The sequence below is a fragment of the Streptomyces sp. NRRL S-37 genome (assembly GCF_000721605.1).
In the GTDB taxonomy this organism is placed as follows: domain Bacteria; phylum Actinomycetota; class Actinomycetes; order Streptomycetales; family Streptomycetaceae; genus Streptomyces.
Genome location: NZ_JOIZ01000002.1, coordinates 1 through 230686, shown reverse-complemented (window position 1 = coordinate 230686; position 230686 = coordinate 1). Strand labels below are relative to the sequence as shown.

General features: G+C 71.3%; 198 protein-coding genes, 4 tRNA genes and 3 pseudogenes. 109 read left to right on the top strand and 96 right to left on the bottom strand.

Annotated features, from left to right (window positions below; genetic code table 11):
* Positions 1-78 precede the first annotated feature (78 nt).
* On the top strand, positions 79-1200 hold the full coding sequence (gene femX, locus IH50_RS0103535; RefSeq protein ID WP_030857079.1) for a peptidoglycan bridge formation glycyltransferase FemX: 1122 nt from the start codon (positions 79-81) through the stop codon (positions 1198-1200).
* Positions 1201-1283: 83 nt separating this feature from the next.
* Positions 1284-2315 carry an alanine racemase gene (locus tag IH50_RS0103530; protein ID WP_030857077.1) on the top strand — a complete coding sequence of 344 codons (1032 nt, stop codon included), beginning with the start codon at positions 1284-1286 and terminating at the stop codon, positions 2313-2315.
* Positions 2316-2421: 106 nt separating this feature from the next.
* Here IH50_RS0103530 and IH50_RS0103525 read toward each other — a convergent pair whose 3' ends face one another.
* Positions 2422-3930 carry a glycosyltransferase family 87 protein gene (locus tag IH50_RS0103525; protein ID WP_030857075.1) on the bottom strand — a complete coding sequence of 503 codons (1509 nt, stop codon included), beginning with the start codon at positions 3928-3930 and terminating at the stop codon, positions 2422-2424.
* Positions 3931-4028: 98 nt separating this feature from the next.
* Positions 4029-6665, bottom strand: coding sequence for a transglycosylase domain-containing protein (locus IH50_RS0103520; RefSeq protein WP_199822034.1), 2637 nt, complete (start codon positions 6663-6665; stop codon positions 4029-4031).
* A 396-nt stretch (positions 6666-7061) separates the two neighbouring features.
* Between IH50_RS0103520 and IH50_RS0103515 the strand changes: the two genes are divergently transcribed.
* The 4 genes from IH50_RS0103515 (at position 7062) to IH50_RS0103500 (ending at position 10782) form a co-directional block, all read left to right on the top strand.
* A complete protein-coding gene (locus tag IH50_RS0103515; protein WP_030857073.1) occupies positions 7062-7745 on the top strand; it encodes a PadR family transcriptional regulator in 684 nt (227 codons plus the stop codon).
* A gap of 43 nt (positions 7746-7788) precedes the next feature.
* Positions 7789-8871, top strand: a complete 1083-nt coding sequence (locus tag IH50_RS0103510; RefSeq protein ID WP_030857072.1) for an inositol-3-phosphate synthase — start codon at positions 7789-7791, stop codon at positions 8869-8871.
* A 78-nt stretch (positions 8872-8949) separates the two neighbouring features.
* Positions 8950-10212, top strand: coding sequence for an MFS transporter (locus IH50_RS0103505; RefSeq protein ID WP_030857071.1), 1263 nt, complete (start codon positions 8950-8952; stop codon positions 10210-10212).
* Between the two features lie 123 nt (positions 10213-10335).
* Positions 10336-10782: an LppU/SCO3897 family protein gene (locus tag IH50_RS0103500; RefSeq protein ID WP_030857070.1), complete on the top strand. Its 447-nt coding sequence runs from the start codon at positions 10336-10338 to the stop codon at positions 10780-10782.
* Between the two features lie 61 nt (positions 10783-10843).
* Here IH50_RS0103500 and IH50_RS0103495 read toward each other — a convergent pair whose 3' ends face one another.
* A complete protein-coding gene (locus tag IH50_RS0103495) occupies positions 10844-12307 on the bottom strand; it encodes a CCA tRNA nucleotidyltransferase (RefSeq protein WP_030857069.1) in 1464 nt (487 codons plus the stop codon).
* A 199-nt stretch (positions 12308-12506) separates the two neighbouring features.
* On the opposite strand from IH50_RS0103495, the gene IH50_RS0103490 reads away from it, so the two are divergent.
* The 7 genes from IH50_RS0103490 to trxA all read left to right on the top strand — a co-directional run bounded on the left by IH50_RS0103490 (position 12507) and on the right by trxA (position 22310).
* Complete coding sequence (locus IH50_RS0103490; protein ID WP_030857068.1) at positions 12507-14879, top strand: DUF6049 family protein; 2373 nt, start codon at positions 12507-12509, stop codon at positions 14877-14879.
* Between the two features lie 44 nt (positions 14880-14923).
* Positions 14924-17236, top strand: a complete 2313-nt coding sequence (gene murJ / locus IH50_RS0103485) for a murein biosynthesis integral membrane protein MurJ (protein ID WP_030857067.1) — start codon at positions 14924-14926, stop codon at positions 17234-17236.
* 141 nt (positions 17237-17377) lie between these two features.
* Positions 17378-19096 (top strand): protein kinase family protein, encoded by a 1719-nt coding sequence (locus tag IH50_RS0103480; RefSeq protein WP_030857066.1) that lies wholly within the window; start codon positions 17378-17380, stop codon positions 19094-19096.
* Positions 19097-19128: 32 nt separating this feature from the next.
* Positions 19129-19854: an RNA polymerase sigma factor SigM gene (gene sigM / locus IH50_RS0103475; protein ID WP_030857065.1), complete on the top strand. Its 726-nt coding sequence runs from the start codon at positions 19129-19131 to the stop codon at positions 19852-19854.
* A complete protein-coding gene (locus IH50_RS0103470; RefSeq protein ID WP_030857063.1) occupies positions 19851-20768 on the top strand; it encodes an anti-sigma factor family protein in 918 nt (305 codons plus the stop codon). Before sigM ends, IH50_RS0103470 begins: the two co-directional genes overlap by 4 nt.
* 191 nt (positions 20769-20959) lie before the next feature.
* Positions 20960-21928, top strand: a complete 969-nt coding sequence (gene trxB / locus IH50_RS0103465; RefSeq protein WP_030857061.1) for a thioredoxin-disulfide reductase — start codon at positions 20960-20962, stop codon at positions 21926-21928.
* A gap of 43 nt (positions 21929-21971) precedes the next feature.
* Entirely contained in the window at positions 21972-22310 is a 339-nt protein-coding gene (gene trxA / locus IH50_RS0103460; RefSeq protein ID WP_030857059.1) for a thioredoxin, read from the top strand.
* 87 nt (positions 22311-22397) lie between these two features.
* On the opposite strand, the gene IH50_RS0103455 is transcribed toward trxA, so the two are convergent.
* The 9 genes from IH50_RS0103455 to rpmH form a co-directional block, all read right to left on the bottom strand.
* A complete protein-coding gene (locus IH50_RS0103455; RefSeq protein ID WP_030857057.1) occupies positions 22398-23015 on the bottom strand; it encodes a GNAT family N-acetyltransferase in 618 nt (205 codons plus the stop codon).
* 327 nt (positions 23016-23342) lie between these two features.
* Entirely contained in the window at positions 23343-24437 is a 1095-nt protein-coding gene (locus IH50_RS0103450) for a ParB/RepB/Spo0J family partition protein (protein ID WP_030857055.1), read from the bottom strand.
* On the bottom strand, positions 24434-25510 hold the full coding sequence (locus tag IH50_RS0103445; protein ID WP_073933498.1) for a ParA family protein: 1077 nt from the start codon (positions 25508-25510) through the stop codon (positions 24434-24436). The genes IH50_RS0103450 and IH50_RS0103445 overlap by 4 nt, the downstream gene beginning before the upstream one ends.
* Positions 25511-25801: 291 nt before the next feature.
* Positions 25802-26518, bottom strand: a complete 717-nt coding sequence (gene rsmG / locus IH50_RS0103440) for a 16S rRNA (guanine(527)-N(7))-methyltransferase RsmG (protein ID WP_030857050.1) — start codon at positions 26516-26518, stop codon at positions 25802-25804.
* 122 nt (positions 26519-26640) lie between these two features.
* Complete coding sequence (locus IH50_RS0103435) at positions 26641-27153, bottom strand: protein jag (RefSeq protein ID WP_030857047.1); 513 nt, start codon at positions 27151-27153, stop codon at positions 26641-26643.
* 15 nt (positions 27154-27168) lie between these two features.
* Positions 27169-28422, bottom strand: coding sequence for a membrane protein insertase YidC (yidC, locus tag IH50_RS0103430; protein ID WP_030857045.1), 1254 nt, complete (start codon positions 28420-28422; stop codon positions 27169-27171).
* A 3-nt stretch (positions 28423-28425) separates the two neighbouring features.
* The gene (gene yidD / locus IH50_RS39325) at positions 28426-28800 is read right to left on the bottom strand and encodes a membrane protein insertion efficiency factor YidD (RefSeq protein WP_078913828.1); all 375 of its coding nucleotides are present in this window, start codon (positions 28798-28800) and stop codon (positions 28426-28428) included.
* The gene (gene rnpA / locus IH50_RS39320; protein WP_078913827.1) at positions 28797-29168 is read right to left on the bottom strand and encodes a ribonuclease P protein component; all 372 of its coding nucleotides are present in this window, start codon (positions 29166-29168) and stop codon (positions 28797-28799) included. Before rnpA ends, yidD begins: the two co-directional genes overlap by 4 nt.
* Positions 29169-29189: 21 nt before the next feature.
* Positions 29190-29327: a 50S ribosomal protein L34 gene (rpmH, locus tag IH50_RS39315; RefSeq protein ID WP_003956500.1), complete on the bottom strand. Its 138-nt coding sequence runs from the start codon at positions 29325-29327 to the stop codon at positions 29190-29192.
* A gap of 392 nt (positions 29328-29719) precedes the next feature.
* On the opposite strand from rpmH, the gene dnaA reads away from it, so the two are divergent.
* From dnaA to IH50_RS0103380, 9 genes are all read left to right on the top strand, one after another.
* The gene (gene dnaA / locus IH50_RS0103420) at positions 29720-31687 is read left to right on the top strand and encodes a chromosomal replication initiator protein DnaA (RefSeq protein ID WP_078913826.1); all 1968 of its coding nucleotides are present in this window, start codon (positions 29720-29722) and stop codon (positions 31685-31687) included.
* A gap of 954 nt (positions 31688-32641) precedes the next feature.
* A complete protein-coding gene (gene dnaN, locus IH50_RS0103415) occupies positions 32642-33772 on the top strand; it encodes a DNA polymerase III subunit beta (protein WP_030857039.1) in 1131 nt (376 codons plus the stop codon).
* Positions 33773-33996: 224 nt separating this feature from the next.
* The gene (gene gnd, locus IH50_RS0103410) at positions 33997-34872 is read left to right on the top strand and encodes a phosphogluconate dehydrogenase (NAD(+)-dependent, decarboxylating) (RefSeq protein WP_030857037.1); all 876 of its coding nucleotides are present in this window, start codon (positions 33997-33999) and stop codon (positions 34870-34872) included.
* A gap of 88 nt (positions 34873-34960) precedes the next feature.
* Positions 34961-36082 (top strand): DNA replication/repair protein RecF, encoded by a 1122-nt coding sequence (gene recF, locus IH50_RS0103405; protein ID WP_030857035.1) that lies wholly within the window; start codon positions 34961-34963, stop codon positions 36080-36082.
* Entirely contained in the window at positions 36079-36621 is a 543-nt protein-coding gene (locus IH50_RS0103400) for a DUF721 domain-containing protein (protein ID WP_030857033.1), read from the top strand. Before recF ends, IH50_RS0103400 begins: the two co-directional genes overlap by 4 nt.
* Positions 36622-37053: 432 nt before the next feature.
* On the top strand, positions 37054-39114 hold the full coding sequence (gene gyrB / locus IH50_RS0103395; protein WP_199822033.1) for a DNA topoisomerase (ATP-hydrolyzing) subunit B: 2061 nt from the start codon (positions 37054-37056) through the stop codon (positions 39112-39114).
* 42 nt (positions 39115-39156) lie between these two features.
* Positions 39157-41751 (top strand): DNA gyrase subunit A, encoded by a 2595-nt coding sequence (gene gyrA, locus IH50_RS0103390; protein WP_030857028.1) that lies wholly within the window; start codon positions 39157-39159, stop codon positions 41749-41751.
* Positions 41752-41769: 18 nt separating this feature from the next.
* Positions 41770-42516, top strand: coding sequence for a DUF3566 domain-containing protein (locus IH50_RS0103385; RefSeq protein ID WP_030857026.1), 747 nt, complete (start codon positions 41770-41772; stop codon positions 42514-42516).
* Between the two features lie 121 nt (positions 42517-42637).
* A tRNA-Ile gene (locus IH50_RS0103380) sits at positions 42638-42714 on the top strand.
* A gap of 267 nt (positions 42715-42981) precedes the next feature.
* Here IH50_RS0103380 and IH50_RS0103375 read toward each other — a convergent pair.
* The gene (locus IH50_RS0103375) at positions 42982-43350 is read right to left on the bottom strand and encodes a DUF6344 domain-containing protein (RefSeq protein WP_030857024.1); all 369 of its coding nucleotides are present in this window, start codon (positions 43348-43350) and stop codon (positions 42982-42984) included.
* 339 nt (positions 43351-43689) lie between these two features.
* Here IH50_RS0103375 and IH50_RS39300 point away from each other — a divergent pair, with 339 nt between their 5' ends.
* Together IH50_RS39300 and IH50_RS0103365 are read left to right on the top strand one after the other, a co-directional pair.
* Positions 43690-43818, top strand: coding sequence for a DLW-39 family protein (locus tag IH50_RS39300; protein ID WP_003999697.1), 129 nt, complete (start codon positions 43690-43692; stop codon positions 43816-43818).
* 210 nt (positions 43819-44028) lie between these two features.
* A complete protein-coding gene (locus IH50_RS0103365) occupies positions 44029-45300 on the top strand; it encodes a hypothetical protein (protein ID WP_234328078.1) in 1272 nt (423 codons plus the stop codon).
* Between the two features lie 26 nt (positions 45301-45326).
* Here IH50_RS0103365 and IH50_RS0103360 read toward each other — a convergent pair whose 3' ends face one another.
* A complete protein-coding gene (locus tag IH50_RS0103360; RefSeq protein WP_030857022.1) occupies positions 45327-46904 on the bottom strand; it encodes a serine/threonine-protein kinase in 1578 nt (525 codons plus the stop codon).
* An 87-nt stretch (positions 46905-46991) separates the two neighbouring features.
* Entirely contained in the window at positions 46992-47540 is a 549-nt protein-coding gene (locus IH50_RS0103355; RefSeq protein WP_030857021.1) for a helix-turn-helix domain-containing protein, read from the bottom strand.
* Positions 47541-47722: 182 nt separating this feature from the next.
* On the opposite strand from IH50_RS0103355, the gene IH50_RS0103350 reads away from it, so the two are divergent.
* Positions 47723-47795 (top strand) — tRNA-Ala (locus IH50_RS0103350).
* Between the two features lie 124 nt (positions 47796-47919).
* Here the strand turns inward: IH50_RS0103350 and IH50_RS0103345 are convergent.
* Positions 47920-48624, bottom strand: coding sequence for a DUF5324 family protein (locus IH50_RS0103345; RefSeq protein ID WP_030857020.1), 705 nt, complete (start codon positions 48622-48624; stop codon positions 47920-47922).
* Positions 48625-48962: 338 nt separating this feature from the next.
* Between IH50_RS0103345 and IH50_RS0103340 the strand changes: the two genes are divergently transcribed.
* Together IH50_RS0103340 and IH50_RS0103335 are read left to right on the top strand one after the other, a co-directional pair.
* The gene (locus tag IH50_RS0103340; RefSeq protein WP_030857019.1) at positions 48963-49499 is read left to right on the top strand and encodes a peptidylprolyl isomerase; all 537 of its coding nucleotides are present in this window, start codon (positions 48963-48965) and stop codon (positions 49497-49499) included.
* A gap of 103 nt (positions 49500-49602) precedes the next feature.
* Positions 49603-50490: a rhomboid family intramembrane serine protease gene (locus IH50_RS0103335; protein ID WP_030857017.1), complete on the top strand. Its 888-nt coding sequence runs from the start codon at positions 49603-49605 to the stop codon at positions 50488-50490.
* Positions 50491-50769: 279 nt separating this feature from the next.
* Here the strand turns inward: IH50_RS0103335 and crgA are convergent, their stop codons facing one another.
* On the bottom strand, positions 50770-51024 hold the full coding sequence (gene crgA / locus IH50_RS0103330; protein WP_030857015.1) for a cell division protein CrgA: 255 nt from the start codon (positions 51022-51024) through the stop codon (positions 50770-50772).
* Positions 51025-51165: 141 nt separating this feature from the next.
* Here crgA and IH50_RS0103325 point away from each other — a divergent pair, with 141 nt between their 5' ends.
* The 5 genes from IH50_RS0103325 to IH50_RS0103305 all read left to right on the top strand — a co-directional run bounded on the left by IH50_RS0103325 (position 51166) and on the right by IH50_RS0103305 (position 54847).
* Entirely contained in the window at positions 51166-51945 is a 780-nt protein-coding gene (locus IH50_RS0103325; RefSeq protein ID WP_037871929.1) for a DUF881 domain-containing protein, read from the top strand.
* 197 nt (positions 51946-52142) lie between these two features.
* Positions 52143-52304 (top strand): hypothetical protein, encoded by a 162-nt coding sequence (locus tag IH50_RS0103320; protein WP_176726179.1) that lies wholly within the window; start codon positions 52143-52145, stop codon positions 52302-52304.
* Positions 52301-52939, top strand: coding sequence for an aminodeoxychorismate/anthranilate synthase component II (locus tag IH50_RS0103315; RefSeq protein WP_030857009.1), 639 nt, complete (start codon positions 52301-52303; stop codon positions 52937-52939). Before IH50_RS0103320 ends, IH50_RS0103315 begins: the two co-directional genes overlap by 4 nt.
* Positions 52936-54063: a class E sortase gene (locus IH50_RS0103310; RefSeq protein WP_030857007.1), complete on the top strand. Its 1128-nt coding sequence runs from the start codon at positions 52936-52938 to the stop codon at positions 54061-54063. The genes IH50_RS0103315 and IH50_RS0103310 overlap by 4 nt, the downstream gene beginning before the upstream one ends.
* A gap of 13 nt (positions 54064-54076) precedes the next feature.
* Positions 54077-54847 carry a class E sortase gene (locus IH50_RS0103305; RefSeq protein WP_030857005.1) on the top strand — a complete coding sequence of 257 codons (771 nt, stop codon included), beginning with the start codon at positions 54077-54079 and terminating at the stop codon, positions 54845-54847.
* 90 nt (positions 54848-54937) lie between these two features.
* Here IH50_RS0103305 and IH50_RS0103300 read toward each other — a convergent pair whose 3' ends face one another.
* The 7 genes from IH50_RS0103300 to IH50_RS0103270 all read right to left on the bottom strand — a co-directional run bounded on the left by IH50_RS0103300 (position 54938) and on the right by IH50_RS0103270 (position 64328).
* Complete coding sequence (locus IH50_RS0103300) at positions 54938-55978, bottom strand: restriction endonuclease (protein WP_037871924.1); 1041 nt, start codon at positions 55976-55978, stop codon at positions 54938-54940.
* 187 nt (positions 55979-56165) lie between these two features.
* A complete protein-coding gene (gene pknB, locus IH50_RS0103295) occupies positions 56166-58175 on the bottom strand; it encodes a Stk1 family PASTA domain-containing Ser/Thr kinase (protein ID WP_030857000.1) in 2010 nt (669 codons plus the stop codon).
* Positions 58176-58343: 168 nt separating this feature from the next.
* Complete coding sequence (locus IH50_RS0103290) at positions 58344-59810, bottom strand: peptidoglycan D,D-transpeptidase FtsI family protein (protein ID WP_030856998.1); 1467 nt, start codon at positions 59808-59810, stop codon at positions 58344-58346.
* On the bottom strand, positions 59807-61255 hold the full coding sequence (locus IH50_RS0103285; protein WP_030856996.1) for an FtsW/RodA/SpoVE family cell cycle protein: 1449 nt from the start codon (positions 61253-61255) through the stop codon (positions 59807-59809). Before IH50_RS0103285 ends, IH50_RS0103290 begins: the two co-directional genes overlap by 4 nt.
* Before the next feature lie 27 nt (positions 61256-61282).
* Positions 61283-62824, bottom strand: coding sequence for a Stp1/IreP family PP2C-type Ser/Thr phosphatase (locus tag IH50_RS0103280; protein WP_037871970.1), 1542 nt, complete (start codon positions 62822-62824; stop codon positions 61283-61285).
* Between the two features lie 141 nt (positions 62825-62965).
* A complete protein-coding gene (locus IH50_RS0103275; protein WP_030856992.1) occupies positions 62966-63478 on the bottom strand; it encodes an FHA domain-containing protein FhaB/FipA in 513 nt (170 codons plus the stop codon).
* A 10-nt stretch (positions 63479-63488) separates the two neighbouring features.
* Positions 63489-64328 carry an FhaA domain-containing protein gene (locus IH50_RS0103270; protein ID WP_030856990.1) on the bottom strand — a complete coding sequence of 280 codons (840 nt, stop codon included), beginning with the start codon at positions 64326-64328 and terminating at the stop codon, positions 63489-63491.
* Between the two features lie 527 nt (positions 64329-64855).
* Here IH50_RS0103270 and IH50_RS0103265 point away from each other — a divergent pair.
* Positions 64856-64939: transfer RNA gene (locus tag IH50_RS0103265), tRNA-Leu, on the top strand.
* Positions 64940-65244: 305 nt separating this feature from the next.
* Here the strand turns inward: IH50_RS0103265 and IH50_RS0103260 are convergent.
* Both IH50_RS0103260 and IH50_RS0103255 read right to left on the bottom strand, forming a co-directional pair.
* Positions 65245-67689, bottom strand: a complete 2445-nt coding sequence (locus tag IH50_RS0103260; RefSeq protein ID WP_030856988.1) for an ABC transporter permease — start codon at positions 67687-67689, stop codon at positions 65245-65247.
* Positions 67683-68429 (bottom strand): ABC transporter ATP-binding protein, encoded by a 747-nt coding sequence (locus tag IH50_RS0103255; RefSeq protein ID WP_030856986.1) that lies wholly within the window; start codon positions 68427-68429, stop codon positions 67683-67685. The genes IH50_RS0103260 and IH50_RS0103255 overlap by 7 nt, the downstream gene beginning before the upstream one ends.
* Before the next feature lie 181 nt (positions 68430-68610).
* Between IH50_RS0103255 and IH50_RS0103250 the strand changes: the two genes are divergently transcribed.
* Together IH50_RS0103250 and IH50_RS0103245 are read left to right on the top strand one after the other, a co-directional pair.
* Positions 68611-69894 carry a sensor histidine kinase gene (locus IH50_RS0103250; protein ID WP_234328074.1) on the top strand — a complete coding sequence of 428 codons (1284 nt, stop codon included), beginning with the start codon at positions 68611-68613 and terminating at the stop codon, positions 69892-69894.
* A 23-nt stretch (positions 69895-69917) separates the two neighbouring features.
* A complete protein-coding gene (locus IH50_RS0103245) occupies positions 69918-70550 on the top strand; it encodes a response regulator (protein ID WP_037871966.1) in 633 nt (210 codons plus the stop codon).
* A 56-nt stretch (positions 70551-70606) separates the two neighbouring features.
* Here the strand turns inward: IH50_RS0103245 and IH50_RS0103240 are convergent, their stop codons facing one another.
* Both IH50_RS0103240 and IH50_RS0103235 read right to left on the bottom strand, forming a co-directional pair.
* Positions 70607-71533, bottom strand: coding sequence for an NAD-dependent epimerase/dehydratase family protein (locus IH50_RS0103240; RefSeq protein ID WP_030856979.1), 927 nt, complete (start codon positions 71531-71533; stop codon positions 70607-70609).
* A complete protein-coding gene (locus IH50_RS0103235) occupies positions 71530-72489 on the bottom strand; it encodes a ScbA/BarX family gamma-butyrolactone biosynthesis protein (protein ID WP_037871922.1) in 960 nt (319 codons plus the stop codon). The genes IH50_RS0103240 and IH50_RS0103235 overlap by 4 nt, the downstream gene beginning before the upstream one ends.
* A 247-nt stretch (positions 72490-72736) precedes the next feature.
* On the opposite strand from IH50_RS0103235, the gene IH50_RS0103230 reads away from it, so the two are divergent.
* The 4 genes from IH50_RS0103230 to IH50_RS0103215 all read left to right on the top strand — a co-directional run bounded on the left by IH50_RS0103230 (position 72737) and on the right by IH50_RS0103215 (position 76410).
* Complete coding sequence (locus tag IH50_RS0103230; protein ID WP_030856975.1) at positions 72737-73402, top strand: ScbR family autoregulator-binding transcription factor; 666 nt, start codon at positions 72737-72739, stop codon at positions 73400-73402.
* A 256-nt stretch (positions 73403-73658) separates the two neighbouring features.
* Positions 73659-75098 carry a DUF2252 domain-containing protein gene (locus tag IH50_RS0103225; protein ID WP_051767162.1) on the top strand — a complete coding sequence of 480 codons (1440 nt, stop codon included), beginning with the start codon at positions 73659-73661 and terminating at the stop codon, positions 75096-75098.
* A 90-nt stretch (positions 75099-75188) separates the two neighbouring features.
* The gene (locus IH50_RS0103220) at positions 75189-76028 is read left to right on the top strand and encodes a hypothetical protein (RefSeq protein WP_030856971.1); all 840 of its coding nucleotides are present in this window, start codon (positions 75189-75191) and stop codon (positions 76026-76028) included.
* 52 nt (positions 76029-76080) lie between these two features.
* On the top strand, positions 76081-76410 hold the full coding sequence (locus tag IH50_RS0103215; RefSeq protein WP_030856969.1) for a rhodanese-like domain-containing protein: 330 nt from the start codon (positions 76081-76083) through the stop codon (positions 76408-76410).
* A gap of 316 nt (positions 76411-76726) precedes the next feature.
* Here IH50_RS0103215 and paaE read toward each other — a convergent pair whose 3' ends face one another.
* Genes paaE through paaA form a run of 5 tightly spaced genes read right to left on the bottom strand, consistent with a single transcriptional unit; the run spans position 76727 to position 80349 of the window.
* Positions 76727-77785 (bottom strand): 1,2-phenylacetyl-CoA epoxidase subunit PaaE, encoded by a 1059-nt coding sequence (gene paaE, locus IH50_RS0103210; RefSeq protein ID WP_030856967.1) that lies wholly within the window; start codon positions 77783-77785, stop codon positions 76727-76729.
* Positions 77785-78324: a 1,2-phenylacetyl-CoA epoxidase subunit PaaD gene (paaD, locus tag IH50_RS0103205; protein WP_030856965.1), complete on the bottom strand. Its 540-nt coding sequence runs from the start codon at positions 78322-78324 to the stop codon at positions 77785-77787. The genes paaE and paaD overlap by 1 nt, the downstream gene beginning before the upstream one ends.
* Positions 78321-79055, bottom strand: coding sequence for a 1,2-phenylacetyl-CoA epoxidase subunit PaaC (gene paaC, locus IH50_RS0103200; protein ID WP_030856963.1), 735 nt, complete (start codon positions 79053-79055; stop codon positions 78321-78323). Before paaC ends, paaD begins: the two co-directional genes overlap by 4 nt.
* Positions 79052-79339, bottom strand: coding sequence for a 1,2-phenylacetyl-CoA epoxidase subunit PaaB (paaB, locus tag IH50_RS0103195; RefSeq protein WP_030215302.1), 288 nt, complete (start codon positions 79337-79339; stop codon positions 79052-79054). Before paaB ends, paaC begins: the two co-directional genes overlap by 4 nt.
* A complete protein-coding gene (gene paaA / locus IH50_RS0103190; RefSeq protein ID WP_030856961.1) occupies positions 79336-80349 on the bottom strand; it encodes a 1,2-phenylacetyl-CoA epoxidase subunit PaaA in 1014 nt (337 codons plus the stop codon). The genes paaB and paaA overlap by 4 nt, the downstream gene beginning before the upstream one ends.
* 312 nt (positions 80350-80661) lie before the next feature.
* On the opposite strand from paaA, the gene IH50_RS0103185 reads away from it, so the two are divergent.
* The 3 genes from IH50_RS0103185 to IH50_RS0103175 are packed head-to-tail and all read left to right on the top strand — an operon-like array spanning position 80662 to position 83634.
* Entirely contained in the window at positions 80662-81624 is a 963-nt protein-coding gene (locus tag IH50_RS0103185; protein WP_030856958.1) for a DUF5819 family protein, read from the top strand.
* Positions 81621-82850, top strand: coding sequence for an HTTM domain-containing protein (locus IH50_RS0103180; protein ID WP_030856956.1), 1230 nt, complete (start codon positions 81621-81623; stop codon positions 82848-82850). Before IH50_RS0103185 ends, IH50_RS0103180 begins: the two co-directional genes overlap by 4 nt.
* A gap of 10 nt (positions 82851-82860) precedes the next feature.
* Complete coding sequence (locus tag IH50_RS0103175; protein ID WP_030856954.1) at positions 82861-83634, top strand: TrmH family RNA methyltransferase; 774 nt, start codon at positions 82861-82863, stop codon at positions 83632-83634.
* Positions 83635-83643: 9 nt separating this feature from the next.
* On the opposite strand, the gene paaN is transcribed toward IH50_RS0103175, so the two are convergent.
* Positions 83644-85335, bottom strand: a complete 1692-nt coding sequence (gene paaN / locus IH50_RS0103170; protein WP_030856952.1) for a phenylacetic acid degradation protein PaaN — start codon at positions 85333-85335, stop codon at positions 83644-83646.
* A gap of 160 nt (positions 85336-85495) precedes the next feature.
* Between paaN and IH50_RS0103165 the strand changes: the two genes are divergently transcribed.
* Both IH50_RS0103165 and IH50_RS0103160 read left to right on the top strand, forming a co-directional pair.
* The gene (locus IH50_RS0103165; protein ID WP_030856950.1) at positions 85496-87010 is read left to right on the top strand and encodes a 3-hydroxyacyl-CoA dehydrogenase; all 1515 of its coding nucleotides are present in this window, start codon (positions 85496-85498) and stop codon (positions 87008-87010) included.
* On the top strand, positions 87007-87597 hold the full coding sequence (locus IH50_RS0103160) for a TetR/AcrR family transcriptional regulator (protein WP_030856948.1): 591 nt from the start codon (positions 87007-87009) through the stop codon (positions 87595-87597). The genes IH50_RS0103165 and IH50_RS0103160 overlap by 4 nt, the downstream gene beginning before the upstream one ends.
* 10 nt (positions 87598-87607) lie before the next feature.
* On the opposite strand, the gene IH50_RS0103155 is transcribed toward IH50_RS0103160, so the two are convergent.
* Positions 87608-88093: an Lrp/AsnC family transcriptional regulator gene (locus IH50_RS0103155; protein ID WP_030856947.1), complete on the bottom strand. Its 486-nt coding sequence runs from the start codon at positions 88091-88093 to the stop codon at positions 87608-87610.
* Positions 88094-88278: 185 nt separating this feature from the next.
* Between IH50_RS0103155 and pdhA (IH50_RS0103150) the strand changes: the two genes are divergently transcribed.
* The 6 genes from pdhA (IH50_RS0103150) to IH50_RS0103125 all read left to right on the top strand — a co-directional run bounded on the left by pdhA (IH50_RS0103150) (position 88279) and on the right by IH50_RS0103125 (position 95492).
* A complete protein-coding gene (gene pdhA / locus IH50_RS0103150; RefSeq protein ID WP_030856945.1) occupies positions 88279-89421 on the top strand; it encodes a pyruvate dehydrogenase (acetyl-transferring) E1 component subunit alpha in 1143 nt (380 codons plus the stop codon).
* Positions 89418-90422, top strand: coding sequence for an alpha-ketoacid dehydrogenase subunit beta (locus IH50_RS0103145; protein WP_030856943.1), 1005 nt, complete (start codon positions 89418-89420; stop codon positions 90420-90422). The genes pdhA (IH50_RS0103150) and IH50_RS0103145 overlap by 4 nt, the downstream gene beginning before the upstream one ends.
* Positions 90422-91858, top strand: a complete 1437-nt coding sequence (locus IH50_RS0103140; RefSeq protein ID WP_030856941.1) for a dihydrolipoamide acetyltransferase family protein — start codon at positions 90422-90424, stop codon at positions 91856-91858. The genes IH50_RS0103145 and IH50_RS0103140 overlap by 1 nt, the downstream gene beginning before the upstream one ends.
* A gap of 165 nt (positions 91859-92023) precedes the next feature.
* Entirely contained in the window at positions 92024-93031 is a 1008-nt protein-coding gene (locus tag IH50_RS0103135) for an NTP transferase domain-containing protein (protein ID WP_030856939.1), read from the top strand.
* Positions 93031-94401 (top strand): molybdopterin molybdotransferase MoeA, encoded by a 1371-nt coding sequence (locus IH50_RS0103130; protein WP_030856937.1) that lies wholly within the window; start codon positions 93031-93033, stop codon positions 94399-94401. The genes IH50_RS0103135 and IH50_RS0103130 overlap by 1 nt, the downstream gene beginning before the upstream one ends.
* On the top strand, positions 94398-95492 hold the full coding sequence (locus IH50_RS0103125; RefSeq protein ID WP_030856935.1) for a potassium channel family protein: 1095 nt from the start codon (positions 94398-94400) through the stop codon (positions 95490-95492). Before IH50_RS0103130 ends, IH50_RS0103125 begins: the two co-directional genes overlap by 4 nt.
* A gap of 90 nt (positions 95493-95582) precedes the next feature.
* On the opposite strand, the gene IH50_RS0103120 is transcribed toward IH50_RS0103125, so the two are convergent.
* A complete protein-coding gene (locus IH50_RS0103120; protein ID WP_030856933.1) occupies positions 95583-96431 on the bottom strand; it encodes an ABC transporter permease in 849 nt (282 codons plus the stop codon).
* Complete coding sequence (locus tag IH50_RS0103115) at positions 96428-97456, bottom strand: ATP-binding cassette domain-containing protein (protein WP_030856931.1); 1029 nt, start codon at positions 97454-97456, stop codon at positions 96428-96430. Before IH50_RS0103115 ends, IH50_RS0103120 begins: the two co-directional genes overlap by 4 nt.
* Before the next feature lie 201 nt (positions 97457-97657).
* On the opposite strand from IH50_RS0103115, the gene IH50_RS0103110 reads away from it, so the two are divergent.
* Positions 97658-98641 (top strand): NAD(P)H-quinone oxidoreductase, encoded by a 984-nt coding sequence (locus tag IH50_RS0103110; protein ID WP_030856929.1) that lies wholly within the window; start codon positions 97658-97660, stop codon positions 98639-98641.
* A 319-nt stretch (positions 98642-98960) separates the two neighbouring features.
* Here the strand turns inward: IH50_RS0103110 and IH50_RS43130 are convergent, their stop codons facing one another.
* Positions 98961-99647, bottom strand: coding sequence for a hypothetical protein (locus IH50_RS43130; RefSeq protein WP_158801150.1), 687 nt, complete (start codon positions 99645-99647; stop codon positions 98961-98963).
* Between the two features lie 192 nt (positions 99648-99839).
* Here IH50_RS43130 and IH50_RS0103095 point away from each other — a divergent pair, with 192 nt between their 5' ends.
* A complete protein-coding gene (locus IH50_RS0103095; protein ID WP_030856927.1) occupies positions 99840-100379 on the top strand; it encodes a bacterial proteasome activator family protein in 540 nt (179 codons plus the stop codon).
* Between the two features lie 85 nt (positions 100380-100464).
* Here the strand turns inward: IH50_RS0103095 and IH50_RS0103090 are convergent, their stop codons facing one another.
* Positions 100465-102111: a protein kinase domain-containing protein gene (locus tag IH50_RS0103090; protein WP_030856925.1), complete on the bottom strand. Its 1647-nt coding sequence runs from the start codon at positions 102109-102111 to the stop codon at positions 100465-100467.
* A 348-nt stretch (positions 102112-102459) separates the two neighbouring features.
* Here IH50_RS0103090 and IH50_RS0103085 point away from each other — a divergent pair, with 348 nt between their 5' ends.
* From IH50_RS0103085 to IH50_RS0103070, 4 genes are all read left to right on the top strand, one after another.
* Complete coding sequence (locus IH50_RS0103085; RefSeq protein ID WP_030856923.1) at positions 102460-104097, top strand: protein kinase domain-containing protein; 1638 nt, start codon at positions 102460-102462, stop codon at positions 104095-104097.
* 361 nt (positions 104098-104458) lie between these two features.
* Entirely contained in the window at positions 104459-105682 is a 1224-nt protein-coding gene (pdhA, locus tag IH50_RS0103080) for a pyruvate dehydrogenase (acetyl-transferring) E1 component subunit alpha (protein ID WP_030856921.1), read from the top strand.
* Between the two features lies 1 nt (position 105683).
* On the top strand, positions 105684-106661 hold the full coding sequence (locus IH50_RS0103075) for an alpha-ketoacid dehydrogenase subunit beta (protein WP_030856919.1): 978 nt from the start codon (positions 105684-105686) through the stop codon (positions 106659-106661).
* Positions 106662-106671: 10 nt separating this feature from the next.
* Entirely contained in the window at positions 106672-108072 is a 1401-nt protein-coding gene (locus tag IH50_RS0103070; protein WP_051767152.1) for a dihydrolipoamide acetyltransferase family protein, read from the top strand.
* A gap of 84 nt (positions 108073-108156) precedes the next feature.
* On the opposite strand, the gene IH50_RS0103065 is transcribed toward IH50_RS0103070, so the two are convergent.
* The gene (locus IH50_RS0103065) at positions 108157-109128 is read right to left on the bottom strand and encodes a Bro-N domain-containing protein (protein WP_030856915.1); all 972 of its coding nucleotides are present in this window, start codon (positions 109126-109128) and stop codon (positions 108157-108159) included.
* A gap of 316 nt (positions 109129-109444) precedes the next feature.
* The gene (locus tag IH50_RS0103060; protein WP_420709005.1) at positions 109445-110293 is read right to left on the bottom strand and encodes a D-alanyl-D-alanine carboxypeptidase family protein; all 849 of its coding nucleotides are present in this window, start codon (positions 110291-110293) and stop codon (positions 109445-109447) included.
* 286 nt (positions 110294-110579) lie between these two features.
* Between IH50_RS0103060 and IH50_RS0103055 the strand changes: the two genes are divergently transcribed.
* Together IH50_RS0103055 and IH50_RS0103050 are read left to right on the top strand one after the other, a co-directional pair.
* Positions 110580-111236 (top strand): GntR family transcriptional regulator, encoded by a 657-nt coding sequence (locus tag IH50_RS0103055; RefSeq protein ID WP_030856911.1) that lies wholly within the window; start codon positions 110580-110582, stop codon positions 111234-111236.
* Complete coding sequence (locus tag IH50_RS0103050; RefSeq protein ID WP_030856909.1) at positions 111233-112525, top strand: MFS transporter; 1293 nt, start codon at positions 111233-111235, stop codon at positions 112523-112525. The genes IH50_RS0103055 and IH50_RS0103050 overlap by 4 nt, the downstream gene beginning before the upstream one ends.
* Positions 112526-112676: 151 nt before the next feature.
* Here IH50_RS0103050 and IH50_RS0103045 read toward each other — a convergent pair whose 3' ends face one another.
* On the bottom strand, positions 112677-113501 hold the full coding sequence (locus IH50_RS0103045; RefSeq protein WP_030856907.1) for a maleylpyruvate isomerase family mycothiol-dependent enzyme: 825 nt from the start codon (positions 113499-113501) through the stop codon (positions 112677-112679).
* A gap of 183 nt (positions 113502-113684) precedes the next feature.
* On the opposite strand from IH50_RS0103045, the gene IH50_RS0103040 reads away from it, so the two are divergent.
* Positions 113685-114479: a carbon-nitrogen family hydrolase gene (locus IH50_RS0103040; RefSeq protein ID WP_030856905.1), complete on the top strand. Its 795-nt coding sequence runs from the start codon at positions 113685-113687 to the stop codon at positions 114477-114479.
* Between the two features lie 13 nt (positions 114480-114492).
* On the opposite strand, the gene IH50_RS0103035 is transcribed toward IH50_RS0103040, so the two are convergent.
* Positions 114493-114987 (bottom strand): LURP-one-related/scramblase family protein, encoded by a 495-nt coding sequence (locus IH50_RS0103035; protein ID WP_030856903.1) that lies wholly within the window; start codon positions 114985-114987, stop codon positions 114493-114495.
* Positions 114984-115988, bottom strand: a complete 1005-nt coding sequence (locus IH50_RS0103030; protein WP_030856901.1) for a GlxA family transcriptional regulator — start codon at positions 115986-115988, stop codon at positions 114984-114986. The genes IH50_RS0103035 and IH50_RS0103030 overlap by 4 nt, the downstream gene beginning before the upstream one ends.
* 51 nt (positions 115989-116039) lie before the next feature.
* Here IH50_RS0103030 and IH50_RS0103025 point away from each other — a divergent pair, with 51 nt between their 5' ends.
* Positions 116040-116432 (top strand): cupin domain-containing protein, encoded by a 393-nt coding sequence (locus IH50_RS0103025; RefSeq protein ID WP_030856899.1) that lies wholly within the window; start codon positions 116040-116042, stop codon positions 116430-116432.
* Between the two features lie 16 nt (positions 116433-116448).
* Here the strand turns inward: IH50_RS0103025 and IH50_RS0103020 are convergent, their stop codons facing one another.
* The 7 genes from IH50_RS0103020 to IH50_RS0102990 form a co-directional block, all read right to left on the bottom strand.
* Entirely contained in the window at positions 116449-116937 is a 489-nt protein-coding gene (locus IH50_RS0103020) for a hypothetical protein (protein ID WP_234328072.1), read from the bottom strand.
* Positions 116938-117338: 401 nt separating this feature from the next.
* Complete coding sequence (locus tag IH50_RS0103015) at positions 117339-119666, bottom strand: hypothetical protein (protein ID WP_030856895.1); 2328 nt, start codon at positions 119664-119666, stop codon at positions 117339-117341.
* Between the two features lie 194 nt (positions 119667-119860).
* Positions 119861-120481, bottom strand: a complete 621-nt coding sequence (locus tag IH50_RS40700) for a hypothetical protein (RefSeq protein ID WP_030856893.1) — start codon at positions 120479-120481, stop codon at positions 119861-119863.
* Positions 120482-120797: 316 nt separating this feature from the next.
* Positions 120798-121139, bottom strand: coding sequence for a hypothetical protein (locus IH50_RS0103005; RefSeq protein WP_030856891.1), 342 nt, complete (start codon positions 121137-121139; stop codon positions 120798-120800).
* 96 nt (positions 121140-121235) lie between these two features.
* Positions 121236-121487 carry a DUF6458 family protein gene (locus IH50_RS0103000; RefSeq protein ID WP_030856889.1) on the bottom strand — a complete coding sequence of 84 codons (252 nt, stop codon included), beginning with the start codon at positions 121485-121487 and terminating at the stop codon, positions 121236-121238.
* 88 nt (positions 121488-121575) lie between these two features.
* The gene (locus IH50_RS0102995) at positions 121576-122874 is read right to left on the bottom strand and encodes a M18 family aminopeptidase (protein WP_030856887.1); all 1299 of its coding nucleotides are present in this window, start codon (positions 122872-122874) and stop codon (positions 121576-121578) included.
* A gap of 128 nt (positions 122875-123002) precedes the next feature.
* The gene (locus tag IH50_RS0102990) at positions 123003-124829 is read right to left on the bottom strand and encodes an acyl-CoA dehydrogenase (protein WP_030856885.1); all 1827 of its coding nucleotides are present in this window, start codon (positions 124827-124829) and stop codon (positions 123003-123005) included.
* 172 nt (positions 124830-125001) lie between these two features.
* On the opposite strand from IH50_RS0102990, the gene IH50_RS0102985 reads away from it, so the two are divergent.
* From IH50_RS0102985 to IH50_RS0102975, 3 genes are all read left to right on the top strand, one after another.
* Positions 125002-125466 carry an SseB family protein gene (locus IH50_RS0102985; RefSeq protein WP_030856883.1) on the top strand — a complete coding sequence of 155 codons (465 nt, stop codon included), beginning with the start codon at positions 125002-125004 and terminating at the stop codon, positions 125464-125466.
* A 115-nt stretch (positions 125467-125581) separates the two neighbouring features.
* A complete protein-coding gene (locus tag IH50_RS0102980) occupies positions 125582-126574 on the top strand; it encodes a pirin family protein (protein WP_030856881.1) in 993 nt (330 codons plus the stop codon).
* Between the two features lie 90 nt (positions 126575-126664).
* On the top strand, positions 126665-127294 hold the full coding sequence (locus IH50_RS0102975) for a hypothetical protein (RefSeq protein ID WP_030856879.1): 630 nt from the start codon (positions 126665-126667) through the stop codon (positions 127292-127294).
* 7 nt (positions 127295-127301) lie between these two features.
* Here IH50_RS0102975 and IH50_RS0102970 read toward each other — a convergent pair whose 3' ends face one another.
* Entirely contained in the window at positions 127302-129452 is a 2151-nt protein-coding gene (locus tag IH50_RS0102970; RefSeq protein ID WP_030856877.1) for an ATP-binding SpoIIE family protein phosphatase, read from the bottom strand.
* Positions 129453-129597: 145 nt separating this feature from the next.
* On the opposite strand from IH50_RS0102970, the gene aspS reads away from it, so the two are divergent.
* On the top strand, positions 129598-131361 hold the full coding sequence (gene aspS, locus IH50_RS0102965) for an aspartate--tRNA ligase (protein WP_030856875.1): 1764 nt from the start codon (positions 129598-129600) through the stop codon (positions 131359-131361).
* 72 nt (positions 131362-131433) lie between these two features.
* Here the strand turns inward: aspS and IH50_RS0102960 are convergent, their stop codons facing one another.
* Together IH50_RS0102960 and IH50_RS0102955 are read right to left on the bottom strand one after the other, a co-directional pair.
* A complete protein-coding gene (locus IH50_RS0102960; protein WP_030856874.1) occupies positions 131434-133368 on the bottom strand; it encodes a glycosyltransferase family 2 protein in 1935 nt (644 codons plus the stop codon).
* 78 nt (positions 133369-133446) lie between these two features.
* The gene (locus tag IH50_RS0102955; RefSeq protein ID WP_030856872.1) at positions 133447-133812 is read right to left on the bottom strand and encodes a PH domain-containing protein; all 366 of its coding nucleotides are present in this window, start codon (positions 133810-133812) and stop codon (positions 133447-133449) included.
* Positions 133813-134175: 363 nt separating this feature from the next.
* On the opposite strand from IH50_RS0102955, the gene IH50_RS0102950 reads away from it, so the two are divergent.
* Positions 134176-135519 (top strand): pectate lyase family protein, encoded by a 1344-nt coding sequence (locus IH50_RS0102950; protein ID WP_030856869.1) that lies wholly within the window; start codon positions 134176-134178, stop codon positions 135517-135519.
* A 34-nt stretch (positions 135520-135553) separates the two neighbouring features.
* On the opposite strand, the gene IH50_RS0102945 is transcribed toward IH50_RS0102950, so the two are convergent.
* Positions 135554-136762 (bottom strand): RNA-guided endonuclease InsQ/TnpB family protein, encoded by a 1209-nt coding sequence (locus IH50_RS0102945; protein ID WP_078913840.1) that lies wholly within the window; start codon positions 136760-136762, stop codon positions 135554-135556.
* A 25-nt stretch (positions 136763-136787) separates the two neighbouring features.
* On the opposite strand from IH50_RS0102945, the gene tnpA reads away from it, so the two are divergent.
* Positions 136788-137204 carry an IS200/IS605 family transposase gene (tnpA, locus tag IH50_RS0102940; RefSeq protein ID WP_030856866.1) on the top strand — a complete coding sequence of 139 codons (417 nt, stop codon included), beginning with the start codon at positions 136788-136790 and terminating at the stop codon, positions 137202-137204.
* 276 nt (positions 137205-137480) lie between these two features.
* Here tnpA and IH50_RS0102935 read toward each other — a convergent pair whose 3' ends face one another.
* Both IH50_RS0102935 and IH50_RS43480 read right to left on the bottom strand, forming a co-directional pair.
* Positions 137481-137834 (bottom strand): hypothetical protein, encoded by a 354-nt coding sequence (locus IH50_RS0102935; protein WP_420708993.1) that lies wholly within the window; start codon positions 137832-137834, stop codon positions 137481-137483.
* Between the two features lie 61 nt (positions 137835-137895).
* Positions 137896-138072, bottom strand: a pseudogene (locus tag IH50_RS43480) (ATP-binding protein); the annotation flags it as partial.
* Positions 138073-138336: 264 nt separating this feature from the next.
* On the opposite strand from IH50_RS43480, the gene IH50_RS0102925 reads away from it, so the two are divergent.
* Together IH50_RS0102925 and IH50_RS0102920 are read left to right on the top strand one after the other, a co-directional pair.
* Entirely contained in the window at positions 138337-139218 is an 882-nt protein-coding gene (locus IH50_RS0102925; RefSeq protein WP_030856859.1) for a helix-turn-helix domain-containing protein, read from the top strand.
* On the top strand, positions 139215-139424 hold the full coding sequence (locus IH50_RS0102920) for a DUF397 domain-containing protein (RefSeq protein WP_030856857.1): 210 nt from the start codon (positions 139215-139217) through the stop codon (positions 139422-139424). Before IH50_RS0102925 ends, IH50_RS0102920 begins: the two co-directional genes overlap by 4 nt.
* A 153-nt stretch (positions 139425-139577) precedes the next feature.
* On the opposite strand, the gene metG is transcribed toward IH50_RS0102920, so the two are convergent.
* Together metG and IH50_RS0102910 are read right to left on the bottom strand one after the other, a co-directional pair.
* On the bottom strand, positions 139578-141293 hold the full coding sequence (metG, locus tag IH50_RS0102915; RefSeq protein ID WP_030856855.1) for a methionine--tRNA ligase: 1716 nt from the start codon (positions 141291-141293) through the stop codon (positions 139578-139580).
* A 144-nt stretch (positions 141294-141437) separates the two neighbouring features.
* Complete coding sequence (locus IH50_RS0102910) at positions 141438-143030, bottom strand: VWA domain-containing protein (RefSeq protein WP_030856852.1); 1593 nt, start codon at positions 143028-143030, stop codon at positions 141438-141440.
* A 253-nt stretch (positions 143031-143283) separates the two neighbouring features.
* Between IH50_RS0102910 and IH50_RS0102905 the strand changes: the two genes are divergently transcribed.
* On the top strand, positions 143284-145368 hold the full coding sequence (locus IH50_RS0102905; protein ID WP_030856850.1) for a PhoX family protein: 2085 nt from the start codon (positions 143284-143286) through the stop codon (positions 145366-145368).
* Between the two features lie 24 nt (positions 145369-145392).
* Here IH50_RS0102905 and IH50_RS0102900 read toward each other — a convergent pair whose 3' ends face one another.
* The gene (locus IH50_RS0102900) at positions 145393-146319 is read right to left on the bottom strand and encodes a LysR family transcriptional regulator (RefSeq protein ID WP_030856848.1); all 927 of its coding nucleotides are present in this window, start codon (positions 146317-146319) and stop codon (positions 145393-145395) included.
* 241 nt (positions 146320-146560) lie between these two features.
* Between IH50_RS0102900 and snpA the strand changes: the two genes are divergently transcribed.
* Positions 146561-147247 carry a snapalysin gene (gene snpA, locus IH50_RS0102895; protein WP_030856846.1) on the top strand — a complete coding sequence of 229 codons (687 nt, stop codon included), beginning with the start codon at positions 146561-146563 and terminating at the stop codon, positions 147245-147247.
* 158 nt (positions 147248-147405) lie between these two features.
* Here snpA and IH50_RS0102890 read toward each other — a convergent pair whose 3' ends face one another.
* Both IH50_RS0102890 and IH50_RS0102885 read right to left on the bottom strand, forming a co-directional pair.
* Positions 147406-148401, bottom strand: coding sequence for an endonuclease/exonuclease/phosphatase family protein (locus IH50_RS0102890; protein ID WP_030856844.1), 996 nt, complete (start codon positions 148399-148401; stop codon positions 147406-147408).
* 111 nt (positions 148402-148512) lie between these two features.
* Positions 148513-148956: a hypothetical protein gene (locus tag IH50_RS0102885; protein ID WP_030856842.1), complete on the bottom strand. Its 444-nt coding sequence runs from the start codon at positions 148954-148956 to the stop codon at positions 148513-148515.
* A gap of 171 nt (positions 148957-149127) precedes the next feature.
* On the opposite strand from IH50_RS0102885, the gene IH50_RS0102880 reads away from it, so the two are divergent.
* The gene (locus IH50_RS0102880) at positions 149128-150276 is read left to right on the top strand and encodes a PP2C family protein-serine/threonine phosphatase (RefSeq protein ID WP_234328076.1); all 1149 of its coding nucleotides are present in this window, start codon (positions 149128-149130) and stop codon (positions 150274-150276) included.
* Between the two features lie 64 nt (positions 150277-150340).
* The gene (locus IH50_RS0102875; protein WP_030856838.1) at positions 150341-151423 is read left to right on the top strand and encodes a hypothetical protein; all 1083 of its coding nucleotides are present in this window, start codon (positions 150341-150343) and stop codon (positions 151421-151423) included.
* Between the two features lie 46 nt (positions 151424-151469).
* Here the strand turns inward: IH50_RS0102875 and IH50_RS41920 are convergent, their stop codons facing one another.
* On the bottom strand, positions 151470-151640 hold the full coding sequence (locus IH50_RS41920; protein WP_199822032.1) for a hypothetical protein: 171 nt from the start codon (positions 151638-151640) through the stop codon (positions 151470-151472).
* A 97-nt stretch (positions 151641-151737) separates the two neighbouring features.
* Between IH50_RS41920 and IH50_RS0102865 the strand changes: the two genes are divergently transcribed.
* From IH50_RS0102865 to IH50_RS0102855, 3 genes are all read left to right on the top strand, one after another.
* A complete protein-coding gene (locus tag IH50_RS0102865) occupies positions 151738-153081 on the top strand; it encodes a helix-turn-helix domain-containing protein (protein ID WP_030856836.1) in 1344 nt (447 codons plus the stop codon).
* A 65-nt stretch (positions 153082-153146) separates the two neighbouring features.
* Positions 153147-153890: a GAF and ANTAR domain-containing protein gene (locus tag IH50_RS0102860; protein ID WP_030856834.1), complete on the top strand. Its 744-nt coding sequence runs from the start codon at positions 153147-153149 to the stop codon at positions 153888-153890.
* 26 nt (positions 153891-153916) lie between these two features.
* Complete coding sequence (locus IH50_RS0102855) at positions 153917-154192, top strand: hypothetical protein (RefSeq protein ID WP_030856829.1); 276 nt, start codon at positions 153917-153919, stop codon at positions 154190-154192.
* A 43-nt stretch (positions 154193-154235) separates the two neighbouring features.
* On the opposite strand, the gene IH50_RS0102850 is transcribed toward IH50_RS0102855, so the two are convergent.
* Positions 154236-155039, bottom strand: a complete 804-nt coding sequence (locus IH50_RS0102850) for a hypothetical protein (RefSeq protein WP_030856828.1) — start codon at positions 155037-155039, stop codon at positions 154236-154238.
* Positions 155040-155751: 712 nt separating this feature from the next.
* Between IH50_RS0102850 and IH50_RS0102845 the strand changes: the two genes are divergently transcribed.
* A complete protein-coding gene (locus tag IH50_RS0102845) occupies positions 155752-157455 on the top strand; it encodes an alpha-amylase family glycosyl hydrolase (protein ID WP_030856825.1) in 1704 nt (567 codons plus the stop codon).
* A 231-nt stretch (positions 157456-157686) separates the two neighbouring features.
* The gene (locus IH50_RS0102840; protein WP_030856823.1) at positions 157687-158451 is read left to right on the top strand and encodes an Ig-like domain-containing protein; all 765 of its coding nucleotides are present in this window, start codon (positions 157687-157689) and stop codon (positions 158449-158451) included.
* 2 nt (positions 158452-158453) lie between these two features.
* Here the strand turns inward: IH50_RS0102840 and IH50_RS0102835 are convergent, their stop codons facing one another.
* Positions 158454-158825: a DUF6479 family protein gene (locus IH50_RS0102835; RefSeq protein WP_030856821.1), complete on the bottom strand. Its 372-nt coding sequence runs from the start codon at positions 158823-158825 to the stop codon at positions 158454-158456.
* Positions 158826-159276: 451 nt separating this feature from the next.
* On the opposite strand from IH50_RS0102835, the gene IH50_RS0102825 reads away from it, so the two are divergent.
* A complete protein-coding gene (locus IH50_RS0102825) occupies positions 159277-159657 on the top strand; it encodes a MerR family transcriptional regulator (RefSeq protein ID WP_030856819.1) in 381 nt (126 codons plus the stop codon).
* A gap of 241 nt (positions 159658-159898) precedes the next feature.
* Positions 159899-160102: a cold-shock protein gene (locus IH50_RS0102820; protein ID WP_003969786.1), complete on the top strand. Its 204-nt coding sequence runs from the start codon at positions 159899-159901 to the stop codon at positions 160100-160102.
* A gap of 116 nt (positions 160103-160218) precedes the next feature.
* Here IH50_RS0102820 and IH50_RS0102815 read toward each other — a convergent pair whose 3' ends face one another.
* Together IH50_RS0102815 and IH50_RS0102810 are read right to left on the bottom strand one after the other, a co-directional pair.
* On the bottom strand, positions 160219-161106 hold the full coding sequence (locus IH50_RS0102815; RefSeq protein WP_030856815.1) for a serine hydrolase: 888 nt from the start codon (positions 161104-161106) through the stop codon (positions 160219-160221).
* Positions 161103-162071, bottom strand: coding sequence for a LysR family transcriptional regulator (locus tag IH50_RS0102810; RefSeq protein WP_078913823.1), 969 nt, complete (start codon positions 162069-162071; stop codon positions 161103-161105). Before IH50_RS0102810 ends, IH50_RS0102815 begins: the two co-directional genes overlap by 4 nt.
* 85 nt (positions 162072-162156) lie before the next feature.
* Here IH50_RS0102810 and IH50_RS0102805 point away from each other — a divergent pair, with 85 nt between their 5' ends.
* Together IH50_RS0102805 and bla are read left to right on the top strand one after the other, a co-directional pair.
* On the top strand, positions 162157-163782 hold the full coding sequence (locus tag IH50_RS0102805) for a penicillin-binding transpeptidase domain-containing protein (protein WP_030856811.1): 1626 nt from the start codon (positions 162157-162159) through the stop codon (positions 163780-163782).
* A 77-nt stretch (positions 163783-163859) separates the two neighbouring features.
* Positions 163860-164777, top strand: coding sequence for a class A beta-lactamase (bla, locus tag IH50_RS0102800; RefSeq protein WP_030856809.1), 918 nt, complete (start codon positions 163860-163862; stop codon positions 164775-164777).
* A gap of 22 nt (positions 164778-164799) precedes the next feature.
* Here bla and IH50_RS0102795 read toward each other — a convergent pair whose 3' ends face one another.
* Together IH50_RS0102795 and IH50_RS0102790 are read right to left on the bottom strand one after the other, a co-directional pair.
* On the bottom strand, positions 164800-165120 hold the full coding sequence (locus IH50_RS0102795) for an antibiotic biosynthesis monooxygenase family protein (protein ID WP_030856807.1): 321 nt from the start codon (positions 165118-165120) through the stop codon (positions 164800-164802).
* Positions 165121-165197: 77 nt separating this feature from the next.
* Positions 165198-166043 carry an SCO2400 family protein gene (locus tag IH50_RS0102790; protein WP_030856805.1) on the bottom strand — a complete coding sequence of 282 codons (846 nt, stop codon included), beginning with the start codon at positions 166041-166043 and terminating at the stop codon, positions 165198-165200.
* 233 nt (positions 166044-166276) lie between these two features.
* Here IH50_RS0102790 and IH50_RS0102785 point away from each other — a divergent pair, with 233 nt between their 5' ends.
* Complete coding sequence (locus IH50_RS0102785; RefSeq protein WP_030856803.1) at positions 166277-167404, top strand: sugar ABC transporter substrate-binding protein; 1128 nt, start codon at positions 166277-166279, stop codon at positions 167402-167404.
* A gap of 82 nt (positions 167405-167486) precedes the next feature.
* Here IH50_RS0102785 and IH50_RS0102780 read toward each other — a convergent pair whose 3' ends face one another.
* From IH50_RS0102780 to IH50_RS0102755, 6 genes are all read right to left on the bottom strand, one after another.
* Positions 167487-169808, bottom strand: coding sequence for an esterase-like activity of phytase family protein (locus IH50_RS0102780; RefSeq protein ID WP_030856801.1), 2322 nt, complete (start codon positions 169806-169808; stop codon positions 167487-167489).
* Between the two features lie 176 nt (positions 169809-169984).
* The gene (locus IH50_RS0102775) at positions 169985-171190 is read right to left on the bottom strand and encodes an acyltransferase family protein (RefSeq protein ID WP_030856799.1); all 1206 of its coding nucleotides are present in this window, start codon (positions 171188-171190) and stop codon (positions 169985-169987) included.
* A gap of 246 nt (positions 171191-171436) precedes the next feature.
* Positions 171437-172807 (bottom strand): UDP-glucose dehydrogenase family protein, encoded by a 1371-nt coding sequence (locus IH50_RS0102770; RefSeq protein ID WP_051767159.1) that lies wholly within the window; start codon positions 172805-172807, stop codon positions 171437-171439.
* Positions 172808-172928: 121 nt separating this feature from the next.
* On the bottom strand, positions 172929-174101 hold the full coding sequence (locus IH50_RS0102765) for a right-handed parallel beta-helix repeat-containing protein (protein ID WP_037871910.1): 1173 nt from the start codon (positions 174099-174101) through the stop codon (positions 172929-172931).
* Positions 174098-176002, bottom strand: coding sequence for a right-handed parallel beta-helix repeat-containing protein (locus IH50_RS0102760; RefSeq protein WP_051767149.1), 1905 nt, complete (start codon positions 176000-176002; stop codon positions 174098-174100). Before IH50_RS0102760 ends, IH50_RS0102765 begins: the two co-directional genes overlap by 4 nt.
* Positions 175999-177369, bottom strand: a complete 1371-nt coding sequence (locus tag IH50_RS0102755) for a glycosyltransferase family 2 protein (protein WP_078913821.1) — start codon at positions 177367-177369, stop codon at positions 175999-176001. The genes IH50_RS0102760 and IH50_RS0102755 overlap by 4 nt, the downstream gene beginning before the upstream one ends.
* 1168 nt (positions 177370-178537) lie before the next feature.
* Here IH50_RS0102755 and IH50_RS0102750 point away from each other — a divergent pair.
* The 3 genes from IH50_RS0102750 (at position 178538) to IH50_RS0102740 (ending at position 181454) form a co-directional block, all read left to right on the top strand.
* Positions 178538-178741, top strand: a complete 204-nt coding sequence (locus tag IH50_RS0102750) for a cold-shock protein (RefSeq protein ID WP_030856788.1) — start codon at positions 178538-178540, stop codon at positions 178739-178741.
* 231 nt (positions 178742-178972) lie between these two features.
* Entirely contained in the window at positions 178973-180514 is a 1542-nt protein-coding gene (locus tag IH50_RS0102745; RefSeq protein ID WP_030856786.1) for a DEAD/DEAH box helicase, read from the top strand.
* Positions 180515-180797: 283 nt separating this feature from the next.
* A complete protein-coding gene (locus IH50_RS0102740) occupies positions 180798-181454 on the top strand; it encodes a DUF1326 domain-containing protein (RefSeq protein ID WP_030856783.1) in 657 nt (218 codons plus the stop codon).
* Between the two features lie 19 nt (positions 181455-181473).
* On the opposite strand, the gene IH50_RS0102735 is transcribed toward IH50_RS0102740, so the two are convergent.
* The 3 genes from IH50_RS0102735 to sigJ all read right to left on the bottom strand — a co-directional run bounded on the left by IH50_RS0102735 (position 181474) and on the right by sigJ (position 184734).
* Positions 181474-182310 carry a DUF2182 domain-containing protein gene (locus IH50_RS0102735; protein ID WP_037871909.1) on the bottom strand — a complete coding sequence of 279 codons (837 nt, stop codon included), beginning with the start codon at positions 182308-182310 and terminating at the stop codon, positions 181474-181476.
* Between the two features lie 179 nt (positions 182311-182489).
* Entirely contained in the window at positions 182490-183689 is a 1200-nt protein-coding gene (locus IH50_RS0102730) for an NAD(P)/FAD-dependent oxidoreductase (RefSeq protein ID WP_030856779.1), read from the bottom strand.
* Between the two features lie 100 nt (positions 183690-183789).
* A complete protein-coding gene (sigJ, locus tag IH50_RS0102725; RefSeq protein WP_030856777.1) occupies positions 183790-184734 on the bottom strand; it encodes an RNA polymerase sigma factor SigJ in 945 nt (314 codons plus the stop codon).
* A gap of 1127 nt (positions 184735-185861) precedes the next feature.
* Here sigJ and IH50_RS0102720 point away from each other — a divergent pair.
* Genes IH50_RS0102720 through IH50_RS0102710 form a run of 3 tightly spaced genes read left to right on the top strand, consistent with a single transcriptional unit; the run spans position 185862 to position 190305 of the window.
* Positions 185862-187901, top strand: a complete 2040-nt coding sequence (locus IH50_RS0102720) for a flavin monoamine oxidase family protein (protein WP_030856775.1) — start codon at positions 185862-185864, stop codon at positions 187899-187901.
* The gene (locus tag IH50_RS0102715) at positions 187898-189736 is read left to right on the top strand and encodes a thiamine pyrophosphate-binding protein (RefSeq protein ID WP_030856773.1); all 1839 of its coding nucleotides are present in this window, start codon (positions 187898-187900) and stop codon (positions 189734-189736) included. Before IH50_RS0102720 ends, IH50_RS0102715 begins: the two co-directional genes overlap by 4 nt.
* 59 nt (positions 189737-189795) lie before the next feature.
* On the top strand, positions 189796-190305 hold the full coding sequence (locus IH50_RS0102710; protein WP_030856771.1) for an inclusion body family protein: 510 nt from the start codon (positions 189796-189798) through the stop codon (positions 190303-190305).
* 62 nt (positions 190306-190367) lie between these two features.
* Here the strand turns inward: IH50_RS0102710 and IH50_RS0102705 are convergent, their stop codons facing one another.
* Positions 190368-191138 carry a polysaccharide deacetylase family protein gene (locus tag IH50_RS0102705; protein ID WP_030856769.1) on the bottom strand — a complete coding sequence of 257 codons (771 nt, stop codon included), beginning with the start codon at positions 191136-191138 and terminating at the stop codon, positions 190368-190370.
* A gap of 321 nt (positions 191139-191459) precedes the next feature.
* On the opposite strand from IH50_RS0102705, the gene IH50_RS0102700 reads away from it, so the two are divergent.
* Genes IH50_RS0102700 through IH50_RS0102690 form a run of 3 tightly spaced genes read left to right on the top strand, consistent with a single transcriptional unit; the run spans position 191460 to position 195660 of the window.
* Positions 191460-193691: an MMPL family transporter gene (locus IH50_RS0102700; RefSeq protein WP_030856767.1), complete on the top strand. Its 2232-nt coding sequence runs from the start codon at positions 191460-191462 to the stop codon at positions 193689-193691.
* Positions 193688-194983 carry a sensor histidine kinase gene (locus IH50_RS0102695; RefSeq protein WP_030856764.1) on the top strand — a complete coding sequence of 432 codons (1296 nt, stop codon included), beginning with the start codon at positions 193688-193690 and terminating at the stop codon, positions 194981-194983. The genes IH50_RS0102700 and IH50_RS0102695 overlap by 4 nt, the downstream gene beginning before the upstream one ends.
* Positions 194980-195660, top strand: a complete 681-nt coding sequence (locus IH50_RS0102690) for a response regulator transcription factor (protein ID WP_030856762.1) — start codon at positions 194980-194982, stop codon at positions 195658-195660. The genes IH50_RS0102695 and IH50_RS0102690 overlap by 4 nt, the downstream gene beginning before the upstream one ends.
* On the opposite strand, the gene IH50_RS0102685 is transcribed toward IH50_RS0102690, so the two are convergent.
* Entirely contained in the window at positions 195648-196838 is a 1191-nt protein-coding gene (locus IH50_RS0102685; protein ID WP_030856760.1) for an FAD-dependent monooxygenase, read from the bottom strand. The two genes, IH50_RS0102690 and IH50_RS0102685, sit on opposite strands and share 13 nt — an antisense overlap.
* Positions 196835-198229: an MFS transporter gene (locus IH50_RS0102680; protein ID WP_030856758.1), complete on the bottom strand. Its 1395-nt coding sequence runs from the start codon at positions 198227-198229 to the stop codon at positions 196835-196837. The genes IH50_RS0102685 and IH50_RS0102680 overlap by 4 nt, the downstream gene beginning before the upstream one ends.
* 237 nt (positions 198230-198466) lie before the next feature.
* Between IH50_RS0102680 and IH50_RS0102675 the strand changes: the two genes are divergently transcribed.
* Positions 198467-200515: a hypothetical protein gene (locus IH50_RS0102675; protein ID WP_158801148.1), complete on the top strand. Its 2049-nt coding sequence runs from the start codon at positions 198467-198469 to the stop codon at positions 200513-200515.
* Positions 200512-200829 (top strand): hypothetical protein, encoded by a 318-nt coding sequence (locus IH50_RS0102670; protein ID WP_030856754.1) that lies wholly within the window; start codon positions 200512-200514, stop codon positions 200827-200829. The genes IH50_RS0102675 and IH50_RS0102670 overlap by 4 nt, the downstream gene beginning before the upstream one ends.
* On the opposite strand, the gene IH50_RS0102665 is transcribed toward IH50_RS0102670, so the two are convergent.
* From IH50_RS0102665 to IH50_RS0102645, 5 genes are all read right to left on the bottom strand, one after another.
* Positions 200775-201968, bottom strand: coding sequence for an ABC transporter permease (locus IH50_RS0102665; protein ID WP_030856752.1), 1194 nt, complete (start codon positions 201966-201968; stop codon positions 200775-200777). The two genes, IH50_RS0102670 and IH50_RS0102665, sit on opposite strands and share 55 nt — an antisense overlap.
* Before the next feature lie 185 nt (positions 201969-202153).
* Positions 202154-202876 (bottom strand): ABC transporter ATP-binding protein, encoded by a 723-nt coding sequence (locus IH50_RS0102660; RefSeq protein WP_030856750.1) that lies wholly within the window; start codon positions 202874-202876, stop codon positions 202154-202156.
* Positions 202873-204351: a peptidoglycan-binding protein gene (locus IH50_RS0102655; RefSeq protein ID WP_234328071.1), complete on the bottom strand. Its 1479-nt coding sequence runs from the start codon at positions 204349-204351 to the stop codon at positions 202873-202875. The genes IH50_RS0102660 and IH50_RS0102655 overlap by 4 nt, the downstream gene beginning before the upstream one ends.
* Positions 204348-205298, bottom strand: coding sequence for a hypothetical protein (locus IH50_RS0102650; RefSeq protein WP_051767148.1), 951 nt, complete (start codon positions 205296-205298; stop codon positions 204348-204350). The genes IH50_RS0102655 and IH50_RS0102650 overlap by 4 nt, the downstream gene beginning before the upstream one ends.
* Before the next feature lie 182 nt (positions 205299-205480).
* Positions 205481-206374: a DUF3152 domain-containing protein gene (locus IH50_RS0102645; RefSeq protein WP_078913820.1), complete on the bottom strand. Its 894-nt coding sequence runs from the start codon at positions 206372-206374 to the stop codon at positions 205481-205483.
* A 164-nt stretch (positions 206375-206538) separates the two neighbouring features.
* Here IH50_RS0102645 and IH50_RS0102640 point away from each other — a divergent pair, with 164 nt between their 5' ends.
* The 4 genes from IH50_RS0102640 to IH50_RS0102625 all read left to right on the top strand — a co-directional run bounded on the left by IH50_RS0102640 (position 206539) and on the right by IH50_RS0102625 (position 210985).
* Positions 206539-207225 carry a response regulator transcription factor gene (locus IH50_RS0102640; RefSeq protein ID WP_030856742.1) on the top strand — a complete coding sequence of 229 codons (687 nt, stop codon included), beginning with the start codon at positions 206539-206541 and terminating at the stop codon, positions 207223-207225.
* Positions 207222-208925 carry a sensor histidine kinase gene (locus IH50_RS0102635; RefSeq protein ID WP_030856739.1) on the top strand — a complete coding sequence of 568 codons (1704 nt, stop codon included), beginning with the start codon at positions 207222-207224 and terminating at the stop codon, positions 208923-208925. Before IH50_RS0102640 ends, IH50_RS0102635 begins: the two co-directional genes overlap by 4 nt.
* Positions 208922-209602, top strand: a complete 681-nt coding sequence (locus tag IH50_RS0102630; RefSeq protein WP_030856737.1) for a GerMN domain-containing protein — start codon at positions 208922-208924, stop codon at positions 209600-209602. The genes IH50_RS0102635 and IH50_RS0102630 overlap by 4 nt, the downstream gene beginning before the upstream one ends.
* 267 nt (positions 209603-209869) lie before the next feature.
* The gene (locus IH50_RS0102625) at positions 209870-210985 is read left to right on the top strand and encodes a hypothetical protein (protein ID WP_037871906.1); all 1116 of its coding nucleotides are present in this window, start codon (positions 209870-209872) and stop codon (positions 210983-210985) included.
* Positions 210986-211119: 134 nt separating this feature from the next.
* Here the strand turns inward: IH50_RS0102625 and IH50_RS0102620 are convergent, their stop codons facing one another.
* The 3 genes from IH50_RS0102620 to IH50_RS0102610 form a co-directional block, all read right to left on the bottom strand.
* Positions 211120-211662: a DUF1707 SHOCT-like domain-containing protein gene (locus IH50_RS0102620; protein WP_030856734.1), complete on the bottom strand. Its 543-nt coding sequence runs from the start codon at positions 211660-211662 to the stop codon at positions 211120-211122.
* 298 nt (positions 211663-211960) lie between these two features.
* Positions 211961-212968 (bottom strand): sporulation protein, encoded by a 1008-nt coding sequence (locus IH50_RS0102615; RefSeq protein ID WP_030856733.1) that lies wholly within the window; start codon positions 212966-212968, stop codon positions 211961-211963.
* 90 nt (positions 212969-213058) lie between these two features.
* The gene (locus tag IH50_RS0102610) at positions 213059-213277 is read right to left on the bottom strand and encodes a hypothetical protein (protein ID WP_030856731.1); all 219 of its coding nucleotides are present in this window, start codon (positions 213275-213277) and stop codon (positions 213059-213061) included.
* A gap of 593 nt (positions 213278-213870) precedes the next feature.
* Here IH50_RS0102610 and IH50_RS0102605 point away from each other — a divergent pair.
* Positions 213871-214788, top strand: a complete 918-nt coding sequence (locus IH50_RS0102605; RefSeq protein WP_030856729.1) for an ion transporter — start codon at positions 213871-213873, stop codon at positions 214786-214788.
* 378 nt (positions 214789-215166) lie between these two features.
* On the opposite strand, the gene IH50_RS0102600 is transcribed toward IH50_RS0102605, so the two are convergent.
* On the bottom strand, positions 215167-216000 hold the full coding sequence (locus tag IH50_RS0102600) for a PIG-L family deacetylase (RefSeq protein WP_030856726.1): 834 nt from the start codon (positions 215998-216000) through the stop codon (positions 215167-215169).
* 594 nt (positions 216001-216594) lie between these two features.
* Between IH50_RS0102600 and IH50_RS0102595 the strand changes: the two genes are divergently transcribed.
* Both IH50_RS0102595 and IH50_RS0102590 read left to right on the top strand, forming a co-directional pair.
* Positions 216595-217812: a Shedu anti-phage system protein SduA domain-containing protein gene (locus IH50_RS0102595; protein WP_030856725.1), complete on the top strand. Its 1218-nt coding sequence runs from the start codon at positions 216595-216597 to the stop codon at positions 217810-217812.
* Positions 217809-218129 carry a hypothetical protein gene (locus tag IH50_RS0102590; RefSeq protein ID WP_030856722.1) on the top strand — a complete coding sequence of 107 codons (321 nt, stop codon included), beginning with the start codon at positions 217809-217811 and terminating at the stop codon, positions 218127-218129. Before IH50_RS0102595 ends, IH50_RS0102590 begins: the two co-directional genes overlap by 4 nt.
* Positions 218130-218441: 312 nt before the next feature.
* Here IH50_RS0102590 and IH50_RS0102580 read toward each other — a convergent pair whose 3' ends face one another.
* Both IH50_RS0102580 and IH50_RS0102575 read right to left on the bottom strand, forming a co-directional pair.
* Positions 218442-218849, bottom strand: coding sequence for a type II toxin-antitoxin system VapC family toxin (locus IH50_RS0102580; protein WP_030856720.1), 408 nt, complete (start codon positions 218847-218849; stop codon positions 218442-218444).
* Entirely contained in the window at positions 218846-219112 is a 267-nt protein-coding gene (locus IH50_RS0102575; RefSeq protein WP_030856718.1) for a hypothetical protein, read from the bottom strand. The genes IH50_RS0102580 and IH50_RS0102575 overlap by 4 nt, the downstream gene beginning before the upstream one ends.
* Before the next feature lie 166 nt (positions 219113-219278).
* On the opposite strand from IH50_RS0102575, the gene IH50_RS0102570 reads away from it, so the two are divergent.
* The 6 genes and pseudogenes from IH50_RS0102570 to IH50_RS42355 all read left to right on the top strand — a co-directional run.
* A complete protein-coding gene (locus IH50_RS0102570) occupies positions 219279-219791 on the top strand; it encodes a hypothetical protein (protein ID WP_037871902.1) in 513 nt (170 codons plus the stop codon).
* Entirely contained in the window at positions 219791-220087 is a 297-nt protein-coding gene (locus IH50_RS0102565; RefSeq protein WP_051767147.1) for a transcriptional regulator, read from the top strand. The genes IH50_RS0102570 and IH50_RS0102565 overlap by 1 nt, the downstream gene beginning before the upstream one ends.
* 1319 nt (positions 220088-221406) lie before the next feature.
* Positions 221407-222063 carry a PadR family transcriptional regulator gene (locus tag IH50_RS0102550; RefSeq protein WP_030856710.1) on the top strand — a complete coding sequence of 219 codons (657 nt, stop codon included), beginning with the start codon at positions 221407-221409 and terminating at the stop codon, positions 222061-222063.
* A gap of 204 nt (positions 222064-222267) precedes the next feature.
* Complete coding sequence (locus IH50_RS0102545) at positions 222268-223008, top strand: ABC transporter ATP-binding protein (RefSeq protein WP_030856708.1); 741 nt, start codon at positions 222268-222270, stop codon at positions 223006-223008.
* Positions 223005-225872 (top strand): FtsX-like permease family protein, encoded by a 2868-nt coding sequence (locus IH50_RS0102540; protein WP_030856706.1) that lies wholly within the window; start codon positions 223005-223007, stop codon positions 225870-225872. Before IH50_RS0102545 ends, IH50_RS0102540 begins: the two co-directional genes overlap by 4 nt.
* A 102-nt stretch (positions 225873-225974) precedes the next feature.
* Positions 225975-226052 (top strand): annotated as a pseudogene (locus tag IH50_RS42355) (DUF2587 domain-containing protein); the annotation flags it as partial.
* A gap of 562 nt (positions 226053-226614) precedes the next feature.
* Here IH50_RS42355 and IH50_RS38650 read toward each other — a convergent pair.
* Both IH50_RS38650 and IH50_RS0102530 read right to left on the bottom strand, forming a co-directional pair.
* Positions 226615-226980, bottom strand: a complete 366-nt coding sequence (locus IH50_RS38650) for a hypothetical protein (protein ID WP_051767146.1) — start codon at positions 226978-226980, stop codon at positions 226615-226617.
* Positions 226981-227075: 95 nt separating this feature from the next.
* Positions 227076-227843, bottom strand: a complete 768-nt coding sequence (locus IH50_RS0102530) for an SDR family oxidoreductase (RefSeq protein WP_030856704.1) — start codon at positions 227841-227843, stop codon at positions 227076-227078.
* A gap of 74 nt (positions 227844-227917) precedes the next feature.
* On the opposite strand from IH50_RS0102530, the gene IH50_RS0102525 reads away from it, so the two are divergent.
* Complete coding sequence (locus tag IH50_RS0102525) at positions 227918-228529, top strand: TetR/AcrR family transcriptional regulator (protein WP_030856702.1); 612 nt, start codon at positions 227918-227920, stop codon at positions 228527-228529.
* Positions 228530-228685: 156 nt separating this feature from the next.
* On the opposite strand, the gene IH50_RS0102520 is transcribed toward IH50_RS0102525, so the two are convergent.
* Together IH50_RS0102520 and IH50_RS0102515 are read right to left on the bottom strand one after the other, a co-directional pair.
* Entirely contained in the window at positions 228686-228997 is a 312-nt protein-coding gene (locus tag IH50_RS0102520; protein ID WP_030856701.1) for a hypothetical protein, read from the bottom strand.
* A 110-nt stretch (positions 228998-229107) separates the two neighbouring features.
* Positions 229108-229181, bottom strand: a tRNA-Gly gene (locus IH50_RS0102515).
* A gap of 624 nt (positions 229182-229805) precedes the next feature.
* Between IH50_RS0102515 and dcd the strand changes: the two genes are divergently transcribed.
* Together dcd and IH50_RS0102495 are read left to right on the top strand one after the other, a co-directional pair.
* Positions 229806-230381 carry a dCTP deaminase gene (dcd, locus tag IH50_RS0102500; protein ID WP_030856699.1) on the top strand — a complete coding sequence of 192 codons (576 nt, stop codon included), beginning with the start codon at positions 229806-229808 and terminating at the stop codon, positions 230379-230381.
* A 5-nt stretch (positions 230382-230386) separates the two neighbouring features.
* Positions 230387-230593, top strand: a pseudogene (locus IH50_RS0102495) (phosphoribosyltransferase); the annotation flags it as partial.
* Positions 230594-230686 lie beyond the last annotated feature (93 nt).

Sequence of the window (230686 nt, the reverse complement as noted above, 5' to 3'; positions counted from 1 at the left end):
CCCGAGGCGCAGTAGGCTTCGCGCGAGAGCCGGAGCCCCTGAACCCATGGGGACACACCAGCCCGAGGAGCGCCCCGAATGAGCCTGACCCTGAGGACCATCAGTCGAGAGCAGCATCTGGCCTATATCCAGAGTCTGCCGTCGGCGAGTCACATGCAGGTCCCGGCCTGGGCTGATGTCAAGGCGGAATGGCGCTCGGAGAACCTCGGCTGGTTCGACGACCGGACCGGCGAGATGGTCGGCGCGGGTCTTGTGCTCTACCGGCAGCTGCCCAAGATCAAGCGTTACCTCGCCTACCTGCCCGAGGGCCCGGTCATCAACTGGTTCGCGCCGAATCTCCAGGAGTGGATCGAGCCGATGCTCGCCCACCTGAAGCAGCAGGGCGCGTTCTCGGTGAAGATGGGGCCGCCCGTGATCATCCGGCGCTGGGAGGCCCCCACCATCAAGCGCGGCATCCAGGACCAGGACGTCAAGCGCCTGCGCGATCTGGAGGCCGACTTCATCGAGCCCCGCGCCTTCGAGGTCGCCGACAAGCTGCGCCGCATGGGCTGGCAGCAGGGCGAGGACGGAGGCGCCGGCTTCGGGGACGTCCAGCCCCGTTACGTCTACCAGGTGCCGCTGGCCAACCGTGCCCTGGAAGAGGTCCACAAGAACTTCAACCAGCTGTGGCGCCGCAACATCAAGAAGGCGGAGAAGGCCGGCGTCGAGGTCGTCCAGGGCGGCTACGACGATCTGCCCGAGTGGCAGCGGCTGTACGAGATCACGGCCGTGCGCGACCACTTCCGGCCCCGCCCGCTGTCGTACTTCCAGCGCATGTGGTCGGCCCTCAACACCGAGGACCCCAACCGCATGCGGCTGTACTTCGCCCGGCACAACGGCGTGAACCTGTCCGCGGCGACGATGCTGATCGTCGGCGGGCACGTCTGGTACTCCTACGGCGCCTCCGACAACATCGGCCGCGAGGTCCGGCCCTCGAACGCGATGCAGTGGCGGATGCTGCGCGACGCCTACGCGCTCGGCGCGACCGTCTACGACCTGCGCGGCATCTCCGACTCGCTGGACGAGACCGACCACCTCTTCGGTCTGATCCAGTTCAAGGTGGGCACCGGCGGCCAGGCCGCCGAGTACCTCGGCGAGTGGGACTTCCCGCTGAACAAGCTGCTCCACAAGGCGCTCGACATCTACATGTCGCGCCGCTGACCTCTGCCGCGCCGCTCCGGCGGCTCCATTCGCTCCCCTACCTCTGATACACCGCAGCCACGAGAAAGGTTCCAGGTCCGGCCATGGCGCTCACGCTCTACGTCGACACCGCGCGCTGGCGGGCGCATCACAAGCACGTGCAGGAGCAGTTCCCGGGGCTGGTCCCGGTCTGCAAGGGCAACGGCTACGGCTTCGGCCACGAGCGGCTGGCCGAGGAGGCCACCCGGCTGGGCTCGGACGTCCTCGCCGTCGGCACGACGTACGAGGCCGCCCGGATCAAGGACTGGTTCGGCGGTGACCTGCTGGTGCTGACGCCGTACCGGCGCGGCGAGGAGCCGGTGCCGCTGCCCGACCGGGTCATCCGCTCGGTGTCGTCCGTCGACGGCGTGTACGGCCTGGTCGGCGCCCGGGTGGTCATCGAGGTGATGTCCTCGATGAAGCGGCACGGCATCAGCGAGCAGGACCTGCCTCAGCTGCACTCCGCGATAGAGAACGTCCGGCTGGAGGGCTTCGCCATCCATCTGCCGCTGGACCGCACCGACGGTTCGGACGCCGTCGAGGAGGTCATCGGCTGGATGGACCGCCTGCGGGCGGCCCGTCTCCCGCTGCACACCATGTTCGTGAGCCACCTCAAGGCCGACGACCTCGCCCGGCTGCAGCAGCAGTTCCCGCAGACCCGCTTCCGCGCCCGGATCGGCACCCGGCTCTGGCTGGGGGACCACGAGGCCACCGAGTACCGGGGCGCCGTCCTGGACGTCACGCGCGTCGCCAAGGGCGACCGGTTCGGCTACCGGCAGCAGAAGGCCGCCTCCGACGGCTATCTGGTGGTCGTGGCGGGCGGTACGTCGCACGGTGTGGGTCTGGAGGCCCCCAAGGCGCTGCACGGCGTCATGCCGCGGGCCAAGGGCGTCGCCCGCGCCGGCCTCGCCACGGTCAACCGCAACCTCTCGCCGTTCGTCTGGGGCGGCAAGCAGCGCTGGTTCGCCGAGCCGCCGCACATGCAGGTGTCGATCCTGTTCGTGCCCGCGGACGCGCCGGAACCGACGGTGGGCGAGGAGCTGGTGGCCCATCTCCGGCACACCACCACGCAGTTCGACCGGCTCGTCGACCGCTGACGGCGAGAAGGCCTCCACGCGCTGACAGCGGGAAAGGCCGTACACGGTTCTCCCGTGTACGGCTTTTCCCGCGTCCTGAGGGGGCGTCACCCTCCGTTTTGTTCGCTCAGAGCGAACCGCCGGTGGTTTCCGTCCTGCCCCATTCGACCGGAGGACCCTCGGCGTGGGCCGCGTGACGAGCGGGGCGAGCAGCCGGCCCGAGCACGAACATGTCCTCTGCCCCGTCCAGCACTCCGCCCGAGGGGTCGTCGTCACCGGACCGGCGCACCGGGTCCCGCTCCGGCTTCAGGATGTCGCGCAGAACCATGGCACATAGGTAGAGCGTCCCCAGCAGATGCACGCCGATCGCCCAGTGGTAGCCGTCGGTGGGCAGTCCCTTGTGGGCGTCCCCGCTGGTCGTGTAGGCGAGGTACATCCAGATGCCCAGGAAGTACGCCACCTCACAGGCCTGCCAGACGAGGAAGTCCCGCCACTTCGGCCGGGCGAGGGCGGCCAGCGGCACCAGCCACAGGACGTACTGCGGTGAGTAGACCTTGTTGGTGAGGATGAACGCCGCGACGATCAGAAAGGCGAGTTGGGCGAAACGCGGCCGGCGGGGGGCCATGAGCGCGAGGGCCGCGACGCCCACGCAGCACAGCAGCATCAGCGCCGTGGCGAGCGTGTTGACCGTGTCGGTGCTCAGCGGGTCGTCCGAGTTCTGCGCCAGGATCAGCCAGAAGGATCCGAAGTCGACGCCTCGCTCCTGGCTGAACGTGTAGAACTTCGACCAGCCGTCGACCGCGAAGAGCATCACGGGCCCGTTCACGACGAGCCAGGCGACGGCCGCGCCGCCCAGGGCCGTGCCGTAGGCCCGCCATCGTCCCGCGCGCCAGCACAGCACCAGCAGCGGCCCGAGCAGCAGCACGGGGTAGAGCTTGGCGGCCGTGGCGAGCCCGAGGAGGACACCGAAGGCGAGGGAGCGCCCCCGCGACCACATCAGCATCGCGGCGGCCGTCAGAGCGATCGCCAGCAGGTCCCAGTTGATGGTCGCGGTCAGCGCGAAGGCCGGTGCCAGGGCGACCAGCAGGCCGTCCCAGGGCCGCCGCGCGTGCGTACGGGTCACGCAGACGACGATGACGGCCGCACACGCCATGAGCATCCCGGCGTTGACCATCCAGTACCACTGCTCCTGGTCCTGGATGCTGCCGCTGCCGGGGGTGAGCCAGGCGGCGACCTCCATGAACAGGCCGGTCAGCACCGGGTACTCGAGGTACTCCATGTCCCCGGGAAGCCTGTCGAAGTACGGCACCAGTCCGTCGGCGAAGCCGCGTCCCTGGTAGAGGTGCGGGATGTCCGAGTAGCACGCATGCGTGTACTGGGAGCTGGCGCCGAAGAACCAGGCGCCGTTGTAGCAGGGTGCCTTCTGCACCAGACCGAGGGCGAACATGCCGATCGCCACGAGCGCGATCACGCGCACCGGGGTCCACCAGGAGGTCCCGGTCAGAGCACGCCGTCCGAGCGGGCCGCCGATCAGCTCACTGCCGGCCGCGGCGACCCGGTCCTCCTCGGTCGGCCGCACCGGCTCCGGCTCGTGGACGCTCGCTTGCGTCGATTCTCCACTGGGCATGCCGCACATCCTGCCGTACCTGACCGGGGATACGCCGAGGGCCGCCGCACCCGGAGGTACGGCGGCCCGTGTTTCACGTGAAACACCCAAGGCGGGTGATAGGCCGGCTAATCGCCCGAGCCTCCGAAGAGACCGCCTCCGTTGCCGTTGCCTCTGCTGTTTCCGGTGTCGCTGCTGGATGTGGGATCCGGCGAACTGCTCGCTCCTCCGTCCGTGCCGCCGTTGTCCGTACCGCCGTTGTCCGTGCCGCCCGTTTCCTCCTCACCGTCGTCTTCACAGTTGAAGTCGAACGGTCCGCAGGTGGCGGTGTTGGTCGGTGGCGGCGGCGTGGTCTCGGTCTGCGTGGGCGACGGAGGAGCCGACGGCGTCTCCTTCTCCTCTTCCTCCTCGGTCTCCGTGGCGGTCGGGGTGGGAGACGGCGCTCCGATCCCGTCCGCGACCTCGCCGATCTTCTCGGCCTTGGGGAATCCGGGGTCCTCCTCGCCCTTCAGGGCGACCTTCATGTACTCGGTCCAGATCTGGGTGGGAACGTCACCACCGTGGATGGACTTCTCACCCGCCGTGCCGTTCATGGAGAGCAGCTCGTGATCCTTGGGGTCCTCGCGGAACATGGCGACCGAGGTCGCGAGCTGCTGGGTGTAGCCGACCCACCACGCGGACTTGTTCTTGTCGGTCGTACCCGTCTTGCCGGCTGCCGTACGCCCCAGCCCCTGCGCCTTGTAACCGGTACCGTTCTCGATCACGTTCTCGAGGATGTCGGTGACGTTGTGCGCCACGTTCTCGGGCATCGCCAGCGTGACCCGCGGCTTCTCGAAGCCGGGCAGCTCCGACCCCCTGTGCTTGACCGCGGTCACCGAATACGGGTCGGCCTGCTTGCCGGATGCCGCGAAGGTCGCGTAGGCGTCGGCCATGCGGATCGCGCTGGGGGTCGACGTACCCAGGGCGAACGACGCGTTGAGGTCGGCGAAGCTGTCCTTCAGAATGCCGGACTTCTCGGCGAGGTCCGCCACGTTCTTCATCCCCACGTCCATACCGAGCTGCACGAAGGGGGTGTTGACGGACTGCTCCATCGCCTTACGCAGGGTGATGTAACCCCACTTGTAGTCGGTTTCGTTCTCCTGGTAGAAGGGCGTGTTGTCCTTCTTGAGGACGAGGGAGCCGTCGTTCTCCCTGATCTGCAGGTGGTCGTTGCCGTTGTACTTGCTGAGCGGTGAGACGCCCTCACCGTTCGTCTTGTACGTGCCGTGCTGCATCGCGGCGGCCAGCACGAACGGCTTCCACGTCGATCCGACGGGGACACCCGAGGTGTCCGCGTTGTTGTTGAAGTGGCCGTTCTCGAAGCCGGCACCGCCGTAGAGAGCGACGATCGCGCCGTCGTTGGGCTTCACCGACGCCGCGCCGAACTGGACGTGCTGGTCCTCCTCGCGCTTCTTCGGGTCGATCTTCTCCTTTTCGACCTTCTTCACGGCCTTGGCCAGCGCCTCGACCTTGTCCTTCTCGAAGGTCGTGTAGATCTGGTAGCCGCCCTGGTCGAACTGCGCCTCCGTGATGTCGGAGTTCTTCAGGACGTAGCGCTTCGCCGTGTCGACGAGATAGCTGACCTGACCGGTCATGCCCTTGATCGCCTTGCGGCCCTGCGGCTCGGGGTACTCCTTGATCGCCTTCTGGTACTCGGCGTCCGAAAGGTGCTTGTCCGTGTGCATCTGCTCGAGAATCCAGCTCCAGCGCTCCTCGGAACGCTCGCGGTTCTTCTCGGCGGTGGCGGAGGAGTCGAGGTTCACGTTGCCCGCGGGGTCGTAGTACGTCGGCCCCTTGAGCAGCGCGGCGAGGAAGGCGCACTCGCTGGGCGTGAGATCGACCGCGTCCTTGCCGTAGTAGGTCTGGGCGGCGGCCTGGATGCCGTAGGCGCCACGACCGTAGTACGAGGTGTTCAGGTAGCCCTGAAGGATCTCCTTCTTGTTGAGCTTGGTGCCCACCTTGATCGAGATGAACATCTCCTTGAACTTCCGGGAGATCGTCTGGTCCTGGCTCAGGTAGGTGTTCTTCACGAACTGCTGGGTGATCGTCGAGCCGCCCTGGGTGTCACCACCCGTCGCCATGTTGCCGAGCGCCCGGGCGATACCCATGGGGTCGATGCCCGAGTCCTGGTAGAAGCTCTTGTTCTCGGCCGAGATCACCGCCCACTGCATGGCCTCGGGGATGCGGTCGATCGTGACGTTCTGCCGGTTCTGGCCGCTGCCCGTGGCGACCATCTGGGTCTTGTCGGCCCAGTAGTAGACGTTGTTCTCGGACAGCGCCGCGGCGTTCTCCTCGCTGGGCACGCTCACCATCGCGTACCCGATCCCCGCCACGGCGACCAGGCTGCCGAAGAACGCGATGCACAGGCCGGACACGAGTTTCCAGGACGGCGTCCAGCGGCGCCAGCCGTCCTTGTCGAAGCGCGGATAGTCGATGATCCGCTTTTTTCCGGGCGGGGCCGAGCGCCCCCCGCCCCGGCCGGGGCCGGCGGCGCCGGCTCGGCGGCCCCCGCCTCTCTGTGCCGCACGGCGCGCCTCGGCGCGGCTGCCGTACGTATGCTCCTCACCCCCCGGGCCACGGGAGCCCGACCCATAGGAATCGGACGGAGACCCGGTGGCGCCTCGCGGTGCCGCGCGGCGGCCGGAGGACGAGCCGGACTGGCCGCGTCGGGCCGCGGCACGTCCGCCTCCCTGCGGCTGCGGCGGTTTGCGACGGTGCTCGCTCATCGAACGACTACTCCTCGGGCAGGCGCACCCTTGCGCGCCTGGAAACGGCGGCTGGTTTCCGGTCCCCCCGAAGTACGGATGCGGTGCTTCCCGCATTCACCCGTACCGCACCGGGGAGCAAGACGTCCCCAGGCGTCACTCGGTTCCCGGTGCTATGCATGGCGCACAGACTACGCACCGTCAAAACCCGCCGAGCACAGAAGTTCACCTCAAATCAGGCAACTTGCTCCCTATCAATCGGCGATGTGATCCCGTTCACTTTTCCGCCCCTTGTCGCATCCGGAAGGCCGTTCTATCGTCGTGATGTATCGAGTCGATACATCAGCTCGGTATAAAGGCGGCGACGAGCCGCACACGAGACCGTCACGGCACGACCGCGGCAGAGGGGAGGCGACGATGAGCCGACGTTCCGGGATCCTCGAGTTCGCCGTACTCGGCCTGCTCCGCGAATCCCCGATGCACGGCTACGAGCTGCGCAAACGACTCAATACGTCACTGGGTGTGTTCCGTGCGTTCAGCTACGGGACGCTCTATCCCTGCCTCAAGACGCTGCTCGCCAACGGCTGGTTGATCGAGGAACCGGGGAACACCACCGAGGACGCCCTCGCCGCTCCGCTCGCGGGACGGCGCGCCAAGATCGTCTACCGGTTGACGGCGGAGGGTAAGGAGCACTTCGAACAGCTGCTCTCCCAGACGGGGCCGGACGCGTACGAGGACGAGACCTTCGCCGCCCGGTTCGCCTTCTTCGGGCAGACGTCGCGCGACGTGCGCATGCGCGTGCTCGAGGGCCGCCGCAGCCGGCTGGAGGAACGCCTCGAGAAGATGCGCGCCTCCCTGGCCCGGACCCGGGAGCGCCTCGACGACTACACGCTCGAGCTCCAGCGCCACGGAATGGAGTCCGTGGAGCGCGAAGTGCGCTGGCTGAACGAGCTCATCGAGAGCGAGCGGGCCGGGCGGGACCTGAAGGGGTCCGCCACCGGGGGACCCGCTCAGCAGGACACCACATCTGGAGCGACGGGCGGCCTGCCCCGGACCGGGGACGATCCCCGGCCGGATACGCCCGACGACACCGCCACGTGAGACCCCTGAAGGGCCTCACTCGTACACACAGGGAGCAACCGGAATGGGTTCGGTTCGCGTAGCCATCGTCGGCGTGGGCAACTGCGCCGCATCGCTGGTACAGGGCGTCGAGTACTACAAGGACGCCGATCCGGCGTCCAAGGTCCCGGGCCTGATGCACGTCCAGTTCGGCGACTACCACGTCCGTGACATCGAGTTCGTCGCCGCCTTCGACGTGGACGCCAAGAAGGTCGGCCTGGACCTCGCGGACGCCATCGGCGCCTCCGAGAACAACACCATCAAGATCTGCGACGTGCCGAACAGCGGCGTCCAGGTCCAGCGCGGCCACACCCTCGACGGTCTCGGCAAGTACTACCGGGAGACCATCGAGGAGTCCGCCGAGGCCCCGGTCGACGTCGTCCAGGTCCTCAAGGACAAGCAGGTCGACGTCCTCGTCTGCTACCTGCCCGTCGGCTCCGAGGACGCGGCGAAGTTCTACGCCCAGTGCGCCATCGACGCCAAGGTCGCCTTCGTCAACGCCCTCCCGGTCTTCATCGCCGGCACCAAGGAGTGGGCGGACAAGTTCACCGAGGCGGGCGTCCCGATCGTCGGTGACGACATCAAGTCGCAGGTCGGCGCCACCATCACGCACCGCGTCATGGCGAAGCTGTTCGAGGACCGCGGTGTCGTCCTGGACCGCACGATGCAGCTGAACGTCGGCGGCAACATGGACTTCAAGAACATGCTCGAGCGCGACCGCCTCGAGTCCAAGAAGATCTCCAAGACGCAGGCCGTCACCTCGCAGATCCCCGACCGGGACCTCGGCGAGAAGAACGTCCACATCGGCCCGTCCGACTACGTGGCCTGGCTGGACGACCGCAAGTGGGCCTATGTCCGCCTGGAGGGCCGCGCGTTCGGTGACGTCCCGCTGAACCTGGAGTACAAGCTCGAGGTCTGGGACTCCCCGAACTCCGCCGGTGTCATCATCGACGCCCTGCGCGCCGCGAAGATCGCCAAGGACCGGGGCATCGGCGGCCCGATCCTCTCGGCGTCCTCGTACTTCATGAAGTCCCCGCCGGTGCAGTACTTCGACGACGAGGCCCGCGAGAACGTCGAGAAGTTCATCCAGGGCGAGGTCGAGCGCTAAGACCTCCCCACTGTGGGCAGTTGAGGGTCTCCGGGTCGCATGGCCCGGGGACCTTCTCCGTATGTGAGGCTGTGCTCCATGGCCGTCGTCCGTGACCTGCGCGTCCTGCTGCGTCTCCAGGGCTTCAGGCGCCTGCTCGCCGTCCGGCTGCTCTCCCAGGGCGCCGACGGCGTCTTCCAGGTCGCGCTCGCCGCCTACGTGGTCTTCTCCCCCGAGAAGCAGACGTCGGCCGCCGCGATCGCCTCCGCGATGGCGGTTCTGCTCCTCCCTTACTCCGTGGTCGGTCCCTTCGCGGGAGTCCTCCTGGACCGCTGGCGCCGCCGCCAGGTCTTCCTCTACGGCAACCTGCTGCGCGCCCTGATGGCCTCGGTGACCGCCCTCCTGATCCTCGGCCGGGTACCCGACTGGCTCCTCTTCGTCGCCGCCCTGTGCGTCACCGGCGTCAACCGCTTCGTCCTCGCCGGGCTGTCCGCCGCGCTGCCGCGCGTGGTGGACAGCGAGCGGCTGGTCGTCGCCAACTCCCTGTCCCCGACCGCCGGTACGCTCGCCGCGACCGCGGGCGGCGGGCTCGCCTTCGTCGTCCGTCTGGTCGTCGCCGACTCCGACGCGGCCGTGGTGCTCGTGGGCGCCGTGCTGTACCTGTGCGCGGCCGTGGCATCGCTGCGCATGGCGAAGGAACTGCTCGGTCCCGACCGGGCCCTGGTACGTCCCCGGCTGGCCACGGCGCTCACCGGAACCGCTCGTGACCTGACGGCGGGCGTACGGCACCTCGCCGCGCCCCGGCGCAGGGAGGCCGCCTGGGCGCTCACCGCGATGTCGCTCATGCGGTTCTGCTACGGCGCGATGCTCGTCATGCTGCTGATGCTCTGCCGGTACGCCCTGACATCGACCACTGACGAGGGACTCGCTCTGCTGGGACTGGCGTTGGGGGTGTCCGGCGCCGGCTTCTTCGCCGCGGCCGTCCTCACCCCCTGGGCCGCGGGGCGGCTCGGTCCCGGCCGCTGGATCGTGGTGTGCGCCGCGGCGGCGGCCGTGCTGGAGCCGGCGTTCGGTCTGCCCTTCGCCTCCGGCCCCTTGCTGGCCGGGGCGTTCGTCCTGGGGCTGACCACCCAGGGCGCGAAGATCGCCACGGACACCGTCATCCAGGCCTGCGTCGACGACGACTTCCGCGGCCGGATCTTCTCCGTGTACGACGTCCTGTTCAACGTGGCCTTCGTCGGCGCCGCGGCAGTGGCCGCCCTGATGCTCCCGCCGGACGGCCGATCGGTCCCGCTGGTGGTAACGATCGCCGTTATCTACGGGACAGTAGCTGGGGCTATGGCCCGTTTTGAACGTCAGTAAGTGTCACATCAACGCCACAGAGTCTTATGGGGCTACGGAGTTGTCAGTGCGGACCGGTAGCTTACGTGCGTCTTATAAGCGCATCTTTCGCGCCACGCATCCATGTTCCAGGGGGACTCTTCAGTGACCACTCCGCCGCCCCAGGGCAACCCGTTCACACAGGACCAGCCGCAGGGGCAGAACCCCTACGCACAGGGGCAGCCGGGCGCCACACCATACGCCCCAGTACAGCCGCAGCAGCCCAAGCGCGGCATCAAGCAATACCTGCGCATCGCGGTGACCGTCGTGGCTCTGATCTCCGTGGGCATCGGGTGGTACGTGAACCGCAACGCTGAGGATGCGAAGAAGTTGGCGGTCGGCGACTGCATGTACAACAAGGGGAGCGACAGCAACCCGGATGTCATCCAGGTCGACTGCGGCGACGCCAAGGCCACCCACACGGTACTGAAGAAGGCCGACGGCGCCCTGGTCCCTCAGCTCACATGCCAGAGCGTGGAAGGCACGACGGCCACATTGACCTGGGAAGAGACCGGCGACTCCTTCACTCTGTGCCTGGGGGACAACAAGTAGTCGTCGATCTGCGTTGATGAGGGGTGATGTTTCACGTGAAACATCACCCCTCATCGCGTACTCACCCCTGCCCGGCCCACCACTCCCTGAGTGCCGCCACCGCCGCGTCATACCCCATCGGACCGTTCTCCAGACGGAGCTCCAGCAGGTGCTTGTACGCCTGGCCGACGGCCGGGCCCGGCTTGACGCCGAGGATCTCCATGATCTGGTTGCCGTCGAGGTCCGGGCGGATGGCGTCCAGCTCCTCCTGCTCCTGAAGCTGGGCGATCCGCTCCTCCAGGCCGTCGTACGCACGCGAGAGCGCCGAGGCCTTGCGCTTGTTGCGGGTCGTGCAGTCCGAACGGGTCAGCTTGTGGAGCCGGCCGAGGAGCGGTCCTGCGTCACGGACGTAACGACGCACGGCGGAGTCCGTCCACTCTCCCGTGCCGTAGCCGTGGAAGCGCAGATGGAGCTCGACGAGACGCGAGACGTCCTTCACCAGCTCGTTGGAGTACTTGAGCGCCGTCATGCGCTTCTTGGTCATCTTCGCCCCGACCACCTCGTGGTGGTGGAACGAGACGCGGCCGTCCTTCTCGAAGCGGCGCGTGCGCGGCTTGCCGATGTCGTGCAGCAGGGCCGCCAGGCGAAGGGTCAGGTCGGGGCCGTCCTCCTCCAGGGCCATCGCCTGCTCCAGAACGATCAGTGTGTGGTCGTAGACGTCCTTGTGCCGGTGGTGCTCGTCCCGTTCCAGGTGCAGGGCCGGCAGCTCGGGCATCACGTATGCGGCGATCCCGGTGTCCACGAGCAGGGACAGGCCCTTGCGCGGATGTGTGGAGAGGATCAGTTTGTTCAGCTCGTCCCGTACGCGCTCGGCGGAGACGATCTCGATGCGTCCGGCCATCTCCTTCATCGCCGTGACGACCTCGGGTGCCACCTCGAAGTCGAGCTGGGCGGCGAAACGGGCGGCCCGCATCATCCGCAGCGGATCGTCCGAGAAGGACTCCTCGGGTGTGCCCGGGGTGCGCAGCACCCGCGCGGCCAGATCGGCACGACCGCCGTGCGGATCGATGAACCGCTTCTCCGGCAGCGCGACGGCCATCGCGTTCACCGTGAAGTCACGGCGGACCAGGTCCTCCTCGATGGAGTCGCCGTACGACACCTCCGGCTTGCGCGAGGTGCGGTCGTACGCTTCCGAGCGATAGGTGGTCACCTCGATCTGGAAGCTCCGGTCGGCGTCCCCGACGCGGGCCTCCTTCTGTGCGCCGACCGTGCCGAAGGCGATCCCGACGTCCCAGACGGCGTCCGCCCAGGGCCGCATGATCTTCAGTACGTCCTGCGGGCGGGCATCGGTCGTGAAGTCCAGATCGTTGCCGAGGCGGCCGAGCAGCGCGTCCCGCACCGAGCCGCCCACCAGGGCGAGTGAGAACCCGGCCTCCTGGAAGCGGCGGGCGAGGTCGTCGGCGACAGGGGCGACCCGCAGCAGTTCACTCACGGCGCGGTCCTGCGCCTGGCTCAGGGCACTGGTCTCTTCGTTGGCGTTCGGCACAACAGAAGAGGGTACGTGGCCCGAACCACCGGGGGCTCCTCCATAACGCGCGCGGACACCCCGGCCGATACACGGACAAGCCCACGTTCCCCGATCTTGTGGACCGGTCCGCGGCACTTCCTCCCAGCGCACATCGTTACCATGCCTGGACGCACATTCCGACGAACACTACTGACGAAGACGAGGGACGGGCGAGCGCGTGGCCGAGGCGGCAGACTTCCAGGGGACGAGTCCCTCACCTGCCCGCCGTTGGATGCGGCGCACCGGAGCCCTGCTCGCCGGAGTGCCCCTGCTGACGGGACTCGTCCAGCTGCCCGCCGCGCCCCCCGCGGACGCCGCGGGGGCGGACGCGACACAGGCCGCCTCCGGCGCGGGTTCGGTCTCCGTCTCGGTCGACACCCTCACCCCCGCCGCCCCCACCGAGGACGACACCGTCACCGTGTCCGGAACGGTGACCAACAAGGGCAAGCAGACCGTCACCGACGCCCACGTAGGGCTGCGTGTGGGACTGCTGCTGGACACCCGCTCGGGCATCGACAGCGTCGCCAAGAACAGCACCGACGTGCAGAACGTCTTCGGCTCGGAGGTCGGCGACAAGTACGCCGAGGAATTCGACAAGCTCACCCCCGGCATCTCGCAGCCCTTCAGCATCTCGGTGCCGGTGGACGAGCTGGACCTCGGACAGGACGGCGTCTACCAGCTGGCCGTGGCACTCTCCGGGGAGACCTCCGCCCAGCCGTGGCCGCAGACCCTCGGCGTCCAGCGGACCTTCCTGCCGTGGCAGCCCGACGACGCCGGCAAGAAGACGAAGACGACGTTCATGTGGCCCTTGGTCTCCACCTCCCACATGACGGCGGAGACACGTTCGGACGAGCAGCAGACGCCGGTCTTCCACGACGACGACCTGGCCAAGGAGATCTCCCCGGGCGGCCGGCTGGACCGGATGGTGGCGCTGGGCAAGGACCTCGACGTCACCTGGGTGATCGATCCGGACCTGCTGGCGTCCGTCGAGGCCATGACCGACCGGTACGAGGTCCCCGGCGAGGGTGACGACACCGTCGTCGGCGGCCACCAGGCGGTCGCCAAGCAGTGGCTCACCCAGGTGCAGGAGGCCGTGGCGGACAAGGAGGTCGTCGCGCTGCCGTTCGGCGACCCCGACCTGGCCTCCCTCGCCCACAACGGCACCTCCGTCAGCGGCTCGCTGAGCCACCTCAAGGAAGCCACCGACGTCGCCGCCGGCACCGTCGAGGCGATCCTCCACGTCAAGCCCAGCACGGACTTCGCCTGGCCCGTCGACGGCGCCGTCGACCCCTCCATCGTCAAGGTCGCCACATCCGCCGGAGCCGACAAGGTGATCGCCCGCAGCGACACCTTCGAGGAGACCGGCCTGTCGTACACGCCCTCCGCGCCCCGGCCCATCGGCGGCGGCACCACGGCCGTCGTCGCGGACGCGCGGCTGTCCACGGTGTTCCAGGGCGACATGACCAAGGCTTCCGCCTCCACGCTCGCGGTGCAGCGGTTCCTGGCCCAGAGCCTGGCCCTCGGTCTGCAGACGGGGAAGCAGCGCAGTGTCGTCGTCGCGCCGCAGCGCACGCCGTCCGCGAGCCAGGCCCGGGCGATGGCCGAGGCGCTCACGATCCTCCAGGACGGCACCTGGTCCGAGCCCCAGGGCCTCGTGGCTGCCGCCAAGGCCCAGCCGGACCCTGCCGCCACCACCAAGGTCCCCCCGGCCTCCGCGTACCCCTCCTCCTTGCGCAAGCACGAACTGCCACGGACGACGTTCGAGCAGATCGCCAGGACCCAGGCCAAGCTCGACAAGTTCAAGGTGATCCTCTCCGACCAGTCCCGGGTGGTGACCCCGTTCGGGCGCGCCCTGAACCGGGAGATGTCCGTGTCCTGGCGGGGCCGGCAGTCGGAGGCCGCGATCTACCGGAGCGGCGTCGAGGCCTACCTCGACACGCTCATCGGCCAGGTCAGACTGATCGACAAGTCGGAGACGAAACTCTCCGGCCGCAGCGCCACCATCCCCGTGACGGTGCAGAACAACCTGGTGCAGGGCGTCGAGCACCTGGTGCTGCGCCTCACCTCGACCAACCCGACCCGTCTCGAGATCGACGGGGACGCCTACACGGAGCAGCCCGTCGCGGTCTCCGGCGGCCACAGCCAGTCGGTGAAGTTCACCACGTCCGCCAACGCCAACGGACGGGCGACGGTGGTCGCCCAGCTGTACACGCAGGACGGCCAGAAGTACGGCGAGCCCGTCACGTTCGACGTGAAGGTCACCGAGATCACCGCCACGGTGATGCTGGTCATCGGCGGTGGCGTGCTGCTGCTCGTCCTCGCCGGCTTCCGGATGTACACCCAGCGCAAGCGGGCCGCGGCCCGTGAGGCCCGGGAGCGGGACCACGAGGCGGACGAGGACGCCGACGCCCCGCAGAACCCGGAAACCGCCGGGGAGCGTCCCACTCAGGACTCCGGGGCGGGCGACCCGGAGCAGCCGAGTGACCCGGCACCGGACACCGCACCGGAGAACGCCGGCCCGTCCGGCACGGGTGAGAGAGTGGACCGTTGAGGATGTCGTGGCCGGTGGGCCCGGGACGATGAGGTGGGGTAACCATGAACGCGCCGTACGACGGTGACCGCGGCCATGCCGCGGACAACTCGGGCCATCCCGAGTCGGACCCCCCGCAGGGTCCGCCGCCCGGGCACGGCCAGGTGCCGCAGCCTCCTGCCGACCCGTACCTCCAGGACGCCTACGACCAGGATCCCTACCGGGCGCAGGACCTCGCCGCCCAGGACCCGGTCGCCGAGGCGCTCTACGACCGTGCGGCGCACCCACCGCCCCCTCCCGGCGCCTACCCCCCTCAGCAGCCGCTGTACGGGCAGCCGCCGCAGTCTCCGTACGCTCCCGACCCACGGGTGTGGGCCCGGACCCCCGCGCCGGAACCGGACGGACCGACGCAGTACCTGCCGTACGGCGACGACCCGCGCACCACGCAGTTCGTGGGTGTGGACGATCTGGTCGGCCAGGCCGGCGACCAGCACCACGAGCCGGACGCCTTCGCCCATCTCTTCCGCGACCAGCAGCAGAGCGGCGCCTTCCCCGACCAGCAGCAGGGGGGCGGGTACCCCCGGCAGCACGGCGGCGGACACCCGGCCCACCCGCCGGTGAACAGCGGGCAGCCTTACGCGCCGGTGCCGGGACCGGCGGCCTCGACGCCCGGCCACTACGCGGGCGCCACGCCGCCTCCCGTCGCCGAGGCTCCCGCACCCGAACCGGCTCCCGCCCCGAAGAAGGGCGGCCGGGCCGGAGGACTGCTGAAGTCGAGCGCCGTGATGGCGGCGGGCACGATGGTGTCCCGCCTCACGGGGTTCGTCCGGTCCGCGATGATCGTCTCAGCGCTCGGCCTCGCCCTGCTGGGCGAGTCGTTCCAGATCGCCTACCAGCTGCCGACGATGATCTACATCCTGACCGTCGGCGGCGGCCTCAACTCCGTCTTCGTGCCGCAGCTCGTGCGAGCGATGAAAGAGGACGAGGACGGCGGCGAGGCCTACGCCAACCGCCTGCTGACACTGGTGATGGTGGCCCTGGCCGCGCTCACCGCCCTCGCGTGGCTGGCCGCCCCGCTCCTGGTGCGCGCGCTGTCGGTCCCGGTCGCCACCGACCCCGCGGCCAACGACGTCGCCGTCACCTTCACCCGCTATTTCCTGCCCTCGATCTTCTTCATGGGCGTTCACGTGGTGATGGGTCAGATCCTCAACGTGCGCGGCCGGTTCGGCGCGATGATGTGGACTCCGGTCCTGAACAACATCGTCATCATCGTCACCCTCGGCACCTTCATCTGGGTCTACGGCACCGCCGCGGACTCGAAGATGGAGGTCACGAACATCCCGCCGGAGGGTCTGCGGCTGCTGGGTGTCGGCGTTCTCCTCGGCCTCGTCGTCCAGGCCCTGGCGATGATCCCGTACCTGCGCGAGACCGGCTTCCGTATCCGCCTGCGCTTCGACTGGAAGGGCCACGGCCTCGGCAAGGCGGCGATGCTCGCCAAGTGGACCATCCTGTTCGTCCTCGCCAACCAGGCGGGCGCACTGGTCGTCACCCAGCTGGCGACCGCGTCGGTGAAGGACACGGACATCGCGGGAACGGGCTTCAGCGCCTACTCCAACGCCCAGCTGATCTGGGGCCTGCCCCAGGCCATCATCACCGTCTCCCTGATGGCCGCCCTGCTGCCCCGCATCTCCCGCTCGGCGGCCGAGAACGACAGCGGTGCCATCCGGGACGACATCTCCCAGGGCCTGCGCACCACGGCCGTCGCGATCGTGCCGATCGCCTTCGGCTTCGTCTCGCTCGGCATCCCGATGTGCACGCTGATGTTCGGCTCCTCCGGCACCGAAGCGGCCACCAACATGGGCTACATGCTGATGGCCTTCGGCCTCGGCCTGATCCCCTATTCGGTGCAGTACGTCGTCCTACGGGCCTTCTACGCCTACGAGGACACCCGAACCCCCTTCTACAACACGGTCATCGTGGCCGCGGGCAACGCGATCGCCTCGGGCGTCTGCTACGTCGTGCTCCCGGCCCGCTGGGCCGTGGTCGGCATGGCCGCCTCCTACGGCCTGGCCTACGTGATCGGTGTCGGTGTCGCCTGGCGCCGGCTGCGCAAGCGGCTGGGCGGGGACCTGGACGGCGCCCGGGTGCTGCGGACCTACGCCCGGCTGTGCATCGCCTCCGTTCCCGCCGCACTGCTCAGCGGCGCGGCCTGCTACGGGGTCGTGCAGACGCTCGGCCAGGGTGTCCTGGGCTCGTTCGCGGCACTGCTGGCCGGTGGGGCCGTACTGTTCGGAGTCTTCTTCGTGGCCGCCCGCCGGATGCGGATCGAGGAAGTCAACTCGCTGGTCGGTATGGTGCGCGGACGCCTTGGACGCTGAGCCAGGGGGTAGGCGCACAACCATCGTCGGCCACTGTGTGTCGTGCATAGCGGCGGACTGTGGGCACAATTGGTCTCGGCGTCGAACGGCGCGCGACGGACGTCGGCCGACGCGCATGGGATGGGGAGGCAGGGAACGACGGTGGCCGAACGGAGCACAGCTGCCGTCGACGTGGCAGACAACAGCGGCGAGCAGTCGCTGACCGCACAGGCGGACCAGTCCACGGCCGACGGGGTGGCCCAGAACCGGGAGCGGGACACGGACAACGACGAGGCACAGGAGGGCACCGGGACCGACGGTTCCGCGATGACCTCGCCACCCGAACTGCACAGCGGTCACAAACTCGCCAGGCGCTACCGCCTCGAGGAATGCGTCACCCGTCTGGACGGGTTCAGCAGTTGGCGCGCCGTGGACGAGAAGCTCCGCCGCGCCGTCGGCGTGCACATCCTGCCCGCGGATCACGCGCGCGCCCGGTCGGTCCTGGCCGCGGCCCGTTCCGCCGCCCTGCTGGGCGATCCGCGCTTCGTCCAGGTCCTGGACGCCGTCGAGGAGAACGACGTCGTCTACGTCGTGCACGAATGGCTCCCCGACGCCACCGAACTGACCACGCTCCTGGCGGCCGGACCACTGGAGGTGTACGACGCCTACCAGATGGTCAGTCAGGTCTCGGCCGCCATGGCCGCGTCCCACCGCGAGGGCCTCGCCCATCTCCGTCTGAACCCCAACGCCGTCCTGCGCACCTCGACCGGCCAGTGGCGCATCCGCGGCCTCGCGGTGAACGCCGCGCTGCGTGGCATCAGCTCCGACACCCCGCAGCGCACCGACACCGAGTCCATCGGCGCTCTGCTCTACGCGGCGCTCACCCAGCGCTGGCCTTATGAGAACGACGCCTACGGCTTGTCCGGACTGCCGAAGGACATCGGGCTGATCCCGCCCGACCAGGTGCGCGCCGGTGTGCACCGCGGTCTGTCCGAGCTGGCCATGCGGGCGCTCGCCAACGACGGCGCCACGGCCTCGCGCCACGAGTCGGCGTGCACCACGCCCGAGGAACTGGTGAAGGCGATCGGCGAGATGCCCCGCATCCGCCCGCCGGAGCCCGCGTTCACCACTCCTCCGGAGTACCAGCGCACGACGTACCAGCAGGGCACCTACGGCCGCCCTGCGCCGCACCCCGGTGTCACCCAGCCGGTACCGACTCCGCCTCCTCCCCTGCAGAGCCGCACGGGCAAGGCGCTGAAGTGGGCCGTCTCTGCCCTGCTGATCGCCGCGCTGGGCCTGGGCAGCTGGCAGCTCGCGGACGCACTCCTGGAGCAGGACAAGCAGTCCGACGACACCAACCAGACCCAGACGACCGACGGCGGCGACAAGAGCACCGACAAGCCCAAGCCGGCCAAGCCCATCAGCGTTCAGGGCTCCCAGGAGTACGTCGTCACGGGCGAAGCGCAGGCACCGGAGGATGTGGCCAAGACCTACGACGGCGACAACTCCACCTACTGGCGCACGAAGAAGTACAACGACGGACCGATACTCGCGCCGTACAAGCCCGGCGTCGGCATCGTCTACGACCTCGGTTCACCTCAGGAACTGTCGACCGCGTCGATGGGCCTCCGGTACGCCGGTGATCACACGACCGTGCACCTCTACGCCACCGACTCCTTGTCACCCTCGACAGGGATCGAGGGAATGAAGGAAATCGGAACCGCGACCACCAGCGGTACATCACTCACGGTCAAGGCAGTCAAGCCACTCAAGACCCAGTACGTCCTGATGTGGATCACCGCTGCGCCGTACGCTCCCTCCGACGGTTACAGCAACGCAGGCTACAAGCAGGCCATCACCGAAGTGACGTTCAAGGGCTGAGAACCCACGGAGCCGAAGGGGGAGGGGGTCCGATGGCAGACGACAGCATCTACGGCGACGTCAGTGATCAGGACCTCCTCGTCCGCCATGTGGAGGGCGACCCCGACGCCTTCGGGGAGCTCGTGCGCCGGCACCGTGACCGGCTCTGGGCCGTGGCGCTGCGGACGCTCGGCGACCGCGAGGAGGCCGCCGACGCCGTCCAGGACGCCCTCGTCTCCGCCTACCGGGCCGCCCACACCTTCCGCGGCCAGTCGGCCGTCACGACCTGGCTGCACCGGATCACGGTGAACGCGTGCCTGGACCGCGCCCGCAAGGCGGCCTCCCGCAAGACCGCTCCGGTCGACGACACGGAGCGTCTGGAGCAATTGCTCGAACCCCACGAGTCCGCCTCCGCGCCCGCGGAGCGCAACGATCTGCACCGTCAGCTCATCGAGGCCATGGGCACCCTTCCGCCCGATCAGCGGGCCGCGCTCGTCCTCGTGGACATGCAGGGCTATCCGGTCGCCGAAGCCGCCCGCATCCTCGATGTGCCCACCGGCACGGTGAAGAGCCGCTGCGCGCGGGGCAGAGCCAGACTCCTGCCCCTGCTCACTCATCTGCGGCCGGACGGCCCCGGTGAGAGCAGAAGACAGGGGGAGGGACGGAACCGGACGCGGGGGACGTCCGTCCCACCGGCAGCGGAACCGCGGCAAGCGGATCCGCCGGACTCAGGATCGAACGACCCGGCTGCGGTGAAGGGCGGAGGTGGGCGAGCGTGACGTCGACGACAGACAGGGCGGAGCACCCGGACGTCGCGGAGATCTCCGACCTGACCGAGGGGCTCCTCCCGTCCGCCCGGAGCGCCGACGTGCGCCGGCATCTGGACGAGTGCGCGCTCTGCGCGGACGTCCATGCCTCGCTCGAGGAGATCCGGGACCTGCTCGGTACGGCGCCGGGCCCGCCCCGCATGCCCGCCGAGGTGGCGAGCCGCATCGACGCCGCACTGGCCGCGGAAGCCCTGCTGCATGCCACGGCGCCGGAGCCGGAGGCCTCCGGGGAGCCCGTCGGCGCTTCTTCCGCGTCACCCGACGACGAGCCCGCTCATGTTTCACGTGAAACATCGGCGTCCCAGGACCGGCCGACCGGGCGCCCCCGCTCCACCACGACCGGACCGGGACGCAAGGGCCGTCTGCGCGGTGGGCGCCGCCGGGTCGCCGTCCTGGGGACCGTGTTCACGGTCGCCGCTCTGGGGCTCGGGTCCGTGGTGCTGTCCTCCATGAACGACGACACCGGTCAGGACGAGGGAACCCGGACGGCCGCCTCGGACACCTTCTCCGAAGGAAAGCTGGAGAAACAGGTCACCGATCTCCTCGCACAGAACCAAGGGAAGGTGAAGGGCCCCGGCACCGTCCACCCACTCGGGTCACAGTCGGAATCCGACGCCGTCCATCCCAGGGTCCTCAAGGAGCCCGCGGTGCCCAAGTGCGTCAGCGACGGCATCGGCCGCAACGACGCCGCGCTCGCCACCGAGAAGGGCACCTACAAAGGGAAGGACGCGCTGCTCGTCGTGCTTCCCGACGTCTCGGACGACACCCGGGTGACCGCGTACATCGTCGAGGCGACCTGTGTGGACAACCCGTCCGCGGCCGCCACCGCGAAGGTCCTGTTGAAGCACTCCTACACGCGTTCCTGACGACCGGCGCTTCGTCTTCCTCCCGCGTGGTATCCCGTACGGTGTGCGCTTCTCCCTGTCGGCAGCGGGCCGTGCCCGTGCGCCCGGGCACGGCGGGAATGCGCGCCCCTTAGGATCCGTTGGAGGGGGTGAGAGTTCCGAAAGAAACTCCCCCGGTCGACCGACGCAGTCCAGAGACGAGGAAACAAGCCGTGAGCGACGTCCGTAACGTGATCATCATCGGCTCGGGGCCCGCCGGCTACACGGCGGCGCTCTACACCGCCCGTGCGTCGCTGAAGCCCCTGGTGTTCGAGGGAGCTGTCACCGCCGGCGGCGCGCTGATGAACACCACCGAGGTCGAGAACTTCCCCGGCTTCCAGGACGGCATCATGGGCCCCGAGCTCATGGACAACATGCGGGCCCAGGCGGAGCGCTTCGGTGCCGAGCTCATCCCGGACGACGTGGTCGCCGTCGATCTGACCGGTGAGATCAAGACCGTCACGGACACCGCCGGCACGGTCCACAAGGCGAAGGCCGTCATCGTCACCACCGGCTCGCAGCACCGCAAGCTCGGCCTGCCGAACGAGGACGCCCTCTCCGGCCGCGGTGTCTCGTGGTGCGCCACCTGTGACGGGTTCTTCTTCAAGGATCACGACATCGCCGTGATCGGCGGTGGCGACACCGCGATGGAGGAGGCCACCTTCCTCTCCCGCTTCGCCAAGTCCGTGACGATCGTCCACCGCCGTGACACCCTGCGTGCCTCCAAGGCGATGCAGGAGCGTGCCTTCGCCGACCCGAAGATCTCGTTCGTCTGGGACAGCGAGGTCGCCGAGGTCCAGGGCGACCAGAAGCTCTCGGGTCTGAAGCTGCGCAACGTCAAGACCGGCGAGCTCTCCGACCTGGCGGTGACCGGCCTGTTCATCGCGATCGGCCACGACCCGCGCACCGAGCTCTTCAAGGGCCAGCTGGAGCTGGACGAGGAGGGCTACCTGAAGGTCGAGGCGCCCTCGACGCGCACGAACCTCACCGGTGTCTTCGGGGCCGGCGACGTGGTCGACCACACCTACCGCCAGGCGATCACCGCGGCCGGTACGGGCTGTTCCGCCGCCCTCGACGCCGAGCGCTTCCTCGCCGCTCTCGCGGACGAGGAGAAGGCCGAGCCCGAGAAGACCGCTGTCTGACCCCCACCCACACCTCACGCACCGACCAGTTAAGGAGCCCGCTGTGGCCGGCACCCTGAAGCATGTGACCGACGACTCCTTCGAGCAGGACGTCCTCAAGAACGACAAGCCCGTCCTGGTCGACTTCTGGGCCGCCTGGTGCGGTCCGTGCCGTCAGATCGCTCCGTCCCTCGAAGCGATCGCCGCCGAGCACGGAGACAAGATCGAGATCGTCAAGCTGAACATCGACGAGAACCCGGCCACGGCCGCCAAGTACGGCGTCATGTCCATCCCGACCTTGAACGTCTACCAGGGTGGCGAGGTCGCCAAGACCATCGTCGGCGCCAAGCCGAAGGCCGCGATCGTCCGCGACCTCGAGGAGTTCATCACCGCCGCCAAGTGATGACCGACCGCCTCACCGGCGGCACATGTTTCACGTGAAACACGAATGGGCCGACCCATCTGGGTCGGCCCATTCGTGTGAGGAGCATCAGAGGGGACGCAGCATCGGCTCCTTCTGTACGGCCCCGAGCAGCCGGTCCAACGCCATCTCGACGTCTTCCTTCCAGGAGAGCGTCGTCCTCAGCTCCAGCCTCAGCCGGGGGTGGGTGGGGTGCTGCCGGACCGTCTTGAAGCCCACGGCCAGCAGATGGTCGGCGGGCAGGACACAGGCCGGCTCCTTCCAGCGTGCGTCACCGAACGCCTCGATCGCCTTGAAGCCCCGGCGCAGCAGGTCTTTGGCCACTGTCTGCACCATCACCCGGCCCAGCCCCTGCCCCTGGTACCCCGGCATGATGAACGCGGTCATCAACTGCACCGCGTCGGACGACACGGGGCTGGTGGGAAATGCCGTGGAGCGTGGCGCATAGGCGGGAGGAGCGTAAAGGACGAAGCCCACAGGGACATCATCGACGTAGACGACCCTTCCGCAGGATCCCCAGTCCAGGAGAACGGCCGAGATCCATGACTCCTTCTCGACCTCGGAGGTGCCCGCCTTTACCGCTGCCTCGCCGCTGACGGGGTCGAGTTCCCAGAAGACGCACGAGCGGCAGCGCTGGGGGAGGTCCGGAAGGTTGTCCAGCGTGAGCGGTACGAGCCGACGGCCCATGAAAGCTGTTCCTCGCTTCCTTCGCCCGCTGCCTCGCGGGCGGCTGTCAGAGCACTCCGTTCCTTGAGCAGGCTACCGATGAAGCCGCTGACAGCGCCCACCCCCAGCCCCGCGCTCACCAGTCCGGTGCGGCTCGTCATTCGCATGGCCCCTGCCTTGCTCTCAGAGGTACTGCCGGGTGGATGCGCCCTGTCCGAACGCATCGTATCCACGAAGCGATTCCATCGATACCGCCAAAAAGCAAAGGACGGACCGTGTTCCGGTACACACCGGACACGGCCCGCCCCTGTTCACCCGGTCGACTGCTCGACCGACCCCGTCGAGAGGTCAGGACTCGGTCTCCACGGAGTCGTCGTCCACCAGGCTCTTCTGCAGAACGGGTCCCTCACCCGGAGCGAGGGTGCCGAGGATGCGTTCGAGGTCCTCCATGGAGGCGAACTCGACGGTGATCTTGCCCTTCTTCTGCCCCAGGTCGACCTTCACCCGCGTCTCGAAGCGATCCGAGAGACGCGTCGCCAGATCCGTCAGCGCCGGAGAGACACGGGCTCCGGCGCGCGGCCCCTTGGACCGCCGGTCCTTCTGGGGATGTGAACCCATCAGGGTCACGATCTCCTCGACCGCCCGCACCGACAGCCCTTCGGCCACGATCCGGTGGGCCAGCCGGTCCTGCTCTTCCGCGTCCTCGACGGACAGCAGCGCGCGTGCGTGTCCGGCGGACAGCACACCGGCGGCGACCTTGCGCTGAACGGTCGGGGAGAGCTTCAGCAGACGCAAAGTGTTGGACACCTGAGGACGGGACCGGCCGATGCGGTCCGCCAGCTGGTCGTGCGTGCAGTTGAAGTCCTTCAGCAACTGGTCGTAGGCGGCAGCCTCTTCCAGCGGGTTCAACTGGGCACGGTGCAGGTTCTCCAGCAGCGCGTCCAAAAGGAGCTTCTCGTCCTCCGTGGCCCGCACGATCGCCGGGATCGCCTCGAGCCCCGCCTCACGGCAGGCACGCCACCGGCGCTCACCCATGATGAGCTCATAGCGTGCGGGCCCCACCTGCCGTACGACGACCGGCTGGAGGAGACCGACCTCCTTGATGGAGGTGATGAGCTCGGACAGCGCGTCCTCGTCGAAGATATCGCGCGGCTGCCGGGGGTTCGGCGTGATGGCATCGAGAGGGATCTCGGCGAAGTGCGCTCCCATGGGCGGCGCGGGCACAGCCCCATGAGTCGAGGCCTCATCCGTTTCACGTGAAACATCCGACAGCGTGGCCACCTTCGCGGCGGCCACCCCTCGCTCGTTCGGCAGTATCGGCATCGTCGCAGAAGACGTGGAGACGCTGCCGCCCACCGCGGACGGCGTCACCGTCTTCTCTGTCGGGGCAGCAGGGATCAGTGCGCCAAGACCACGACCCAGCCCCCTCCGTCGCTCGCTCACTGGACGCCCTCCACCATGCTCGGATCGTTCTGCCGTACGCCGAGGTGTGCCTGCGACGCGTCATAGCTGACGCCGACACCCCTCAGCGCAATCTCTCGTGCCGCCTCGAAGTAGGAGAGGGCACCGCTTGATCCAGGATCGTAAGTCAGCACCGTCTGCCCATAGCTCGGCGCCTCCGAGATACGGACGGAGCGGGGAATACTCGTCCGCAGTACCTCGTCGCCGAAGTGGGTGCGCACCTCGTCCGCGACCTGTGACGCGAGGCGCGTCCGGCCGTCGTACATGGTGAGCAGGATCGTCGATACATGCAGGGTGGGGTTGAGGTGTCCCCGCACCAGATCGACGTTACGCAGCAGCTGCCCCAGCCCCTCCAGCGCGTAGTACTCACACTGGATCGGGATCAGGACCTCCTGGCCGGCCACCATCGCGTTGACCGTCAGCAGGCCGAGCGAAGGCGGGCAGTCGATGAGGATGTAGTCCAGCGGCTGCTCGTACGCCTGGATCGCCCGCTGCAGCCGGCTCTCTCGCGCCACCAGCGACACCAGCTCGATCTCCGCACCGGCGAGATCGATCGTGGCGGGTGCACAGAAGAGCCCCTCGACGTCGGGGACCGGCTGGACGACCTCCGCGAGCGGTTTGCTCTCCACCAGGACGTCATAGATGGAGGGGACCTCGGCATGGTGGTCGATGCCCAGGGCTGTGGAGGCATTGCCCTGGGGGTCGAGGTCGATCACCAGGACGCGGCTGCCGTGCAGAGCGAGCGACGCGGCAAGGTTGACGGTGGTCGTCGTCTTGCCGACACCGCCCTTCTGGTTGGCAACCACGATGACGCGGGTCTGCTCGGGCCGTGGCAGGCCCTCACCGGCTCGCCCCAGAGCCTCCACCGCCAGTTGGGCAGCACGACCGATGGGAGTGTCGTCCATCGGAGGCGGTGTTTCACGTGAAACATCCGCTCCCGTCGACTCGGTACGGGGACCGGGGACCGGATCGGTCATCGGTCCCGCGATGTTGGCGTCGGACCGCAAGGATTCACTCTCCTCGACTTCAGGCTCGCTATGAACAGAGCCTCCCATGCCTTCGGGGTCATGAACCAGTGAGCCCTGGCGTTCTGTGGAGAAATCCACCTCTGTGGACAACTCCACACCTCTTGAGGAGACCAGTGTCTCCTCGGGAGCAGAAGTCTCTCCGAGCGACCCGAGAGGCTTCCGGTCACGGGGTTCGGCCGCGGCGCGGCCCCGACTGATGATGCCGTGCAGCAGTGAGCGACGTTTCACGTGAAACACGATGCACAGCGGTCGAGGCGGCACCGCCGCGACACTCCGGCATGGAGGGGTTCGGCAGCTTGTGTGGAGTACGTCCGGCCCTCAGCGTCGGCGCCGGGCCCGTCCCGTGCGGGCGGCCTTCGCGCGCTTCGCCGCGAACCGCACACCGCCCGGGCTTTCGCCGACCTCGACCCGCACCACTGTGGACATCGGATCCACGATGCCCTCACCCACATGCACGATGGATGTCTCCACGGCACCGAGCTTGCTCAGCGCCGTCGCCGCGCTCTTCAGCTCCTCCTCAGCGGTGTCGCCCTTGAGCGCCAGCATCTCGCCGTAGGGCCGCAGCAGCGGAATGCCCCATGTGGCCAGGCGGTCGAGCGGAGCCACGGCGCGCGCGGTCACCACGTGCACCGGAGGAAGCTTCCCCATGACCTCCTCGGCCCGGCCACGCACGACCGTCACATGGTCCAGTCCGAGCAGCTCGACGGCCTCGGTCAGGAAGTTGGTACGCCGGAGCAGCGGCTCCAGCAGAGTGATCTTGATGTCCTCCCTGACCAGTGCCAGGGGGATGCCCGGCAGGCCGGCGCCCGAGCCCACATCGCACACCGTCACCCCCTCGGGCACGACCTCCGAGAGCACCGCGCAGTTCAGCAGATGCCGCTCCCACAGGCGGGGCACCTCACGCGGCCCGATCAAGCCGCGCTGCACACCCGCCTCGGCGAGCAGCTCCGCGTACCGGACCGCGTCCTCGAAGCGATCTCCGAACACCTCGCGTGCCTGCTCGGGCGCGGGGGGAAGCTCCGCTGCCTCCGTCACGGGGGACCGTCCTTCCGTACCGTGCCGACACGGGGCGCCGACACCAGAACCACAGAACTATCAGGCTGACAAAGTTCGGCCCCGCCTGCGCAACAGACGGGGCCGGTGGAACGTAGAGCCGATCAGGCGGGAAGCACGACGACGAAGCGCTGCGGCTCCTCGCCCTCGGACTCGCTGCGCAGGCCGGCCGTCTTGACCGCGTCGTGCACGACCTTGCGCTCGAACGGCGTCATCGGGTCCAACCTCACGGCCTTGCCACTGCTCTTGGCCTCGGCCGCGGCCTTGGCGCCCAGCTCGGACAGCTCGGTCCGCTTCTTGGCCCGGTAGCCCGCGATGTCGAGCATGAGACGGCTGCGGTCCCCGGTCTCCCGGTGCACGGCCAGACGCGTGAGCTCCTGGAGCGCCTCCAGCACCTCACCGTCACGACCCACCAGCTTCTGCAGGTCACGGCCGCCCGTGTCACTGATGATCGAGACGGAGGCACGGTCGGCCTCGACGTCCATGTCGATGTCGCCGTCGAGATCGGCGATGTCGAGCAGACCCTCCAGGTAGTCCGCCGCGATCTCGCCCTCCTGCTCCAGGCGGGTCAGGGTGTCTGCGCCCTCGGCAGCGGCGGAGGTGGTGCCTTCCGTCACGGGATGGACTCCTTCTTACTTCTTGGACGGGGACTTGGGCCGCTGCGGACCCTTGCGCTGCCCGGACTGGGCCCTGCTGCGGGTACTGCCGGCGGACTTGGCGTTGTCCTTCTTGGCAGGGCCGGCGGGCTTGGTGTCCTCGGGCTTGTCGGACTTGGTCAGCGAGGTGGGCTCACCGGCCGTCTTGGCCGTACCGGACTGGCGCTGGGACTTGGTCTGCCGCTTGGGCTGCTGCCGCTTGACGGCGGCCGCTTCCTCGGCCTGGGCGGCGGCCGTGCTCTCGCTCTTGATCACCGTGCCGTCGGCCTGGGCCGCGAGGCCCTCCTTGTTCAGACCGTTGATGAACTTGCGCTCGTGCTCGTTGCGGTCCCGGCCCTTCGCCACGATGGCCTTGACGATGGCGCGCTCACCGCGGCTGCGGGTCCTGCCGTGCTTGGAGACACTCTTGGAGAGACGCTCCAGGTACGCGGCCTGAGCCTTGGAACCCGGCGTGGGGTTGTTGTGGATGACGTACATCTGCTGGCCCATGGTCCACACGTTGGTGGTCAGCCAGTAGACGAGGACACCGACCGGGAAGTTGATACCGAAGACGGCGAAGATGATGGGGAAGACGTACATCAGCATCTTCTGCTGCTGCATGAACGGCGTCTTCACCGTGGTGTCGACGTTCTTCGTCATCAGCTGGCGCTGCGTGTAGAACTGCGACAGCGACATCAGGACGATCATGACGGCCGTGACGGCCCGGACATCGGTCAGCGAGGCGTTGAGCGCCTCGACCTTGTCCGCGCTGTCCGTGAACTTCGCCGCAAGCGGGGCACCGAAGATGTGGGCCTTCTGCGCGCTCTCCAGCAGGCGCTCGTTGATCACACCGATGGTGTCACCCGACGCGATGCCGTTGAGCACGTGGTACAGGGCGAAGAAGAACGGTGACTGCGCCAGGATGGGAAGGCACGAGGAGAGCGGGTTGGTGCCCGTCTCCTTGTACAGCTTCATCATCTCTTCGGACTGGCGCTGCCGGTCGTTCTTGTAGCGCTCCTGGATCTTCTTCATCTCCGGCTGGAGCGTCTGCATCGCGCGCGTCGCCTTGATCTGCTTCACGAAGAGCGGGATCAGGCAGATACGGATCAGAATCACCAGGGACACGATGGACAGGCCCCAGGCCCAGCCGGTGTCAGGGCCGAAGATGGCGCCGTACACGCTGTGGAACTGGACGATGACCCAGGAGACAGGTGTCGTGATGAAGCTGAAGAGGCTGGCAATCGTGTCCACTAATCATGCTCCTTGGGCATGGGACGGGGTCTCTGCGGCCGGGCTCGAAGGGCTCGCCGGACCTGTGGGAGAGGTCCGCCCCTCGGTGGCCGGTTCGGCGGCGGAGGTCCCGCCCCCGCGTGCACGCCAGGCGTCACGCAGCATTTCGTGCCACCGCGGGCGCTTACGCGGCGGGACATGGTCCACGCCACCCGGCGACCACGGATTGCACCGGAGGATGCGCCAGGCCGTGAGCGCCGTGCCCTTGAGGGCACCGTGCCGGTCAATGGCCGTGTAGCCGTAGTGGGAACACGACGGGTAGTACCTGCACACCGGTCCCAGCAGCGGACTGATCGTCCACTGGTAGATCTTGATCAGAACCAGCAGCGGGTACTTCATCGCGCGCCCCCTCCCAGCAGCCGCCGCAGGGCGGCATCCAGGTCTCGGGCCAGTTGTACATGGTCGGCGTCACCCGCACCGGGCAGCGCTCGTACGACTACCAGGCTACCGGGGGGCAACTGGTCCACTCGCTCACGCATCAGATGGCGAAGCCTGCGCTTCACCTTGTTGCGCACCACCGCACCACCCACGGCCTTGCTCACGACGAAACCCGCACACGACGGGGGAGCGCTCTCCCCAGGCGCATGCGGGTCCGTGGCACCGCTACGAAGATGGACGACGAGATGCCGGCTTCCTGCCCGGCGCCCTCGTCGTACTGCGGTCGCGAAGTCCTCGCGCCGCCTCAGCCGGTTCTCGGTGGGCAGCACGACGGCATGACCTGACCGGGATCAGGCGGACAGACGGGCGCGACCCTTGCTACGGCGGGACGCGAGAATCGCGCGGCCGGCACGGGTGCGCATACGCAGCCGGAAGCCGTGGGTCTTGGCGCGACGACGGTTGTTCGGCTGGAAGGTGCGCTTGCTCACTCGGGGGCTCCAGAAAGACTCGGTGTTTGCGGGGTGCCGTCCTGGCTGTCACCGTGCGCCCACGAGTAGCTCGCGTTACGCCCGAGTGCACCGCTGACCGATCACCTTGCGCGATCTGTGCCCATCGGAGGCAGGCGGCAGCAGCCATCGACAACTCGACCTGGTCACGGTACGCGCGGCTGCGCCATTCGGTCAAACCGGCGACGACTGAGGGACACTTGTCCACAGCCTGGGGACAACAACTTGAACCGTACCGGCCGCGCTGACTACCGTGGCTTGACTCCGGTTCGTTCCCTTGACGAGTCGTTTCCTTAATCCCCCCACCACCCGATTCACATCCCGACCCGTCCTCCGCATCACACGATCGAAGGACCTGTGAGAGAGCGTGCCCTGTGGCTGACGTACCTGCCGATCTTGCCGCAGTGTGGCCACGTGTACTGGAGCAGCTCCTCGGGGAGGGCCGCGGACAGGGGGTCGAGGGCAAGGACGAGCACTGGATCCGGCGCTGCCAGCCGCTGGCACTCGTCGCCGACACCGCGCTGCTCGCCGTACCCAACGAGTTCGCGAAGGGCGTGCTCGAGGGCCGCCTCGCCCCCGTCGTCAGCGAAAGCCTGAGCCGCGAGTGCGGACGCCCGATCCGTATCGCGATCACCGTCGACGACACCGTCGGCGAGCCCTCGCCCCCGCCGGCGCCCCGCCCCCAGCCGCGCTACGAGGAGCCCGAGCTCCCGGCCGTCCGCCAGGAACGCCCTGAGCGCCCCGATCACCTGGAGCGGTCCGACCGGCCGGACCGGCAGGAGCGCGAACCGTACGAGGGATACGACGGCTACGAGAGCTACGGCCGCCGCCGTACCGACCAGCAGCAGGGCCCCTCCGGTGACCAGCTGCCCACCGCCCGCCCCGCCTACCCGTCGGAGTACCAGCGCCCGGAGCCCGGCGGCTGGCCGCGGCCGGCGCAGGAGGAGTACGGCTGGCAGCAGCAGCGCCTCGGCTTCCCGGAACGGGACCCGTACGCCACACCCCCGCAGGACGCCTACGGCTCCCAGGACTCGTACGGCTCGCAGGACGGCTACAGCGGCGGCCCGCCCGCGCAGGACTACCGTCCGCAGCCCATGGACCGGCCGTCCTACGACCAGCAGCGATCCGACTACGACACCTCACGCGGCGACTACGACCAGCGTGACGCCAGGCGCCGTGAGCTGCCCGATCCGCCCGCCGGATCCGGGCACGTCCACCGCGGCGGCCCGGTGGGCCCGAACCTGCCCACCACCGGCGCGCCCGGCCCGCTGGCGGCACAGCCGGCACCGGCGGCCGGCCCCGGTGAGCCGACCGCGCGGCTGAACCCGAAGTACCTCTTCGACACGTTCGTCATCGGCGCGTCCAACCGCTTCGCGCACGCGGCCGCGGTCGCCGTCGCCGAGGCACCGGCGAAGGCCTACAACCCGCTGTTCATCTACGGGGAGTCCGGGCTCGGCAAGACCCATCTGCTGCACGCGATCGGACACTACGCGCGGAGCCTGTACCCCGGCACGCGCGTGCGGTACGTGAGCTCGGAGGAGTTCACCAACGAGTTCATCAACTCCATCCGCGACGGCAAGGGCGACAGCTTCCGCAAGCGGTACCGCGAGATGGACATCCTGCTCGTCGACGACATCCAGTTCCTGGCGGACAAGGAGTCGACGCAGGAGGAGTTCTTCCACACCTTCAACACGCTCCACAACGCCAACAAGCAGATCGTGCTCTCCAGCGACCGGCCGCCCAAGCAGCTGGTCACGCTGGAGGACCGGCTGCGGAACCGTTTCGAGTGGGGTCTGATCACCGACGTCCAGCCGCCGGAGCTGGAGACCCGCATCGCGATCCTGCGCAAGAAGGCGGTGCAGGAACAGCTCAACGCCCCGCCGGAGGTGCTGGAATTCATCGCCTCCCGGATCTCGCGGAACATCCGTGAGCTGGAGGGCGCGCTGATCCGGGTGACGGCGTTCGCCTCGCTCAACCGGCAGCCGGTGGACCTGGGCCTGACGGAGATCGTCCTCAAGGACCTGATGCCCGGCGGCGACGACTCGACGCCGGAGATCACTTCGACGGCCATCATGGGCGCCACGGCCGACTACTTCGGCCTCGCGGTCGAGGACCTGTGCGGCAGCTCCCGGGGCCGGCAACTGGTGACGGCCCGCCAGATCGCCATGTACCTGTGCCGTGAGCTGACGGACCTGTCGCTGCCGAAGATCGGCGCGCTGTTCGGCGGCCGTGACCACACCACGGTGATGCACGCCGACCGGAAGATCCGCAATCTGATGGCCGAGCGGCGCTCCATCTACAACCAGGTCACCGAGCTCACCAACCGCATCAAGGCCGGCTGAGGGCGGCCCACAGACCGGACGGTCCTTCGTCGAGGGCGCCCCTGGAGCGATCCGGGGGCGCCTTTTCGTGTCCCGGAGCGGTCCGAGGGAGCCCTCTTCGTCTCCCCGAGCGGTCTGAGGGTGCCCTCTTCGTCTCCTGGAGCACCTCGCCTCCTCGTGGAGCACCTCGGCGCTGTTCGATTCCGAAGCCGGGTTACGGCCTTCTTCCACAGATTCGGTGACTTTTTCCCGTCCACATCCTGGGGACCGGGAAGTTGTCCCGATCTTGTCCACAGGGCAGCCTGTCCAGGAGTCATCGGGCCAGTTCAGCGGGGTGTGGATACGTGGAAAAGCGATCTCCACAGGCTGTGGAAAAACTGGAGGTCCGCAACCTGTGCACCGAGTTGTCCACGGGCAACCCACAGGCTGGAGGCGGTTGTCCCCAGTGATCGCCCAGTTCTCCACATGGCTGTCCACTGTTCGGCAACACGACGCACTCTCTCACCGTGGCGAGTGAAAGGCGTCACACCGACCCGTCGAAGGGGCCTGTGGGAAAGAGCCTCAAACCTGGGGACGAAGCTGGGGAGAACTCGCCCCTCCCTGTGTACGGGATGTGCAGAACTTTCCGTTCTCCACAGAGACGCCCAGTTGTCCACGGCCTCCACCCACAGGACCGGTGGACAAAATCCCCGACCTGACCTGCGCAAACGAGGTTATCCACGGTATCCACAGGCCCTACTACTACTCCCAACTAGAGAGAGCGAGGAATCCGTTTCGAAGGAGGCCCTGTGCACAACTCGGTGTCTCGGCCCCGACTGCCACTCGTCACGACTTGACCCCGAGGGGCACCTACTGTCAGTGCGGTGCGTCAGACTGTTCCCGGTGTCCTTCCCCTCACCGGGGCCGACGACACCGAGTCAGACGACGAAAGCCAGGCAGGGCGAGAAGCGCCGGCAACAGCAGGAGGCGGCAACAGTGAAGATCCGGGTGGAACGCGACGTACTCGCGGAGGCAGTGGCCTGGGCGGCACGCAGCCTCCCGGCCCGTCCGCCGGCCCCTGTCCTCGCCGGCCTGCTCCTGAAGGCCGAGGACGGCCAGCTGAGCCTGTCCAGCTTCGACTACGAGGTCTCCGCGCGGGTGTCGGTGGAGGCGGAGGTCGAGGAGGAGGGCACGGTCCTCGTCTCGGGGCGGCTGCTGGCCGACATCTCCCGCGCCCTCCCCAACCGGCCGGTGGAGATTTCCACAGACGGTGTACGGGCGACGGTGGTCTGCGGCTCCTCGCGGTTCACCCTCCACACACTGCCTGTGGAGGAATACCCGGCCCTGCCGCAGATGCCGAACGCGACGGGCACGGTCCCCGGCGAGGTCTTCGCCTCCGCCGTGCAGCAGGTCGCCATCGCGGCCGGCCGTGACGACACGCTGCCCGTCCTCACCGGTGTGCGCATCGAGATCGAGGGCGACACCGTCACGCTGGCCTCCACCGACCGCTACCGCTTCGCGGTCCGCGAGTTCCTGTGGAAGCCGGAGAACCCGGAGGTCTCCGCGGTCGCCCTGGTGCCCGCCAAGACGCTCCAGGACACCGCCAAGGCACTGACCAGCGGTGACCAGGTGATCCTGGCGCTGTCCGGCTCGGGTGCGGGCGAGGGCCTGATCGGCTTCGAGGGGGCCGGCCGCCGTACCACCACGCGTCTGCTGGAGGGCGACCTCCCGAAGTACCGCACGCTGTTCCCGACCGAGTTCAACAGCGTCGCCGTGATCGAGACCGCCCCCTTCGTGGAGGCCGTCAAGCGCGTGGCCCTGGTCGCCGAGCGCAACACCCCGGTGCGGCTGAGCTTCGAGCAGGGCGTGCTCATCCTGGAGGCCGGTTCCAGCGACGACGCACAGGCTGTGGAAAGGGTCGACGCCCAGTTGGAGGGCGACGACATCTCGATCGCCTTCAACCCGACGTTCCTGCTGGACGGCCTGAGCGCCATCGACTCCCCGGTGGCCCAGCTGTCCTTCACCACGTCCACCAAGCCGGCGCTGCTCAGCGGCCGTCCGGCGGTGGACGCGGAGGCGGACGACGCCTACAAGTACCTGATCATGCCGGTGCGGCTCAGCGGCTGAGGTGCGCCCGCCGCGGCGGCTGCCGGGGGTGTGGGGATCGTCTCCCACACGACCGCGGTATGCCGGTGCGGCTCAGCGGCTGACCGGCGTCCCGAGCAAAGCCGCAGGTGAGGGCAGCGCATGAGCGCGTATGCCCACAGATGTGCGCGGGCGTCCGGGTTTAGGCTCGGACGCCGGCACGTACGTGCCGTCACGCCACGTCGCATACCTAAGGATCACAACTGATGGAGCTCGGTCTCGTCGGCCTCGGCAAGATGGGCGGCAACATGCGCGAGCGGATCCGCCGCGCAGGCCACACCGTCCTCGGATACGACCGCAACCCGGACCTCGCCGATGTCCACAGCCTGCGGGAGCTTGTGGACAAGCTCAGCGGCCCCCGTGTGGTGTGGGTGATGGTTCCGGCGGGCGGGCCGACCCAGTCCACGATCGACGAGCTCGCCGAGCTGCTCGAGCCGGGTGACGTCGTCGTGGACGGCGGCAACTCCCGCTGGACGGACGACGAGAAGCACGCCGAGGAGCTGGCGGCCAAGGGCATCGGCTTCGTCGACTGCGGCGTCTCGGGCGGCGTCTGGGGCCTGGAGAACGGTTACGCGCTGATGTACGGCGGCGACAAGGAGAACGTCGCCAAGGTGCAGCCGGTGTTCGACGCCCTCAAGCCGGAGGGCGACTTCGGCTCGGTGCACGCGGGCAAGGTCGGCGCGGGCCACTTCGCGAAGATGGTCCACAACGGCATCGAGTACGCCATGATGCAGGCCTACGCCGAGGGCTGGGAGCTCCTGGAGAAGGTCGACTCGGTGACCGACGTCCGGGAGGTGTTCCGCTCCTGGCAGGAGGGCACCGTCATCCGTTCCTGGCTGCTCGACCTCGCGGTGAACGCCCTGGACGAGGACGAGCACCTGGACGGGCTCCGGGGTTTTGCACAGGACTCCGGTGAGGGACGCTGGACGGTGGAGGCCGCCATCGACAACGCGGTCCCGCTGCCGGCGATCACCGCCTCGCTGTTCGCGCGGTTCGCCTCCCGGCAGGAGGACTCGCCGCAGATGAAGATGATCGCGGCGCTGCGGAACCAGTTCGGCGGCCACGCGGTCGAGAAGAAGTAGTCCACAGGGCACGTCCCGTACCCACAGGACCGTATCCACAGGACCGTTTCCGCGGTCCGCGACGCCAGGGGAGGTCGGCGGAACGACCATGCACGTCACGCATCTGTCGCTGGCCGACTTCCGGTCCTATCCCCGGGTCGAGGTATCGCTCGACCCGGGGGTGACGGCCTTCGTCGGGCCCAACGGGCAGGGCAAGACGAACCTGGTCGAGGCGGTCGGCTACCTCGCCACCCTCGGCAGCCACCGGGTCTCCTCCGACGCCCCGCTGGTCCGCATGGGCGCCGACCGCGCGATCGTCCGGGCCCAGGTCCGTCAGGGCGAGCGGCAGCAGCTCGTCGAGCTGGAGCTGAACCCGGGCCGCGCCAACCGCGCCCGCATCAACAGGTCCTCGCAGGTCAGGCCCCGGGACGTGCTGGGGATCGTGCGCACGGTGCTGTTCGCGCCCGAGGACCTCGCCCTGATCAAGGGCGACCCCGGTGAGCGGCGCCGGTTCCTGGACGAGCTGATCACCGCGCGCTCCCCGCGCATGGCCGGTGTCCGCTCCGACTACGACCGGGTGCTCAAGCAGCGCAACACCCTGCTGAAGTCGGCCGCGCTGGCGCGCCGGCACGGCGGCCGCACCATGGACCTGTCCACGCTCGACGTCTGGGACCAGCACCTCGCGCGTGCGGGCGCCGAGCTTCTGGCGCAGCGGCTGGACCTGATCGCCACGCTCCAGCCGTTGGCCGACAAGGCGTACGAGCAGCTCGCGCCCGGTGGCGGGCCGGTCGCCCTGGAGTACAGGCCGTCCGCGCCCGGTGAGGCCCACACGCGTGAGGATCTCTTCGAGCAGCTGATGGCCGCGCTCGCCGAGGCGCGCAAGCAGGAGATCGAGCGGGGCGTCACCCTGGTCGGTCCGCATCGTGACGACCTGTTGCTCAAGCTGGGGCAGTTGCCCGCCAAGGGCTACGCCTCCCACGGCGAGTCCTGGTCGTACGCGCTGGCGCTCCGGCTGGCCTCCTACGACCTGTTGCGCGCGGAGGGCAACGAGCCGGTGCTGGTGCTCGACGACGTCTTCGCCGAGCTGGACGCGCGGCGGCGCGAGCGGCTGGCCGAGCTGGTGGCGCCCGGCGAGCAGGTTCTGGTGACCGCGGCGGTCGACGACGACGTACCCCATGTGCTGGCGGGCGCGCGGTTCGCGGTGTCCGAGGGGACGGTGGAGCGCGTATGACCGAGCAGGGCACGCCCGGAAGCGGTGCCGGGAAGGCCCCCGAGCCGTCCGGTGTCGACCTCGCGCGCGTGGCGTTGCGCGCGGCCAGGGAGGCGGCACGCGCGCGTGGGGACGCGGCGCAGCAGCGGAAGCAGGTGCGGCGCGGCGGCCTGCGCTCCGGTGCGCGTGCCGACCGGCGTGATCCGATGGCGCTGGGTCCGGCGATCAGCCGGCTGCTCAGCGAGCGTGGCTGGGAGGCCCCGGCCGCGGTGGGCGGCGTGATGGGGCGCTGGCCGGAGATCGTCGGCGAGGACGTGGCCAAGCACTGTGAGCCGGAGCGGTACGACGAGGACGAGCGGGTGCTGGTCGTGCGCTGCGACTCCACGGCGTGGGCGACGAATCTGCGGCTGCTCGCGCCGACCCTGGTCGCGCGTCTGAACGAGGACCTCGGGCATGGCACCGTGCGGCTGATCAAGGTCGTCGGCCCCGGTGGTCCGGTCCGTCGCTTCGGGCCTCTGCGGGCCCCCGGAAGCACGGGTCCCGGGGACACGTACGGGTGATCGGGCGCCCGTTTCGGGCCCTTCAGCCCTACGTGATGGACATCACAGTACGCGTCTCGGCGGTGCTGTCCGGCCGCTGATGCCCGTTTCGTCGCGGCATCGCACACGGTTGCGAATCGCCACCTGACTCCTAAGTAGCCAAGGGTTGACGGCCCGAAGCGCTGAGTGCCCTTGTGGGGCTCTTGGAGCCCCCATCCGCATATCGGGAGTCGGGCGAGACCGGTTGAGGGCGGCACATGCGGACTCAGGTACCGGCAAACCCCCATCGATGTCAGTGCTACCGGTAGAATGGAAGACAATCCCGCCCCGAACGTGGGGACCGCCCGGGAAAAGCTGAGCAACGCTGATCAAGGCTTACCAACGCAACATGCCGCAGCCGCTCCGGCAACCTGCCGACGAGCCCGGCTCGTGCTGTGCCAGAAAGGGCGCTTCGTGGCCGATTCCGGCAACCCCAACGAGAACATCCCGTCCACCGACACCGGCGTCAGCGACGCGGCGAGCGCCCCGACCGGCGAGGGTTCCACGTCGTACGACGCGAGTGCCATCACCGTCCTCGAGGGCCTGGACGCGGTCCGTAAGCGACCCGGTATGTACATCGGGTCGACCGGCGAGCGGGGACTGCACCACCTGGTGCAGGAGGTCGTCGACAACTCGGTCGACGAGGCGCTGGCCGGCCACGCGGACACCATCGACGTCACGATCCTGGCGGACGGCGGCGTCCGCGTCGTCGACAACGGCCGCGGCATCCCGGTGGGCATCGTCCCCTCCGAGGGCAAGCCCGCCGTCGAGGTCGTACTGACCGTGCTGCACGCGGGCGGCAAGTTCGGCGGCGGCGGTTACGCGGTCTCCGGCGGTCTGCACGGCGTGGGCGTCTCCGTGGTCAACGCGCTGTCGACGCGCGTCGCCGTCGAGGTCAGGACCGACGGTTACCGCTGGACGCAGGAGTACAAGCTGGGTGTCCCCACCGCGCCCCTCGCCCGGCACGAGGCCACCGAGGAGACCGGGACGTCGGTCACCTTCTGGGCCGACGGCGACATCTTCGAGACCACCGACTACTCCTTCGAGACGCTCTCCCGGCGCTTCCAGGAGATGGCGTTCCTCAACAAGGGCCTGCGCATCAACCTCACCGACGAGCGCGAGTCGGCGAAGGCCACCGCCGGTGCGGACGAGGCGGGCGAGGACGAGAAGCACGAGGTCAAGACCGTCTCGTACCACTACGAGGGCGGCATCGTCGACTTCGTGAAGTACCTCAACTCCCGCAAGGGAGAGATGGTGCACCCCACCGTGATCGACCTCGAGGCCGAGGACAAGGACAGGCATCTGTCCCTCGAGATCGCGATGCAGTGGAACAGCGGTTACACCGAGGGTGTGTACTCCTTCGCCAACATCATCCACACCCACGAGGGCGGTACGCACGAAGAGGGCTTCCGCGCGGCGCTCACCTCGCTCATCAACAAGTACGCGCGGGACAAGAAGCTGCTGCGGGAGAAGGACGACAACCTCACGGGTGACGACATCCGCGAGGGTCTGACCGCGATCATCTCGGTCAAGCTGAGCGAGCCGCAGTTCGAGGGCCAGACCAAGACCAAGCTGGGCAACACCGAGGTGAAGACCTTCGTCCAGAAGGTCGTCTACGAGCACCTCAACGACTGGCTGGACCGCAACCCCAACGAGGCCGCGGACATCATCCGCAAGGGCATCGCGGCGGCCACCGCGCGCGTGGCGGCCCGCAAGGCGCGTGACCTGACCCGCCGCAAGGGCCTGCTGGAGTCGGCGTCACTGCCGGGCAAGCTGTCCGACTGCCAGTCGAACGACCCCACCAAGTGCGAGATCTTCATCGTCGAGGGTGACTCCGCGGGCGGTTCGGCCAAGTCCGGCCGCAACCCGCAGTACCAGGCGATCCTCCCGATCCGCGGCAAGATCCTCAACGTCGAGAAGGCGCGCATCGACCGGATCCTGCAGAACCAGGAGATCCAGGCGATGATCTCCGCGTTCGGCACCGGTGTGCACGAGGACTTCGACATCGAGAAGCTCCGCTATCACAAGATCATCCTGATGGCGGACGCCGACGTCGACGGCCAGCACATCAACACCCTGCTGCTGACCTTCCTGTTCCGCTTCATGCGGCCGCTGGTCGAGGCTGGACACGTGTACCTGTCCCGCCCTCCGCTCTACAAGATCAAATGGGGCCGGGACGACTTCGAGTACGCGTACTCCGACCGCGAGCGCGACGCGCTGATCGAGATGGGCCGCAACGCCGGCAAGCGCGTCCGCGAGGACTCCGTCCAGCGCTTCAAGGGTCTCGGTGAGATGAACGCCGAGGAGCTGCGCGTCACCACGATGGACCAGGAGCACCGGGTTCTCGGCCAGGTCACCCTGGACGACGCCGCCCAGGCCGACGACCTGTTCTCGGTTCTCATGGGCGAGGACGTCGAAGCCCGCCGCGCGTTCATCCAGCGCAACGCCAAGGACGTCCGCTTCCTCGACATCTGAGTCGGTCTCAGCTGACCGCACCAGGAAGGACCTTCACCAGCAATGACCGACGAGAACACTCCTGTGACGACGCCCGAGGGCGACGCCCTGGCCATGCGCGTCGAGCCCGTCGGGCTCGAGACGGAGATGCAGCGCTCGTACCTCGACTACGCGATGTCCGTCATCGTCTCGCGTGCGCTGCCGGACGTCCGTGACGGCCTCAAGCCCGTGCACCGCCGCGTGCTGTACGCCATGTACGACGGCGGCTACCGCCCCGAGCGCGGCTTCTACAAGTGCGCCCGCGTCGTCGGCGACGTCATGGGCAACTACCACCCGCACGGCGACAGCTCCATCTACGACGCCCTGGTGCGCCTCGCCCAGCCCTGGTCGATGCGGATGCCGCTCGTCGACTCCAACGGCAACTTCGGCTCGCCGGGCAACGACCCGGCGGCGGCCATGCGCTACACCGAGTGCAAGATGGCGCCGCTGTCGATGGAGATGGTCCGCGACATCGACGAGGAGACCGTCGACTTCACGGACAACTACGACGGCCGTTCCCAGGAGCCGACCGTCCTGCCGGCCCGCTTCCCGAACCTGCTGATCAACGGCTCGGCCGGTATCGCGGTCGGCATGGCGACCAACATCCCGCCGCACAACCTGCGGGAGGTCGCGGCCGGCGCCCAGTGGTACCTGGAGAACTTCGAGTCCTCGCACGAGGAGCTGCTGGACGCGCTCATCGAGCGCATCAAGGGCCCCGACTTCCCGACCGGCGCCCTGGTGGTCGGCCGCAAGGGCATCGAGGAGGCGTACCGCACGGGCCGCGGCTCGATCACCATGCGCGCGGTGGTCGAGGTCGAGGAGATCCAGAACCGCCAGTGCCTGGTGGTCACGGAGCTGCCCTACCAGACCAACCCCGACAACCTCGCGCAGAAGATCGCCGACCTGGTGAAGGACGGCAAGATCGGCGGCATCGCGGACGTCCGTGACGAGACGTCGTCCCGGACCGGCCAGCGCCTGGTCATCGTGCTGAAGCGGGACGCGGTCGCCAAGGTCGTCCTGAACAACCTCTACAAGCACACCGACCTGCAGACCAACTTCGGCGCCAACATGCTGGCGCTGGTCGACGGCGTGCCGCGCACGCTCTCGCTGGACGCGTTCATCCGGCACTGGGTGAACCACCAGATCGAGGTCATCGTCCGCCGTACGCGCTTCAGGCTGCGCAAGGCCGAGGAGCGGGCGCACATCCTGCGCGGCCTGCTGAAGGCCCTGGACGCCATCGACGAGGTCATCGCGCTGATCCGGCGCAGTGACACCGTGGAGATCGCGCGCGGGGGCCTGATGGACCTCCTGGAGATCGACGACATCCAGGCCAACGCCATCCTCGAGATGCAGCTGCGCCGGCTGGCCGCCCTGGAGCGCCAGAAGATCGTCCAGGAGCACGACGAACTCCAGGCGAAGATCAACGAGTACAACGAGATCCTCGCCTCCCCAGTCCGCCAGCGCGGCATCGTCAGCCAGGAGCTGGCCGCGCTCGTCGAGAAGTACGGCGACGACCGCAAGACGAAGCTGATCCCCTACGAGGGCGACATGTCCATCGAGGACCTGATCGCCGAGGAGGACATCGTCGTCACGGTCACGCGCGGCGGCTACATCAAGCGCACCAAGACCGACGACTACCGGGCCCAGAAGCGCGGCGGCAAGGGCGTACGCGGCACGAAGCTCAAGGAAGACGACATCGTCAACCACTTCTTCGTGTCCACCACCCACCACTGGCTGCTGTTCTTCACCAACAAGGGCCGGGTCTACCGGGTGAAGGCCTACGAGCTGCCCGACGCCGGCCGGGACGCGCGCGGACAGCACGTGGCGAACCTGCTGGCCTTCCAGCCGGACGAGACGATCGCCCAGATCCGCGCGATCCGCGACTACGAGGCGATGCCCTACCTGGTCCTGGCCACCAAGGCGGGCCTGGTGAAGAAGACGCCGCTGAAGGACTACGACTCCCCGCGCTCGGGCGGTGTGATCGCGATCAACCTGCGGGAGCAGGAGGACGGTTCCGACGACGAACTGATCGGCGCCGAACTCGTCTCGTCCGACGACGATCTGCTGCTGATCAGCAAGAAGGCGCAGTCGATCAGGTTCACGGCGACCGACGACACGCTCCGCCCCATGGGCCGTGCGACCTCGGGCGTCAAGGGCATGAGTTTCCGCGAAGGGGACGAGCTGCTCTCGATGAATGTTGTCCGACCCGGTACGTTCGTGTTCACTGCCACAGACGGCGGGTACGCGAAGCGGACCGCAGTCGACGAGTACCGCGTCCAGGGGCGTGGCGGTCTCGGCATCAAGGCTGCCAAGATCGTCGAGGACCGCGGCACCCTCGTCGGCGCGCTGGTGGTCGAGGAGACCGACGAGATCCTCGCCATCACGCTGTCGGGCGGTGTGATTCGTACGCGAGTCAACGAGATCAGGGAAACCGGCCGTGACACCATGGGCGTCCAACTGATCAATCTGGGCAAGCGCGATGCCGTGGTCGGCATCGCCCGTAACGCCGAGGCTGGACGCGAGGCGGAGGAAGTCGACGGCGACGTGGCCGTGGACGGGGCCGCCGACGGGGACGCGACCGCCGGCACGGACGAGGGTGAGGCGCCCTCGTCCGAGTAGCACGAGGAGTGAGTCAGCGTGAGCGGAGCCACGGGCGCCGGACCGACCGGTACCAACAGGGGAACGGACGGCAGCGGCCGTGGCTCCGCCGCGCCGACGGCCGATCCGCACACGACCAATCTCAAAGCGATCAAGGCGCCCGTCAAGGGCGCCTCCTCGTCCAGCAGGCAGGGATCCCAGGGGGGGACCGTGACGGACACCCGAGGCCCGCAGCAGGCCGCGCCCGAGCAGGGCGCCGCCGCTCAGACGGCCTCACCACTGCCGGGGGAACGGCAGTCGCAGCAGCAGGCGGGCCCGTACCACCCGCCGCAGGCCTACCCGGCGCAGGCCGGTACGGCGGCCGGCCAGACCGGCGCGGTACGACGTCCCCGCACGGGGGCGCGCACCACCCCGCGCGTGCGCAAGGCGCGTCTGCGGGTGTCGAAGGCCGACCCGTGGTCGGTGATGAAGGTCAGCTTCCTGCTCTCCATCGCGCTCGGCATCTGCACGATCGTCGCGTCCGCGGTGCTGTGGATGGTCATGGACGCCATGGGCGTGTTCTCGACGGTCGGCAGCACGATCTCCGAGGCGACCGGCTCCAACGAGTCGAACGGCTTCGACCTCCAGTCGTTCCTGTCGCTGCCCAACGTCCTGATGTTCACGACGGTCATCGCGGTCATCGACGTCGTCCTGGCGACGGCGCTGGCGACGCTCGGCGCGTTCATCTACAACCTCTCCGCGGGTTTCGTGGGCGGTGTCGAGCTGACGCTGGCCGAGGACGAGTGAGCTGCTCACAGCGGTCTCCCCGCCCGTTCTGAGGGCCCCGCGACAACCGATTTTGGGACTGCCCCGGTCGTGCGCTAATCTTCAGGAGTCAGCGCGCGGGACACACACCGCAGAGCGCGGCGGGGCTATAGCTCAGTTGGTTAGAGCGCATCCCTGATAAGGATGAGGCCACAGGTTCAAATCCTGTTAGCCCCACCAGCGAGAAGACCCCCAGCCGGTACCGGCTGGGGGTCTTCGGTATTCACGGGGCGCATCAGCCGGCGGGCGGCGCCCGGGAACCTGCCTGGAGGGGCGGGATCCGGACGGCGACCGGCACCCGTCCCCTGCCGTGGACAGCGAAGAAGACCCCGGTCGGATGTCGACCGGGGTCTTCTGGTGTCGGCTCGGGCCGTGGTGCCGTACGCGAGTTCGCCAGGACTCGGGGAGGCGGCGACGGCGCGAGGAGGGGCGGCGGAGGCCCGGGGATCAGCGCTGGAGGGGGATGCGGCCGGCGGCGGGTTCCGTGCGGGGGGACGTCGTGTCGTCGGAGCAGTCCGCGGAGCCGGACTCCGCCGTCGTGTCCGAGAGCGGACGGTGCCGGCAACTGGGAGACTTGCCGTGGGCCTCGGCGTGGATGCGCTGTTTCATCGTGGGGGGCAGGGCCCTGGCCAGTGACCGGGGCCGCAGGGGCGTCGTCGGCGCCGACATGTTCGGGGTGCTGTCGCTGTTGCGCGTCTTGTCGGTCTGCGGTACGGCCGCGGAAGCGGTCGTGGTGATGAGTCCGAGCGCCGTGCACAGCGCGAGGAAGGCGGTGACGATGGCGTTCCACAGCTTCATGACCTTGTTCCGGGCCATGGCCCCTCACTTTCGGGTTGGGCGATTTGCGTACTTTCCTCATGATGTGTATGGGGCTCGCTAAGTGGTGGACCGACGCTCGTGGCGCGTGGATGTTCAGATGAACACCACACGGATGGGCGCATGGGCGGAGAAAAGATGCAGAGGCGGCGGAAAGACTGCCAAAGTGACCGTCCGTGCGGATGTGGTCACCCTCCGGCCGGATCGCCGTACTCCGCTTCTACTGCGCCGTTCCGGAGGGCAGTTGGTGGAGCCGACGCAGGTCACCGATCGGTATCGACCGGTGTGTATAGTCGGGCGGCAGAGGTCCCCTACGTCAAGGAAAGACGAGGTCGCGCGGTGAAGAAGCTTCTCCTGGTCGCACTGGCCGCCATCGGCGGGCTCCTCGTGTACCGCCAGATCCAGGCGGATCGCGCCGAGCAGGATCTGTGGACGGAGGCGACTGACTCCGTGCCCACGGGTTCGTGAGTACCGACATCCGACGCTGAACAGACCCCGGCCGCCCACGCGGTCGGGGTTTTGTGTGTGCCGGGGACTTGTCGCAGGGCCTCGTCCGCGGGGCAGGATGTGGGCGCGGTGCGACGTCCGGGCGACGACGAGGGGTGGCGCGTGAGGGGACGGCGGGGCAGGACCCGGGCTGGGCGCGTCAGCCCCCCGGCCGGCGGACGCGCGGGCGTGGTGACGCTCGCGTCCGTGACGGTGCTGGCGCTGGCCGGTGTGCTGCCGGGGCGGGCGGCCGTCGCGGACGAGACCGCCGACGACACCGGGGCCTATGCCTTCGCCGAGGACGCGCGGAGGATCGACGGCACCGCGAGCACCGCGGACGCCATGGAGCTGAAGCCCGGCCGCACCTACCGGAGCACCCTCCCGGCGAGCGGCGCGGTCCACTACCGCCTCGAACTCGACGCCACCACGAGCACGTACGTCTCCGCCACCGCCGCGCCCCCGGCCGGCCGCACCGCCTCCGTCATCGACGGGGTCAAGGTGTCCGTGCAGGACGGCGAGGGCCGCTCCTGCGACGTGGACACGGCGAGCTTCGGCACCGCCGGCAGCCGGCATCCGGTCGCCGCGTGGGCCATGCGGGAGATCTCCCCCGGGAGATCACTCTGCCAGGAGGCCGGTACGTACTACCTGAGCGTCGAACGCGTCGACCCGGACGGGGAGGGCTCCTCCCCCGGCCCCTGGGAGATGGAGCTCACCGCGGTGGCGGAACCCCCTGTGGAGCAGGCCGGTGCGCCGAGCGCGCCGAAGGAGTGGAACTCCGCCCCGCCCCAGCCCTTCACCGGGAAGCCCGAACGGCGCTCCGGAGGCGCGGGCTTCTCCCGGGCCACCCCCGTCGGCCAGGGGGTCTGGCGGGACGACATCCGCCCCGGCCAGACACTCTTCTACAAGGTCCCCGTCGACTGGGGCCGGCAGCTCCACGCCACCGCCGAACTGGGCGGTTCGGGCAAGGGCGTCAGAGGCTATACCGCCGCCGCGCTGGACCTGGACCTCTACAACCCCGTACGCGGTCGCGTCGTGGACGTGGGCGTCGGCTACGACGGCAGCCGGAAGGCGGAGAGCCTCGCACCCCTCCCGCCGGTCCTGTACGCCAACCGGCACGCCGGCGGCCGCCAGACCGGGGCGATGCGGTTCGCCGGCTCCTACTACCTCGTCGCGCACCTCTCGGCCGCGGTGGCGGACGACTTCGGCGACGGGCCCGTCCCGCTGACGCTGCGGGTACGGCTGGACGGTGCGGCACAGGACGGGCCCGGATACGCGGGGGAGTCCGTGCCGCCGGACGTCTTCACGGTCACGGAGGAGGACCGGGAGGCGGCGGCCGGGGGCGAGGACGCGGGCGACGACACCACCTTCCGGGCGCTCGCCGTGGGCGGCATCGGCACGGGCACCGCACTGCTGGCGGGGCTCGGTGTGTGGACGCTGGCGGCCCGGCGACGGGCCGTTCCGTAGGCCGTGGACAGCCCGGACAGCGGCGGTCAGAGACGCGTGAGGGCCCAGAACCCCACGGCGTAGCAGGCCAGGGCCAGAAGCAGCAGGGGAACGGCCACCCGTGCCGGAGGACCGGGGCGCCGGCTGCGCCGGCGATGGGTCCGGGGGGCGGTGGGCCCGCCCTGTGACCGTGCCTCGCCCGCGGGCGGGGCCTGGGCGGTGTACTCCGCGGTGGAGGCGTCGGGCCGCGCGGCCGGCCGCGGCAGGGGGGAGCGCAGCCGGTGAGTGGGGTCGTGGGGGAACACGGACGGTACGGCGTCGGCCGGCCGGTGCCGCACAGGCACCCGGGGCGCCTGCTCGGGGGGCGGCGGAGCGGGCGCGGGGGAGGAGGTGAGCATGGCCCGGGGCGGCGGCAGGGGGAAGCTCCCGGTGTCCGACATGCCGGGCGGTCGCGGGGAGGCGCCGGACGCGGTGCCCGGACGCGGATCGGCGGGTACGACGCCTCCGCCCCCGTCCGGGCCCGCACCGTGCTCACCCGAGCCGGTTCCGGCGTTCGTGCCGGCGCCCGCCGCCGTGGCCGGCCGGACGGATCCGGGGCCGGCGGTGCCGCCCGTGTCCCGGACGGATCCGGGGCCGGTCGTACCGCCGGAGGCGTCCGCGCCGCCCGCGCCCCCGATGGACCCGGAACCGGTCGGAGAACCCCGCTCCTCCCGCGGGACCGTACGCACCACGCCCGAAGCCCGCTTCAGCGGACCGTCCGCGGCGAACCCCGGCGGCAAGGGGCCCAGTTGGTCGAAGATCTCGATCAGTTCGTCGTCGGGGCCGGGCTCCGGAAGGAGCTCCGCGGCGGCCGCGAGCGCCTTCCGCGCCCCCGTGGCCGTACGGAACCGCGCCTGTGGATCCGGCTGGAGCAGCGAGGCCACCACCTGCCACAGCGGCTCGGGGACGCCCTGGGGCGCACCGGGCGTCCCGTGGTCGGCGAAGTACTGGATGAGGGCCTTGGCGTCCGGCTTGGCGCCCTCCAGCAGGTACAGCGCCACCAGGCCCACGGCGAACAGGTCGGCGGGGAAGTCCGGTTCGGAGCCCATCAGCTGCTCCGGCGCGAGATAACCCGGCGTGCCCACCACCAGGTTGGTCTCGGTCAGCCGGGGCTCACCCAGCCGCATCGCGATGCCGAAGTCCGACAGCCGCAACCGCGGCCTGCCCGTGCCGGTGGCCTCCAGGAGCACGTTGGCGGGCTTGATGTCACGGTGCACGACATCCTCCGCGTGCACCGCGGCGAGCCCCGCCAGCAACTGGTCGAGCAGGGTGCAGACGAAGGCCGGCGGCAGCGGGCCGTAGTCACCGACCAGGTGGACCAGCGAACCGCCGGCGACCAGGTCCATGGTGAACAGGACCTGGTCGTCGTCGGCGGCCCAGCTCGTGGGCGCCAGGACATGAGGATGATCGATCCGCAGCGCCTGCTCGCGCACGAAACGGAGCAGGGAGTGGGCGTCGCTCTGCAGCAGCACCTTGGCGGCCACATAACGGCGGCGGCGGTGGTCCCAGGCGCGCCAGACGGCACCGACACCCCCGCGCCCGATCGGATCGACCAGTTCGTACCGGCCGGCGAAGACCTCACCCATCGCTGTGCGTCGCCCCTCCCCTGCGGTGTCCCCCGTCTTCCCCGCGTCCCCGCCGGCCGGATCCCCCTCCGGCCGCCGGGCGGGGAATCAGTTCTGGTGGGACTGGTAGTGCGTGACCGCGTCGGAGGTGCGGCCCGCGCCGTAGACCCGGAGGAACTCTGCCAGTTCGGGGTGCGTGGGGGCGAGGGTGTCGGCGGCCTCGATGATGTCGCCGGCGGCGGCCACCGAACGCAACAGGGACTGGATCTCACGGACCACCCGCTTGACCGTGGGCGCTCCCGAACCGCTCGTCGTCTGCGTGGTGTTGCTGAGCACCGAGCCCCCCTGGGACCTCTTGATCTCGTCCATGCGCTCGGTCGCCTCGGCCGCGCTCACACTGCCGTCGGCGACCTGCCCCGCCAGGTCCTGCAGCAGCTGCACCCGCTGCACCACGGCGGGATTTCCGATCTTCGCCCGCTGGCCGCTCATCAGCTGCGACAGCATCGGTGCGGACAGTCCCAGAACCCCCGCGAGACGAGCCTGGTTGAGGCCCAGGTCGTCTATGAGCCTACGGAAGAGCGCCCCCAGCGGCTCCCCGTACCAGTTCCGCTGCAGTTCCCGCGCTCTTGCGGTGGCTTCCTGCTGTGCGGCGTCCATTGCGTCTCCCCATCGCTTCCCCAAGAACCGTGGTTCGCTGTAGCGAACCACGTCCGAGCATCTTACGGAGAGTGGTCGGTCACGGGGACCCCCAATCTTTTTGCGGAATCCCCGGGGGGACCCGGTACTCTGGTCCCAGGCGCCCACCGGGATGCGGTTCTCGCAGGTGGACGCTTTCCTCCGGGGCCTTAGCTCAGTTGGTAGAGCGCTGTCTTTGCATGGCAGATGTCAGGGGTTCGACTCCCCTAGGCTCCACAATCGAACCCCTCCCACCTGCGGAAACGCGGTGGGAGGGGTTCCTTGTTTCACGTGAAACGGCGCGGTGGGGCAGGAGACGTCCAAGTCTCCTGCCCCACCGCGACGTTGACGCCGCCGCGCGTCAGGTCTGGTCGTCGCGCCGGGCGGCCTCCTCCTCGGCCTCCTTGGCCTCGACCTCCGGGTCGAGCGTGGCCCCGCTGCTGCCGTCCACCGGCGTCAGCCTGGCCGACCCCGACGGCACATCCGTCGCGGCCGGCGGCTCCACCAGCCAGTCCGGGTTGGCCTGCTTGTCCCACCACTTCCAGGCGGCGAAGGCACCGCCCGCCACGGCGCCCAGGATCAGGACCATCCTCGCGGCACGGCCGGTCTTCGCCCGCCGCTGCTGCTTGCGGACCAGCTTCTGGATCTGCCGCGCCGGAACCTGGCCGCGCAGCGCGATCAGCGCCGCCGCGCCACGGGCCGCGGCCTCTTCCGTCATGGGGCCGGCGGCGGCCACCGCCTGCTCGATCCTCGGACGGGAGTAGTCCGCTGCCTGCCGGGCGACCTTGCGGGTGCGGTCGGCGGCCTGGTGGGCGGCCAGGTCGACCTTCGGTGGCACATGCGTCCGGGCCTGCTCCAGATACGGCTGCACATGGGCGCCGTACTGGACGCGGGCCTGGCCTGCGGCCTGCGTCACCATGGGCGCGAGCCGTACGCGGGCCTCCTGCGCGTAGTGCGCGGCCCTGACCTTGGCCGTGTCGGCGTAGGGCGCCACCGCTTCCGCGGCGTGCAGCACGCTGTCCTTCGCCGAACCGGTCGCGGCGCGCACGCTGTCGATGCGGGTCACGGGTTCCTCCTCCTCGGTGGCGTACGGTATTTCGACTTTCCACCCTTTTACGGATCATGCCTGCCGGGTCACTGCGCGGCATGCGCGGACGGGCATCCGGGTGCCGATGAACGTGATCGGTGGTGATATCGACTGTGATAGCGGATGAATCCGGGCAACAGGAGCTTGTCGTCGACAATGCCACGGATCGCCGCCATGTGCCCCCGGCGCGGGACCGCCCACCCGGTTCCGCGCAAGGGGAACGGCCCGGTCCGTCACCTGTGAGCGGACGCCGGGCGACTGCGCGCCCTGTCCGTGCGAGGATCAGGGAGTCACGGAAAGACAACGGAAGGCACATCGTGGCTGAGCAGCTCAACGCCACCCTCAAGACCAACCACGGCGACATCCAGGTCCGGCTCTTCCCGAACCAGGCGCCGGTCACGGTCAAGAACTTCGTCGAGCTCGCCAAGGGCGAGCGGGAGTGGACCCACCCGCAGACCGGTGCGAAGACCACGGACAAGCTCTATGACGGTACGGTCTTCCACCGGGTGATCAGCGGTTTCATGATCCAGGGCGGGGACCCGCTGGGCAACGGCACCGGTGGTCCCGGTTACCAGTTCGAGGACGAGTTCCACCCGGACCTGCGCTTCGACAAGCCCTACCTGCTGGCGATGGCCAACGCCGGGCCGGGCACCAACGGCTCGCAGTTCTTCATCACCGTTGCGCCGACGGCCTGGCTGAACCGCAAGCACACCATCTTCGGTGAGGTCGCCGACGCCGCCAGCCAGAAGGTCGTCGACGCCATCGCGGCCACGCAGACCAACCCGCGCACCGACCGCCCGGTGAACGACGTCGTGATCGAGTCGGTCGTGATCGGCGAGATCACCAAGGGCTGACACCCCGTCCCCGGAGTACGAAAGCCCCCGAAGGGAACCAAACGCCCCGCTCATCCGTAAGGATGGGCGGGGCGGGGCTTTTCCACACGACCTAGGGGATCCCATGGACGACCAGGCAGCCGGCACTCCGCAGGACGCCCAGCGCGTCCCCGTCTGCTATCGCCACCCGGACCGCGAGACCGGCATCCGCTGCACCCGGTGCGAGCGGCCGATCTGCCCCGAGTGCATGGTCGACGCCTCGGTCGGGTTCCAGTGCCCGGAGTGCGTCCGCAAGGGATCGGGCACAGGCCACGCGCCGACGGCCTCCCTGCCCCGCACGCTCGCCGGTGGAGCCGTCGCCGCCGATCCCCGGCTGCTGACCAAGATCCTCCTCGGGATCAACCTCGCGGTGTTCATCGCCGTACAGGTCCGGTCGTCCCTGCTGGACCACCTCGTGCTGGTCGGCGTCTGGCCGCCGGCGCCGTTCCTCCCCACCGAGGGGGTGGCCGAGGGCGAGTGGTACCGCCTGTTCACCTCGATGTTCACGCATGAGGAGATCTGGCACATCGGCTTCAACATGCTCGGTCTGTGGTGGCTCGGCGGACCGCTGGAGCAGGCTCTCGGCCGCGTCCGCTATCTGGCGCTCTATCTGATCTCGGGCCTGGCGGGCAGTGCGCTGACGTATCTGCTGGCCGCGGGGACCACGGCCTCGCTCGGCGCGTCCGGCGCGATCTTCGGGCTGTTCGGCGCGACCGCCGTACTGATGCGCCGGCTCAACTACGACATGCGGCCGGTCATCGCCCTGCTGGTGATCAACGTGATCATCACGTTCGGCTGGGGCAACATCGCCTGGCAGGCCCATGTCGGCGGGCTCGTCGCCGGTGTCGTGATCGGGTATGCCATGGTGCACGCTCCGCGCGAGCGGCGGTCGCTGGTGCAGTACGGCACCTGTGCGTTGGTGCTGGCCGTGGTCGTCCTGATGACCCTGCTGAGGACGGCGCAGCTCACCTGAGCATCGGGTTTGTCCACAGTCGGTGGCGGATCTTGTGCACAGGGTGCCCTGAAGGCTGTGTGCTGGGTGATCGACCAGCGTTTCCGCAGCTCAGACAGTGTGCGAACAGATTTTCGGTTACTGGTATTTCTGTCACACCGGCGTCAAGGTCCCGAAAGTTATCCACAGATCGGGTCTCCTATCCACATGTGGACAAGGGTTGTGGATAACTCAGAGGACAACCCTGCCCAGAGCTGATGGACAGCCCTGGGCAGGGGAGCGCTCACCGTGCGGTGAGCGTTACTTCCACTGGGTGGAGACGCCGAACCCGGCGGCGATGAACCCGAAGCCCACCACGATGTTCCAGTTGCCCAGGGCGTCGATGGGCAGCGAACCGTCGGTGACGTAGAAGACGACGATCCAGGCCAGGCCGATGAGGAACATGGCCAGCATCACCGGCGCGACCCAGGCACGGTTGGTCAGCTTGAGCGCGGTCGTCTGCTTCGCCGGCGGCGGCGTGTAGTCGGCCTTCTTGCGGATACGTGACTTCGGCACGAGGGTCTCTCCTGTCGATGCGCTGCGTGGCCGCGCAGGGAACTGGGTCGGGCTCGGGGCAGCGTACAAGGGGACTCCGAGCACTCCCCCGGGCGTCCGTTAGCGTAGTGCTTCCACGGCGCCGAAGGAGATAAGGGTACGTTGAGCAATTCTGCCGACTTCCCCGGGAAGGAATCCAGTGCTGCCCGCCGGCGCCGTCTCCGGCCCGTGCGGATCCTCACCGCGGGCGTCTTCGCCCTGGCGGGACTCATCTTCTTCACCAGCTTCGACACGGCCAAGGGCACCAACATCCGCACGGACGCCTCGCTGCTGAAGCTCTCCGACCTGATCCACGAGCGCAGCCGCAAGAACGGCGAGCTGGAGGAGTCCAACGGAGCGCTGCGCGACGACGTGGAGTCCCTCGCCGAGCGCGACGACGGCAGCACCAAGGCGGAGGACGACAAGCTCGCCGCCCTGGAGAAGCGCGCCGGTACGCAGCAGCTCAAGGGTGAGGCGATCACGGTCACCCTCGACGACGCGCCGCCGGACGCCACCGCCAAGCTCCCCGGCTATCCCGAGCCACAGCCCGACTACCTGGTCATCCACCAGCAGGACCTCCAGGCCGTGGTGAACGCGATGTGGCAGGGCGGCGCCGAGGGCGTCAAGGTCATGGACCAGCGGCTGATCTCCACCAGCGCCGTGCGCTGTGTGGGCAACACCCTGATCCTCCAGGGCCGCGTCTACTCGCCGCCGTACAAGATCACGGCGGTCGGTGATCCCGAGAAGCTGAAGCAGGCGCTCAGCGCCTCGCCGGCGATCCAGAACTACATGGTGTACGTCAATGTCTACGGGCTCGGCTGGCAGGTCGAGGACAACGGGACGGTGACGCTGCCCGGCTACTCGGGCACGGTGGACCTGCACTATGCGAAGCCCGTGGAGTAGCGGTCCTTCCGGGTTTCACGTGAAACATCCCCGGACATCGAGGCGATCGGCCCCGAATCACGTATGCGTGGGTGCACGTGGCCGGGCCCGCCCCGACCTCACACAGCCTGCGGAGGCCGGGAAAACGGAGGGGTCGCGCCGTTAGTCTGTTGGCGTACGGCGTGGGTCTGGTGCCGTGGTACGACGGAAGGGACGGCATGTACAGCTGGATCTGGCGGCATCTGCCGGGCAACGGATGGGTGCGGGCACTCATCTCACTGGTGCTGATCATCGCCGTGGTCTACGTCCTCTTCCAGTACGTCTTCCCGTGGGCCGAGCCGCTGCTGCCCTTCAACGATGTGACGGTGGACAACCAGTGAGCGCGCGCATTCTCGTCGTCGACAACTACGACAGCTTCGTCTTCAACCTGGTCCAGTACCTCTACCAACTGGGCGCCGAGTGCGAGGTCCTGCGCAACGACGAGGTGTCGACGGCGCACGCCCAGGACGATTTCGACGGGGTGCTGCTGTCGCCGGGTCCCGGCACTCCCGAGGAGGCCGGCGTCTGTGTGGACATGGTGCGGCACTGTGCGTCCACCGGGGTGCCGGTGTTCGGCGTCTGCCTCGGCATGCAGTCGATGCAGGTGGCGTACGGCGGTGTGGTGGGCCGTGCGCCCGAGCTGCTGCACGGCAAGACGTCGCCGGTGGAGCACGGGGGCAAGGGCGTCTTCGCGGGCCTGCCCTCCCCGTTCACGGCGACCCGCTACCACTCGCTGGCCGCCGAACCGGCCACGGTGCCGGCGGAGCTGGAGGTCACGGCCAGGACGCCGGACGGCATGGTGATGGGGCTGAGGCACCGTGAACTCCTGGTCGAGGGCGTGCAGTTCCATCCCGAGTCGGTGCTGACCGAACACGGTCACCGGATGCTGGCCAACTGGCTGGTGGAGTGCGGCGACGAGGGCGCGGTGGCGAGGTCGGCGGGGCTCGCCCCGGTGGTGGGCAGGGCCACGGCGTGACCGCGCTGCGTCCCGAGCGCGAGTCCGGCGCCGACGCCTATGGCGGCGCCGGCGAGCAGGGCACCTCGTACGGCGGGCAGCCGTACGGGGCGCCGGATGCGTACGGGGACGGGTGGTACGGCGAGACGGCGTCCGGCACCTATGGCGGCGCTGCCGAGAGCACCGCCTATCTGCCGCCGGTCGACGAGGAGACGGTGGCGCTGCGGATCCCCGAGCCGCCGGAGCGGACGGCAGGTGAGGAGTCCGCGTCGGCTCCTTTAGCGGCACCGGGCGGGCGTGCGGCCCGCAGGAAGGCCGCCAGGAAGCGTCACGGGCGCCGTGGAGGCTCCCACAAGGCCACGGAGGGCCCCGGCGCGGGTGCGGGCCGGGAAGGGGCGTCAGAGGCGCCTGAGGGGGCGTCACGGGCTCCGTTGTCGCGGGTGGAGGCGCGTCGGCAGGCACGGGCGCACAAGGCGAGTCCGGCGGTCGTCGCGAGCCGGGCGATCGGCGAGGTGTTCATCACCTGCGGTGTGCTCATGCTGCTGTTCGTCACCTACCAGTTGTGGTGGACGAACGTGCGGGCGCACGCGCAGGCCGGCAAGGAGGTCAGCGACCTCCAGGACGACTGGGCCAGTGGCGAGCGCAAGCCGGGGGCGTTCGAGCCGGGGCAGGGCTTCGCGCTGCTGCACATCCCCAAGCTGGACGTGGTGGTGCCGATCGCGGAGGGCATCAGCAGCAAGAAGGTGCTCGACCGCGGCATGGTGGGGCACTACGCGGAGGGCGCGCTGAAGACGGCGATGCCGGACGCGAAGACCGGCAACTTCGGACTCGCGGGCCACCGCAACACGCACGGGGAACCGTTCCGGTACATCAACCGGCTGGAGCCGGGCGACCCGATCGTGGTGGAGACGCAGGACGAGTACTTCGTCTACAAGATGGCGTCGGTCCTGCCGGTGACGCCGCCGAGCAACGTGAGCGTCCTCGACCCGGTGCCGAAGGGGTCGGGCTTCACCGGGCCCGGCCGCTACATCACGCTGACCACGTGCACACCGGAGTTCACCAGCAAGTACCGCTTGATCGTCTGGGGAAAGATGGTCGAGGAACGGCCGCGCAGCAAGGGCAAGCCGGATGCGCTCGTCAGTTAAGGGCAGAGGAAACGTGGCAGCGACCGCCGACGACACCGAAGAACACGCCGACGCGCCCGCGTCCTCGCCGCCACCGGGGCGCCGCCGCCTGGGGCCGGTGGCGATGGTGGTCAGCTTCTTCGGGGAACTCCTCATCACCGTGGGCCTGGTGCTCGGCCTGTTCGTCGTCTACTCGCTGTGGTGGACGAACGTCGTCGCCGACCGTGCGGCGGACAAGCAGGCGGACAAGGTCCGTGACTCCTGGTCCCAGGAGTCCGGCGACGACGGTGGCGGCAGCGGTGGACCCGCCTCCTACGACAGCGGGAACGGCATCGGCTTCCTGCACGTGCCCGCGATGAGCGGTGACGAGATCCTCGTCGAGAAGGGCACGTCGATGAAGGTCCTCAACGACGGTGTCGCCGGCTACTACACCGACCCCGTGAAGGCGACCCTGCCGACCTCCGGCAAGAAGGGCAACTTCTCCCTCGCCGCCCACCGGGACGGGCACGGCGCGAAGTTCCACGGCATCCACAAGATCGAGAAGGGCGACCCGATCGTCTTCGAGACGAAGGACACGTGGTACGTCTACAAGGTCTACGGCATCCTCCCCGAGACCTCGAAGTACAACGTCGACGTCCTCGGGAAGATCCCGAAGGAGTCCGGGAAGAAGAAGGCCGGCCACTACATCACGCTGACCACCTGCACACCGGTGTACACCAGCAAGTACCGCTACATCGTCTGGGGTGAACTGGTCCGCACGGAGAAGGTGGACGAGGAGCGGACACCGCCGGCGGAGTTGCGCTGAATCTCCCTGTCGGGGGAGTCCGTTGCCTAATATGGCGAAGGCCCGAAGCCGCAACCTCCTTTTGCGACTTCGGGCTTTCTTCTTCCGGGCCTAGCGCAGCGCCTTCAGCCGTGCTCCCGCGCTCCACGCCTCCAGTTCCGCACGGTCCACGGTGAGGACTCCGCTCAGGTCGGCGATCGCCTGTGCCTCGTGGCTGAAGTAGGACGTGGTGACGAACAGGGCGACGTCGACGCGTTCGACGGCTCGTGCGGCTCCGGCGAACCTCTGCATCTCCGAGCTCGGTACGTGGCGGTGGCCCGCCCGGTTCTTGCACTGGACGGCGACGGTACGGCCGTCGGCCGTGCGTGCGGTGATGTCGATGCCCCGGTCGATGTAGGCCTGTCGTACGACGACGTCGCGGCAGCCGTCCCGGCGCAGCAGACCGGCCACGTGACGTTCGAACGCCTGCCAGGTCATGGACGCGATGGAGTCCCTGACCCGGTCCGTCGGAATCTCTTCCTCCAGGCCGCTGATCCGGCGGTGGTGCCGGCACAGCGTGCGTTCGACGTTCTCGATGTCCTCGCGGAGCTCGATGAGTTCGCGTCGGTGTTCACCGGAGGTGGCGATCAGGGCGTTGAACATCGGCACGACCGTTGTGCCGAGGATGCGGGTGATCCGCTGGTCGATGCGGTCGTCGAGCAGGGCGGGGTCGGGCTGCGGAGGGTTTTCCACAGGCTGTGTGCGGGCCAGGTACTCCATGTCGAGCAGGTAGGTGCGTACCTGACGGGCGACGTCGCTGTCGCGGAGGAGCATGGCGACGTTGAGGATGGCTCGCCGGGAGTAGACGGTGAGGCTCCGACGGGCCTGTGGATAACTTCCCAGCGAGCGTGACATGTTGTCACTCTCGAATTTCCGCAGGTCAGAGCCTCGGAGTACCGCCATTCCGTTGACTTCGAGCTCTTCACGGTGGCGCTTTGCCAGCTGGCGGACGGCTTCGACCGTGACGTCGAAGTACGCCGCCACCATCGCCGTCGTCACATGCATCCCGTCCGGCAGCAGCGACAGGGCCTTGACCCTGTCGAGGACGTCCGTCCGGTCCAGCACGCTGCTGCGCAGAGTCTTCGACTCCAGGAGTGCGGATTCGTTGATCACTTTCTGCCCCTTTCGGTCCGGTGTCCAGGGCAGAACCCAGATGCCCCACCCCACCCGATCAACGAGTGGTGACAAGCGAAGACACGAGCGAGGCGAGGACGCGTGTGCAGGGCGGGCTCATGACGGAAGCCCCGGCCCCCTCCGGAGAGGGTGCCGGGGCTCCTGTCGTACGGGGTGCTGCGCCGGGTCAGTCGTCCTCGCGGCCGCCGGTGAGGCCGCCGAAGATGCCGCCGCCGTTGTTGCCACCGCCGTTGTTGCCCTGCTGGCCTCCGATGGCGACCAGGGTGACCTTGTCGCCCTTCTTGACCTGCTGGCCTTCCTGCGGGTTGCTCTGGAGCACTATGGCGTTGTCGTCGCCCCCGCCCTGGACCCTCTCGAGCTGCAGACCCGCCCCGGCGAGAACCTGCTTGGCCTGGGCGACCGTGATCTGGGTGACCTTCGGCATGGCGAACGTCTCGTTCTGCGGTGCCTTGGCGATCTTGATGTTGACCGTGCTGCCGCGGTCGATGTCCGTACCCGGGGCGAAGCTCTGCTCGAAGACGGTGCCCTCGGCCTGGGCCGTGGACTCCTCCTCCGTCTGGGTTCCGAGTACCAGACCCTTTGCCTCCAGCAGCGCCTTGGCGTCAGCGGGGCTCTTGCCCAGGAGGCTGGGCACGGTCACCTGGGCCGTCTCCTTGGCGACGGTGAGTGTGACCGTGGAGCCCTTCTCCTTCGAGGTGCCGCCCTCGGGGTCCTGGGAGAGCACCGTGTCGGGTGTCTGAGTGGACTCCTCGGTCTGCTGCTCGACCTCGAAGCCCTTCTCCTTCAGGGCTTCTTCCGCGTCGTCGAAGTTGAGGCCCTCGACGTCCGGAACCTCGACCTTCGGCGCCCCGGTGGACACCGTCAGGGTGACGGTGGAGTCCTTGTCGACCTTCGTGCCCGCGTCGGGGTCCTGGTCGCAGATCTTGCCCTTGCTCTGGTCCTCGCAGGGTGCTTCTTTGAAGGTGAGTTTCACGTCGCCGTTGACGGCCTGTTGCTCGGCGTCCGCTTTGGTCTCGCCGACGAAGTTCGGGGTCGCGACCTTGTCGTTGTCCACGCCACCGCCACCGCTGATGGCCCAGCGGCCGATCAGGATCGCGCCGATGAGGACCAGGACACCCGCCACGACCAGCAATATCGTCGAGGTGTTGTTCTTCTTCGGCTGGCGGCGGCGGCTCTGGCGGTCGTCGTAGCCGAAGCCGCCGTCGTCCGGGTTCATGGGCGGCAGCATCGAGGTGGCCGCCGCGGCGCCGGGGTCCTGGCGCAGGGCCGTCGTCGGCTGCTCGTCGGGGTAGCCGCCGTAGCCGACCGCGCCCAGGGCGGCGGTCGCCGCGACGGGCTGGCCGTCGAGGCAGGCCTCGATGTCGGCGCGCATCTCGTCGGCCGACTGGTACCGGTAGTCGGGGTCCTTGACCAGCGCCTTCAGCACGATCGCGTCCATCTCGGGCGTGATCTCGGGGTCGAAGACGCTCGGTGGCTGCGGCTCCTCCCGTACGTGCTGGTAGGCGACCGCGACCGGGGAGTCGCCCACGAAGGGCGGCCGGACGGTCAGCAGCTCGTACAGCAGGCAGCCGGTGGAGTACAGGTCGGAACGCGCGTCGACCTGTTCGCCCTTGGCCTGTTCCGGCGAGAGGTACTGCGCGGTGCCGATGACTGCTGCGGTCTGGGTCATCGTCATGCCGGAGTCGCCCATCGCGCGGGCGATGCCGAAGTCCATGACCTTGACCTGGCCGTTGCGCGTCAGCATGACGTTGGCCGGCTTGATGTCGCGGTGGACGATGCCGGCCCGGTGGGAGTACTCCAGGGCCTGGAGGATGCCGATGGTCATCTCCAGCGTCCGCTCCGGCAGCAGCTTGCGGCCGCTGTGCAGGAGCTCGCGGAGCGTGGAGCCGTCGACGTACTCCATGACGATGTACGGGATGGAGACCCCGTCGATGTAATCCTCGCCCGTGTCGTAGACCGCGACGATCGCGGGATGGTTGAGCGAGGCGGCCGACTGGGCCTCCCGGCGGAACCGGGCCTGGAAGGACGGGTCGCGCGCGAGGTCCGCGCGCAGCGTCTTCACCGCCACCTGGCGCCCGAGCCTGGTGTCATGCGCGTGGTAAACCTCCGCCATGCCACCACGGCCGAGCACCGGGCCCAGCTCGTACCGGCCGCCGAGGCGACGCGGCTCTTCCATAGCTACTACCAGCCCTCTCCGTCGGTCCCGGGCGGCACACGCGTGCCGCCGGAGGCTGCCGTCCGGGCCTACCGTACCCGGCTCTTTTTGTGTGACCTGGCCAAGTGCGTCAGCCGATATGGGACCGGTACCGCAACGTGCACCGATGTGAAGCGGACGTGACGGGGGTCACTGCTTGTCCTTGAGGACCGCCTTCATGACGGCCTTGGCGATCGGTGCGGCCAGGCCGCCGCCGGTGATGTCGGCACCGGTCGCGGCACTGTCCTCGACGACGACGGCGACGGCGACCGGGGAGCCCTGGTCGGTCTTGGCGTACGAGATGAACCAGGCGTAGGGCTTGCCGCTGTTGTTGACGCCGCGCTCGGCGGTACCGGTCTTGCCGCCGACGGTGACGCCGTCGATCTTGGCGTTGCCTCCGGTGCCGTCCTCGACGACGGTCTCCATCATCTCCTGGATCTTCTGGGCGTTCTCCGAGGAGAGGGGCTGGGACAGCTCCTGCGGTTCGGTCGTCTCGATGGTGTCCAGGTTCGCGGCCTTGAGCTGGTCGACCATGTACGGCCTCATCAGCTTGCCGTCGTTGGCGATGGCGGCGGTGATCATGGCCATCTGGAGCGGGGTGGCGCGGTTGGAGGCCTGGCCGATGCCGGCCATGGCGTTCTGTGAGGGGTTGTCCTCGGGGAAGATGCTCTCGGCGGCGCGGACGGGGGTGTCGAGCTCGGGGTTGTTGTAGCCGAACTTCTCCGCGTACTCGATCATCTTCTCGTTGCCGACCTCGTGGCTGAGCTTGCCGAAGACGCTGTTGCAGGAGACTTTGAGGGCATCTCGCAGGCTGGCGTTCTCACATTGGATGTTCCCGTGGTTGCGCAGGGGCGTGGTGGTGCCCGGCATGATCCACGGTTCCGGAGTGTCGGTCTTGGCGTCGATGTCGTCGACCAGACCCTCCTCCAGTGCCGCCGCGGCGGTGACCACCTTGAAGGTGGAGCCCGGCGAGTAGGTCTCGCGCAGTGCCCGGTTCAGCATCGGGTCGTCGGGGTTGTTCTTCTTCTGGACCGCCATCCAGGCCTTGGCGTCCTCGTCGGAGGTCCCGGCGAACTTCGACGGGTCGTACGACGGCGTGGAGGCCAGGGCCAGGATCTTGCCGGTCTGCGGGTCGATCGCGGCGACGGCGCCCTTCTTGTCGCCGAGACCCTTGTACGCGGCCTTCTGCGCGGCGGCGTCGAGGGTGGTGACGACGCTGCCGCCCTCCTTCGGCTGGCCCGTGATCATGTCGAGGGTGTTGCGGAAGAAGAGCCGGTCGTCGTTGCCGGTGAGGATGCCGTCCTCCAGCTTCTCCAGCTGGTTGGCTCCGAAGGCCTGCGAGGAGTAGCCGGTGACCGGCGCCCACATGGCACCGTCGGTCCAGGTGCGCTTGAACTTGTAGTCGCCGCTCTTGGACTCGACGGACCCGGTGATGGCCTTGCCGTCGACGATGATGTTGCCGCGCGGGGTGGCGTAGCGCTCGATGTTGACGCGGCGGTTCTCGTCGTCGGAGGCCAGCTGGTCGGCCTGGACGTACTGCAGCCAGTTGCCCCGGACGAGCAGGGCGAGGATGAGCAGGCCGCAGAAGATCGCGACCCGGCGCAGGGGCTTGTTCACGGGCGGACCACCTGGGTCATCTCGGCGTCGGGGTTGGTGGCGGGGGCGGGCGCCGGGCGGCGGGCGGTGTCGCTGATCCTGAGCAGGATGCCGATCAGTGCCCAGTTGGCGATGACGGAGGAACCGCCGTACGCCAGGAAGGGCATGGTCATACCGGTCAGCGGGATCAGGCCCATGACGCCGCCGGCCACGACGAAGACCTGGAGCGCGAAGGCGCCGGACAGGCCGATGGCGAGCAGCTTGCCGAACGGGTCGCGGGCGGCAAGGGAGGTGCGTACGCCGCGCTCCACGATCAGCGCGTAGAGCAGGAGCAGTGCCATGACGCCGGCCAGGCCGATCTCCTCGCCGAAGGTGGCGAGGATGAAGTCGGAGTTGGCGGCGAAGCCGATGAGGTCGGAGTGGCCCTGGCCCCAGCCGCTGCCGAGGGTGCCGCCGGAGCCGAAGGCCCACAGGGCCTGCATGGCCTGCTCGGAGTGGACGATGCCGTCCTGGACCCCGGCGCGGCTGAGCTCGAACTCGTGCATCGGGTCGAGCCAGGCCTGTACGCGGGTCTGGATGTGCGATTCGAAGCTCGCCACGCCGACGGCGCCGACCGCGGACATCAGCAGACCGAAGACGATCCAGCTGGTCCGCTCGGTGGCGACGTACAGCATGACCACGAACATGCCGAAGAACAGCAGCGAGGTGCCGAGGTCGGTCTCGAAGACCAGGATCAGGATGGAGATGATCCAGACGACGATGATCGGGCCGAGGTCGCGTCCGCGGGGGAGGTAGAGCCCCATGAAGCGACGGCTGGCGAGGGCCAGGGCGTCACGTTTGACCATGAGGTAGCCCGCGAAGAAGACCGCGAGGACGATCTTGGCGAATTCGCCGGGCTGGAGGGTGCCGAGTCCGGGGATCTTGATCCAGATCTTGGCGCCGAAGACGTTGTGTCCGAGGCCCGGGACCAGCGGCAGGAGCAGCAGGACCAGCGCGCCGGCCATGGAGATGTAGGTGTAGCGCTGCAGGACGCGGTGGTCCTTGAGGAAGAACAGCACGGCCATGAACAGGGCGACGCCGAGCGCGGAGTACATCAGCTGGCGTGGCGCCGCCTCGACGAACGTGCTGCTGGCCTGCAGCCGCTTCGACTGGTCCAGGCGCCAGATGGCGACCAGGCCGATGCCGTTGAGCAGGGTGGCCAGCGGCAGCATCAGCGGGTCCGCGTACGGGGCGAACTTCCGTACGGCGAGGTGGCCGACGCCCGCCATCAGGCCGAGGCCCAGGCCGTAGCTCAGCAGCCCGGTGGGCAGCTCGTCGTTGATGGCCAGCCCTACGTTGGCGTAGGCGAAGACCGGGATGACGACGGCGAACACCAGGAGCGCGAGCTCGGTGTTGCGGCGGCTGGGTGCGCCGATCGCGCCGATCGTGGACGTGTGCTGCGTCGACGGGTTGGTAGTACTGCTCATCGTGTGACAGGGCCTCTCACGGCTTGCCTACTGCTTACCGCACAACGAGACGACCTTCTGCTCCTCCTCCGAGAGGCTGGGGCCGGGGCTGGAAGTGGGTGCGGTCGTGGACGGGGGCGTGGACTGCTCCGGTGCCTTCGCCGAACCCGAGGGGTCCGGCGTCGGCGAGGCCTTGGACGTGAAGGAGGCGGGTGTGGTTCCCGTGGTGCCTCCGGCCTCGCCCTCGCCGGTCTTCGCGTTCTTCTCGCTCTCGGCGGAACGCCGCTCGGCCTGCTTCCTGCACGCGGAGGCCTGTACCGACAGTTCCTCGATCTTCGCGCGGGCGCCGTAGAGGTCGCCTTCGGCGATGGTCGCCTCGACCAGCTTCCGCTGGTAGGGCGGCAGGTACTTGAGTTCGATCTCGGGGTGGTCCTTCTCGATCTCCGAGAGGGAGACCCAGGCCAGGTCCTGGCTGATGCCCTGGTACAGGGCGACGTGTTCGCCGTTGGTGCCGACGTAGTACTGCGTCTGGGTCCAGCGCCAGCCGCCGTACAGGCCGCCGCCGAGGACGGCGAGCGCGAGCAGGCTGTAGACGGACCGCTTGAGCCACCGGCGGTTCTTGCCGGGCTTGACGAAGTCGTCGTCGCCGTAGGCGAAGCCGTCGGTGGGGATGAAGCCGGTGATGTCGCCGCTGCCGGGCGGGCCGAACTCGCCTCCGCCGCCCTCCTTGCGCCGCCTGCCGAGGCCGGAGGCGCGGCCGGCGGGGGTCTGCATGATGCCGTTGTCGGAGAGCTGGTTCTGGTTCTCGGCGACGGCGCCGACCACGACCGGGGTGTCGGAGAGCTGCCCGGCGAGGGTGTCGCCGGTGTCGAGGTCCAGGACGTCGGCGACGATCACGGTGATGTTGTCGGGTCCGCCGCCGCGCAGGGCCAGCTCGATCAGGTTCTGGACGGTCTCCTCGGGGCCCTGGTAGCTGGCCAGGGCTTCCTCGAGGGTCTGGTGGGAGACCACGCCGGACAGGCCGTCGGAGCAGATCAGGTACCGGTCGCCGGCCCGGACCTCGCGGATGGAGAGGTCGGGTTCGACGTGCTCGCCGCTGCCGAGGGCCCGCATCAGCAGGGAGCGCTGCGGGTGGGTGGTGGCCTCCTCCTCGGTGATCCGGCCCTCGTCGACCAGACGCTGCACCCAGGTGTGGTCCTGGGTGATCTGGGTGAGGACGCCGTCGCGCAGGAGGTAGGCGCGGGAGTCGCCGACGTGCACCATGCCGAGGCGCTGACCGGTCCACAGCAGGGCGGTCAGGGTGGTGCCCATGCCCTCGAGCTGGGGGTCCTCCTCGACCATCATGCGGAGCTGGTCGTTGGCCCGCTGGACGGCGGTGCCGAGCGAGGTGAGCACGTCGGAGCCGGGGACGTCGTCGTCGAGGGCGACGATGGTGGAGATCGCCTCGGAGGAGGCGACCTCGCCGGCGGCGGCGCCGCCCATGCCGTCGGCGATGGCGAGCAGGCGGGGACCGGCGTAACCGGAGTCCTCGTTGCCCTCCCGGATCATGCCCTTGTGCGATCCGGCGGCGAAGCGCAGGGACAGACTCATGCGCACCTCGCCCGTCGGCTCCGGGTACAGCCGGTCGTGTCGAGCCACACTGCCCACCCTCCGGTCGGGAGCGCGCCGGGGCCCTGGTCGGGGGCCCCCGCTGCGTGCTCGCTCCGCTCGCGCTCATTCATTGGTGTAGCACTACTTCCGCAGCTCGATGACGGTCTTGCCGATGCGGATCGGCGCGCCCAGCGAAATCGGTGTGGGGGTCGTCAGCCGGTTCCGATCCAGGTAGGTGCCGTTGGTGGAGCCCAGGTCCTCGACGATCCACTGGCCGTCGCGGTCCGGGTAGATCCTGGCATGGCGGCTGGAGGCGTAGTCGTCGTCCAGCACGATCGTGCTGTCGTGCGCCCGGCCCAGGGTGATGGTCTGGCCCTGGAGGGCGACGGTGGTGCCGGTGAGGGTGCCTTCGGTCACGACCAGCTTGGTGGGGGTGTTCCGGCCGCGGCGGCCCCCGCCGCCGGACTGCTGGCGCTGCTGCGGAGGTGCCTGGCGGGCGGCCTGCTGTGGCCGGCCGGCGTCACGCCGTGATCCGCGCTGGGTGACGCGAGTGCCGAACAGGTCACTCCGGATGACCTGCACGGCCACGATCACGAACAGCCACAGTACGGCCAGGAAACCCAGCCGCATGACCGTGAGGGTCAGCTCTGACATTGCCCCCGCTTCACCCTTCGGCTTGCCTATAGATAACGGTGGTGCTGCCCACGACGATCCGCGAGCCGTCGCGGAGCGTAGCGCGGGTGGTGTGCTGCCCGTCCACCACGATGCCGTTGGTGGATCCGAGATCCTGGATCGTCGAGGGCGTTCCGGTCCGGATCTCGCAGTGCCGGCGGGAGACGCCGGGGTCGTCGATCCGTACGTCGGCTTCGGTGCTGCGGCCCATCACGAGGGTGGCGCGGGAGATCTGGTGGCGAGTGCCGTTGATCTCGATCCAGTAGCGGGTGCGTCCGCCGGGCACGGCGGGGGGCCGCTGGCCGCCCGCGGGCGGCGGGTAGCCGTAGCCACCGCCGGGCGGCGGCGCGGCCGGCATGGGCGGGGCGCCCGCGGGGCCGGCCGACGGGTAGCCGTAGCCGCCGGGGCGGCCGGCCGGCGGTGCGCCGCCGGGAGCGCCGGGGGCCTGGCCGGCGGAGGAGGAGGCGAGTGTGCGGCTGCGGACCCGGTACAGGCCGGTGTCGAGGTCGTCCGCCTTCTCCAGGTGCACCTTGATGGGGCCCATGAAGGTGTAGCGCTGCTGCTTGGCGTAGTCGCGCACCATGCCGGCGAGCTCGTCGCCGAGCTGGCCGGAGTACGGGCTGAGCCGCTCGTAGTCCGGGGTGCTCAGCTCGACGATGAAGTCGTTGGGTACGACGGTGCGGTCGCGGTTCCAGATGGTGGCGTTGTTGTCGCATTCCCGCTGGAGCGCTCCCGCGATCTCCACGGGCTGCACCTCGGACTTGAACACCTTGGCGAAGGTGCCGTTGACCAGACCTTCGAGGCGCTGCTCGAACTTCTTCAGGACTCCCATGGGGCACCTCCTCCGTAGCTGCCGTCCTGTGTACTGCCTGGCGCACCGTTTCGTGCACCGCCTACCTGGTACTGCTTACTGATCGTATCCACGCGCCGGTCGATCGGCTGGTTCCCCCTGTCGGCCCGGTCGACGGGTGTCGACGCCTGACGAAGTTCCCTCCGGGACCCCTCTTCGAACTCCTTCGGCGAACTCCTTCGGCCGTGTTCGTGCGCGTCGTTCTGCCATGGATCGTAGAGGGGGCCGCAGACCAGTGTCCCGCACCCGGCTGTGGACTCCACCCTGCTCCTGGACAGACGGGGACTACCGGTACGAGGTTGATACGTGAATCGGTCGGCGTCGCGACATCCGGGGCTCGGGGAGGCCGGCCGGGGCGGTGCGGGCTCGTCGGGGCCGGTGGGGCGGCGGGGGGCGGTGGGAGCGGTCGCGGGGAAAGGGATGTGAATCCACCCCGGCCAGCGTGCTAATGTTCTGGATGTCGGAAGGCGCAAGGCCCCAAGGGGCAGGGCCCGGAAGACACACCCAATGCGCGGGTGGCGGAATAGGCAGACGCGCTGGATTCAGGTTCCAGTGCCCGCAAGGGCGTGGGGGTTCAACTCCCCCCTCGCGCACACCGTCGAAACGGGCGGCATCCATCGGATGCCGCCCGTTTCGCGTGCTCGCGGTGGGTGCGGCGGCGGGATGGCGTGTGAGGAACATCTCATGATCCTTTTCGTCGTGGAGTGGTGTCCCGTCCCCCTCCGAGGCCGTCCTTCCGAGGCTTCCGGGGAGATCCCGGAAGGAATCGGGGAGGGCGCCGGCGGGGCCTTCGGAGCGGGCCGCGCGGGCTCACTCGCGGAGTCCTGCCGATTCCGGCGCGGGTGACGAGGAGCTCGCCCGCGCAGGCCCGTCGATTCCGGTGCGGGTCATGAGGGGCTCACTCGCGGACACCCGCCGACTCCAGCGCGGGCCGGCGCAGGGCGAGGGCGGCGGTGACGACCGCGGAGACCGTGGCGAGCACGGCGCAGGCGGCCGTGACGGCGGCGAGTGTGGACCAGGGGAGGACGATCGTGGCGGGGACCGAGAGCAGGACCAGCGCTCCCCACATGCCGGCCAGATCGAGCGCGGCCACGGTCAGGCCCAGGAGCGCGCCGACCGCGACCACCGTCAGCGACTCCGCGCCCACCATCCGCAGCACCTGCCACCGCGTGGCCCCGGCCAGCCGCAGGACCGCGAGGTCGCGCACCCGGTCGGAGGTCGCCATGACCATGGTGTTGGCCAGGGAGATGCCCGTGTACAGCAGGGCGATGCCGAGGACCAGCAGAAGGCCGTAGCGGGTGGTGCGTTCCGTCCCGGGGGCCGTGGCGGAGAGCCACTGCTCCGAGGTGAGGACCCGGCCGCCGGCGGGCCGCACCGCCCGCTTTAGCGCGGCGGCCACCACGTGCGCGTCGGCGCCGTCCACAAGGGCGACGTCCACCCGGTCCGCGCGGGCGCCCGGTGCGTTGGCCGGGGTGACGTAGACGCCGTTGTCGCCGGTGCCGGTGGTCATCACCGCGGCGATCCGCAGCGTCCGCTCCGTGCCGTCCCCGAGCCACACCCGCACGCGTTGCCCCACCGTGTGCCGTTCCCACTCCTCGTTGACAATGATCGAGCCGTCGTCGAGGCCGGTGACCTTCCCCGCGGTGAGCGGCAGCCGCGCGGTGGCCGCCAGCGCCCCGGGATCGACGGCCCGGGCCTCGGACCTGACCAGCGCCACGCCCTCCTCCAGGACGTACACCGCGCTCGGTGCGCTCGCCGACACCCGCGCGCCGGGCACCGCGCGCAGCCGGTCCAGCGTCCGCGCGTCGAAGACCCCGTCACCCGCGGCCGTGACGACGAACGCCGCGGTGGTCCGTTCCCGCGCCTCGAGGGCCCCGGCCCGGTCCAGGGTGGCGGTGGCGCCGAGCAACGAGCCCGTGAGGGCGACCGTGACCAGCACGGGTGCCGCGACCGCGGCCGTACGGCGCACCCCGGCGGCCGCGTTCTCACGCACCAGCATGCCGATCACCCCTGGAAACCGGGTCAGCAGCCGCGTGAGCGGGCGGACGACGAGCGGGGCGAGCAGCGCGCCGGCGGTGATCAGCAGCATGGGCCGGCTGACGTAGGTCTTGCGGTGCAGCAGGTCGCCCGGATCGCCGAGCAGTGCCACGGCGAGCGTCACCCCGGCGGTCAGCAGCAGAGCCGCGCCGCACAGCCACCGTCCCCGCGTCAGGGCCGTGCTGTCGGCGGACGCCTCGCGCAGCGCTTGGACGGGGCCCGTGCGCCCCGCCCGCCAGGAGGCGACGACGACACCGCTCAGGGCGACGAGGAGCCCCGTCCAGAACGCCACGTGGTACGGCCAGACCGCGTCGCCGATCGTGAACCAGTCCGGCGCCAGCTCCACGTCGGCCACCCACGCGGCCAGCGAGGGCGCCGCGTACCCGCCGAACGCGCAACCGGCGGCCGAGGCGAGCACCCCGACCAGCAGGGCCTCGGTGGCCACCGTGCGCCGTATCTGGCCCGGCGTGGCCCCCGTGGTGCGCAGCAGTCCGAATTCCCGGCGCCGCCGGTCGACCACGAAGGCGAAGGTGGACGCCACCACGAACACCGAGACGAAGGCGGCTACCCCGCCCGCCGTGCCGAACAGGGCGTTCATCGCGGTCAGTGCCTCGCTGTCCCGCTCGGGGGCCGCGTCGGCGTACCGGAGGCCGTCCCCGGTGAGGACCCGGACGCCCTCGGCTCCGCGCACCGCTTCCCGTACGGCCGCCGGGTCGGCGTCCACGACCAGCTGGGTGACGGCCGGGGACAGCTCGGCGGCGCGCGCGTCGGTGTGGAAGACGGCGTGCTCGAAGCCGCGGCCGGCCACGGTGCCCACGACCCGTACGGTGCCGTGGTCCGTGCGCATCCGCGCGCCGGGCCGCGTCCAGTCGCCGCTGACGACGACCTCGTCGTCCGCGTGAGGCGCACGGCCCGCCTCGATCTCGTACGGGGCGAACGCGGCGGTGGACCAGGGGTGGCCGGTCAGTTCGCCGGGGGCGCCCTCCGCGCGGACGGGGTAGGAGCGGTCCTTGACGACCGTGCCGAGCCGGCGCAGCTTCGCGACGGTCGCTGCCGGCACCGCGCGCGGGTGTGCCAGTTCCCCGGTCTTCTCGCCGTTCGGCGTCGGTATACGCAGGGTGTCCGTGCCCTTGACCACGGCCGGGGCGGCGGCGAACCGCTCCGGCTCCCGCGCGGGGGCGTCCAGGGAGGAGGCGAGGGCGAGTCCCATGACGGTGAGGAGGGTCACGCCCAGCGCGAGGGCGGTGAAGCTGCCGGCGAAGGTGATCCACCGGGCGCGCAGGGTGCGCAGGGCGAGGCTCAGCACGGCGTGGCCTCCAGACCGGTCATCCGCGCGGCGACGGCGTCGGCGCCCGCCCCGGTCAGCTCGTCGTGGACGCGGCCGTCGACCAGGAAGACCACGCGGTCGGCGCGGGAGGCGGCCACCGGGTCGTGGGTCACCATGACGACCGTCTGTCCCCCGCGGTCCACCAGGCCGCGCAGCAGTGTGAGCACCTCGTGTCCGGTGCGGGAGTCCAGCGCGCCGGTCGGTTCGTCGGCGAACAGCACCTCGGGGCGGGTGACCAGGGCACGGGCCAGCGCGACGCGTTGCTGCTGACCGCCGGACAGCTCGGCGGGCCGGTGCCGGGCTCGGTCACCGAGACCGACCTGGTGGAGCGCCTCACGGATCCGGACCCGCGGCACGCGCCGGCCGGCCAGCCGCAGCGGGAGGGCGACGTTCTGCTCGGCGGTCAGCGCCGGCAGCAGGTTGAACGCTTGGAAGACGAAGCCGACGCGCTCGCGGCGCAGCAGGGTCAGCCGTCTCTCACCGAGCCCGGTCAGCTCGGTGCCGCCGACGGTGACCGAGCCCGAGGTGGGCCGGTCGAGCCCGGCGGCGCACTGCAGCAGCGTCGACTTGCCGGAGCCGGACGGGCCCATCACGGCGGTGAAACTCCCCCGCGGGAAGACGAGGGAGACCTCGTCCAGCGCGCTCACCGCGCCGTCGCCCGACCCGTACCGCCGGCTCACCCGACGCAAGGTGACCGCGTCGCCGTTCCTCTGGCTCATGTGCCCCGCTCCCCATGTCCGGCCCGGCCGTTCCGGGCTGTTCACCTGTGACCACGAAACCGTTCGGGAGCCGGTCGGCGCAGTGCGGCAGGGGTGAGAAAAAGGGGTAGGGCCAGGCATACCCCGAAGCCTCCGCCCAGGCCCATGGCCGCGTCCGGCGCGGGCTTCTACCGTGATCCGCATGCACCCTCGAAATCCCTGGCAGGCCATGTCCCGTCCCGGCTACGTGCTGTCGGTGTGGCCGTGGCGCTCGGCCGGATACCTGCTCACCGGCGCGGTGACCGGCGCGGTCGTGCTCGTGGGCGTCGTGGTGTCGGTGGTGGCCGGCGGAGTGCTCGCGCCGGTCCTGGTGGGGCTGGTGCTGCTGCTCGGCACCGCCCTCGCGGGCATACCGGTGGCCCGGCTGGAGCGGTGGCGGCTGCGGCTGGCCGACCGCGATCCGGCACCCGACCCGCACCTGCCGCCCGCCGCCCCCGGCCTGCGGGCCTGGCTGACCTTCCGGCTGCGGGAGCGGGCCACCTGGCGGGAGCTCGGGCACGCCTTGCTGTTCGCGGGCCTGCTGTGGCCGGTCGACGCCCTCGCGCTCACGGCCGGCCTGCTCTTCCCGGCGGCCGTGACCGCCACCCCGTTGCTGATGGCCACGGCCGGGGACGGTGAGGAGGCGAAGGTCCTCAAACTGTGGACGGTCACCACCTGGCCGGCGGCGGCCGGTGCAGCCCTGCTCGGGATCGTCCTGCTCGCCCTGGGCTCCTATCTGCTGGGCGTCGCGGCGGGTGCCCGCGCGGGGCTGACCCGGCTGCTGATCGCCCCGCGGGAGACCGCCCTGGACGCCAGGGTGACCGAACTGACCCGGTCCCGGGTGCGGCTGGTGGAGGCCTTCGAGGCGGAGCGGCGGCGTATCGAGCGTGATCTGCACGACGGGGCCCAGCAGCGTCTGGTCGCCCTGACGATGACGCTGGGCCTGGCCCGTCTGGAGGCGCCGCCCGGACCGCTGGCCGACCGGCTCGCCAAGGCCCACGACGAGGCGGGCCGGGCGCTCGGGGAGCTGCGGGAGCTCATCCACGGCATTCACCCCCAGGTCCTCGCCGACTACGGTCTCGAGGCCGCGGTCGCCGACGTCGCCGACCGGTCCGCCGTACCCGTGGACGTGGACCTGGACCTCACCGGCCGGCTGCCCACGCCGGTCGAGGCCGCCGCGTACTTCGTGGTGTGCGAGGCGCTCGCCAACGTCGCCCGGCACAGCGGGGCGAGCCGCGCGCGGGTGGCCGGCGGACACCGTGACGGGCGGCTGCTGCTGGAGGTCCGTGACGACGGGCGGGGCGGCGCGCGGGCCGGGGCGGGCAGCGGACTGACCGGACTCGCCGACCGGGTGTCGGTGCTCGATGGCAGACTCATCCTGTCCAGCCCGGTGGGTGGGCCGACCCTGCTGCGTGTGGAGATCCCTTGCGCTCCTTGCTTCCCCTGACGGACGGCCGGGCACTGCGCGTCGTGCTGGCCGAGGACAGCGTGCTGCTGCGGGAGGGCCTGATCGGCCTGCTCCAGCAGTGCGGGCACGAGGTCGTCGCGGCGGTCGGCGACGCCGAGGCGCTGATCGCCGAGACCGGGAGACACGAACCCGACATCGTGCTGACGGACGTCCGGATGCCCCCGGGCTTCCAGGACGAGGGCCTGCGCGCGGCCGTGCGCCTGCGCGCCGAGCGGCCCACCCTGCCCGTCCTCGTGCTCAGCCAGTACGTGCAGCGCCGGTACGCCTCCGACCTGCTGGACTCCGGCGACGGCACCGGCATCGGCTATCTGCTCAAGGACCGGGTCGGCCAGATCGAGGAGTTCGTGACCACGCTGAGCCAGGTCGCGGACGGCGGCACGGTGGTCGACCCCGAGGTCGTACGGCAGTTGCTGCGCCACCGCCGTGATCCGCTGGAGCGGCTGTCCCCGCGGGAGCGGGAGGTGCTGGCGTTGATAGCGGAAGGCAAGTCCAACGGCGCGATCGCCCGGGAGCTGGTGGTGTCGGAGGCCGCCGTCGGCAAGCACATCGGCAGCATCTTCACGAAGCTGGACCTGCCGTTGACGGACGAGACGCACCGGCGGGTCCTCGCGGTGCTGGCTTACCTGCGGGCGTGACCAGGCATGACTGAGCGTGGTCGGCTGTGGCGATATGAACCGACCGGACGGTTTCCTTATCGACCGGTCATCATGTACGACCGATACCACGATGCCGACCGCACGAACGTACGGGCGAACCCCTCACCCGGTGAGCAGTCCAGGTCCTTCCAGAAGCCGTCGTCCGCGAACCAGTGGTCCACGGTGAGCATGCCCAGGTGATGCAGCGCGCGCGGGGACCCGGCGGCCCGGGCGAGGGCGGTGTCCACGTCCACCGAGGCGCCGCCGCCGGGCCGTTCCACCCGCTCGCACACGGCCGCGACCAGCTCCGAGGCGGGGACGGGGGCCGGGTGCGCGACGTAGTGGGCACCGGGTCCGTGGCCGGGGGACAGTGCCGCGGCGACGACCGCCCGGCCCAGGGTGTCGACGTCGATCATCGACTGGAGCGCCTCGCAGCCGGACACGGACGCGGACAACTCCCGCAGCAGTCCCACCAGTCCGGGGATCATCCAGCGGTCGCCCTCGCCGTGCACCAGGTGCGGGCGCAGCACCAGGCCGCCCGCGTCGAGGACATGCCGTTCGGCTGCCGCGCGGGTGCGGCTGGTGGCGGACGCGGGCGCGATCGGGGCTTCACCGGGCCGTACGCCCCGGAAGGGGCCCCGGCCGTGGACGGCGGCGGTGCTCACATACACGATCCGGCGCACTCCGCTCCGTACGGCCTCCTCCACCAGGGCCTTCGTGCCGAGGTCGTTGACCGCGGCGACGGACTCCGGGTCACCGCTCACGCGGGAGGCGCAGTGGACGAGGACGTCGACGCCGGCGCACGTGCCGTGCAGGGTGCGCGGGTCGGCGAGGTCGCCGGGCACCGCCTCGGAGTCCGGCCGCCCGGACGGCGTACGGCGGGACAGTGACCGGACGCGGACCCCGGGGCGTTCCAGGGCCGCTGCCGCGACCCGGCTGCCGATGAAGCCCGTCGCGCCGGTGATCAGGAGGTCGACGGTCATGGCAGGGACCGTACCGGGGCCTGGGGCGGGCAGGTGAGGGTGGCGGCGAAGACGGGCCGGCCGTCCTGTGTGCCCGACACCCGCACCGTCACCTCGCCCTCACCCTTGTCGAGCACTTCGGCGTCGAGCCGGCAGGGGCTGTCCAGCTCGGCGTAGCGGCTGAAGGAGACGGACAGTTCGGACGGCAGGAAGGGCAGCCGGTCCGACGCCGCGGTCGCGGCCTGGCGGGCCGCCTCGAACAGGACCATGCCGGGGACGTGGTCGTTGGGGCGCGGGAAGAGGACCGGGTGCCCGGTGTGTGCGCGCAGCAGCCAGGAGCCGGGCCGGTCCGCGGGAGCGAGGACGACGTCCTCCGCGCGGTGGCGGCCCACCAGTTCGGGCGACACCGGCTCCGGCAGCGGTATTCGGGCCCCCTGGGCGGCCAGTTGGCGTTCCCGCAGGCGGCGGTAGGCGGCCGGGGAGGTGCAGCCGGTGCTGCCGGTGCCCCGGGCGACGAGGCGTCCCGCGCGGCGGAACTCCATCGTCGTGCGCATGCCGTTCAGGCCCCGGCCCCGGCGGCGGACCTCGGAGCAGACGACGTCGACGGTGACCGGCTCGTCCGCGTCCGCGAGCAGCAGCCGGTCCGGGTCGGTGAACACGTCCAGGTCCCGCATGACGAAGTGGGTGTCGGCGGGGGCGCCGAACTCCGCGTGGGCGAGAACCATCGAGGTCTGGCGCAACGTTTCACCGACGATCATCGGATCCTGGTGGCGGTCGTCGACGGGGCCGAAGAAGGCGTGGTCCGCGGGCCAGCGCGCGGTGACACGGAAGCGGACGTCCGAGAGCCGGACCCATTCGACCGGGAAGACGTCCGCCGCGCGGGGACGGTGGGCGAGTTCGGCGGTGACGCGGCTGCGGGCACCGGGTCTGCCGGCGGTGTTTGCGGGCGGGACCCGCTGTCCGGTCTGATCCTCCATGGGGGCGCTCCAGGAATCCGGCGGCGGCATGAGGAACACCCGGGACCGGGCATCGGACCTCCGGGCGGCTCGCACTAAGATACGGACGAGTTGGTTTTTTTCCAAGGGTGATCCACACCGCCGGAGACGAGCCCACGCGCCCCGCACGACACGACAACCGCACGGCGGCTTCACGACGGCTCCACGGCAGCTTCATGACGACCGCGCGGTGCGACCCACGAGATCCACCCAGATCAGGAGGCACCCGATGGCGCGACAGGAGCGCGCGATCCGCACCCGGCGGACCATCCTGGAGGCGGCGGCGGCCGTCTTCGACGAACGCGGCTACACCTCGGCGACCATCGGGGAGATCCTGGAGCGGGCCGGAGTCACCAAGGGCGCGCTGTACTTCCACTTCGGCTCCAAGGAGGAGCTGGCGCTCGGCGTGTTCGAGGAGCAGCTCGCGATCTCCCTGCCGCCCCAGTCCAGCAAACTGCAGGAACTCGTCGACTCCGGCCTGGTGCTGGCGCTGCGGCTGCGGACCGAACCGCTGGTACGGGCCAGTGTCGGACTGGCCCTGGACCAGGGGGCGCTGGGGCTGGACCGCACTCCGGCGTTCGGCATGTGGATCGACCAGACCACCCGGACCCTGGCCGAGGCCAAGGCGGGAGGCGAATTGCTGCCGCACGTCGACGCGACGGAGACGGCGGAACTGCTGGTCGCGAGCTTCTCCGGGGTGCAGCTCCTGTCGCAGCTGCGCTGCCAGCGGCAGGACCTGGAGCACCGGGTCGCCGTGCTCTTCCACCACATGCTGCCGGGCGTGGCCGTTCCGGCCGTGCTGGCCCGGCTGGACATCTCCCAGGACCGCGCCGGGCGGCTGCTCGCCGAGGGACGGCTGCTGCCGGCGGCGGGAGAGGTGGCGGAGGTCGGGTAGGGGGCGGGCCTCGTCCGCACGGATCGGACCGACCGAACCCGCTGACGAGACGCGGGCCGGGCTTCGTCCGCACCGGATGGGCCCCGGGCCTCGTCCGCACCGGGCCGGGCCCGGGCTTTCCACACCGGAAGAGTTGTCCACAGGGTCTGACGTGTTTCGGCCACCGGCTGTACGGTCGGCACGATCGATGTCGACGCGTGTGTACGGCACGTATGTGTACGGGGAGGCGGTCGCCGTGACCGAAGCCGTTGCCGTGATGTCCGGGACTCATGAGCCCGCCGGTGCGACCGGGACCGGCGGTGCGGTCCCGGTGCGGCGGCTGCCGCGGGTGCCGGGATTCGCCGAGCCGTTCGCCGGGGGCAGCCCCAGGGTGGAGGGCAAGGCCCTGCGCGGTCGGGTTCCCCGCGCGGCACACGCCGCCTTCGCCCCGGACGCCTCCCGCCCCGACGCCGTGAGCGCCGTCGAGGAGTCCAGCCGGGGCCGGCTGCCCGAGCTCGCACCGATCCGGGTGGGCAGGATGACGGCGACACCGTTCGCCTTCCTGCGTGGATCGGCGGGTCTCATGGCGTACGACCTGGCCCGCACGCCGGTGACCCGGATCGGCGCCCAGATCTGCGGCGACGCCCACGCGGCGAATTTCGGCCTCTACGGCGACGCGCGCGGCGGACTGGTCATCGACCTGAACGACTTCGACGAGACGGTGCACGGCCCCTGGGAATGGGACCTCAAGCGGCTCGCCACCTCCCTGGTGCTCGCCGGGCGCGAGGCCGGCGCGGACGAGGACACCTGCCGTGCCGCGGCCCACGACACCGTGGGCGCCTACCGCCGCACGATGCGGCTGCTGTCCAAGCTGCCGGCGCTGGACGCCTGGAACGCCATCGCGGACGAGGAACTGGTCTCCCACACCGACGCCCACGACCTGCTGGGCACCCTGGAGCGGGTCTCCGAGAAGGCCCGCGCGAACACCAGCGGCCGGTTCGCGGCCAAGTCCACCGAGCCGACCGGGGACGGCGGCCGCCGCTTCGTCGACGCGCCGCCGGTCCTGCGCCGCATACCGGACGACGAGGCCGCCCGGGTGGCCGCCTCGCTGGAGCGGTACCTCGGCACGCTCCCGCCCGACCGCCACCCGCTGCTGGCCCGGCACGCGGTGCACGACGTGGCGTTCCGCGTCGTCGGCACCGGCAGTGTGGGCACCCGCTCGTACGTCGTGCTGCTCCTCGACCACCGGGGCGAGCCCCTGGTCCTCCAGGTGAAGGAGGCCCGCCCCTCGGCCCTCGTGCCGCATCTGCCGACGGCCGGGTTCGACGTCCCCGAGGCCGGCCACGAGGGCAGGCGGGTGGTCCACGGCCAGAAGCGGATGCAGGTGATAAGCGACAGCCTGCTGGGCTGGACGACGGTCGACGGCCGCCCCTACCAGGTGCGCCAGTTCCGCAACCGCAAGGGCAGCGTCGACCCGGCCGCGCTGGCCGTCGACCAGATCGACGACTACGCCCGGATGACCGGTGCCCTGCTGGCCCGCGCCCACTCCCACAGCGCCGACCCCCGCCTGATCGCCGGGTACTGCGGCAAGAACGACGAACTGGACGAGGCGGTGGCGGCCTTCGCCGTCACCTACGCCGACCGCACCGAGGCCGACCACACCGACCTGGTGACCGCGGTGCGGTCGGGACGGATCGCGGCGGAGACGGGGGTGTGAGCGGGCCTCCGGGTCAGGCGCGCGCCTCTGACCGGGGAGTGCGCCGCCGCGGCGGGGCGACCGGCCGGGCGGGTGGCCTACGCTGTCCGGGTGACGACCTCGGAAGGTGAGCAGAGTGGCGGCGCCGGTGCGGAGCGGACCCCCGGCGGTGGTGGCGCGGCGCGGCCCGAGGAGCGGCTGGAGCAGGCCGTCCGCGCGGCCGAGCAGGCGCTGATCGAGTTCGAGATCGCCGTGGAGACCTTCCGCGTCGAGGTCGAGAACTTCTCCCGGCTGCACGAACAGAAGCTCGGCCCGATGTACGCCCGGCTCGAGGAGCTGGAGGCCCTGATCCTGGAGGCCAGGGCCGCCCGCAGCGACGACCCCGAGGACCGGCGCCGGGCCGACGAGGCGCGCGCCCGGCTGATGCCCATCCCCGGCGTCGAGGAGCTGCTCAACGGCTGGATGGACGGCGACGGCCTCTTCCCCGAGGCCACCGCCATGCTCACCGACCGGCCGGTGCGGCCCCCGCGGCGGGTGCGGCCCAGCGAGGAGGCCCGCAAGCTCTACCGCGACCTCGCCCGCAAGGCCCACCCGGACCTGGCGCAGGAGGAGAAGGAACGAGCGCGCCGCGAGGAGTTCATCACCCGCGTCAACGCCGCCTACGCCCGCGGCAACGAGGACGAGCTGCGCGAACTCGCCGAGGAGTGGGCCAAGGGACCGGAGCTGAAGCGTGTCCCGAGCGCGGGCGAGGAGCTCTACGCCCGCCTCGAATGGCTCGCCCGCCGCAAGGAGATGCTCACGCTGGTCGCCAGGGAACTGGAGGACGGTGCCATCGGCTCGATGCTCCGCCTCGCCCCGGACGACCCCGACAGGCTCCTGGAGGAGATCGCCGAGCAGCTGCGGACCCAGGTGACCGAGCGCGAGGCGGAGCTGGCGGCACTGCTGGCCTGAGCCGGGGGCCACCCGGTCGGGTAGCGTCGGGGGCATGAGTTTCGGAGCTGGTGTGCCCACGGTCCGGGTCGCGGACATCGAGGACGGCGACTTCCTGCTGGACGTCCGCGAGGACGACGAGTGGAAGGCCGGCCACGCCGCAGGGGCGCTGCACATTCCCATCAGTGAGTTCGTGGCCCGCTACGGCGAGCTGACCGAGGCCGCCCCGCAGGACGGCCGGGTCCATGTGATCTGCCGTTCCGGCGGACGGTCGGCGCAGGTCACCATGTATCTGGCCCAGCAGGGCGTCGATGCCGTGAACGTGGACGGCGGCATGCAGGTGTGGGAGGCCGCCGGGCGTTCCGTCGTCACGGACGACGGAACGCCGGGGCACGTTCTGTAGACCCGTCCCGCGGACGCCCGCGCGGTCGGCCCGCCGGACGCGGCCCTTGCGGACACCCGGCGGCGCCGGACCGGCACCGGACGGCCGGAGCATGGCACCGGACGGCCCGAGAGCGGCGCCGGGCGACCGGGCTGTGCCGGAGTGACTCCGGAGCGTGGCACCGGAGGGCAGGACCGGTGTCGGGAAGCCGTACCGGGCGGCCGGGCCGGCATCGGAGCGTGGCATCGGACGGCCGGGTCGCGGCACCGGAGCGGCCCTGGAGTGACCCCCGAGTACCCCCGGCCCACGAAGGCGGGCCGGGGCGGGCCGGGGGCTCCTACCGGTCGAAGTCCAGCTCCACCCGCTCCGTCACCGGATGCGACTGGCAGGCCAGGACGTAGCCCGCCTCCGTCTCCTCCGACTCCAGCGCGAAGTTGCGGTCCATCCGTACCTCGCCCGAGACGAGGAAGGCACGGCAGGTTCCGCACACCCCGCCCTTGCAGGCGTAGGGCGCGTCGGGCCGGTTGCGCAGCACCGTGTCCAGCAGGGACTCGCCGTCCTGGACGGGCCAGGTCCCGCCGCGTCCGTCGAGCCGGGCGGTGACCGTGCTGTGCGCGGGGGCGGGCGCCGTGGTGACGGTCGCCGTACCGGCGTCCACGTGGAAGATCTCCTGGTGGATGCGGGAACGCGCCACACCCAGTCCGCGCAGTGCCCGCTCGGCCCCTTCGACCAGGCCGTACGGCCCGCACAGGAACCAGCCGTCCACCTGCTCCACGGGCAGCAGGGCCGGCAGCAGCCCGGTCAGCCGCTCCTGGTCCAGCCGTCCGGACGGCAGCCCCGCCTGCTGCTCCTCCCGGGAGAGCACCGTCACCAGCTGGAGCCGCTCGGGGTAGCGGTCCTTCAGGTCGGCGACCTCCTCCAGGAACATCGTCGAGGCGGCCGTCCGGTCGCTGCGGATCAGACAGAACCGGGCCCCGGGCTCACGCGCGAGGAGGGTCGAGACGATCGACAGCACCGGCGTGATGCCGCTGCCGCCGACGATCGCCGCGTACCGGCCGGGCGCGGGAGGGAGAGTGAACCGGCCGGCCGGGGTCATCACCTCCAGCTCGTCGCCGGGGCCGATCTCCTTGAGCGCGTACGTGGAGAAGGCACCGCCCTCGACCAGCCGCACGCCGACCCGGAGGGTGCTCGGCGCCTCACCGTCGGGTGCGGGGGAGCAGATGGAGTAGGTGCGCCGGATGTCCTCGCCGTCCGCGACGCGCCGCAGGGCCAGGTGCTGGCCCGGTGCGTACCGGTACTCCTCGGCCAGGTGCGGGGGGACGGTGAGGGTGAGGGCGACGGAGTCGTCGGTGAGCCGGTCGACCGCGGCCACCCGGAGCCGGTGGAAGCGGGCCATCACAACTCCTTGAAGTGATCGAACGGTTCACGGCAGGCCAGGCAGCGGCGCAGCGCCTTGCACGCGGTGGACGAGAAGCGGCTGAGCAGTTCGGTCTCGGCGGAGCCGCAGTGCGGGCAGCGGACGGGCACCGGTTCGTCCTCCGGCCGGGCCGCACGGGTGCGCGTCGGTCCCAGCTCCACCCCGACCGGCCCGGAGGCCGTCCGTACACGAGGCGGGGCGATGCCGAACTCCCGGAGTTTGCGGCGCCCTTCGTCCGTGATGTCGTCGGTCGACCAGGCGGGCGCGAGCACCCTGCGCACGGTGACCTCGCGCACCCCGTGCTCGCGCAGCACCCGCTCGATGTCCAGGCTCATCGCCTCGACGGCCGGGCAGCCGGTGTACGTCGGGGTCAGCTCGACCTCGACGGTCTCCGTGCCGCGCACGTGCACCGCGCGCACGACGCCCAGTTCGCGCAGGGTCAGCACGGGCAGTTCGGGGTCGGGTACCGAACCGGCGAGCTCCAGGAGTTCGGCCTCCAGCGGGGTGAGGGTGGTCACCACGTCGCCCCCGGATGGCTGCGGTGCAGGTGCTGCATCTCGGCGAGCATCCGGCCGAACGGCTCGGTGTGCAGGCCCTGACGGCCCGCGCCGGCCGCCCACGCCCCGGTGCGGGGGCCGTCGGGCACGGTGAGGGTAGCCCGGCGCAGCACCTCCGAGACCCATGCGAGCCAGGCCGTCTCCAGGCCGCTCCCGTCGACGTCCAGGCCCTCGACGGGCTGGAACATCTCACCGGTGTAGCGCCACAGCGCGTCCACGGCACGCTGCATCCGCGCACGGCTCTCGTCGGTGCCGTCGCCGAGTCGCAGCGTCCACTGTTCGGCGTGGTCGCGGTGGTAGGCGGTCTCCTTGACCGCCTTGCCGGCCAGCGGCGCGAACGGGCCGTCCCCCGCGGCCAGTTCGCCGTAGAGGAGGTACTGGTGGGCGGAGAAGAACAGCTGGCGGGCGATGGTGTGGGCGAAGTCGCCGTTGGGCTGCTCCACCAACTGGAGGTTGCGGAAGGCGCGCTCCTCGCGGAGGTAGGCCAGCTCGTCCTCGTCGCCCACCATCGACAGCAGCACGCGGGCCTGGCCCAGCAGGTCCAGCGCGATGTTGGCGAGGGCGACCTCCTCCTCCAGCACGGGGGCGTGGCCGGCCCACTCGCCCAGGCGGTGGGAGAGCACCAGCGCGTCGTCGCCGAGGGCGAGCGCGGCCGTCGCGTGGGCGGTGTCCTTGGCGGGGGTCGTGGTCACAGGTGCCGCACCCCCTCGGGGATCTCGTAGAACGTCGGGTGCCGGTAGGGCTTGTCGGCGGCCGGTTCGAAGAACGGGTCCTTCTCGTCGGGCGAGGAGGCGGTGATCGCGGACGACGGGACGACCCAGATGGAGACGCCCTCGCCGCGCCGGGTGTACAGATCGCGGGCGTTGCGCAGGGCGAGCTCCGCGTCCGGGGCGTGCAGGCTGCCGGCATGGGTGTGGGACAGGCCCCGGCGCGAGCGCACGAAGACCTCCCACAGGGGCCAGTCGGTGTGGGTCATGCTCGCGTAGCTCCTGTCTCGCCGTTCGAGTGCTTGGCCGCGTGGGCCGCCGCGGCCTCCCGGACCCAGGAGCCCTCCTCGTGGGCCTGCCTGCGCCGGGTCAGCCGCTGTTCGTTGCACGGGCCGTTTCCCTTGAGGACGTCCCAGAACTCCGACCAGTCGATCGCCCCGAAGTCGTGGTGCCCCCGCTCCTCGTTCCACTTCAGGTCCGGGTCGGGCAGGGTGAGGCCGAGCGACTCGGCCTGGGGGACGCAGATGTCGACGAAACGCTGGCGCAGCTCGTCGTTGGAGTGCCGCTTGATCTTCCAGACCATCGACTGCGCGGAGTGCTGGGACTCGTCGTCGGGCGGGCCGAACATCATCAGCGACGGCCACCACCAGCGGTCCACCGCGTCCTGCGCCATCGCGTGCTGCTCCGGGGTGCCCTTGCTGAGGGCCAGCAGCAGCTCGTAGCCCTGGCGCTGGTGGAAGGACTCCTCCTTGCAGATGCGGACCATCGCGCGCGCGTACGGGCCGTAGGAGCAGCGGCACAGGGGCACCTGGTTGGTGATCGCCGCGCCGTCCACGAGCCAGCCGATGGCGCCGACGTCCGCCCAGGTCAGCGTCGGGTAGTTGAAGATCGAGGAGTACTTCTGGCGGCCGGAGTGGAGCTTGTCGAGCAGCTCCTCGCGGCTGGTACCGAGGGTCTCGGCGGCGCTGTACAGGTACAGGCCGTGCCCGGCCTCGTCCTGCACCTTGGCCATCAGGATCGCCTTGCGGCGCAGCGAGGGCGCGCGGGTGATCCAGTTGGCCTCCGGCTGCATGCCGATGATCTCGGAGTGCGCGTGCTGGGCGATCTGCCGGACGAGCGTGGCCCGGTAGGCGTCCGGCATCCAGTCGCGCGGCTCGATCCGCTCGTCGGCGGCGACGGCCGCGTCGAAGGCGCGCTCGTAGTCGGCGGTGTCGCCGGCGCCGGCCGGTGCGTCGTACGCCTGGCTGCCGGCCGTATCGCGGGCGGCTGCTGTCGCCATGAGGTCCCCCTCGACTGGATGCTTCCCGGAGCACGCTCCCGACCGATCGTTCGGTTCGTGCGATTCCATGGTGGGACGGGCGCCGCGAGGTGTCAACCGCTGTGGATAACCTGCGGAGACCGCCTGTGGACGACGAGGGCCCGGGCCGTGCTGTGGATACGGCCGCGGAACGGGATCCCGGCGGGACTGTGCTCGGGGGGCCGGTGCTGAGTACCGTTCCGTGCGGCACGGCGGAGCGGTCGTGCGGGGCGGAACGCCGTTCTCGTGGCCGGGAGGGCGCGGCGACGGACCGGGATCGGGGAGCGGGGCGGAATGGACGCGTACGACAAGGGCTCGGACGCCCGGCACGGCCCCGCGGGGTCCTCTGCCGGGCCGGACGAGCCGGACGGACCGGAACCGGGCGCCGCCCTGCCCGAACCTCCCGCCCCGGCCGAGCCCACTGCTCTGCTTGAGCCCGACGCCCCGGCCGAGCCCACCGCTCCGCCCGAGCCCGCCACCCCGGCCGGCTCACCCGGACCGGCAGCCCTGCCGCCCGGTACCGGTCGCCCGGAAGACCTCCCCCCTGCCGATCCCGACGCCGGCTCCGGCACCGGCCCCCACGCCGCCCCCGGCCCGCCTGCCGGGCCCCGTACCGGGGTGGCCGCGCTCTCCCTGCGCTATCAGATCGGCGCCGCGGTGGCGCTCGCGGTCGTCGCGGTCGTGGTCTGTGTGCACCTCGGCATGACGTTCCTGCACGTCGCACCGGTGAACACGGTCAGCAAGAAGCACAGCGAGACGATCGAGGACTGGATCTACCCGGAGTTCGAGCAGAACTGGAAGCTGTTCGCGCCGAACCCGCTGCAGCAGAACATCGCCGTCCAGGTGCGTGCCGAGATCCGTACGGCGGACGGGGGGACGCGGACCACCGGCTGGTACGACCTGTCCGCACAGGACGGCCGCGCCATCGACGGCAACCCCCTGCCCAGCCACACCCAGCAGAACGAGCTGCGTCGCGCCTGGGACTTCTTCACCGCCACGCACGACGACGACAACCGGCCGGTGGGCCTGCGCGGTGCGCTGTCCGAGACGTATCTGCGCCGGATCACGGTGCTGCGCCTCGACCGCGCGGCCGCGGCCGGGCCGGTCGGTGCCGTCGAGCGCGTCCAGATCCGCTCACGGACCACCCACGTGCCGCCGCCCGAGTGGAGCGGGGAGAAGATCTCCACCCCGCCCGTGTACCGCACGCTGCCCTGGTGGTCGCTGCCTGGGGACGAGGCCCGGGGAGGCGTGGGGTGAACCGCTGCTCGCTGGCCCTGTCCCGCGCGATCGCCCGCGTCACCGACTCCGCGCTCGGCCCCTACCAGACCGCCGTGATCCGCATCGGCTTCAGTCTGACCTGGCTGCTGTTCCTGCTGCGCGAGTTCCCCCACCGCCAGGAGCTGTACGGCCCCGACGGGCCCTGGAGCTGGGACCTCGCCGACCAGCTGGTCGCGGCGAACGACGCCTTCACGCCGCTGCTGTGGTCGGACAGCCAGGTCTGGTTCGAGGCCGTCTACGCGCTCGCCGTGCTGTGGAGCCTCCTGCTGCTGCTCGGCTGGCGCACCCGCACCATGTCGGTGCTGTTCATGGTGGGCGTGCTGGCGCTGCAGAACCGCAGTGTCTTCATGGGGGACGGCGGCGACAACGTCCTGCACCTGATGTCGGTCTACCTGGTGTTCACGCGCTGCGGCCGGGTCTGGTCCCTGGACGCGCGCCGTGCGCGCCGCGTGGCCGGGGCACGCGCGCGGGGCGAGTGGCCGCGTGACCGGACCGGCCCGGTGCTGTGGGGCGTGCTGGGCCTGCCGCTGCTCCTGGCGACACTGGCGGGCCGGATGGACGGCGACTGGTTCATACCGGCGCTGCTGTGGACCGTGTGGCTCGCGCAGGCGCTGTGGTGGCTGGTGGGGCGCCGCGCGAAGACCGGGCAGCCGCGGATCCTGCTGGACGTCGTCGCGAACGTGGTGCACAACGGCGCACTGCTGGTGATCATGGCCGAGGCGTGTCTGATCTACGCCACGGCCGGCTGGTACAAGGTCCAGGGTTCCCGCTGGCAGGACGGCACCGCCGTCCACTACCCGCTGCACCTGGAGTACTTCTCCCCCTGGCCGGCCCTCGCGGACCTGCTGTCGGCCAGCGGCACGATGGTGATGCTGGTGACCTACGGGACGGTCGCCGTGCAGGTCGCCTTCCCGTTCACGCTGTTCAACCGGCGGGTCAAGAACGTCCTGCTGGCCTTCATGATCCTGGAGCACGCGGTCATCGCCGTCGTGCTCGGACTGCCCTTCTTCTCCCTGGCGATGATCGCGGCGGACGCGGTCTTCCTGCCGACGGCCTTCCTGCGCCGCCTCGGGAACCTCGCGGCACGCGCGCGCGATCGGCTGCGTCCGCGCGGGACGCCGGTTCCGCGGCCATGGCCCCCGGCCGGAAAGAACCCGGCGGAGGCCGCCCCGGCGCCCGGCGGAGTGCCGGGCGCGCGCACGTAGGCTGCGTGCCATGACCGACCCCGCTCCCGAGTTCCCGGCCGACCCCGTCTCCGCCTGGCACCGCCTGGCCGGCACCGCCGTGCTGCTCGACGGCTTCCACGCCCTCAAGCACGCCGTGCGCTTCGGGGCCGAGGTCCCGGTGGCGCTCACCGCGGACCGGGCCGGCGCGCTCGCCCTCGCCGGTGAACTGGCCGGGGACGTGCGGGAGGCGCTGGCGGAGCTGCTGACCGAGGTGCCCCACGGGACGTACGCCGCCCTCGTGCCGCGCCCGCATCCCACCGCCGTGGCCGCCCTGGCCGTACGCCCCTCCCGCGCGGGCAACCTGGAGAAGCTGGCGCACACCCCGCGCACCGCCCCCGTGGTGGTCCTGGACAACCCGCGCAACCTCGGCAACGCGGGCGCGGTGATCCGGCTGGCCGCCGGTTTCGGGGCGACCGGGGTCGTCACCACCGGCACGCTCGACCCCTGGCACCCCACCGTCGTACGCGGTGGGGCGGGGCTGCACTTCGCCACCGCCGTGGAACGGCTGCCCGTGGCGGAGCTGCCGTCCGGGCCGGTCTTCGCGCTCGACCCGGAGGGCGAGGACATCCGCTCGCTGAGGCTCCCGGACGACGCGCTGCTCGCCTTCGGCTCCGAGCGCAGCGGACTGTCGGCGGAGCTCCGCGCGCGGGCCGACCACCTGGTGGCGCTGCCGATGCGCCCCCAGGTCTCCAGCTACAACCTCGCGACCAGTGTGGCCATGACGCTGTACCACTGGAGCGCCACCGGGGGCGCACCCTCCTGAAACGGCGTCCTACGCCTCCCGGCGCACCTCGATCACCCGGAACCGGTCGGCCACGAACGCGCCGTCGCACAGGGCCGCGTTGGCCGCCGGGTTGCCGCCGGAGCCGTGGAAGTCGGAGAAGGCTGCCGTCTGGTTGACGTACACCCCGCCGGTGAGGTTCAGGGAGAGCTGGGCGGCCTCCTCCAGGCAGACCTCCCGCACCGTCTCCTCGACCTCCGGGGAGGTCGTGTACGCGCCGACCGTCATCGCGCCCTTCTCGCGGACCGTGCGCCGCAGCAGCTCCGCCGCGCCGTCGGCCGAGTCGACGGCGACGGCGAAGGAGACCGGGCCGAAGCACTCGCTCATGTAGGCGGCCTCGGCGTCCGGCTTGGCGCCGTCGAGCTTCACGATCACCGGTGTGCGCACCACCGCGCCCGGGAACTCCGGATGGGTGATCTCACGGGAGGCGAGGGCGACCTCGCCGAGCCCGGCGGCGGCCTCCAGGCGGGCCTTGACGTCCGGGTTGACGATCGCGCCCAGCAGCGCGTTCGCCCGGGCGTCGTCGCCGAGCAGGCCGTCGACCGCCTTCGCCAGATCGGCGGCGACCTCGTCGAAGGACTTGGGGCCCTGGTCGGTGGTGATGCCGTCGCGCGGGATCAGCAGGTTCTGCGGGGTGGTGCACATCTGGCCGCTGTACAGCGACAGGGAGAACGCCAGGTTGGCCAGCATCCCCTGGTAGTCGTCGGTCGACTCCACGATCACCGTGTTGACGCCGGCCTTCTCGGTGTACACCCGCGCCTGGCGGGCGTTGTGCTCCAGCCAGTCGCCGAACTCGGTGGAGCCGGTGTAGTCGATGATCCGGATCTCGGGACGGGTGGCGAGGGTCTTGGCGATGCCCTCGCCGGGCCGCTCGGCGGCCAGCGCCACCAGATTCGGGTCGAAGCCGGCCTCGGTGAGCACCTGGCGGGCCACCTGGACGGTGAGCGCGAGCGGCAGCACCGCGCGGGGATGCGGCTTGACCAGGACCGCGTTGCCGGTGGCGAGGGAGGCGAACAGGCCCGGATAGCCGTTCCACGTCGGGAAGGTGTTGCAGCCGATGACCAGGCCGATGCCGCGCGGCACCGGAACGAACTCCTTGGTGAGCGCGAGCGGGTCGCGCTTGCCCTGCGGCTTGGTCCACTCCGCGGCGTCGGGCGTGCGGGTCTGCTCCGCGTACGCGTAGGCCACCGCCTCCATGCCGCGGTCCTGCGCGTGCGGGCCGCCCGCCTGGAACGCCATCATGAACGCCTGGCCGGAGGTGTGCATGACCGCCTGGGCGAACTCCATGGTCCGGTCGCTGATCCGCTTGAGGATCTCCAGACAGACCACCGCGCGGGTCTCGGCGCCCGCGTCCCGCCAGGCCCGCATCCCCGCCTTCATGGCGGGCAGCAGCTCGTCGGGGTCCGCGTGCGGGTAGCTCACGCCCAGCTCGATGCCGTACGGGGAGGTCTCGCCGTCCACCCAGCCGTTCGTGCCGGGCTGGCCGAGGTCGAGGCGGGTGCCGAGCAGGGCGTCGAAGGCGGCCTTGCCCGCCGCCATGTCCAGGCTGCCGTGCTCCCCGTACGCCTTGGGGTGCTCGGGGTGCGGGGACCAGTACGCGCGCGTGCGGATCGCTTCCAGGGCCCGGTCCAGGGTGGGACGGTGGCGGGCGACCAGTTCGTGCGCCGTGGGTTCGGCGGCCATGCGGGACCAACTCCTCGTCTCAGGAACTCTTCGTCGAGCTCATGGACCTGTGCGGAAACGTAGTCAGAACGGGCGGTCAGAGTTAGAGTAACCGAACGATCGGTCGGGACAAGGGGGTCCGCCGCATCTGTGGAAAACCCCGTGCGGGAGGATCGCGCACATGACAGCACTCGACCTCAGCAGTCCCGTGGCCGTGGTCGGCACCGGCACCATGGGGCAGGGAATCGCCCAGGTCGCTCTGGTCGCGGGCCACCCCGTGCGGCTGTACGACGCCGTTGACGGCCGGGCCCGTCAGGCGGCCGACGCGATCGGCGCCCGGCTCGACCGGCTGGTGGAGAAGGAGCGCCTCACCGCCGCCGAGCGGGACGCGGCCCGCGCCCGTCTGCGGCCCGCCGGCGAGCTGGCCGAGCTCGCCGACTGCGCCCTGGTCGTCGAGGCCGTCGTGGAGCGCCTGGACGTCAAGCAGGAGTTGTTCCGCGCGCTGGAGGACGTCGTCTCCGACGACTGCCTGCTCGCCACCAACACCTCCTCCCTCTCCGTCACCGCGATCGGCGGCGCCCTGCGCGCGCCCGGCCGCTTCGTGGGCCTGCACTTCTTCAACCCCGCCCCGCTGCTGCCGCTCGTCGAGGTCGTCTCCGGCTTCGCCACCGACGTCACGTACGCCACGCGCGCATACGAGACGGCCCGCGCCTGGGGCAAGACGCCCGTCGCCTGCGCCGACACCCCCGGCTTCATCGTCAACCGCGTCGCCCGGCCCTTCTACGCCGAGGCCTTCGCGGTGTACGAGTCCCAGGGCGCCGACCCGGCCACCATCGACGCGGTCCTGCGCGAGTCCGGCGGTTTCCGCATGGGCGCCTTCGAGCTGACCGACCTCATCGGGCAGGACGTCAACGAGTCCGTCACCCGCTCGGTGTGGGAGTCCTTCTTCCAGGACGTGCGCTTCACCCCCTCGCTCGCCCAGCGCCGCCTGGTCGAGTCGGGCCGCCTCGGCCGCAAGACCGGGCACGGCTGGTACGACCACGGCGCCGGCGCCGAGCGCCCCGAACCGCACACCGCCGAGCCCGCCGAGCCGCCCGCGTACGTCGTCGCCGAGGGCGACCTGGGGCCCGCCTCCGAGCTGCTCGCCCTGATCCGCGAGGCCGGGATCGAGGTGCGCGAGGAGGCCGAGGACGAGGGCACCCGCCTGGTGCTGCCCGGCGGCGGACAGCTGGTGCTCGCCGACGGCCAGGCCTCCGTGGAGTTCAGCGACGTCGTCTACTTCGACCTCGCCCTCGACTACCGCGCGGCCACCCGCATCGCCCTGTCCCACTGCAAGGACACCTCCGCGCGGACCGTCGCCGAGGCCACCGGGCTGTTCCAGGCGCTCGGCAAGAAGGTCAGTGTCATCGGGGACGTCCCCGGAATGATCGTCGCGCGGACGGTGGCCCGGATCATCGACCTCGCGGTCGAGGCCGTCGCCAAGGGCGTCGCCACCGAGGAGGACGTCGACACCGCGATGCGGCTGGGTGTGAACTACCCCCTGGGCCCCTTCGAGTGGAGCCGCCGCCTCGGCCGCGGCTGGGCCGGCGCCCTGCTGGACGAGATGCACGAGATCGACCCGTCCGGCCGCTACGCGCCCTCCCTCGCGCTCTACCAGTACGCGTGCGCCACTCGCGAGAGGGAGGACACCCCGTGACCACCGCCAGGCGCGACACGTACACCCCGGAGACGCTGCTGTCCGTCGCCGTCCAGGTGTTCAACGAGCGCGGCTACGACGGCACCTCCATGGAGCACCTCTCCAAGGCCGCCGGCATCTCCAAGTCGTCGATCTACCATCACGTGGCCGGCAAGGAGGAACTGCTGCGCCGCGCGGTGAGCCGGGCCCTGGACGGGCTCTTCGGCATCCTCGACGAGGAGCACGCGCGCGTGGGGCGCGCCGCCGGACGCCTCGAGTACGTCGTACGGCGCATGGTCGAGGTGCTGATCGCCGAACTGCCGTACGTGACGCTGCTGCTGCGGGTGCGCGGCAACACGGGCACCGAGCGGTGGGCGCTGGAGCGGCGGCGCGAGTTCGACCACCGGGTGGCGGAGCTGCTGAAGGCCGCGGCGGCCGACGGGGACGTGCGCGAGGACATAGAGGTGCGCCTGGTGACCCGGCTGGTCTTCGGCATGATCAACTCGATCGTGGAGTGGTACCGGCCGGACGGGCGCGGCATGAACGAGCTCGAGGTGGCCGACGCGGTGGTGCGGCTCGCCTTCGGAGGGCTGCGCAAGGCGCCCTGAGCGCCTCGCCTCACCCCTGCGGCTCCAGGTCCTCCTCCTCGAACACCAGCAGGGTGCGCGTGCTCAGCACCTCGGGGATGGCCTGGAGCCGGGTGAGCACCAGCTCGCGCAGCGCCCGGTTGTCGGGCGTGTGCACCAGCAGCAGTACGTCGAAGTCCCCTCCCACCAGCGCGATGTGCGAGGCGCCCGGGAGCTGCCGGAGCTGCTCGCGGACCGTGCGCCAGGTGTTCTGGACGATCTTCAGGGTGATGTACGCGGACGTCCCGTGACCGGCCCGCTCATGGTTGACGCGGGCCCCGAAGCCGCGGATGACGCCGTCCTCGACCAGCCGGTTGATGCGCGCGTACGCGTTCGCGCGGGAGACGTGCACCCGCTCGGCGACCGACCGTATCGACGCGCGGCCGTCCGCCTGGAGCATCCGCAGGATGTCCTGGTCGATGGCGTCCAGGGGCCGCGCGGGAGCGAGCGGCCCGGTCCCCTCCTGGCCCTCGGCCATTTGTTCAGATGCCACCCGCCCCCACCTTTCCGCCGTGGACGTCCTGCGTCCATCTCAGGCTGTGGAGAACCGTTTGTCCACAGCCTGACGCCACCCGTAGCCAAAATGTGCCGACGACCGAACAATCGGTTGGTGAGGCGTGTCACAGACGCCGCGCCTCCGACATCCCACGAGGAGGTGCCGTCATGACGGTCATGGAGCAGCGGGGGGCCTACCGGCCGACCCCGCCGCCCGCCTGGCAGCCCCGTACCGACCCCGCGCCGCTGCTGCCCGACGCGGAGCCGTACCGCGTGCTCGGCACCGAGGCGGCCGCCGGGGCCGACCCGGAGCTGCTGCGCCGGCTGTACACGGAGCTGGTGAAGGGCCGCCGCTACAACGCGCAGGCCACCGCCCTCACCAAGCAGGGCCGTCTCGCGGTCTACCCCTCCAGCACCGGCCAGGAGGCCTGCGAGGTCGCCGCCGCGCTCGTCCTGGCGGACCAGGACTGGCTCTTCCCGAGCTACCGCGACACCCTCGCCGTCGTGGCGCGAGGGGTGGACCCCGTCGAGGCCCTCACCCTGCTGCGCGGCGACTGGCACACCGGCTACGACCCCCGCGAGCACCGCGTGGCCCCGCTGAGCACCCCGCTCGCCACCCAGTTGCCGCACGCCGTCGGTCTCGCGCACGCCGCCCGCCTCAAGGGCGACGACGTGGTCGCGCTCGCCATGGTCGGCGACGGCGGCACCAGCGAGGGCGACTTCCACGAGGCGCTGAACTTCGCCGCCGTCTGGCAGGCCCCGGTGGTCTTCCTCGTCCAGAACAACGGCTTCGCGATCTCCGTACCGCTCGCCAAGCAGACCGCGGCCCCGTCGCTGGCCCACAAGGCCGTCGGCTACGGCATGCCCGGCCGCCTGGTGGACGGCAACGACGCCGTCGCCGTGCACGAGGTCCTGGCCGACGCCGTGCGCCGCGCCCGCGCGGGCGGCGGTCCGACCCTGGTCGAGGCGATCACGTACCGGGTGGAGGCCCACACCAACGCCGACGACGCCACCCGCTACCGGGGCGACGCCGAGGTCGAGACCTGGAAGCGGCACGACCCGATCGCCCTGCTGGAGCACGAGCTGACCGGGCGCGGACTGCTCGACGAGGCCGGTGCCGAGACCGTCCGCCAGGACGCCGAGGCCCTGGCCGCCTCCTTGCGCGCCCGCATGAACCAGGACCCGGCGCTCGACCCCGTGGACCTCTTCACCCACGTCTACGCCGAGCCCACCCCCCAGCTCCTGGAGCAGCGCGAGCAGCTGCGGGCCGAGCTGGCGGCCGAGGCCGAGCCGGAAGGGGCGCAGGGATGACCACCGTCGCCGTCAAGCCGGCCACCATGGCGCAGGCCCTCACGCGCGCGATGCGCGACGCCATGGCCGCCGACCCGTCCGTGCACGTCATGGGCGAGGACGTCGGCACCCTCGGCGGTGTCTTCCGGGTCACCGACGGACTCGCGAAGGAGTTCGGCGAGGACCGCTGCACGGACACCCCGCTGGCCGAGGCGGGCATCCTCGGCACGGCCGTCGGCATGGCCATGTACGGACTGCGCCCGGTCGTGGAGATGCAGTTCGACGCGTTCGCCTACCCGGCGTTCGAGCAGCTCGTCTCGCACGTCGCGAAGATGCGCAACCGCACGCGCGGGAAGATGCCGCTGCCCCTCACCATCCGTGTCCCCTACGGCGGCGGCATCGGCGGCGTCGAGCACCACAGCGACTCCTCCGAGGCGTACTACATGGCGACCCCGGGGCTCCACGTCGTCACGCCCGCCACCGTCGCCGACGCCTACGGGCTGCTGCGCGCCGCCATCGCCTCCGACGACCCGGTCGTCTTCCTGGAGCCCAAGCGGCTGTACTGGTCGAAGGACTCCTGGAACCCGGAGCACCCGACGGCCGTTGAACCGATAGGCCGTGCGGTGGTGCGGCGCTCCGGGCGGAGCGCCACGCTCATCACGTACGGGCCGTCGCTGCCCGTCTGCATGGAGGCGGCCGAGGCGGCCCGGGCCGAGGGCTGGGACCTCGAAGTCGTCGATCTGCGCTCCCTGGTGCCGTTCGACGACGAGACGGTGTGTGCCTCGGTACGGCGGACGGGGCGCGCGGTCGTCGTCCACGAGTCGGGTGGCTTCGGCGGCCCGGGCGGGGAGATCGCGGCCCGGGTCACGGAGCGCTGCTTCCACCACCTGGAGGCGCCGGTGCTGCGTGTGGCCGGGTTCGACCTGCCGTACCCGCCGCCGATGCTGGAGCGCCACCACCTGCCCGGAGTGGACCGGATCCTGGACGCCGTGGGACGTCTGCAGTGGGAGGCCGAGAGCTGATGGCACAGGTGCTGGAGTTCAAGCTGCCCGACCTCGGGGAGGGGCTCACCGAGGCGGAGATCGTGCGCTGGCTGGTCGAGGTCGGTGACGTCGTCGCCGTGGACCAGCCGGTCGTCGAGGTCGAGACGGCCAAGGCGATGGTGGACGTGCCCTGTCCCTACGGCGGTGTCGTCACGGCCCGTTTCGGCGCGGAGGGCACGGAACTGCCCGTCGGCGCCCCGCTGCTGACGGTGGCGGTGGGCGAGCCGGCCGACGGCCGCCCGGCCGGGGACGCGAGCCCCGCGAAGCCCGCGGAATCCGAGGGCGTGCGCGGCACGGCTCCCGCCACCGAGGGCTCCGGAAACGTCCTGGTCGGTTACGGCACCGCGGAGGCCCCGGCCCGGCGCCGTCGCGTCCGCCCGCCGCAGACGGCCCCCGTCGCACCGACGGCCCCCGCCGTCCCTTCCGCACCCGCGGCGAACGGGCGGTCCAGGACCGCGGGGCCCGCCGCCGAGCGGGCCCGCACCCCGGGCGCGGTGGACGGCCCCGTCCCCGTGATTTCACCCCTGGTGCGCAGGCTGGCCCGGCAGAACGGCCTGGACCTGCGGGAGATGACCGGCTCCGGACCCGAGGGGCTGATCCTCCGCGCGGACGTGGAGTACGCCCTGCGCGCCGCCGCCGCTCAGGGCCGACCGGGCACGACGGCCGGCGAACCGCGGACCGGCCGGGCGGGCGCGGGCGCGCCGGCGCCGGTCGCGGACACCTCGGGCGTGACCCGTGTCCCCCTCAAGGGCATCCGCGGGGCCGTCGCCGACAAGCTCTCCCGCAGCCGTACCGAGATCCCCGACGCGACCTGCTGGGTGGACGCCGACGCGACCGAACTGATGCGGACCCGCGCGGCGATGAACGCGGCGGGCGGGCCGAAGATATCCGTCATCGCGCTGCTGGCCCGTGTCTGCACGGCCGCGCTCGCCCGTTTCCCCGAGCTCAACTCCTCGGTGGACACCGAGGCCAGGGAGATCGTCCGGTACGGCGACGTGCACCTCGGCTTCGCCGCGCAGACCGACCGGGGGCTGGTCGTCCCCGTCGTCCGGGACGCGCACACGCGGAGCGCCGAGTCGCTGACGGCCGAGTTCGCCCGGCTGACCGAGGCGGCCCGGACCGGCACACTGACGCCGGCGGAACTCACCGGCGGCACCTTCACGCTGAACAACTACGGCGTGTTCGGGGTCGACGGCTCCACACCGATCATCAACCACCCCGAGGCCGCCATGCTCGGCGTCGGCCGCATCGTCCCCAAGCCGTGGGTGTACGAGGGAGAGCTGGCGGTGCGGCAGGTCGTGCAGCTCTCGCTCACCTTCGATCACCGGGTCTGCGACGGCGGCACCGCGGGAGGCTTCCTGCGGTACGTGGCGGACTGTGTCGAACAGCCGGCGGTGCTGCTGCGGTCGCTGTGAGCCCGCTTCAAGTCTCCGGTCTTCCGGGTCTCCTGGGTTCCCCCGGCCTCCCGGGGTTTCCCGGTCTCCCCGGTCTCCCGGAGTTTCCCGGTTCCCCGGGTCTCCCCGGTCGTGTCCCGGTGCCCCCGCGTTCCCTGTGATCGCGGGGGCACGCATACTCGGAGGGTGACCGAGTATCAGCCACCCGGCGATCCCTCCGGTGATCCCTCCGGCGATCCTCCCGATGATGATTCCTCCGGCGGCTCCTTCGAGGGCCCCGGCCCCGCGTACGACGCCGTCGTGCTCGCCGGTGGCGCCGCCCGGCGGCTCGGGGGCGCGGACAAGCCCGGGGTGCGGGTGGGCGGCCGGGCGCTGCTCGACCGGGTGCTCGCGGCCTGCGCCGACGCCCGGACTACGGTGGTCGTCGCCGGTCCCCGCCCCACCGCGCGGCCCGTGATCTGGGCCCGTGAGGAACCCCCGGGCGGCGGCCCCCTGGCCGCGCTCGCCGCCGGACTCCGGCACACCACGGCCGACCGGGTCGTCCTGCTCTCCGCCGACCTGCCCTTCCTCGACCGCCGCACGGTGCGGGGACTGCTGGCACCCCTTCGGCACGGCACCGCCGACGGCGTGCTGCTGACCGACTCCGACGGCCGGGACCAGCCGCTGGTCGCCGCGTACCGGACCGAGGCCCTGCGCCGCGGGCTGGCCGTGCTCACCGGCCGGCACGGCGAGCTGACCGGCCTGCCCCTGCGCCGGCTGACCGGCTCGCTCGACCTCACCCGTATCTCCGACCCGGTGGCGTCCTTCGACTGCGACACCTGGGACGACATCGCCACTGCCAGGGCACGCATCAGGGAGCATGGACACGTGTTGGATGAATGGATCTCCGCAGTCAAGGACGAACTGGGCATCGACCTGGACGTCGACACCGGCGTACTGCTCGACCTCGCCCGTGACGCCGCCCACGGTGTGGCCCGGCCCGCCGCGCCGCTGACCACCTTCCTCGTCGGCTACGCGGCCGCGCGGGCGGGCGGTGACCGGGAGGCCGTCGCCGAGGCGGCCCGCAAGGCCGCGGCACTCGCCCTGCGCTGGGCCGACGAGGAAACCGCCGACGCCGCCCCCAAGGCTCCCGACGCGACCCTCAGGGCTTCCGACGCCACCCCGGAAGCCCCCGACACCCGCCCGGACGCCTGATGACCGCGCGCGCCGCCCGGGCCGACGGGAACGCCGACGACCTCGACGTCGAGGAGGCGCTCGCTCTCGTGAGAAAACACCCCGACGGCACCACGGACACCCCCCGCCCCACGCACCCGCGCCACGACGCCACCGCCTGGCCCGACGCCCGTGCCGTCGCCGAGGGCGCCCCGCGCCACGGCACCGGTGGACGCACCGGAGGCCGTACCGGCCACCTGCCCCCGGTCGCCGTCCCCCTCGCCTCCGCCCTGGGCCTCACCCTCGCCGCCCCCCTCACCGCCCTCACCGACCTGCCCTCCTTCGACACCTCCGCGATGGACGGCTGGGCGGTCTCCGGACCAGGCCCCTGGTCCGTGCGGGACGAGGGTGTCCTCGCCGGGCACTCCGCGCATCCCCCGCTCACCGACGGTGAGGCCGTCCGCATCGCCACCGGCGCCCGTGTCCCCCCGGACACCACCGCCGTACTCCGCAGCGAGCACGGCCGCACCGACGACAAGGGCCGGCTGCACGTCACCGCGGCCACCCGGCCGCCGCACACCGTCACCCACGGCCAGGACATCCGCCCCCGCGGCCAGGAGTGCCGCAGCGGCGACCAGTTGCTGCCCGTGGGCACCCCGGTGACCCCGCCCGTCCTGGGCATGGCCGCCGCCGCCGGATACGACACGCTCACCGCCGTCCCCCGCCCCCGCGTCGACGTGTTCGTCCTCGGTGACGAACTGCTCGGCGAGGGCCTGCCGCACGACGGGCTGATCCGGGACGCGCTCGGCCCGCTGCTGCCGCCCTGGCTGCGCGCACTCGGCGCGGAGGTCACCGCCGTACGCCGGGTCGGCGACACCGAAGAGGCCCTGTACGAGGCCATCACGGCATCCGGCGCCGATGTCGTCGTCACCACCGGCGGCACCGCCGCCGGCCCGGTCGACCACGTGCACCCCGCACTGCGCCGCATCGGCGCCGAACTCCTCGTGGACGGCGTCAGGGTGCGCCCCGGTCACCCCATGCTCCTGGCCCGCACCAAGGCCGGTCAGTACCTCGTCGGCCTGCCGGGCAACCCCCTCGCCGCCGTCTCGGGCCTGCTCACGCTCGCCGAGCCCCTGCTGCGCACCCTCGCGGCCCGCCCCGCCCCCGAGCCGTACACGCTGCCGCTGCGGGACGGTGTGCAGGGACACCCGTACGACACCCGGCTGGTCCCGGTCGCCCTGCGCGGCGAGCGGGCGGTGCCGCTGCTCTACAACGGTCCGGCCATGCTGCGCGGCATCGCGGCGGCCGACGCGCTCGCCGTCGTCCCCCCCGGCGGTGCGCGGCCCGGCCAGGAGGCGGAGCTGATCGACCTGCCCTGGGCCTCCGGGGGAATCGGGGTGTGTTTCACGTGAAACTTCCGGGCCAGGACGCCATCGCCCGCCAGGCGGACGAACACCTGGTGACCCATCGGGTGAAACTCCCGAGGAAACTGGTGGAGCACCCGGTCCGCCAGGTCGCCAAACGGCTGTCGTGGGCCCTGGTGGTGCTGGTGGTGACGGCGTTCGTCGTGTACGCCGACCACGACGGCTACAACGACAACTCCGACGGGACCCTCGATCTCCTCGACGCGTTCTACTACGCGACCGTCACCCTCTCCACCACCGGATACGGCGACATCACACCGGTCAGTGACGCCGCCCGGCTCACCAACATCTTCGTCATCACGCCGCTGCGCGTGCTGTTCCTGATCATCCTGGTCGGCACCACCCTCGAGGCCCTCACCGAACGTACGCGGGAGGAGTGGCGACTGAACCGCTGGAGGTCCGCGTTGCGCGATCACACCGTCGTCGTCGGATTCGGTACCAAGGGCAGGTCCGCGATCAAGACCGTCTGCGCGACCGGGCTCCGGAAGGAGCAGGTCGTGGTCGTCGACCCCAGTGCGAAGGCGATCGACGCGGCCACGGCGGACGGCTACGCGGGCGTCATAGGGGATGCCACGCGCAGCGAGGTGCTGAAGCGGGCCGAGGTGCAGCGGGCACGGCAGATCATCATCGCGACGCAGCGCGACGACACAGCCGTCCTCGTGACGCTGACGGCGCGGCAGATCAACCGGGGCGCGAAGATCGTGGCCGCGGTGCGCGAGGAGGAGAACGCCCCGCTGTTGAAGCAGTCGGGCGCCGACGCGGTCATCACCAGCGCCAGCGCGGCCGGGCGGCTGCTCGGGCTGTCCGTGCTCAGCCCTTCGGCCGGCATGGTCATGGAGGACCTCATCCAGCAGGGCTCCGGGCTCGACATCGTGGAGCGGCCGGTCATAAAGGCCGAGGTGGGCAAGACACCCCGCGAGATCGGTGACCTGGTGGTGAGCGTCGTCCGCGGGCACCGGGTGCTCGGCTACGACGACCGGGACGTCGGGACGCTGGAGCTGACGGACCGGCTGATCACGATCGTGCGGGCGACGCCGGGCACGCAGATCGCGCCCGACGTCCGCCCGTTCCGCGGCTGAGACCGCGGCCGCAGTGGGGGCCGTGGTCTCAGCGGGGACCGCGGCCGGGACCGTGGTCGAAACCGCAGCGGGGACCGCGGCCGGGACCGTCTACTTCCGGCTGTACAGCCGCATCGTGACCGGCCCGAAGACCGCCACGAACAGTCCGGCCCAGCCCAGCGTCCAGGCGATCTCGTCGGCCGGCCAGTCGCCCGCCATCAGCCCGCGCACCGCGGACGCCAGGTGGGTGACGGGGCTGTTGTTGACGAACGCCTGGAGCCAGCCGGGCATGGTGCGCGGGTCGACGAAGACGTTGGACAGGAAGGTGAGCGGGAAGATCACCATCATGCTGACGCCCATCACCGACTTCTCGGTGCGCAGCATCAGCCCGAACATGGTCCAGATCCACGAGAAGGCGAACGAGAACAGCACCAGCAGCAGGATCCCGGCGAGCACTCCGGGGACCCCGCCGTCGGCGCGGTAGCCGAGGATCATGCCCACGGTCAGCATCACGACGGACGCGATGGTGTAGCGCAGGGCGTCGCCGAGCAGATAGCCGACCATCGTCGACGGCCGCCAGATCGGCAGGCTGCGGAACCGGTCGAAGACGCCCTTCTCGATGTCCGTGTTGACCGAGACCCCGGTGTACATGGTGATCATCACGACCGACATCACCAGGATCCCCGGCAGCAGGAACTGGATGTACTCCTTCGGCGACCCGGCCAGCGCCCCGCCGAACAGGTACGTGTACATCAGCACCATCATGATCGGGAACGCCGTCACGTCGAAGAGCTGCTCCGGCACGTGTTTGATCTTCAGGACCGCCCGCCAGCCGAAGGTCAGCGAGGCGGACCAGGCGCCGGGCCGCGGCGGGCGCTCCTTGGCGACCAGCAGGTCGGCGAGGGAGTCGGTGCGTACCGGGGCGAGTTCGGTGTTCTCGGTGGTCGTCGTGGTGCTCATGCCGCCACCTCGTCCTTCGGGTCGTGGGAGTCGTCCTGGCCGGATGTGCCGGGTACGTGCGTGTCGTGGCCGGTGAGGGCCAGGAACACCTCGTCCAGGCTGGGCTGGCCGAGCGAGAAGTTGTCGACGGTGACGCCGGCCCGGGCCAGCTCGCTCAGCGCGCGGGCGGCCTGCTCGGCGGCCGTGTCGTGGTGCGCGGCGGCGAGGCGGGCGGTCAGCGCCACCGGGTCGGGTTCGGGCTGCACCCGCGCGTCGAGGGTGCGGCGCAGCAGGTCGGCGGCGAGCGGACGCTGCTGCGGATCCCGCAGCCGCAGATGGACGGACCCGGCGCCGACGGACGCCTTCAGTTCGCCCTTGGTGCCCTCGGCGATCACCTTGCCGCGGTCGATGACGGCGATCCGGGACGCCAGCTGGTCGGCTTCGTCCAGGTACTGCGTGGTCAGCAGCACCGTCGTGCCCTGGGCGACGACCGCGCGCACGATGTCCCACACCTGGTTGCGGCTGCGCGGGTCCAGGCCGGTCGTCGGCTCGTCGAGGAACAGCAGGTCGGGGGTGTTGAGGATGGAGGCGGCGATGTCGATACGGCGCCGCATGCCGCCGGAGTAGTGCTTGACCTGCTTCCCGGCCGCGTCCGTGAGCCCGAAGGCCTCCAGCAGCTGGGCGGCGCGGGTGCGGGCGGCGGGCTTGCGGTGGCCGAGGAGCCGGCCCAGCAGGACCAGGTTCTCGGTGCCGGTGAGGTCCTCGTCCACGGAGGCGTACTGGCCGGTGAGGCTCACCCGGCCGCGCACCTCGTCGGCCTCGCGCACGATGTCGTGCCCGAAGACATGGGCCTCGCCGCCGTCGGGCCGCAGGAGGGTGGCGAGCATCTTCACGGTGGTGGTCTTGCCGGCGCCGTTCGGCCCGAGGACCCCGTACACCGTGCCGGCCGGCACGGCGAGATCGACACCGTCCACGGCCCGTGTCTCACCGAAGGTCTTGACCAGGCCCGCGGTCTCGATCGCCAGGCCGGACGTCTGCGTGCTCATGCTTCGGGTCCTTCCGCGTGCTCGGGCTACGCATGGACAGACCTTCACCGTCGCGCAGACTCATCGCTCCCGCACGGGGATTTCCGCCAGGACCGGTCCTACGGCCGAGACAGGGCCGGTCCTACGGCCGAGAAGGGAGCACCCCGGGTCGTAGGCCGCGATGCGCCGGACCTCCGGCACCCCAGGAGTACCGTCCCCCTCATGTATGCGATCACGATTCCCGAACCCGGTGGGCCCGAGGCGCTGGTGTGGGACGAGGTCCCCGATCCCGTGGCCGGTCCCGGAGAGGTCCTGGTCGAGGTGGTGGCCGGTGCCGTCAACCGGGCCGACATCCTCCAGCGGCAGGGCTTCTACGACCCCCCGCCCGGCGCCTCCCCCCACCCCGGTCTCGAATGCTCCGGACGGATCGCCGCGCTCGGTGACGGGGTGAGCGGCTGGGCCGTCGGCGACGAGGTCTGCGCGCTGCTCGCCGGCGGCGGCTACGCGGAGAAGGTCGCCGTCCCGGCCGGACAGCTCCTGCCCGTCCCCGAGGGACTCACCGTCGACCAGGCCGCGGCGCTCCCGGAGGTCGTCTGCACGGTCTGGTCGAACGTCTTCATGGTCGCCCACCTCCGCCCCGGTGAGACCCTCCTCGTGCACGGCGGCTCCAGCGGCATCGGCACGATGGCGATCCAGCTCGCGAAGGCCGTCGGCGCGCGGGTCGCCGTCACCGCCGGCACCGCGGAGAAGCTGGAGCGCTGCGCCGGACTCGGCGCCGACATCCTGATCAACTACCGCGAGCAGGACTTCGTCGCCGAACTGAAGCGGGCCACCGACGGCCACGGCGCCGACGTCATCCTCGACAACATGGGCGCCAAGTACCTGGACCGTAACGTCCAGGCCCTCGCCGTCAACGGCCGGCTCGCCATCATCGGCATGCAGGGCGGGGCGAAGGGGGAGCTGAACATCGGCGCCCTGCTCGGCAAGCGCGCCGCCATCAGCGCGACCTCGCTGCGTGCCCGGCCCCTGGAGGAGAAGGCGGCGATCGTGGCGGCCGTACGCGAACACGTCTGGCCGCTCGTCACCGACGGCCACGTCCGCCCGGTCATCGACCGCGAGATCCCGATGCCGGACGCGGCCACCGCCCACCGGATCGTGGAGGACAGCGGCCACATCGGCAAGGTCCTGCTGGTCACCCCGAACTGAGCCGGCCGGCGGGGCGGGGGCCGTTCCCGTCTCCGGCGCGGCACGCCGGCCGCGTCCACCGGGGGCGGGCTCCCGCCCGGGTACGGCACCGCCCTGTGCGTGCCCCACCCGGTGCGGCAGGGGAGACGGCCCGGAACCGGGGGCCGGCCCCCGGGCTCCGCGTCCTGACGGACAGTCCACCCGTCGGCGGTGTCACTACTACGGTCCGGGCCCCGGAAGGCCGTGTGCGGAGCGCCGCCGCGGTCCCGGTCTCAGGAGGCCGTGTGCGGAGCGCCGCCGCGGCCTGCCGGGAGATTCCCCGGCAGGGGATCCCGCCGGCTCAGGACGCGCCGCGCCCCTGACGCATGCGCAGCGCGACGAAGGCGAGGCCGAAGCCGAGTCCGATGAGCATCAGGCCGCTGCCGAGCGGCAGGATGCGCAGTACGGGCTCGGCGGAGGAGGCGACCGCGTCCGGCTCCGCCGCCCGCGAGGTCGCGGAGGGCACGGGGACCGCCACCTGGGACGCCGGTGTCCGCGGGACGGTGTCGCCCGGCGCCCGGGACACGGCCCCGTCGTCCCCCGGCCGTGCCGGCCGCTCGCCCACCCCCTCGGCACGCCCCGGCTTCCGCGGTACGGCGCCCGCGCCCCCGGCGTCCGGACCGTCCCGGTCGCCGTGCTTCCGTTCCCGCTCCCGTTCCCGCTCCCGCTCCCGCTTCCGCTCCCGTTCCTGCCTCCGTTCCCGCTCCCGCGACTCCCTCTCGACTCTCTCGTGCCGCCCCGGCCGGTCCTGGCCCTCACCCGGCCGGCTCCCGGCCCGCGACGGCTCCCCGGAGGGCGACGGCGAGAGGGACGACGAGGACGACGAGGACGACGACAAGGGGGACGGGGACGAGGGGGACAGGGGCGAGGGGACGGCGCCGTACGCCATCCCCGTACCGGGGGGCGCCACGGCGGGGCCGTACGGCACCACCGCCGTCCCCGTGGCCAGAACAACCGCCGTCCCCATTACACGCAGCCATGGAGCCACGACCGTGACCTCCCGCGCCGGCCGGTGCTCGGTCGCACCGTCGGCAAGATGGGCCGGATGGACGCCAAACAGCCTGGCATTCCAGGATGCTCCCGGCATTCCGGATACGGCCGTCGGACGGACCCCCGCCGGACGACCCCGCTTTCGGGGGCACCGCCGAAACGGCACCCGGCCGTGCGCGACAATGGCGGCATGGAGATGCCGAGGAACGAACGATCGCCGGAGAATCCGCAGATCCTGGTCGTCGGCCAGGACGGCATGGCGCTCAGCGGCGGCACCGGGGACGAGGACTCCCGCGAGACCCCGCTCACGGAGCAGGTCGAGCAGCCGGCGAAGGTCATGCGGATCGGCAGCATGATCAAGCAGCTGCTGGAGGAGGTGCGCGCGGCTCCCCTGGACGAGGCCAGCCGGGTCCGGCTCAAGGAGATCCACGCCAGTTCGGTGAAGGAACTGGAGGACGGCCTGGCCCCGGAGCTGGTCGAGGAGCTGGAGCGGCTCTCCCTGCCCTTCACGGACGAGAACACCCCGAGCGACGCCGAACTGCGGATCGCGCAGGCCCAGCTGGTGGGCTGGCTGGAGGGCCTGTTCCACGGGATCCAGACCACGCTCTTCGCCCAGCAGATGGCCGCACGCGCCCAGCTGGAGCAGATGCGCCGCGCCCTCCCGCCCGGCGTCGGTGACGGCTCGGAGGACCCGCACCCGGGCGGCCGCTCGGGCGGCCCGTACCTGTAGACCGCGCGACGTCCCTGTCCGAACACCCCGAAGGGGCCCGGCATCCGATGCCGGGCCCCTTCGTCACGCCTCGTCCGTCCCGGGGTCAGGACGGGGGGTTGCCCGTCGAGACCTTGAGGGTGATCTCGGGCATGTTCTCGGGGTCGACGTCCGTGCCCGCCGGCGGGAACTGCTCCCTGACGGAGCCCTCGCCGTAGGTGTTCTCGTCGACCTCGACGATCTTGAAGTCTCCCCAGCCGGCGGCCTGGAAGCACTCCTTCACCGACTGGATGTACTTGAACTTGAAGTCCGGGAGCTGGATCTTGTCGGGGTCGTTGGCCGACTCGTACGGCTCCTCGCACTTCTCCTTGTCGATCTTCTTCGACGTGTCGGGTCCGCGGTAACCCTCCACCTTGGCCGCCGACGCCGACGCCGAGGCACCGCCTCCGCCGGCCTGCGGATCCTCGTCACCGCCGTTCATCATCAGCGCCGCGATCAGCCCGCCGACGGCGACGAGGGAGACGACGACCGACCCGATGACCACCGACTTGTTCCGGCCGCCGCCCGAGCCGCCCGATCCGGACGTCTGAGGCGTGATGGTGTACGGCGGCGGGGTCCCCGGCCCCTGCCCCGGCTGCGGCGCGTACGGCGACGGGGCGGGCGTCTGGTAACCGCCCTGCTGCGGATAGCCGTACGCGGGGGACGGCGCGGACGGCGCCGGGGTGGCGTAGGGGTGCGGCGCCGGCTGGTACGGCGTCTGCACGTTGCCCGTGGGTGCCTGCGGCGCCTGGCCGACCGGCGGGAACACCGCGGAACCGACGCCCGCGCCGCTCTGCGCCTGCGCGCCCGGCACGATGCTCGGCGGGGCCGGCTGGAAGGACTGCGCCACCCGCAGGCACTCCCCGCGCATGGACTCCGCGCTGGGGAAGCGCTCGTTCGGATTCTTCTTCAGCGCGCGGGTGATCAGCGCGTCCACGGCCGGCGGCAGCGAACGGTTGATCGAGGACGCGACCGGCGGCTCCTCCTGCACATGCGCGTACGCGATGGCCAGCGGCGAGTCCGCGTCGAACGGCAGCCGCCCGGTGACGAGCTGGAACAGCATGATGCCGACCGAGTACAGGTCGGAGCGGGCGTCCACGCCCCGGCCGAGCGCCTGCTCCGGGGAGAGGTACTGCGGGGTGCCGACGACCATGCCGGTCTGCGTCATCGACGTCACACCGGACTGCATGGCGCGGGCGATGCCGAAGTCCATGACCTTGACCACACCGCGCTTGGTCATCATCACGTTGCCCGGCTTGATGTCGCGGTGGACCAGCCCCATCTCGTGGCTGATCTCCAGGGCCGCGAGCACGTCCGCGGTGATCTTCAGCGCCTTGTCGGCGGGCATCGCGCCCTGCTGCCGTACGTCCTCGTCGAGCACGGAGCCGAGCGGGCGGCCCTCGACGTACTCCATGACGATGTACGGCGTCGTCATGCCGTCGACGTCGTCCTCGCCCGTGTCGAAGACCGAGACGATGTTGGTGTGCGTGAGCTTCGCCACGGACTGGGCCTCGCGGCGGAAGCGCTCACGGAAGGCCTGTTCCCGGCCCAGTTCCGTGTGCAACGTCTTGATGGCGACCTGGCGGTCGAGCACGCTGTCGTAGGCGAGGTGGACCGAGGCCATGCCGCCCTGGCCGAGCAGGTCCCGCAGTTGGTAGCGTCCGCCGGCGAGCGCCCGCCCCGCGTTGTGGCCCTGTGCGCCGTGCTGGCTCATGTTCCGCTTCCCCCGTAGCCTCTCCGGCGTCGCCGTCCCGGTGGCCGATCCGTCGTAGATCCCATGCTCTATTCCCGGCCAAGTCTGCCCCAGGCCACTGACACGTCAAGCGCGGTGCCCGTTCCGTGACCGTACGCGAAGGAAGCGTCGCGGAAGCGTTACAGCGGTCGTACTACCGGTACACGGAATTTGCACGACAGTACGGAGTACGGGTTTCATGGCCGGTCCGTCTCGTGCCGGTCCTGGGAGCCCGTCCCGGACCGGGGGCACACGCTGAGGCTGTAGCGTGGCCGACGAAGACCGTGACAACACCGCGCGCACCGCGGGCAGAAACGACGGCGAGGACTGATGGCACAGCAGCAGCGCGCTCAGGGCCCGTCCGACCCCGAGGCGACTGGCGGCGGCATCTCGGACGCGCCGGACAACTGGGGCAACGGCGGGCTCGTCGGCGACGGCCGGTACCGGCTGACCCACCGGCTCGGCCGGGGCGGCATGGCCGAGGTGTTCGCCGCCGAGGACGTACGTCTCGGCCGCACGGTCGCCGTCAAGCTGCTGCGCGCCGACCTCGCCGAGGACCCCGTGTCCAAGGCCCGCTTCACGCGCGAGGCGCAGTCGGTGGCCGGTCTCAACCACCACGCCATCGTCGCCGTCTACGACTCCGGCGAGGACGTCGTCGGCGGCCAGTCGGTGCCGTACATCGTGATGGAGCTGGTCGAGGGCCGCACCATCCGCGACCTGCTGATGAACGCCGAGGCCCCGGGCCCCGAGCAGGCGCTGATCATCGTCTCCGGTGTCCTGGAGGCGCTCGCCTACTCGCACCAGCACGGCATCGTGCACCGCGACATCAAGCCGGCCAACGTCATCATCACCCACAACGGTGCCGTGAAGGTGATGGACTTCGGCATCGCCCGCGCGTTGCACGGCGCGTCCACGACGATGACCCAGACCGGCATGGTCATGGGCACCCCCCAGTACCTCTCCCCGGAGCAGGCGCTCGGCAAGGCCGTCGACTACCGGTCCGACCTGTACGCCACCGGCTGCCTGCTGTACGAACTGCTGGCGCTGCGGCCCCCCTTCACGGGCGAGACGCCGCTGTCGGTGGTCTACCAGCACGTCCAGGACATCCCCACGCCTCCGTCGGAGGCCTCGGACGCCTGCCCGCCGGAGCTGGACGGCATGGTCATGCGCGCCCTCGCCAAGGAGCCCGACGACCGTTTCCAGACGGCCGAGGAGATGCGCGGGCTGATCCAGTACGCGCTGCAGATGCTCTACGAGCAGGGCGGTCACACCGGCACCTGGAACACCGGTCCGGTGGAGATGCACGAGGGTCCGCGCACCCCGGCGGCCGGCTTCGCGGGCACGACCGTGATGCCGCACCCGGACGTCTCCGGTACGGCGGCGATCCCGCAGCCGATCCTGCCCGCCGGGTACGGCGGTGACGACGGCGGCTTCGAGGGCCACGGCAACAAGGGCAGCGGCCGCGGCAAGCTGTGGGTCCTCGCGGTGCTCGCGGTGATCGCCGTCGCGGCGGGTGTGGCGCTGGCGCTGAACAACGGCGGCGGTGGGGGCGGGGGCAAGACCGACACGTCTCCGTCCGTGACGCAGAGCACCGGGGACGAGAAGGCCAGCGAGAGCCCGAGCGACGAGGCGACCGAGGAGACGACCGACCCCGGCACGGAGACCGAGACCGACCCGGGCTCGGGATCGGGCGGGGGCTGGGAGCAGCCGTACACGCCGTCCCAGGAGCCGACGTACACGGAGACCGAGAGCGAGGCGCCGCCCGCCCCGCCGACGTCCGCGCAGCCGACCCAGACGGGTGGCACCGGGGAAGGCGGCACGGAGGGCGGTGGCACCGAAGGCGGTGGCACAGAGGGCGGCGGCACAGAGGGTGGCGGCACGGAAGGTGGCGGCACGGAAGGTGGCGGCACGGACACGGGCAACGAGAACGCCGGCACGGGCAGCATCAATGGTGTGACCGGCGGCTGACGGGCCGGCGTTCCGGTCGCACCCCGCGCGGCGTACCACTTCCGGCCGCGAAACTCGACCCTTCCCGAGCCCGGGGTGGCCGGGATAACGTGCCGTTGCTCCGGCCTCCTGCGAGGCTGTGACCAGCACACCTTCGGCGCCTTCCCCGATTTACTTGGAAATCCAAGCAAAATCGCAGGTCAGAGGGGTTTCACAGAGATGTGGAGCACTGGGTAACGTGCCTCTTGCAGGGCGCTCGCCGGGGCACCTGTCACGCCTGTTCCCGGCCGAGTGGCACCCACCCCGTGCCCGGTGGTCGAGAACAGGTGAGCCGCACTGGCCTACCGGCAACCCCGGGGGCCGGACCGACGGAGGAGCACACGTGACCGTGGAGAGCACTGCCGCGCGCACATCGCGACGCAGCGCCGGAACAAAGGCCGGCACCACCGGCACCAAGCGCACCACCAGTACCACCAAGAAGGCCACCGGCGCCAAGAGGGCCACCGGCGCCGGGAAGAGCGCCGAGCCCGACCTCGTCCAGTTGCTGACGCCCGAGGGCAAGCGCGTCAAGAACGCCGAGTTCGACGGTTACGTCGACGGCATCACCGCCGACGACCTGCGCGGTCTCTACCGCGACATGGTGCTCACCCGCCGCTTCGACGCCGAGGCCACCGCGCTCCAGCGCCAGGGCGAGCTGGGCCTGTGGGCCTCGCTGCTCGGACAGGAGGCGGCGCAGATCGGCTCCGGCCGGGCGCTGCGCGACGACGACTACGTCTTCCCCACCTACCGCGAGCACGGCGTCGCCTGGTGCCGCGGGGTGGACCCGACCAATCTCCTCGGCATGTTCCGCGGCGTGAACAACGGCGGCTGGGACCCGAACGGCAACAACTTCCACCTGTACACGATCGTCATCGGCTCGCAGGCCCTGCACGCCACGGGCTACGCGATGGGCGTCACCAAGGACGGCGCGGACAGCGCGGTCATCGCCTACTTCGGCGACGGCGCGTCCAGCCAGGGCGACGTGGCCGAGGCCTTCACCTTCTCCGCGGTCTACAACGCCCCCGTGGTGTTCTTCTGCCAGAACAACCAGTGGGCGATCTCCGAGCCGACCGAGAAGCAGTCCCGCGTGCCGCTGTACCAGCGCGCGCAGGGCTTCGGCTTCCCGGGCGTCCGCGTGGACGGCAACGACGTGCTGGCGAACCTGGCCGTCACCAAGTGGGCCCTGGAGCGGGCCCGCGCGGGTGAGGGCCCGACGCTGGTCGAGGCGTTCACGTACCGCATGGGCGCGCACACCACCTCCGACGACCCGACCCGCTACCGCGGCGACGAGGAGCGCCTGGCCTGGGAGGCCAAGGACCCGATCCTGCGCCTTCGCCGCTATCTCGAGGCCTCAAACCACGCGGACGAGGGATTCTTCGCGGAACTGGAGACCGAGAGCGAGGCGTTGGGCAAACGAGTGCGCGAAGCGGTCCGTGCCATGCCGGACCCGGACCACTTCGCCATCTTCGAGAACGTGTACGCGGACGGACACGCGCTCGTGGACGAGGAGCGTGCGCAGTTCGCGGCGTACCAGGCGTCGTTCGCGGACGCGGACGGGGGTAAGTGACATGACGGAGAAGATGGCCCTGGCCAAGGCGATCAACGAGTCGCTGCGGCACGCCCTGGACGCGGACCCCAAGGTCCTCGTCATGGGTGAGGACGTCGGCAAGCTCGGCGGCGTCTTCCGGGTGACGGACGGCCTGCAGAAGGACTTCGGCGAGAGCCGCGTCATCGACACCCCGCTCGCCGAGTCGGGCATCGTCGGCACGGCGATCGGCCTGGCCCTGCGCGGCTACCGCCCGGTGGTGGAGATCCAGTTCGACGGCTTCGTCTTCCCGGCGTACGACCAGATCGTCACGCAGCTCGCGAAGATGCACGCCCGCTCGCTGGGCAAGGTCAAGCTCCCCGTCGTCGTGCGCATCCCCTACGGCGGCGGCATCGGCGCGGTGGAGCATCACTCCGAGTCCCCCGAGTCGCTGTTCGCGCACGTGGCCGGCCTGAAGGTCGTGTCGCCGTCGAACGCGTCGGACGCGTACTGGATGATGCAGCAGGCCGTCCAGAGCGACGACCCGGTGATCTTCTTCGAGCCCAAGCGGCGCTACTGGGACAAGGGCGAGGTCGACACCGAGGCGATCCCCGGCCCGCTGCACACCGCGCGCGTGGTGCGCGAGGGCACGGACCTGACGCTCGCGGCGTACGGCCCGATGGTGAAGCTCTGCCAGGAGGTCGCCGACGCGGCGGCCGAGGAGGGCCGCTCCCTGGAGGTGCTGGACCTGCGCTCGGTCTCCCCGATCGACTTCGACTCCATCCAGGCGTCGGTGGAGAAGACGCGCCGCCTGGTCGTGGTCCACGAGGCACCGGTGTTCTTCGGTTCCGGCGCGGAGATCGCCGCGCGGATCACGGAGCGCTCCTTCTACCACCTGGAGGCCCCGGTGCTGCGGGTGGGCGGCTACCACGCCCCGTACCCGCCGGCCCGCCTGGAGGAGTCCTACCTCCCGGACCTGGACCGGGTGCTCGACGCCGTCGACCGCTCGCTGGCGTACTGAGGAGAGGGCCGTGACGACGATGACGAACGCGTCCGTACGCGAGTTCAGGATGCCGGACGTGGGCGAGGGCCTCACCGAGGCCGAGATCCTCAAGTGGTACGTCCAGCCCGGTGACACGGTCACCGACGGCCAGGTGGTCTGCGAGGTCGAGACGGCGAAGGCGGCCGTCGAACTGCCCATCCCCTACGACGGGGTGGTCCGCGCGCTGCACTTCCCCGAGGGCACCACGGTCGACGTGGGCACGTCCATCATCGCGGTGGACGTCGCGGGCGGCGCGGCGCCGGCGGAGGAGGCACCCGCCCCCGCTCCCGCCGAGGAGCCCGCGGCGCCCGAGGAGCAGCCGGCGGCCCGTCAGCCGGTCCTGGTCGGTTACGGCGTGGCGACGTCCTCGACGCGCCGCCGCCCCCGCAAGGCGTCGGCCCCGGACGCCGCCGTCCAGCAGGCGGCGGCAGCGGTCCAGCAGGAGCTGAACGGCCACAGCGCCCCCGCCGTCTCCCAGGAGCGTCCGCTGGCGAAGCCCCCGGTGCGCAAGCTGGCGAAGGACCTGGGCGTCGACCTGACGACGGTCACCCCGACCGGCCCGGACGGCGTCATCACCCGCGAGGACGTCCACGCGGCGGTGGCGGCGGTCCAGGCACCGCAAGAACAGCCCGCCCTCGTGTCCGCACCCGCTCCGGCCGCCCCCGCGGCCCCGGTGTCGTACGACACCGCCCGCGAGACCCGTATCCCGGTCAAGGGGGTCCGCAAGGCCACGGCGGCGGCGATGGTCGGCTCGGCGTTCACGGCGCCGCACGTCACGGAGTTCGTGACGGTGGACGTGACGCGGACGATGAAGCTGGTCGAGGAGCTGAAGCAGGACAAGGAGTTCACGGGCCTGCGCGTGAACCCCCTGCTGCTGATCGCCAAGGCGCTGCTGGTCGCGATCAAGCGGAACCCCGACATCAACGCCTCCTGGGACGAGGCGGCCCAGGAGATCGTGGTCAAGCACTACGTCAACCTGGGTATCGCGGCGGCCACCCCGCGCGGCCTGATCGTGCCGAACATCAAGGACGCCCACGCCAAGACGCTGCCGCAACTGGCCGAGTCCCTGGGTGAACTGGTGTCCACGGCCCGCGAGGGCAAGACCTCGCCGTCCGCCATGCAGGCGGGCACGGTCACGATCACCAACGTCGGCGTCTTCGGCGTCGACACGGGCACGCCGATCCTCAACCCCGGCGAGTCCGCGATCCTCGCGGTCGGCGCGATCAAGCCCCAGCCGTGGGTCCACAAGGGCAAGGTGAAGCCCCGCCAGGTCACCACCCTGGCGCTCTCCTTCGACCACCGCCTGGTCGACGGCGAGCTGGGTTCCAAGGTCCTGGCCGACGTGGCGGCGATCCTGGAGCAGCCGAAGCGGCTGATCAGCTGGGCCTGACGCCCGCGAACCGCTGGATTCACGAGACGGGAGGGGCGCCGCGACTTCGGATCGCGACGCCCCTCCTGCCGTGTGCCGGCCGGCCTAGGAGAGCACATACACCGGAGCCCCGTCCTCGGCCCCACCCTGCGAGCGGATGCAGGCGTGCTTGCGCAGCAGCCGGAGACAGTCGTTGACACGTCGGACGGAGAGCCCTGTGCGGGCGGCGATCGACTCCAGCGGCTCGCGCAGCTCACCCTGCTCGACGAGCACCGGCGCGATCACCACGGCCACCGCCCACACGTCCTCGGTCACGGACAGCCGCTGCCGCCAGTCGGCCAGCACCGACTCGGTGGTGGGCCGCGCGGTGAGGAGCGCCGTGGGCGTCCGGCGTTCGAGGACGAGGGTGTCGAACCGGTCCGCGATGCGTTCCATCGCCCGGACCATGGCCTGCTGTACGGCGAGGGTGGCCTGCTGGGTGACCAGCAGTTCCCTCTGCAGGGTCACCGTCTCCTTCTGCAAAGCGATCGACTCGCGCTGCCCGGCGGCCAGTTTCTCGTCCAGTTGAAGGTTGTGCGCCTCCAGCCGGACGATGGCCTCGGCGACCTGCTCCGGCATGGCGTAGGCGATGGGGGCGCCGGGCTCGGAGGGCTGCACCTCGGCCTCGTCGAGAGTGTACGAACCCTCGCGCTGGACGGTCTCGATCACCTCGGCGACCCACTGCTTGAAGGGGGCGCAGGACGGTTTCGTGCAGGCGTTGACGAGGAGGATGAGACCCTGAAGAGAGATGACTTGCAAGTCTCGGCGCCACTCCCTACCTGCGGGAATGCTGAGACCGTAACCTCCAGTTACGGTCTCGATACACTCTCGATGCTCGTCCGGCACATGGTCTGCGAGCGCCTTGCGAGAGTTGGTGTGGCCGAGTTCCTTGCAGACGTCCACCGCCGGGAACCAGTGCGTCCCGTCCGGCATCGTCAGCCTCCGCACCCGGGCGCCGGTCGCCGCGTAGACGAAGTCGCTGACGTCGATCGCCTCGTGCCGCTCGGCGGAGTTCGGTCGTTTGCTGGGTTCGTTCATGTGAATTACCTCCGCTGCGGAACGTAGAGCGGGGCGGAACGCATATGCCAGCCAGTTCGATGATGTTCACGACTGCGAGCGAACGTGAAGGAAAGCCGCTGTGCCGGCTTATGACGACGTGTAGGGCGAGTGTCCGGGGCGGGCGGGACCGGCGGCACGACGACATTTCTCAGCACCGTTCCCACCTGCGTAAACGCTGAGACCGTGACTTCCAGTCACGGTCTCGGACATCTTTCGTGGCCCCATGCCGAAGGCCGTGCGAGGCATACGGAAGGGGCCCACCCGTGCGGGTGGGCCCCTTCCCGGTTCGGTGGTGTCAGATCTTGCCGAAGCCGTAGCCCAGGAGCTTCTTGGCGTCCTTCTCGCGCTGGGTGGCGGAGGAGGAGGCGAGGACCGTGCCGATGACCGTCTTGCCGTTGCGGGTCGCGGCGAAGACCAGGCAGTACTTGGCCTCCGGGCCCGAGCCGGTCTTCACGCCGATCGTGCCGCTGTAGCTGCTGAGCAGCGTGTTCGTGTTGGTCCACGGCGCCATCGTGCGGGTGCTGCCCGTCTTCGTCTTGGTCTTCGCCGTGTACTTCTTCGTCTTCACGATCGAGCGGAACGTGGAGCTCTTCATCGCGCTGCTCGCGATCTTCGTCAGATCGCGCGGCGTCGAGTAGTTGCTGCCGTTCCCGATGCCGTCGAAGGAGTCGAAGTGGGTGTTCTTCAGGCCCAGCTTCTTCGCCTCGGAGTTCATCTTGCCGATGAACGACTTCACGCGGGCCGCACGCGTCGAGCCCGAGCCGAACTTGTCCGCCAGCGCGTACGCCGCGTCGCAGCCGGACGGCAGCATCAGCCCGTACAGGAGCTGGCGCACGGTGACCTTGTCACCGACGATCAGCCGCGCCGACGAGGCGTTGTTCTTCACGATGTAGTCGCTGTACGCCTTCTGGATCGTGACCTTGGTGTCGAGGTTCAGGTTCTTCTGCGCCAGCACCACCTTCGCGGTCATGATCTTCGTCGTCGAGCCGGTCGAACGGCGTGTGTCCGCCGCCTTCGTGTACAGCGACTTGCCGTTCGCGTTGTTCATCACGAAGCCGCCCTTGGCGACGATGGACGGCGCGGCGGCGGCCTGCGCGGGCGCGGCGTAGAGGGCCCCGGAGGCGAGTACGGCGCCGGTGGTCATGGCGACGCCGACGGCTCTGCGGACACGGAAGCCCTGAATGTCGATCTTCAAGTCGAATACCCCGATTACCTGGAATGGCCTTACCCTGCGGCCAAGTTGAGGCGCGGCCATAAAGGGGCCGCGCCTGTCTGACTCGTGACGTGTGCGGATGGTTGTGCGTGGATCGGGGGTCGCTTCCGACTTCTCCGGGTCCGGGTCCGGGTCGGAGCCTGTATCCGAACCCGTATCGGAGTCCGCATCGTGGATGGATTCTTCCATGCGTGCGTGTTGTATCTATCCTGTCCGCATGACCAGCATGGCCCCCGTGAAGCAACCCCCCGCCGCCGACCGCGTCTACACCCACGTCAAGCAGGGCGTACTGGACCGCCGCTACGAGGGCGGGACGCTGCTCACCGAAGGCGAGCTGGCCGAGGCCGTGGGGGTCTCGCGGACCCCCGTGCGCGAGGCGCTGCTGCGGCTGCAGGCCGAAGGGCTGCTCAAGCTCTACCCGAAGAAGGGCGCCCTCGTCCTGCCCGTCTCCGCGCAGGAGATCGCCGACGTCGTCGAGACCCGGCTGCTCGTCGAGGAGCACGCCGCCCGGAAGGCCGTACCCGCGCCGCCCGGTCTCATCGAGCGCCTCGAGGAGCTGCTCGCCCGGCAGAAGGAGCAGGCCGCGGCCGGTGACTTCGCCGCGGCCTCCGTCACCGACCGGTGCTTCCACGCCGAGATCGTCCGCAGCGGTGGCAACGAGATCCTTTCCCGCCTCTACGACCAGCTCCGCGACCGCCAGCTCCGGATGGGCGTCGCCGTGATGCACTCCCACCCCGACCGGATCGCCAAGACCCTCGCCGAGCACGGGGAGATCCTCCAGGCGCTGCGCTCCGGCGACGCGGAGGCTGCCGTCGGGGTCGTGCACCGGCACGTCGGCTGGTTCTCCCACCTGGCCCGGGGCGAGGTGCGATGAGCGGCACGCTGCCCGGGGATCCTCCCGGCGGACGGCGCGCCCTCGCCGTGTGGGGGATCGGCGTCTCGGTCTACTTCGTCGCCGTCATCTTCCGTACGTCGCTGGGGGTGGCCGGCCTCGACGCCGCCGACCGCTTCGACGTGGGCGCCTCCGCCCTGTCCACCTTCTCCATCCTCCAGCTGCTGGTCTACGCGGGCATGCAGATCCCCGTCGGACTGCTGGTCGACCGGCTCGGCACCAAGAAGGTGCTGGGCATCGGCGTGGTGCTGTTCACGGCCGGGCAGCTCGGCTTCGCGTTCTCCCCGTCGTACGGCATGGCGCTCGCCTCTCGGGCCCTGCTCGGCTGCGGTGACGCGATGACGTTCATCAGCGTGCTGCGGCTGGGCACCCGGTGGTTCCCGGCCCGGCGCGGGCCGCTGATCGCGCAGATGGCGGGGCTGGCCGGAATGGCCGGAAACCTCGTCTCCACGCTGGTCATCGCACGGCTGCTGCACGGCGTCGGCTGGACGGCGGCGTTCGCGGGGAGCGCGCTGGCCGGTGTCGTGGTGTTCGTGCTGCTCCTGTTCTTCCTCAAGGACCATCCCGAGGGGTACGAACCGGAGCCGGTGCCGCACCAGGGGGCCGCTTACATACGCCGTCAGATCGCCGCCTCCTGGCGGGAGCCGGGGACGCGGCTGGGGCTGTGGGTGCACTTCACGACCCAGTTCCCGGCGATGGTGTTCCTGCTGCTGTGGGGGATGCCGTTCCTGGTGGAGGCGCAGGGGCTGTCGCGGGCGGTCGCCGGCGAGCTGCTGACCCTCGTCGTGCTGTCCAACATGGCCTTCGGGCTCGTCTACGGCCAGATCATCGCCCGGCGTCACGAGGCGCGGCTGCCGCTGGCGCTGGGGACGGTGGGGGCGACGGCGGTGCTGTGGGCCGCGACGCTGGTCTGGCCGGCGGACACGGCGCCGATGTGGCTGCTGGTGGTGTTGTGCGTGGTGCTGGGGGCCTGCGGGCCGGCGTCGATGATCGGGTTCGACTTCGCGCGGCCGGCGAATCCGGCCGAGCGGCAGGGGACGGCGTCGGGGATCACGAACATGGGGGGCTTCGTGGCCTCCATGACGACGCTGCTCGCGGTCGGGGTGCTGCTGGATGCGACGGGGGACGACTATGCCGTCGCCTTCTCGGCCGTGTTCGTGCTGCAGGTGTTGGGTGTCACCCAGATTCTGCGGTTGCGGAGGCGGGCGGTGCGCAGGGAGCGGGAGCGGTTGGTCGCGAGCCGGGTGAGTTCGGTGCACGTGCCTGTGTAGGCGCCCGGTGTCGCTGCTGGGCGGGGGTGGGTCGCGCGGCCGGCGCTTGCCGGGTGCCTCCCCCAGAGGGAGTACCCCCAGCCCACCCGTGCCGCTGGGGGTACCTCCCAGGCCCATAAGGCACTGGGGGAGGCACGATTGCCCGCGACTTTTACGGCGTGACCGCGAAGTAGCGGAGGATCGCCGCCGCCAGGTCCGGGTCGCCCTCCGTCTTCACCCGGTCCGTCACCGCTTCCGCCGTCACCCGGCCGCAGGCCAGGCGGACGTAGGTCTCCCAGTCGAGGGCGAGGGAGGCGGCCGGGCCGAGGGCCGGGGCCGTTTCCAGGGTGCCCCGGCCCTGGATGTCGACGCGGATGGTGCGCAGGAACTCCACCGGACCGTGGACGTCGATGACCACGGCCGAGCTGCGCGGTGCCTGCGCCAGCTCGGCGACCACGCGCGGCAGCTCGGCGAGCAGCACGTCACGGGCGATGTACGCGCCGGGGGAGTCGAGGTTGCCGGGGCGGCCGAGGGCCGTGCGCAGGTCCTGTTCATGCGCCCACACGGCGAAGGCGTGCCGGCGCATGGACTCCTCCAGCGTCAGCTCCGTGCCGAGCGGTCCGCGCACCGTGGCGCCGGGCGCGCGGTTCTCGTTCCGCAGCTGACGGTTGCGGCGGATGATCATGAGTTCCAGCTCGGAGGTCATCTCCGGCGCCGTGTGGTGGCGGCGCACGTCGACCTGCATCTCCATGTACCGCTGGTGGTCGTTGGTGACGTGGAACAGGTCGCGCGGCAGGGTGTGGATGGGGCGGGGGTCGCCGTACATCTCGGAGTCCAGGCCGATGACGTGCGAGACGATGTCGCGGACCGACCAGCCCGGGCACGGCGTCCGCCGGTTCCAGTCGGCCTCCGGGAGCGGCTGCACCAGCTCGGATATCGCCTCGATGGAGTGGGTCCAGGCGTCGGCGTAGGGCTGGAGGGTGGGATGCAGGCTCACGGAAACGGGACCCCTCGGCGGTCGGTACACGGGCAGGTTGTGGCGGCGGTGCCAGTGGGCGGTGGCTGCACTCGGCGGGTGTCTCGGGACGCTAAGTTACGCTGCTGTGAGGCACCCCGGCAGTGCTTTCGTGTGACGATCGTAGGCCCGTGTGCGCGGGTCGAATGCCAGGACGGTGGTAGTGTGCGCGCTTCCTTGCTCCAAGTCGCCGTGAACGAGGACGAATCGGTCGAATCGCGTCGGTTGCGGGTCGCCGGGACGGTACGGGATCAGGCCGGGGCCGATCTCGTCGTGCTGCCGGAGCTGTGGACCACGGGCGCGTTCGCGTACGAGCGGTTCGGCAGTGAGGCGGAACCCCTCGAAGGGCCGACCTTCGAGGCGATGGCCAAGGCCGCGAGCGACGCGGGCGTGTGGCTGCACGCGGGCTCGATCCCCGAGCGTGCCCCTGACGGCACCCTCTACAACACCTCCCTCGTCTTCTCCCCCTCCGGGGACCTGGCCGCCTCCTACCGCAAGATCCACCGCTTCGGCTTCGACAAGGGCGAGGCCGTGCTGATGGGGGCGGGCGACGCACTGGTGACGGTCCGTCTGCCGCACACCGTCGTCGGTGTGGCGACCTGCTACGACCTCCGTTTCCCCGAACTCTTCCGCGGTCTCGTCGACGCCGGTGCCGAGACCCTCGTCGTCCCGGCGGGCTGGCCGGAGCGCCGCCGGTCCCACTGGACGCTCCTGGCCCGGGCACGGGCGGTGGAGAACCAGGCGTTCGTCCTCGCCTGTGGAACGGCCGGGACCCACGCGGGGGTTCCGCAGGCGGGTCACTCGATCGTGGTGGATCCGTGGGGCGAGGTCCTGGCCGAGGCGGGCCCCGGCGAGCAGGTCCTCACGGTCGACTTCGACCCGGCCACGGTGGCGGGCACCCGCGACCGCTTCCCGGCCCTCAAGGACCGCGTCCTGGGCCTGGACCGCCCCCGCGGCTGACCGGGGCGGGGGCCTAGTCCTCCCGCTCCTTCTCCGCCAGGTTGATCACGCACACCGCCACCGCGATCAGCAGCGCCGGGTCCGCGTCCTCGCGCACGACGTCGACGGCGTAGGTGTCCCGCAGGCTCAGCAGCCGCCGGGAGATCACGGCGAGCAGTTCGCCGTCGTACTCGACGGCGAACTCCCGGTCGAGGATCCGGCCGCTGACGTCCAGTTCGGTGCCGCCGTCCGCCAGCGCCACCCGGTAGTGGTTGCGCAGCAGCGACAGCCGTTTGCGCCGGACGGTCGCCAGCGGCTCCCCGCCGCGCTCGATCACCATGGTGTCCCGCAGGGCGAACATCTTCTGGCGGATGTCGATGAGGACGCGGCCCTCGGTGTCCTTCAGCTCGAAGGTGTCCCGCAGCCGCATGGCCTTGCCGTCGACGAGGAAGACCCGGTTCCCCCGGTCGTCCTCGATCCAGTAGTCGTCCCCGATCCCGAGGATCCGGTCCCGCACAAGGAATCTCATGGCACGAGGGCTTCCCCGCCGGGCGTTCCGAAACGCCGCCGGTAGGCCGACGGGCTGAGTCCCGTCCCGCGCCGCAGCCGCGCCCGCAGGTTCGCCGCCGTCCCCAGGCCGCTGCGCGCGGCCACCACGTCCAGCCGCCGCTCTCCCCGCTCGATGAGCCGGCACGCCAGCGCCACGCGCTCACCGGTCAGCCACGCGAGCGGCGTCGTGCCGAGCTGCGCGCGGAACCGCCGGTGCAGGGTGGCCGGGCTCACCGCCGCCCGCGCCGCCAGGTCCGCCACCGCCAGCGGTTCGGCCAGCCGTGCCTGCGCCCACGCCAGCAACGGTCCCAACGACTCGTCCGGCACGGCCGGAACCGGACGCTCCACGAACTGCCGCTGTCCGCCGTCCCGGTGCGCGGCGAACACCAGGCGCCGGGAGACCGCGTTGGCGGTCTCGGCCCCGTGGTCCCGGCGCCACAGGTGCAGCCCCAGGTCCAGCGCGGCGGAGCTGCCCGCGGCGGTGAGGACGTCCCCGTCGTCCACGAACAGCACATCCGGCTCCAGCAGCACCTTCGGGTGCAGCTCCCGGAAGGCGTCCACCCACATCCAGTGCGTCGCGGCGCGGCGCCCGTCGAGCAGACCCGCCTCGGCGAGGGCGAAGGTGCCGGTGCAGAAGCTGACGAGACGGGCGCCCCGCGCGTGGACGCGCCGGATCGCGTCGAGGACCGCCTCTCCGCGCGGTACGACGTTGTCCGGCCGCCCGGGCACGACGAGGGTGTCGGCGTCGTCCACGGCATCCAGCCCGGCCACCCCGGTCATCGTGAAGAACCCATGGTTCATGGGCACCTCCGGCGTGGGCGTGCACAACGTCACCCGGTAGGGCGCACACGGCATGCCCAGTTCGGGCCGGGGCAGCCCGAACAGCTCGGTGGCCACACCGACCTCGAACGGGTTGGTGCCCTCGTCGACGATCACGGCGACGCGGTGGGTGCGCGGGGACTGAGAGGATCCTTGCGGCATGCGCGATTTCTAGCACTGGCCCGGTGCCGGCGCATCGACGACGCTGACGGCATGGCACAGGAACCCGTCTCCCTCGACCGCGCCCTCGACTCCTTCACGGAGCGGTGGAGCCCCCGCATCGTCACCGCCGTCAACGACTACGACGTACGCGTCGCCAAGGTGGAGGGCGAGCACGTCTGGCACGCGCACGACCACACCGACGAGTTCTTCCTCGTCCTCGACGGCGAACTGCACATCTCGCTGCGCGAGCCGGCCTGCGAGCGCACGGTCGTCCTCCCGAAGGGCTCCGTGTTCACGGTCCCCCGCGGCACCGAGCACAAGCCGCACGCCCTCGTCCCCACCGCCATCCTCCTCTTCGAGCCCACCGGCACCCTCACCACCGGCGACCGCCACGACGAGGTCCCGGCCCACGTGGACACGACGACCGGGCACGCGCTCGGCTGACCGGTGGTGCGGGGTGTCAGCCGCCGACCTGGTGTTCCACGCGGTGGCGGATGTACGCGTCCGGATGGGATCGGGCGATCCTCACCGCCGTGTCCACCAGGTCGTGCAGCTCAGGCGGATGGGCCGACTTCCGCAGGGGCAGTCCGGGAAGGAGACAACGCCGGACGTCCAGGTGCTCGTTGCTCACGAACTCACGCAGCGCGGCATCCCGCCACTCGGCCGGGATGTCTGCGTCCTCATCGGGTTCCGCCCGCTCGGCGGCGTCGGGGTCCTCCGCCCGTACGAGGGGCATCCGCGCGGGCAGGGCCGACCAGTACCAGGCCCGCGCGGCACCCGCCCGATCGGCATTCGTGCCCGTTCGCAGGCAGTCGAGCAGCGCGGCCTGGACGCGGCGCTGCCCGAACGCGTTCAGCGCCGGCTCGACGAACTGACGGTTGAAGCTCGGATCGGGATCGTGGACGGCCGCCTCGATCAGCACGTCGAAAGCATCCTCGGGCAGGTCCACGCCTCGGCGGCAGGCTTCACGCAACGCGGTCCGGACGCGGCGCTCCCAAGTCCATCGGTCAGAGGGATCCGGCACCGGGGGACATCCAGCCCGAGGAGCCGGACCACGGCTGTCAGACGCCTGGCGAACGCTTCCCACCGGTCCTCCGTGCGTCCCGGTAGTGCCTGGAACTCCCGCGCCGTTCCGTCCTCGGTGGTCCCGTTCCCGTTCGCGGTCAACCGTCGCCCCCTTGCCCGTGTCACACGTGTACGATCCCGGCCCTCGTACGCGGTCGGCAGGTTCGAAGTATGAACGACGCCGTCCTCACGTTCCCACCCTGCCGACGCGCCCGCGCCCGAGTCTCCGAGCCGACCGGCAAGGGCTGCTGGTCCTCATGCGCACGGACCAGGCACGGCGGGAGCTCATGCCCCCCCTTCCTCCGGATCCTCCTCGTCCTCCGGCACCGTCTCTTCCCGGGTGGCCCTCCGGCGCAGGTTCTCCACGTCCGTCTGCAGGCCGATGAGCAGCATGTGGAGCTCGTCCAGGACGCCCACCGGGACGATGGGGGTGTGGTTGCCGACCTCTGGTTCGAGGAGGAGCAGCCGGTCGAGGGAGTCCCGGGCGTCCGTGATGCTCTGCCGCAGGACCAGCCGGTGTTCGGCGGCGCGCTGGCTGGCGGGCCGGTGCGCCTCGTGCGGTCCGTCCGGGTCCGGGGACGGGGCGCTCGTGCCGGGGTCCGTGTCGTCGTGGGCCCCGCCCGGCGTACTCCCGTCTGCCTCCGCGGATCCACTTCCGGCGGCCTCCGGCGCCGAGCCGGTCACCGGGCCCGACGGGCGCGGAACGAGGGGTGCCTTCGGGGGATGCGCCTTGAGGGCGCGTTCCGGGTTCGAGGCCCAGACGACGTCCCACTGGTACAGCGTCACGGGCACCCCGTCGGCATCACGCTCGATCAGGTCGGGGCTGTCCAGGTCGACCTTGAAGTGCACGTACGGCGTGCCGGGAGCGCCTCCTGTCTTCTGCTTGTGGATGAGCTGGCGCATCGTCACGGCGTTCTCCGGCAGGGCGTCGCTGCGGAACCGGTTCGCGGCCAGCGCGAGGGTCCACAGTCCCAGCTCGTTGTGCTGCTGGGACAAGTCCTCGACGACCTGGTTGACGTCGGCGCGGAACGGGACGCCGCCCTTCTCCTTGGCGGCCATGAGGGCCGAACCGACGTTCCGGGTCAGGAGCTTGTCGGCGATCAGCGCCACGCCTCCGGCCACGGCCAGGGTGCAGCGTGCGTCGGTGTCACCGGCCAGGGCGGGCTTCACCAGGCTCGTGAAGTCGTCCGTGGGGCACGGCTCCCACTCCTGGATGACGTCGGAGGTCAGGACACCGCCGTTGTTCCAGGCGTTGCGCGCCTGGGTGGTGACGTGCTTCTTGTGCGAGCGCCACGGCAGGTCGATCAGCGGACCGAGCAGTTCCGCGAATCCCTTCAGGCCCATGCGCTTGCCCCCCTTGATGGCCTTGGCCTGGTCCTTCAAGGGCTCCAGCAGCTCCGGCCGGGTCAGGGCGTGCACCAGGTAGACGCTGCGCCACAGGGCGGTGCCGGGAGGCTCGGAGCCTGCGTCGCCGGCGAACACCCTCGGCAGCTCCTCCACGGGGATGCGGCCGACGGCCAGACCGTAGACGGTCTGGAGATCGTCCTTGGGCACCAGGGAGTCACCGAGCTGGATCACGCGCTTGAGGGCACGCGTGGCGACCTCGACGTTCTGGGCGGCCGTGTCCCACTGCTTGAACTCGACGTGCACCGAGGCCAGTACGGAGCGGATCGCGTCGTCGAAGATGTCCTCGGCGGCCAGCAGGTGCCCGGGGTGCCCCTCCGCTCCGACGGCGATCTGGGCCGGGAGGACGGAGGTCTGGGCGATCTGGGCGGTGCGCGTCCCGGGCTGCTGCTCGGCGATGCCCCGGGCGAACTCCTCCCGGAGTGTCCGGCGCCACTTCTCCCGGCTTGCGGCAAGGCGCTGCCCGAACGGGCTGCCGCCCTGCGCCGCCGTTACGGTGATGTTCTTGCCGAAGAGAGAGTCCACCGCGAGCTCGGCGGTTTCCGCCGCGTCCGCGTCCGGCCCGGCGAGGACGGACCAGGCGCTCGCGAGCCGGGTGATGCCGTCCCGTACGACGAGGGCGTGGAAGGACTCGGTGCCGTCCTCGAAGGTGATCTCGACGGGGTGTGCGATGAGGTTACGAGTGACCTTACGGGCCAGGATGGAAGGTGCGTAGCTGTTGAGCGACAGCGTGCCGTGGATGGTCTGCCACACATGGTTCCGCAGGTGGGTGGGGTTCTGGTACCGGTAGCGCACGATGGCGCAGGGGCGGTCGGCGTCCGTGAGCCCCTGGACCTGGGGGTCCGGGATCTCCATGACCTCCATCCCGGTGCGAGGCTGGATGCCGGGGAGCATCTCACTGAGGTGGACGCGGGTGACGACCGAACGCAGGGTCGCGCCGTCGACGTTCTCCACCATCAGCAGTCCGGCGGGCTCGGCGGCGGTGGGCCGCAGCTGCACCGCGACGCCGTCGGGGCTGGTCGTGGCGCGGGCGACGGCCTGCCAGGCGGCTTCCGGCAGCAGCGTCACCGGGTTGGCCCGGCCCGCCTCGACCACCTTCGTGAGGTCCGCGTCCGCGGTCGCGACCGGCAACTCGGGCTCGACGTTGGACACCAGTACGGATTCGGAACCCCACTGCACGGTGAAGGAGCGGGGGGCGTGAACGGGCATGGGTGAGACCTCCGGGTACGGGAACGGACAGGGCAGGCCGGCGAGGCCAAGGGGACGGGAAGTGACAGGGGTGGACCGCACAGGCCCACCGCCTGGAGGAAACTCCGGCGCCGGGCAGCCGGGGACGACGGCCGGAGTCTCCTCCGGCGTCGGCCCGATGCTCGGCCGGTGACGCTCGTCGAACGCGGCGGGCGTCAGATCCGGAGGGGGCACAGGGCGCCCGGGAGCAGCTCGGGAAACCACTCCCACAGGAACCGGCGGTTGTGAAACCGGGCGTGGTGCTGGTACGCGCAGTACGCGACGAACTCGGCGGCCTCCAGCAGGCCGTCCGCGGCGGTCAGGGCATACGGCGGGCCCTGGAGCAGGTCCGGGGCTGTCGGGGCCGGGCGGGGGGTGAGCTCGTACCAGTGGGTGACGCTCGTGTGGGCGCGGATGAGCACCAGGGCGGCCGATCCGTCCTCGCGGTGGCGGGACGACAGCCCTTCGAGGAGGGCCGCGGTCGTCGCGGCGGTACTCGTCCCGGCTCCGAGAGCGGTGCCGACCGTGGTCCCGGGCAACCGGGCGATGACCTTCAGCCCGCGCCGCAGGACATGCCGATAACCCCACTGCTCGGCCCGGCTCGGACCGCGCTGGATCGATGTGAGGCGCGGCCTGCCCTGTCCGGCCGCGAGCTTCCTCGCGCGGAGCGTGTCACCACGTCTGACGTTCAGCGCGGGGTCCGCGTACAGCTCCTCGCGGAACTCGTCCCACGTACTGACCGGGTCCTTCGACTCCAGAGCCTCGTACGACATCTGGAGCAAACCGGCGACGGCCATGTCCGGGCCGCCGGACAGGGCGACGACATAGACGCTTCGGGGCGGGTTATTCGCTTTCGTGAATGTATGGGGTATGCGATCCTTCCCGCCGCCGGCGGCGGGGGTGGCAGAGTGCTTCTCAGAAGCGTTCAAGGCTCAACTCCATTGCGTGGCAAAGGATGTCGGGGAGCCTCCGCTGCAACGGCGGTGCTCGCGCGTTGCAGGCGCCTCGCTTCGCGCACCGATAAAACTACTGATCCGAGGGGGCCTCACCAAGCCGATTTCGAAACCTGATCGAACTTGGATTCGTATGGTCAGAAATGATCCAGTCCAGATGTCAGGGGATCAATTGGGTGCGCGCTTCGGAGTAGTTTTCGAAAAGCCAAGGGAGCGGGTTCTGGCCGAGCCTGTCGAGGGTGGCGAGGGCTGACGCGACGGCCACGGTCTGACCGAGGGCGCTGTCCTTCTCGATCACGAATACGGACGCGTTCTCGGACGTAGGCAGCCGCCGGGGCAGCGTGATGAGCCCGAGCTTGTCGAGTTCCTTCGCGATCTCCTCGCAAAGCTCGGCGCTCAGCCGCTGCCGGTCCGGCGCCGCGTACTTCTTGATGAAGCGCATCGAGAGCAGCTTGATGCCGTCATCTACCTCTACAGCGTGCGCGATAACGGTGAAGTCCATAACTCAGTACATTACTGAGTTACTTGCTGAGATGGGTGGGTGTTCTCTTGAAAACCTTCCTGGGTCGAACGGTCCAGGGTGCGGGCCGCGGTGGCCCTACACCCCGTACCCGTCGCTGTACCCGTCGCGGGTGCGCGGGCGGGTGGTGTCGTCGACGACCGGTGTGGCGGGGGGTACCACGACCCGCCTGCGCCGGGCGATGCTGCTGAAGGTCGCGACGCCGATCAGACCGACGATCATGAAGATGACGCCGACCAGGTCAAGGTTGACACCCTGCATGTCCCAGTCGGTCGCGAACGTGAGGATTGCTCCCACGGCGATGAGGATGATGCATCCGCCGAGGCCCATGAGTGTCGCCTCCCTGTCCGGTGTTTCCGGTGTGCACCGGGTACCCGGGCGGGCGGCGCCCATGCGCCGTGGGCGGCAGGACAGTTGACTAGCCGTCGAGGAACGCCACCAGCGCGTTCGCGAGCAGGAACGGGTCCTGCGCGCCGCACAGTTCGCGGGCGCTGTGCATCGACAGGATGGCCACGCCGATGTCGACGGTCCTGATGCCGTGCCGGGCGGCGGTGATCGGGCCGATGGTGGTGCCGCACGGCATCGCGTTGTTGGAGACGAAGGACTGGAACGGGACGTCCGCCTTCTCGCAGGCCGCCGCGAAGACCACCCGGCCGGAACCGTCCGTGGCGTAGCGGTTGTTGACGTTCACCTTGAGGATGGGGCCGCCGTCGACGCGCGGGTGGTGCGTCGGGTCGTGCCGCTCCGCGTAGTTGGGGTGGACGGCGTGGCCGGTGTCGGAGGAGAGGCAGACGCTGCCGGCGAAGGCCCGGGCCCGGTCCTCGTACGATCCTCCGCGCGCGAACACCGAACGCTCCAGGACGCCGCCGAGCAGCGGGCCGTCCGCGCCGGTGTCGGACTGGGAGCCGTTCTCCTCGTGGTCGAAGGCGGCGAGGACGGGGATGTGGGAGAGGCCGGAGTCCCGGCCCGCCACGGCGGCGAGCGCGGCCGTGGCGGCGTGCACCGAGAGCAGGTTGTCCATGCGCGGGCCGGCCACCAGCTCGCGGTCGCGGCCCAGGTAGGCGGGCGCTTCGACGGAGTGCACCATCAGGTCCCAGCCGGTGACCTCGCCGGAGGCGAGCCCGGCGGTCTCCTCCAGGAAGGCGATCAGGTCGCCGTCGCGGACGTCGTCGCCCATGCCCCACACCGGCTGCATGTGCCGCTGCTTGTCGAGCTTGAGGCCGTCGGCGTTGACCGAGCGGTCCAGGTGGATGGCGAGCTGGGGGACCCGCAGCAGGGGGCGGTCGACGTTGACCAGCCGGGTGGAGCCGTCGCGCAGGGAGAGCCGGCCGGCCAGGCCCAGGTCGCGGTCGAGCCAGGAGTTGAGCAGTGGCCCGCCGTAGATCTCCACGGCGACCTGGCGCCAGCCGTGCGCCCCGCTGTCGGGCCGGGGCTTGACGCGCAGATTGGGGGAGTCGGTGTGGGCGCCGACGATCCGGAAGGGGGTGTGCGCGTCGGCGCCCTCGGGGACGTACCAGGCGATGATCGCACCACCGCGCAGCACGTACTTGCCGCCGGCCGACCCGTCCCAGGCGTCCGTCTCCGCGACCTGCCGGAAGCCCGCCTTCTCCAGCCGCTCGGCGGCGTTCGCCACGGCGTGGTACGGCGTGGGGCTCGCCGCCAGGAAGGACATCAGGTCGTCGGTGTGGCCGCGGTCGAAGCGGGAGGGTGCGCTCATGGGTTCACCTTAACGAGGACGAGGGCCCGCTTCCCGGTGCGGGAGCGGGCCCTCGGGCGGGGTCCGGCTGGATCTCGTGGGGTCTGTCCGGGGAGGTCCGGGAGGGTCCCGGGAGGTCCCGGAAGGGGCTAGAAGGCCGCCTCGTCCAGCTCCATCAGGTCCAGCTCGACGCCTTCGGCGACCTTGCGGGCCAGGGTGACGCCGGGCAGGACGTTGGCCGCGAAGAACTTCGCCGCCGCGATCTTGCCGGTGTAGAAGGCGACGTCCTTGGCGGAGGCCGTCGGGAGCTTCTCGGCGGCGATCGCGGCGCCGCGCAGCAGCAGGTAGCCGACGATCACGTCACCGGAGGCCATCAGCAGGCGGGTGGTGTTGAGCCCCACCTTGTAGATGTTCCTGACGTCCTGCTCGGTGGCCGCGAGGTCGGTGAGCATCAGGCCGACGATGGCCTCCAGCTCGACGGCCGCCTTGGCCAGGTGCTCGCGGGCCGTGCCGAGCTCCTCGCCGCCCTCGCCGAGCGCCAGGAACTTCTTGATGTCCTCGGCCAGCGAGTTCAGCGCCGCGCCCTGGTTGCGGACGATCTTCCGGAAGAAGAAGTCCTGGCCCTGGATCGCGGTGGTGCCCTCGTACAGGGTGTCGATCTTGGAGTCCCGGATGTACTGCTCGATCGGGTACTCCTGGAGGAAGCCGGAGCCGCCGAAGGTCTGCAGCGACTGGGCGAGCTGCTCGTAGGCCTTCTCGGAGCCGTATCCCTTGACGATCGGCAGGAGCAGGTCGTTCAGCGCGTGCTCGGTGGAGGCGTCCTCGCCGGCCGCCTCCTTGACCTGGATGGCGTCCTGGACGGAGGCGGTGTACATGACGAGGGCGCGCATGCCCTCCGCGTACGCCTTCTGCGTCATGAGGGAGCGGCGGACGTCCGGGTGGTGCGTGATGGTGACCTTGGGGGCCGACTTGTCCATGAAGTTGGCCAGGTCCGGACCCTGGACGCGCTCCTTGGCGTACTCCAGCGCGTTGAGGTAGCCCGTCGACAGCGTGGAGATCGCCTTCGTGCCGACCATCATGCGGGCGAACTCGATGATGCGGAACATCTGGCGGATGCCGTCGTGCTTGTCGCCGATCAGCCAGCCCTTGGCGGGGTGGCGGTCGCCGAAGGTCATCTCGCAGGTGTTGGAGGCCTTCAGGCCCATCTTGTGCTCGACGTTGGTGGCGTAGACGCCGTTGCGCTCGCCGAGCTCGCCGGTCTCGAAGTCGAACTCGTACTTCGGGACGAGGAAGAGGGACAGGCCCTTGGTGCCGGGTCCGGCGCCCTCGGGGCGGGCCAGCACGTAGTGGAGGATGTTCTCCGACATGTCGTGCTCACCGGAGGTGATGAACCGCTTCACGCCCTCGATGTGCCAGGAGCCGTCCTCCTGCTGGACCGCCTTGGTGCGGCCGGCGCCCACGTCCGAGCCGGCGTCCGGCTCGGTGAGCACCATCGTGGAGCCCCACTGCCTCTCGGTGGCGATCTTCGCGATGTGCTTCTGGACCTCGTTGCCCTCCTCGAAGAGGATGCCGGCGAAGGCGGGGCCCGAGGAGTACATCCACACGGCCGGGTTGGCGCCCAGGATCAGCTCGGCGTAGGCCCAGATGAGGGAGCGGGGGGCGGTGGTGCCGCCGATCTCCTCGGGCAGGCCCAGGCGCCAGTACTCGGAGTCCATGAAGGCCTGGTAGCTCTTCTTGAAGGACGCCGGGACGGGCGCGGTGCTGGTCTCCGGGTCGAAGACCGGCGGGTTGCGGTCGGCGTCGGTGAAGGACTCCGCCAGCTCGTTCTCCGAGAGGCGGGTGAGCTCCTCCAGGATGCTCTTCGCGGTCTCGACGTCCATCTCCTCGAACGGACCCGTGCCGTACAGCTTGTCGCGTCCGAGCACCTCGAAGAGGTTGAACTCGATGTCGCGGAGATTCGACTTGTAGTGCCCCATGGCGACGGCTCCGTTGGAAAGGTATCGGCGAGGCGCTGACTCCTCGCGGCTGATTCACATGATTCGCGTACCGGCAAGTAGCTACGATGATGCTACCCGTCGGTAATAAGAAGCAACCCCGATCCGGACATCTGTGACCCAGCCCTCCCGGCGGATCAGTAGTCTGTGCGGCATGTACGGCTACGACCAGAGCGCGGGGGCGCAGCAGGGTTACGTCCCGCCGCAGCAGCAGATGCAGGGCGGGTACGGGCAGCAGGCGCCGCTGTATCCGGAGCCGTCCGCGCCCTCGCTCGCCGACGCGGTGCGCGCGTTCACCACCGGGCAGATGGCGGCCGAGGACTTCCAGCAGGTCTTCGCCACCTCCAAGGTCTACTGCCCGCGCGGCGACAACCCCGGATTCCTCGCCCTGCACAACACCCAGCAGCCGGTGATCCCGATGTTCACCTCGCTGAAGGAGCTGCGGCGGTACGCGGGCAAGGAGTCCAAGTACTTCGTGATCACCGGCGCCGAGGTGATCGACCTGCTGCCCACGGGGTACGGCTTCGTGCTCGACATGGAGGGCGAGCACCGGATGGTGTTCGACGCGAAGGCCGTGGAGCAGATGGTCGAGTTCGCGATGCGCCGCATGTATGGCTGACCGCTGTCACCCCTGAACGCCGGGCCCGGAGGGAATGTCCTCCGGGCTTTCGTCGTTCGGGGTGGCAGGAAGTTCAACGCTCAACTAAAATGAGCGTACCCGAGGAGGTACCGACATGCCTGCAGTGACCGTCGAGAACCCGTTGACGCTGCCCCGTGTGACCGCGCCCGCCGACGCCGTGGCACGCCCCGTGCTCACCGTCACGACCGCGCCGAGCGGTTTCGAGGGCGAGGGCTTCCCGGTGCGCCGGGCGTTCGCCGGGATCAACTACCGCCATCTCGACCCGTTCATCATGATGGACCAGATGGGCGAGGTGGAGTACGCGCCCGGGGAGCCGAAGGGCACCCCCTGGCACCCGCACCGCGGCTTCGAGACCGTCACCTACATCATCGACGGGATCTTCGACCACCAGGACAGCCACGGCGGCGGCGGCACCATCACCAACGGCGACACCCAGTGGATGACGGCCGGCAGCGGTCTGCTCCACATCGAGGCGCCGCCGGAGCAGCTCGTCATGTCCGGCGGGCTCTTCCACGGGCTCCAGCTCTGGGTGAACCTCCCCGCCAAGGACAAGATGATGGCGCCGCGCTACCAGGACATCCGGGGCGGCAGCGTCCAGCTCCTCACCTCCCCCGACGGCGGCGCGCTGCTGCGCGTCATCGCCGGTGAGCTGGACGGCCACGAGGGTCCGGGCGTCACGCACACGCCGATCACGATGGTGCACGCGACGCTCGCGCCGGGCGCGGAGATCACCCTGCCCTGGCGCGAGGACTTCAACGGCCTGGCGTACGTCATGGCGGGCAAGGGCGCGGTCGGCGCCGAGCGGCGTCCGGTCCGCCTGGGCCAGACGGCGGTCTTCGGGGCCGGCTCCTCGCTGACCGTCCGCGCGGACGAGAAGCAGGACTCCCACACCCCGGACCTGGAGGTCGTCCTCCTCGGCGGACGGCCCATCCGGGAGCCGATGGCCCACTACGGCCCGTTCGTGATGAACACCCGCGACGAGCTCCAGCAGGCCTTCGAGGACTTCCAGAAGGGCCGGCTCGGCACGGTCCCCGCCGTGCACGGCATGTCGGAGGGCGGACCCGCGGTCGGCAACGACGACGCCTGAAGACTGCCCGGCTCCGGCAGTGAACCCGGCCGCGTACGGACCGATGATGTCCGTACGCGGCCGGATCGTCGAGGAAGGGGCTGGGAACCGATGGGTGAGCGCCGGATACGGAAGATGCTGCGGCAGATGGAGAGCGGGGAGCCCGTACGGGTCGTCAGCGCCATGGGCTCCATGAAGAAGCTCGCACGGCTCGCCTCCTTCGCCCAGCAGTTCGGATACGAGTACGCGGACGTACGGCAGGGGGGCGGGGCCCAGGGCAAGGGGCTCACGATGCTGCTCGTGCCCGATCCCACTCCCGAGGCCCGGGAGCGGGCCGCGCGGAACCGGGCGCGGTACCCGAGGGCCGCCGACGGCGGTGAGCTGCCGCGCCCCGCGCCCGAGGAGTTCGAGCTGCTCAAGGCCCGCATCGGCTACGACCTCGCCACTCGGTACACCGAGAAGCAGAAGGTGGCGCTGTCGGGCGGCGTCTTCACCGTGCTGGCCCTGGCCATCGCCGTCAAGGTCGGCGCGCACACCACCGGGCTTGTCGTCGTCGGTGCCGTCTGGGCCGTGCTGATGGCCCTCCTGCCCGTGGGGTTCATCGTCAACCGGCGCTACCGGGAGAAGCAGACCGCCGTGCTGCGGGCGGCCGGGCTGGCACCGGTGACCGAGCCGAACGGACGGGTGCGGTACGTGCCGGGCGGCCGGCTGCCCGGGCACGGCAATCCCCTCGCGCGCTGAGGGGAGTTCAGCGCGGACCGGTCCCGTCCTTCTCGTACAGCTCGAACCAGATGCTCTTGCCCCTGCCGCGCGGGTCGACGCCCCAGGCGTGGGCGAGGAGTTCGATCAGGAGCAGGCCGCGTCCGGAGGACGCCAGCTCGCCCGGCCGGCGCATGTGCGGCAGGTCGTCGCCGGCGTCGGTGACCTCGACGCGCATCCGGCGGCCGTCGCCGCCGACGGTGACCTCGGCGAGCAGCAGCGCGTCGGCGTCGGTGTGCACGAGGACGTTGGTGAGCATCTCCGACAGCAGCAGCACCGCCGAGTCCACCTGGTCCGGCGAGGACCAGTCGTGGAGGAGTTCGCGCAGTTGCCGGCGGGCCACCGAGACCCGCTCGGGCTCGGTCTGCGCCACCGTCAGCGCCGTGCGGCGCACCGGCTGATCCACCGTGTCCGGCCCCGTGCCGCAGCCGCAGCCCTCGCCCTCCCGGGACAGCAGCATCAGGGCGATGTCGTCCTCGCGGCGGTCGGCGAGCGGGCCGGTGGTGTGGTGGGAGGAGGGGCCGTGCACCGCCTGCACCAGGGCGTCGGCCAGTTCCTCCTGGGTGCCCTTGTGCTCCTCGAGGATGCCGCGCAGCCGCTGCCAGCCGGTCCCCAGGTCGTGGCCGCCGGTCTCGATCAGCCCGTCCGTGCAGATCAGCATGGTCTCGCCGGACTCCAGGACGAGCCGGGTGGTGGGGTAGTCGGCGTCCGGGGCGACGCCCAGCGGCAGCCCGCCCGCCGTCGGCCGGGCCAGCACCGTGCCGTCGGCCATACGGATCACCGGGTCCGGGTGCCCGGCGCGGGCCACCTCCAGTACGCCGGTCGCCGGGTCGACCTCGACGTACAGGCAGGTCGCGAAGCGCAGCTCCACCGGGTCCGCCTCGTTGATCCCGTGCAGGAAGCGGGAGGCGCGGGAGAGCACGGCGTCGGGGCGGTGCCCCTCGGAGGCGTAGGCCCGCAGGGCCGTCCGCAACTGGCCCATCAGCCCGGCCGCCCGTACGTCATGGCCCTGGACGTCCCCGATGACCATCGCGAACCGTCCTCCCCCGGACGTCGTCCGGGAGGTGCCCCCGGGCAGCGGGATGATGTCGTACCAGTCGCCGCCGACCTGGAGCCCGCCGCCGGTGGGGATGTAGCGGGCGGAGACGCTCATGCCCGGGATACCCCGGCCGAGCTCGGGCAGCATCGTGCGCTGCAGGCCCTCGCTCAGTTCCCGCTGGTTCTCGGCCGTGCCCGCCCGGGACAGCGCCTGGGCCAGCATCCGGGCGACCGTGGTCAGGACGGAACGCTCGTCGGGGGTGAACGCGACCGGGTAGGCGAAGGCCGCCAGCCAGGCGCCCATCGTGCGGCCGGACGCGGTCAGCGGCAGGAAGGCCCAGGACTGGCGGCCGAAGCGCCGGGCGAGCGGCCAGGTGAGCGGGTAGCGGGCCTTGTACTGCTCCGGGGAGGAGAGGTAGACCGCGCGGCCCGTGCGCACCACCTCGGCGGCCGGGTAGTCCGTGTCCAGCGGCATGTACGCGAACGGGTTGTCGTCGCCGGCCTCGTGGCCGTGGTGGCCGATGATCGTGAGCCGGTCGCCCTCGACGCCGAACACGGCCAGTCCGTCCGGTGAGAATCCCGGCATCGACAGGTTGGCCGCGACGCGCAGCACCTCCTGCGTCGACCGTGCCTCCGCCAGCGCCCGGCCCGCGTCCAGCAGGAACGCCTCCCGGGAGCGCCGCCAGTCGCCGGTGACCGCGCTGCGCCCGGCGGGTGTGCCCGGGGCGGGCTCGGTGACCTCCTGGAGGCTGCCGGTCAGGACGTACGCCTTGCGGGCGCGGTCGAAGGAGGGCTTGGAGCGGCTGCGCACCACCCGGACGACCCGGTTCTGGTCGTCCATGATCCGGATGCGCACCTCGGCGAGGGTGCCCTCGACGACGGCGAGCTGGATCACTCCGGTGATCTCGTTCCAGTCGACGGGGTGCAGCCGGGACCGGATCTGGGCCTCCGTGAGGGTGACCTGTTCGGCGGGGAGTCCGAGCAGCCGTGCCGCCACGGCGTCGACCGTGACCAGCCCGGACGCGGTGTCCCAGTGCCACAGACCGGTGTCGAGGGCGGCGAGGACGTCTCCCAGGGCGGGCAGGGGCTCACCAGTGCGCATTGCACCACTTTATGGAGAGGATCCGGAAAGCTGCCACTGTGTCCGGACGGTAATGACGGAGAAGCGATCTCGGCCCGGCCGGTAGGCTTGGGGGGAGTTTCACGTGAAACAACGACCCCGATCCGCGAAGGCTGGATGAACGACGATGCATCGGTACAGGTCCCACACCTGCGGCGAGCTCCGCGCCTCTGACGTCGGCACCGACGTCCGGCTGAGTGGCTGGCTGCACAATCGGCGCGACCTGGGCGGCATCCTCTTCATCGATCTGCGCGATCACCACGGCATCACGCAGCTCGTGGCCCGGCCGGGCGCCGAGGCGTACGACGCGCTGGACAAGCTCTCCAAGGAGACCGTGGTCCGCGTCGACGGCAAGGTCGTCTCGCGCGGCGCGGAGAACATCAACTCCGAGCTGCCGACCGGTGAGGTCGAGGTCGAGGTCTCCGTGGTCGAGGTGCTGGGCGCCGCCGCCCCGCTCCCCTTCACGATCAACACCGAGGACGGCGTCAACGAGGAGCGGCGCCTGGAGTACCGCTTCCTGGACCTGCGCCGCGAGCGCATGCACCGCAACATCATGCTGCGTACGCAGGTCATCTCGGCGATCCGCCACAAGATGACCGCGCTGGGCTTCAACGAGATGGCGACGCCGATCCTGAGCGCCACCTCCCCGGAGGGTGCCCGCGACTTCGTGGTCCCCTCCCGCCTGAACCCGGGCAGGTTCTACGCCCTCCCCCAGGCCCCCCAGCAGTTCAAGCAGCTGCTGATGATCTCCGGCTTCGACCGGTACTTCCAGATCGCGCCCTGCTTCCGTGACGAGGACGCCCGCGCGGACCGCTCGCCGGGCGAGTTCTACCAGCTCGACGTGGAGATGAGCTTCGTCGAGCAGGAGGACGTCTTCCAGCCGATCGAGAAGCTCATGACCGAGCTGTTCGAGGAGTTCGGCAACGGCCGTCACGTGACGTCCCCGTTCCCACGGATCCCGTTCCGCGAGGCGATGCTGAAGTACGGCTCCGACAAGCCGGACCTGCGCGCCAAGCTGGAGCTCGTCGACGTCACCGACGTCTTCGAGGGCTCGGAGTTCAAGGCCTTCGCCGGCAAGCACGTACGCGCCCTCGCGGTGCCGGACGTCTCCGGCCAGCCCCGCAAGTTCTTCGACCAGCTCGGCGACTACGCGGTCTCCCAGGGCGCGAAGGGCCTGGCCTGGGTGCGCGTCGGCGAGGACGGCGCGCTGAGCGGCCCGATCGCGAAGTTCCTCACCGAGGAGAACGTCGCGGAGCTGACCAAGCGGCTCTCCCTGGCCCCCGGCCACGCGGTGTTCTTCGGCGCGGGCGAGTTCGACGAGGTCTCCAAGATCATGGGCGCGGTGCGGGTCGAGGCCGCCAAGCGCGCCGGCCAGTTCGAGGAGAACGTCTTCCGCTTCTGCTGGATCGTCGACTTCCCGATGTACGAGAAGGACGAGGAGACCGGCGCGATCGACTTCTCGCACAACCCGTTCTCGATGCCGCAGGGCGGCCTGGAGGCCCTGGAGACCCAGGACCCGCTGGACATTCTCGGCTGGCAGTACGACATCGTCTGCAACGGTGTCGAGCTGTCCTCGGGCGCGATCCGGAACCACGAGCCGGAGATCATGCTCAAGGCGTTCGAGATCGCGGGCTACGACCGCGAGACCGTCGAGGAGAAGTTCGCCGGCATGCTCCGCGCGTTCCGCTTCGGCGCCCCGCCGCACGGCGGCATCGCGCCCGGCGTGGACCGCATCGTCATGCTGCTGGCCGACGAGCCCAACATCCGCGAGACCATCGCCTTCCCGCTCAACGGCAACGCCCAGGACCTGATGATGGGCGCGCCGACGGAGCTGGAGGAGGCCCGGCTGAAGGAGCTGCACCTGACGGTGCGCAAGCCCCAGCCGAAGTAACCCCGGCCACGGCGAAGGGCCCGGAACCGGCACCGGTTCCGGGCCCTTCGCCGTGCGCGCGGCCGGGCGGGGTCAGGGCCGCCGGCCCAGCCGGTTCCGTACGCGCCGGGCCCGGCGGTTGCCCGCGACCGCGTCGAGGAGCCGGCGCCCGGTGCCGGCCGCGTAGGCCGGGCCCTCCAGCCGCAGCAGCTCCCCGTCGACGACGACGGCGTACGCGACCGGGGCGTCCGCCTTCGGGAAGGTGACCGGGTGGCGTCCGTCCGCGAGGCCGAGGCGGTCGGGCAGGCGCAGCCGCACCGCCGTCCCGTCGGCGGAGGGGACCAGCTCGGCGGTCACCGTCAGCGCGGACACCGCGGCCTTGACGCGCACCCGGCCGCCGGACGCCGCCGTCACGTACGGCAGCGGCAGCGACCGTCCGGCACGCGCGTCGTTGGCGGCGGCGGGCCCGGCCGTGTCGGGGCCGAACCGGCGCTGCCGCTGGTCCAGGTCGAGGGCGAGCTGGCCGCCGGCCGTCCAGTACGGCAGCGCGAGCCGCCCCCCGGTCAGCGCCGGGCCCGCAGCCGGGCTGCCCGGGGCGCCGTCACCGGTCACCCGGACCATCCGGTCGACGCCCAGCAGCTGGACGAACGCCCACACGTCGTACACCCCGCGCCCCAGGGGCCCGCCGCCGGACAGCCGCTCCGGGTCGATGCGCAGCCGCCCGGACGCGACCGGCCGGGACCGTCCGTCGCCGGCCGGTTCGAGCCGGACCTCCAGGTCGCCCTCCGGGTACCACCAGTCCTCCCGGTCCCGGTCCTTGACCACGATCTCCGCGTACGCCAGCCGGAACGGATCGCGCACCTCGTACCCGTCCCCGGCACCCGGCACGCCGTCCAGCAGCTCCGGGTCCAGCCACCACCTGCCGTCCCGCTCGACCAGGACCAGCGGCTCGCCGTCCCCGCGCAGCAGGTCCAGCGTGATGTCGGCGGCCAGGCAGCCGTCCTCCCACCGCAGCGGGCCGGCCACGCCGCGCGCCTTCACCGCGCCGACACGCTCGGCGAACGCCCGCGCCCCGTCGAAGTCACCGCTCTCCAGCAGTTCGGCGCGGACCCGCGACACCCCGGGCAGCCCCTCCCGCACGGCCGGCGGGAACTCCTCCAGCGCCACCGCGCGGGCCGCCTCGAAGCGCGGCAGCTGCTCGGCCCGGTCCTCGCGCAGGATCTCGGGCTCCCGGGCCCTGGAGAGGATCTCCACGTGGTACAGGCGGTGCAGCAGCCGGTTCTGCAGCGCGTCGATGTCGTCGGAGGGGGTGGTGCCGTCCTTGATCTGCCGGACGATCGTGCGGCAGTTGGGCCAGAACCCGTGCCGCGGGTTGAACCGGTGCCGGGTGTTGTTGCCGCCGTCGTCCCGCTTCATCCAGTAGTAGCAGGGGTAGTCGGCGAGGACCGAGATACGTTCCGCCTTCAGGTAGGCGGCGGTGACGAAGGCCAGGTCCTCCAGGATCCACGGCCCCTCCGGGAACCGCAGCCCGTGCTCCTCGACGAAGGCCCGCCGGAACATCTTGTGCGGCGACAGGCTCTGCATCAGCTCGTCGTTCTCGATGGTGCAGGCGTCCACCGTGTGCCGGAACAGCCGCCGGGGGCGGACCATCGTGCTGGACATCTTGCCGATCACCACGTCGGCGTCGTTGCGCTTGGCGTGCGCGTACAGCCGCTCCAGCGCCTCGGTCCCGAGCTTGTCGTCGTGGTCGACGAACTGCACGTACTCGCCCTTGGCGTGCCGCATGCCGAAGTTGCGCGGCGCGCCCGGCCAGCCCGAGTTGGGCCGGGTGTGCACCTGGACGTTCGGGTGTCCTGCCGCGATCTTCTCCAGCCGGGCCGGCGTGTCGTCCGTCGACCCGTCGTCGACGTAGATCACCTCGTACTCGTCGGCCGGCAGGCTCTGTCCGAGCAGCGACGGCGCGCACTCGTCGACGTACTGGCCGGTGTTGTAGACGGGAACGATGACGCTGACCTTGAGTCCTGGCATCCTCCGGACCTTACCCGCACCGTGTCCGGGCCCGGACACGGTGGTTCCCGGGCCCGCCGGCGCGCGTCGTGCGGGCGGCTACCGCGCCACGAACTGGGTGAGGATCGCCTGGACCTCGTAGATGTCGACGCCCTTGGTGAAGGTCTTCTGGAGGGGGGTCGGGGAACCGGATATCCAGATCTTCAGCTCGGCGTCGAGGTCGAAGGTGCCGGCCGTCTCCACCGCGAAGTGGGTGATGCTGCGGTACGGGACGGAGTGGTACTCCACCTTCTTGCCGGTGATGCCCTGCTTGTCGACCATGATCAGGCGGCGGTCGGTGAACAGGATGGTGTCGCGGATCAGCAGGAACGCGGCGTGCACCTGCTCGCCGTGGCCCAGCAGGCGGGCGTAGTCCTGCTGCGCCTGGGCCGGGTCGACGGTGTGCGCGTTGCCGAAGAGTGCCATCGGAGCGAGTCCCCCATGTGAGTGACGACGGCCGGATCTCGGCCGTCTTCACATGATCTTCGCAAAAGGCGGGGCCCGGGAGAAGATCTTGTCCTCTCCCGGGCCCCGGCTGTAGCGAGCGTGTTACGCGGCCGGCTCCCCTCCGATACGTGGGGAGAGGGGCGCGCCCGGCGTGGACCGCATCGTCATGCTCCTCGCCGACGAACCCGGCGTCGGCGGACCAACGCCTTCCCGCTCAACGGCGACGCCCAGGATCCGATGACGAGGGAAAGACGGGGAAAAAATCTCCGCACGCGGCAACCCTTCGCCGGACGGCGGCCACTGACAGGACGTAACCCCGCTCCTCCCCCGTAAGGAAGCCTCGTGGCTGCTCGTTCCCACCGCCGGTCCCTCCGTTCCCGTCGTGCCGCCGTCGTCTGCGCGGCCGTCGTGGCCGCGGGCGCCGGCGCCGGTGTCTTCGTGATGAACGCCAACGCCGGGACCGTCGACCTGTACCACCAGACGCTCGCCGCGAAGGACGGCTGGGCGTCCTCCGGTACGGGCACCACCGGCGGCACGAAGGCCGACGCCGCCCACACCTTCACCGTCTCCACCCGCGCGCAGCTCGTGAAGGCACTGGGCTCGGTGTCCGACACCACGCCCCGCATCATCAAGGTCAACGGCATGATCGACGCCAACACCGACGACAGCGGCAGGAAGCTGACCTGCGCCGACTACGCCTCCGGCACCGGCTACTCGCTGTCGGCCTACCTCAAGGCCTACGACCCGGCCACCTACGGCCGCTCCAAGCTGCCCTCCGGCACCCAGGAGAAAGCGCGCGCCGCCGCCCAGGCCAAGCAGGGCAAGAACATCGTCCTCAAGGTCCCCGCCAACACGACGATCGTGGGCGTGCCCGGCACGAACGCGGGCCTCACCGGGGCCATGCTCCAGATCCAGAACGTGGACAACGTCATCGTCCGCAACCTGACCTTCGCCGCCACCGAGGACTGCTTCCCGCAGTGGGACCCGACCGACGGCGACGACGGCAACTGGAACTCCAACTACGACTCGGTGTCCCTGCGCGGTGCGACCCACGTGTGGGCGGACCACAACACGTTCACCGACGCGCCGCACTTCGACAGCGCCAATCCGAAGTACTTCGGCCGCGAGTACCAGATCCACGACGGCGCCCTCGACATCACCAAGGGTTCCGACCTGGTGACCGTCTCGCGCAACCAGTTCACCAACCACGACAAGACGATGCTGATCGGCGGCAGCGACACCGACAGCGTCGGCAAGCTGCGCGTCTCCCTCCACCACAACGTGTGGAAGGGCATCATGCAGCGCGCCCCGTTGGCCCGCATCGGCCAGATCCACATCTACAACAACTACTACGACGTCACGCCCCTCAACGGGTACGCGCCGCAGTACAGCATCAACTCCCGCGCCAAGGCCCAGGTCGTCGCGGAGAACAACTACTGGAAGCTGCCGTCCGGCGCGAAGGCCGCCAAGCTCCTCAGCGGTGACGGCACCGGCTCGGTCAAGGGCTCCGGCAACCTCGTCAACGGCACGGTGACCGACCTCGTCGCCGCCTACAACGCCGCTTCGTCCAAGGACCTGAAGACCACGGTCAACTGGACCCCGGCCCTCACGGCGGGCCTGGAGGCCTCGGCGGGCGACCTGCCGACGTCGCTGGCGACGACGACGGGGGCGGGCGTGCTCAATTGACATCCTCGCCGCCCTGAAGGAGGGCGATTCCCGCCTACCGCGCCGTTGAGGGCTGCGGTGTCGGGTGGATTCCTGCTTCGCCGCGCGGTGCCGGGACGAGTCCCGGTCTTACCTGCGCTCCACAGGCTGTCACGGCCAGTCCGGCCGCCTTGGCGACGTTGACCGCCGCGTTGATGTCCCGGTCCAGGACCGCCCCGCATGCCCCGCAGGTCCACACACGGACGTGCAGGGGCTTGGGGCCGTCCTTCACGCCGCACTGCGAGCACACCTGAGACGTGGGCTCGAAGCGGCCGATCCGGATGAAGGTGCGCCCGTACCGGGCGGCCTTGTACTCCAGCATGCTCACGAACGCCGACCATCCGGCGTCGTGCACGGACTTGGCCAGGCGCGTACGCGCGAGTCCCTTGACCGACAGGTCCTCCACGGCGACCGCTTGGTTCTCGCGGATCAGCTTCGTGGAGAGCTTGTGGTGGAACTCGCGGCGCGCGTCCGCGACACGGGCGTGTGCCCGTGCGACGCGGACCCTGGCCTTGTCCCTGTTCCTGCTGCCCTTCTCCTTGCGCGAGAGGGCGCGCTGCGCCTTCTTCAGACGCTTCTCGGCCCGGCGCAGGAACCGCGGGCTGTCGATCTTCGTGCCGTCCGAGAGGACCGCGAAGTGCCCGAGGCCGAGGTCGATGCCCAGCTCGGGCGTGGTCTCCGGCAGGATCTCCTCCGGGCCGGTCTCGACGACGAAGCTCGCGAAGTACCGGCCCGCGCTGTCCTTGACCACGGTCACCGTGGACGGAGTCGAGGGCAGCGTTCGGGACCACTTCACCTTCAGGCCGCCGATCTTCGGCAGGTGCAGCTTTCCGCCGGTCGTGATCGACCAGCGGGCGTTCGCCGTGAAGCGGACGGCCTGCCGGGTGTCCTTCCGCGACTTGTACCGGGGCGCACCCATGCGCGGGCGCTTGCCCTTCAGCCCGTCGAAGAAGTTCTTGTACGCGGTGTCCAGGTCGCGGAGGGACTGCTGGAGAACAACCGCCGAGACCTCGCCGAGCCAGGCCCGTTCCGGGGTGTTCTTCGCCTCGGTGATGAGCTGCTTGGACAGGTTCCCGGTCTTCGGGAACGGCATGCCTTCGCCGCGGGCGGTCTCCCGAGCGCGGAGGGCGTCGTTGTAGACCACCCGCGCACACCCGAACGCCCTCGCTAACGCCATGCGCTGACCGGCGCTCGGGTACAGGCGGAAGCTGTACCGAAGCTGCACGCGGATCATGATACGCAATTGGTTTATGGGTATCGATAAGAACATTCGTACTGGTCGTCACTGCGTTTTCCGCATGCATGTCCACTTGGTTTTTGTTACGAAGTACCGGCACAAGGTCTTCGCCGACCGGCACCTGACGCGGTGCGAGGAGATCATGCGGGCCGTGTGCGAGGACTTCGAGGCCGAGCTGGTCGAGTTCAACGGCGAGAACAACCACGTTCACCTGCTCGTGAACTTCCCACCGAAGGTCGCCGTGTCCAAGCTGGTCAACAGCCTCAAGGGCGTCTCTTCCCGGCGGCTGCGCCAGGAGTTCCCCGACCTCGTCCGCCACTACTGGCGGGCACAACGACTCTGGTCCGGCTCGTACTTCGCCGGTTCCGTCGGCGGCGCACCGCTCAGCATCGTGAAGCAGTACATCGAGCAGCAGAACCGGCCGCTCTGACCTGGGCCGAGGTGAACAGTGCGGATCCATGCACACAGCCGAGGTCAGAGCAGCTCTCAGATTCGCTTCACCACCGGGCTGAACCCCGGTGCACTGCGAATAGTCCCGGTAGCACTCCAGACGCGCGAGGGCCGGGAGACCACGAGCCCCCGGCCCTCGCGCACCCATACCGCGCGGTCCGCCGCGCCACGGACCGTGCGGGGTCCGGGACGTGTTCCCGGGCCCCGCACGGCGTCCGCCGGGCAGTCCGAGGGCGCGCGTCCCCGGCAGCCGTGACTACTCGTCCTCGAAGATCTCCGCGGCCGTCGGGGCCGTGACGGCGCGCCGGTGCCACTGGCGCAGGATCTCGAGGTCGTCGCAGTCGGTGACGCGTTCCCGGACCGCGTCGGGGATGTCGATGCCGCGCACTTCCAGGATGTCCAGGACGTCCTCGGCGGCGCGTCGTACCGCGCCCTGGGCTCGGCCCTCGTCGCGGATTTCCTCGGAGATGAACGACTTGTAGAAGGAGAGGTCCACGGCCACCAGTTTCCTCCACAGGTGTGCGGCCGGGTGCTTGCCCAGGCCTTGTGCGATGAGTTCGATGATCGGGTCGGCGATGCTCTGTGGCGTGTCCCGCAGAACGGTCGTCATTGATTTGAGTATGGCCCCGGCGTCCGGACTCGGCATCGGGGGCGGGTACGCGGTGGCTCGGGAGGTCGTCGCCTCGGGTGTCCGTGACCTCGATGCGGAGGGTCGTCCGGCGGTCCAGGAGGGCGAGGCGGAAGTCGCGTCCGGTGAGCCGGCCGTGGGTGGCCGCGTTGGCGGCGAGTTCGGCGACGAGGTGTTCGGCGGCCTCGGTGGTGCGGTGGGGCAGGTCCCGGCCGCGCATCCAGTCCGTGGCGAGCAGCCGGGCGAGGCGGGCGCCACGGGGTGTGGGTGACAGGAGCACGCTGAAGTGGTCGGCGGTTGAGAGAAGTTGGGTGGACTTTTCGCTGTTCACGTGACCGAGAGTGGCCGGACGTGCTTACCGTTAATAGTGACAGTGCCGATACGTAGGGTGACTGTCTGAGCTTGTCGGCCGCTGTCCGGACCGTCGGAAACGGGCCTACGGGCAAGGGCGTTACGGCACGGCGGCACGACAGAGGGGTGCGGTATGTCGGTGGACGGCGAGGCGGTACGGCTCCGGACCGAGACCGAGGCGGACGAGCCGGGGTGGGAGGTGGACCCGGAGGACGAGTGGGGGGTGGCCGTTCTCGCCACGGTGGGACGGCAGTTGAGGCTGCGGCGGGAGGCGATGGGCATGCGGGTCGCCGACTTCGCGGCGGCGGTCAAGTACGGGGACGACCTCGTCTACAAGGTCGAGGGCGGCAAGCGGATTCCCCGGCAGGAATACCTGGACAGGGCCGACGAGGTGTTGGACGCGGGTGGACTCATCGCGGCGGCCTGGGAGGACGTGAAGAAGGTCCGGTATCCGAAGAGGGTTCGGGAACTGGGGCAGTTGGAGGACAAAGCGGTCGAGATCGCTCTGTACGAGTGCCACATCATTCCTGGGTTGTTGCAGACGCCGGAGCACGCGCGAGCGGTGATCGGGGCAGCGCAGCCTCCGTACTCGCCGGACGATGTGGAACGCATGGTGGCCGCTCGCTTGGCCCGGCAATCGGTCTTCGAGCGCTCGCCCGCGCCGGCGCTCAGCTTCGTCCTGGAAGAGGGGGTCTTGCGGCGCCCCATCGGAGGCACAATGGTGTGGCGTCAGCAGCTTGAACGTCTGCTGGAGGTGGGGCGGTTGCACAATGCCGTGATTCAAGTGATGCCGATGGACTGCGACACCCACTCCGGTCTGGACGGGCGGATCGAGCTGCTGAAGTTTCCGGACGGTACGGCCGTGGGCCGCTCGGACGGCGCCTTCAACGGCCGGACGATCTCCGAACTCAAACACTTGCGCATCCTTGAGCTGCGGTATGGCACCATCCGGGCTCAGGCGCTCTCACCACGGGAGTCGCTGCCCTTCATCGAGCAACTGCTGGGAGAGACATGATCCGCAAGACCACTGCCGGGGACGCCTGCGAGCTGGCGTGGTTCAAGAGCAGCTACAGCGGCGGAAACGACGGCAACTCCTGCGTCGAGCTTGCTCTCACCCCCGGCACCGTGCACGTCCGCGACTCCAAGAACGTCGAGGGCCCCCGTCTGGTGCTCACGCCCGGCGCGTGGGCGGACTTCGTGGCTTACACCTCGGAACGCTGACCCAGTAACGGCACGCGCCCCGCACCTGATCGTTACTGCCGTCATACGTCCTGCGCGGTCGGCTTCTCTTCGAGACGTGGGAAGAGGACCGCGCCCTTGGTGACCGTCGAGCCGGCCTCCCGGAGCTTCTGGTCCGGGAGGCCGGCTCGCTCGTTACTGGTCCGAACCGCCGAAGCGCTCCTTGTAGGTCTCCAGGTCTTCCTCAGTGATCTTCGCGAAGAGAACCGGGGGGACCGTGAAGGGCGTACCGGCCGGGACGGTGGTGAGGGCACGGGCCTCGTCCGGGGTCACCCAGGTCGCGGTGTCGTCCTTCAGGGCGAAGGCCGATCGCATCGTCGCGGCGGAGGCCGGGATGAAGGGCTCGGAGACCACCGCGTAGAGGTGGATGAGGTTCATCGCCGTGCGGAGCGTGAGGGCCGCGCCCTCCTTGTTCGTCTTGATCTCAAGCCAGGGCGCCTTCTCCTCCAGATAGGAGTTGCCGGCCGACCACAGGGCGCGCAGCGCCGCCGCCGCCTTGCGGAACTGGATGGCTTCCATGTGCTCCTCGTACTCGGCGAGGAGACGGGCGATCTCCGCTCCGAGCCTCGACTCCGCCTCACCGGGCGCGGCGCCCGCCGGGACCTCGTCGCCGAAGCGCTTGCGGGAGAAAGACAGGACACGGTTGACGAAGTTGCCGAGCGTGTCCGCCAGGTCCTTGTTCACGGTGGCCGTGAAGTGCTCCCACGTGAAGGACGAGTCGTCCGACTCGGGGGCGTTGGCCATCATGAAGTAGCGCCAGTAGTCGGCGGGCAGGATCTCCAGCGCGTCGTGCGTGAAGACGCCGCGCCGCTGCGAGGTGGAGAACTTCCCGCCGTAGTAGTTCAGCCAGTTGAAGGCCTTGATGACGTCGACCTTCTTCCACGGCGAGCGGGTGCCCAGCTGAGTCGCCGGGAACATCACGCTGTGGAAGGGGACGTTGTCCTTGCCCATGAACTGGGTGTAGTGGACGTCGGCGTCCGACTCCCACCACCAGGAACGCCAGTCGCGGTGCTCCGGGTCCTGGTCCGCCCACTCCTTCGTGGCGCCGATGTACTCGATCGGGGCGTCGAACCAGACGTAGAAGACCTTGCCCTCGGCGGCCAGGTCCGGCCAGGTGTCCGCCGGGACCGGCACGCCCCAGTCCAGGTCACGGGTGATCGCCCGGTCGTGCAGCCCTTCCGTGAGCCACTTGCGCGCGATGGAGGAGGCGAGGACGGGCCAGCTGTCGGCCCGCTCGTTTACCCAGGCCTCGACCTCGCTGGCGAGGACCGACTGGAGGAGGAAGAGGTGCTTGGTCTCGCGGACCTCGAGGTCGCTGCTGCCGCTGATCGCCGAGCGGGCGTCGATCAGGTCCGTCGGGTCCAGGACACGGGTGCAGTTCTCGCACTGGTCGCCGCGGGCCTTGTCGTAGCCGCAGTGCGGGCAGGTGCCGATGATGTAGCGGTCGGGCAGGAAACGGGCGTCGGCGTTCGAGTACACCTGGCGGATCGACCGCTCCTCGATGAACCCGTTCGCCTTCAGCTCCCGCGCGATCTCCTGCGTGATCTCGTGGTTCTGCGGCGAGGAACTGCGCCCGAAGTAGTCGAAGGCCAGGCTGAAGCCGTCGTAGACCGCCTTCTGGGCTTCGTGTGCCTGGGTGCAGAACTTGTCGACCGGGATGCCCTGCTCCTTGGCGGCCAGCTCGGCGGGGGTGCCGTGCTCGTCGGTCGCGCAGATGTAGAGGACCTCGTGACCGCGCTGACGGAGATAGCGGGAGTGGACGTCCGCCGGGAGCATCGACCCCACCATGTTGCCCAGGTGCTTGATCCCGTTGATGTACGGAAGGGCGCTGGTGATGAGATGTCGAGCCATCGCGGCTGCTCCCAGGTCGGTACGTGGTGACGATCGGCGGTTGTCGGGTCGTCTACGAACCTTGAAATCCTAGCCGAAACGGGAGGGCCGCCCGCTTCCCGTTTTACGTGCCGGGAAGGGGCGGCCCTGAGCGACGGCCCGGCCTTACGGGCGCCAGGACGCCAGTACGCCCTCGTAGAGCTCCTTGTCGGTGAGCTCGAGGGGGGTGGGGCCCGCGTGGAAGAAGGCGGTGTTCTCCGTCTTCAGCTTGCGGAGGTAGTCGAAGGCCTTGTTGTCGTGCTCACCGAAGGCGACGAAGGAGAAGAACACGGAGGGGTGGTTCTTCGCCGCGTCGGTGAGGGCCTGGGTGGCGGGGGTCTTGGCGTCGGGCGCGCCGTCCGTCTGGAAGACGACCAGGGCGGGGGTGCCGGCCGGTTCGTTCGCGTGCTGCGCGAGGACGGCCTCGACGGCCGCGTGGTAGCTGGTACGGCCCATGCGGCCGAGGCCGGCGTGCAGCTCGTCGATCTTGTTCTCGTGGTCGGTGAGGGTCAGCTCGCCGGTGCCGTCCAGTTCGGTGGAGAAGAACGTGACGTGGAGGGTGGCCTCGGTGTCGAGGTGGGCGGCGAGGGCGAGGGTCTGCTCGGCGAGGGCCTGGGCGGAGCCGTCCTTGTAGTACGGGCGCATGCTCGCGGAGCGGTCGAGGACGAGGTAGACCTTGGCGCGGGTGCCGGTGAGGTCGTGGTGCGCGAGAGCTGCGGCGGCTGCCTTGTGGGCGGTGAGGAGGGTGGTGGGGACAGGGGGCTGTTCGGTCTCGGTCTCGGTCTCGGCCTCGACCTTGGCCTCGGCGGCGGGCTTCTCTTCTGCCGTGGGCTCCGGCTGGGCCGTGGCCTCCGGCTCGGGGTCGGTTTCGGGCTCCGCCTCGACCTCGGGCTCCGGTTCCGGCTCCGGCTCGGGGGCGGCCTCGGCTTCGCCTTCGGCCGGGGATTCGTTCCCACCCGCACCGCCCGTGCTGCTCTCGTCGTCGGATGCGGGTGGCCCCTGTGGGGCGTCCTCGCCGTCGGCGGCCGCGGGCTCGGTGACAGCCTCGGGCTCGGGGTCGGCTGTGGCCTCCGGCTGGGGGTCGGTTTCGGGCTCCGCCTCGACCTCGGGCTCCGGTCCCGGCTCGGCTTCGGCCTTGGCCTCCGGTTCGGCTTCCGGCTGGGCTTCCGGCTGGGGGGCGGCCTCGGCTTCGCCTTCGGCCGGGGATTCGTTCCCACCCGCACCGCCCGTGCTGCTTTCGTCGTCGGATGCGGGTGGCCCCTGTGGGGCGTCCTCGCCGTCGGCGGCCGCGGGCTCGGTGGCAGCCTCGGGCTTCTCTTCCACCGTGGCCTCGGCCTCAGGCTCTGCCTTGGCTGCCGGTTCCGGCGCGGGCGCGGGCGCGGCTTCCGGCTCGGCCTTGGCCGCCGGCTTCGGCTCGGGTTCCCGGGCGGGGGCCGGGGGGTCGTCCGTGCGGGTGGGCTTGGGGACCGTGATGTTGTCGAAGGCCGCGGAGACCAGGTCGTGTTCCTCACGGGGTTCCGGGACGGAGGCCGTGCGGGGCTCGGGGGACGGGGACGGGATCTTCGGGGCCGCGGCGGGCTCCGGGGCCGGCTCCGTCGGGGCGGGCGATGACGGGGACGTGCTCGCCGTCCCGGCGGCGTCCACCGCACCCTCCGCTTCGGCGGACCTCGCTTTGCGTGACCGGCCGAACGCGTTCCGCAGGAGAGTGAGAATGCCCATGTGCGCAACCCTTCGCGTGAGTTGATGCCCGTCAATCCCTGGCCAGGACGGACACGTAAGGTTAACGGCCCGCAAGGGCGATCTTGGGCAGGGTTGGGTTTGCGGAATCGTATATGTCAAGGGTGCGATTCGGCCCGGCGCAACTTCCCAGATGCTGCCGCGCATTCACCCACCGTTCACCCGGCCGCCCGGCTACCGCACATATGTACTCCTACGGTCACGCTGACACCACGGGTACCCAAGGAGAGAAAACGTGCGAAAGCTGCTGCCGTTGATCGGAACGCCGTCCGGTTCCCACCCCGGCGGCCGGTCCGCCATGACCTGTCGTTTCCGGTGTGGTGACGCCTGCTTCCACGAGGTGCCCAACACCAGCTCCAACGAGTACGTCGGCGACGTCATCGCCGGCGCCCTGAGCCGCCGCTCCATGATGCGCGCCGCCGCCGTCGTGACCGTCGCCGCGGCCGGTGCCGGGGCGGTCGGTCTTGCCGCCGCGCCCGAGGCGCAGGCCGCGCCCGCCGTCAAGGGCCATGGCCACGGGCACCACCACGACAAGCCCAAGGGCGCCCGCGGTCTGCGGTTCACGCCCGTCGCGCCGAACACGAACGACGTCGTGACCGTGCCCGAGGGCTACCGGCAGAACGTCGTCATCCGCTGGGGCGAGCCCATCCTGCGCGGCGCCCCCGCCTTCGACGGCGACAGGCAGAGCGCCAAGGCGCAGGCCGGACAGTTCGGCTACAACTGCGACTTCCTCTCCCTGCTGCCCCTGCGCGACGAGCGCGACCGGCAGCTCCTCGTCGCCAACCACGAGTACACCGACGAGATCCTCATGTTCCGGGACTACGACCCGGAGAACCCCACCCGTGAGCAGGTGGAGATCGCCTGGGCCGCCCACGGCCTCGCCGTGGTCGCCGTCGAGGAGGACCGGCGCAGCGGCAAGCTGACCGCCGTCAACCGGCACCGGCTCAACCGGCGGCTCACCGCCACCTCCGAGTTCCGGCTCACCGGCCCCGTCGCCGGGTCCGACCTGGTGAAGACCTCCGCCGACCCGCGCGGCACCAAGGTGCTCGGCACCCTCAACAACTGCTCCGGCGGCACCACCCCGTGGGGCACCACCCTGCACGGCGAGGAGAACTTCAACCAGTACTTCGCCAACGGCAGCAGCGCCACCGACAAGCGGTACGGCATCGGCACCGGCGCCACCGAGCGCAAGTGGGAGCGGTTCGACAAGCGGTTCGACCTCGCCCAGGAGCCCAACGAGGTGCACCGCTTCGGCTACGTCGTCGAGCTCGACCCGTACGACCCCGACTCCACCCCGCGCAAGCACACCGCGCTCGGCCGCTTCAAGCACGAGGCCGCGACCGTGCGGCTGACGCACGACGGGCGTCCGGTCGTCTACACCGGCGACGACGAGCGGTTCGACTACTTCTACAAGTTCGTCGGCAGCAAGAAGATGCGGCACGGCAACAGCCGCTCCGCCCGCGAGCACAACCTCTCCCTGCTCGACGAGGGCACGCTGTACGTCGCCAAGCTCACCGGCGACTCCCCCGCCATCGAGATCGACGGCACCGGCAAGCTGCCGAAGGACGGCGAGTTCGACGGCAGCGGCCGGTGGATCCCGCTGGCCACCGCCACCGCCGACGGTGCCGTCTCGCACGTCGAGGGCATGACCGCCGAGGAGGTCTTCGTCTTCACGCGCCTCGCCGGCGACAAGGTGGGCGCCACCAAGATGGACCGGCCCGAGGACATCGAGCCCAACCCGGTCACCGGCAAGGTGTACGTCGCCCTCACCAACAACTCCAACCGCGGTGTCGGCTCCAACGCCAAGGCGGACGAGGCCAACCCGCGCAACGCCAACAAGCACGGCCACGTGCTCGAACTGACCGAGCGCTGGAACCGGCCGGAGAGCCTGACGTTCGCCTGGTCGCTGTTCCTGGTCGCGGGCGACCCGGAGGACCCGGCGACGTACTTCGCCGGGTTCCCGAAGGACTCCGTCAGCCCGATCTCCTGCCCGGACAACGTCGCCTTCGACGACCACGGCAACCTGTGGATCTCCACCGACGGCAGCGCCCTCGGCTCCCACGACGGCCTCTTCGGCGTCGCCACGCGCGGCGACCGGCGCGGTGAGCTGAAGCAGTTCCTCACCGTGCCCAACGGCGCCGAGACCTGCGGCCCGGTCATCCAGGACCGGCGGGTGCTGGTCGCCGTACAGCACCCGGGCGAGGTGGACGGGGCGACCGTGGACCAGCCGGCCAGCGCCTGGCCCGACGGGCCCGGCACGTACGTCCGCCCGGCCGTCGTCGCCGTGTGGCGCGCGGACGGCCGCGACATCGGCGTCTGACGCACCCCTTCGGGGGTGGCTGGATCAGGGGCCCGGGACCAGGTCCTGATCCAGCCACTCCCGGTACGCCGGTGCCTGCCGCGCCACCTCCCGGTACGCCTCGGCCAGATCGGGATAGACGCCCTCCAGCTCCGTCTCCGTACGCGCCGCCAGCAGCAGCCGTACGCCCAGCGGGTCGCCGTGCAGCCGGCGGACCGCCGTCTCGGGGCGGGAGAGCGAGGTCGGCTGGCACACGGTGACGACCTCGCCGAGGGCGACCAGGGACGCGGCCGTGTGATAGTCCCCGTGCAGCACGCGCGGGCTGATCCCGGCGGCGTGCAGGACCCGCCGTACGGCGTCCCACTCGCCGTCGACCGCCGGGTCGATCATCCAGCGGTCGCCGGCCAGGTCGGACAGGTGGACCACCGGGTGCGCGGCGGCCGGATGGTCGGCCGGGAGCGACACGCACTGAGGTTCGCGCTCGACGAGGACCCGGATGCGCAGGCCCTCGGGGACGCGCAGGGGCGAGCCCTCGACCTCGTGCACGAACGCCACGTCGAGCTGCCCCTCGGCGACCATGCGCAGCAGGGCGTTGGCGGAGACGTCCATGTGCAGGGTGGGCTCCTGCCAGTGCCGGCGCAGCCGTCGCAGCCAGCCGGCCAGGGCCCGGCTGGCGGTGGAGCCGATGCGCAGCTGCCGGCCGCCGACGGCGGCGGCACGGGCCTCGGTGACCAGGGACCGCAGCTCGGTGACGAGCGGGCGGGCGCGGCTGAGCACCAGCCGGCCCAGGGGGGTGGGACGGCATCCGGTACGCGCGCGCACGAACAGGGCACCGCCCAGCTCCTGTTCGATGCGCCGCAACTGCGTGCTCAACGAAGGCTGGGCCACGCCGAGCTGGCGTGCGGCACGGTGCAGACTGCCGGTGTCGGCGATCGCGCACAGCGCCCTGAGGTGCCTGACCTCAAGCTCCATGCCTCGGGAGGGTAAGGCGGAAGTTCAGGTTTCACCAGACATACAAATCCCGTCCGTTCAGGCGGAGTCGGGCGTACGCGGACGGGTGGACGGATGTCCGGGCGGCCGGATGGCCGGGTGGCCGGAGTCGGCTGATAGGGCCGTCCTATCACCGGTTGCCATCATCACAGCCGTCGCACAGACGCACACACTCCTCGGTGACATGTGACTCAACCCCCACCGCAAGGAGTCATCGATGCGTATGCGCATGCGTGTGCCCATGTCCGTGCTCACCGCCGCCGGCCTGAGCCTCACGGCTCTCGGCTTCGGCACGGCCCCGGCGACGGCGGCCTCCGCGCCCCTCGACGCGGGTTCGTCCGCTTCGTACGCCGCCTATGACGGGTCGTCGGAGGAGGCGGCCGCCAACCGGGCCTTCTTCGAGGCCGTGCTGAAGTCGGCGGCCGAGAAGCGGGCCGCGAACCCGTCGAGCGCGGCGGCCGTCACCGTCGTCTACAACGCCTCCCGGGCGCCGTCGTTCGCCTCGCAGATATCCCGCAGCGCGCAGATCTGGAACAGCTCGGTCTCGAACGTGAGACTCCAGGCCGGTACGTCGGGCGCGGACTTCTCGTACTACGAGGGGAACGACTCGCGCGGCTCGTACGCGTCCACCGACGGGCACGGGCGGGGGTACATCTTCCTCGACTACCGGCAGAACCAGACGTACGACTCGACGCGGGTGACCGCGCACGAGACGGGGCATGTGCTGGGGCTTCCGGACCACTACTCGGGGCCGTGCAGTGAGCTGATGTCCGGGGGTGGGCCGGGGCCGTCCTGCACCAACGCGTACCCCAACTCCGCGGAGCGGTCGCGGGTGAACCAGTTGTGGGCGAACGGGTTCGCAGCGGCGCTGGACAAGGCGGAGAAGGCGTTGCAGAAGTCCTCGCGGTAGTCGGTGACCGGTAACCGGTAGCGCTGCGCTCGAGCGGGAGGTACCCCCATCGCCCACCCGTGCCGCCCTGGGGGTACCTCCCAGGCCCTTAAGGCACTGGGGGAGGCACGACTGCCCGCGGCTGACGCGGCATGCGACTTCCCGCGGTTACGCGGTGGCTACGCGTGCAGTGTGAGGTCGACCACCAGGGCTCGGTGGTCGGTGTTCGGGAGGGTGAGGAAGCGGGCTCGGGTCGCGGCGAAGTCCTGTGAGACCAGGACGTGGTCGATCTGGGTGCCGAAGGCCGGGGTCGTGCGGGAGGGCCAGGTCGGGGTCCGGTCGGCGCCGGCCAGGCGGGCCGCGTCGCGCAGGCCGGTGTCGAGGATGCGGCGGAAGGCCGCGTGGTCCTGGGAGGCGTTGAAGTCCCCGGCGAGCACGGTCGGGGTCTCCCGGCCGGCGGCGGCCGCGTCCCGCAGCCGGCCGAGCTCCCGCTGCCACAGGTCCACCTGGCCGGGCAGCGGCGGCATGGGGTGCGCGAGCTGGAGCCGTACGGGGTGCCCGTCGACGTCGGCGACGGCGCCGGGCATGCCCATGGTGCCGGGGACCCCGTCGGTGGCGCGCAGCGGGAAACGGCTGAGGACGACCGAGCCCTCGGAGCCGCCGCCCTCCACCGCCTCCCGGTGCGGATAGGCGTCGGCCAGCTCCCGCTTCAGCGCCGCGTCGCAGGTGTACTCGCACTCCTGGACGAACACGACGTCCGGTTCCTCGCGGCGTACGGCGTCGATCAGCGCGCCGGTGGCCTGCCCGAACTCCACGTTCGAGGTCAGCACCCGCAGCTCGGCGACGGGCGGCCCGGCGGGGTCGCCGGTCTTCCCGTACGGCTCGATGAACCAGGCCAGCAGCCCCAGCAGGGCCACGCCCCACACCGCGCCGGTCCACCACCGGGCGACCAGGGTGAACAGCAGCCCGGCGGCCGTGGGCACCAGCAGCCAGGGCAGGAAGGCGAGGAGCTGGGGCACGGGGGTGACGCCGTCGGTGCCGGCGGTCCGGCAGCCGACGACCACGCTCACCCCGGTGAACAGCAGCCCCGCGCACCAGGCGCCGAACCGCCGCCGTCCCCCCGTCCGCCCCGCCCCGTCCCCGGTGACCGTCGGGTCGGCAGTCGCAGTGTCCAACGTTCCGGCCTTCCGCTCGCGGGTGCGATGCCCGGATTCTCCCTCATGGACGAGGGGGCGTGGCGAGCGGTCGTGAGGGGAGGGGCCTCCTTCGGGCAGGAACGCGGGGGTCTACTTCAGACGGTGGCCCGTCGCGTCCTCGTGGGTGTAGAAGCGGTAGAACATCGTCAGGAACACTCCCGCCGCGACCACCAGGCCCAGGATCGTGGAGCGCAGGACACCGGGGCTGGGAGCCTGGATGACCAGGAAGCCGAGCGCACTGCCGATGAGGGCGGCCCAGAGCACCGCGTGCAGTTCGCGCCGCATCCTCGGGGCCAGGGCGAGGAGCGCCATGAACAGCAGGGAGAACACGACGCCGGCGAAGAAGCCGTACAGGAAGTTCTCCACGGTGATCGGCCCGCCGTAGCGCCGGTTGGCCGCCACCCAGTAGCCGTACACGACGCCGAGCAGGACGGGGACGACGACCTTCGCCACCCGGTGGGTGCGTGGGCCGAAGACGTCGGTCGTGCCGGCCGGCTCGATCATTCCCCGGGGCCGGGGTGCCGTGTGCGCCATGAGAGCACTCCTCTCTCCTCGCCCCCCGTCCCACCAATGCACACCTCCCCGGGCCCGTCGGCAAGTGGAGAGCGGGGACCGGATGCGGGCCGCACGGCGGCGTGTTTCGCTGGGGCCGTGAGTCAGGCCGGCGGGGGACAGGGCCCGCGTGACGTCGTGCACCGGCACGAGATGCTGCGGCTGAGGGGCCGCAGCGTCGCCTGGGTGCCGCCGTTGCTGCTGCTCGTCGCCATCGCGTTCCTCGACTACAACACCGGCGGGGAGTTCCGGACCGTCTCCTGGATCGTGCTGGTGCCGGGCATCGCCGCCGCGCTCTGCGGGGTGTGGGGAACGGCCCTGTTCGCGGTGCTCGCGATGGTCACGTACACCCTCGTGGACAACGCCTGGCCGCACCAGTTCCGGGCGGGGCTGCCCGACTTCATCCTCGTCGCCGCCGGCGGCGTCCTCGCCACGCTGGCCTGCGTGGTGCGGGTGCGCGGGGAGCGCCGCGCGCTGCACCTGCGGGACGTCACCGAGACCGTACGGCGTACCGTGCTGCGCCCCCTGCCGCCCGGCTGGGGCGGTCTGGAGCACGCCGGGGTCTACCTCACCGCGGACGCCCAGGCCCGTGTCGGCGGCGACTTCTACGACATCCAGCCGGGCCCGTACGGCACCCGGGTGCTCGTCGGTGACGTCCAGGGCAAGGGGCTGGGCGCGGTGGAGACGGCGTCGGTGCTGCTCGGGGCGTTCCGTGAGGCCGGTTACCACGAGGCCGACCTGACGGGCGTCGCCGACCGGCTGGAGAGCCGGATGCTGCGGCACCGGGAGTACACCACGACGCTCGGCCGGGGCGACGGCGACCGGTTCGCCACCGCCGTCCTGCTCGGTTTCCCCGCGGACCGGACCGACGTCGTGGACGCCGTCGTCTTCGGGCACGAGCCCCCGCTGGCCGTCGGCCCCGACGGCGTACGGTCCCTGCCGACCCGCGGAGGGCTCCCGATCGGCTGCCGCGACCTCGCCCCCGGCCCGCCGCCGGTGTGCCGGGTGCCGGTCGCCGACGACGAGACGCTGCTGATGGTCACCGACGGCGTGACCGAGGCCCGGGACGGTGCCGGCGACTTCTACCGGCTCGCCGACGACCTGTCCCGGGCGGTGGCGGCGGACCCGCGGGTCGCCGCGCCGGGCCGGCTGGTCGCCGTCGTACGGGACGGGACGCTGCGGCACAGCGGGGGAAGCCTGGCCGACGACACCACGGCCTTCGCGGTACGGCGGCTCCGCGCCCCCCGCCCGCTCCGCGCGCCGGGGGGCGAAGGCCCCGAAGGGGGACGTTCACCCTCCTGACACCACCTGCCGCAGCCGCAGCGGTTACGGTGCTGACGTAGCTGATCGACAGGGGGAGGGGACCATGCCCGGAACCGTGCTGCTGCTGGCGGCCTCGCCGCTGGGCCGTGGGCGGCTGGTGGACGCGGCGTCCGTGCTCCCGGTCCTCGCGGCGGTGCCGCCCGCCGTGCTGTCCGGCGCGGAGACCGCGAACGTCGTCGAACTCGCCGACCCGCTGGAGCCGCAGGCCGTACTGACCCGGCTGCGTGCCGCCGCCGCGGCGCCCGGACCGCTGACCGTGTACGTCACCGGCCAGCTCCAGCTCGACCGCCGCCAGCGGCTGCCGCACCTCGCGCTGGCCCGGACGACCGCGCCCACCGTGCGGTACACCGGGCTGCCGTGGCACTGGTTCCGGGAGGAGCTGCGGCTGCGTCCGGCGGGCGCGACGACGCTCTTCCTCGATCTGCACGCCGACCCGGAGACCTGGCAGGCGCTGGGCGCGCCGCGCCCGCCGGGCCCGTCCCCGCTCGACTGCGGCCCCGGCAGTGCCGTCTACGGCCGGGTCGCGCCCCCGCCGCCGTTCCGCCGCGGGGTCGCGGCACCGGCGTACATGAAGGCGGTCGCGACGGTCCTGCGCAGCGGATGGCGTCCGCCGGACGAGGAGCTGCACCAGCAGGCGCTGACGCGGATCGCGCCGGAGAGCACGGGCACGGAGCTGCTGCTGGCCCGGTCCGGCCCGGCGCCGGGTGATCCGCACGCGGCCGTCACCGCCGCCGTGCGCTCCGGCCGGCACGCGGACGCCGACGCGCTCGCCGCGCGGCTGGAGCAGGCGGCCGGTCTGGCGCACGGGCCCGCCTCCGAGGAGGCGCTGCACTGGACGGAGGTCCGGGCGGACCTGGCGATGCTGGCCGGGGACGCGGCGCGCAGCTGCCGTGCCTGGCTGGCCGTCGCGAGCGCCCGGCTGACCGCCGGGCAGCCGGCGGACGCGCCCGCCGTCGAGACGGCCGTGGACCGGGCGCACCACCAGTGGGGCCGGATCGGCGACCCGTCCAGGGCCCGCGAACTCGGGGCGGTCCTCGCGGAACTGCGCGGCCGGGTGCCGGGGCGGCGCGAGGGGGCCCTGGATCATGTGCGGCGTCAGCTGCGGCAGTTGCAGACGCAGGGCTGAGCGCCGGCCGGTCCGGAACGCGGCGCCCCGGCCGGGGCGGGCGTCCCTACCGGGCCGTCTCCGCCTCCGCCACCGGTGTCGTGGTCCGGTGGTCAGGACCGGGACCGGTGGCCTTGGCCGGGCCCGCGTTGGCCGCCAGGACCAGTGCCGCGATCGCGGCGACGGCCGCGGCGAGGCCACGGGCGTAACGCTCGGTGGTACGTGTGGGGTCCAGCACGGCGACCTCCCAACAGCGACGGGTTAAGCGCGTTTAATTCACGGTTTAACCTAGGGGCTGTCGGACGCGAACGGCAAGGGGCACTGGGGGAGTTGGGGTGGGAGAACGGGACGAGCCGGCGACCATCGGGCGACGGGTGCAGCAGTTGCGGGTGGCGCGCGGGCTGACCCAGAGGCAGCTGGCGGAGCCGGTGTACACGCCCGCGTACGTCTCCACGCTGGAGGCGGGCCGGGTGCGCCCCTCCGACGACGCGTTACGGCATCTCGCCGACCGTCTCGGCGTCGCGTTCGACGAACTGGCCACCGGACGCTCCGCCCGGCTCGTGACCGAACTGCACCTGCGGCTGACCGAGGCGCGGCACACGCTCGCCGTCGGCGAGACGGAGGCCGCGGTGGAGCAGTACGCCGGGCTGCTCGCCGAGGCGGAGGCGCAGGACCTGGCCGAGGAACAGGCCGCCGCGCTGCTCGGACTCGGGGAGTGCGCCCTGGAGACCGGCGAACTGACCGAGGGACGCGACTACTTCGAGCGGGCCGAGGCCCGGCTCGCCGAGGCGCCGCTGCCCGCCCGGGTGCCGGCGCTGCGCGGACGGGCCGTCGCCCACTACCTGGCGGGCGAACTGCGGTACGCGGTCTACCTCCTCGAGTCCACGATCGACGAGCTGAACCGGGGCGGCCTGCACGACCCGGACGCGCTGCTGCTGCTCTACGCCAGCGCGATCGGCCCGTACATGGACATGGGCGCGCACGCGCGGGCCGCGCAGGCGGCGGAGTTCGCGCTGGCGCTCGCCCCGCAGTCCGGCGACCCGGCGCTGGTGGCGCGCATGCACCGGTCGGTGGCCCGCACCCTGCTCGCCGAGGGCCGGCTCGCCGAGGCGGACGCCTCGCTGGCCAAGGCGGCGGAGCTGTACCGCGGGCTGCAGCTCCGCACCGAGCTGGCCAACTGCCACTGGATGCGCGGCTACGTGTACGCGCAGAACGGCGAACTGGAGCGCGCCGAGGAGGAGATGCGCGAGGCGCTGGCGATGCTGTCGGCCAAGCGGGCGTCCCTCTACAGCAGCCAGGTGACCGTCGAACTGGCCGACGTCCTGCACCGGCGCGGCAGCTCCGAGGAGGCGGCGGCCCTGCTGGAGGACGTGCTCGGCGGGCTCTCCCCCGAGCGGGGCGCGGTGCACGCGGCGGCGGCGCACCGGCTGCTCGGCATCATCGCCGAGGACGCCCGCGACGCCGAGCGGGCCGAGGAGCACTACGTGCGCGCGATGAGCCTGCTGGAACGCGCGGGCGCCGCCGGCGACCTGGCCGACCTGTGCCGCCTCCTCGGCGACCTGCTGCGCCGCACCGGCCGCGTCGAGGCCGCCCTGGACGCCTACCGCACCGGCCTGGGCCACCGCACGGCCCCCGGCACGACCACCCTGGGCCCGGCGCCCGCCCAGCCCCCGGTCTGACCGTTTCGGGTGCGGCGGGCCGGGTAGTCGGGGCTCACTTCGGGGGCGGACGGCCGAAGGAGGCGGTGGGCGTGCGGCCCGGGGACGACCCTGGGGACGAGCCGGACAGGGACGACGAGCGGGTGCTCGGCGTGATCGCCGCGGAGCTGCGCGGCGCCGGGCCGGCCGCCGTGCCGGAGCGGCTGTGCGCGGTGGCCGTCGCGCTGCTGCCGGTGGACGGCGCGAGCGTGTCCCTGCGCGGCGACGGCCTGCTGCCCGTGCAACTCGGCGCCTCCGGTCCGCAGGCCGCGCGGGTGGCCCAGCTCCAGGCCACCCTGGGCGACGGCCCCTGCCGCCATGTCCTGGAGGACGGCGCGCCGGTCCTCGCCCGCGACCTCGCCGCCGCCGGCTGCGCCGACCGCTGGCCCGTCTTCGCCCAGCAGGCGCTCGACGCCGGAGTGCGCGCCGTGTACGCGCTCCCCCTCGGCAGCGGCACCGTCTGCGTCGGCTCCCTCGACCTCTACCGCGACACCCCCGGCGGACTCACCGACGGCCAGCTACGGGTGGCCCGGCTCCTCGCCGGCGTCATGACGGTGGCGCTGACGGACCTGCCGTACGACCTCCGTGACGGCGACGAACCCTGGCTCAGCGGACTGGCCGCCGACCACGACCGTGTCCACCAGGCCGTCGGCATGATCATGGCCCAGCTCGGCATCGGCGCCGACGAGGCCCTGGCCCGGCTGCGCGCCGACGCCTTCGCCCACGGCCGCACGGCCCCGGAGGTCGCCCGGGACGTGGTCTCCCACCGCCGACGCTTCGACACGCCCTGACGCGCGACTGCCTACTCTTGACGGTCATGGACACCACCATCCTCTTCCTCACCTGCGTCGTGATCCTCGGCGTCGCGTCGATCCGGAGCCATCTCTCCCGGGCGGACCGCCGCGCCGCCCGCGTCGAGCGCAAACTCGACGCGGTGATGCGGCACTTGGACCTCCACGAGGAGATACCGGGGAGAGACGAGATCCTCGCCCTCGTACGGCAGGGCAAGAAGATCCAGGCGATCAAGCGCTACCGCGAGACCACGGGCGCGGACCTGGTCGAGGCCAAGCAGGCCGTGGACCGCTTGAGCTGAGCCGGCGGCCGGCCCCGGGGGAGTTCCCGGGCGCCGGCGGCCGTCAGACCCGTACCCGCGCCTGCCGGCCGACGTCCGCCAGGCGGTCCGCGCCGAGCTGGGTCATCGCCTGGGTGACCTCGGGAAGGACCGGGCCGAGGCCGCCGTGGGTGAGGGTGATCGTGTCCTCGCCGACACGGACCGCCGCGAGGTGCACGGTGAGGTACGCCGGGACTCCGCCGGACGCCTCCCCGGTCATCGTCAGCAGCAGTCCCGCCCGCGCGTCACCGGCCTCCGGCAGCGGGAGCTCCATCACCTCGACGAGCCGGGCACCGGCCCGGGTGGCCGTCGCCTCGAACCGCTCGCACTTCTCCGGCAGCGTCCTCATCCAGTCCAGGACACGGTCCACGTCGGCGGACGGGTACGCGGCGACCTGGTAGCGGAGCTGGGAGTCGTTGGAGGCGTCGTCGAGCAGGGCGGTGGCGCTCGGCCCGGCCGGCGGACCGAACGGCTCCTCCGTGTAGAGGACGTCGAGCAGCCGGTGGCAGTCGGCGTTCTCCGCCTTCGCCTTGAGCATCCCGTCCCGCCAGGTCGCCGCGCCCCGGCTCGCCGTCCACGGCTCCCCCAGGTCCGTCTCCGTGATCAGCGCCGCCCGCAGCTGCTCCTCGCTCAGCGCCTGGGCGGAGGGCGAGGGCCGGGCGGCGGGGGAGGCCGCGGGCGCGGAGACCGACGGGGGTTCGGACACGCCCGCGGGCAGCGCGCGCGGCACGTCCCGGTCGCCGGCCATGCACGCCACCGCGGTCAGCAGGGCCGTCACCGACAGCACGGCGGCGAGGAGGGTGCGGGCGGCGGCCGGGGCATGGGTCATCGGGGGTGCCTCCTGGGGGAACCGGGCCGTCCACGAGCGGACGTCCTTCTACGGCACCACCGGGCCGCCCGCCCCACCAGCGCGGCGGTCCGTCCGGGTGAGCCCCCGGAGGGAAGACGGCTCACCCGCCGCGCACCCCCTGCCGCCGGGCCCGCGGACGAGGCGTCCGGGCCCGGCGAGGGCAGCCTCGGCGCCCGGATCCACCAGGCCCGGCCGGTGCCGTACCGGGCGGCGCCCGGGAGGCCGGGGGCGGGCTGCCGGCCGTGCGGCTGAGGGACGGGAGGCGGCCCGCGTCCTGCCCGCGGGGAGATCCTGCGGCAGATCGCGGAACGGTCGGCGCGGCGGGGCGCGGCACCGGTTTCCGGGAATCCGCACAGGGCCACGGCGTGCCTGGCGTCCTGCCTGTGGGGAGATCCTGCGGTGGGTCGTGGGTCGCGGATCGCGGAACGGTCGGCGCGCCGGGGCGCGGCACCGGTCTTCGGGAATCCGCACGGGGCCACGGTGTGCCCGGGAAGGGGGCCCCTCCGGCCGCCGGTCGAGGACACCCCGGCTCCACGAGGGCGCCCGGTCACCGGTCCGACTGCGGCAAACGGGGGTGAAAGCGTCGTACGTCACACCCGTCGGGAATGGCTCCCCGCTTCCGGTGTGTTCGCTTTTACGGTGAAGCGGACAGATTCTCTGCCGGTACCCGCACGCACCCAGAGGAGACCGCGTGACCGACCGCACCCTCACGCCCGACCCCCGGCCGCCGCACCCCGCCCCCGACGCCACGCCCGACCTCTCCTCCAAGGACCCCGACTGGTGGCGGCAGGCCGTCGTCTACCAGGTCTACCCCCGCAGCTTCGCCGACGCCGACGGCGACGGACTCGGTGACCTGCGCGGCATCACCCGGCGCCTCACCCACCTCGCCGCCCTCGGCGTCGACGCCCTGTGGATGAGCCCCTTCTACCCCTCCGAGCTCGCCGACGGCGGCTACGACGTCGCCGACCCGCGCGACGTCGACCCCCGCCTGGGCACCCTCGACGACTTCGACGCGCTCGTCGCCGAGGCCCACCGGCTCGGCCTGAAGGTGATCGTCGACATCGTCCCCAACCACAGCTCCCACCAGCACGTCTGGTTCCAGGAGGCGCTGCGCGCCGGACCCGGCTCCCCCGCCCGCGACCGCTACGTCTTCCGCGACGGCAAGGGGGAGCGGGGCGAGCTGCCGCCCACCGACTGGCAGTCCGTGTTCGGCGGCAGCGCCTGGCAGCGGGTCCCGGACGGACAGTGGTACCTGCACCTGTTCGCCGCCGAGCAGCCCGACCTCAACTGGGGCCACCCGGACGTCCGCGCCGACGTCCGCACCACCCTGCGGTTCTGGTCCGACCGGGGCGTGGACGGCTTCCGCGTGGACGTCGCGCACGCCCTCGCCAAGGACCTCGACGAGCCGCTGCGCGACCTCGGATCCCCCGAACTGAGCGGCGAGGCCGCCCTCGCCGACTTCGCGCCGGGCACCCACCCCTTCTACGACCGGGACGAGGTGCACGAGATCTACCGCGACTGGCGCAAGATCCTCGACGCCTACTCCCCGCCCCGGATGGCCGTCGCCGAGGCCTGGGTCCCCGGCGCCCGGCGCGCCCTGTACGCCCGTCCGGACGAACTCGGCCAGGCCTTCAACTTCGAGTACCTCCAGGCCGGGTGGGACGCGGAGGAGCTGCGCCAGGTCATCACGGACTCGCTGGAGACCGCACACGCCGCCGGCGCCTCGGCGACCTGGGTGCTCTCCAACCACGACGTCGTCCGGCACGCCTCCCGCCTGATGCTGCCGCCGGACACGGACGAGAACGCCTGGCTGCTGTCCGGCGGCCACGCCCCCGCCGTCGACCCGGCCGCCGGTCTGCGCAGGGCCCGCGCCGCCACCCTGCTGATGCTGGCGCTTCCCGGCTCGGCCTACCTCTACCAGGGTGAGGAGCTGGGCCTGCCCGAGGTCGCCGACCTGCCCACCGAGGTCCTCCAGGACCCGATCTGGGAACAGACCGGGCACGTCCGCAAGGGCCGCGACGGGTGCCGGGTGCCGCTGCCGTGGACGACGACCGGTCCGTCGTACGGCTTCGGGGCGGCCGGTGCCTGGCTGCCGCAGCCGCCGTCCTTCGCCGCGTACGCCGTCGAGGCGCAGGACGGGGTCGAGGGCTCGACCCTGGAGCTGTACCGCACGGCCCTGCGCACCCGCCGCAAGCTGCTCGACGGCGAGACGCTGACCTGGGCGGAGGAGACCCCGGCGGGGGTCCTGCAGTTCGACCGCGGCGACGGCTGGCGCTGCGTGACCAACCTGTCCGCCGGCCCGGTCTCCCTCCCGGCGGGCGAGGTCCTGCTGACCAGCGCGCCCCTGGAGGATGGCCGGCTGGGCCCCGACACGACGGCCTGGCTGGGCCGCTGACCCGCACACCGCCCCGGCCCGCCGGGCGCCGGGGCGGTCAGGGCAGGCCCGTGACCGGGGCCGTGACCGGCCGGCCCTCCAGCCTCCGCGCCCCTCCCGCCGTCCGGTCCGGAAGCGGCCTTGGCGCCCGGCCCACCCGTACGGCCGTTCCGTACGGGCGGCCCGCGCGGACACCCCGGCAGAATCGGCTCCGGGGGTGTCCGTGACGGCCGTACAGGGAGCCCGCCGACGATGAACAGGTCCAGCAGGACAGCGGCGGCCGCCGTGCTGACGGCGGCCGCGATCCTCGCGGGTGCGTGGCCGGCGGGCGGGGCGTCCGCCGCCGGGGGCGCCCCGGCGGCACGCGACCGGGTCCTCTGGGGCGAGGTGACGATCCCGCCCGGCCGGGACGGCGTCGTCGAGGCCGCCGGGCTCACCGGCCCCGCCCTCGGCGCCGGTTCCACCCTGACCCTGACCGCCCCCGCCGGGGCCCGGGCGACGGGTGTCCCCCTCGACGACCCCGGCTACCGGGGCGCCGTGGCCGCCGACGGCCGGAGCGCCGTCTACACCGCGGTCTCGGCGGAGCGGCCCTGGCGGGCGGGCACCTTCCCCTTCGTGCTGGCGGTGCCCGCGGACGCGGTGCCCGGGACCCGGCTGGACGGATGCGCCCTGCGGCTCGCGGACGCGGCGGGCACGGTCCGGGCGGCCGGCGGCTGTCAGGTGACGGTGGGGCTGGAGGAGCCGGCCCTGACCCGCCCGGAGTCCGGTGTGCCGCTGGGCGCGCGGCCGGTGATCGCCGGTACGGCCCACCCGGGCGCGCGGATCACCGTCTCCGACAAGGACGGCCGCGAGGTGTGCGCCGGCACGGCGGGGGCCGACGGCCGCTGGAGCTGCGCTCCCGGTTCCGCCCTCCCGGACGGCCCCAACCGGCTCCAGGCCACCGCCGCCCTGAACGGTGTGAGCGCGCCGAGCGAGCAGATCCAGATCACCGTGGGGGACGCCGCCCCCGCCCGGTGACGTCACACGTGCCCGGGGCCTCCGCTGCCGAAGCCGCCGCTGGAGCCGGGCAGCCAGCGTTTGCGCTGCTGGTCCTTGCCCGTCCTGGTGGCGGAGTGATGGAGCTCGTAGGGCATGAGCCGTGAGCCGGTCCGCGACATGTCCGGCATCTCGTCCGGCTCCCGCATCTCCCGCATCTCGCGGACCGCGCCGCCGTCCGGCAGTCTCGGCTGGTCCTCCGGGGTGGGGCGGGGCTCCTCCCGGTCCATGTACCGCATCCCGACACGTACGGCCCAGATCAGCGCACCGGCCACGATCAGCCCGCCGATGAAGGCCGCGAAGACGGCCCACCGGTGCGTGTCCGCGGCCAGAACTACATACGTTGCCGTGTTCATGCTTCCGAGTATGGATGAAGAAATGGGATAAAGCGCCCGGAATGTCCGACCCTGTCACGCGCGTGGCCCGTCCCGGTGGGCGCCCGCCGGGACGGCATGACAGATTGCGCCCAGAGGAAGGCCGGGACGGGCCGTCGCGTCCCCACGTGTGCAGCTCGGGGCCCGCTCCCGGCCTTCCCGCCCCCACACGCACCTGCCCGGCGCTGTCTTCACCGGGCGGGGGCCCGGGGCCTCACCGGCCGTCGTCGCTCACCGAGCCGGCACCGGCGGGATGCTCCGCGCGGCCGCGGCCGCCGCGGCTGCCGGGAGCGGGCGCGGCCGTCGTACGCGTCCCGGCGCAGGACATCTGCCGTCGCCGCGGCAGATTTTCCACCGGGCCGACTAGAGTTCCCCCGTGGGGAACCCGTCCCCGTGGCGGACCGTGCCCACCGTGGTCCGCGGAAAGGTGCGTATGACCGCGGAAAGTCAGCCGTACGCCGACGGCCGGCAGCCGGACCAGGACCGGCTCCCCGTCGCCGACCGGCTCGACGACGACCATTTCCCGGCCTACACCATGGGCAGGGCCGCCGAACTGGTCGGAGCCACACCCGCTTTCCTCCGCGCCCTGGGCGAGGCGCGGCTGATCACCCCGACGCGTTCGGAGGGCGGCCACCGCCGCTACTCGCGCCACCAGCTGAGGCTGGCCGTCCGGGCCCGCGAACTGGTCGACCAGGGCACACCGGTCGACGCCGCGTGCCGCATCATCAGCCTCGAGGACCAGCTGGAACAGGCCGAACGCGCCAACGAGGAGCTGCGCCGGAGCGACACGGGGGCGGTCCGCGGACGCCGTTGAAAATCTGCCCCCGCCGAAACAGTATTTCCACTCCCGCTGAAGAAAATCTCTTTCCCTAAACACGCCGCCGGCGTTTTATTCCAGTGATTTTCCTCGCTTGCCGTCGAGTTCTTCCGTGCTAGGCTGACGTCAGTTGCAGTTGTGGTTGCCAGTTTGCTACCGGGTCTCCGGGCAGGTGATCATCGCGACGATGAAGGGATTCGTAAAGTGCGGGTCCCAGCACTGTCTCAGGAGAATTGATATGGCCACCGGTACGGTGAAGTGGTTCAACTCGGAAAAGGGCTTCGGCTTCATCGAGCAGGACGGCGGCGGCGCCGACGTGTTCGCCCACTACTCGAACATCGCCACCTCGGGCTTCCGTGAGCTCCAGGAAGGCCAGAAGGTGAGCTTCGACGTCACGCAGGGCCAGAAGGGCCCGCAGGCGGAGAACATCGTCCCCGCCTGATCACCGGCGCAGGGATCGTAAGGGCAGGGGCCCGCACTTCGGTGCGGGCCCCTGTTCTTTGTTTTCCCGCCTCTCCCGCCGCTTTCCGCCCGCATTTCACGCGCGGGATCGCGGGATCAACGCGACCGCAGCCCTTTCGCCCGCAGCGCGTCCACCGCGATCCGCGCCGCCGTGCCGATCACCGCGTCGGCCGCCGGAAGGGTGGCCGCGGTGTGCGCGGTCCGGGTGAACACGGCGACGGCGTAACGGCCCCCGTCCGGATACTCGACGACACCGACCTCGTTGCGCAGGGTCGGCAGGCTGCCGGTCTTCCCGGCGACGTGCACGTCGTCGAACGGGAAACCCGACGCCAGACGGTGCGGCCACACCTGCAGCCCCAGGATCCGCCGGACGGCCGCGCCGTGCTCCGGCGTACACGCCTCGTCCCGCCACACGGCGGCCAGCAGCCGGGTCATGTCGCGCGGTGTGCTGCGGTTGGTGCGAGCCGGGTCGAGCGCCCGCAACCGGGTGATGACCCGCGGGTCGGCGAGCGCCCGGGCCCCGTCGGGACCGGCGTCCTCCTTGATGGTGGCGAGCATCTCGCCGAAGGAGTGGACGGCGAGCGTCCGCGTGAGGCCCAGCCGGGCCGTCGTCGCGTTGACGGCGTCGAGGCCCACCCGGCGCAGCAGCAGGTCGGCGGCGGCGTTGTCGCTGACCGCCATCATCAGGAACGCCAGGTCGCGCAGGGACATCCGGACCGCGTCCAGCATGGCGGCGACCCCGGTGGGACCCGTGGTGCGCCCGGCGGGCGGGCACTCCACCTGCTCGGTGAGGTCCAGCAGGCCCGCCGCCGCCTGTTCGTGCAGCGTGACCAGGACACACAGCTTGTGGACACTGGCCGTGGGGACCGGCTGGTCCGCCCCGGCGTCGAGCTGCGCCCCGGAGTCGATGTCGAGCGCGTGCAGCCGGCCGGTGACCCCGGCGTCGGCGAAGGCCGCGTGGATGCGGGCGAGGGCGTCGGTCACAGCCACCACTCCGATGCCGGGCGCAGGTGCAGCGGGCGGGTCGGTACGTCGGGGGTCGCGCCGGCGGTGGTGCGCAGGGCGTGCGTGGCCGCCTCGGCGAAGGCGTGCACGGCGGCGTCGCCGCGCCCCCTGGACCAGGCGGCGGAGTGTCGCAGCGCCGGCGCCCCGCCGGTCAGCGGCCGCCATACGACGTCCGGTTCCCCGCCCTCCGGGGGCGGCGGCAGGGTGTCGCGCGGGCACAGGGCGACGGCCCCGGTGGAGAGCACCAGACCGCGTACGAAGCTGGCGCCCTGGCCGTGACGTACGGCAGCCGGGGTGAAGCCGCCCCGGGCGCAGGTGGTCAGCAGGTCGTCGTAGAGGGCGGGGGCCGCGGCGCGCGGGAACAGGATCAGGTCGTGGCCGGCCAGCGCGACCAGCGGTACCGCGTCGAACCCGGCCGCCCCGGCCGAACGCGGCAACAGCACCCCGAGCTCGCGCCGCAGCACCGGGCCCAGCTCCAGACCGGAGACGTCACACGGGTGGTGGACGACACCGACGTCCAGTTCGTGGGCCGCGAGCCGGGCGAGCTGCTGTGCGGTGGGCAGCTCGTGCAGCTCCAGCTCCAGGCCGTCGTGACGGCGCCCGAAGTCGGCGAGCAGGGCGGCGACGGTCTCGCCGGAGAGGTCCGGGGGCAGCGCCGCCCGCAGCAGCCCGGTCTCGCCGTCGCGCACCCGGCGCGCGGTCGCCAGGAACGACTCGGAACGGGCGAGGAGTTCCCGGGCCTCGGCCAGCAGCAGCCGCCCCGCCTCGGTGATCGTCACCTGCCGGCTGGTCCGCTCGAACAGCCGCACGCCCAGCTCCCGTTCCAGCCGCTGGATGCGCTGCGACAGCGGCGGCTGGGCCATCCCCAGACGGGTCGCGGCACGCCCGAAGTGTGACTCTTCCGCAACAGCCACGAAGCACTCCAGGTGCCGCACCAGGTCCACGACCAGTAACGATATCGGATACTGATCGATCCATGATCGATAGCGGTCTTGGACATACGCCCTTCACCGCTGCTGTTGTCGGCGCATGAGTCCTCACACCGACTTTCCCCCTGCCGCCCCCCGACGTCACCGTCCACGCAGAACGGTGAAGGCCCTCACCGCCGTGGCGGTGGTGGCCGTGGTCACCGCCGGCGGGATGTACGCGGCCGGCCTCGGCCCCTTCGGGGAGGAGACCGGCCCCGACCCGGAGGCGGTGGCCGAGGCCCGCGCCTTCCTCGCCGACTGGGCCGCCGGACGCCTGCCCGACGCGGCCGCCCGGACGACCGGACCCGACCGTGCGGAGGAGGTGCTGCGGAGTTTCACCGCCGGGCTCGACATCGAGAAGCCGAAGCTCACGGCCGGGAAGCCGGAGGAGACCGGAGACGGCACGGTCACCGTGCCCTTCACCGCGCGGATGCCCGTCAAGGGCCTCGGCACCTGGACGTACGACTCGAAGCTGCCGCTGCGGGAGCAGGACGGCGGCTGGAAAGTGGACTGGAAGCTGTCGCTGGTCCACCCGCGGCTCAGCGACACGGAGAAGTTCCGCCTGGAACGGGAGGAGACCGAGCCGGTCGAGGCCACCGACCGCGACGGCGCCACCCTGTCGGGCGCCACCCACCCCTCCCTCGCCCCCGTGCTCGCTCAGCTCGCCGGCGGCGGGAACGGCGGCGGGCCGCGCGGCGCGGTGCGGCTCGTCGACCGGGCCACGGGGAAGGTGGAACGCACGGAGGCGTCCTTCGGCGGCGAGGGCACCCGCAAGGACGACGGCCCCGTCCGCACCACCCTCGACGCCGACTGGCAGTCCGCCGCCGAACGCGCCCTCGCCGAGGCCGACGGCAAGAACGCCGCGCTCGTCGCCCTGCGCGTCGACGACGGCGAGATCCTGGCCGTGGCCAACTCGCCCGCCTCCGGCTTCAACCGCGCCGTCTCCGGCACCTACGCCCCCGGCTCCACCTGGAAGATCGTCACCAGCGGCGCCCTGCTGCTGAAGGGCGCGGTCGCCCCGGACGACGTCGTGGACTGCCCCCGATACCTCACCGTCGGCAAGCGGTTCCAGAACGTGGAGACCTCCGAACACCCGGGCGCCACCTTCCGCAAGGACTTCACCGAGTCCTGCAACACCGCGTTCATCAGCCTGCGCGACAGGCTGGGCGAGGGAGAGCTCGGGGAGGTGGCGAGGAAGTACTTCGGCGTCGGCCAGACCTGGCACGTGGGCGTTCCGTCGTACGACGGTTCCGTGCCGGTGCCCCGGGACGCGACGGAGAAGGCCGCGTCGATGATCGGGCAGGGCCGGGTCCAGGCCAACCCGCTGATCATGGCGTCGGTCACCGCGACCGCCGTGTCCGGCACCTTCCACCAGCCCTCGCTCGTCGACGGCACCGAGGACGAGACCACCACGACCCCGCTGCCGCCGGAGGTCGTCACCCAGCTCCGCGAGCTGATGCGGGCGACCGTCACCGAGGGAACCACGCGCGTCCTGGCGGACCTGCCCGGCGACATCGGCGCCAAGACCGGCACCGCGGAGGTCTCCGAGGAGCAGGACAACAACGGCTGGATGGTCGCCCACCGGGGCGATGTCGCCGTGGCCTGCGTGGTCGAGGAGGGCGTCACCGGGGGCGGCTCGGCCGGACCGGTGATCCATTCCCTGCTGTCCGCCGTACCCGAGTCCTGAGCTGCCCGCCGTACTCGCGTCCTGACCGCACCGTCCTGACCGCACCGTCCTGACCGCACCGCCCGAAAGGGACCCCCATGACCGAACCCCTCTCCCGCCGCGCGATCCTGCTGGCCGCGGCCCTCGCCCCCGTGGCGGGATGCGCCACCGGTACCCCGGCGCGCGAGCGCGGCCCGGCGGGCCCGGTACCGAGCCGCACCTCCACGCCCGCACCGGTGGACCCCCGGAGCCTCACCGACCTGGAGCGCGAGTACGGCGCCCGGCTCGGGGTGTACGCCCTCGCGACCGGGACCGGCGCCACCGTGGTCCACCGCGCCGACGAGCGTTTCGCGCTCTGCTCCACCTTCAAGACGCTCGCGGCGGCCGCGGTCCTGGACCGGCACCCGGTCCCCCGTCTGGACCGGCGCGTCACCTACACCCGGGCCGACCTCATCACCTACTCACCCGTGACCGAGAAGCACGTCGACACCGGCATGTCCCTCCGCGACCTCTGCGACGCGGCCGTACGGTACAGCGACAACACGGCCGCCAACCTGCTGCTGCGCGAGATCGGCGGCCCGCGCGCACTCACCGCCCATCTGCGCGGACTCGGCGACCGCGTGAGCCGCCTCGACCACACCGAACCCGGACTGAACGGCAACCCGCCGGGAGACCCGCGCGACACCACCAGCCCCCGGGCCGTCGCCGCCGACTACCGCGCCCTCGTCCTCGGCGACGCCCTGCCGGCCGCGAAGCGGGAGCTGCTGGCGGACTGGCTGGTCCGCAACACCACCGGCGACCTGCGCGTCCGGGCCGGTGTCCCCCGGGACTGGAAGGCCGGCGACAAGACCGGCACCGGCGAGTGGGGCCGGGCCAACGACGTCGCCGTGCTCTGGCCGCCGCACGGCGCCCCGCTGGTGATCGCCGTCCTGACCGAGCGGCCCGACCGCGAGGCCGCCGCCAGTGACGCCCTGGTCGCCGAGGCCACCCGCCGCGTGCTCGACGTCCTCGTCTGAACCGGGGGCGCGGCCTACGACGTCAGTCCTGCCTGGGCGCGGCCTGCTGGACCACCTCGAAGGACCACAGCGTGGCGTCCGTGGCCGCCGGCCGGGGCTTCTCGCCCTCCGCCCCGCCGTGGGCGGCCTGGGCGCGGCCGGCCATCCAGCGCTGGAAGTCCTCCTCGCTCCGCCAGCGGGTGTAGACGAGGTAGGTGTCGGTGCCTTCCACCGGACGCAGCAGCTCGAACCACTCGAACCCGTCCGAGCCCTCCACCGCCCCCGCCCGCGCGGCGAACCGCTGCTCCAGCGTCTCGCGCTGCTCCGCCGGGACCGTGAGTACGTTGATCTTCACGACGCTCATGTTCCGATTGTTCCGCAGGGCCGTTCCGGGGCGCGCGGCGGGGCGCGGCCGGTGCGGGCGCGGCCCCCCGGCGGGGGTCAGCCGAGGCAGATCACCAGGAGGCAGAGCCGCTCGGAGTCCGGCTCGGCCGCCGGTGGCGTGGACGGGGTGGAGGGGGCGGGCCGGGAGCCGGCCCCCTGGTCGGTGCCGCTGTCTCCGTCTTCGTCTCCGTCGCCGCTGCCGGTGGCCGGGGGCGTCGACGGCGTGACCGTACCGGAACCGGAGCCGGAACCGGCGCCCGGGACGGATTCCTGTTCCTGCTCCGTGTCCGAGCGCGCTCCGGAACGGGAGACGGAGTCCGGGGAGGTCGTACGCGGCTGCGACGGCACCGTCGTTTCCGGGACGGCGGCGCCGTCCGTGCGGGTGCCGGAGGGGGCGGTGGGCTCCGGTGCGGTTTCGGTGTCCGTCCGCCCGCGCCTGTCGTCGGCCGAGGGCGACGGCGCCGTACGGTCCGGGGAGGAGGCCGGGGCGTCCGGGTCGTCGTACCGGTCAACGGGCTTCTCCGCGCCGCCCATGCCCCGGAGGTCGGGTGCCGTGGCGGCCTGGGCGCGGTCCGTGCCGCCCCGGTCCAGGGAGGCGAGGGTCAGCCCGCCGCCGACGAAGGCGACGGCCGTCGCGACCAGGGCCCGCCGCTGGGTCTTCTTCCAGCGGACCAGCTGCCGCCGCCGCGCCGCCCGGCCCGTCCCCGTGGGGGTGGAGGCGGACACGGAGGCCGGCCGTGGGGCCGGGGGCGGGGCGACGGCCTCGGGCGCGGCGGCCGTCGCCGGTCCGGGGACGGTACGGCCGCCGATGACGGCAGGCGCGATGTCGGGGGCGTAGGCACCGCAGCCCGGGCAGACCAGGGCGCCGTTCAGATGCCGGCGACACGTGGAGCAGTAGTCCATCCGCTGTCTTCCTGAGTTGACGTACCGACGCCGACGCCCGCCGGGGCGAGGGATCCGGAGCAGGGGACAGCCACGCTAACGACGCTTCCGGCCCACTGTGTGCAGCCTGTGTGCCGCTCCTGCGCACATTCTCCGCGCAGTCCGCGAGAGTGCCGTGAGCATGGCTGCCGCACCCCCGCACAACGGACACAGTCACCTGGTCGCCCCGCAGCACTCGCCCGGAAGGCCCCCACGTGAACCCCCGCACCACCCCCCGCACCCGCCCCGCCCTGCTCCTGACCGCCGGACTGTCGGTCCTGTCGCTCACCGCGTGCGGTGTCGTCGGCGGGGCGGGCGACGACGCGTCCGTGTCACCGAGCAGGAGCTACGACATCACCGTGGGCCTGCTGCTGCCCGACAAGGACACGGCGCGCTTCGAGAAGTTCGACCACCCCCTCATCAGGGACCGCGTCGCGTCCCTCACCGACAAGCAGGGCGAGGTCGTCCACGCCAACGCCGAGGGCAGCAAGGACAGGCAGAGCGAGCAGTTCCGGAAGATGATCGACGACGAGGTCGACGTGATCGTGGTGAACGCGGTGGACGCCAAGGCCGTCGCGCCGGACGTGGAGAGGGCGAAGGCGGCGGGCATACCCGTCATCGCCTACGACCGTCTCGCCGAGGGCCCGATCGACGCGTACGTCTCCCACGACAACGAACTCGTCGGCCAGGTGCAGGGCCGCGCCCTCGTGAACGCGCTCGGCGAGAACGCCGAGAACAGCAAGGTCGTCATGGTGAACGGCGCGCCCGCCGACCCGAACACGGCACTGTTCCGCAAGGGCGCGCTCGGCGAACTGAACGGCAAGGTGGACATCGCCAAGTCGTACGACACCGGGAAATGGCTGCCCGAGGTCGCCGCGGAGCACATGCGCGAGGCGGTGAAGGAGGTCGGCGCCGAGAACATCGCCGCCGTCTACTCGGCGAACGACGGCATGGCCGGTGCCGTCATCGAGGTGCTCCGGGACGCGGGGGTCACCGACCTGCCGCCGGTGACCGGGCAGGACGCCGACCTGGCGGCGGTACGGCGGATCGTCTCGGGTGAGCAGTACATGACGGTGTACAAGTCGTTCCTGCTGGAGGCGACGGGGGCCGCGGACATGGCGGTGGCGAAGGTGCAGGAGCGGTCGATCCAGTTCGACGGGCTGGCGCGGGACGTGGTCGACAGCCCCACGCGCAAGGACATCCCGGCGATGCTGGTCCCGGTGGTCGCCCTCACGCGGGAGAACATCGAGGCCACGGTGGTCCAGGACGGCGTCTACACCGTCGAGGAGATCTGCGCCGGGGCGTACGCGGCGGACTGCGCGGAGATCGGCCTGACGTCGTAGCGGAAGCGGCCGGCCCCCGGGAGGAACCCGGGGGCCGGCCACTCGGGCGGTGCGGCGGTGCGGCGTGCGAGGGACGGGACGGTCAGTCGTGGCCGAAGATCCGGTGACTGCTGCCGAGGTCCAGGAAGACGGTCTCGCCGGTGGAGTCGCTCAGGCCGTCGTTGTCGGTGACGGCGTAGACGTGGCCGTTGCCGGCCACGGTGAGGCCCTCCAGCTTCTCCTGGGTCCAGCCCTTCGTGGCCCGCAGGTCGGGCAGCACGTCGTGGGCGAGCCGCTTCGGTAGGACGGGGAGGGTGTCCGCCGGGGCGGCGGCCTTCGGCAGGGGGACCGTGTAGATCCGCTTGGCCTTCGCGGCCGGGCCGTTCAGCTTGTCCCGTTCGATGACGGCGAGCCGGTTACCGACCACCGTGATCTCGGACAGCCCGATCCAGTCGCCGGCCGTGGTGGTGGTGCCGAGCCGGTAGCCGTACCAGCTCCAGGTGCCGGCCCGGACGTCGTAGCGGCCGAGCCGGACGACACCCGCCGGGTCCGTCTTCACCTCGCGCTGGAGCGCGGCCCACACGATCTCGTGGCCGCGGGCGTCGGTGGTGGCGGTGACGCCCTCGAAGCCCTGCGAGCCGAGGTGCGCGGCGACGTCCGCCGGCAGCGGGACGACCTGCCGGGTGACACCGGAGCGGTCCAGGCGGACCAGCCGGTTCCCGGCGCCGGTCTTGCCCTCGACGGCCAGCCAGAAGCCGCCCTGCGGACGGGCGAAGATCCCCTCGGCGTCGTAGCCGGCCGGGTTGCCGTCGGCGTCCTTGACGGTCAGCTCCCGCTTGACGACGGCCGGCTTGTCGCCCGCGTCGATCGTGAGGACGCGGGTGGTGGCGTACGCGGCGTCGGTGACCGTGTACAGCTCGTCGGGGCGGCCGGGGACGGCCGACAGGGCACCGAGCGCGCCCCAGGCGATCGGCGTTCCCGCGGAGTCCGGGGCGGAGACGAGGGAGGGCTGGGCCGGTGTGCCCTTGCCCAGGCGGAACAGGCTCACCGAGGCCCGCACGCCCGCGTCGGCGTCGTCCACCTCGCTGGAGACCGCCAGCAGCCCGCGCGACGGGACCGGCAGCAGCCCCTCGGGGCCGTTGGTCGTCGGCAGTACTTGCTTGAACACCGGCCGGGTGGGCCTGCTGATGTCGTACACGGCGACGAAGTTGCCGCGCTCGGAGCCGACGAAGGCGTACCGCACGCCGTCGTAGGTGGCGATCGCCAGGCCCTCCGGCTCGGTGCCCTTGTTCTCGGAGCGGCCCTCGTCGAGCAGGCCGTGGCGGGCGGCGAGGTGCTCGAAGGTGTTGCCCGCGTCCCAGACGACCTTCCCGGTGCGGCTGTCGAAGACGCTCCAGCCGCGGGTGCCGCCCTTCCAGTCGCCCTCGTTGGCGGTGGCCAGGTAGCGGTCGTCGATCCAGCCGACCGCGTCCGGCTCGCGCGGCACGTCGGTGATCGAGCCGGTCTGGTCGATCACGCCGTCCTCGATGGTGTCGATCCCGTCGACGGAGGCGGTGCCCGCGGTGAACGCCTTGGTGATCCGCCCGGTGGGCAGGTCGACGAGGACGACGCCGTTGTTCTCCTGGAGGGTCACGGCGAGCTGTCCGCGGCCGTTGACGGAGACGTACTCCGGCTCCGGGTCGGTCGGTGCGGTGATCCCGGCGGCGGTGAGCACGGGCAGCGCGGACCCGTCGGCCTTCGTCAGCGCGACCTTGCGGACGGCCCACTTCGCGGGCGAGGACCCCTTCAGGTCGACGATCCGCACGAACCCGGCGGGCGCCTGCGGCAGGTCGCCCTCCTCACCGCCGGCCGGGGCGGCCTCCTCGTCGCGCTCGTTCTCGACGGCGATGGCGGCGTACCGCTTGTCCTTGCTCAGCGCGATCGAGTCGGGCTGACCGCCGAGGTCGTGGCCGGCCACCCGGGTGCGGGTGCGCAGCGAGATGACGTCGAGGCGGCCGGAGGGCTCGGTGGAGGAGGCGCTGGTGTTCACCACGACCAGCACGTACTCCCCGACGACCGTCACGGACGTCGGCTCGTCCTCGGCGTCGCCCAGCGAGGCCAGGGACAGCGTGCCCAGGCCCTCGGGCCGGCCGGGGTCGCTGATGTCGAGGAAGCCGATCCGCCGGGCGACGGCGTCCGTGTAGACGAGCGTGCGGCCGTCCTCGCTGGTCGCCGAGATCTCGGCGACGGTCTCGGAGGCGGGGTCCTCACCGGCCGGACGGTTCTGGAAGACGGGGTAGGTCGCGGTGCGTTCGAACGCCACCGGCCGGTGCCGGCCGTGGTCCGCGCCCTTCCCGTGACCCGCGTGCGCCACGCCCGCGCCCGCCAGGGCGCCCGCGGTCACGGCCAGGGCCGCGAGCGCGGCGTGGGTTCTCTTCGGGAGCATCGTTCCTCCGGTGTGATCCACTGCGGAGCCGGATCGTCGCAGCCGGGGGCCAGCGCGGGCCGATGCCCCGGTGAACAACGGGCGAACAGCGGGTACGTCGGAGGCGGTCCGGTGAGCGGACCGGTAGCGCGGGCCGGGCCATGGCCGTGGTCCCGGCCGGGGACGGCGGCAGGCGGTCAGATCCGGGCCGGTGCGGGGCGGCGGGCCCGGCGCAGGGACGGTGCCTCGATGGCGTAGTACGACAGCAGGGCCAGCAGGACGGTCAGCAGGGCCGTGGCCGGCAGGAGTCCGTCCGTCATGCCGAGGGAGGCCAGCAGGCGTACGACGGGGTAGTGCCACAGGTAGATGCCGTAGCTCAGGTTGCGGCCCACCCAGGTCAGCGGTGTGAGGGAGAGCAGCCGGGAGAGTCCCTGGGCGGGGCGCAGTTCGAGGGCCGTGACCAGGACGGCGGACAGGACCGCCACCAGCAGGAACCCGACGGTGTACCAGCAGGCCGTCCAGGTGCCCGCGCCGGCGGTCACCGGCATCCGCCAGGCCGCCAGCGCCAGCAGGCCCAGCGCGGGCCAGACCAGCCGGCCCGCCCAGGTGCGCAGGACCGCCAGCCGGGGATCGTCGGCGCGCAGCCGCGCCAGGACCACGGCGACGAGGGCGCCGGCCAGCAACTGGTCGGCGCGGGTGTCGGTGCCGTTGTAGACGCGGTGGACGGCGTCCGGGTGCCACAGGGCGAAGCGCCACAGCACGGGCAGCGCGCACAGGGCCGCCGTGCAGAGCAGTACCGTGCGGGCACGGACGTACCGCAGCAGCACCAGCAGGACGAGCGGCCAGAACAGATAGAACTGCTCCTCCACCCCCAGCGACCAGGTGTGCGCGAGCGGCCCCATCATGTCGCCGTACGGTCCGGACTCCGTGGCCCGTACGACGTTGACCAGGAACAGCGCCGACAGTCCGGCCGCCGGCAGGGAGTTGTCGAAACCCCACAGCGGGGTGGTCACCGACAGGATCGCGCAGACCGCGCACAGGAACAGCAGGGCGGGGACGAGCCGCAGCCAGCGCCGCCGGTAGAAGGGGAGCAGGGCGATGCCGCCGGTGCGGGCGTGCTCGGCGAGCAGCAGCCGGGTGATGACGAAGCCGCTGATGGTGAAGAAGAGGTCCACGGCGACCGAGCCGCCCGGCAGCGCGTCCGGGGTCACGTGGTAGACGAGCACCAGGGCGACCGCCACCGTCCGCAGCCCGTCCAGGCCGTTCACCCGCCCGCTGCGCGCCACCGCGGACGGGAAGCCCCGGCCTTCCGTGACGGTGGTTCTGGCGCGTCCGCGCGGCGTCGCCGCTTTCGTTCCTGTGTCGGATTCTTCCGCTGTCGCCGGGCCCGCTTCCTGCGCCATGAACGAGATCGCTCCCCGCTGCCGATTACATGGGAGTAACTCGTTCCGCCTGTCCAGAAATCGCGGACGCATGCCTGTTCGGCCCCCGGTCACCTGGTCGGCGGACCGAAGACCACGCGAATGGATCACGCGGGACCGCCCCTGCCGCCCCACGCGCGGACGCCGCTCCGGGGGCAGGAGGCACCGGGGGCGAGTGGGCCCGTGGCCTCCTGCCCCGGTGCCCGGGGACCCTGTGCGTTCAGACGCTCACGGGCGGCCGAGGGCGCGGTACTCCCAGCCGGCGGCGCGCCACCGGGCGGGGTCGAGGGCGTGGCGTCCGTCGACGATGCGGCGGTGGTGCACGACGGCGCCCATGGCCTCCGGGGCGATCTGGCGGAACTCGTTCCACTCGGTGAGCAGCACGACGACGTCGGCACCGGCGGCGGCCGAGATCGCGTCGGTGCCGTAGCCGAGCTGCGGGTAGCTGCGCCGGGCGTTCTCGGTGGCGGCCGGGTCGACGACGGTGACGTGGGCGCCGAGCCGGTGCAGGGTGGTCGCCACGTCGAGGGCCGGGGCGTCGCGGATGTCGTCGGAGTTGGGCTTGAAGGCGGCGCCGAGGGCGGTCACCCGGACCCCGGTGAGGTCGCCGCCGGCGAGCTCGCGGACGAGGTCGACGGTACGGGCGCGGCGGCGCTTGTTGATGTCGTCCACCTCGCGCAGGAAGCCGACGGCCTGGCCGACCCCCAGCTCCTCGGCGCGGTGTGCGAAGGCCCGGATGTCCTTGGGCAGGCAGCCGCCGCCGAAGCCGAGACCGGGCCTGAGGAAGCGCCCGCCGATCCGGTCGTCGTACGCCAGGGCCTCGGCGAGGCCGGTGACGTCGGCGCCGGTGGCCTCGCAGACCTCGGCCATGGCGTTGATGTACGAGATCTTCGTGGCCAGGAAGGAGTTGGCGGCGACCTTGACCAGTTCGGCCGTGGGCAGGTCGGTGACGACCACCGGGGTGCCCCGCTCGATGACCGGGGCGAAGGCGGCGCGCAGCCGCGCCTCGGCCCAGGCGGAGGTGGTGCCGAAGACCAGCCGGTCCGGGCGCAGGGTGTCGTCCACGGCGTAGCCCTCGCGCAGGAACTCCGGGTTCCAGGCGAGTTCCACCTCGTCGCCCGCCGGCGCCAGGTTCCGGACCAGTTCGGTCAGCCGGGCCGCGGTGCCCACCGGCACGGTGGACTTGCCGACCACCAGGGCGCGCCGGCGCAGGTGCCCCGCGAGTTCGGTGACCGCCGCGTCGACGTAGCGCAGGTCGGCGGCGTCGGAGCCCTGCTGCTGGGGCGTGCCCACGCAGATGAAGTGGACGTCACCGAAGTCCGCGGCCTCCTCGAAGGAGGTGGTGAACCGCAGCCGTCCCGAGTCCAGGGCCTTGGTCAGCAGCTCGGGCAGGCCGGGCTCGAAGAAGGGGACCTCGCCCTTGCCGAGCCGTTCGATCTTGACCGGGTCCACGTCCACGCCCAGGACGTCGAAGCCGAGGGCAGCCATGCAGACGGCGTGGGTGGCCCCGAGGTAGCCGGTGCCTATGACGGTGAGCCGGGGGGCGGCCTCGCCGGCTCTCGGTCCCGCGGTGTCCTCCGGGAGGGTGGTGGCGTCCATGATCATCTCCAAGCGTGTCCGAGCTCTGGGCGGGAGCGGGGTTTTCGGGTGCGGTGGGCCGCCGCGGTGGCCCGCCGTGCGGCGGCCCACCGCGTGACGGGCGGGGAGGGGAGGAGGGGCGTCAGCCGGCGCAGTCCGTGTTGGCGAGGCCCTTGGCCGCGCCTGTGGCCTTGTTGTCGCAGGTCAGCTTGTTGCCGTTGTCGTCGGGCGTGAAGTGGAACCCGTAGCCGGAGCCGTCCACGTGGGCGGTGTTGCCCCGGAAGGTGTTGTCCTTGCCCCAGCCGTCGAGGATCTCGTGCGTCTGGAAGCCGTCCTCGGTGCTGTGGCGGCCGGTGTTGAAGGAGACCGTCCAGCCGTTGCCCTTCACGTCGACCCACGAGTCGTTGTGCGAACCGGACAGGGCGGAGCCGTCGAAGGTGTTGCGGGTGAGGACGCCGCCGGTGGTGCCCTCCTTGATGTCGACGGCCTCGGCCGTGACGGCGCTGATGTGGTTGCCGCTCACGACGTTGCGGTCGCTGTTGTCCGGCTTGCAGCGGGTGACCGTGCACCAGTTGGACTCGGCAGTGCCGATGTACACGCCTTCGCCGAACTTCGGCTTGCGCAGCCCGGTGTCGCGGATGGTGTTGTCGCGTACGACGTTGTCCGAGCTGAAGTCGCGCAGGTGGATGGCCTCGTCGCCGATCCGCTCCACCGTCAGGCCCTGGATGACGGCGTGCTCGACCTGGTCCGCCATCACGCCCTTCTGGCCGTTGCGCACGGTGAAGCCGACCAGCCGCCAGTGGTCGGCGTCGTCGAGGTGGAAGGCGTAGCCGCCCTCGATGTCACCGGCGTCGATCACCGCGCCGGGGCCGCCGCAGACCCAGATCGGCCGGTCGGCGGTGCCCGCGGTCCTGGCGGTGAACCTGTCCTCGTAGCTGCCGTCGGCGAGGTGGATGACGTCACCGGGCGCGGCGGCGTCGAGGGCGTCCTCCAGCGACGCGGCGTCGGTGACCTCGACGGTGGCCGCGGGGCAGGTGACCGCGTCGGCGGACACCCCGGCCGAGCCGGTGGCGGTGGCCCGCGGCGTGGCGGCCGGGTCCTCCCCGGTGGGGATCGGACCCGTGGCGAGCGCGGACGGCTCCTCGGGGGCGCTGCTCCGGGCGGCCGGGGCCGAGGCCGGGGCCTTGCTCGCCGAGCCGGCCGCCGCGGGCGGGGAGTCCCCGCCCGCGGCGGCGGTCAGCGCCACGATCAGGGCCACGACCGCGACCGCGAGGGCCGCTCCCGCGAGCCACACCGCACGGTTCCCCGCGTTCACTCGGCCATCACCGGCACCCGCTCCTTCTCCGCTTCCGCCTCCGCGGGGGCGATCTCGCGCAGATTGTTTTTGGGCAGCGGCGCCTTGTCCAGGTACGGGTGGGTGCCGAGCGTGCCGTGCTTGCGGCGTCCGCGCCGGCCCAGGGCCGCGGCGAACAGGATGAGCAGCAGGATGCCTGTCCACAGCAGGGTCATCGGGCTGGCGTAGTGGCGGAACTTCACCCAGAACGAGCTGGTGTCGTACCAGGCGAAGGTCTGGTTCTCCTTGACGGTGAGGTCGCCGTGGGCCCGGGTGGTGTCGATGGCGCTGGGGCCGACACCGGCGATGACGTTGTACGAGATCGTGGAGTCGTCGATGTCGCCGACCAGGGAGATGCCGTGGTTGCCGGCCTCCTCGACGGTGTTGCCCCGCACCTCGGCGACCGAGTCGCGGACGTAGACGGCGGTGTCGGCCTTCTCGACGATGTTGCCGGTGACCTTGGCGCCCGTCACACCGTCGCGCACCGAGATGCCCTGCCGGGACTGGCCGATCAGCCGGTTGCCGGTGACGGCGACCTTGTCGGCCTCCTTGCGGACCACGATGCCCATGTCGCCGCCGGTCACGGTGTTGTCCTGCACGCCGACGTCCGTGCCGCCGACGACCTCGATGCCGTAGTGGCCGTTGTCCTCGGCGGTGCTGCTGGAGACGGAGTTGGAGCCGTAGCTGCTGACGGACTGGCCGGAGGCGGAGGGGCCGTGGGCCAGCGGCTGGCCGCTGACGGTGAAGCCGTTGCCGCCGTTGCCCAGCGACTTGGAACCGGTCACCCGGACCTGCTGGGTGGCACGTGCCATCACGAAGCCGTCGCCGCCGTTGTCCCGCGCCGTGGTGTTCTCCACGATCGCGTTGACCACGAAGCGGTGCAGGACGAGGCCGTCCTGCCGGCTCTTCTCGATGGTGGTGGACTCGACGGTGACCCCGGTGGCGCCGGAGGCGAACAGCCCGTACACGTTGCCGGAGACGGTGGAGTGGCTGATGTCCGCGGACACGTAGGACAGCTGGGGCGTGCTGAAGCGGCTGTCCGGGGTGGCCAGCTCACCCGACGGGCCGGTCAGTACGCCGCTGCTGCTGAGCCGGCCGTCGTCCTCGTCGGTGAGGGCGTCCGGGCCGCTCAGGCTGCCGGTGTTGGGCCGGTCGGTGCCGGTGAGGCTGAGCCCGCCGGTACGGCCGCTCCAGAAGCCCAGGTCGGAGACGTCGGCGTAATTCATGGAGAACTGGCCGCCGATGGCGCGGATGTACGCGCGCCCGTCCCGGACGTCGGTGTCCGGCTTGTTCTTCTGGGGGTCCCAGCTGCTGATCTTGACGTGGGCCTGCGCGGCGCCGTCGATCGTGATCCGGCCGCCGAAGGAGACGATGGAGACGAAGCCCTGGCGGTTGCTGGCCAGGTGCAGGTTCAGTCCGCCGGGGTTGGCCAGCCGCAGCTTGGCCCCGGAGTTCAGGTAGATGTTCTCCGTCAGCAGGTACGACCCGTCGGATTTCCGTACGAAGGTCTGCGGCGCGAGCTCCAGGAGGTCGGCGACGGTGTACGGCTTGCTGCGCCGGGTCAGGACGAGGGTGTAGCCGCCGGTGGTCTCGGTCCGGTACGGCTTCGTGTACCGCTGGTCCTTCAGCGGGGCGACCGCGGACACCGCGCGGACCTGGTCGAGCCGGTGGTCCTCGGCGGTGACCAGGGCCGCCTGGGTCTCGGACTCCTCGGCGGTGAACTGGGTCCCGGCTGGGTCGTCCTCGCCGGCGGCCGAGGCGGGGGCGGCCGGGGTGAGCAGGAGCACGGCCGCCATGGGCAGGGCGACGGCGGCGGTGCGCAGGGCGGCCGGGCCGAGGTGGCGGGGGCGGTTCATGTGGTTCATGCGGTTCAGGTGGTTCATGACGGGAAAGCCCCCATACCGGACGTGGCCTTGGCCGACGTGGTGGCCGCGGCGGGCTCCAGGGCCGGCTCCGCGGCCGCGGCGGTGACCGGCGTCGCGGCCGGCGTCGCGGCCGGCGTCGTGCCGCCGAGCGACGCGGAGTTCTGGCCCTCGCCGCCGATGGTGTCGCTGTTGCGGGTGAGCCAGCCCTGCTTGTTCATGGTGAGGAAGGCGTACAGCTTGATCGGGAGCGAGATCATGACGACCACGACCGCGAGCAGCGGCAGCAGGAGCAGTTCCTGCGGGTGCCTGCGCAGGTGCGAGTAGCCCCGGACGCCCCGCCCGAGGAGCAGCCAGATCAGCACCAGCGCGATCCCCCGCCCCGTCAGTTCGAGGCGGCTGAGCAGGAGGTAGCCGAGGGCCATGCCCATCGTGACGGGGGTGAGCAGGATCTGCAGCACGGTGATCTTGGTGACCAGCGGCGCACGCCACAGCCAGCCCTTGTACAGGGCGGTCAGGTAGCAGCGGTAGGAGTTGCGGCTCCAGCGCACGCGCTGCTTGACGAAGGCCCGGAAGGAGGAGGGGAACATCGACAGCGCGCGGGCGGAGGACTGGTGGACCGTCTTGTAGCCGGAGGCCAGCACCAGCCAGGTCAGCCGGCCGTCGTCACCGGCGACGCACCGGCGGCCGAGGAAGAACTCGTCCTCGAGGTTGGTCAGCACGGGGGTGATCGCCGCCCGCCGGTAGGCCGCCGTACGGCCGGAGAGGCAGGCGACGGCGCCGGCGCGGCCCATGGCCGGGACGTAGTCGTAGTAGCGGAGGTTGACCAGCCAGTCGGCTATGCGCCGCCAGACACTGGAGCGGCGCTGGTAGACGTTCTGCTGGGTGCCGACGCCGCCGACCGTGGGGTCGGCGAAGGGCATCTGCACCGCGTCGAGCAGTCCCTCCTCCCAGCGGGTGTCGGAGTCGACCAGGACGACCACTTCACCGCTCGCCGCCCGGATGCCCACGCCCAGCGCCGAGCGCTTGCCGCGGTGTTCGAAGGCCAGCACCCGCACCCGGGGGTCGGTCACCAGCGAGAGCCGGCGGATGACCTCGTGGTCCGCCACGTCCGGGACGATGATCACCTCCGTGGGGTTCTGCGCCAGCCAGGTCTCCAGGCAGTCCAGGAGGATGTCCGGGTCCTCCCGGTAGGCGGGCACCACGACCGAGGTGGTGGTGCGGTAGTCGTTCACCACGGGCTTGGCGAACCGGGACAGCACCGCCCGGTACAGCCACAGGCCCCACACGAAGACGCCGGCTATGCCCAGCGGCATGACGTCCCGCCAGGACGTCTCACCGACGGCTTGTACCAGCCATGACCAGAACGCGTCGAAGAAGCTCGACATCAAAGAGGGCCCCCACCCAGTAAGCGACCGGAACGAGCCAACGTGCGTCGGGAACGGCACTTGGCTGGAAGGAATCTAAGGCATCGGACACGAATCCTTCACATCCGATGTGGAAACTTCACATGATGTGAGACGCCCCTTCGGATGCGCGGGGCGCCACACCGTCACTTCGGCGCCGGTGAGCGCGTATTGACGTTCCTCAGGGGGTGTGATGCCGGGTCCTCCGTGGGCCGCGGTGCGGGGGTCGCACGCCAGGCACACGCAAGGATCTTCACAACTTCTCCTCACATGAGGAGCTTCATGATTCAACTTGATTCGGCCGAAAGGGAACCCTCTTTGCTCTTTCGAGACCTGTGACAGGTCGTCAGGCGCAGTCGACGTCGGCGTGAAGTCGTCGAGTGGGCAGATGGGTTCGGTCGAATTTCAAGCCAGGCCGACCAGGACGCGGGCCGGTCGCGGCGGGCATCGCGACCGGACGGCGTGCCCGGGGCCGTTCGGTCCGGCGCCGGACGGCACCACCCCGTGCGTGCGGGAGTGCCGGACGGCACCGTCCCGCCTTCCCGGACCACGGACACGATCCGTGCCGCCGGACCCGGAGCGAGCGCGGGCGGCCAGGACATCCGGAACCGTTCGGGATATCCGCGGGGGCCAGGAATGGGCCCAGGACTCACCCCCGCTCACCGGCCGGGAAGGTATTCGGTGGAGAAGGGGCCGGTCCGCGGTGCCGGGTGATCGGCGGAACCACCGCCGGCCGTACGGATTCATGACTGAAACCGGGGCCGGAGCGGTATGGGGATGTGTTTCCGCCTCCCCGTGAACGGGGAGTACTGCGCGAGAACAGGGGCTGACGGAGCGTCACGCGCCTCCGGAGGTCTCGGAACCGCCGCGATCCACGCCTCCGAGGAGGGCCGTACCGCGGCCGCCACGCACCCAGGGTGTGACTTTCGCGTCCATGACAGAGGGAATAGGCGCCGGACGCGGTACGTATTCCCAGGTCACCGACCGGAGGCAGAATTTGCGATCACGCGCGGTCGATCGCACCGTGCTAGTGTCGGTATCAGTTGCAGGTGTGGTTGCCAGCGGGTTCATTTCCTACGGGTTGATCATCACGGCGACACGGAATTCACACAGGGTGAATTCCCGATACCGCCTCCGAAGGAGAAATGACATGGCTACCGGTACCGTGAAGTGGTTCAACCCGGAAAAGGGCTTCGGCTTCATCGAGCAGGACGGCGGCGGCCCCGACGTCTTCGCCCACTACTCGAACATCGCCGCCCAGGGTTTCCGTGAGCTGCACGAGGGCCAGAAGGTGTCCTTCGACATCGCACAGGGCCAGAAGGGCCCGACGGCCGAGAACATCGTTCCCGCCTGATATCGGCGCCGACGCGTACTTCGCAACCGGGGCCCGCACCTCTGGGGTGCGGGCCCCGGTTCGCTGCGTTTCCGACCGGTGACGGGGTGGTCCCACCACGTCACCGGTCGGTGACGTATTCTCCGTCGGCCCGGCTCGGCCCCCATCGACTCCGGCTCGTCTCGAGATTCTCTGCGCCGCTCCTGTGCTGCGGGAATTCCTTGGTACGCGCCTCATCAAGGAAGGTTCCGCATGAAGCGTGCCCGCACGTCCCGCACCCATGACCGCTCCGGGGGAGGCTCCGGCGCGCCCCGCTCGGGTGCCCCCCGCTCGGGCTCCCCTCGCTCCGGGGGCCCGCGCCGCTCCAGGGGTTCCGGAAACCGGCCGGCCGCACGGCCCGTACAGGGCGAGTTCACGCCGCCGGAGACGATCACACCCGCGCTGCCCGCCGTCGAGTCGTTCGCCGAGCTCGACATGCCCGCGCGGCTGCTGGACACGCTCGGCCGCGAGGGCGTGACCGTGCCGTTCCCGATCCAGGCGGCGACCCTGCCGAACTCCCTGGCCGGCCGTGACGTACTCGGCCGGGGCCGTACCGGCTCGGGCAAGACCCTCGCCTTCGGCCTCGCCGTACTGGCCCGCACGGCGGGACGGCGGGCCGAGCCGCGACGGCCGCTCGCCCTCGTCCTCGTCCCCACCCGCGAGCTCGCCCAGCAGGTCACCGACGCGCTCACCCCGTACGCCCGCGCCGTGGGCCTGCGGCCGGTCAGCGTCGTCGGCGGGATGTCCATCGGCCGGCAGGCCGGTGCGCTGCGCGCCGGGGCCGAGGTGGTCGTCGCGACGCCCGGACGGCTCAAGGACCTGATCGACCGGGGCGACTGCGTGCTGGACGACGTCGGCGTCACGGTCCTCGACGAGGCCGACCAGATGACCGACATGGGCTTCATGCCCCAGGTCACCGCCCTGCTCGACCAGGTGCGCCCCGACGGGCAGCGGATGCTCTTCTCGGCCACCCTGGACCGCAACGTCGACCGCCTGGTCCGCCGCTACCTGACGGACCCGGTGGTCCACTCCGTCGACCCGTCGGCGGGCGCCGTCACCACGATGGAGCACCACATACTCCACGTGCACGACGAGGACAAGCACCGGACGACCACCGAGATCGCGGCGCGCGACGGCCGGGTGATCATGTTCCTCGACACCAAGCACGCGGTGAACCGGCTGACCAAGCACCTCCTGAACAGCGGTGTCCGCGCCGCGGCCCTGCACGGCGGCAAGTCCCAGCCGCAGCGCACGCGGACCCTGGCCCAGTTCAAGAGCGGCGACGTGACGGTGCTGGTGGCGACCAACGTCGCCGCGCGCGGCATCCACGTCGACAACCTCGACCTGGTCGTCAACGTGGACCCGCCGACCGACCACAAGGACTACCTGCACCGCGGCGGCCGTACGGCCCGCGCCGGGGAGTCCGGCAGCGTCGTCACCCTGGTGACGCCCGGCCAGCGCCGCGAGATGAGCCGGCTGATGTCCCTGGCGGGCATCACCCCCCTGATCACCCAGGTGCGTTCGGGCGAGGAGGAGCTGAGCCGCATCACGGGCGCCCAGGCCCCCTCCGGCATCCCGGTCGTCATCGCCGCGCCGCCCGCGGAGAGCCCCCGCGCCACCTCCTCCCCCTCCCGCAGCCGCCGGGGCCGCCGGGGCCGCGCAGGCCAGGGCCGTCCCGCAGGCCAGGGCCGTCCCGCCGGTGAGGAGGGCCGCCGCAGGACCCAGCGACGCCCCGGATCCGGCCCGGCCGCCTAGCACCGCCGGGACCCTGAGCCCGAGCCCCCTGCCGGCACGCGCCGGCAGGGGGCTCGTCGTCGTACCGCCGCCTCGCCGCCAGAAGGACCTCGCGCGAGCCCGGTGCTCCGAAGCGGAGGGCCTCACCGGCCGCGACGCCGTCCGGCGAGGCGGGGGTTCCCCCGTCGGGCGGCGAGGCGCAAGCTGGAGAGGAGACCGCCTCGTCGTCCCGGGCGCGGGCTCGGGACACGCGCGGTCTCGCCGCTCCGAGTGGGCCCCCGGGGCCCGGCAGGAGGGAAGCGAGATGACGGAGCAGGTCACCACCGGTACGCGCTGGCACCTGGCCGGCGACTGGTTCGACGTGTGCAAGTGCGCCATACCGTGTCCCTGTACGTTCGCCCAGCCCCCGACCTACGGCGACTGCGAGGGCGTGCTGGTCTGGCGCATCCGGGAAGGCAACTTCGGCGACGTGCGGCTCGACGGTCTCAACGTCCTGATGCTCGGCTCCTTCACCGGAAACCCCTGGGCCGGCACGCACACCGACCCGTACGCCGCGGTCTTCCTCGACGAACGGGCCGACGAGCGGCAGCGCGCCGCGCTCGGGGCCGTCTTCGGCGGTGAGGCGGGCGGATGGCCCGCGCAGTTCGGGGAGATGTTCCACCCCGAGATGCGCGGCATGGACGTCGCTCCCGTCCACGTGGAGATCGACGAGGACCTGGCGACGTGGCGGGCGGAGATTCCCGGCCGGGTCACGGCCGAGGCCGAGGCGCTCACCGGCCCGACGACGCCGGACGGCGCACGGGTCCAGGTGCACAACGCGCCCGGCGCCGAGGTCGGACCGGGCCAGGTGGCCACCTGGGGCCGGGCCACCACCGACCGCGCCGACGCCTTCGGCTTCTCCTGGGAACGCTCGGGGAAGTCGAGCAAGCACTTCCGGTTCGACTGGAGCGGACCGGAGTGACGGACCGGGGCCGGCTCGCTCACATGCCGGGCATCGGGGGCGTCGTTCCCGTCAGGCCGGGCAGCAGCCAGTCCTGGGACAGGGCGAGGACGGCCAGGACGAGGAACGCCACGCCCACGCCCCGGGCGAGCAGCGGACCGCGGGACCACAGCTTCTCCACGAAGATCACCACGGCCAGTCCCGCCATCGCCGCCACGTTCATCATGCCGAGCGGGATCAGGACGGCCATCAGTCCGGCACAGCAGCCGACGCAGTAGGCGCCGTGGTGGACGCCCACCCGCAGGTCGCGGGCCGGCCGGCGGAACGCGGCGTACCGCACGAGCTGGCTCATGGGGTCGCGGCAGTGCCGCAGACAGACGTTCTTGAGGGGGCCGAGCTGGTACAGGCCCGCGAGCAGGAAGGCCACCGCGCCGAGCCGGTGTCCCGCCGTCGGACGGCCGTCCACCAGGTCGCCGGTGAGGGCCAGGGCCGCGTAGGCGAGGAGCCCGAAGGCGGCCCACACCAGCAGGTACCCGCCCACGAACCCGGCGGTGCGCGCGGCCCGCACCCGGCCGGAGGAGCGCCGGCCGATCCCCCGCACCCAGGTGAGGGCCACCGGTGCCATGGACGGCAGCATCATGGCCGCCGTCATCGTCACCCAGAGCAGCAGGAACAGCGGCAGCGTCATCCCCATCGTGCCGGGCCCGACACCCATGTCCCGGGCCTGCCCGACGGTGAGAACCCAGGCGGGCACCGCGATCAGGACGACCAGGAACCAGGCGGCCGCGAGCTCCCGGACCGGCAGCAGACCCCCACCCGCCCCGGTCGGCGCGGCCGGCCGGGCGGGATCGAGGGGAGCGGTCCGGCTGTGGCGCATCGGTGTGTACTCCTGCCGCTGTCTCCAGGACAGCACGCCTCCCCGCGCACCGCGACCTCGCACCGCGCGGCCGGGGGAGCGCGGCGCCCGCCCCGATCGGGCAGGAGCGGGTACGCGGTGCGTCCGGTGCTGTGCCCATGCCACCCCACCGGACGCTCCCGCACGTATCCCCGCCGTGTTCAGGCCGCCGGCCTGAGCGGGGTGGCCGGGGCGGCCGGCTCCTGGACCAGGGTGCGGCGGCGGACCGGGATGCCGAGGGTCGGGTTGGCCACGCCCCAGGCCGCGCCCTTGCAGACCAGTTCCTTGTAGAGGGCGGCGAGGCGTCCGGTCAGGGCCGCGTCGACCGAGCGGTCGTCGGCGGTGACGTACTGGATCAGGCCCTCCTTGCGGCCCAGCGAGACGCACTGGTTGAAGTAGCGCAGCGGGGTGTTCGGGAGCTTGCCGCCGGTCAGGCGGGCCGCGATGGCGTCGGCGGCCTGCCAGGCGGTGGGGACGCCCGAGGCGCACGACATCCGCAGCGGCTTGTCGCCGGGCCCCTGCACCAGCGCCGCGTCGCCGACGGCGTACACCTCCGGGTGCGAGACGGAGCGCATGGTGGCGTCGACGACGATCCGGCCGGTGCCGGTGGTCTCCAGGGTGGTGGCCCCGGCGAGCGGGTGGACGGCGAAGCCGGTGGTCCACAGGGTGACCGCGGCCGGGAGGGTGCGGCCGTCGGCGGTGGTGACGTGGTCGGCTCCGACGGCGGTGACGGAGGTCTGTTCGCGCACCGTGACGCCGAGCCCGTCGACGACCTTGCGCAGGTGCCGGCGGCCCTTGGCGGAGAGCCAGTCGCCGAGTGCGCCGCGGACGGCGAGGGAGACGTCGAGGTCCGGGCGGGACTCGGCGATCTCGGTCGCGGCCTCCAGGCCGGTGAGTCCGCCGCCGACCACGACCACGGACCGCCCCGCCTCCAGGCCGGCCAGGCGCTCGCGCAGCCGGAGGGCCCCGGGGCGGCTCGCGATCTCGTGGGCGTGTTCGGCGGCACCGGGGACGCCGTGGGGGTCCCAGCCGCTGCCGAGGGCGTACACGAGGGTGTCGTACGTCAGCCGCCGGGTTCCCCCGGTGCCGTCGGTGACGGTGACCGTCCTGCGGTCGGCGTCCACGCCCGTCACCTTCGCGATCACCGGTTCCACGGCGGTGCCCGCGAACATCTCGGCGAGGGGGCGGGGCCTGAGCTCCTGGCCCACGGCGAGCTGGTGCATGCGGACGCGTTCGACGAAGTCGGGCTCGGCGTTGACGAGGGTGATGGCGACGTCTTCCGGGCGCAGCCGCTTGGCCAGGCGTCCGGCGGCGACGGCTCCGGCGTATCCGGCTCCGAGGACGATGATGCGGTGCTGCATTTCCCTGCTCCTGTCGTCGGCTCTTCGGCGGGTCGCCCCTTGAACCGGGCGGCCCGCCGTTTCCTGACAGGAGCGGATCGTGACGTGTGTCACGTGATGCTCAGAAGGCGGTGAGCAGGGGTTCTCCGTGGTCGGTGGTCGCCCAGAGCCGGGTCGCGCGTTCCAGCTTGTCGGGGTTGACCTGGTTGCGGATCGCGGTGATGCCCTCGGGGGTGACCGCGAAGCACATAATGCCGACGATCCGTCCGTCGAGGACCGCCACCAGGGCGGGGTCGCCGTTGGCGGTCGTGGCGTACACGCCGGGCGAGCCGCCCACGATGTCGCGCTTGGCCTTGCCCGGCTTGAACAGGCCCCGCATGAACGTGGCGACCGCGAGCGCGCCCTCGAACGCCTTGGCGCGGGCCGGGACCTTCCCGCCGCCGTCGCCGACCGCGACGGCGTCCTGGGTGAGCAGCCGGACGAGCGGCTCGGTCCGGCCGCTGGTGGCGGCGGCGAGGAACTCGTCGACGACCCGCCGGGCGGCGGCCTCGTCGATCTCGGTACGGGCCTTGCCGTCCGCGACGTGCTTCCTGGCCCGGTGGAAGATCTGCTGGCTGGCGGCCTCGGTGAGGTCGAGGATCCCGGCGATCTCCCGGTGCGGGTAGTCGAAGGCCTCCCGCAGCACGTACACCGCCCGCTCGTTGGGGGAGAGACGTTCCAGCAGGGTGAGGACGGCGTACGAGACCGACTCGCGCTGTTCGGCGGTGTCGGCGGGGCCGAGCATCCGGTCGCCGGCGAGCAGCGGTTCGGGGAGCCACTGGCCCACGTAGGTCTCGCGCCGGGCGCGGGCCGAGGTGAGCTGGTTGAGGCACAGGTTGGTGAGCACCTTCGTCAGCCAGGCCTCGGGGACGTCGATGCGGCCGGTGTCGGCGGCCTGCCAGCGCAGGAACGTCTCCTGCACGGCGTCCTCGGCCTCGCTCGCGGAACCGAGCAGGCGGTAGCCGATGGCCTCCAGACGGGGCCTGGACGCCTCGAACCGGTCCACGTCCTCCACGGTCAGGGCCATGCTCCGGATCCTAGCCCGGCCGGGGTCCGGGGGCGCGGGCGGTGGTACCGGGTGCCTGTCGGGGTTCTTGGGGAGGGCCCCGGTGTCCCCGTCGGAAGCACGGGCGGTGCTTCCGGCCGCCTGTCGGAGCTCTCGGGGAGAACCCGGGCGTTCCCATGGGGGACGTGGGAGGTGGTTCCGGACGCTGCCGGGACTCCCGGGGAGAGCCCCGGCGTCCCCGCCGGGGACGAACGCGTCCCGAGGCCCCTCCGGTGCGCACCGGAGCACGGACGCTTCCGCTGCTCGACGTACTGACGGACGATCGCCCACGCCGCTCCGCCGCGCGATCCGGCGCACCGGCGCGAGGCCGCCGCGTCTTTGCGATCGAGCATGGCGAACCGGACCGGGCCGATGCGGCTCCTCTCAGGTCCTCCGTGGAAACACCGGGAGCCGACCGGGCGCTGTCGCGGATTCCGGTGATGAGGTGCGCACCGTCGCTTGAGGTGTTTTCCCTTCTCGAATCCCGCGCACGCGCATCGACGGCATGAAACTCCAGGTCCGTGATCCCGGGGTTCGTCTTCGGAATGGCCGAGGAGTGGGTGGGCCCGCGTGCCGCGCATTGCATTCATACGACTCCGGACCGGGACGCCTCCGAAACGGCGCGGCCCTTCCGGTGAACCGCGTCCGGGCATGGCCGTGCCCACGGACGGCGTGCGGGGCTTGCACTGACGCCGGCCCCTGCCCCGTGTCGGTGACGGGCTGTCAATCGGCTTGCGAGGCGCGGACGATGCCCTTCGCGCCGTGTCGCCGTCGCCTCCCGCCCCGGCGTCCGCGGCACCGGAGCGCCGACGGCGTCGAGTGAGGCCGCGGTGGCGACGGCTCGGCGGAAAATCGCCGTTCCGGTTCCCTTTCCGCCCCGGCCGGCCGGCGTGACCGTCATCATCGAGACATCAGGATTTTCGCATTCCGTAAATGGATTATCGATTCGGCTTCGTTTCTTTTTCCCCATCCGTCCCTGGTGAACCTGTCGTCCGGCAAGGACGATCCAAGCAAGTCGAATTTACGTCGAGCGGTGCGATCGGTGTTTTTTGGACTTTGTTTTCCGGGGGGAACGGTAAACCGTTTCTCCATCTCTACGATCTCACGTCATGACCGACATTCCACGGGAAAACTCCGCCACCCGTGCGCGCTGGCAGACCTGTCTCCGACTTGCCCGCGAACTCCTTCTCGTCGGCCCGGACGACAAGGACCTCAAGCTCGACTACCTCCACACCCTGATCGACACGGGCCATCTCGGCACCACCCGTCACCCGCGCAAGAAGATCCTGATCGTCGGCGCCGGCATCACCGGCCTCGTCGCCGGCCGCCTGCTCAAGGACGCCGGCCACGACGTCACGATCCTCGAGGCCAACACCGGCCGCGTCGGCGGACGCATCAAGACCTTCCGCGCCACCGAGCACCACCAGCCCTTCGCGGACCCCGCCCAGTACGCCGAGGCGGGTGCCATGCGGCTGCCCGACTTCCATCCGCTCGTCCTCGCCCTCGTCGACACACTCGGACTCGGCCGCCGCCAGTTCTACAACGTGGACGTGGACCCCTCCACCGGCAGCGGTCCCGACGTCCCCGTCCCCCCGGTCACCTACACGTCCTTCACCGGCCGGACCTGGACCTACGGCGACGACAGCCCCGACTTCCGCGAACCCGACAAGCGCGGCAACTCCTGGATCCGCGCCAACCGGGTCCAGGTACGGCGGGCCGACTACACCACCGGTCCCGAACGGATCAACGAGGAGTTCCACCTCACCGACGACGAGGTCCGCGCCCCCGTGGTGAAGATGGTCGACGACGCGCTGGAGAGCGTGCGCGACTACTACTCCCACATCGTCGACGGAAAGCGCGTCGACAAACCGTTCGACGAATGGGTCGAGGGCTGGGCCCGGGTGATCCGCGACTTCGACGGCTGCTCGATGGGCGGTTTCCTGCGCGACCACGCCGGGCTCAGCGACGAGGCGGTCGAGGCCGTCGGAACGCTGGAGAACATGTCCTCCCGGCTGCACCTCTCCTTCTTCCACAGCTTCCTGAGCCGCAGCGACATCAACCCCGCCGTCCGCTACTGGGAGATCCCCGGCGGCAGCTGGCGCCTGCCGCACGCCCTGCACCAGGGCCTGCTCGACGAGGTGAGGCTCGGCCACCGCATGGTCCGCCTCGAATACCACGACCCCAGCCGCGACGCCGGCCCCGAGGGCACCGGCGCCGTCGGTCCCGACGGCCGGGGCGTGGCCGTGCAGACCGTCGCCGAGGACGACCCCCAGGCCCCGCCGCGCACGTGGACCGCGGACCTGGCGATCGTCACCGTCCCGTTCTCCGCGCTGCGCTTCGTGGAGATCGTCCCCTCGATGTCGTACAAGAAGCGCCGCGCGATCATCGAGACCCACTACGACCAGGCCACCAAGGTGCTGCTGGAGTTCAGCCACCGGTGGTGGGAGTTCACCGAGGACGACTGGCGCGGTGAGCTGGAGAACATCGCACCGGGCCTGTACGCGTACTACCGGCACAGCGGCGGGGCGGACACCGCGCCCCGCGTCACCCTCCCCGATCCGGCCGCCGGCCTGCTCGGCGCCGCGGTCAAGGGCAACGGCGTCACCGAGGAGATGCGGCGGATCGACGGCACCCTGCCGCTGCGCGGCCCCGCCGTCCGCCCCGCCACCCACTGCTTCGGCGGGGGCTCCGCCGCCGACAACCCCAACCGGTTCATGTACTACCCGTCGCACCGGGTCGAGGGCAGCAACGGCGGCGTCGTCCTCGCCTCGTACTGCTGGTCCGACGACGCCGCGCGCTGGGACTCCATGGCCGACGCCGAGCGCTACGTCTACGCCCTGCGCAACTTCCAGGCCCTGCACGGCCGCCGCATCGAGGTGTTCTTCACCGGCCGGGGCGCCACCCAGAGCTGGGCCCGCGACCCGTACGCCTTCGGCGAGGCCGCCATCTACACCGCCCACCAGATGACCAGCTTCCACCTGGACGTCTCCCGGCCCGAGGGCCCCGTGCACTTCGCCGGGGAGCACACCTCCCTCAAGCACGCCTGGATCGAGGGCGCCCTGGAGAGCGCCGTCCGCGCCGCCGTCGCCGTCCACCGGGCCGCGCCGGTCACCACCCCGGGCCCGGACCGGGAGGAGTACGCCTCGTGACCGCTTTCGACCCCGGGTGCACGGTCGCCCGCTACCTCGCCCTGCGCCTGGCCGAGCTGGGCATCACCCACCTCTTCGGAGTCCCCGGCAACCACCTCGGCCCGTTCCTGACCGCCCTGCGCGCCGAGGGCGACATCGAGTGGGTCGGCACCCCCACCGAGGGCGGTGCCGGCCAGGCCGCCGACGCCTACGCCCGCATCCACGGCATCGGCGCCGCCGCCGTCACCTACAGCGTCGGCGCGTTCAACCTGCTCAACGCCTGCGGCGGCGCCTACGTCGAGCAGGTTCCGCTCGTCGCCGTCAACGCCTCCCCGCCCTACGAGCAGTGGCAGAACCAGCGCGCCCTCGGCCTGCTGACCTCCCACATGAGCCCGCGCACGGAGAGCAACCTGGACGTCTACCGGCAGGTCACCGTGGACGCGCAGGCCATCTCCCACCCGGGCCTCGCCCCCGGCCGGATCGACGCCGCGCTCACCGCCTGCCTGACCGAACGCCGGCCGGTCTACCTGGAGGTCATGGAGGACCTGTGGGACGAGCCCTGCGCCGCACCCGAGGCGCCGATCGTCCCCCGCGAACGGCCGCTCGGCGCCCGCGGCCGCACGATGCTGGACGACGCCGTCCACGCGATCCTCACCCTGATCGAGGAGCACCCCGGCCCGGACGGCAGGCCCCGCCCGATCGTGTGGGCCGGCGAGGAGACCGACCGGTTCCGCCTCGGCGGGCAGCTCACCGGCCTGGTGGAGGCCACCGGGGTGCCGTTCTGCACCACCGTCGGCGCCAAGGCCGTACTCGACGAGGACCAGCCGCAGTTCCACGGCGTCTACAACGGCCACGCCAGCCATCCGGACGTGCACCGGATCTTCAAGGACTGGGCCACCTGCCGGATCGGGCTCGGCGCCTGGTCCACGTCGAAGAACCTCGGCGGCGAGCAGTCCGTCGGCACCGACTGGGTGATGGCCGCGCACGGCGGTGTCGGCGTCGGCACCTCCTACTTCCCCGACGTCCAGCTCGAACACCTGCTGCCCGCCCTCCAGGACGCGCTGGTCAAGACCTACGGCTCCGGCGGACTGACCGCCGACTACTACGCCGAGGCCCACGCCCACCACCGAGCGCCCGGGAACCGCCCCGCCACCCTGGAGCACCACCGGGCCGCACTCAGCGTCCCCGGCTCACCGTCCCGTACGCCCGAACACCTCACCTACGACGGCGTGTTCGACCGGATCAACCACTTCCTGGGCGAGGAGACCCGGGAGGACTGGACGGTCGTCTCCGACGCCGCGTTCTCCCTCATCGGCTCGATGAACCTGTCACTGCCCGCGGGCGGGTTCCTGTCCCAGGCCGGCTGGCTGTCCATCGGCTGGTCGGTCGGTGCGGCCACCGGCGCCGCGCTCGCCCCCGAGCGCGCGCCCGCCCGTCCGATGGTGTTCGTCGGCGACGGCGCCTTCCAGGAGACCTGCCAGGAGATCTCCACCCACACCCGGCTCGGCCTGCGGTCGGTGGTGTTCGTCATGGACAACGGGCACTTCTACGGCATCGAGCAGATGCTGGTCCACCCGTCCTACTACGCCGGACAGGACCGTCCCGAGCCGGACTTCTACAACGTCCTCCACCCGTGGCACCACGACCGCCTCGCGGCCGTCTTCGCCGGCCGGGACACCCCGGCGCACGGGGTCCACGTCACGGACACCGCCGAACTGGACGCCCTGCTGGCCCGCCTCACCGACCCCGCCGACCCGGTCAACGCCGGACCGCTGCTGGTCCGCGTCCGCCTGCACCGCCACGACTACCCGCGGGCGATGGCGTACAAGGTGCCGAAGCCCGGCACGACCGCCTGACGGGCCGCCCGGCCCGCCAGGGAGCAGAGGACACGACCCGTATCCGAAAGGGACAGGACATGGCTGAACTCAACGTGCTGATCGCGTTCGACGCGGCCACGATCGTCGAACGCAACCCCGGTGCGTCGCGGAACCCCGACGCACCGACCTACGTCGACCAGAGCCTGATCTACATGACCACACGCCAGGACCACATCATCGGCACCTCGGGCGCCGAGCTGAACCTCCGGGCCGAACCCGGTGACAGCGTCAAGTGGCGGGAGACGACGCTGTCGCTCGGCAGCGACTACAAGGCACTCCTGTACCGGTACGTGAGCAGCGACAACGACCACGTGCTCATCAGGACCCCGGAGATCGAGGTCGTCGACGGCGTCTACCCGATGCCGCAGGAGGGGAGCGAGGGGACGCCGGCGTTCACGACCCAGGAGTACGAGGACCACTACTGGCGGACGACGGTCAAGCGGACCGGCAAGGTCGTGTACCACTTCTACTTCCAGATCCTGGACCGCCACCGCAACCTGAAGGGCTACTTCCAGTGGGACCCCTTCATCACCATCGAGCGGCCCTGACGGCGGCCCCCGGGTGAACACCGGTCCCTCCGTGACGTGGCGGTCGCGGAGGGACCGCGGGCTCAGCGCACCGGGAAGCCGAAGGTGTAGCCCTGCTCCTTGAGCCAGGGCAGGACGCGGCGCAGGGCCTCGACGGTCTGGGCGCGGTCGCCGCCCGCGTCGTGGAAGAGGACGGTCGGCCCGTTGGAGATCTCCCGCTGGACGGTGGCGACGATGGCGTCGGCGCCCGGCTGCTCGAAGTCCTTGGTGTCCACGTTCCAGCCCAGCGGGCGCATTCCCTTGGAGGCGGCCAGCTCGCGGCTGTAGGGGGTGAAGGCCCCGCCGGGGGCGCGGTAGTACATCGACCGGACACCCCCGGACGCCTTGATGATCATGCGTTCGGCGTCGAGGATCTCCTTCGACTGGTAGGCCTCGGACTTCTTGTCCATGGTGGTGTCGTGCGACACCGTGTGGTTGCACAGCCGGTGCCCGGCCGCGACGACCTCCTTCACGAGGTCCGGGTGGGCCTGGGCCTGGATCCCCGTCACGCAGAACGTGGCCTTCACCCCGTACTCCCGCAGGATGTCGAGGACTTCGGGGGTCCACGCGGGGTCGGGGCCGTCGTCGATGGTGATGTTGACGCCGCGCGCCCCCGCGTCCGAGGCGTGCACGATGCTCACGTCGACCGGCTTGGCGTCACCACCCGGCGCGGCGGACGCGGTCGCCTTCGGCGAACCGCTCACGGGACCGGCCTGCGCGGTCCACACCGAGGCGCCGACGGCGAGCACCGTCACCCCGAGTGCCGCCCCGACCAGCTTGCCGTACCAGCCCCGCCCGCCGCCGTGCCGTGCCATGTCCGCCCCGCCCTCGCATAGTTGTCCGTCGGGCCCCGGCCACCCCGAACCCACCTGACATGACGGAGCCCGGTGCCCTCGGGATGCGTCCGTTACCGATCGCGGACAATGCCGGAAGAGTTCGGGGACAACTCGACGAACGGTGGCCGGCGGACCGGCCCGTAGTGCGTACGCACCAGGAACCGGGGCGGCTGGTCCGGACGCACCAGGGGAGGACGGCGGCCGAGGACGATGCCCGCCGGGGGCGCCGGAGGGAAATGTGGAAGGCGCGCGGATCCCGCGCGTTCCCCTTCCCTCAGCGGTGTCTGGAGTGATCGGCAAGTGGCGGCATATCTGTACCGGATCGGACGGTGGGCCTTCCGGCGGCGCCGGCTCGTGGGCGGTGTGTGGCTGAGCGTCCTGGTGCTGGCCGTGGTCGCCGCCGCCGTGGCGCCGGCCGGGGAGGAGGAGGACCTCTCCATGCCCGGCACCGAGTCGCAGAAGGCGTTCGACCTGCTGGACGAGCGGTTCCCCGAGAGCGACTCCCAGGGCGCCGAGGCCCGCCTGGTGTTCCGGGCCCCCGACGGGCAGCGGGTGACGGCCGCGGAGAACAGGGCCGCCGTCGAGGACACGCTCGGCTCACTGGACGGGGGCGGCCAGGTCGCGTCGGCCACCGACCCCTACGAGACCGGCGCCGTCAGCGAGGACGGCACCGTCGCCTACTCCACGATCACCTACACCGTGGGCGCCCTCGACCTGACCGAGGCCACGAAGAGCGTCCTGGAGGACGCCGCGGACCGGGGCCGGGACGCGGGGCTGACCGTGGAGATCGGCGGCTCGGCCCTGGAGGCGGAGGAGGAACCGGGCGGTACGACGGAGCTCGTCGGCGTGCTGGTGGCGGCGGTGGTGCTGGTCCTCACCCTCGGTTCGCTGGCCGCGGCCGGACTGTCGCTGCTGACCGCCCTCCTCGGTGTGGCCGTCGCCTTCGGCCTGGTCACCGCGCTGGCCGTACCACTGGGCCTGACGTCCACCGTCGCCATCCTGGCGCTGATGCTGGGCCTGGCGGTCGGCATCGACTACGCGCTCTTCATCACCTCCCGCTTCCACGACGAGCGCGCCCGGGGCAGCGAACCGGAGGAGGCCGCCGGCCGGGCGGTGGGCACGGCCGGATCCGCCGTCGTCTTCGCCGGCGCGACCGTCCTCATCGCCCTGGCCGGGCTGGGCGTCGTCGGCATCCCCGAACTCACCAGGATGGGCCTGGGCGGCGCGGGCGCCGTGGCCCTCGCCGTGCTCGTCGCGCTGACCCTCACCCCCGCGCTGTTCGGCCTCTTCGGCCGACGGGTGCTGCCCCGCGCCCTGCGCACGGCCGGCGCCCGCCCGCACCCGGTGCCCGCCGGGGCCGGCCGGCCCGGGCTCGCCACCCGCTGGGCGCGGTTCGTGCTGCGCCGGCCGGTCGCCGTGCTGGTGACCGCCGTCCTCGGCCTGGGCACCGTCGCCCTGCCGGTGCTGAACCTCGAACTCGGGCTGCCCGGCGACGAGTCCAAGTCGGTGCAGACCACCCAGCGGCGCGCCTACGACCTGCTGTCGGAGGGCTTCGGCCCCGGCTTCAACGGCCCGCTGACCGTGGTCGTGGACACCTCCAGGTCCGAGGACCCCCGCACCGCCACGGACCTGGTCGTCAAGGCCGTACGGGGCGTGGACGGGATCGCCTCGGTCGGCGAACCGGTGATCGGCGAGAACGAGGACACGGCCCTCCTCACCGTCGTGCCCGAGACCGCGCCGAACAGCGGCGAGACCAAGGACCTGGTGCACGCGCTGCGGGACACGGTCGCGGAGACCGGGGCCGACACCGGCGCCGACGTCTTCGTGACCGGCGGAACCGCGCTGAACATCGACATCTCCGAGGCCATGGCCGACGCCCTCCTCCCCTACCTGACCGTCGTCATCGGCCTGGCGGTGCTCCTGCTGCTGGTGGTCTTCCGCTCGGTCCTGGTCCCGGTCAAGGCCGCGCTCGGCTTCCTGCTGTCGGTGGGTGCCGCCTTCGGCGTCCTCGTCGCCGTCTTCCAGTGGGGCTGGGCGGCGGACCTGCTCGGCATCGAGCAGACCGGACCGGTCATGTCGCTGATGCCGATCCTCGTCATCGGCATCGTCTTCGGCCTCGCCATGGACTACGAGGTCTTCCTCCTCACCCGGATGCGGGAGGCCTACGTCCACGGCGCGTCCTCCGCCGAGGCGGTCGTCAACGGGTTCCGGCACAGCGGACGCGTGGTGGCCGCGGCGGCGGTCATCATGATCAGCGTGTTCGCCGGATTCGTCGGGATGAGCAGCCCGACCATCCAGACGATGGGCGTCGGCCTGGCCTCCGCCGTCGCCTTCGACGCCTTCGTGGTCCGGATGGCGATCGCCCCCGCGGTCCTGGCGCTGCTCGGCCACCGGGCCTGGTGGCTGCCCCGTATCCTGGACCGCGTGCTGCCGAACGTGGACATCGAGGGCGAGGCACTGAGCAGGCGGGACCCGGCCTCCGCGCCCCTGCCGGACGCGGCGGCGCCGCTCCCCGCCGGCCGCCGGCCATGACACACACGAGTGACGGCCTCCCGCGACCACGTGCCACGTGGCCGCGGGAGGCCGCGGTCACGGCGACGGCGTTCGCGCTCTGTCTGCTCGGCGGCGTGGTGCAGGTCGACGACACGCTGTCACCGCCGTCCGCCGCCGCCTACGTCATCGCCGTGGTGTCCTGCGCCGTGCTGCCGGCGCGGCACAGGGCGCCCCTGGCCGTGCTGGCGGCCACGACCGCGGCCGGCGTGCTGGTGCCGCCCCTGGGCCTCCTGCTGACCCCGCTCATCGTGGCCCCCGCCGTGATCACCGCCTACTCCTACACGCTCGCCGCGCGCACCGAACGACGCGCGGCGGGCGCGGTGCTGCTCGCTTCCGCGGTACTGGCCGCCTCCGTCCCTTTGTCCGGGGGCTTCTCGTGGAAGGACGCGAGCAGGATGGGGGTGATGGCGGCGGTCCTGCTGGTGGCCGGTGTGCTCGGCCACTCGGTGCGCAACCGGCGGGCCTACCTGGCGGCCGTGGAGGAGCGGGCCCGGCGGGCCGAGGAGAGTTGGGACCGCGAGGCGCGCAGACGGGTGGCCGAGGAACGGGTGCGCATCGCCCGCGAACTGCACGACCTGGTGGCCCATCAGATCACCCTGGCCAACGCGCAGGCCACGGTCGCCGCCCACCTCTTCGACACCCGCCCGGAGCAGACCCGCAAGAGCCTGGCGGAGCTCGTCGAGACCACCGGCCACGCGCTCGACGAGCTGCGGGCCACGGTCGGTCTGCTGCGCCAGTCCGGGGACGCGGCCGCGCCCGCCGAACCGGCGCCCGGACTGGCCCGGCTCCCCACGCTCCTGGAGTCCTTCCGCCGCGCGGGCCTGGAGGTGACGGTCCACCAGGAGGGCACGGCCAGGCCGCTGCCGCCGGGAGTGGACCTCACCGCCTACCGCATCGTCCAGGAGGCCCTGACCAACGTGACCAAGCACGCCGGCACCGGCAGCGCCCGGGTGGGCCTCGCCTGGAACCGCGACCGGGTGACCGTCACCGTCGCCGACGACGGCAAGGGCACCCGTACGGGATCGCACGGGTCCGCCACGGCGGACCGCCCGCCCGGTTACGGTCTGATCGGGATGCGGGAACGTGCCACCGCGGTCGGGGGACGGCTCTTCGCGGGCAGCCGCCCCGAGGGCGGCTTCCTCGTCTCCACCGAACTGCCCCTCCCGCCCGCCAGGGACACGGCACGGGGGACCGACGGAGCGACGACCACCGAGGAGGACCGGATGGCCGCAGGACGGACGGGCGACGGAGCGGACGGGGACGCGCCGTGACGCTCCGGGTGCTGCTCGCCGACGACCAGGCCCTGCTGCGCGGGGCCTTCCGGATGCTGCTCGACAGCACCGACGACATCACCGTCGTCGGCGAGGCCGGCGACGGCAGGGAGGCGGTGCGCCTCACCCGGCAACTGCGCCCCGACGTGGTGGTCATGGACATCCGGATGCCCGAGGTGGACGGCCTCACCGCCACGGCGGAGATCTGCGCGGACCCGGACCTGCGGGCCAGCCGCGTCCTGATCCTCACCACGTACGAGACCGACGAGTACGTCGCCCAGGCGCTGCGCGCGGGGGCCGGCGGCTTCATCGGCAAGGGCATCGGGGCCGAGGACCTGGCGGACGCCGTACGGACGATCGCCGAGGGCGACACCCTGCTGTCCCCCGCCGCGACCCGCTCCCTGGTCGCCCGTTTCCTGGCCACCCCGGACGACGTCCCGGCCCACCACGCCGAACGGCTCGCCGTGCTCACCCCGCGCGAACGCGAGATGGTGGCCCTGGTCGCGACCGGCCTGTCCAACCAGGAGATCGCCGAGCGGATGCACCTCAGCCCCTTCACCGTCCGCGCCCACGTGCAGCGCGCCATGACGAAGCTGGAGGCCCGCGACCGGGCCCAGCTCGTCGTCATCGCCTACCGGACGGGCCTGGCCCGGGCCGGCCCCGGTCAGGTGTCGTAGTCCTCCGGCAGGGTGAGGGCCGAGTGGGCGGGGCGTACCGGCGCGGAGGGCAGGGTGACCAGACCGCGCAGCATGGCGTCGCGCCGCTCCAGGGCCTGGGCCGTGGTGGGGAAGAGCGTGGCCGCGCCGTCCGCGACCAGTGCCTGGTTCAGGTCCACGAACCCGCGCAGGCCGCGTTCGTGGGCGGCGAAGGCCTCGGTGTGGTCCCGGTGCGCGGCCAGGGCGTGGGCGAGCGTGTGGGCACCGGCCAGCGCGAGGCTCGACCCCTGCCCGGTGAGGAACGAGGGCGCGTACGCGGCGTCGCCGACCAGCGCGACCCGGCCGCGGGACCAGCGGGGCATACGGATCTGGCCGGCCGTGTCGAAGAACAGGTCGTCCGCGTCGCGCAGGGCGGCGATCATGCCGGGGACCTCCCAGCCCGCGTCCGCGAAGGTCTGGGCGACCAGGTCCCGCTGGGCGTCGGGGTTCCGGAGGGCGTCCGACGGCGGCTGCGGCCGGTGGAAGTCCAGGAAGGCGTGCACCTCGTCGCCGGCGCCCCCGACGGCGTAGAGGGCGGCGGCCCTCCCCGGGGTGTTCCACATCACGATCTCGTGGGAGAGACCGAGGGCGTTCGGCATGGTGAAGAGGGCGAAGCAGTGGCCGAGGTAGTGGTGGAACCGCTCCTCGGGGCCGAACAGGAGCCCCCGGGTGTGCGAGTGCGTGCCGTCGGCGCCGACCACCAGGTCGAACGTACGCCGTAGTCCACCGCGGAACGTGACGTCGACGCCTCGGCCGGACTGGTCGAGGGTGTCGACGGAGTCGTCGAAGAGGAACTCCACGTCGTCGCGGACCAGCGCGTGGAGGCTCGCGGTCAGATCCCCGCGGCGTATCTCCAGGTCCTGTCCCTCGACGCCGCCGGCGACGGCGTGCGCCTTGACCGAGGCCACCTCACCGCCGTCGGCGTCGAGGAACGTGACGCGACGCGGGGCGATGTGCGCGTCCCGCAGCCGCGGCAGGATCCCCATCCGCCGGACCACCTCGACCGCGGTCCCGCGGACGTCGACCGGGTAGCCGCCGTCGCGCGGTGCGCCCGCCTTCTCCACCACGGTGACCGCGAACCCGTACCGGTGCAGCCAGTACGCCAGGGCGGGCCCGGCGATACTGGCCCCGGAGATCAGAACCGTGCGCTTCCTGGTCATGCCTGGACCTCTTTCCTGGTGATGCGGACGACGAGCAGGGACAGCGCGGCGACGAGGCCGGCGACGGCGAACCCGGTGACGAAGGCCGATTCGGCCGCCAGGCCCGTCACCGGGTCGGCCCCGGCGTCGAGGATCGCGGCGCCGGCCTGGGCGCCCAGGGCGACGCCGATCACGCGGGTCACCACGAGCAGACCGGTGGCGATGCCGGTGTCCTTGGCCTCGACGGCGGTGGCGGTGCCGGCGAGCAGCGCCGTGGTGCCGGCGCCCGCGGCGAACGCGGTCAGCGCCTTGGCGAGGACGAGCTGCCACGCGGCGGTGTGCACCGACGCCAGGGCGATCAGCGTGGCCGCCGTGACGACGGTGCCCGCGACGACCACGGCACGCGGGCCGAAGCGCCGCGCCGCGAGACCGCCGACCGAGTCGCTCACCGCCCCGGCGATCGCGCCGGGCAGCAGGAACAGCCCGATGTCGGTGGTGTCGGCCCCGAAGCCGTACCCGTCGGCCGGGACCGCGAACAGCTGCGGAAGCAGGAAGGCCACCATCCCGAAGCTGGCGGTGATGACGAAGGTGAGTGCGAACGCGTCCCGCATCGCGGGCTTGGCCAGCATGCGCAGGTCGACCATCGGCGCGGCCGACCGGCGCTCCACGACGACCCATCCGGTCGCGAGGGCGGCCACGGCCACCGCGAGGGCGCCGGTCGCGAGGGGCGGCAGGCCGGAGTCCGTCACCGTCACGAGCCCGACCATGAACGTGAGCAGCGTGCCGCTCAGCAGGACCACGCCGGGCCAGTCGATCCGGTCGTCCGGCCGGACCGGCGGATCGTGCGGCATCAGCCGGGTCACGGCCAGCGCCGCCGCGGCGACCGCGACCGTCGGCAGCGTGAACATCCAGTGCCAGGACAGTCCTTCCGCGATCGGCCCGGCGACCGCCGTCCCCACCATGCCGCCGCCCGTGAACAGCGCGACGACCACTCCGATCGCCACCTGCGACTCCCCCGCCGGGAGGTGTGTGCGCACCAGGACGAAGGAGAGGGGCAGCGCGCCCACCATGACGCCCTGCAGCACCTGGCCGAGCAGCAGCACCGGCAGGTTCGGCGCCAGGCCGGCCAGCAGGCCACCGGCCGAGACCAGGGCCGCCAGACAGACCAGCACCCGCTTCCCGCCGTACCGGTCGCCGAGTTTGCCCGCGACGGGTGCGGTGACCGCGCCGGTGACGAGTAACGCGTTGGCGACCAGGGCCCCTTCGCCGGGGCCGACCCCCAACTCGCCCTGCAGCAGCGGGAGCGCGGGCTCCACCACCGACTGCAGGGTGCCGAGGGCGAGCGCCAGGACTCCGAGGGCGGCGATCGACAGCCTCCCGATACGGACCGGGGAAACCACAGCTTGGGACATGGAGGTCCTTCACGTCGTCGGAGGAGAGCGAACGCGCGGGATGCGCGCGCCTCCCACGCTCCCCTCCGGCGCCCCGCCGGGCATCGTCCGCCGACGCCGTTCTCCCCTGGTGCGTCCGGACCAGCCGCCCCCGTGTCCTGGTGCCCGCGCACCACGGGAACCGTGTTCCCGGCCCGGGGGGTGACGGCCTGTCGGGAGCCGCGCCCCGTTGTCGGACCCGTACGTCATGATCTCCCCGTGGAGCGTTCGAGCACGGTACGGGGAGACGGGATGACGGCGAGCGAGCTGCTGACGGCGCGGCCCGGAACGGCGGCCCTGGACGACCACGGCGTGGCCACCGCGCTGGGCGGGCTCGTGGACGGCGCGGGGTACTGGAGCGGCACGGGGGCGCTGGCCGGTATCGAGCGGACGGGGCGCTACCTGGCCGGGTGGGGGGAACCGGGGGAGGGTCCGGGCCGGGCGGGGGAGGGGTCCTGGACACGGTTCATCGGGCGGATCGGTGCCGTGGCGTTGCGTGCCGCCGTGGAGCCCACCCGCGACGAGCGGCGCCGGCGGCTGCTCGCGCTGCTGGAGATCTGGGCGGACAGCCCCTTCGCCGATTCCCCCGCCCGGATACGCACCGGGCTCGTGCGGGTGGCCGAGGGCGGCCCCGAGGCCGTCCGGGACGAGCGGGGGGCGGCTGTCGCGGTCGGCTGGTCCGCCGGAGGGCTGCGGAAGTTCGTCGACCTGCGGGCGGGGGAGGCGGATCCGCCGGGCCTGGGGACGATCGAGGAGGTGACCGGCGTCCCGTGCGGGGGATGGGGCGACGCGGGGCAGCTCCGGCGGCTGGTGGACCTCGTCCGGGAGCGCGGTCCGGTGCCGTGGGACCTCGACGCGGTGGCCGAGCTGCGGGACGGTACGGGGATGGGCCGGGCGGCGGCGTCCTTCGCCCTGGCGGGGATGGTCTCCGGGGGATATCTGCCGCACCTCGACGACCGGGAGCGGAGGATCCACCGGCTCAAGGTGGCCGAGGTCGAGGACGGCGTCCGCGAGCCCGGCCGGATGAGCCCGCCCGACCGCCTCGGACTGCTGGCGGACGTACTGCCCGGGGACCCCGCCGAGCTGTGGGAGCCGCAGGGCATGCGCGCGGTGGCGCGGCGGATCGCGCACGCGTGGCGGGAGCGGTACGGCAGGCGGACCGTGGTCCCGGAGCGCACCTTCGACACGTTCATCGGGGTGGATCAGGTCCGGCTGTCGGCGGGCCGCTTCTGCGCGGCGTTCACCGACCACGCCTCGATACGCGGTCTCGGCTCGAACCTCGACACCTGGATCCGGAACAGCGACTTCCGCCCCTTCCCGACCGCCGGGGGCTGGGACCTCGTCGATTTCAGGGACACCCTGCACGTCGTCGTGCCGAACCTCTTCCGGGTCTACGCGGAGCTTCCCGCCGGTGACCCGGTCCGCGCCGGGGCACCCGGCCTCGTACGGGCGCTGAGCGAGCGGCTGGACCACCCGGGCCTGCTGCTGGACGCCGGCCACCTCCACCCCGCGGTGGGACACGAGGTCGCCGATGTGCACGACAGGTTCGGCTCGCGCCCCTACGCCGGACCGGAACCGCTGGACGTCGCGAGCGCCGACGACGGACTGACCGTGGTCGTGGACGGCGTCGTCGACCGCGCAGGCGTGCGGTCCCGGCCCAGGCTGTACTTCCGCCCGGCGTTCCACGGCGACGACGAGCGTTCCCGGACGCTGCGGGAGGCCCGGTCGGACTCCCGCTACGACCCCGACCTCGGGCTGGTCGAGTGGCTGCGCGGCCCGGTCTGCGCGCGCGTCGTCGAGCGGCTCGAGGACTCCTCGCTGCCGCCGGGGACCTACGAGACGAACCCGGTGTTCTCCGCGCCCGGCGTACTGGGCCGGGCCGCCCGCGGACTCGGCGTCGACGAGGACGCGGCGGCGCTCTACCTCCAACTGCTGACCCTGTACGCGCCGGTCGACCGCGCCATCCGTACGTGGAACGGCTGGAAGCCCGCCCGGCACCAGAAGGCCGCCGCCGTGCTGGTCGAGCACGGCCTGGCCGTCGAGGACGGACGCGCCCGCGCGGGCCGCCGGCTCTTCCTGCCGGGCGAGTGGATCCACGCCGGCAAGCCCTACCAGCCCATGGAGGCGTGGAAGGCGGAACTGCTCGGGCTGGAACGCTCCTACAACGGCCGCCTGGAGAACCCGCTCCCACTGCCCACCCGCACCTTGCCGGAACTGTTCGCCCGGGCGTGGGAACTGGTCGAGGAGGGACGGGGACCCTCGGCGTGAGGGCCCCGGCGGGCGGCCGGCGTGAGAGCTTCGTCCGGGACGACCTGGACGGACTCGGCGGCCCGCTCACCTGCTCACCGGAGAAGCAGGCGCACCACGCGGTGGAGTCCGAGGCCCGCCTCGGCCACGGCGACGCCGTCCCGCTCGGCGAGGCGGAGGGGGCCGTACGGGGATTCAGCGACCCGGACGACCCGAACCGGACCTTCGGGGATCCGGCCGGCGCCCCGTGCGACCGGCCGGGCGTGCGGACGCGGCACGCCTACGCGCGCAGGGCGTCGACCGGTTCCATACGGGAGGCCCGCAGTGACGGGTAGAGGCCGGCCAGGAGCCCCACCAGGGCTCCGGCGACCGGGGCTCCGAGGGCGAGGCGGACGTCCAGGACCGGCGTCCACTCCTTGACGGCGGAGACGGTCACCACCACGACCATGCCCAGGGCGGCGCCCACGACACCGCCGAGGAGCCCGATCGTCGTCGACTCCACCAGGAACTGGCCGGCGACCTGACGCCGCGAGGCCCCGAGGGCGCGGCGCAGTCCGATCTCCCCGGTCCGTTCGATGACCGTCACCAGCGTCACGTTGGCGATGCCGATGGCCCCGACCACCAGCGAGACCAGCCCGAGGATCAGGAACAGGCCGTCGACGTCCCCCTGCACCCCCTTGCGGGCCTCGGCGGGATCGGCCGGTGCCGTCACGGTCAGGGAGGCCTCGGCTCCGGGGGCCAGCGCGATCGGCGCCTGGCGGGCGACCTGGCCGGCCGCGCCGAGCGCGGTGTTGATCAGGACCCGGGTCACGGTCCCCAGCCCCATCCGGTCCGCGGCCGTCGTGGGCGGCAGGATCACCGCCGTGGCGAGCTGCTGTTCCCGCTCCACTCCGCCGAGTATCCCGATCACCGTGTACGCCTGGCCCTCCAGGAAGACCGCGGGGGCGTCCTCGACCGAGTCGATGCCGAGGAGCCGCGCCGCCTGGTCGCCGAGGACCGCCACCCGGTCGTGCCGGGCGATGTCCCCCTCGTCGAGGAAGCGTCCGGCGGTCATCCCGCCCCGTACCGCGGCCGGCAGCGCGGGGGACGCGGCGACGACGGCCATGGTCCGGCCGCCGGTCTCACCGGGAGTGGCCACGTGGTGGGCGCGCACCTCGACGCCCGCGGTCTCCTGGGAGTCGGCGATCGCCGCCACCGACTCGACCCCGGCCAGCCGGCGCACCGCGTCGACCCCCGACCAGTCCACGAGCGGACCGGAGCCGGCCGAGGCCACGGAGGGCACCCCCACCGTGACCGAGGTGGCGGTCAGGGCGTCGAACCGGCCCACGATCTGGTTGCCCGCCGTGGAGGAGACCCCGATGGTGATGACCAGGGTGGTGATGCCCAGGACGGTGCCCAGCGTGGTCAGGGCGGAGCGCATCGGGCGGGCGAGCACCCCCGCCAGCGCCTCGGACCACAGGTCCCTGAAGTCCATCCAGGGACGCTCGGGGGTCCCCCCGGCCCGTGGTCTTCCCGCGGGCCGTGGTCTTCCTCCGGCCCGCGGTCTTCCCCAGGCCCGTGCGCTCCTTCCGGCCCGTGCGCTCCTCCTGGCCCGTGCGGTCCCTTCGGCCCGTGCCGTGTCCGCGGAGGCCGCGGCTCGCGGGGCGTGTGTCCGGGACCTCATCGGTGCTCCTCGGTGAGCCGTCCGTCGCTGATCCTCACCCGTCTGTGGGCCCGCCCGCTGACCGCCTCCTCGTGCGTGATCACCACCAGGGTCATGCCCTGCTCGCCGAGCCGGCCGAAGAGGTCCAGCACCGACTCGGTGTTCTCGCTGTCGAGGTTGCCGGTGGGCTCGTCGCAGAGCAGCAGGGCGGGGTCGCTCATCAGCGCCCGGGCGATCGCCACCCGCTGTCTCTCACCGCCGGAGAGCCGGTCCGGCCTGAAGCCGGCCCGGTGCGCGAGACCCACCCGTCGCAGTGCCCGCTCGGCCCGGGCACGCCGGCCGGCCCGGCCGTGCCCGGGGCGCGGCCGGCGGTAGGCCTCGGCCAGCATGACGTTCTCCTCCACGGTCCGGTACGGCAGCAGGTGGAAGGACTGGAAGACGAACCCGATCCGGCTGCCGCGCAACGCGGTGCGCTCCAGGTCGCCGAGCGCGTTGGTCTCCACCCCGTCGAGCCAGTAGGTGCCCGAGGTGGGGCGGTCCAGCAGCCCCAGGGTGTTGAGCAGCGTCGACTTGCCGGAACCGGACGGGCCGACGACCGACAGGTGCTCGCCGCGCCGGACGGTCAGGTTCACCTCGCGCAGGGCGTGCACCGGCGGTTCGGAGTCGAAGGTCCGGCCCACGTCGGTCAGCCGGATGACCGTGTCCGCGTCGGGCACGGCGGGCGACGGCGGACCGCTCATCGTCCGACCACCACCTGGTCGCCGGGTTTCAGGGCGGCACCGGACGACGGGGTGACCTCCACCTGGCCGTCCGCGGAGATCCCGGCCTCGACGGGGACGTCCACCACCTCGCCGCCGCGCACGACCTCCACCCGGGCCTTCCCGCCGGCGGACGTGTGCAGCGCGGCGAGGGGCACCGTCAGCACCTCGCCCTTCGACGAGCCCACCTCGATGGTGACCTTCGCGGATTCGTCGGCGTTCTTCGCCAGTGTTCCCGCCGGTACGGAGATCTGCACCGGTACGGGAGCCGAACCGCCGTCGCTCCCGCCGTCCGAGGTCTGCTGCCGCTTGCCGTCGTCGGCCGGCTCGTCCTTCGGCACGTCGTCGCCGAGTGCCACCACCTCACCGTCCGCCTTCGTGCCGCCGGTGGTCTCCACCCGGGCCCGCATGCCCTTGTGGAGCAGTTCGGCGTCGTCGGCCGGGACCACGGCCCGCACCACGACCTTGGAGCCGGTCACCGTGGCGACCGGTCCGGAGGGGGTGTCTCCCGTCTTCGCGGACACCTTGTCCAGCCGGGCCGGCAGTTCCGGCAGGAAGACCACCTCGCCGGCGGGGACCTTGGTCCCGTAACCGGCCCGGAAGGCGGAGAGCGCGGTGTTGGCCGCGTCCAGCTGCTGCCGCGCCGACTTGAGCCGCAGTTCGGCGGCGGTCCCACCGGTGCCCGAGCCGTTTTCGGAACCTCCGCCGGATTCCCCGGAGCTGTCACCGGATTCCCCGGAGCCGCCGCCCGGGTCCTGTGCCTCGAGGAGGGCCTGCTGCGCGGTGGTCACCGCCGCTTCGAGCGTCCCGAGCTGCTGCTTGTCGGCGACGGTGGGCTCCATGGCGCGGTAGCCCTTGCTCTTGTACCAGCGGCTCACCGCGGCGGCGTCCGACTGCCCGTACGTCCCGTTCGCCGAACCGGGGTTGAAGCCCAGCCGGATCAGCGCCCGCTGGAGCTGTTCGACGTCGTCCCCGGAGGCGCCGGGGCCCAGCGTCCGGTACATCGGCACGGTGCCCCGCAGCACCAGCACCGGCCGCCCGCTCACCTGCATCAGCACATCGCCCTCCTTCACCTCCGCCCCGGCCACCGGTGCCCTGGTGACCCGCTGGGCGACGCCGTCGCCGGCCCCCGCGTCGCCGGACCCGGCGTCCGGGGAGCCGACGGGCCCGGCCAGGGTCACGCTCCGCGGCGAGTCGAACTCCACCGAGCCCTGGGCCACCACGCTCGCGGTGAGCGAGCGCCGCTCGACCGCGACGGTGACGGGACCGGCTTCGGGCGGCCGGTGCGCGGCGGCAGCGTCCGCGGGGGACTGCATCCGCGATCCGGCGAACCAGCCGCCCGCCCCGACCAGCGCCACCGCGGTGACGACGACCGTGAGCTGTCCGGAACGGGTGCCGATCAGCCTGCGGAACCGTCCTCCGGGACGGGGGCCGGCCTGCTCGGGGCGGTGTCTCACCCGGCACCGCCCCCGCTGGTCGGGGCCTTGAAGAACTTCGGGAAGTAGGCGGCCCGGAACTCCTTGCCGCACTCCAGGTCCCGCAGCGCCAGCTCGATGTCCTTGGTGAGCAGCGGGAGGGCCTCCTCCTTGCTCAGGGTCTCCTGGGGGTTCCCGTTCTCGTCGACGCCGGCGACGACACCGGCGCCGGCCGGAGCGGAGCCGAGCGCCTGGAGCTTGACCATCTCCCCGATGCCGGTCGGCTGCGTGGTCGTGACGGGGATGCCCTCCTTCCTCAGGCACGAGGCGTACGACTGCGCCAGCGAGACCAGCTTCGGATCACCGTTGAGGGCCTGTGCGTTGGCCTGGTTCCGGTCCTCGGTCTCGGTGCCCCGCTCCTGGGCCGACGCGGAGCCGTAGACCTCCTTGTTGGCCTCACCCTGACAACCGGTCCAGTTCTTCTCACCGGCCTTCGGGTCGGGGAAAGCGCCCAACGCCTTCTCGTACGAGGCCTTCTGCTCGGGGGTGAGCGTGGCCACGTAGTCCGCGTTGGGTGTCTTGTTCGAGTCCTGCCGGGCGGCCGGGCCGGCGTCACCGGGGTAGACGATGCCCGCGTAGACGCCGAAACCGTTCTTCTGCCGGTACTTCTTCGTCAGCGCGTAGTCCGCCCCGTCGGTGGCCCAGGAGGCGGCGGGATCCTCGGGGGGCACGGGGGTGTAGACGAACCCCTGCTTCTTCATGCAGGCCGCGATCGCGTTCTCCAGGAGGTACTGCTTCTTGAGGTCGGCGTTCGCGTCGGCGGGGATGTCGAGCTGCCCCGACGATCCGGCCGTGGTCTTCTCACCGTCCGACGCGTGGGACTCCGAGCCGGTGTCGGTTTCGGTGCCGGTGCCACAGGCCGCCAGCAGCGGCAGCAGACCGGCCGCCGCCGCGGCGGCCAGTCTCCGGACAGTGCGGGATCGAGTCATCTGCTTCCATCCGATCGGGAGGGAGGGAGGGAGGGAGGGAGAGGGTTCCGCCTGCGGACGCAGGAGAACGCGGAGTTCACAGTGGCGCCGGCAGTTCATGGCCCTGGGGTCGGTACATGACCGGGCTGTAACGGCCGGCCGCCGTGACGGCCGGCCTCGGGACCGGCGCGGGTTCAGCGGGTTCACACGGGCGGCCCGGTGACGAGGTCGCCGTTCTCGTCGTAGGGCCAGGCGTTGGCGACGCAGCCGTGCAGGCCCTTGATCTGCTGCATCATCACGGGGGCCAGTCGCCCGGCACCCCCGCAGGTCACGTGCCCGTGACCGAGGAAGTGCCCCATCTCGTGGTTGATGATCAGCGCCCGGTAGTCGTGGATCGGCCCGTCGAAGGTGGGCGAGCCCTTGACCCAGCGCTTGAGGTTCACCACCACCCCTCCGGGAACCTCGCAGTTGTACTCGCCCCCGGTGTCCTGCTGGATGCCCGCCCAGCACAGGGCGTCCGCCGTCCCCGGTGTCGCGATCCTTATCTTGATGTCGTGCGGTGATCCCGCGCCCACCAGCTGGAACGCGTTGTCCGGGTCGTGGGTCCAGCCCCGCGGGGCGGCGAGTATGTCGGCGATCTCGTCCGCCGCCTGGGACGGCGAGACGTCGAGGCCGGTCTCGACCTCCACGACGTAGCGCACCGGGCGGGAACCACTGCCCACCGCCTCCCCGTCGGCCTGCGCGGTGACGAACGTCCCGCTGCCCGTCGGGGGGACGGCGATCTCGGTCCGGCTGGGGGAGGGAGAGGGGGAAGGGGAGGGAGGCGGCGTGGGGGTCGGGGTGGGAGCGGGAGTGGGGGAGACGTGCGTGCTCCGCGGGGGCGGCGCGCTGCTCGGCGCGTCGCCCCACCCGCCTCTCAGGACGTACGCCGCCGAACCCAGCAGGCCGACGGCCACCAGCAGGCCGGCCAGCAGGTTCCGTCCCCGGCGGCGCGGCCGTGCCCGGCGGCGGGAGGACCGGCGCCGGCGGCCGGCGCGGTGACCGGCCGCGGTGCCGCCGGCGGGGGGTGTGTATCGCCGCTTTCGTACCGCATGCATGACAGATCAATCTGGTGATCCCAGATGATCGCGATGAGCCGGTGACATCACGGAAAGATAACGGTGCCTCGCGTTCCCCGGCCCGTGTGATCGTTGTGTAACGGCGGCCGGAGAGGGACATTCCCCGGGACGGTCATCTCATCCGGTCTGCTTACACTGCCGAAATGCCACGGGTCCTCATCGTCGAAGACGACCAAGACGTCCGCAGGGCCGTCCAACTGGGTCTGCGGCATCAGGGGCATGAGGTCCTCGCCGTGGAAACGGGCGAGGAGGGGCTGGAACAGCTCCGCCCCTTCCGGCCGGACGTCGTCGTGCTCGATCTCATGCTGCCCGGCATCTCCGGCCTGGACGTGTGCCGCCGGATCAGGGACCGCGACCAGGTGCCGATCATCATGGTGACGGCCCGGGGCGACGACATCGACGTGGTCGTGGGACTGGAGACCGGCGCGGACGACTACGTGGTGAAGCCCGTGCAGGCCAGGGTCCTCGACGCGCGGATACGGGCCGTACTGCGCAGACAGGACGCGTCGCTGCCGGACGGCAGCCGTCCCCGGGCGGAGACGCACGGCGAACTGGTCGTCGACCGCGCCGGGCTCGTGGTGACGCACCGCGGCGAACCCGTCGCCCTCGCCCCCTCCGAACTGCGGCTGCTGCTGACCCTGTCGGCCTCACCCGGCCAGGTGTTCAGCCGCCAGCAGTTGCTGGAAGCGGTCTGGGAGCACAGCTACCACGGTGACATACGGCTCGTGGACGCCTGTGTGAAGCGGCTGCGCAACAAGCTCGGCGAGGGCAGGAATCCCCGCTACGTGCAGACCGTACGCGGATTCGGCTACCGCTTCGGCACCTCATGAGCGACCGGAGGACCACGCGGACGCGGAGGACCGCGCAGGCGCGGAGGACCGCGCGGGCGAGAGAGACCACCGGGGCGCGGAGGACCGCACCCGGGGCCCCCACGGCCACGGCCGACAAGACCCCCGCACCCGTCCCCGCACCCACCCCCTCCGTACCGGGTGCCGGCGGCCCCCGGCGGTTCCTCCGGGCGGCCCTGGCGCGCGTTCCGCTCCCCCTGCGCGGCCTGCGCCCCCGCCTGCTGACGTCCTTCGTCCTGGTGGCCATGGCCAGCTCCCTGGGCACCGGGGCCCTCGCCTTCCGCGAGGCGCGCACGGGAGTGCTCCAGCAGAGCCAGGACACCGTCATCAACCGGTTCCGTACGAGCGTCGACGCCGTCGCGCCCTACATCCCCTTCCCCCCGGACCAGTCGGACCTCCAGTCCGCGGTGGACCAGGTGCTGTACGCGAACCGTTCGTCGGGCTGGAAGATCATGGCCACGTACGACGGCCACCGCGCCTACGCGCCGAGCGCCGGTTTCGTCGAACTGAGCCCCGAACTGCTCCGGTCCGTCCGGGACAAGCGCGCCGCGGTGTTCCAGCGGATGAACGTCGACGGGCGCCCCCGTCTCGTCGTCGGCATGCCCGTCACGTACACCTCGGGCGAGGGCGGCGAGAGCGGCGAGGGCACGGAGCCCCGGCTCTCCGGGCTCGTGATGTTCCTGGAGGTCCCGCAGACCGCCGAGGAGGGGTACGTCGAGGCCATGGTCAGCGGCATCGAGCGGGCCACCCTGGTGGCCCTGTGCCTCGCCGTCGTCCTGGCGCTGCTCGCCGCGAGCGGCGTACTGCGTCCCGTACGGGCGCTGCGCCGGGCGACGCGCCGGATGGCCGCGGGACACCTCGACGTCCGGCTGGACGTCACCGGTTCCGACGAGCTGGCCGACCTCTCCCAGTCGTTCAACGAGACGGCGGCCGAACTGGAGCGCACCATAGGGGAGCTGCGCCGCCTGGAGGCCCAGGGGCGCCGCTTCGTCGCGGACGTCTCCCACGAGCTGCGCACACCGCTCGCGGCGATGTCGGCGGTCACCGACGTGCTGGACCTGAAGGGGGAGGACGAGACCGAGACCGGTGAGGCGCTGCGGCTCATCAGCGAGGGAACGAACCGGCTGAGCGGCCTGGTGAACGACCTGATGGAGATCTCCCGCTTCGACGCGGGGGCGGCCGAACTCAACCGGGACGAGATCGACCTGGCCGAGTCCGTCCGGCGCACCATCGCCTCCCGGTGGCGGGAGGGGCAGGTGGAGACCCGGCTGCCCGGACCGGGTGTGCTCCGCGCGCGCGTCGATCCGCGCCGGCTCGACGTGGTGACGGCCAACCTGGTCGGCAACGCGCTGCGGCACGGGGCGCCGCCCGTACGCCTGACCATGGAGGTGCGGGAGGACGAGACGGGCACGGCATGGGTGGTCATCGAGGTGACCGACAACGGACCGGGGATCTCCGAGGAGGCCATGCCGCACATCTTCGAGCGGTTCTACAAGGCGAGCACCTCACGGGCCAGGAGCGAGAGCAGCGGACTGGGCCTGGCGATCACGGCGGAGAACGTGCGCCTGCACGGGGGGCGTATCCGGGCGGCGAACCTGCCCCGGGGCGGCGCGGTGTTCACGGTCGAGCTCCCGCTGCACCGCGACGGCACCGATGCCGAGGCCGGCGGGGGCACCCGGTGAGGGGCTCACGGACGACAGTGCTGCTGTCCGGGTTCACGGCCGTGGCCGCGCTCGCGCTCACGGCGTGCGGAGTCCCCCCGTCCGGTGTCATCGAGGCCGGTGCGCCGGCGAGCGGCCTGATCTCCGCCGACCCGGCACCACCCTCGACGCCCGCCACCGTCTCCCTCTTCTTCCTGCGCGACGGGGACCTGACGCCCTACCCCCGCCGGACCGACGACGCGGGGGACCTCGAGGCCGTCGTACGCCTGCTGTTCGAGGGGCCGGCCGGGAACGAGACCGCGACGGCCACCACGGAGCTGCCCCGCCTGACGGACGCGCCGCGGGCGGTGACCGTCGACGGCACCCTCTTCGTCCGGCTCCCCGGCGAGACGGAACCGCTGAGCCGCCGGGCCCTGCTCCAGCTCACGTGCACGGTGAACCACGTGGCCTTGTCGGTCCCCACCACCGTCTCCCACACCGAGGCGAAAGCCAAAGCGAAAGCCAAAGCGGAAGCCGAGGCGAAAGCCAGAGCGGAAGCCGGAGCCGGCGACGTCCCCGCGCACGGTGCCGCCGCGCCCGGCGGCCTCCAAGTGTCCGGAGACGGATGGACGATGACACAACCGGACCACGCGTGCCCCGTCGCGTCCGACCCGCAGGAACAGCCGGAAGCACTGCCCCGGCAGACCCCCTCCGGCTGACCACCGCCCGCCCCCGCCCGCCCCCGCCCGCCGCACGCGCGGCGGCGGACCGGCCACCGGTCCGGCCGGCACAGAACCCCGGACCGCCGGCCTGGGGCGGAGTGACGCGGGCGCCCGGCCCGGAGCCGGCTGGTTCCCCGGAGCTCCCCGCGATTCCCCGCATGATCAGGCACGGGTCCGGCACGGCTCCGGGGCGCTGGTCGCCGTATTCCGCCGCTGTACCGCAGCCGGCTGCAACCCACCCGGGACGCTATACCCTGCGTGGCTGTGACCGGAATCGATCTTCTCAATGGGATAGTCGGGGCCGTCCTCGGCATCATTTTCGCCACGCTGTTCCAACAGCCGCTCCAGGACGCCTGGTTCAGGATCCGCCACCGGTCCGCCACCGCCGTGCGCAGTCTGACGTACCGTGCGGACGGGGCCCCGCTCTCCATGTGGTCGCCCTTCTCGATCGGGCCGCTCCACACGTCGGCGCTCATCGTCGAGGGCGACGGCGAACAGGCCATCGCGCCGGAGTCGGTCCGGGTCCAGGTGCTGGACGGGGAGGTGGTCCTCCCCGAGGAGATGGCGCCGTGGCGGGCGGAGATCGAGGAGGCGGAGGAGCGGGCGGAGACAGCCGGCACCCGGGTACGCGTCTGGAACGGCCCCCGGTACGCCGTGGAGGGACTGGAGATCTCCCGCACCACGTTCGAGGAGCACCCGGACATCCGGTTGCGGCTGCGCCCCACCGACTACTTCACCTTCCTCGCGGCGCAGCAGCTCGACCGCAGGCTCCCCGACGGAACCACCCCGCGCGAGCGCTACCTCGACCCCGACCACCCCCTGGACGCCCCCGCCTTCCTGCAGTGCAGCTTCGGCGTGAACGTGGCCGTGGTCACCGCCGACCACCTGCTCGTCGTCAGCCGACGAGCCGACAACGTGCGCTCCGGGCCCGGCCTGTGGGGCTCCTCGGTGAACGAAGGGCTCTCCCGGCACATCGATTCGGCCGGCCGCAACGCGCCCGACCTGCACGACGTCGCGCGGCGCGGCATGCGCGAGGAACTCTCCCTCGAACCGCACGAGTACACACTCGCGATGCTGGCCTTCGTCCTGGACGTCGAACGACGGCAGTGGAGCGCCCATTTCACCGCACACCTCACCGGCCTGACCGGCGACGCGCTGCGGTCCCGCGTCTCGCACGGCGTTGCCGACCGGTGGGAGCACCAGAGCGTCGAGTACGTGCCGTTCCGCCCGGCCGACGTGGTCCGCCACCTCCTGCGCCCGGACCGCGTCCGCCACTGGGCCCCCGTCACCCCGGCCCTGTTCCACCTGGCCCTGGTGCACACCCACGGCCGCGGCGCCGTGGAACGCGCCGAGACCCAGGCCGTCCGCCGCCTGCGCTAGGCGTATCGCCTCGTGAGGCCGGACGTGGCACGCGACGTCCGGCTCGGCCCACCGGAACGACTCCCACCCCCTCCGGGACCAGCCGCTCCACGATCGTCACGCCTCAGGACCACGAGAGGGAACGGGACGACTTCTCACCGCAGGGCGTGGCGAATCCGCAGGCGCCCGTATCCCATGGTCCCGGAGACCCGGATCGTCGGCCCGCCGGGCCGGAAGCGCCGCGGGACCTTGTAGCGCAGGTCCTTCCACCCGGTGCTCAAGCCTTCGACGTCGACCACCGCGTCACGGGGCACCGTGATCCTGGCCCCGCCGGTTCCCAGTCGCAGCTCGATGTCGACGACCGTGTGCTCGATGATCGCCCGGGACAGGTCCAGGCGCACCCTCCCGTACGCCGACTCGACCTTGAGGAACCGGGGCACCCGCCACGCGCCCCGCCGCTTGATCCGTCCGCCGGCGGCGGCGATCGTGGCCGTGCTTCCCGGGTGCTCCTCCGGCAGCGCGACCAGAGCCGGCGCGAGCTCGCTGTGCGTCCTGGCGGTGAGCACCTGATGAAGGCGCTCGTCCAACTCCTCCCGGGAGATGAGTTCTTCGGCGTACGCCTCCCGCAGGCGTCGTACGGCTGCATTGCGATCGTCTTCACCGATCAGCGACGGCGATTCTTCCGGTAAGGAGGTCACGGGTTCACCGTACTGCCGAGCCGGCGAGGTGAACCCGCCGAGGAAGCCCCGGAGGACAGGCCGTCACTTGGCTCCTTCGGGTGGGTGGCGGTGCGGGAGTCGCGGGAGTGAGCGGTGTGGGCGCCCCGGGGCGGGGTGGGGCACAAGGGCGGATCCTCGCGGAGACACCGCCGCAGGTAGGGCAGTAGTCCCCGGTCCAGCAGGGCCCGCTGCCAGTTCTGCCGCGCCTGCTGCAGGCGCGTCGCGTGTGCGGTTCCGTCGCCGCCGCGTATCGCCGTCCTCTCTCCGGGGCCTGCTGTCAGCCCTCGTCCTCCTCGTCCCCTTCGAAGAAGTCCCCGACTTCGTCGACGACTTCGGCCGCGACCATGCCGCCGACGACACCGACCGCGAGACCGGCGGCGCCCGCCGCGACGACGGTGCCCATGCCGGGACCGGACCGGTGGTGGTCGTCGTGGTGGTCGCCGTGTCCGTAGTGCCCGCCGTGCCCGTGCCCGGCGTACGGGTCACCGTGGCCGTAGGCGCCGTGGGAGCCGTGCGGCGTCCGGTGTTCGACCAGCCGGCGGATCCAGCCGTCGACCTCCGTGTTCCAGTCGCGGGAGTCGTGATGGCCGACGGTGAAGCGGATCAGCGCGTCATGGCCGCCGGAGAGAAAGCCGCCGCGCTTGTCGGCCTCCAGGACGACCTCCATGCCGCCCGGGTCGGCCAGGAAGGTCACCTCGATCTCGTTCACCCGGTCCGCGTACTGCGGCGACGGGACGATCTCGATCTCCTGGTAGAAGGGCAGCCGCTGCCCCGTGCCGCCGATGCGCCCGTACTCCAGGTCGGCGGACTTGAAGCCGAAGCCGAGCTGCCCGAGCGCTTCCAGGACGGCCTCCTGGGCGGGCAGCGGCCCGACGGTCAGCGGGTCCAGGTCGCCCTTGTCCTTCGCCCCCGCCACCGACAGCTCGGTGCGCACGCCGAGGACGATGCCCAGCGCCTGCCCGTGCAGCTCGGTGACCGGCGTCTCCCACGGCAGCGTGACGCTGAACGGCACGCTGTGCTGCTCGCCCTCGGCGAGCCGGAAGCCGCCGCCGACGGTGAAGCGGTCGAAGGTGACGACGCCTTCGCTCTCCCCTTCCTCGTGCTCGGCCTCGACCCGGGCCACCAGCTCCAGGGTGATGTGCTCGATGTCGAAGTCGGCGCTGCCGCCCTTGAGACGGACCTGGCCGGTGAGCGCGCCGCCGGGCCGGACGGGACCCGGATCGAGGACCGTGTCGACGGTGGGGCCGCCCACGCCGAGCGAGCCGAGCAGTCGTTTGAACACCATGGTGGCGTCCACTCCTTAAACGTGCGTGTGTTCCATGAGGGGGTGCCGCCCAGCCGAAGGTGTGCGGCACCACGGCGGTTCGCGGGCCGGTTACCTGACGGTGCCGAGTGCGGCGAGCGCCTGGGCCCAGCGGGCGTACTTCAACTCGGCCAGGTCCGTTATGGTCTCGACCCCGAACGCCTCCTGCAGCAGCTCGCCGTCGCGGTCGGAGACCCCTTTCAGCGCCGCCACCGGGGCGGCCAGGATGTCGGACAGGGGCTTGTCGGCCCATGCCTTGTCCAGCACCTCGTCCAGGTCGATCGAAGCCATGTGTGTCGTCTCCCAAGGCGCGGGCCCGGCTCGTCGCGGGCCTTCTACAAACGAGTAGAAGCATAGGACGGTCGGAGCGGAGGAGAGGCCCGGTCCGGGCGGACGCGTCAGGAAAGGCTGAAAACGGGTTCTTGTGCCGCCGGGTGTCGCCGGCCCGTCCCCGGGTGCCTCCGGCGCGGAGCCGCAGATGACGCGGGCGCCGGTGCGCCATGGAGGACGTACTGTCCGAACCGGTCGGACCGGCGGCTCCGGCCACCGCGTGACCGCGTGGCCGCGTGGCCGCGTGACCGCGTGACCGCGTGACCGCGTGACCGCCCGGTGCGCGCGCCCCGTGCCCGAGCTGCGCCGCCTCCGGCCCTTCCCGGCCTGATCAACCGCCTTCCGTCCGAGCGCCCCCATCCGTTCGGGGGGGGCTCGGGCACATCTGGGCGGACGAGGCCGGCACGGCCCGCGGTACCACCGCGACGCCAGAAACTACAGTGCTGTAGAAATCTACTTCCGGAGCATGACCGTCGGTGTTCACCCCGCTCGCCGGGGCCGACCGGGGCCGACCGGGGGCGAACGCCGCGCACGCGAGGAGACAAGGCAGCAGGATGTCCGAGCATCGAGTTCGCACGGTCCGTACGGTTCTGGCCCTACGATGCCGAACCGTCACGGAGGCCCGCTGGTTCGCCGTCACCGTCTTCACCGTGATCCTCGTGAACGCCGTGCTGCTCGGCATCGAGACGTACTCCGGAGTGGCCGCCGACTGGCACCACTGGTTACGTACGGCCGAGCACGTCTGCCTCGCCGCCTTCACCGTCGAGATCCTGCTGCGCATGGCGGCCCACGCCGACCGGCCCCGCACTTTCCTCGAGGACCCCTGGAACCTGTTCGACCTGGCCGTCGTCCTGTGCGCCTTCCTGCCCTTCCTGCGCGAGAACAGCACCGTCCTGCGACTCCTGCGCCTGGCCCGCGTGCTGCGCACCGCTCGCTTTCTGCCACAGCTGCGCGTCGTCCTCGTCGCCGTCGCCCGCAGTCTGCCGGGCACCCTGAGTTTCCTGCTCGTCGGTGCGTTGCTGCTGTACGTGTACGCGATGGTGGGCTGGGTCTTCTTCGGCCGTCATGACCCCGAGCACTACGGTTCCCTCGGCCGTGCCGTGCTCACCCTCTTCCTGCTGATGACCCTGGACGGCATCGGTGACGCCGTCCACGCCGGCCTCGACATCTCACGCTGGAGCCTCCTCTACTACGGCTCCTACGTCCTGCTCGCCTCCTTCGTCCTCGTCAACGTCCTCATCGGCGTGGTCATCACCTCCCTGGACGAAGCCCGGGACATGGACCGGGACAGGCCTCCGGCCGAGCCGTCACACACCGACCCGCCGGCAGACGACCACCTGTCACTGCGCCGACGCATCGACGAGGCCCGACGGGCTCTGGACGCATTGGAACAGGAACTCGGCCGGTCCGCGCCGGATCCGCCGACGGCAACCGACCGGCCGGCGGTCATGGCCGCCCAGAGGCGGGTGTGAGCGGGCGGAGGGTGCGGTGAGGGACAGCCGCTCCGTGCGGGTGACGACTGCTCGGTACCCGTGACCTCCCTGCTTGCGCGGCTGTCCATGACGCCACTTCGATGGCTTCGAAGAGGTCGGCGTCGGTCTTCTTCCGCACGGTGCGCCGGCCTCGGCGCCCAGGTCCGCCACGCGTGCGTCGCGGATGAGCGGACCGAGACCGGCCAGGACCGCACCGCTGCCGACCGTGGTCCACCCGTCGTACGGGCACGCCACGGGCACGCCGCCGACCCGAAGGCGCGGAAAGTCCTTCTGAAGAGCACCGTCGAAGCGCTGTGAGCGACCCGCTCGATCGCGCCGTGCGGTCGATGCGCCTTCCCGGCCGGCCCTACGGGCGGATCAGCGCAGTCCGGCGAAGAGATCGTCCTCGGGCAGGGCCGCGCCGGTGGCGTCCTGGACCCGTACGAAGGTCTCCACGCCCATCAACTCGCCGAACCTCTCCTTCCCCATCTTGAGGAAGAAGATGTTCTCGCCCTGACTGGCATGCGCGGCCAACGCGTCGAACTTCTGACCGCTGAACGCGGTGGTGTCCACCCACGTGGTGATCTCATCGTCGGGGAGGCCGATCTCGGCCATCGCGGCGGCCTCGGCAGGGTCCGGCTCCGGCATGTCCGGATGAAACTCGCGCATGATCTCGCCGAACCGCTGCATCCCCGAGCGGGGCACCGTGGTCCAGTACACCTTCGGTGTCAGCGCGGTCATCTCCAGCGCCGCCATCGTGATGCGGTGGGCCTGGATGTGGTCGGGGTGCCCGTAGAAGCCGTTCTCGTCGTAGGTGACGACCACATCAGGCCGGTAGTGCCGCATGAGTTCCGCGAGTCGGGCCGCGCCTTCCTCCACGGGGGTCCGCCAGAAGGATCCGGGGGCGTCGTTGCTCGGCCAGCCCATCATCCCGGAGTCGGCATAGTCCAACATCTCCAGATCGCTGACCTTCAGGACGTCACAGCTCGCTTCGAGCTCTTGACGACGCATCGAGACGACCGCCGCCGGGTCGTGCCCGGGCTCGCCCGGCTTGACACCCCCCGGCCCGTCACCGCAACCGCCGTCGGTACACGTCACGAGAACCGTGCGGATGCCTTCCGCCGCGTACCGCGCGAGGACACCTCCGGTTCCGGTGGCCTCGTCGTCGGGGTGGGCGTGTACTGCCATGAGCGTCAAGGGCCGGTCGGTCATGAAACAGTCCTCCTGCGGATACGAGTCCGGGCCCGAGTGCGCGGCGGGTGTGCCGCGATCCTGCAGCCCGGATCCTGGTGGGGCGGACGACCTCGCGGCCTCGGTGCTCCCGCCGTCCGGCGCCGGCCCCTCGATCGGTGCAACCGCGCCGGACGCACCGGCTGTTCCCGGCCCGGCCACTCGGCCTTCGGGCGCCGGCGTTCGATCGCCGTACTGCCACGTGAGCGGCCTGACACCCGAACAAACAAACCCCAGGCCGGTGATCTGGGACTTCGAGAAGAACGGGTGAAGAGAATCGAACTGATGCTTTCAGCTCGGGAGACGACGGCACTCGACTGGTCCCCATATACGGCCTGCGCAGATGGCATGTGCTCGGCCGGTCGTGCGGGTCGGATCACGCTGCAGTCGACCGAGGCTGTCTGCTCTTACGGGCACGCTATGGGCACGGGGCGCGAACACTGGTGGGCACGGTGCGTTCTCGGGCGGGCACGGTGTCGAGCCGGATTCGGTCGGATGCCCAGACGGGGAACACCTTCGCGCGTGCACGGAGACTGCTGGCGCGTGATTGTCAGTGGCCGACTCTATTGTGCCCGCGTGACGACATTTCGATCCAGCTTCACGCTCTGGCGACTGGTCCAGACGGCACGGGAGCTGACCGAGGACGCGCGCGTCCGAGGGCGCGTCGACGCGGTTCTGCACATCATGGGCGGTCCCGGTGGGGCGTACGGCAAGGGCAGGCCGCTGGTGAACGCCTTGGAGGACGTGGCTCGAGAAGCCCTCCTCCTGGGCGACTTCGCTTTCGCCCAGCGCTTTCAGCGCTTCGCCGCCTATGCCGGAGGCGAACTGTTCCTCGACATCCTTGAGAACTACTACGACGACGAAGCCCGCCAACGCAGCGAGAAACACATGCGCCGGATGGCCGCACTGGGTGCGGACAGGGCGGTCGCCGCCCTTGACGTCCTGTGCCGCGACCAGCCCGGCGCAAGCGCTGCCGACGCCCGTGACCTCTTTCGTGGCATAGCCCAGTCCGTCGGCTACCTGGGCCTCGGGGACGGGGAGGGCGGGATCCGGCTCTCCGGCAAGGAGGCGAGGCAACTCCAGGAGTACGGACACATGGAGATGGTTCTCCGTAACCTGCCCCGGCCCGCTTCCGCCGAGGCCGCCCGGATGATGAGCGACGTCCTGGCAGATGCCGACGCCGGCATGCTGGCCCAGCTGCTCGAACTGCGGGCCAGGCAGGCCGGCCTGGCGGCCCTGCGTACCGCGGTGGAGGATCCGGACAGCTCCGAGAGTGCCCTCCATGGGTGTCTGAAGAACCAGGAATGGATCTTCGGCGGGGCCTACGTGGCCGAGCTGGCACGTCGGCAGTACACCCCGGACACCATCCTCGACATCCCGCTCCTGCGCGGCGACGGCTCCCTGCACGTGGTGGAGCTCAAGCGCGCCAACATCAAGGACCTGGTCATACGGCGCTCCGGCCACCTCATGTTGGGTGCCCCGGCGCACCGCGCGGTCTCCCAGGCCCAGAACTACCTCCGGGCCATGGACGAGAACCGCCCGAGCATCCTGGCCGAGCACGGAGTCGACACTCGCCGGGCGTCGGCGACGGTCGTGATCGGGCACCCGCGGTACGTGACTGGGGGCGTCACCTCCCAGGAGATCGCGGAGACGCTGCGGACCTACAACACACACCAGGCGCGCATAGAAGTGATCACATACGAGGCCTTGCTGGATTCAGCCTCCCGCATGCTGGCTCTGTCATCGGCACGGCAGGATCCGGCCCCGACCTCGGCCGAGGAGTCCGCCGCATGACTGAACCACCGCAGATCGAACCGCTCCTGGCCCGCTTGTGCGGCGGTGAGATCACCGACAAGGACTACGTCGGATACTTCATGAACGAGCACGGAGAAGAACTCGTGTTCGCCCAGCGTCGGGGCGAGAGGAACGCCCGGCTCTGGCACAGCGACACGGACTGGGAGATGTACCTCGTCGGCGACCACTCCATACGGCTCGACGGTCCGATGGACGGAATGATCACCGTCGCCGACCTGATCATCGACCGCGAGGAGGCGACGTGGCTGTCCTCCTGTCTCGCCGCTTCCCGCCACCTGCGGCAGGGACGGACCTGACCGCCTTCCCTATCGAGTGAGTGCGCAGCGGGTCACGTAACGATGTGTACCCCACCCTTGCCCGTACTGGCAGCATGGCGAAGCCCTCAACTCTCCTGGGCGAGGGGCGAGGGGCGAGGGGCGAGGGGCGAGGGCACGAGGGCACGAGGGCGGTTGGTCAGGTCAGGTCGACCAGGGTGGGTGTCACTTCGCTCTCGAGGTTGTATTCGGAAAACTCCCATGTCGTGACCACCGCGTCCGCGGGGATGCGATGGACGAATCGCATCTCGTCGTCGAAGCCGGGCTGCAGCTGTGCGTGGTCTGTCCGGGGCGTCAGACGTCTCGGATGATGACGCGGTCCCCGCAGAGCCTGGTCCAGTCGTCCCTGTCCGAAGTGAGGACGAGGGCCGGGGCCGGGGAACGCAGGGCCATCGCGGCCACCAAGGCGTCGATCGCGTACTTGTGCCCGTGCGGTCCCCCGGCCTCCCTCAGCAGCTTCACCGCCTCGAGCGAGTCCTCCGGTGTCACGGCTTCGAGCCGGAGGCGGGAGAGGTACCAGTGCAGGCGAGGCATGTCGGTCTTGCCGTGTGCCGCCTCGACGACGGTCAGCGCCGAGACGCGGACGGGCAGACCCGCTCTGCGGGTCGCCTCGATCCGCGCCGTCATCGCACGGTCGCTACGCAGGAGCAGCGACAGCGCCTGCGAATCGAGGACGACCGAGCGGGCGGCGTCCTCCTTCATGCAGCGCGCCCTCCTTCGTGTCCGGCGTCGCCGAAGAGCTCCCGGGACGCGGCTTCGATCTCCGCCTCGGTCAGAGGGCCGAGCTCGGATTCCTGAGCGGCGACGATCTCCGCCAGGCCGTCCATTTCGAGCTGATGCCGGACAGCCTCCGTGATGTAGGAGGACAGTCCGCGCTTCCCGGTCCGCTCCCGCAACACGGCGAGCAGGTCGGCAGGTAGGGAGACGGAGACGTTCTCTGTGTTTCCCGCACGCTGGGTAGCCATGGCTCCAATGTACGACAGCAAGTAATACAGCGTCCCTCGTAGGGGCGGTCTGGCCTACCGTGCGCCCCGGGATCGCCCTCATTGGTCCGACGGCCGTGGCAAGGGTTACTTGTGTATCGGCCACCCTCTCTTTCCGCCTCGGAAACTCGACGCTACGCTTTCCGGTATGGAAACAAAAGAGCCGCGACCTACGCCGGAGCAAGCTCGTGCCGCCTTGGCCGACGCTGATCGAATCCGGGTCTCGACCGAGGCGTTGTCGGCCACTCCATGGCCGACCTGGTTCCTCGTCTCGCTGACGCTCTACATCGCCGCGATTCCGATCTGTGCCGGAGGCGCCGTGGCCGACAGGGAATGGTTGCTTCCGCGCTTGGCCTGGACGGGCGTCCTGGTGGTGATCATCGCTGTGCACGGAGGGCTTCAAGCTGTCGCGACACAGGCCTGGCGTGACCGTACGGGAGTGGCGCTGCGGCTGGACGTGCTGCCGAGGCGGGCGATCGTTCCGATCGCGGCCGGCTTGCCCGTGCTGATGGCGGGGGCGCCGTTGGCCTTTCGCGTCACCGGCCGCCCGATCTGGCTGATCGCGGCCTCGCTGACCGGCGTCGCCGTCTCCGTCGGCTGTCACCTCGCATTCGTGCGCCTGCACCGGAATGCCGCGGGAGCGCCGGAGGGTGCGAGCTGATGGAGGGCTTCGACGTGGTTGTCCATGCCCCCAACCGGTTGCGCGTCTGCGCCCTGCTGGACGCCGCAGGCGAGGCCGAGTTCGGTCTGGTGCAGCAGCAACTTGGCGTCTCCGCCTCCGTACTGAGCAAGCACGTCGGCGTGCTGATGGACGCCGGCTACGTCGAGCAGCGCAAGGCCGTCCGTGACACCCGGCAGCGTGTGTGGCTTCGGCTGACCCGGCAGGGCGCGGACGCGTATCACGGCCACCTCGCGGCACTGCGGGCGATCGTGGGCTCGCCGGGTACGACTCTCTGATCACCGACGAGTGCCGGTCAATGTGCGCGGCACCGCACCGAGCCGGTCACCCAGGTCGACGTTCCTCTGCAGACGGACGACGGGTGCGCCGACGGATCAGGCGCGCGTATGCCTCGCTGCACCCCCACCGTCCTGCACCACGCTGCCAGCGCTGTCGACCAGAGCAAGCCACGACGGCCGGCACGTGCTGACGGTGCCTGAGCCCTCAGCTTGGGAAGCGACGGCGCTTGTGCGGCCATAGGGCAGCCGACCTGGGCGGATTCGTTGTCAGGCGGCAGGCGTGAAGGACTGGTCGCACCGTTGTCGACCGTGGTTGTCCGCTCTGAAGGGCACGCTATGGGCACGACGCAGGGAGGGGGAGATCAGGGCCTCCGGTTGGCTGCCAGAGACCGGGAGTGGCTCCGACTCGAACGGCAGCCGAGTGAGGCCGTCGCGACTGCACACATGGCGTCATTCGGATGCAGTGGCGCGCATCAAGCATCCTGCTGCGAGTCGAGGAATCCTTGGGCCTCGATGCGCCCGAGGCCGATGCGCACGAGGGCGAGGGCGCGCCCCGCGCCGTGCGGAGCGCCGGCGCCTTCGGGCCGGAGGCCGCCGCCGTGAGGCACCCCTCCGGGCCGCCCACCACCCCATCCGTCCCGCGCCCACCGGCCACCTCGCGCCCGGCCACGGCGACGGTCTCCCCCGCACCGCCCGCTCACGCCCCCGCTCCGAACGGTTCCGCGGCCACGAACGCCGCACCCACCCCGCCCGATCACCCGTCCGCCCCGTCGGCGTCGCCTTCCTCCGGACCCGCCGGACCCGCCCGTCCGGCGGCCCCCGAGCCGTCGGGGCCGCCCGACGCGCCCGCGCCCAGCGACTCCGCCTCCCTCGGGGGGGGCGCCGGCGGGGGAGGGCCGGGAGCGGCCCGGCCGACCGGCCGACCGGCAGACCCCTCCGGCTCGCCGTCCTCCACGAGCCCGGTGGAGCCCGCTCGTACTGCAACGGCAACAGAGGAGGAGCCCGCCGAGGAGTCGGACGAGGGGGTCGATGCGGTACTCAAGACGGACGCCCCCGCCGCCGAGAGTTTGCCCGCGGAGCAGTCGGCGGCCGCTCACGGGACCGGCACCGAGGCCCCCCTCGGCCTCTCCGACCGGCGGATTCCCGTGTTCGCACTGGGCGTGGGGCCGGCCCTGGCGGGCCTCGGCATCGGCTTCCCCGGGGTGCGGATGCGCCGCCGCCGAGCGGCTCGCGACGGCCCGGGTCCCCCTTGAGTCGGACCTCCGGCGTCCGCCTCAGGACGCTTGTCCACGCGGACCTACTCGGTATACATACTCGGTATGTCCATTCGCCACGGGCTTCTCGCCCTCCTCGAACGCGGCCCGCGCTACGGCTCACAGCTCCGTACGGAGTTCGAGTTCCGCACCGGCTCCACCTGGCCGCTCAACGTGGGTCAGGTCTACACGACGCTCAGCCGGCTCGAACGCGACGGCATGGTCGTGCAGGACGGTGAGGACGAGGCCGGCCACTCGCTCTACGCGATCACCGACAGCGGTCGCGTCGAACTTCGCAGCTGGTTCGAGCACCCCGTCGACCGCACCAGCCCGGCCCGTGACGAGCTGGCCATCAAGCTGGCCATGGCCGTCGGGGCGTCCGGGGTCGACATCCGTGACGTCATCCAGTCCCAGCGCCGGCACACCGTGAAGGCCATGCAGGACTACACCCGGCTGAAGGCGCAGGCCCTCACCGCCGTGGAGAAGAACGGGGACCGGGAGCGGGACGACATCGCCTGGCTCCTCGTCCTGGAGCAGCTGATCTTCCAGACCGAGGCCGAGGCGCGCTGGCTCGACCACTGCGAGTCCCGGCTGATCCGTCTCTCGTCGACCGCCCAGGCGGCGGGGCCGGAGCCGGCCTCGCCGGGGGCGGTGGCGGGAGCGGCGGGGACGGGGGCGCGGGCGGCGGCCGGGGCAGAGGAGGCCGCACGCCACCGCCCGTGACGTCCGACCTTCACGACCGGCCCTGAGCCCCCGAACGACCGGACCCACGGGGCCGACCGAGTCCACCGGCTCCACCCGACCCACTCGTAGCACCTGAAGACTCCGAACCACCCGACCAGACCCATACCGTACGCACGGCGCTGCCAACGACCGTCCGTCGCACCGGCGTCCGGCCGCTCACCGGCGCACGCCCGAGGGGAAACCATGTCCACACAACAGCAGCAGCCCGTGCTGAGTCTGCGGAACCTGACCCGCGTTCACGGCTCCGGCGCCACCGAGGTGCACGCCCTGCGCGGCATCGACCTCGACGTCCACCCCGGTGAACTCGTCGCCGTCATGGGTCCGTCGGGCTCCGGCAAGTCCACCCTGCTCACCATCGCCGGCGGCCTCGACAACCCCACCTCCGGGCAGGTCTTCGTCGAGGGCACCGACATCACCGCCCTCGGCATCAAGGGGCTCGCGGCCCTGCGCCGCCGCAGCATCGGCTACGTCTTTCAGGACTACAACCTCATCCCGGCCCTCACCGCCGCCGAGAACGTGGCCCTGCCCCGCGAACTGGACGGCATATCGGCCCGCAAGGCCCGCACCGAGGCCCTCGCCGCCCTCGCCGAGATGGACCTCGGCCAACTCGCCGACCGGTTCCCCGACGAGATGTCCGGCGGCCAGCAGCAGCGCGTGGCCATCGCCCGCGCCCTCGTCGGCGACCGCCGGCTCGTCCTCGCCGACGAGCCCACCGGCGCCCTCGACTCCGAGACCGGCGAGTCCGTGCTGGCCTTGCTGCGCTCCCGCTGCGACGCCGGAGCCGCCGGCATCATGGTCACCCACGAGCCGCGGTTCGCCGCCTGGGCCGACCGGGTCGTCTTCCTGCGGGACGGCGCCGTCGTCGACCAGACCCTGCGCAGCGACGCCGACTCGCTCCTGACCGGCCGGGCGGCCCAGCGGTGACGACCTGGTTCCACTCCTGGCGGGCCGCGGTCCGCATCGCCCGCCGTGACGCCTGGCGCTCCAAGGGCCGCAGCTTCCTCGTCCTCGCCATGATCGCGCTGCCGATCCTGGGCGTGAGCGCCCTGGACCTGACCGTGCGCAGCGCCGAACTCACCCCCGCGCAGCGGATGGAGCGCACCCTGGGCGCCGCCGACGCCCGCTTCTCCGACGCCCGGACGGGCGGCGTGGCCATCCTGCAGGACCCCGCGGGCGAGCAGAGCACCCCGGCCGGGGACTACTCCTCGCCGGGCACGCCCTGGCCCGACGGCCCGACCGATGTCACCAAGACCATCCCGGCCGGTTCGACGGTGCTGACCGACAACAGCGGCACCGCCAAACTGACCACCACTCACGGTCTGCTCCAGACCGAGGTTCGTGAGCTGGCCGCCGCCGATCCCGTCGCCCGGGGCATCATGCGGCTGCAGGAGGGCCGCTTCCCCGAGGAGAACAACGAGATCGCCGCGACCACCCGGTTCCTGGAGAGCAGCGGGCTGTCCGTCGGCTCCACCCTCACCGCCCGCGGCTTCGACCGCACCTATGTGATCAGCGGCTCGTACGAGTTGCCCAGCGACCTCACGGCACAGCAGGTCAACGCCCTGCCGGGGGCCTTCCTCGCGCCGTACGCCAAGGCGGTCGAGAAGGCCGGACTGCCGAAGCCCGACGTCTCCACCACCTACCTGGTGAAGAAGTCCGGTGGTTTCACGTGGAACACGGTCCAGGCGATCAACGTCAAGGGTGTCCTGGTCACCTCGCGCGCCGTGGCTCTCGACCCGCCCGCCGACTCCGAGGTGCCGCTCTACCAGAAGGAAGGCTGGGCCAACTACGAGAGCAGCGGGGCCACCGACGCCGCCGCGCTCGCCGCCGTGGGCACGGTCGTCGGCCTGGCGATGCTGGAGATCTGCCTGCTCGCCGGTCCCGCCTTCGCCGTCGGCGCCCGTCGTTCCCGCCGCCAGCTCGGCCTGGTCGGCGCCAACGGCGGTGCCCGCAGCCACATCCGGGCCATCGTGCTGAGCGGCGGCCTGGTCATCGGCGTCGCGGCGGCCCTGGTCGGCATCGTCCTCGCCCTGGTCCTGACCCTCGCCCTCCGGCCGCTCCTCGAGGACTACATGGGGCAGCGGTTCGGCGGCTTCACCGTCAGGCCGCTGGAACTGCTCGCCATCGCCGCGCTCGCCGTCCTCACCGGCCTGCTCTCCGCGGTCATCCCGGCCGTCACCGCCTCCCGGCAGACCGTCCTGGCCTCCCTCACCGGCCGTCGCGGCGTGCGCCGCAGCAACCGCGTGCTGCCGCTGATCGGCCTCGGCGCCTTCCTGCTCGGCGCGGCCATCGCCCTGTACGGCTCGGTCGTCTCCGACCAGTTCGTCCTGGTCGCGGGTGGCTCGGCCATCGCCGAGCTGGGTGTGGTCGCCATGACGCCCGCCCTGGTCGGCCTGTTCGGCCGGGCCGGCCGCTGGCTGCCGCTCTCGCCGCGCCTCGCCCTGCGGGACGCCGTCCGCAACCGGGGCCGTACGGCACCCGCCGTCGCCGCCGTCCTGGCCGCCGTCGCGGGCACCGTTGCCGTCTCGACGTACGCCGCGAGCCGCGACGCCCAGAGTCTGGCCGAGTACCGGGCCAGCCTGCCGCACGGGGCCGTCGCCGCGCTCGTCACAGAGGAGGGGGGCCGGGACGTCCCCGCGGTTCGCGACGCCGTGCAGCGGACGCTGCCCGTCGACGTCCGCGCCGACGTGTTCCGGATCGCCGTCGGCAAGCCCGGCTGCGCCCCGTACGGCGAGGGCGAGGGCTGTGGCCGCTTCGACGTCGTCATCCCGCCGGCCAACGAGTGCCCGCTGTGGGTCAGCACCCCCGACGGCTCCGACCCGGCGGAGAAGTACACCAAGGAGCAGCGGCGCGCCCTCGCCAAGGACTGGCGCTGCCTCTCGCACGCCGGCAACGGCATCTACGTCGAGGAGGGTCTCCTCGTCGCCGACGCCCCGCTCCTGAAGGTCCTCGGCATCGACGACCCGGGTGCGGCCAAGGCCCTCGCCGACGGAAAGCTCCTCAGCTTCCACAGGCCCCAGGTCGACAGGAACGGCACCGTCGGCATCAAGCTGATCACCGACCCGGAGGCCGCCGACCGCTCCGTCGAGCAGAACAAGCCGGTCCCGGGCGAGCTGAAGTCCATCCCCGCCTACCAGGTGCCCGGCTCGCCCGACTCCTACGGAGTGGAGAGCGTGCTCAGCCCCGCCGCCGCCAAGGCCGCCGGACTGACCACCGTCCCCCTCGGCGCCTTCTTCAGCACCGACCGGATGCCCAGCTCCGAGCAGCGGCAGAGGCTCGACGCCGAGATCGCCAAGCTCGGCAGCAACGTCGAGCTGAGCGTGGAGGAGGGCTGGGTCGACGAGAACAAGCTCGTCCTGCTCGCGCTGACCGTCTTCGCCGGCCTGGTCACCATCGGTGCGGCCGGCATAGCCACCGGTCTCGCCCAGGCCGACGCGGAGGCCGATCTCAAGACGCTCGCCGCGGTCGGCGCCCCGCCCCGGGTGCGCCGCATGCTCAGCGGCTTCCAGTGCGGTGTGATCGCCGCGATGGGTGTGGTCCTCGGCTCGGCGGCCGGTGTCCTGCCCGCGGTCGGGCTGCGGCTCACCGAGGAGCGCGAGCAGATGCGCTCCTACCAGGAGGCTCTCGACCAGGGGTGGGGCGACGCCGGTGACGCCCCGCCGTACGTGCCGATCGTCGTCCCCTGGGAGACACTCGCCGCCCTCCTGATCGCCGTGCCCCTCGGCGCCGCCCTGCTGGCCGCGCTGGTGACCCGCTCGCACGGGGCGCTGGCCCGCCGCGAAGCGCACTGAGCCTCCGCTGCCGGACCGTGCCCCTGGACGAGGGTGGATCAACCCTCGTCCAGGGGCACACCGTGTGGGAAAGCATGCGTGCGCGAGAACGGCGGCACGGAGATGCCGAGGAATGACAGGTCGCAGGAGAGCCCCCGGGTCCTCGTCCTGGGCCAGGACGGGATGGCGCTCGGCGGCACCGACTGGGGATCACCTTCCGTTCCGGCCGTACTCCTCGGCCGGTCCGCACGCTGTCGCGAACCAGGTAGGCCGGCAGGGCACGTCACGTGATGGTGACGAGGTGGTCCCCGTCCGGAGGAAGCGTCCACCGACGGCGATGCCCTGCTCTTCGGCTCACATGATGAAGTCGGCGACCACGAGGAAGCAGCCGGGGAACCCCCATCTGAACGATGACGCCCATCTCGTACTCGGCCTGCTTCCGGTAGTCCTCGCCCCAGCCCTCCGGATACCGGCGCCGCATACCCCGGAATACTTCTTCCTGGAACCAGGTGACCTCGGTGCAGCCCTTTGACCGTGGTTGACCGGACTTACGGGCACGCCATGGGCACGCCGTCGACTCGGGGGTGCGGGCAGCCCCTGTTGGCGGCCGGTTACCGCCGAGGTGCTGGTAGCGAGCGTTGGCCGGGAGGGCGTCTTCGCAGGAATACACAGAGGAGGTCTCGCCCGTCAGCGCACCCGGACCGGCATGACGCATGACCGCGCCCCCGATGCGGGGTGAACCGGGGGCGCGGAGTTCGGCGTCTCAGGCGTGGAGCGGGAGGCTGGGCTCCTGAGGGAGCCCGGGGGAACCGCCTGGCTTCGGTTGAAGTGCTTCGTCCAGCTCGAATGCCCAGCGATCGGACGGCGCGTGGCCGGACGTCTTCGCCGCGAGCGCCGGCAGGGACCGTGCGGCGGAGGCCGCGCTGTCCCACGGCAGGGCCAGGCCCTGCCGGTCGGCGGTCGGATCGGTGAGCCAGTGGCTCGTCCTCAGGCCCGGGAACTCGCCGACGGAGGAGGAATCGGGGTCGATGTCGGAGGTTTCCGCTCGGCCTGCGGATGATTTCTCGCTGTCCGCGTGGGGGGTTCCGGCGGAGCGAGTTCCGTCCCACCAGGCGATGACGACACGCATGGGGTCTCCCACTGCAGAGTGCCGTGCGCGATGATGCGGTGTCCCCGTTGACACCCTTGCGTGGTGCGGGCCCATGGCGCGAGCCGTGGTTCGGATCAGAGCTGCGAGCCTCCTGTGGCGTCGATGACCTGCCCTGTCACCCAACGGGCGTCGTCCGAGGCCAGGAAGGCCACGATGTCGGCCACATCGCCGGGGCGGCCCACGCGACCGAGTGCCGAGAGCTCCGCGGCGGACTGTTCGGCGGATTCGTCGCCCCGGAGCCAGGAGGCGTTCATGTCGGTGTCGATGATGCCGGGCGCGACCGAGTTGACGGTGATGCGGCGGTTGCCGAGGGCCTTGGCGAGCGTGAGGCTGAAGGTGTCGACAGCGCCCTTGGTCATGCTGTACGCGATGATGTCGGTCAGCGCGATACGCGTCGCCCCGGACGAGATGTTGATGATCCGGCCGCCGTCCCGCAGCCGCTTGAGCCCCTGCTGGACCAGGAAGAACGGGGCCCGCACGTTGACGGCGAACATCTCGTCGAAGGCCTCGGGCGTGGTCTCCTCGATGTGACCGCGGGACGTGATGCCGGCGTTGTTCACCAGGATGTCGAGACCGGTGCTGTCGCCGTGCTCCAGGACCTGGCGGTCGAACTCGGCCCACAGGGCCTCCACGTCACCACCCGCACCCAGCTCGGCCCGCACGGCGAATCCCGTGCCGCCCGCCGCCCGGATCGCCCCGACCACCTCTTCGGCGGCAGCGGCGTCGCGTCCGTAGTGCACGGCCACGAGGGCGCCCTCCCGGCCGAGCCGTTCGGCGGTGGCCCGCCCGATGCCGCGGCTGCCGCCGGTCACCAGAGCCGTCTTGCCCGTGAGTGAACGCATGACCTTCCAATCTGTAGCGATGGCTATAGAAAAAGGTTACACGCAATACGTAGCGATCGCTGTAAAATTCTCGTATGACGATGACGAGGCGGGGACGACCGCGAAGCTTCGACCGCGAGGCGGCGCTCGTGCAGGCCACGCGGCTGTTCTGGGAGCACGGCTACGAGGGCACGTCCATCGCCGATCTCACCCGGACCCTGGGGATCTCTCCGCCCAGCCTGTATGCCGCCTTCGGCGACAAGCGCACACTCTTCACCGAGGTCGTCGACCGTTACGGCGGAACCTTCGGCGCCTTCATGGGCAGGGCGCTGGAGGAGGAGAGCGACGCCCGCGCGGGGTTCGCCAGAATGCTGCGCGAGGCGGCGACGTCGTACACCGACCCCGGCCACCCGGCGGGCTGCCTGGTCATCACGGCGGCGATCAACTACTCGGCGCAGACGGCCGATGTCGAGCGGGGCCTGCGGGAACGCAGGGTGGCGAACGTCCATGACTTCGAGAGACGACTGGCCGACGCCGAGAAGGCCGGGACGCTGCCCGAAGGTGCCGAACCACGCGCTCTGGCCGTCTACTTCGCCGCGGTGGTTCAGGGCATGTCCCAACAGGCCCGGGACGGGGCGAGCGCGACGGAACTGGAGCGGGTGGCCGAGCTCGCCATGTCGGTGTGGCCCGTACGGAAGGGGGCGTGAGCAGATCTGCTCGCGCCCCCGCCGACCGAACCGACGGCACCGGTGACCAGCAGCGTGGGGCAGGCTGCACGGAAAACCGCGGGCGTGCCAGACACGCCAGAGCGCTGACTCGCCAAGGGGGCAGGGTTTTGGACGTCTGGGGAGACAGAACGGCGGTCAGATGCTGGCGAATGCGGACAGCAGAGTGTCGGTCCGGAGCTGGAGTTCAGGCGTCTCGACCCCTGTGACACTGACGGACATCACCTCGCTGCCGACAGAGCGGGCGAGGCTGACTTCCAGGGTGGCGCTCGTGCCGACGAGCGGATATGAGTACCAGCCGTCGGACTTCTCGTCGTCGGTGTCCCGGACGCCGGTATCGATGGTGTCCCAGTCGATGTCGTCGAACGCGTAGTCGGCGTAGCGAGACAGCAGCTCCAGAAAGGCACGCAGGTTGCGATCCGTGATCCATCCGGCTATCTGCTTGCTCAAGTCCTCTCCCGGCGATCCAGACGATCAGTGTTCTGGCACGCATCTGGCACGCGGCCAGTGATCACAGCGGACAGCAAAACGGCCCAGGTCTGTGACCTGGGCCTTCTTCATGGAGCGGGTGACGAGAATCGAACTCGCGCTCTCAGCTTGGGAAGCTGATGTTCTACCATTAAACTACACCCGCGCAAGATCCCGACCCCGTCGAATCGATGGTGTCCGGACGCCCGCTTACTCTACCCCATGCCAGGCCCTCGGTGTTCAGGGATGCCGCCGGTCCCTGTCGCGCGGGCGACGATGGGAGCATTTCTCCAGGCAGAACGGCGTATACGCGGTGTGTTGTAGGGAGAAACGCTCCTATCGGTAGGCGGTGACGGAGTTCGCCCACGGCGTCTTCAGGGGCCGGGGGCTGACCCTGTTTCAGGGCGTGGATGCGGCTGCGGGGGGCATGTGTGGGGGCGTACCGTGAAGGCGTGGTGCGCGTGCGGGGTGCCGCCTGGAGGGCCGTTCCTTTGATCCCGTAATGTGGCTTTTGGCGTCAGGGCAGTTGGCCGGACGCGGCCTCTTGGGGAAGGGACTCTTGGACTTGATGGAGCGCACCGTCGTCCGCTGTGCCGATGGGCACGTGTTCACCGCCGCCTCGTTTCCGATGCAGCAGGCCGAGCGACTCGGCCCCGGCCGGCTCCTGCGGTGCCCGCGCTGTGCGCGGCTCCGCAGCGTCGTGCCGGTGAGTCTTCAGAAGCGGTAACGGCGAAGGCGCGCGGAGCGGCCGATTGTGGCCGTTCCGCGCGCCTTGCGTATCCTCGGGCCCGTGCTTCTCTCTGACAAGGACATCCGGGCCGAGATCGACGCCGGACGGGTGCGGATCGATCCCTACGACGAATCCATGGTGCAGCCGTCCAGCATCGACGTACGCCTCGACCGCTACTTCCGGGTGTTCGAGAATCACCGGTACCCCCACATCGACCCCTCCGTCGAGCAGGCGGACCTGACCCGGCTCGTGGAGCCGGAGGGGGACGAACCGTTCATCCTGCACCCCGGTGAGTTCGTGCTGGCCAGTACGTACGAGGTCATCACGCTGCCGGACGATCTCGCCTCGCGGCTGGAGGGGAAGAGCTCGCTGGGGCGGCTCGGGCTGGTGACGCATTCCACCGCCGGGTTCATCGACCCCGGGTTCTCCGGGCACGTGACCCTCGAACTCAGCAATCTCGCGACGCTCCCCATCAAGCTGTGGCCCGGTATGAAGATCGGGCAGCTGTGCATGTTCCGGCTCAGCTCGCCGGCCGAGCACCCGTACGGCAGTGAGCGGTACGGGTCGCGGTACCAGGGGCAGCGGGGGCCGACGGCCTCGCGGTCCTACCTCAACTTCCACCGGACGCGGGTGTGAGCGGCATGCGGGAGAACCTGAGCTACGAGCAGTTCGGGGTGGCCGTGCGCGAGCTCGCGCAGACGATCGCCGACGACGGGTACGAGCCCGACGTGGTGCTGAGCATCGCGCGCGGCGGGGTCTTCGTCGCGGGAGGGCTCGCCTACGCGCTCGACTGCAAGAACATCCACCTGGTGAACGTCGAGTTCTACACCGGGGTGGGGACGACCGTTCCTAATCAGTGAGCAGGAGTGAGTCTTGGACCCATTCCTGGCCGCTGCGGACACCCCGAACGGTTTTGGATGTCCTGGTCGCCCGCGTTCTCG

What these genes read in the sequence shown, in the direction of transcription:
- IH50_RS0102780 (WP_030856801.1), bottom strand. Translation starts at nt 169,808, where the DNA reads ATGCTCCCGAAGAGAACCCACGCCGCGCTCGCGGCCCTGGCCGTGACC.
- IH50_RS0103030 (WP_030856901.1), bottom strand. Translation starts at nt 115,988, where the DNA reads ATGCCGCAAGGATCCTCTCAGTCCCCGCGCACCCACCGCGTCGCCGTG.
- IH50_RS0103445 (WP_073933498.1), bottom strand. Translation starts at nt 25,510, where the DNA reads ATGGGAGGCTCTGTTCATAGCGAGCCTGAAGTCGAGGAGAGTGAATCC.
- IH50_RS0102665 (WP_030856752.1), bottom strand. Translation starts at nt 201,968, where the DNA reads ATGGACTTCAGGGACCTGTGGTCCGAGGCGCTGGCGGGGGTGCTCGCC.
- metG (WP_030856855.1), bottom strand. Translation starts at nt 141,293, where the DNA reads ATGGCTCGACATCTCATCACCAGCGCCCTTCCGTACATCAACGGGATC.
- IH50_RS0102855 (WP_030856829.1), top strand. Translation starts at nt 153,917, where the DNA reads ATGGACACCACCATCCTCTTCCTCACCTGCGTCGTGATCCTCGGCGTC.
- IH50_RS0103025 (WP_030856899.1), top strand. Translation starts at nt 116,040, where the DNA reads ATGGCACAGGAACCCGTCTCCCTCGACCGCGCCCTCGACTCCTTCACG.
- IH50_RS0103165 (WP_030856950.1), top strand. Translation starts at nt 85,496, where the DNA reads ATGACAGCACTCGACCTCAGCAGTCCCGTGGCCGTGGTCGGCACCGGC.
- IH50_RS0103355 (WP_030857021.1), bottom strand. Translation starts at nt 47,540, where the DNA reads ATGGACGCCGCACAGCAGGAAGCCACCGCAAGAGCGCGGGAACTGCAG.
- IH50_RS0102580 (WP_030856720.1), bottom strand. Translation starts at nt 218,849, where the DNA reads ATGAAGGAGGACGCCGCCCGCTCGGTCGTCCTCGATTCGCAGGCGCTG.
- IH50_RS0102660 (WP_030856750.1), bottom strand. Translation starts at nt 202,876, where the DNA reads ATGAGCGGTCCGCCGTCGCCCGCCGTGCCCGACGCGGACACGGTCATC.
- IH50_RS0103250 (WP_234328074.1), top strand. Translation starts at nt 68,611, where the DNA reads ATGCACCCTCGAAATCCCTGGCAGGCCATGTCCCGTCCCGGCTACGTG.
- pknB (WP_030857000.1), bottom strand. Translation starts at nt 58,175, where the DNA reads ATGGAAGAGCCGCGTCGCCTCGGCGGCCGGTACGAGCTGGGCCCGGTG.
- IH50_RS0102710 (WP_030856771.1), top strand. Translation starts at nt 189,796, where the DNA reads ATGGCTGAACTCAACGTGCTGATCGCGTTCGACGCGGCCACGATCGTC.
- IH50_RS0102980 (WP_030856881.1), top strand. Translation starts at nt 125,582, where the DNA reads ATGCCTGCAGTGACCGTCGAGAACCCGTTGACGCTGCCCCGTGTGACC.
- IH50_RS0103085 (WP_030856923.1), top strand. Translation starts at nt 102,460, where the DNA reads ATGGCACAGCAGCAGCGCGCTCAGGGCCCGTCCGACCCCGAGGCGACT.
- IH50_RS0103060 (WP_420709005.1), bottom strand. Translation starts at nt 110,293, where the DNA reads ATGACCACCGGCGCCGTACTCGCCTCCGGGGCCCTCTACGCCGCGCCC.
- IH50_RS0102985 (WP_030856883.1), top strand. Translation starts at nt 125,002, where the DNA reads ATGTACGGCTACGACCAGAGCGCGGGGGCGCAGCAGGGTTACGTCCCG.
- IH50_RS0103510 (WP_030857072.1), top strand. Translation starts at nt 7,789, where the DNA reads ATGGGTTCGGTTCGCGTAGCCATCGTCGGCGTGGGCAACTGCGCCGCA.
- IH50_RS0103455 (WP_030857057.1), bottom strand. Translation starts at nt 23,015, where the DNA reads ATGGGCCGTCGGCTCGTACCGCTCACGCTGGACAACCTTCCGGACCTC.
- IH50_RS0103320 (WP_176726179.1), top strand. Translation starts at nt 52,143, where the DNA reads ATGTACAGCTGGATCTGGCGGCATCTGCCGGGCAACGGATGGGTGCGG.
- IH50_RS0102575 (WP_030856718.1), bottom strand. Translation starts at nt 219,112, where the DNA reads ATGGCTACCCAGCGTGCGGGAAACACAGAGAACGTCTCCGTCTCCCTA.
- IH50_RS0103055 (WP_030856911.1), top strand. Translation starts at nt 110,580, where the DNA reads ATGACCAGCATGGCCCCCGTGAAGCAACCCCCCGCCGCCGACCGCGTC.
- IH50_RS0102530 (WP_030856704.1), bottom strand. Translation starts at nt 227,843, where the DNA reads ATGCGTTCACTCACGGGCAAGACGGCTCTGGTGACCGGCGGCAGCCGC.
- IH50_RS0103090 (WP_030856925.1), bottom strand. Translation starts at nt 102,111, where the DNA reads ATGAGCCAGCACGGCGCACAGGGCCACAACGCGGGGCGGGCGCTCGCC.
- IH50_RS0103235 (WP_037871922.1), bottom strand. Translation starts at nt 72,489, where the DNA reads ATGGAGGATCAGACCGGACAGCGGGTCCCGCCCGCAAACACCGCCGGC.
- IH50_RS0102545 (WP_030856708.1), top strand. Translation starts at nt 222,268, where the DNA reads ATGTCCACACAACAGCAGCAGCCCGTGCTGAGTCTGCGGAACCTGACC.
- aspS (WP_030856875.1), top strand. Translation starts at nt 129,598, where the DNA reads ATGCATCGGTACAGGTCCCACACCTGCGGCGAGCTCCGCGCCTCTGAC.
- IH50_RS0102705 (WP_030856769.1), bottom strand. Translation starts at nt 191,138, where the DNA reads ATGGCACGGCACGGCGGCGGGCGGGGCTGGTACGGCAAGCTGGTCGGG.
- pdhA (WP_030856945.1), top strand. Translation starts at nt 88,279, where the DNA reads ATGACGGTCATGGAGCAGCGGGGGGCCTACCGGCCGACCCCGCCGCCC.
- IH50_RS0102650 (WP_051767148.1), bottom strand. Translation starts at nt 205,298, where the DNA reads ATGACTCGATCCCGCACTGTCCGGAGACTGGCCGCCGCGGCGGCGGCC.
- IH50_RS0103065 (WP_030856915.1), bottom strand. Translation starts at nt 109,128, where the DNA reads ATGAACGAACCCAGCAAACGACCGAACTCCGCCGAGCGGCACGAGGCG.
- paaA (WP_030856961.1), bottom strand. Translation starts at nt 80,349, where the DNA reads ATGGCGACAGCAGCCGCCCGCGATACGGCCGGCAGCCAGGCGTACGAC.
- IH50_RS0102995 (WP_030856887.1), bottom strand. Translation starts at nt 122,874, where the DNA reads ATGAGCGCACCCTCCCGCTTCGACCGCGGCCACACCGACGACCTGATG.
- IH50_RS0103110 (WP_030856929.1), top strand. Translation starts at nt 97,658, where the DNA reads ATGTATGCGATCACGATTCCCGAACCCGGTGGGCCCGAGGCGCTGGTG.
- IH50_RS0102590 (WP_030856722.1), top strand. Translation starts at nt 217,809, where the DNA reads ATGACTGAACCACCGCAGATCGAACCGCTCCTGGCCCGCTTGTGCGGC.
- IH50_RS0103005 (WP_030856891.1), bottom strand. Translation starts at nt 121,139, where the DNA reads ATGGACTTCACCGTTATCGCGCACGCTGTAGAGGTAGATGACGGCATC.
- yidD (WP_078913828.1), bottom strand. Translation starts at nt 28,800, where the DNA reads ATGAAGTACCCGCTGCTGGTTCTGATCAAGATCTACCAGTGGACGATC.
- IH50_RS0103515 (WP_030857073.1), top strand. Translation starts at nt 7,062, where the DNA reads ATGAGCCGACGTTCCGGGATCCTCGAGTTCGCCGTACTCGGCCTGCTC.
- IH50_RS38650 (WP_051767146.1), bottom strand. Translation starts at nt 226,980, where the DNA reads ATGCGTGTCGTCATCGCCTGGTGGGACGGAACTCGCTCCGCCGGAACC.
- gyrA (WP_030857028.1), top strand. Translation starts at nt 39,157, where the DNA reads ATGACCGACGAGAACACTCCTGTGACGACGCCCGAGGGCGACGCCCTG.
- IH50_RS0102525 (WP_030856702.1), top strand. Translation starts at nt 227,918, where the DNA reads ATGACGATGACGAGGCGGGGACGACCGCGAAGCTTCGACCGCGAGGCG.
- tnpA (WP_030856866.1), top strand. Translation starts at nt 136,788, where the DNA reads ATGGGTATCGATAAGAACATTCGTACTGGTCGTCACTGCGTTTTCCGC.
- IH50_RS0102790 (WP_030856805.1), bottom strand. Translation starts at nt 166,043, where the DNA reads ATGGACTACTGCTCCACGTGTCGCCGGCATCTGAACGGCGCCCTGGTC.
- IH50_RS0103280 (WP_037871970.1), bottom strand. Translation starts at nt 62,824, where the DNA reads ATGAGTCTGTCCCTGCGCTTCGCCGCCGGATCGCACAAGGGCATGATC.
- IH50_RS0103240 (WP_030856979.1), bottom strand. Translation starts at nt 71,533, where the DNA reads ATGACCGTCGACCTCCTGATCACCGGCGCGACGGGCTTCATCGGCAGC.
- IH50_RS0102635 (WP_030856739.1), top strand. Translation starts at nt 207,222, where the DNA reads ATGAGCGACCGGAGGACCACGCGGACGCGGAGGACCGCGCAGGCGCGG.
- IH50_RS40700 (WP_030856893.1), bottom strand. Translation starts at nt 120,481, where the DNA reads ATGGCCGTCGCCGGTTTGCTCCAGATGTCGTACGAGGCTCTGGAGTCG.
- IH50_RS0102770 (WP_051767159.1), bottom strand. Translation starts at nt 172,807, where the DNA reads ATGGACGCCACCACCCTCCCGGAGGACACCGCGGGACCGAGAGCCGGC.
- IH50_RS0103000 (WP_030856889.1), bottom strand. Translation starts at nt 121,487, where the DNA reads ATGGGCCTCGGCGGATGCATCATCCTCATCGCCGTGGGAGCAATCCTC.
- IH50_RS0102955 (WP_030856872.1), bottom strand. Translation starts at nt 133,812, where the DNA reads ATGGCACTCTTCGGCAACGCGCACACCGTCGACCCGGCCCAGGCGCAG.
- IH50_RS0102970 (WP_030856877.1), bottom strand. Translation starts at nt 129,452, where the DNA reads ATGCGCACTGGTGAGCCCCTGCCCGCCCTGGGAGACGTCCTCGCCGCC.
- sigM (WP_030857065.1), top strand. Translation starts at nt 19,129, where the DNA reads ATGGCAGACGACAGCATCTACGGCGACGTCAGTGATCAGGACCTCCTC.
- IH50_RS0102795 (WP_030856807.1), bottom strand. Translation starts at nt 165,120, where the DNA reads ATGAGCGTCGTGAAGATCAACGTACTCACGGTCCCGGCGGAGCAGCGC.
- IH50_RS0103375 (WP_030857024.1), bottom strand. Translation starts at nt 43,350, where the DNA reads ATGGCCCGGAACAAGGTCATGAAGCTGTGGAACGCCATCGTCACCGCC.
- IH50_RS0102910 (WP_030856852.1), bottom strand. Translation starts at nt 143,030, where the DNA reads ATGGGCATTCTCACTCTCCTGCGGAACGCGTTCGGCCGGTCACGCAAA.
- snpA (WP_030856846.1), top strand. Translation starts at nt 146,561, where the DNA reads ATGCGCATGCGTGTGCCCATGTCCGTGCTCACCGCCGCCGGCCTGAGC.
- IH50_RS0103015 (WP_030856895.1), bottom strand. Translation starts at nt 119,666, where the DNA reads ATGCCCGTTCACGCCCCCCGCTCCTTCACCGTGCAGTGGGGTTCCGAA.
- IH50_RS0102900 (WP_030856848.1), bottom strand. Translation starts at nt 146,319, where the DNA reads ATGGAGCTTGAGGTCAGGCACCTCAGGGCGCTGTGCGCGATCGCCGAC.
- IH50_RS0103115 (WP_030856931.1), bottom strand. Translation starts at nt 97,456, where the DNA reads ATGAGCACGCAGACGTCCGGCCTGGCGATCGAGACCGCGGGCCTGGTC.
- IH50_RS0102840 (WP_030856823.1), top strand. Translation starts at nt 157,687, where the DNA reads ATGAACAGGTCCAGCAGGACAGCGGCGGCCGCCGTGCTGACGGCGGCC.
- IH50_RS0102760 (WP_051767149.1), bottom strand. Translation starts at nt 176,002, where the DNA reads ATGAACCACCTGAACCGCATGAACCACATGAACCGCCCCCGCCACCTC.
- IH50_RS0103175 (WP_030856954.1), top strand. Translation starts at nt 82,861, where the DNA reads ATGACCGACCCCGCTCCCGAGTTCCCGGCCGACCCCGTCTCCGCCTGG.
- IH50_RS0103520 (WP_199822034.1), bottom strand. Translation starts at nt 6,665, where the DNA reads ATGAGCGAGCACCGTCGCAAACCGCCGCAGCCGCAGGGAGGCGGACGT.
- IH50_RS0102775 (WP_030856799.1), bottom strand. Translation starts at nt 171,190, where the DNA reads ATGGCGCAGGAAGCGGGCCCGGCGACAGCGGAAGAATCCGACACAGGA.
- IH50_RS0103275 (WP_030856992.1), bottom strand. Translation starts at nt 63,478, where the DNA reads ATGTCAGAGCTGACCCTCACGGTCATGCGGCTGGGTTTCCTGGCCGTA.
- IH50_RS0103255 (WP_030856986.1), bottom strand. Translation starts at nt 68,429, where the DNA reads ATGAGCCAGAGGAACGGCGACGCGGTCACCTTGCGTCGGGTGAGCCGG.
- IH50_RS0102745 (WP_030856786.1), top strand. Translation starts at nt 178,973, where the DNA reads ATGAAGCGTGCCCGCACGTCCCGCACCCATGACCGCTCCGGGGGAGGC.
- IH50_RS0103140 (WP_030856941.1), top strand. Translation starts at nt 90,422, where the DNA reads ATGGCACAGGTGCTGGAGTTCAAGCTGCCCGACCTCGGGGAGGGGCTC.
- IH50_RS0103285 (WP_030856996.1), bottom strand. Translation starts at nt 61,255, where the DNA reads ATGAGCAGTACTACCAACCCGTCGACGCAGCACACGTCCACGATCGGC.
- IH50_RS0103230 (WP_030856975.1), top strand. Translation starts at nt 72,737, where the DNA reads ATGGCGCGACAGGAGCGCGCGATCCGCACCCGGCGGACCATCCTGGAG.
- IH50_RS0103335 (WP_030857017.1), top strand. Translation starts at nt 49,603, where the DNA reads ATGGACGACCAGGCAGCCGGCACTCCGCAGGACGCCCAGCGCGTCCCC.
- IH50_RS0102935 (WP_420708993.1), bottom strand. Translation starts at nt 137,834, where the DNA reads ATGACGACCGTTCTGCGGGACACGCCACAGAGCATCGCCGACCCGATC.
- IH50_RS0102695 (WP_030856764.1), top strand. Translation starts at nt 193,688, where the DNA reads ATGACACACACGAGTGACGGCCTCCCGCGACCACGTGCCACGTGGCCG.
- femX (WP_030857079.1), top strand. Translation starts at nt 79, where the DNA reads ATGAGCCTGACCCTGAGGACCATCAGTCGAGAGCAGCATCTGGCCTAT.
- IH50_RS0103050 (WP_030856909.1), top strand. Translation starts at nt 111,233, where the DNA reads ATGAGCGGCACGCTGCCCGGGGATCCTCCCGGCGGACGGCGCGCCCTC.
- IH50_RS0103095 (WP_030856927.1), top strand. Translation starts at nt 99,840, where the DNA reads ATGGAGATGCCGAGGAACGAACGATCGCCGGAGAATCCGCAGATCCTG.
- IH50_RS0102925 (WP_030856859.1), top strand. Translation starts at nt 138,337, where the DNA reads ATGTCGGTGGACGGCGAGGCGGTACGGCTCCGGACCGAGACCGAGGCG.
- IH50_RS0102685 (WP_030856760.1), bottom strand. Translation starts at nt 196,838, where the DNA reads ATGACCAGGAAGCGCACGGTTCTGATCTCCGGGGCCAGTATCGCCGGG.
- IH50_RS0102805 (WP_030856811.1), top strand. Translation starts at nt 162,157, where the DNA reads ATGAGTCCTCACACCGACTTTCCCCCTGCCGCCCCCCGACGTCACCGT.
- IH50_RS0103530 (WP_030857077.1), top strand. Translation starts at nt 1,284, where the DNA reads ATGGCGCTCACGCTCTACGTCGACACCGCGCGCTGGCGGGCGCATCAC.
- paaN (WP_030856952.1), bottom strand. Translation starts at nt 85,335, where the DNA reads ATGGCCGCCGAACCCACGGCGCACGAACTGGTCGCCCGCCACCGTCCC.
- IH50_RS0102875 (WP_030856838.1), top strand. Translation starts at nt 150,341, where the DNA reads ATGCCCGGAACCGTGCTGCTGCTGGCGGCCTCGCCGCTGGGCCGTGGG.
- IH50_RS0103400 (WP_030857033.1), top strand. Translation starts at nt 36,079, where the DNA reads ATGACCGAGCAGGGCACGCCCGGAAGCGGTGCCGGGAAGGCCCCCGAG.
- IH50_RS0102850 (WP_030856828.1), bottom strand. Translation starts at nt 155,039, where the DNA reads ATGACCCATGCCCCGGCCGCCGCCCGCACCCTCCTCGCCGCCGTGCTG.
- IH50_RS0102610 (WP_030856731.1), bottom strand. Translation starts at nt 213,277, where the DNA reads ATGGCTTCGATCGACCTGGACGAGGTGCTGGACAAGGCATGGGCCGAC.
- IH50_RS0102600 (WP_030856726.1), bottom strand. Translation starts at nt 216,000, where the DNA reads ATGACCGACCGGCCCTTGACGCTCATGGCAGTACACGCCCACCCCGAC.
- IH50_RS0102990 (WP_030856885.1), bottom strand. Translation starts at nt 124,829, where the DNA reads ATGGGGCACTACAAGTCGAATCTCCGCGACATCGAGTTCAACCTCTTC.
- IH50_RS0102640 (WP_030856742.1), top strand. Translation starts at nt 206,539, where the DNA reads ATGCCACGGGTCCTCATCGTCGAAGACGACCAAGACGTCCGCAGGGCC.
- IH50_RS0102960 (WP_030856874.1), bottom strand. Translation starts at nt 133,368, where the DNA reads ATGCCAGGACTCAAGGTCAGCGTCATCGTTCCCGTCTACAACACCGGC.
- paaE (WP_030856967.1), bottom strand. Translation starts at nt 77,785, where the DNA reads ATGGCCCGCTTCCACCGGCTCCGGGTGGCCGCGGTCGACCGGCTCACC.
- IH50_RS0103185 (WP_030856958.1), top strand. Translation starts at nt 80,662, where the DNA reads ATGGACGCGTACGACAAGGGCTCGGACGCCCGGCACGGCCCCGCGGGG.
- IH50_RS0102825 (WP_030856819.1), top strand. Translation starts at nt 159,277, where the DNA reads ATGACCGCGGAAAGTCAGCCGTACGCCGACGGCCGGCAGCCGGACCAG.
- IH50_RS0103270 (WP_030856990.1), bottom strand. Translation starts at nt 64,328, where the DNA reads ATGGGAGTCCTGAAGAAGTTCGAGCAGCGCCTCGAAGGTCTGGTCAAC.
- recF (WP_030857035.1), top strand. Translation starts at nt 34,961, where the DNA reads ATGCACGTCACGCATCTGTCGCTGGCCGACTTCCGGTCCTATCCCCGG.
- IH50_RS0102605 (WP_030856729.1), top strand. Translation starts at nt 213,871, where the DNA reads ATGTCCGAGCATCGAGTTCGCACGGTCCGTACGGTTCTGGCCCTACGA.
- IH50_RS0102750 (WP_030856788.1), top strand. Translation starts at nt 178,538, where the DNA reads ATGGCTACCGGTACCGTGAAGTGGTTCAACCCGGAAAAGGGCTTCGGC.
- IH50_RS0103075 (WP_030856919.1), top strand. Translation starts at nt 105,684, where the DNA reads ATGACGGAGAAGATGGCCCTGGCCAAGGCGATCAACGAGTCGCTGCGG.
- IH50_RS0102615 (WP_030856733.1), bottom strand. Translation starts at nt 212,968, where the DNA reads ATGGTGTTCAAACGACTGCTCGGCTCGCTCGGCGTGGGCGGCCCCACC.
- IH50_RS0103120 (WP_030856933.1), bottom strand. Translation starts at nt 96,431, where the DNA reads ATGAGCACCACGACGACCACCGAGAACACCGAACTCGCCCCGGTACGC.
- IH50_RS0102835 (WP_030856821.1), bottom strand. Translation starts at nt 158,825, where the DNA reads ATGAACACGGCAACGTATGTAGTTCTGGCCGCGGACACGCACCGGTGG.
- IH50_RS0102550 (WP_030856710.1), top strand. Translation starts at nt 221,407, where the DNA reads ATGTCCATTCGCCACGGGCTTCTCGCCCTCCTCGAACGCGGCCCGCGC.
- murJ (WP_030857067.1), top strand. Translation starts at nt 14,924, where the DNA reads ATGAACGCGCCGTACGACGGTGACCGCGGCCATGCCGCGGACAACTCG.
- IH50_RS0102570 (WP_037871902.1), top strand. Translation starts at nt 219,279, where the DNA reads ATGGAAACAAAAGAGCCGCGACCTACGCCGGAGCAAGCTCGTGCCGCC.
- IH50_RS0103155 (WP_030856947.1), bottom strand. Translation starts at nt 88,093, where the DNA reads ATGGCCGAGGGCCAGGAGGGGACCGGGCCGCTCGCTCCCGCGCGGCCC.
- IH50_RS0102880 (WP_234328076.1), top strand. Translation starts at nt 149,128, where the DNA reads ATGCTGCGGCTGAGGGGCCGCAGCGTCGCCTGGGTGCCGCCGTTGCTG.
- IH50_RS0102820 (WP_003969786.1), top strand. Translation starts at nt 159,899, where the DNA reads ATGGCCACCGGTACGGTGAAGTGGTTCAACTCGGAAAAGGGCTTCGGC.
- IH50_RS0102920 (WP_030856857.1), top strand. Translation starts at nt 139,215, where the DNA reads ATGATCCGCAAGACCACTGCCGGGGACGCCTGCGAGCTGGCGTGGTTC.
- IH50_RS0102885 (WP_030856842.1), bottom strand. Translation starts at nt 148,956, where the DNA reads ATGGCGCACACGGCACCCCGGCCCCGGGGAATGATCGAGCCGGCCGGC.
- paaB (WP_030215302.1), bottom strand. Translation starts at nt 79,339, where the DNA reads ATGACCCACACCGACTGGCCCCTGTGGGAGGTCTTCGTGCGCTCGCGC.
- IH50_RS0102645 (WP_078913820.1), bottom strand. Translation starts at nt 206,374, where the DNA reads ATGCATGCGGTACGAAAGCGGCGATACACACCCCCCGCCGGCGGCACC.
- IH50_RS0103360 (WP_030857022.1), bottom strand. Translation starts at nt 46,904, where the DNA reads ATGGGTGAGGTCTTCGCCGGCCGGTACGAACTGGTCGATCCGATCGGG.
- IH50_RS0102735 (WP_037871909.1), bottom strand. Translation starts at nt 182,310, where the DNA reads ATGCGCCACAGCCGGACCGCTCCCCTCGATCCCGCCCGGCCGGCCGCG.
- IH50_RS0102975 (WP_030856879.1), top strand. Translation starts at nt 126,665, where the DNA reads ATGGGTGAGCGCCGGATACGGAAGATGCTGCGGCAGATGGAGAGCGGG.
- bla (WP_030856809.1), top strand. Translation starts at nt 163,860, where the DNA reads ATGACCGAACCCCTCTCCCGCCGCGCGATCCTGCTGGCCGCGGCCCTC.
- IH50_RS0102720 (WP_030856775.1), top strand. Translation starts at nt 185,862, where the DNA reads ATGACCGACATTCCACGGGAAAACTCCGCCACCCGTGCGCGCTGGCAG.
- IH50_RS0103145 (WP_030856943.1), top strand. Translation starts at nt 89,418, where the DNA reads ATGACCACCGTCGCCGTCAAGCCGGCCACCATGGCGCAGGCCCTCACG.
- IH50_RS0102565 (WP_051767147.1), top strand. Translation starts at nt 219,791, where the DNA reads ATGGAGGGCTTCGACGTGGTTGTCCATGCCCCCAACCGGTTGCGCGTC.
- IH50_RS0103035 (WP_030856903.1), bottom strand. Translation starts at nt 114,987, where the DNA reads ATGAGATTCCTTGTGCGGGACCGGATCCTCGGGATCGGGGACGACTAC.
- IH50_RS0103525 (WP_030857075.1), bottom strand. Translation starts at nt 3,930, where the DNA reads ATGTGCGGCATGCCCAGTGGAGAATCGACGCAAGCGAGCGTCCACGAG.
- IH50_RS0103225 (WP_051767162.1), top strand. Translation starts at nt 73,659, where the DNA reads ATGTCCGGGACTCATGAGCCCGCCGGTGCGACCGGGACCGGCGGTGCG.
- IH50_RS0102740 (WP_030856783.1), top strand. Translation starts at nt 180,798, where the DNA reads ATGACGGAGCAGGTCACCACCGGTACGCGCTGGCACCTGGCCGGCGAC.
- IH50_RS0103505 (WP_030857071.1), top strand. Translation starts at nt 8,950, where the DNA reads ATGGCCGTCGTCCGTGACCTGCGCGTCCTGCTGCGTCTCCAGGGCTTC.
- IH50_RS0103130 (WP_030856937.1), top strand. Translation starts at nt 93,031, where the DNA reads ATGACCGCGCGCGCCGCCCGGGCCGACGGGAACGCCGACGACCTCGAC.
- IH50_RS0102680 (WP_030856758.1), bottom strand. Translation starts at nt 198,229, where the DNA reads ATGTCCCAAGCTGTGGTTTCCCCGGTCCGTATCGGGAGGCTGTCGATC.
- gnd (WP_030857037.1), top strand. Translation starts at nt 33,997, where the DNA reads ATGGAGCTCGGTCTCGTCGGCCTCGGCAAGATGGGCGGCAACATGCGC.
- sigJ (WP_030856777.1), bottom strand. Translation starts at nt 184,734, where the DNA reads ATGGCCCTGACCGTGGAGGACGTGGACCGGTTCGAGGCGTCCAGGCCC.
- IH50_RS0102730 (WP_030856779.1), bottom strand. Translation starts at nt 183,689, where the DNA reads ATGCAGCACCGCATCATCGTCCTCGGAGCCGGATACGCCGGAGCCGTC.
- IH50_RS0102755 (WP_078913821.1), bottom strand. Translation starts at nt 177,369, where the DNA reads ATGTCGAGCTTCTTCGACGCGTTCTGGTCATGGCTGGTACAAGCCGTC.